Raw genomic sequence first — 193,494 nt, 5'->3', positions numbered from 1 at the left:
GCGTTTGCGTTCGATGGACGAGGTCATCGCCTTTATCGACAATGGCGCGAAGGTAGAGACGGCGCCTGCCGCGACGCCGCCCAAGGCCGCCCCAAAACCCATGGCAAAGCCAGCGGCGAAAGCAGCGCCTCCCGCAGGGCCGCCGGTCAAGATCGATCCCAAGCTGCTCATGATCGGTGGCGGCGGGGCCGGTGTGCTCCTGTTGCTGATCGTCGGCGGCGTTATATTATTTGGCGGCAAGCATCCACCCAAGCCTGCCACCGATGCCACCCCGGCCATCGTGGCTGCCGGTGATCCGGTCGCGACGGCGCGCGCCGCCATTGCCGGTGTCTTGCCGACAACCGACTGTGCCTGGCTCGACATCAGCGGCCTTACCGGCGATGCTTCCGGGGTCAATGTCTCGGTTAAGGGCGTGGCGCGCGATGCCGTAGCTGTACAAAAAGTGATTTCCGATGCCGTCGCCGCCAAGGGGCTGAAACTGGCGACATTGAACACCGACGATGTCGCGCCGCTCAGCCAGCAGAATGCCTGTCCGTTGTTGAACGCTTATGCCAGCATCAAGTCGAAGGACACGACGTCGCTGACCACGCCGCAGGTCAAATGGGAAATGGCCATCCCGGCAGATGGCTCGTCGCCGACGCCGTTGGCCCAACCGATCGTCGATTTCACCGTCGACCCCGCCACCCCCGATCTGGCGATTTACGGACTGCAGACAGGCGGTGAAGGTCAGTCCCTGGTGCAAAACCTGGGACAACTTTCGGACAAGACCTTTCTGGCCAGCTGGAACATCACCTCCAAAGGCAACGGGCGTTACGAGATGAATCTTGTTCAGGATGAAACCGGCTGGGCCGGTATCCTGGTCTTGAAGGGCAAGGGGCCTTTCCGCGACACCCTCATTCTGCCGCCGGCGTCGAACCGCGGTGCGGCGTGGCAGAAGTCGTTCGCCGATATGGCGGCGGCCAACGGCTGGCAGGCGGAGATGATATGGATCGATACGGTGGACGATGTGCCGAACGGGTAGGTTTATGCCTGATCCTGGGGTGCATTGGGTCTGGCCTGGCAGACATGCCACAGGACTCCGGTCGGATCGTAAACATAGGCGACGCGGAGGCCCCACGGTTGCATCCGCGGTGGCTTGGGCGGGGTCACGCCGAAACGTCCGGCCAGGTCCAGGCCGTCGATATGAGTCCACCAAACGTCCAGGTCTTCCACCATCAACTGCATCATGAAGTTTTCGGCCCACTCTTTTACGTAGGCGTTTTGCAGGATAAATCCGCCCGACCCACCGCATGAGAAGATCGCCACTTCGCTATCCAGGAGTTTGGCAAAGCCCATTGCCTCGTAAAAGGCCTTGCTGAGTGCGAAGTCTTTTGCGGGCAGGAAGGGGCGGGCGACGACCGAAGCAAGTGTCATGACAAACCTCAGAAAGTTTTCTTCGCCGTCAGGTCTTCGTAGGCCTTGCGGAATTCTTTGCTGAAGACGTCCATAAAGGCCTCATCCGAGCCCTGGACGACACCGCTGAATTCGCGTTCATAGGCTTTCCACAGGGCAGCGTCGCGGGCGTCGGGGAAGATCTTGGCCATGATGCCCTTGGACTCGGCCCGTTCGCGGATCGACGACGGTGAGAAACGGTCGAGCGTCGCCTTCAGGGCGCCCTGCATGGCGCGCAAGGTCGCCATTTGGTGCGATTGCAGGTCGAGGAAGGCGTCTTCGATGGCGCGTTCCGCTGTCATAAAACCGCGCTCCGGCGGATTGAGCAGTTGTGCGAGGGCCTGTTCCGGCGTGCGGGCGAATTTCAGCGGGTTGTTGCCCTCGAACGTCAAGGCCGTGCCTTGGGCGCCCATTTGGGACTTGGCGCGGGCGCGGGCCTCCAGCATGACGACCATGCCAGCGACCAGGCGACGCAAGACCAGGCCGGACACATCGAGCGTGTCGGCGGGCGCGGATTTTAGATCGGCGGCGCTAAGCCCCAGTTGAGCCAGAAACCCGTCGAGGGCCGCACCCGAAGGCGCCGGCACAGGTGCGGGTGGCCTTGGCTGGACCGGTGCGGGCGCGGCCACCGGAGCCGGCGCCGGTTCGACGAGGTCGGGCTGTTCGGCGCCGGCCCAATCCTGCGCCACGGGCGGCAGGGAACTCACGAAGTCGGCATTTTTGTTGAGACCCAGCGGGTCGCGCGCCGCCGGAGCAGGCGCCGGCTGGCCGAAGCCGCCCCGCGCCCAGTCGACGACATGGTTTTCGGCGAACCTGCCCCAGATATCGTCGGCCTGGGGTGCGGGGACGGCATCGGGAATGGCGCTGGACCATGGCGAAGCGGGCGGGGGAGGTGGGGGGGCTTCGGTCGCCCACGGCGAGGTGGTGTCGGGCGCAGGTGCCCACGACGAATCGTCGCCCGGGGCTATGGCTGGCCCCCAGCTGTCGGCAGCCGGAGGCGGCGGGGCCGGAACGGCGGAGGGCGCCGGTCCCCAGGCGCCTGACGCGGCCGAAGTATTGGGAGGTTGCGCAACGGGCGGCGGCTGAGCGCCCCACGGATCGGCCTCCGTCGACTTGCTGCTGCTTGTTTTAGGCGGCGCCCAGTTCTGCGACATCGACCCGGTGCCGCTGATGGCAGCGCCCGGCGGCGCCCGGTTCCAATCGTCGGCCGGCACCGGATTGGCCGGCGTCTTGCCGCCTAGCGTGTCCCATGCGCCCCATGCGGAATCGCTGGCCGCCGGTTTGGCCGCACCGGCGGCAGCTCCGGCCGCTGCGCTTTGGCCTTCGACTTCGACCGAAATCTGGTAGGCGCCGATCGTCAGGGCATCGCCGGTATTGAGCGTATAGGGGGCGGTCAATTGCTGGCCGTTGACGAAGGTGCCGTTGGTCGAGGTGTCGGTAATGAGATAGACGCCGTCGCGGAAACTGACCTCGCAATGACGCGATGAAATGTGGTTGCTGGTGTCGGGCAGACACCAGCTGACGGTCGGCGAGCGGCCTATAATGGCGCCGCGTTCGGCCAAATCAAGACGCGCCGGAAGCCCGTTGTCGAGGCGGTCGCGGCCCTGGATCGTCAGTGTCAGTTTCATTGTTTAATCTACGAAGCCCTCTGCGCCAGCTTTTCGCCGTCTTGCAGGACCCGTGTCAAGGCTGCCGCCGGATCGGGTGTGCCGAAAGCCGTAATCAGGATCGCAGCCGCCGCCAGTTTGGCGGTGATTTCCGGCAATGGATGGACCGGCGGCAAATCTTCGGGCGCCATCGAGCCGCCAGACAGGAAGATGGCCTGAAGAAGGAATTTCTCCGGTGAAGCTTCGTCCATGGCCTGGAACTGGACTTCGGCGGCGCGGCGCAAGGGTTCGGTCGGATCACGCAGCCACTGATGCGCCGTGTCGAAGGCGCGCGCCTCATCGAGGTCGCGCTCGTCATTGGGTCGCAGGGTCGCCATGGCCTGAGCCGCCCATAGAATGGCTTCGTAACGCGGCAAAGCATGGGCCAGGAACTGGACGGCGTCGTTTTGCTTGTTGAGCGCGATGAGCTCGGCAAAATGCTCCGGCGGCGTCATGGCGACGGCCGGTGTCTGCTTGTCCTTTTCCTTGATTCCCATGGCCTGGGTAATTTGACGGGCCCGCGACCATTGAACCATCGACCAGTCTGTCATGTCGTTTCCCCTGGTTTCTAGTTGATCATCACGATGCCGCCCTTGAGGGTCAGCATGCCGTCGCCCTTGACGGTCGTCAGCGGCGATTTCATCTCCGCCATGGCCTGGCCTTCGAAGCTGAGCATGATGCCCTTGATGGTGACCCCGGATTGGGTGATCTCGATCGAATTGCTGCCGACCGTCAGCTTGATGCTGGTCTTGGCCTCGACCTGGATGTCGGCGCCACTGGTGATTTTCAGCGTATCGCCAACCTTCATGGTCGACTTGTCGCCGTATTCTTCCTTGTTCTCGCCATCGACCTTGACCGTGTTGGTGCCGGTCGTCTTGTAATCGGCATTGGCCAGCAAGGTGATCGTCGTGTCCTTCGTGACGGTCGTCTTGTGGGTGCCCTTGATGGTGCGCTCTTCGTTTTCGGTGACCTCGACGGTCGAATTCTTACCGATCTTAACCAGGGAGTCGCGGCCGACCTCGCGCTGGGAATCCTGGCCGATCTTGGTCAGCTGGTTTCGGCCGACATGGAGGCTTTCGTCGTTGCGGATGCGCGTATTCATGTCGCGCTGGCTGTGCAGGAAGATTTCCTCCGAGCCGCTCAAATCTTCGAAGCGTAATTCGTGGGCGCCGGGATTGCCGGTGTCGAGATCCTTGGCGCCGTCGCCAAGCGCGGCATCCTTGTCGCCATAGGTGAGCGTGCGCCACAGAGCTCGCGTCTTGTTGCCCGGCAACCCGTAGATCGGCTTGTTATCGCTGTTGAAGACGCGACCTACGATCAGTGGACGGTCGGGATTGCCACCCAGGAAGTCGACCACAACCTCATGGCCGACACGCGGCAGGATGATATTGCCGAGGCCGCCGGTATTGGAGACGCGTATCCAGCATGTCAGGTCGTGACCGCGATCGTCGGAAACGCCGCTTTCCCAGTGAAACTTGACCCGTACGCGGCCCCATTCGTCGGTATAGATGGTCTCGCCCTGGGGACCGACGACAATGGCGGTTTCGGCACCGTACACCAATGGCCGCGGTGTCGACATCGGCGCACGCCAGGTTTGTCCGGCGCGGACGCATTCGAAGAAGGTGCCGCTATCGTCTCCACCTCCACCATCTGTCTCAAAAGCCGAGCCGTAGGCGATGGTATTGACGCGCGTCAGGAGATATTTGCCGTTATAACTGCCGATGTCGTGCTTGGTGAGCGTAAACGTCATGCCGCATGCGATGTTCGGCGTAAGGGCGTTACCGGTAAACAGCTGGCGTCCCGACTCGATCAACTCCATATGGCTGGCCGACCGGCCAGCATCGGCGCGCAGGTCGCGTGTGCCAGCATGAACAGAGACCTTCGTCGCCGGTCCGCGCGCCTTGCCCTTTGCTGGCGCCTCCTGCTTGACGATGTTCGAAGCGTCCTGGAAAATATAGTCGGTATAGACGACGGTCTGCTCAGTGTTGGTACTCACCTTTTCGTTCCAGGTCTGGACGAAATAGTCGGGTGCCTCGCCGCGGGTGTCGGAGTAGCGGAGATTGCCGGATTCCGGATTGTATTCCAGTTCGGCCGGATGACCGTCGCTGTGATGCGACGGATTGAAACACGCCATCAGGGTGTGTTTGCCCTTTTCGTGCTTGAAATAATAATAGACGCCTTCTTCTTCCATCAGGCGCGTGATGAAAGCAAAGTCGCTTTCGTTATATTGCACGCAATATTCGCGCGAAATGCCGAAATCCGCAGAGGGCTTCCAGGGTATGTTGCAGCGCTTTGTGGTCAATTCGATGATGTCGGACGCCGTCTTGTCCTGGTAGATGGCGTAGAATTTGGTGTGGGTATAAAGATAGTGGATCGGCCGCAGGATCAGGCGGTATTGATAGTGCGCCTCCGACTTGCCGAAATATTCGCCGCTGGTGTAAATCCCGTTGAAATAGCGTTGCGGCTCGTCGTCCTGCTGGATGGTGACAGTGACCGATGTCCCCAGTTTTTCGGTCAGATCGATCTCGGTCTTGGTCAAAATGTCGGCCGAAATGACGAACAGTTCGCTCAGGCCTTCATTGACCTCAACCCGAACCAGGTCGACGCCCTTGCCGCCAAAATTGATGTCAATGGTTGCGAAATTAGGATTGGACAAGACGCTTCTCCATACTGTCGGTCAGTTTGACTGACCTTGACTAACTATGTGGCGCTTGGAAGTGCCGTCCCAGGCGGAAAACGTTATTTTTACGCTGAAATATCTTATTCTTTTACCCCAAAGTAATCCAGTTGCGCCCGGTTTGTAAATGGGGTATTTTGCCCTTTTGAACGATGGCTAGGACTGTCGGGGCTATTTTATACAGGTGTAATATCATGCGTGCGAAGACTCTGAGTTTTGTAAGCGTATGTGGCCTGGTGGCGACCGGTCTGGTTTTGAGCCAGACTCCTGCAAATGCCCAGTCGGCGACTACGACCGACGATATTATCTGCCAAATGTCCGGCACCTGCGGCGACGCTACCTCGCCTACCGGTGACAAACAGGCGATTGGCGACGAAAAGATGTTCAGCCTGCAAAAGGCCCACGCGCCAAGCGTGGCGACGCCGCAGCCGACGACGCCCACCGCGACGGGCGCAACGAAAAAGCCGACCTATTACAGCAGCAATACCAAGGCCGCCAAGAAGGTCTATGCCCCGGTTCAGCAGCCGACGGGCGAGCTGACCATGCAGGTGCGCTTTGCCTTGGGTTCGGCCGACCTAACCCCCGACGCCAAGGTCGAATTGGGCAAATATGTCCAGGCCATGCAGTCGTCTCAACTGGCGGGCATGAAGTTCGTCATCCAGGGGCACACCGATTCCTCCGGCAAGCGGGCGACCAATCTTGACCTGTCGCAGCGTCGCGCCCAGTCGGTCGTCGACTATCTCGCCGCCAACGGCGTGTCGCAGGACCGCTTGCAGGCCCAGGGTTTCGGTCCCGACAAGCCAGTGCCCGGTCTGTCGAAGGCCTCGCCCCTTAACCGCCGCGTCGAGCTGGTGCGGGCGAACTAAGACATCTTATCGATAACACAATAATCTCCTGGGTCTCGCCCGGGAGATTATTTCTCTTCGGGGTAATTTATGGCGGTGGATGTCGAAACCTTGCTGGCGCCCGTATCCGACGATAATCCCGTCGGCGAGGACCTGGCCTATGACAGCGAGCGTCAGGAGATCGAGGCGGCGTTCGAACGCACGGCTTCGGGCGGCAGCGCCAATGATGGCGACGTCGATTGGCGCGCCATCGTCAAGCTTATCGAGCAGCAAAGCGCACGCACCAAGGACATCTGGCTGGCCGCCTATCTGATCCGTGCCGGCGCCAGTATGGCGCAGTTGGCCACCGTCGCTACCGGCGCGGACTACCTGGCCGGCCTGGTCGAAACCTATTGGGACAAGGTCCACCCGCAGATCGACGAATATGGCTTCCAGGGTCGTAAAACCCCGGTCGAGTCCCTGACGCGTATCGGCGAATTCCTCGGCCCCTTGCGCAACATCATCCTCATCCGTCATCCGCGCCTCGGCGAATATTCCAGCGCCGATATCGAGCGCTTTTCGCGCGGCGGCGACAGCGAGGACGGCTACGGCATGTTCCGCGCAGCCTTGCAGGAAACGTCGGCGGAGGATCTCGAGGCCGTGGCGGCGCAGCTCGACGCCATCAAGGCCAGTCTCGGCCGCGCCGACAAGGTGATGACGGCCAATTCGGGCGGTGAAACCTCGGTCAATTTTCAGCCGACCTATGATGCCCTGGCGGGTATCCGCAAGGCGCTGGCGGGTTTCCTGCCGAGTGGGGTGGGTGATAGTGGCGACTCGGCCGCCGACGCCGGAAGTGAAAACCTTGGTCACAGTTCGGGCACGTCCAGCGGTGGCGGGCGCTCAAGCATGGGCGCGCCTGGGTCGATTGAATCTCGCGAAGATGTGATGAAGGCGCTTGACGCCATCGCCGACTATTACCGCCGGCGCGAGCCGACCAGTCCCGTGCCGCTGGCTTTGAAGCGAGCGCGCGAATGGGTAACGCTCGACTTCATGGCCGTGCTCGAGGATATTGCCCCTAACAGTATGGAGGAGGCCAAGCGAGTCTTGATCTCCAACCGCAATAATTCGGAGTCCGGCAGCGAATCCGGCTGGTAACCGGGTGACGCTGCAACCGGGAAGTGACGAAACGGCGTTTTTTGATCTTTTCGTAGTGACAAATAAGTGTTCAAGCTTGAATTCGCTTGTAAAAAGAAAAATGGCGTTCGATACTTTGTAAATTACAACACAGGGCCGTCAAAAAGGCCAAAATTGGCCGGACTTGTCATAACAGACACATACCTTAGCAGGGGTTTACGATGTCAGCATCCAAGAGTGGTCAGCGTTTTATCAGTCAGAACCGCAAGCCGCGCGTTCATATCGAGTATGAGGTCGAGACCTTCGGCTCCAAGCAGAAGGTTGAACTGCCTTTCGTCATGGGCGTAATGTCCGACCTGTCGGGTAAGAGCCTGGTCGAGAAAAAGCCGGTCGACAAGCGTGACTTCGTCGAGTTCGACATGGACAATTTCGAGCAGCGCATGGAGGCCATCGCGCCTCGCGCCGCCTTCAATGTCGACAATACCTTGACCGGTGAAGGCAAGATGGGGGTTGATCTGACCTTCAAGAACATGAACGACTTCGATCCGGGCGAGGTCGCGAAGCGCGTGCCGGCGCTAAACAAGATGCTCGAAGCGCGTCAGCAACTCAACGACCTGATGATCTATATGGACGGCAAGGACGGGGCTCAGGATCTGCTCGACAAGCTGCTCAAGGATCCGGAACTGCTCAAGGCCCTGGCCGCCAGCAAGAAGGCCGAGGCCGATGGTGCCGAGGCCTCCGAGTCGTAATCCGGAATAACCGCGCGAAATAATCAAGCTGATTTAAAGCACTTTGGAGACGGGCAATATGGCGCAGGAAACGCTTCAATCAGGTAGTGCAGCACAGGGCGAAACAGGGGTCGCGTTCGACGATTTCGCCCAGTTGCTGCAAAAAGAATTCAAACCGACCGACGATGCGCGCAAGTCGCGCATCGAAACCGCCGTTCAGACTCTGGCTCAACAGGCCCTGGGCGACGCCAATGTCATCGGCCACGACGTGTTCACCACGCTCGACGCCATGCGGTCGGCGATCGACCGCAAGCTCAGCGAGCAGGTCAATCTGATCCTGCACAACGAAGAGTTCCAGAAGCTGGAATCGGCGTGGCGCGGCCTGCACTATTTCGTCATGAACACGCCGACCGGCAAGGATCTCAAGATCCGCGTCATGAATATCGGCAAGGACGAAGTCCGCAAGATGTTGCGTCAGTATCGTGACGCCGCCTGGGACCAAAGCCCGCTGTTCAAGAAGATCTACGAATCCGAATTCGGCCAATTGGGCGGTCAACCCTATGGCGCCCTGCTGTGCGATTACGCTTTCGACCATACGGCGCCCGACATCGAGGTGATGAAGGGGCTGTCCAAGATCGGCGCTGCCGCGCACGCCCCGTTCATCGCCAATGCCGCCCCCGGCCTGATGGGCATGAGCACTTGGCAGGAGCTATCGCAGCCACGCGATTTGGGCAAATTGTTCGACGCCACCGACTATGCCGCCTGGCGTGGTTTCCGGGCCACCGACGACAGCCGTTACCTCGCGCTCACCATGCCGCGTTTCCTCGGCCGCGCGCCTTACGGCGCCAAGAGCAATCCGGTTGAAGGCTTCGATTTCGAAGAGGATACCGGCGGCGAACACGACAACCACCTGTGGGTTAATGCGTCCTATGCCATGGGCGTCAAGATCACCGACGCCTTCAAGGAATGGGGTTGGTGCACGCGCATCCGCGGCGTCGAATCCGGCGGTACAGTCGACGGTCTGCCGACGGCCATGTTCCCGACCGATGACGGCGGCGTCGACATGAAGTGCCCGACCGAAATCGCCATTTCCGATCGCCGCGAAGCCGAGTTGTCGGCTTCGGGTCTGCTGTCCCTGGTTCACCGCAAAAATACCGATCAGGCCACCTTTATCGGCGCCCAGACGGTGCATGCACCCAAGGCCTATGAAGATCCGGCGGCAACGGCCAGCGCCAATCTGTCGGCGCGTTTGCCTTATATTTTCGCGTCATGTCGCTTCGCCCACTATCTGAAGTGTATGGTGCGTGACTGGGTCGGCGGTTCGCGTGAAGCGCCGCAGCTGACGCGTGATCTGACCAATTGGATTATGCAATATGTCGACGGGGCTCCGGACTCGTCGTCTGAAGAAACCAAGGCGAAGTTGCCTCTGAAGGCGGCTTCGGTCGAGGTTGTACCGGATGAGGAAAATCCTGGTTACTACAAAGGCAAGTTCCTGTTCATCCCGCATTATCAGCTGGAGGGCATGGACGTGTCGATGAGTATGGTATCGCGTCTGCCTAAGGGGGCTTAGTACTCCGCATGGCGGCCTGAAATGGGTCTTCGTGCAGATTAGTCAACGTGAAACAGCATCTGGTGCGGCCAATTTCAGGCCCTGCCGGGGACCGCGTCACGCGAGTATCTTTCTTTCTGCCGCTGCGTTGGGAGCGGTCCATTCCAGAATCTCATTTTGAGGGAGTAAAACTATGTCAGTTGATATGTTTCTTAAGCTGGACGGCGTTAAAGGTGAGTCCAGAGATTCCAAGCACAAAGACGAAATCGACATCGATATGTTCACTTTCGCGGTCGCCCAGGTCGGGTCGGCTTCGCGTAGCGGCGGCGGCGGCGCCGGCAAGGCGGAGTTCGCCGATATTCATATATCCAAGAAGGCCGACAAGGCATCGCCGACCCTGATGCAATTCTGCGCCAGCGGCGAGCACATCAAGAACGGGCTGATTACCCTGCGTAAGGCCGGCGGCGGAAAGGCGGGCGGTCAGGAATATTATCTGATCAAGCTGACCGACATCCTGGTGTCCAGCTTCCAGAATACCGGCAACGCTTCGGGCGACGTGCCGCTGGAAGAAATATCGCTCAACTTCGCCACGGTCGTCTTTGACTACCTGCCGCAAAACGACGATGGCACTCTGGGTGGTAAGGTCTCTCACGGTTACGATATCCGTCAGAACAAGCCGATCTCCTGAGCCTGATACCGGCGCGGGCGGCCAAAACCCCGTCCGCGCCGTTTTTTGTCTGCTTCCTCCTGCACGGATAAACAATGAGCCTCGCCGAAAGTTTGCTACGCGAAGGCGACTTGGATGGAGCGCGCGCCGAACTGGTCGATCTGGTCAAGAAGGCCCCGGGCAATGTCGAAGCAAGGATGTTCTTGTTTCAACTGTTCTGCCTGATGGCCGAGTGGACCAAGGCGCGTAACCAGTTGAGCGCGCTTGCCCAGTTGTCGCCCGAAGCCCAGATGCTGAACGTCGCCTATAACCAGGCGATCGAGGCTGAGATCATGCGCGCCGAGGTCTTTGCCGGCAAGCAGCCGGTGGCCTTGTTGGCCAAGTCGCAGCCGTGGTCCCAGGACCTCGTCACGGCGCTCGGCCACGAACTGGCCGGCCGCACGGCTGAGGCCGAAGAGGCACGCAACCGCGCCTTCGAAGCCGCTCCCGATACCCCCGGCACCTGGAACGATGTTGCCTTCGATTGGATCGCCGACGCCGACCCGCGTTTCGGTCCTTCGGTTGAGGCCATTATCGCCGGCAAGTGGGGCCTGCTGCCCTTCGACGCCCTCGAATATATCCGCAGTGCCGGTCCCGAGGACCTGCGGGACACTGTCTGGTATCCGGTCCAGATCGGCTTCAAATCGGGCCAATCGGTCGCGGGCTTCCTGCCCGCCCGCTACCCCGGTACCGAAACGTCCGGCGATGCCAAGGCCATGCTGGCGCGCGCCACTAACTGGATCGAAAGCGCCATGGGCGAGGCCGGCATTGGTCAACACGTGCTGAACCTGTCGGACGGCGATGATCGCGACCTGCTGTCCCTGCGCAAGCTCGAGTTCAAATAGGCACGGCATGGCGATCAATGAGCGGCTCAATCCTTCGCTGTTCGACAAGCTGGTAGCCGATCTCGACATGCCCGGCCTGCGCGACGACAGCGGCAATGTCTCGGAATTGTCGCGTGAAACCATGAAGCACTATTCGGTGCCGAAACTGGAGCGTTTCAACGAAAGCGCCCTGCGCGAAACCGTTAAACGCGATCTGGCCTGGCTGCTCAACACCACCAATATGGCGACCGGCGTGGATCTCGATCCCTATCCCGAGATCAAGTCTTCCGTGCTCAATTTCGGTGTCGCCGATCTGACGGGCAAGGCCTATTCCTATCGCGTCGTCATGCAGCGCGCCAAGGATATCGCCGCCGCCGTCAAGGCCTTCGAGCCGCGCATCGATCCGAAGAGCCTGCATGTCGAGCCGATGGAAGACCGTGAGCGCGAGAATAGCATCACCTACACGATCCATGGCGATATCACGGCCGCCGTCCAGGCCATTCCCATCAGCTTCAAGACCGACGTCAAGGCCGATACCTCGTCCGTCACCGTGCGGGATTAGGCCATGGATCCGCGCCTGCTCAAAGCCTATAACGATGAACTGGCCTATTTGCGCGAAAGCGCGCGCGAGTTCGGCGAGGAGCACGAGGCCGTCGCCGGTCGTCTCGGTCTGAAAACTCCGACGGATCCGGACCCTTACGTCGAACGTCTGCTGGAGGGCGTGGCCTTCCTGGCGGCGCGGGTACAGCTCAAACAGGCCGACCAGTATCCCGAATTCACCCAGCATCTGCTGCAGGCCATCCAGCCGCACTACCTGTCGCCGACGCCGTCGATCTGTATCGCGTCGTTCGAGCCGAAAGAAGGCGACCCCGGCCTGATCAAGGGCGTCAAGGTGCCCGCCGGCACCGACATTACCGCGACGGCGACCGAGCAGGGCGGTGTGCCCGTGATTTTCAAGACCGGTCATGAGGTCACCATGTGGCCGGTGCGGATTACCCAGGCGGAATATCTGGGATCGCGCGCCGCCATCGCACCCTTTGCCGCCGGGTCGCGTTTCAAGGCGGAGGCGGGCCTGCGCCTGCGCTTTTCGGCCATGGCCGGTGTCGATCTCTCCAAGGTCCTGCCCGGCATTGTCAGCCTCTATCTCGATGGCTCAGAAACTATTCCGGGCGAGCTGTATCGCCAACTGGCCGGCGAAACCCTGTCGGTCATGGCGCGCGACGCCAATTCCGGCGCCGGCGCCGGGGGGTGGATCAACCTGCCCATACCGACCCAGATCGGGTTCGACGACAAGGAAGCCCTGTTACCGAACGAGGTGCGCTCGTTCCGCGGTTACCGGCTGCTGACTGAGTATTTTGCCTGCCCGGAGCGCTTCTTTTTCGTCGGCATTGACGGCCTGGCCAAGGCGTTTGCCACAGCGACGGAATCGGTCGACGTCGTCTTCCTGTTTTCGCGCAGCGTGCCGACCTTGAGCGGCGCGCTCACGCCATCCAACTTCCGTCTGTTCGCCAGCCCAGCCATCAACCTGTTCGAAATGCAGTGCGGCCGGGTGCAGATCAAGCCGTACGAACACGAATATCACGTCATTCCCGACCGCACCAAGCCACTCGATTTCGAGGTCTTCCGTCTGCTCGACGTCAAGGCCTTCGCCCGCGACAATGCCGACTCGCAGACCGTGGCGCCGCTCTATGCCTTCGGGGCACTGCTCTACGACTGGCGCAACGCCATGTTCTATGCGACGAAGCTCAAGCCGCGCCGGTTGTCGACACGCGAGCAGCGTATTCGCCGCACCAACGACTATGTCGGCACCGAGACCTGGCTCAGCCTGACGGCGCCGGGCACGCCGGCCCTGATCGACGGCATCCATGAGGTGGCGATCCGCGCCCTGGTCACCAATCGCGAACTGCCCGAAACCCTGACCTTCCGCGGCGATAACCATTTCACCGTCACCGGCCTGCCGGTCGCTAAGGTCAGCGTCATACGGGCGCCGACACGGCCGCGACCTCCGCTGGGCCTCAGCGACGCCGCCTGGCGCGTTATCGGCCATCTGACGCCCAACTATGCCACGCTGGTCGGTCAGCCCGGTGGCGATCCGTCGCTATTGCGCGACCACCTGGCGCTCTACGGCCGCCAGGACGACGCGTCCTCGCGCAAACAGATCGACGGCGTCATGTCGGTGACCTCGAAAATGGTGTCGCGCCGCGTGCCCGGCCGCGATCGCATGGCGATCGCCAGCGGCCATCATATCGATTTCAAGCTTGACGACGGCGCCTTCGACCGGGCGCGCATGTTTGTTTTCTCAGCGGTCCTCGAGCGCTTCCTGGCCGAGTTTGCCACCATCAATACCTTTACCGAGTGCGCGTTTGAATCCCCCCTCGAAGGAGTCTTTGCCAAATGGCCGCCCCGGATCGGACGCCAGCACAACATCTGAGTTTTCTCGACGGCGCGACGGCGACGATCCGCAAATGGGGTCTGTTCGCCCTGGTTCGCGGCGCCGAAGCGCGGGCCCATGGCCTGCCGAGGGTCGGGCGCTCGCGCCTGCCGTCGCAGAATGTCGTCGACCTGGCTCAGACGCCGGTCATGGGATTTCCGGAATCGACGCTCGACACGGTTGAGATAAAGGCCGGACGGGCGCGGGTCAGCGGTTACTGGCTGGGCATGACCGGGCCGATGGGGCCGATGCCGACCCACGTCACCGAATTCGCCGTCTATGAGAAGAAATACGCCAAGTCGCGTCCGCTTGGGCGCTTCATGGACATGCTGTCCGGGCGCATGTTGCAATTCTTTTATCGTGCCTGGGCTGACAGTCAACCAGTCGCCATGGCCGACCGCCCCGATGACGACCGCTTCGCCGGCTATATCGCGGCCTTGACCGGCGCCTATGAAGGGGCAGGGGCCAATGCGGCCTTTCCGGCCCGTGCGCGCCTGCATTATGCAGCGCTCTTTGCCTCGCAACGCAATGCGCGTGGTATCGAAGACGCGTTGTCGCATCTGCTACGGCAACCGGTCGAGGTCCACGAATTCCAGCCGCGCTGGCGCTATATCGAGTCCGAAGACCGCACGACCCTCGGCCGGGCCTTCGCCAAGCTGGGCGGCGATATTGTTGTCGGTGGCCGGGTGCGCACCGCCGCCGACGCCTTCCGCATCGTCATCCGTTCGAACACCTTGCGCGACTATGAAAGTTTGCTGCCGACCGGATCGCGCTTCGCCATCCTGTCCGAAGCGCTGAATGCTTTCGCGCCGTCTCACCTTGAATGGGATATGGCGCTCGAGCTGGAAGAAAACCTGTGCCCGCCGGCACGCCTGGACGGCCGCACACGGCTGGGATGGACCGGCTGGATGAACCCGAAAAAGACTACCCGCGTTCGTCGCGACACCATCGTCAAACGTCAAGCTACACATTGAATAGATATTGGGAAGATTGAACCATGGCCGACATCAGCAGATCATCACTTTTCGGACGCCTGAACCCGACGGCGCTAAAAGCCATCGAAACCGCCACCACCTTTTGCAAGATGCGCGGCAACCCTTATGTCGAGTTGATCCACTGGATCCACGTCCTGATGCAGGATCCGCGCAACGATGTGGCGGCCATCCGCACGGCCTTCAATATCGATGACACCCAATTGGCGCGCGACATTGTCGGCAATCTCGACAAGCTGCCGCGCGGCGCGACCTCGATCTCGGACTTTTCGCCGCAAATCGAAGAGGCCATCGAAAAGGGCTGGCTCTACGCCTCGCTGCAGTTTTCAGCCAACCGTATCCGTACGGGCCACCTGATCTACGGCATGCTGAAGACGCCGACCCTGAAAAACGCCCTGGCCTCGATCTCGGGTGAGTTCCGCAAGATCCAGGTCGAGAAGCTGGGCGATTCCTATGAAAACATCTGCGCCTCGTCGGCCGAACAGACAACCGCCGATACCGGCAGCAGTGTCGCGTCCGGCGGTGGCGGCGGCGAGGAAGGAACTGGTCCGGTCGGCGAAGGCGAAGCCCTGGCCAAATTCTCGGTCGACCTGACCGAACGCGCCCGCACCGGCGCCATCGACAAGATCGTCGGCCGCGACGCCGAGGTTCGCCAACTGATCGACATCCTGCTGCGCCGCCGGCAAAATAACCCGATCCTGGTCGGTGAGGCCGGCGTCGGCAAGACGGCCGTGGCCGAAGGCTTTGCCCGCCGGATCGTCGATGGCGATGTGCCGCCGTCTTTGAAAGACGTCACCCTGCGGGCGCTTGATATCGGCTTGCTGCAGGCCGGCGCCTCGATGAAGGGCGAATTCGAAAAGCGCTTGCGGCAGGTCATCGACGAGGTCGAGGCGTCGCCCAAGCCGATCATCCTGTTCATCGACGAAGCCCACACCCTGATCGGGGCCGGCGGCCAGGCCGGGACGGGCGACGCCGCCAACCTGCTGAAGCCCGCCCTGGCGCGCGGCCGTTTACGCACCATCGCCGCCACCACCTATGCCGAGTACCGCCAGTATTTCGAGAAGGATCCGGCCCTGACGCGGCGTTTCCAGACTGTCGATGTCGGCGAGCCTGAAACCGCCAATGCCATCTCCATGCTGCGTTCGGTTGCGCCGATGATGGAAAAGCACCACAATATCGTCCTGCTCGACGAAGCCGTCGAAGCCGCCGTCAAGCTGTCGCAACGCTATGTCCCGGCCCGGCAACTGCCCGACAAGGCGGTCAGCCTGCTCGATACCGCCTGCGCCCGCGTCGCCGTCTCGCAACACGCCACGCCGGCGGCCGTCGAGGATCGTACCCGCCGGGTCGAGTTGCTCAAGGTCGAGATGGAGGTGGCGGCACGCGAATTGGCTGGCCAATATCGCACCGACGACCGCGGCCCGAAATTGCAGGAACAACTGAACGAAGCGCAGGCGGCATTGGACGAAGCCACCGCCAAGTGGGAGGCCGAGAAGGCCGCGTTGGTCAAGGTCCAGGAGGCTCGCCAGGCCCTGGCCGATGCCCGCGAAGCCGCCGCCAAGCCGCCAGAAGAGGGCGCAGAGGCGCCCGCGCCGCTCGATGAAACGACCTTGCGTGCCAATCTCGAAAGCGCCATTGATGAAATGAATACGGCCGCCGGGGACGCGCCCATGGTCTTTGCCGTGGTCGATGCCGATGCTGTCGCCGCGGTAGTCGGCGACTGGACAGGTATCCCGATCGGCCGCATGGTCAAGAACGAGATCGCCAGCGTGTTGGCCATTGCCGACAAGCTGAAAGAGCGCGTCGTCGGCCAGGACCACGCCATGGACGCCATCGCCAAGCGCATCAAGACCAGCCGCGCCAAGCTCGATAATCCAAACAAACCGGTCGGTGTCTTCATGCTGTGCGGCCCGTCGGGCGTCGGCAAGACCGAAACCGCCCACGTCCTGTCGGAATTGCTCTATTCCGGCGACGACTCGATGATCGTCATCAACATGTCGGAATTCCAGGAAGCCCATACGGTGTCGACCCTCAAGGGCGCGCCGGCCGGCTATGTCGGCTACGGCCAGGGCGGCGTCCTGACGGAAGCCGTTCGCCGCCGGCCCTATAGCGTCGTCCTGCTCGACGAGGTCGAAAAGGCCCACCCGGACGTCCATGAGATGTTCTTCCAGGTCTTCGACAAGGGCTTCATGAACGATTCCGAAGGCCGCCATATCGACTTCAAAAACACCCTGATCCTGTTGACGTCCAATGTCGGCACCGAGTTGATCACCACCCTGTCGGAAGACGAAGAGATGAAGCCCGATCCGGAAAGCCTGGCCGAGGCCCTGCGTCCGGATCTGCTCAAGACCTTCCCGCCGGCCTTGTTGGGACGTCTGCTGGTCCTGCCCTATTTCCCGTTGTCGCCAGCCATGCTGAAGGGCATCGTCAAGCTGCAGATCGACCGAGTCAAGAAGCGCATCCAGGAAAACCACGACATCAGCTTCACCTATGCGCCGGAGGTCATCGACCTGATCGTGTCGCGCTGTAACGAAGTCGCTTCGGGCGGCCGCGTCATCGACGCCATCCTGACCAATACCATGTTGCCGGAGCTATCGATCGCCTTGCTCGAAAAGCAGATGAACGGCGAAGAGGTTCAGGCCATCGCGGTCGGCGTCGGCGAAGGCGCCAGCGGATTTACCTATACCTTCAGCTAGGCGGCGGGACTCGCGCCCCGTTTTCTGCCGATTCCAGAGTGCCTAAATGCCCGATACCGTTCCAAAAACAGCGTCAAAGACGGCCTATGACGAAGTCGCCTATCCGTCGTCGATCTTTATCCAGACCCATCCCGCCCTGCTGGCGGCGATCGCGGGCCTGCATGGGCTGACGCCGCCGGATGTGGCAACTGCGCGGGTCCTGGAAATCGGTGGCGGCGAGGGGATGAACCTGATCGCCTTGGCCGCTGCCTATCCCAAGGCCCAGTGCCTCAGCTTCGATCTGTCGAGTGCCGCCGTCGCGCGCGGCAAGCTGGCCATCGCCAAGGCCGGCCTGAGCAATATCCGTGTCGAGGTCGGTGATATCCTGGATGCGGTCCGCGATTTGAAACAACAGTTCGACTACGTCATCTGCCACGGCGTCTACGCCTGGGTGCCGGATTTCGTCCGCGACGGTATCATGGAACTGATTGGCCATGTTTTGGCCGATAACGGTGTCGCCTATGTCAGCTATAATGCCCTGCCGGGCGGACGGCTACGCCTAGCCTTGCGTGATATGCTGCTGCGTGAGGTCGCCGGGATCGACAATCCGGTCGAGCGTCTCGAAGTCGCCCATGCCTTTCTCGATGCCTATATCGCCACGCCTGAGGATGAGGACCGGCCAGCCCAGACGGCGCTGCGCAGCGAGGCCAAGCTGATGCGCAAGAAGCCGGGTTCGGTGCTGTTTCACGACGAGTTGGGAGACTGTTTCAACCCGCAAGCGCTTTACGACGTCGCCATGGCGGCCGAGCGCAATGGTCTGCAATTCCTCGGCGATGCGGGGGAGGGGCCTTTGGGTGACGGCTTTCTGCCCGACGATGCCGAGGACTTCAGCACCCATGCCGTTGTCCGCGCTGCCCAGGCCCAGGACGACCGCAATATCCGCTTTTTCCGCCAAAGCCTTTTTGTCCGCGCCGAACAACAGCCAGTCAGGCGTGTTGATCCGGCCCTGATCGCGCCACTCTATGTCTCCTCCAACGCCCAGCGTACCGGCGACTCGACGTTCAAGAACAAGTCCGGCGAGTTCCAGATGAGCGATGCGCGCATGGTGGCCATCCTGACGCAGCTGACGCAGAACTATCCGGAACGGGTGCGGGTGGGCGAGCTGAGCGACGATATCGACATTGTCCGCGCCCTGCATGGTCTGTTCGAGGCCGGCCTGACCGAGCTACACAGCGTCCAGGTGCCGTGCGCCGTCACGCCACCGCAACGGCCGTGCGCCAGCGCCTTGTCGCGCGCGCAGCTGAATGATGGCCAGACCCAGATTTGTACGCTGGATCATCATATCGTCAAGATTGCTGAGCCGGCGCCGCGCGCCTTCATCGCCATGCTCGACGGGACGCATACCCTTGCGGAATTGCAGGACCTGTGGGCGCGGAGCGAATTCGCTGCCGAGACCAGCTTCGAGGCAGCCATGAAACTGGTCGTTCGGGCAGCCTTTTTGCAGAGAGAGTGACGACTATGGCCGTATCGTGGCCTTGCATATTGGTATTATTGTTATAGAACCAATTCCATGATACTTGTGCTTTATTCTTTCACCTAACTGTTCCGGGGCGCGCATGCTGCCAGAGACCAATTTAGCCCAGCGTCGCGTCCTGATTGCTGGCGGCGGCACCGCCGGCTGGCTGACAGCGTGTTATCTTGCCAAGGTGCTGGGAGCGGACCCGGTCACATGTCCGCAGATTACGCTGATCGAGAGCCCAGATATCGGCACGATCGGGGTGGGCGAGGGGAGTTTCGCCACCATCCGCACCACCTTGCAGACATTGGGAATCGACGAGGCGACTTTTTTGCGCGAAGCGACGGCGACCTTCAAGCAAGGCATTCGTTTCGCCGATTGGGAGCGTACGCCCGAGGATGGCCAGCACAGCCACTATTTTCATCCCTTCGAGGCGCCGTACCCGGTCGACGGGGCCGGCCTTCTGCCTTACTGGCTGCTGGCGGATGAGAAAACCCGCGTCCCGTTTGCCCAGGCGGTAACGTTCCAGAAACGCGTTGCGGAAGCGAAGCGGGGGCCAAAACGCCTGCATCAGGGTGGCTATGGCGGACCGCTTAACTACGCCTACCATTTCGACGCCATGAAGTTGGCCGGTCTGTTGTCCAGGCACGCGGTATCGCTGGGGGTCACGCACCTGCAGGGCAAGATCACCGACGTGATGCTGGCCGACGACGGCAGCATTGCCAGTCTGACAACCGATAGTCACGGCACGATCGCAGCGGATTTTTATGTCGACTGCACCGGCTTTGCCGCGGTGCTGATCGGCAAGGCGCTGAAATCCCCTTTCAAGTCGGTCAAGCACCAGCTTTTGACCGACCGCGCCATTGCCTGTCAGGTGCCCTATGAGACACCCAGCGCACCGATCGAGAGCTACACGGTCTCCACCGGACATGAAGCCGGCTGGACGTGGGATATCGGTCTGAATTCACGTCGCGGCGTTGGATATGTCTACAGCTCGGAACATTCGAGCGACGACCGCGCCGAAGACATTCTGCGCGCCTATGTCGGCCCCCGCGGCACCGACTATTCGACGCGGGTCATCAAGTTCGAGACCGGTTATCGTGAGCAGTCCTGGATCAAGAACTGCGTCGCTATCGGTCTGTCGGCGGGCTTTTTCGAGCCTCTCGAAGCCACGGGCATCATGATGATCGAAGTGGCTATCGGCATGTTGACCGAATTCTTCCCGCACTCGGGGCCGCTGGATGGCCAGGCCAAGCTCTTCAATCACCTGATGACCTTGCGCAATGAAAAGACCGTCAATTTCCTCAAGCTGCATTACTGCGTCACCAAGCGCTCCGAACCGTTCTGGCGCGAGAATGCCGATCCACGCACCATTCCCGAGGAATTGAACGAACTTCTCGCCATGTGGAAACACCGGCCGCCGTCGCGTTTCGACTTCATTGATGACGTCGATACCTTCGCCTATTTCAATTATCAGTATATTCTCTACGGCATGAACTATGCGACTGACATCGGCGCCAAACGCGGAGGCTTTACGCGTGGTGAGGCGGCCCAGGCCATCTTCGATAAGATTGCCGTGATCGGCGAGCAGGCCACCAGGGATTTGCCCAGCCACCGCGACCTGATCGACCAGGTCTATGCCCGTGGTTACCTCGAAAAGGCGAAGGACAATTTCCTGGTCATGCCGAAGCGGGCCTAACGGGTCGGGGGGCTGAATCTGGTTATCCGCGCGGCGTTTCCGCAGCCGGGCTGAACAGGGTGGCATTACCGACCAACGGTCGGGCGCGGATGCCGATGCTGAACAGGAAGGCGAGCAGGCCGAAGACCAATAGCAGGCTGACGCGCAGGCCGGTATGTTCGCCGATGGCGCCGACGATCAACGGGGCGATGGCGCCGCCGAGGATCCCTGAGCACAATATGCCGGAAAAGGCGCCGTGGTGCTTCGGCACCGAGTTGAGCGCCAGGGCGAAGACGATCGAGAACATCACCGACAGGCAGAAACCGCACAACGGGAAGGCCAGCAGGCTGACCTGACCCGGCCCGAACAGGGCGGCCGTGAGACAGGTGACAGCGGCGATCACGGCGGCGCACAGGACGGCGCGTGAATCGAACAGCTTCAGGAGGCCCAGGCCCAGCAGGCAGCCCAACGACATCAGGCCCCAGAAATTGCCGACGGCCTGGGCGCCGACGGTCGCCGGATCGATATGGTGGTAGGTCTGGAGGAAGGGCGACATCCAGTTGGCCAGGGATTGTTCGGTGCCGACATAGGCGGCGATGCCGAGGAAGTACCAGCGCACCTTGGCATCCTTCAGCAGGTCGAGATAGACGGCTATGGGGCCGCTCTTTTCGTCGTCCTTGAGGGCAAAGCTTTTGATATTGAGGGCGAAGGTGACGACCAGGGCCAAGGCGAAGACGGCGGCGAACAGCCAGTAGAGCGCTACCCAGGTGGGTCCGTGGGTCATCGCCGCGGGCAGGGTCAGGTGTCCGGCCATGATAGCGGCAAAAGCCATGGGGCTGACATAGGAGGCGAGGCCGAAGACCAATTGGCCCAAAACCGAAAAGAAGGCGAAATGGGCTTCTCCGCCGGCATTGCGCATCAGCGGGTTGATAACGACTTGCAACATGGCCATGCCGATGCCGATAACGAACAGGGCGGCAATGGCGGCGAAGTAGGTCGGATGCAGGGCGAAGCCGAGCGCACCCAGGAGGTTGACGGCAAAGGCGGTCAGGATGGCGAAGGCCGGGCCCTTGGTCTCGACGACGACGCCGGCCGGAATCGAGACCAGGCCATAGGCGAGAAAGAACGAAAAGGGCAGGACCCCGGCGAGGGTCAGGCTGAGCTTGAAGTCGTGGATGATGACCGGCATCAAGGGGCCGATGATATTGGTGACGAACGAAATCACGAACCAGACGCACAGGATATAGGTGACGGTAACGACGCGGCTCGTCATGTCGCGGCCATGGTTTTAGCCAGCTGACGCGGGAAGTGCGAGATGATGCGGGTGGCCGTGTCGCAACCCATGGCCAGCGCATCGCGCAAGTCCGACCCTTGTGTTCTCGCCAGCAGATAGCCGGCGTTGAAGGCATCGCCGGCGCCGATCGTATCGATGATGGCGCCGGAGACAGGTGGCTTGGCGCGGGCGATCTCACGGCCGCACCAAGCGACGGCGCCACGTGCACCCACTTTGGCAACCAGGGTTGCCTCCGGCGGCATCAGATTGCTGAGGCGCATCATGGCGGTATTGAGATCAGCCGTGCCGGCGAGTTTGGTGATTTCAAGCTCGTTGAGCAAGACGTGATCGCAGGCCGGAAGCCAGGTCTTGACCTCGGCGACGGTCGCTTCGTCCCAACCCGCCGGCGGCCAGCCGGTATCGAGAGCTATGCGGTAGCCCAGCGCTTTCAGATCGTGGAGCAGAGCCATGTAACGGGCGCGCATCCGGGGCATTAGAAAGGCGCCGGTCAGCAGGACGATGGCGGCTGGATGGCGTAGCTCCGGCAGGCGGGCAGGGATCTCCTGGCGCTCCAGGTGGCCCTGGGTAGTGAAGAAATTGCGCTCACCGCCCTCGTGCAGGATGCCCACCGATAGCGAGGTGGCACCGGGAATTTCGCTGAATTCGCTGTCGACACCGGCAAATTGGCCGGTCAACCATGGCCCCAGCGCATCCGTGCCGACGGCCGTGATCAAACGCACAGGCGCATTCAACTGCCGCAGGGCCAGCGCTGCATTGCCGGCCGAACCGCCGGCACGCATCTCGCTGTGGGACATCAGGGTCTCGGTGCCGATCTCCGGCCATTGGGTGAGCGAGCCCATGACGAGGTCGATGGCGATATCGCCGATAATGGTCAGGCCATATTCGGTAAGATGTGGTGCAGGCAGGCCCGGCTTGGCGGAAACATCGTCCATGGTGGCTTTCCATCCCTCAACTGACATGTGTTATCTCATGGCTTACGAAAACATGTCAATTATTAAATCTAATGGATGTGTTTAATATTTGTGGCTATGATGCCACTCTGCTTCATTCGTGTTTTTGGAAATATACCACCTCCATGGTCAGTCGCGGCACCACCCAGTCATCGAGCGCTCCGTTCAACCGCCGCATTGTGCTCGATGTCATTCGCCGCCAGGGTGAAGCGTCGCGCAAGGACATTATCGACCAGGTCGGCCTCAGTCCGCAGACGATCGCCAATATCACTCAGGATCTGGAAAACCTCGGCCTGATCGTCTCCAAGCGCTTGAAGGGCGACAAGCTGCGTGGTCAGCCGCCCATGGCCTTTGCCCTCAATCCCGACGGCGGTGACGCCATCGGCATCAATCTCGAACTCAATCGGCTGTCGTCGGCGCGCGTCAACCTGATCGGCGAGGTCCGTGACCGCCGCGAACTCAGTCTCGACCTGCGTGACCCGACGACCGCCCTGGTCGCCATGATCAAGCAGGTTGAGGCTTTGCGCGGGGACGGCAACCGCATATGGGGCGTCGGCGTCGCCATGCCGGGGCCGTTCGACGCGCCGGATCTCAGCTTCAAGGGGCCGACCGTCTTCGAGAAATGGCGCGGGCTGGAAATCTTCAACGCCCTTGAAGACGCTGTCGCCTTGCCGGTCTTCTACAATGTCGACAGCGTCGCCGGCGCCGTCGGCGAATCGCTGTTCGGCCGGGCCCGCGACACCAATCGGTTCTTCTACTTCTATATGGGTGTCGGTCTGGGCGGCGCCCTGATGATCGACCGCGCCGCCTATCTCGGCGCCAACGGCAATGCCACCGAAATCGGCCATATTCCGGTCGTGCGCGACGGCCGGCCGTGCAGTTGCGGCAATGCGGGCTGCCTGGAGACTTATCTCTCGCTGCACGCCCTGTCCGAAGCTCTGACCGGGCCCGGCAGTCTGATCGGCGAAGACGAGATCGCCCGCCGCCTCGACAATAACGACCCCGCTATCGATGCCTGGTGCCGCGATGTCGCGCCCTATCTTCGCCAGGCCGTGTGCACGGTCGAAAACATGCTTGATCCGGAAATGATCGTGCTGGGCGGGCCGGCGCCGCAGGCCCTGTGGCAGCGTTTGATCGACCACGCTCACCCGTGGCTGCATTCGGTGCGCAGCGGTCGCGACGACGCCGACAGTCCGCGTGTCGTATTGTCCAGCCAGCCCGGCGACAGTGCGCTTCTGGGTGCTGCCGTCTTGCCGATCTATGAGAAATTGATGCCGCGGATGGACGTCCTGACCAAAGGCCGCGGCGACGATTCCGAGACCTCTCAACAGACGGCCGTGCGGCGTTTCGGCATCTGAAGCCGGTGCGTTGATATTCTGACACAGTCCTTTTTCAATTCTTACATCCACTAGAAGTAATTATTGACAGGCCCGATATCTTGTTACAGATTGATGACCAGGGCCGCTTTCGGGCCGGAGGGATCATCATGTCGACGTCCACGCATTTGCGCCGCTTTCTGTTACTCACGACCGGTCTGACCTTGGCTGCCTTACCGGCGCTGGCCGTGGCTCAGGACGCCCCGCCGGCACCTACCGCCACAACGCCCGCCACCGCGGTTTCAGGCAACGACACCGCCATTCCGGAAATCATCGTCACCGCGTCGAAGCGCGAGACGCGGCTGCTGAAAACGCCGCTGGCGGTGACGGCGCTCAGCCAGGATTCGCTGGACAAACAAGGCATCCAAGACGTCCGTGGCCTGGCGACCGCCGTGCCCAATCTGCAAATGGGCCGAAATGGTGATTCGAGTACGGCCATCAGCCTGCGCGGTGTCACCTCGACCGACACGACCGAGGTCGCCGAAGCGGCCGTTTCGATCCATCAGGACGGTTTCTATTCGCCGCGGCCGCAAGGTGCGCTCGCCCTGATGTACGATGTCGAGCGCGTCGAAGTCCTGCGCGGACCGCAGGGCACGTTGTTCGGCATGAATTCGCCCGGTGGCGTGATCAATGTCATCCCGGCCAAGCCGAAGTTCGGCAGCTATTTCGGCAACATCGAAGCCGGTGTCGGCAGCTATAACGACCGCGAAGTCCGTGCCATGTACAATTTCGGCATTAGTGACAAATTCGCCGTGCGCGCCACCTACACCATGACCAAACACGATGGCTACGGCGAACAGGTCCAGGACTTCACCGATATCGCTTCACCCGCCAATGGCATCGTCAAGGACGGTATTCCCGATGTCGATCAACGCTATAACCGCAAGGTGGCGCCCAAGGATTGGTACAACAATGCCAACGAATGGGCCGGCCGCCTGATCGCGCGCTGGCGTCCGAACGACAAGCTGGAAATCACCGGCACGATTTCGCGCTTCGCCGATAACGGCGCCGGCGACCACGACTATGTCGACTGCAAGTCGGCCGAGGGAACGGCGGCGGCCTGCGATCATCAACTGCGCTATCTCAAGATCAATGTCCCGGGCTATACCCGCATGACGCTCGACGATTATCAGTTGAAGACCGCCTATACGATCAACGACTCGATGGTGCTGGAATATCGCGCCGGCTTCGAGGACGAGCGCCGCCACCAACTGGTCGACGACGACGGCGGCTTCTATGCCCCGGAAGAATGGTCATCGATCGGGGAACCGCTGACCGAGGCACAACAGGCGACGCTCTATTACCCGGTGGCCGACAATACCAGCTTCACCCGCAGCAGCAATTACCGCTCGATGACCCACGAAATCCAGCTCAAGTCGAGCGGCGATCACCGCCTGCAATATGTCGTCGGCGCCTTTTATCTCTACGAGCACAAGCAGATCACCTACAGCCAGGACTTCATCGAGAACAAGACCTATGATGCCGACTCGGACTCGTTGATCGACGGCCTGCCGTTCGGCGTTTATTACGACCAGCGCGACCGCACGACGGAATCGAAGGCCCTGTTCGGCCAGTTCGATTACAAGGTGACCGATTCCCTGACTTTTACGCTCGGCGCGCGTTATTCTTGGGACAAGAAGGGCGACCATAACGGTTATGAGTATGGCGACTGGACGCCCGGTCCCAACTGGTACAACGGCCTCTACGAGCCGACCGGTGTCCGTGCCCACCAATCCGATAATCTCCAGGACAATATGGGCACCAATGCGCCGCTCGGCAGCGACGCCAATCCGCTGACCTATGTCACCGACGCCGACAAGAGCTGGAACCAGGGCACTTACCGCGTCGGCATCGAATATAACCCCAGCGGCAACCACATGTTCTACGGCTCGATCGCCACCGGCTACAAGATGGGCGGGATGTACGAGGCAGCGGACTATTGCAACAATGGCTGTATCCATATCCTCGAATACGGTCCGGAACACGTGACCAATTACGAGGCCGGCTATAAGGGCAAGCTGCTCGACAACCGCTTGCAGGTCTCGGCCTCGGTCTTCCTCAGCGACTATCACGACATGCAAAATACCGGCGACAAGGTGATCGGCATCGACACCAATCCGGAAAGCCCTTCAGAAGGCCGGGCGGTAACGGCCTGGACGACCGACAACCTGCCCTTGGCGCGTATCGAAGGGCTGGAGCTCGAATTCAACGCCAAGCCATGGGCCAATGGCGAAGTGGGTGGTTACTTCTCGTGGCTGCACACCGAGGTCGTCGAAGGCACGTTGATCGACGAATATGCCTGCGGCGAGCGTACCATTTTCGGCCAGGGTGAGTGCGGCGCGCCGGACGAGCCGATCAGCATCAAGGGCAACCAACTGCCGTTCGCGCCGGAACTGTCGCTGACCGTGCACTATCAGCACGATATCAAGCTCGGCAACGGCTACCGCCTGGAGCCCTATGTCCAGATGCACTGGCAGAGCCGAATGTGGCTCGACGTGCAGAACTATAACGGCGCGCACCTGGCGCAAAAGCAGGACGCCTACGCCAAGTTCGACGCCAGTCTGCGCATCACGCCGCCGGGCGACAACTTCTATGTCGAACTGTATGGCGAGAACCTGGGCAATACGGCGACGAAGAACTTTCAAGGCGCCGATCAGGGCCATCTGCGCGCCAGCTATGACGATCCGCGCACCTTGGGTATTCGCATGGGCTACGATTTCTGAGTTTTCCCAAACACGTTTCCCAGAGGCGGCGAGTACTGCCGTCACCCTGCCCGGCGCCGCCTTGACCTGCGGTGCCGGGCTTTTTCTTATCCCTTTAGCCGGTAGCCGACGCCCGGTTCGGTGATAATAAAGCGCGGCTGCAACGGGTCGTCCTTGAGCTTTTCGCGCAGGTGCTGGGTGTGGATGCGCAGATAATGGTTCTGTTCATTGCTATGGCGGCCCCAAACGGCCTTCAGCAGTTGCGAGTGGGTGAGGACGCGGCCGGCATGCTGGACCAAGACACTCAGCAACTTGTATTCGATCGGCGTCAGGTGAACATCCTCGCCGTCCAGCGTCACCCGCCGTGCCGCCAGATCGACATTCAGGCTCTCGAAGGCATAAACCGCTCCGCCGTCCTTTTCGGTGCGGCGGGCATGGCGCAGGGCGACCTTGATGCGCGCCAGTAACTCGCCGGCGGCAAACGGTTTGGTGAGATAGTCGTCGGCGCCGTTTTCCAGAGCCTCGACCTTGTCAGACTCCTGATCGCGTGCCGACAGGACGATGATCGGAACCTGCGACCATTCGCGGATCTGACGGATGAAGTCCTGGCCGTCCTGATCGGGCAGGCCGAGATCGAGGATGACGACGTCGGGCCGGTTCAGGGTCAGCTTTTGCAGACCTTCGTGCGCCGTTTCGGCCTCCAGCGCCGTCAGGCCTTGGGCCGTCAGGGTGGCGCGGAGATACTTACGGATATCCGCCTCGTCCTCGATGATCAGTACGGTCGCCGCTTCGCTCATGATGGGTCTTTAACGACAGGCAGGGTGAAAATAAAGCTGGCGCCGCCGCCACTCGGATTATTCTTGGCGTAGATCATGCCGCCATGCGCCTGGATGATGCCGCGGCATATGGCCAGTCCAAGGCCCGTGCCGTCGCTGTGACGGTCGGAGCTTTCGCTTTGCGAGGTCTGAAACTTTTCGAAAATCTGTTCCTCATCGCCGGGTTTGAGGCCGGCGCCGTTGTCGCTGACCCGGACGCGGACACGGTCGGCATCCTTTTCCAGGGTCAGGGTGATGACGCCGGTCACGGGCGACGTATTGGCGATCGCATTGTCCATCAGGTTGATCAGCACCTGTTCGATCAGGGCGCCGTCGATCATCACCATCGGCAATTGACCCGTCACGGCGCTACGGATTTGGCGTTCGCCCTTTTGCGGTTCGACGCGCTGGACGGCGGCGCCGACGATTTCCTGGAGCAGATAGGGCTGGAAGTTGAGCTTGAGGTGACCGGACGTGATGGCCGCCATCTTAAGCAGGTTGCTGACAAATTTCTGCAGGTGGCCCAATTGGCTCCATAGGGTGGTCAACTCGTCGATGGCCTCACGCGGCAGCTTCTTGCGCATTTTCAACAAGGTGCTGACCCCGCCGTTCATCACGGTCAGCGGCGTCTTGAGATCGTGCGACAAAGACGCTAGCAGGACATTGCGCAGCTTTTCGTTTTCGGTGTCGATGCGCGATTTTTCGGCTTCATCGGCGCGGCGCGCACGTTGCAGTGCATTGGCGATCAGACTGGCCACGGTCTCGAAGACCAGGTGCTCGGCACCGGTGAACTGGCGCTCGGAGTCCGGAATGAGACCCAGAACGCCCAAGGTCTCATCTTCCGCGAGCAGCGGCAGGTAAAGGCCGCGCGCCGATGGCAGGGTATTGGTGTGGCGGCCGGCGACCTGGCCGTTCTGGCTGACCCACTGCACGGCGCCCAATTCCTTGGCGTCATTTTCCGTCTCGCCGGCCGGCCATTGGGTGAGGGTTGGGCCTTCGCGTGTCCACAATCGCACCTGGCACTGGAAGGCGGGTGACAAATGGCGGACAGTGACCTGGCTCATGGCCTCGAATCCTCGCACCGACGACAGATTGCGCGTCAGGTCATAGAGCAGGCGCGTCTCCTGCTCACCCTTGCGGGCCAGGCGGGCATGGCGCGACAGCTGGGCGGTCAGGGAGCCGACGATCAAGGACGTCACCAACATGAAGCTGAAGGTGAAGGCGTAGTGGCTGTCGTAGAAATCGAAGGTGTAATAGGGTTGGGTGAAGAAGAAATTGAAGGCGGCGATGCTGAGCACCGAGGTCAGGACGGCCGGGCCGATGCCCAGCCGCGCCGCCGCGATAACGACCGCCGCCAGATAGATCATGGCCAGATTATCGGGATCGGTGACCGGGCGGAAGGGGAAGGCTATGCCCGTCGTGATCATGACCAGGGCGGCACCGAAGGCGAAGCTGCGCGGTCGGGCGATAAAGGATCGCCAGAAGCGGGCGTCGGCCGGCTCGGCCTTGACCGCGCTGTCGTCGCCGAGCGTCGTGATCTCGATATCGCTGCCACGTTCGATCAGCTTTTGCGATAACGACTTGCCGAGGCGGAACAGGGGGGCGCGGCGCTGGCCGACGACGATGCGGGTAAAGCCATTCTGGCGAGCATAGGCCAGTATGCTGGTTGCGGCGTAGCCGCCGGGCAGGCGCACGACCTGGGCGCCCAGTTTTTCAGCCAGGGTCAGGTTTTGCTCGATCTGCTGGCGCGCCTTGTCGCTCAAGGTCTCGTGACGGTCGGTCTGCAGATAGAGCGCCGACCACGGCGCCCGCGCCCGCGCTGCCATGCGCCGGGTGTGGCGGATCACGCGGGCCGACAATTCGTCATGGCCGACCAGGGCCATGATCTTTTCGCCCAACTGGGCCTCGTCCTGGCCGAGCGCGGCATTGAGCTGGTCGCTTTGGGCATCGACGCGTTCGGCGGTGCGGCGCAGGGCCAGTTCGCGCAGGGCCAGCAGATTGGCCTTCTTGAAGAAGTTTTCAGCGGCGCGGGTATTGGCGCCCTCGGCGACATAGACCTTGCCCTCGGCCAGGCGTTTCAGCAGTTCTTCGGACGACAGATCGATCAGGGCGATCTCGTCGGCGGCATCGAACGCCTTGTCTGGAACGGTTTCCTTGACCCATACGCCGGTCAGGCCGGCGACCTGATCGTTGACGCTTTCCAGGTGCTGAACGTTGAGCGTCGTATAGACGTCGATGCCATTGTCGAGCAGTTCGGCGACATCCTGCCAGCGCTTGGGATGGCGCGATCCCGGTGCATTGGTGTGGGCATATTCGTCCATCAGGATCAGGGCGGGACGGCGTGCAAGGGCGGCGTCGAGATCGAAGTCTTTCAGCCTGACGCCGCGGTGTTCGATGTCCAACAGCGGAAGGACGGGCAGATCGGCGGTGAGGGCGTGGGTTTCGGCGCGACCGTGATGTTCGATAACGCCGATGACGACATCGCGGCCGGCGGCCAGGTCGCGCCTTGCCTCGCTCAGCATGGCGTAGGTTTTGCCGACGCCGGCCGAAGAGCCGAAGAAGATCTTCAGCTTGCCCCGGCCGGGACCCATACCCTGACTGGACGCGGCGTCGCCCTGGTCGGCAAGGACCAGGGCGAGCAGTTTATCGGGGTCGGGTCGGTTATCGCTCACGTGATTCGCTTATCCAGACGGAGATTGACCTCTAACACATTGACGCGCGGTTCGCCCAAAATCCCGAAGGTTCGGCCCTTGGTCGAGCGCGCGATGGCGGTGTTGACCTCGGCTGCGGGGATGCCGCGGGCGCTGGCGATGCGGGCGGCCTGATAGGCTGCGGCGGCCGGGCTGATCTCGGGATCGAGGCCCGAGGCGGAGGCGGTAACCAGATCCACCGGAATCTTGGCGGTATTGCCGGGGTCGGCGGCTTTCAGGGCGTCGATCCGCACCTTTACGGCGTCGATCAGGGCCGGGTTGTTAACACCGAGATTGGAGCCCGAGGAGGCGCCGGCATTGTAGGGTGTCGGGCCCGTGGCGGAGAGGCGGCCCCACAGATACTTGTCCTGGGTGAAGGATTGGCCGATCAGGGTCGATCCGATCGGTTGCCCCTTGGCGTCGCGGATGAGGCTGCCCTCCGCCTGCTTGTGGAAGGCCGTCTGGACGATGGCTGTGGTGAGTAGCGGGTAGAGGCCGCCGAAGACGAAGGTGACCAGGCAAAGGAGGATGACGGAGGCCTGAACGTGTTTGAAGGTGGACATGATCATTGTTCCTTAAGCGAGGTGAACGGCGGCCAGACCCATATCGATCAGCTTGATGCCGATGAAAGGGGTGATGATACCGCCCAGGCCATAGATCAACACATTGCGGGTCAGCATGCTGCCGGCCGATTCCGCCCGATACTTGACGCCTTTCAGCGCCAAAGGCACCAGGGCGATGATGATCAGGGCATTGAAGATAACCGCCGAGAGAATGGCGCTTTGCGGTGATGCCAGATGCATGACATTGAGCGCGCCCAATGCCGGATAGGTCGAGGCGAAGGCCGCCGGGATGATGGCGAAATATTTGGCCAGGTCGTTACTGATCGAAAAAGTCGTCAAGGCGCCGCGCGTCATCAGCAATTGCTTGCCGATTTCGACGATCTCGATCAGCTTGGTCGGGTCGGAATCGAGGTCGACCATATTGCCGGCTTCCTTGGCGGCCTGGGTGCCGGAATTCATCGCCACGGCGACGTCCGATTGGGCGAGGGCCGGGGCGTCATTGGTGCCGTCGCCGACCATGGCGACCATCTCGCCACCGGCCTGCATCCTGCGGATATAGGCCAGCTTGGTTTCCGGCGTTGCCTGAGCCACGAAGTCGTCGACCCCGGCTTCGGAGGCGATGGCGGCGGCGGTCAGCGGATTGTCGCCGGTGATCATGACGCTCTTGATGCCCATCTTGCGCAGGTCGGCCAGACGCGCCTTGATGCCCGGCTTGACGATGTCCTTGAGATAGACGACGCCGAGGATGCGCGGCCCTTCGGCCACGGTCAGCGGCGTGCCGCCCTTGCGCGCGATGTCGTCGATCTGGGCCTGGACTTCAGGGGCGACGGTGCCGCCCTTCAGTCCAACCAGGGCGGCGATGGCATCGCCGGCGCCCTTCAGGATGTGGCGTTCGTTGACGACGATACCCGAGACACGTTGTTCGGCGCTGAAGGGAATGAAGGTAGCGTCGAGATCGCCCGCATGGCGTTCCGGCAAACCGTACCGACCTCGGGCCAGGGCGACGATGGAACGGCCTTCGGGTGTTTCGTCGGCCAGAGACGACAGTTCGGCGGCTTCGGCCAGTTGCTGGGCGGTGACGCCCGGCGCCGGGAAAAACTCAACCGCCTGACGATTGCCGAAGGTCAAGGTGCCGGTCTTGTCGAGCAGCAGGACATTGACGTCGCCGGCGGCTTCGACGGCACGGCCCGAGGTGGCGATGACATTGGCCTTGATCAGGCGTTGCATGCCGGAAATGCCGATGGCCGACAACAGCCCGCCGATGGTGGTCGGGATCAGGCAAACCAGCAAGGCGACCAGAACGGTGATGGTGATGACGTGGCCGGCGCCGGATCTGGCGACGCTGAACAGCGAAAACGGCAGAAGGGTGGCGACGGCGGCGAGAAAGATCAGGGTCATGGCGGCCAGCAGGATCGACAGGGCGATCTCGTTGGGCGTCTTCTGGCGTTTGGCCGACTCGACCAGGCCGATCATGCGGTCGAGAAAGCTTTCGCCCGGATCGGACGTGACCTTGACGACGATGCTGTCGGACAGGACGCGGGTACCGCCGGTGACGGCGTCGCGATCGCCGCCGGACTCGCGGATGACCGGGGCGGATTCGCCGGTGACCGCGCTTTCGTCGACCGTGGCTATGCCCTCGATGACCTGGCCGTCGGCGGGAACGACGTCGCCGGCTTCGATGACGATGATGTCGCCCTTGCGCAAGGTGGTGGCGGCGACACTGGCAATGGCGCCGGACTTATCGCGCTTTTTTGCCATGACGTCGCGGCGGGCCGAACGCAGGCTGTCGGCCTGAGCCTTGCCCTTGCCTTCGGCGACGGACTCGGCGAAATTGGCGAACAAAAGCGTGAACCACAGCCAGAAGGTGACGAGGCCGACGAACCACAGCGGCTCTTCGGCGCCATGCCACACCAGCATGCCGGCGAAAATCAGGGTCGTCATGATGGCGCCGACGAAGACGACGAACATGACGGGATTGCGGATCTGGTGGACGGGGTTGAGGCGGACGACGGCGCTCTTCAGCACGGACGCCATGTCGGCGCCTTCGAACAGGCCGGATTTTTTAGCAACGGCTGACATGATTTTTAGCCTTTGAAACTATTCAGGAATTCGACCACGGGCCCAAGGGCGAGAGCCGGCGCATAGGTCAGAACCCCGACCAGAACGATGACGCCGATCAGGACGGCGACGAACAGCGGCGTGTGGGTCGGCAAGGTACCGGCCGAGACGGGTACCGTCTTCTTGGCGGCCAGGGAGCCGGCAATGGCGAGTGCCGGCAGCAGGACGAAGAAGCGCCCGATCAGCATGCAGATGCCCAGCAGGCTGTTGTAGAAGGGTGTATTGGCGCTGAGGCCGGCAAAGGCCGAGCCATTGTTGTTGGCCGCCGAGGTGAAGGCGTAGAGCACTTCGGAAAAGCCCTGGGCGCCGGGATTATAGATGCCCGCCTGGCCGGCCTTGGTCAGGACCGCGATAGCGGTAGCGACCAAGACGACGGTACAGGGTGCCAGGATGGCGACGCTGGCCATCTTGATTTCGAAGCTTTGGATCTTTTTGCCGAGATATTCCGGCGTGCGTCCCACCATCAGGCCCGAAATAAAGACGGTGATAATGACGAAGATCAGCATGCCGTAGAGGCCGGAACCGACACCGCCATAGATGACTTCACCGAACTTCATCAGGACCAGCGGTACTATCCCGCCCAGCGGTGTAAAGCTGTCGTGCATGGCATTGACCGAGCCGTTGGAGGCGGCGGTCGTCGCCGACGCCCACAGGCCGGAATTGACGATACCGAAGCGCGTCTCCTTGCCCTCCATATTGCCGCCGGCCTGGGTGGCCGACGCCATCTGGTCAACGCCGAGCGCGGCGAAATGCGGATTGCCGCCCTGTTCCTGCGAGATGCAGAACAGGGTCAGCGGCACGAAGACCAGGGTCATGGCGGCCAGCAGGGCAATACCCTGGCGGCGGTCGCCGATCATGTGACCGAAGGTGAAACAGCAGGCTGCCGGAATAAGCAGGATGCTCAAGACCTCGAGCAGATTGGCCAGCGGTGTCGGGTTTTCGAAAGGATGTGCGGAATTGGCATTGAAGAAGCCGCCGCCATTGGTGCCGATCATCTTGATGGCTTCTTGACCGGCGACCGGACCCATGGCCAGGGTCTGGGCTGGTCCTTCGAGGGTATGGACGGTGACATAGGCATCCAGGGTCTGGATAACGCCTTGGGATGCCAGGAGAGTGGCCAGGATCAAGGACAGCGGCAGCAGGATATAGAGCAGGGTGCGCACCAGATCGGCCCAGAAATTGCCGATACCGCTGGCCGATTTGCGCACCAGACCGCGGATCAATGCCGCCATGACGGCGAGGCCGACGGCCGCCGACAGGAAATTCTGCACGGTCAGGCCGACAGCTTGGCTGACATAGCTCATGGTCGTTTCACCGCTATAGGACTGCCAATTGGTGTTGGTCAGGAAGCTGACGGCGGTATTGAAGGCGAGGTCGGGCGACAGGCCGGGCAGGTTTTGCGTGTCGGGCTGTAAAAGCCCTTGCGCCAGCAGAATGCTGAACAACAGGACGAAGGACGCGAACGAGAAGACGAGAACGGCCGTGGCATAGCTTTTCCACGACATATCCTCATCCGGCTTGATGCCGCTAAGGCTATAAAATACGCGTTCGACCGGTCCGAGGACCGGCGAGAGGAAGGTCTTATCGCCCGCGAAGACGCGCGCCATAAAGCCGCCGAGCGGCCAGGCGAGCGCCAGCAAAAGGACGAGATAGAGGCATAGCTGAAGCCAGCTATTGCCGGTGAGGGCGTAACTCATGACAGCGCCTTTGATGTTAAGGGAAAAGTTCGGGTTTGATCAGCGCGACGATGAGATAGCCGGCGATGGCGACGGTGATGATGCCGGCCGCGATATAGAGGGCAATCATGATCCGCCCTCGCGCATGGTTTCGCAAAAGGCGACAAAGGCACGGCAGATAATGAAAAAGACCGCCGCGCCGGCGAGATAAACAAGGCTCATGGTAAAAACCTCCGGTGAGGATGAGGTTTTAGACCTAAGCGCGTATGGCGGGCGTACAGACTGGAACAGGTCGCATATAGATTGCGTATAGCTCTTCGGGTTACGCTTCGAGTAGGGCGTCCATTTCTTCGCCCAGCTGACCGATGGTGAACGGCTTGGTGATCAGGTGTGTGCCGGCATCGAGGACACCGTTGTGGACAATGGCGTTCTGGGTATAGCCGGTCATGTAGAGGACGCGGATATCGGGACGCGTCGTATTGATTTCATCGGCCAGGGCGCGGCCGCTGCGGCCGGGCATGACGACATCGGTGAGCAGGACGCTAATACCGGGCGCCGTGTTGAGGACCTGTATGGCCTGATCGGCATTCTCGGCGCTCAACACGTCATAGCCGAGTTCGGTCAAGGCTTCGGCGGCAAAATCGCGGACACCGGGCTCGTCGTCGACGACCAGGACGGTCAGGTTGCGCCGGTCGTTGTCCGCCCGTTTGGTGACCTCGGGCGGGGACGTCTCGGCGTCTTCCTGTGAGCGCGGCAGATAGAGCTTAATCGTCGTACCGAGGCCGACTTCGCTATAGATGCTGATATGGCCGCCCGACTGCTTGATAAAACCGTGAACCTGGCTGAGACCGAGGCCGGTGCCCTGGCCGACCGGCTTGGTGGTGAAGAAGGGTTCAAACACCTTGTCGATAATATCGCGCGCCATACCGGTGCCGGTGTCGGTAACGGCGACCAGGATATATTGGCCGGGTACGACCTCTTCCTGGGCATTGGCATAGGTGCGGTCGAGATAGGCGTTGGCGGTCTCGATGGTCAATCTGCCGCCGTTCGGCATGGCGTCGCGGGCATTGACGGCCAGGTTGACCAGGGCGGTTTCCAACTGGCCGACATCGACATGGGCGCGCCACAGGMCGGCCCCGCGGACGGTCTCGATGGCGATGGTTTCACCGAGCGTCCGGCGCAGCAGATCGGACATGTCGGTCACTGACTTGCCGATATCGGCGGAACGCGGGTCCAGCGGCTGCAGCCGCGAAAAGGCGAGAAGGCGTTGGGTCAGGGAGGCGGCACGCTTGGCGCCTTCCTGGGCCATGGTGACGGAGCGCAGCAGCTTGGGGTCAGCGTCGGGGAAACGCCGCATCAGCAGGTCGAGATTGCCAAGCACAACTGCCAGCATGTTGTTGAAATCGTGAGCTATACCGCCTGTCAGGCGTCCGACCGCCTCCATTTTCTGGCTTTGCCGCAAGGCGGCTTCGGCACGTTGGCGCTCATCCATTTCCAGACGCAGACGGCGGTTGCCCAGGGTCAGGGCGCGGGCGTCGAAGGCCATGACCGTCAGCATCAGGGACGCCATGACTACCAGCAGAGCGGCGCCGCCATAGCGAGCGGCGCGGGTGCCAATCGCCTCGGCCCGCTGACGAAAATAGACCGTGCCCAGGGTGACGCCGTTTTGCACGACCGGAGCACGTACCGAAATGACCGCGTGGCCGTCGTCAGCGGTCTGGGTATGGGGCAACTCCGTGGCCACGGCTTCCGGCCCATAACGAGCGACCATGATACCCTTGTCGTCATAAACAGCGACAGCCTCGATATCTGGATTGGCCTTGAGGGCGGAAATATATTCCCGGATCGCCTCGGCGTCACCGAAGGCCAGGGCCGCCGACACGGAATCGGCCAGAATGCGCGCCTGAACATTGGCCGACTGTGTCAATTGGGTCTGGTGGCGCGACTCGGCATAGACGGCCAGACCGATACTGGCGCCGACCAGGGTCATCAGGCTGATCACCACCACCAACAGGCGGCGATGCTCGACGATATGCGCCCATCGTAGCATCATGGTCGGATACCGCCCTTTACGGACAAGGCAAGATTAAGCAGTTTGGAACTGATCGGCAGGTGGCTTTCGGTCGCGGCACGTTGATCGATGCGGAAGCGGACACGGCCGTCCTGGACGGCGAAATCGACAATGCCGGCAGGATCGGTGCCATCGGTCACGGTCAGGACCGGCATACCGTGTATGGCGCGCAGGGCCTTGGCGGTACTTTGCGTCGTCGAGCCGCCGAGATAGGCGATATTACAGGTCGATTCCGGACCGATGGTATCGACCCGGGCGATGACAAAGGGTCGGGCGCCGAAGCTCTGGCCGGCAACCGCGCGATCCAGCGTCTCACCGAACGGGTCGGAGCCAACGACGCAGATAACCAGTGGCCGGCCGGTATCGTTCACCGGCCAGTCGATGAACGGCGCCAGCTTGTAGAGATAGCTGGCCTTGACGGCGACCTCCAATTGGGCGGTCTGCGCCTGTGCCGCCGGCACGGCGAGACCCAGGATCGTCGTCGCCACGACGCCTAAGCAGAACAGGACCGGACTGGCGGCCTGTACCATCATCAATAACCGTAGACAACGGACAGCAGGATCGACCGGCCGACATAGCGCACGGGCGTTGTGCTCGGGTCCCACATTTCCAGGTGGCGGGCGTGGAAGAGGTTGGAGGCGTTGAGGGCCAGTTCGACATTGTCCTTGACCCGCCAACCGACGTGGACACTGGCTTCGCTGTAGCCTGGTACAGGCGTGTGGCGAATGGGGCCAACGGCCCGTAAGGTGACATCAAGATCGACCGTCGGTGTTATATCCCATTGCGAGCGAATGCGCGCCTGGTAGTCGGGGTCCATGCCCTGGACGGCCAGGCTCGACAGGTCCGTGTAACCGGGCTTGAGCTCGAAATGCTTGTGCAGCAGGTTGAAACCAGCGTCGAGTCGCCAATCGGGGGTGATCTCATAATCGCCCCAGGCCTCGAGGCCATAGGTGGTGCCGCGTCCCCCATTTTTCAGGATAAGGGGAAATATTGTGGGCAGGGTATACTGGTAGGTGCGCAAATCGTCGTACATATTGTAAAAAGCCGACAGCGATAGTGAGCTTTTCGCCGTGGGCTTGGTACGCCAGCCGGCCTCTATGGCCGTCAGTTTTTCAGACTGAAAGTCGGGCGACGGGATCAGGATCGGTGGCGCCTGCAGTTCGCGTTCAATGCGGTTGGGTGTACGAACGGCGCGCGACACGGCGCCCCACAGCAGGCTGTTGGGTTGGTACTGCCAAGCCAGCCGCACATTGGGCAGCCAGGCGAAACCGGAATAACTGTTGTCCTCGCCCTTCAGGCCGAGCGTCAATTTGAGATCGGGGCGGAAGGCGATATCGTCCTGGGCGAAGACCGAACCCAATGAAATCGTCGTTTTCGGCTTGGCGAACTGGGCGATATTGAACGACTGGAAGTTCTCGTTCCAGGTGCGCAGTTCACCACCCCAGACGAACTGATGCTTGCTGCCGAACGACAAGGTTTGCTGGGCATTGATGTCGAAGGTGTCGCGCGCTTCGTGCAGCGGACTTTCGATCGAGTTCGGCTGGTCGCGGACGTCGTGGGCGATATAGGTATTGACGGCGATGTTGGAGCCGTTGGCCAGGTCGTGCGTCCAGCCACCGGCCAGACTGTAACCGGTGAAGTTGGTGTCTTCCTCGATAATGGAATTATCGTAGGCCTCGCCCTTGATCGTATAGCTTCCGTTGTCAAGGACGCCGTCGAGAGCGAACCCGCCATGAAGGCCGCGGAAGGCGTCGCTTTCCGTCGTCGAAGCCTCGGCCGCCCGGCTCTCGCCGGTATTGAAGCCATCGGCGAATAGGCGATAGCTGGTGCGCGCACCCAGCTTGCCGCCGTAGCGAACGGTCAGGGTACGCTTGAAGACGCCGGCGGTCGCCCGCAGATAGAGACCTTGCGTATCGGCGGCGTTCTTGGTGATGATATTGATGACGCCGTTGACGGCATTGGCCCCCCACATCGTGCCGCCCGGACCGCTGACGACCTCGATGCGGTCGATATTGTCGAGTGTCACATCGACCTGCTGCCACAGGACGGTCGAGGCGATCGGTTCATAGATGCTGCGGCCGTCGATCAGGACCAGAAGCTTGTTGGCGGTTTCCGGCGAATTGAAACCGCGCGCCGTCACCGTCCAGCTCCAGGCATTGATCTTCGCGACTTCGAGATTGGGCGCCAGGCGCAGAACTTCGGGCAGGCTGACAGCGCCGGAACGGCGGATGTCGGCGGCTGTGATGACGAAGACAGCGGCCGGAGTCTCGGTCAGCGCCTCAGGCCGTTTGGAAACGGACGTGACTTGAAGATTGGCCAGATCGTCGAGCGACAGACCCTGGAGGTCTTCGACCGATTGCGGTGGCGTACCAGTATCGGCCGCTAGGGCGACCCCGGCGGTCAAGGTCGTCGCGCCGGCAGCCACGACAAAGACCGTGATGCTGCGATGGAGCACCTTGGTCGACGAGACATATAATGCTAGCTTGCCCATCCCGCCCCTTGGATGTTGAATTGTTGTGCGGAATTATTTCGCTCGAAAAATAAGAAATCGATAGGGTTGTCGAAAGGGCCGCCGCTTCCTTACAATCGGAGAGGTTGCCAGATATTGGTGTGGAAGGTGTTAAAGTGCGTATTGTCGTAACGGGAACAACCGGGCAGGTTGTTAGTGCGATTCTGGCGGCGGCGCCATCTGACGTTGAAATCATCGCTCTGGGCCGGCCGGATATCGATTTGGCCGATCCTGACAGTTTGCTGCAACCTATCGTAGCGGTCCTGCCCGATGTCATCGTTTCGGCGGCGGCCTACACGGCTGTCGACAGAGCCGAATCAGAACCCGACCTGGCACAAGCGGTCAATGGCGTGGCGCCGGGGGTGCTGGCGGCGATTGCCGGTGAACTCGGCGTGCCCATCATTCACCTGTCGACCGATTATGTTTTCGACGGTTTGAAACCCAGACCTTACGTCGAGGACGATCCCACTGGACCGCTTGGCGTTTATGGCGCGACGAAATTGGCCGGCGAAACGGCGGTACGGGCGGCAACGGACGACCATGTCATCCTTCGAACCGCTTGGGTCTATTCCCAGTTCGGCGGCAACTTCGTCAAGACCATGCTGCGCTTGGCGCAAAGCCGTGACGAAGTCTCCGTCGTCGCCGACCAGCGCGGCTGTCCGACCTGCGCCGTCGATATTGCCCATGCAGTCATCGCCATTGCCCGGCAGTTGAAAGACAACGAATCGTCCGCCTTACGCGGCACTTTTCATCTGAGTGCGCCGGACGAGGCCAGTTGGGCGGATTTTGCAACCGCGATCTTCGCCGGGCTTGGAGCGCGGGGCGGTAAGACGGTAGGCGTTAACTCCATTGCGACGCGCGACTATCCGACGCCGGCGCGCCGGCCGGCCAATTCCAGGCTGAACGGCGACCAGCTGGCGGCGGCTTACGGCATTCGGTTGCCGTCCTGGCGGCAGTCTCTGGATGGTACGCTCGATATATTATTACCAGAGTAAGGATTGGATATGAAAGGTATTATACTGGCGGGGGGGTCGGGTTCGCGCCTGTTTCCGATGACCATCGGCATGTCGAAACAGATGATGCCGATCTATGATAAACCGATGATCTATTACCCGTTGTCGACCCTGATGGTCGCCGGGGTCCGCGATATCCTGATCATCTCGACGCCTTATGACTTGCCGGCCTTCCAGAAGTTGCTCGGCACGGGCGAGCAATGGGGCATTCAGCTGTCCTATGCCGTCCAACCGCATCCCGGCGGCTTGGCTCAGGCCTATCAGATCGGCGCCGATTTCGTTGCCGGCCGTCCGTCCTGTCTCATCCTGGGCGATAATATCTATTACGGGCCGTCCCTGCCGGCCTTTTTGACCGAGGCGGCGCGCCTGGAAAACGGCGCTACGGTCTTCGCTTATCAGGTCTCCGATCCGGAACGCTATGGCGTGGTCGAGTTCGACGAGCATATGCGCGCCTTGTCAATCGAGGAAAAACCTATTCGCCCGCGCTCCAACTGGGCGGTCACCGGGCTCTATTTTTATGACGCTCAGGTCGTCGATATTGTTGCCAACCTGACGCCATCGGCGCGCGGTGAATATGAAATCACCGACGTCAACAGTGTCTATCTCGAGCGTGGCGAACTCAGCGTGCAACCGATCGGTCGGGGCTATGCCTGGCTCGATACCGGCACGCCCGACAGTCTTCTCGATGCCGCCGAGTTTGTACGTGTCCTGGAAAAGCGCCAGGGTTTCAAGATCTCCTGTCCGGAAGAAATCGCCTGGCGGCGTGGGTTCATTACCTCGGAACAGATGGAAGCCCTGGCCGTCGCTCTGGGGCGTAGCGACTATGGGCAATATCTTCGCAAGTGTTTGGCCGGGCAGTAAAGCCGGCCAATAACAGGGTTGTCGTTTTCCCGTTGCGGCGTAAGGTGCGGCCAACAATAAAGGGAGAACGACATGGGAATGCCATTGACGCGTCGCGCCGCCGCCTTGGGGGCGGTCCTGGGCTTGGCGGGACTGGCCGCGGCCAGGGGAACGAATGCTCAAGCGAAGGCCTGTGACCTGGGGTGGGTACAGCCGCTCAGCGACGACCTCAACGCCATGGCCGACATGTTGACGAAGCGCCTGCAGCCGTGGACGGGGCCGGACGTTGAGGCGCTCCCCGAAGATTTCGGATTTCACGGTGAAGGCCTGGCGACCACGGCCATTCAGGCTGCCATCGATCATCTGGCGCAATCGGGCGGCGGCACGGTCCGGCTGGCCCAGGGCGACTATGTCAGTGGAACGCTCGATCTGCGCAGTTCCATCCGCTTCGAAGTGGCGAAGGGCGCGCGACTGCTGGGCTCGCTCGACCTGAAGGATTATCCCGAGCGTGTTGCCAAACGCCCGACGGTCATGGACAGTAATATGGGCATGAACCAGTCGCTGATTTTCGCCGAAGGCTGTACGGACATTTCGATCTGCGGCGAGGGCGAGATCGATGGCCGCGGCGCCAAGGCCAATTTTCCCGGCGACGAGACCTCGGGCCAGACGCCGGGGCGCCCCTTCGTCATCCGCGTCATCGACTGCACGCGCGTTCATATTAATGGCATCAGCCTGAAGGATTCGCCGTGCTGGATGCAGAATTATCTCAATTGCGAGGATCTGCTGATCGAGAACATTCATGTCGACAACCAGGCCAATTTCAACAATGACGGCGTCGATATCGATGGCTGCCGTCGTGTCATCGTGCGCAACTGTTTCATTAGTTCCGAAGACGATGCCTTGTGTTTCAAGGGCGCCTCGCAACGGCCGATGGAACAGGTCCTGGTCGAGAATTGCCGGCTCTACAGTTCCTGCAACGGCTTGAAGTTCGGCACCGACAGCCAGGGCGATTTCCGCAACGTGCTGGTGCGCAATGTCGAGACCGGCGGGCCGGGGCCGGAGATGCGTTCGCTCAATCGCCGTCTGGCCGATTCCGGCATCTCATGGGAATGTGTCGACGGCGGCACGGTCGAGAACATCCTGGCGACCCGAATCCACATCGTCCGCACCAAGAGCCCGCTGTTCCTGCGCTTGGGCGACCGCGGCAGGGTGCGGCCGGAAGAGGCGCGCCCTGCGCCGGGCAATCTGCGCCGCATTGTCTATGATCATGTTACCGGCAGCGATAACGGCGTGCGCGGATCCTATTTCATGGGCTTGCCAGACAAGGCGATCGAAGACGTGGTACTGCGCGATGTCGACATCTGTATGACGGGCAGCGACTTGTCCGTGCCCGATGAAAACGCCATTCCCGAAATGCGCGGCGACTATCCCGACGCCCTGATGATTAAGGACAGAACGCCTGCCTACGGTTTGTGGGCGCGGCATGTGAAGGGTCTCAATATGGAACGAGTCATCTTCGAGCCGTCCAGCGCCGATTCCCGGCCGATGATCAGAACCGCGCCGGATGTCGTTGGTGTTTGTTCCGCTTAACCCCGCCGCGAAAAGAACCCCCGTCCTAGGGGGAACGGGGGGAAAGGCAGGTGACTTTTAGATACAATCCAGATCGGGGACATGTCCCGAATCATAGAAGTATCCACAAGCTGTCAGACTAATATGTCATATGACTTTACGCGTCACAAGTGAAAAACTGGCCGTCAAATCTGCGAATTTTCGCCTGTGCTGATTGCCAGTGCCGATTGTAAGTGCAGCGGGCATGGTGGTCTGATATATTCGCGGTACTTACGGTGATAGGCGGCAGCATGTCGATCAAGGCAGACAACCAGAAACTCTATCAGGGCATTATTGCGGCCCTGCAGGATGATATTGCCGCCGGCCGCTTTCGCGAAGGCGACCGCCTGCCGCCGGAACGGTTGCTGGTCGAACGCTTCCAGGTCAGCCGCTTGACAATTCGAGAGGCCATGATCGGTATGGAGATACTGGGCCTGGTCGAAGCGCGGCGCGGTTCCGGTGTCTATGTCACGGTGCCGCCCGCCGGTGGCATAGCTGCGGGTGAACTCGATATCGGCGCTTTCGAGTTAACTGCCGCGCGCCGCCTCGTCGAAGGCGAAACCGCGGCGCTCGCCGCAACAACGGCCTCGAATGAAGACGTCGCCGAACTGGAGCAGATCCTGACGCGGATGATCGCTGAAAACGCGGAGAACGTCTTGCTTGATGAAGCGGCCGACCGCGACTTCCACCTCGGCATCGCCCGGGCGACACAGAACGATGCCCTCGTCCTGGTCGTTCAGACCTTGTGGGACGTGCGCGATCACTCGCCTCTCAGCATGGAGATGCTGCGCCGCTCGCGTTCGGCGGGCGTCAAGCCGCGCATCGACGACCATCGCGCCATATTGGATGCCATCGCGGCCCACGATCGGGAGGTCGCGCGCCAGGCCATGCGCGATCATCTCGGCCGGGTGATCGAAAACCTGTTGGTCGCAACGGAACTCGACGCCATCAACCGTGTCCGCGATGAGACCGCACGGTTGCGCGGACGGGCAGGGCTGAAATGAGCCGCCTTGTTTCGCTTGGCGGCCCGTGCAATAGCGATCTGACAACTTAACCCCTTAGTCGTTTTTCATGTCCATTGAACCTGCCATCCCACCCGCGGCCGTCGTGAAATCCGGCCTTCAGACGGCTATTATCCGCTCCGCACGGGTCATCGTAACCTCGCCCGGCCGCAATTTCGTCACCCTGAAGATCGAAACCGACCAGGGCGTGTATGGCATTGGCGACGGTACGTTGAACGGCCGCGAGCTTTCGGTCGTCGCCTATCTCGAAGAGCATGTTATCCCGACACTGATCGGCAAGGACGCCCAGCGTATCGAGGATATCTGGCAATATCTCTATCGCGGCGCCTATTGGCGGCGCGGACCGGTGACCATGACGGCGATCGCCGCGGTCGACACAGCGCTATGGGACATCAAGGCCAAGCTGGCAGGCATGCCGTTGTATCAGTTGCTGGGCGGCCGGTCACGCGAAGGTGTCCTGGTCTATGGACATGCCAATGGTAGCGATATCGAACACACGTGCGACGAAGTTGGACGTTATCGCGAACTGGGCTATCGCGCCATCCGCGCCCAATCGGGCATCCCGGGCGTCAAGGGCGCCTATGGTGTCGGCCGCGGCGACATGTATTACGAGCCGGCCGATGCGACCCTGCCGACCGAAACCCTATGGAACACCAGCTCCTATTTGAGCTTTGCCCCCAAGTTGTTTGCAAAACTGCGTGACGTCCATGGTTTCGACATCGAACTCCTGCATGATGTGCATCACCGTCTGACACCGATCGAGGCAGGACGGCTGGGCAAGGATCTGGAGCCGCATCGCCTGTTCTGGATGGAAGACGCGACGCCGGCCGAGAACCAGGAAGCCTTCAGGCTGATCCGCCAGCATACGACGACGCCCCTGGCGGTTGGTGAAATCTTCAACACCATCTGGGACTGCAAGGACCTGATCCAGAACCAGCTCATCGACTATATCCGGACGACGGTCGTCCATGCCGGCGGTATTACCCACCTGCGGCGGATTGCCGACCTGGCGTCGATGTACCAGGTTCGGACTGGGTCGCACGGCGCCACCGACCTGTCGCCGGTGTGCATGGGGGCCGCTCTGCATTTCGATACGTGGGTGCCTAATTTCGGCATCCAGGAATATATGCGTCACGCCGAAGTCACCGACACCGTCTTCCCGCACGATTATCGTTTCGAGGACGGCTATCTCAAGATCGGCGACACACCTGGCCACGGCGTCGATATCGACGAAGCGCTGGCGGCCAAATATCCCTATGAGCCCAAGCAATTGCCCGTGGCGCGATTGCAGGACGGGTCGATGTGGAACTGGTAACCTCGGTCAAAGCCAAAACGACGTGATGATCGGGGCATCGTATACGATCACGAAAAGTTTCATATATTTGGGTGCGCTGCAACACGACTTGATTGACGTGGGCGGAAAGCCCCTTGCAAATCGTTTCATATGTCCTACATTACAACTGTTCGACGTTGTTACGTCGATGCCCTTCCTGGGCGTTTCCTCCCTGTAAACTTGGCCGCGCTGTGTAGCGCGGCTTTTTTTTACCCATATTCCCGGCCGCATTTCTTTTGACGGCGGAGACGAGGGGGCGTAGCTTGCATCTATAAAAAATACCGGGTTGTAAACGCCTATTAAGGTCAAGTGCATGCTGAGCCGCTCCCCACCACGCCTGACGGGCCTTGTCGGCGACATCGGCGGCACCAATGCGCGGTTTGCCGTCGCCACCCGCAGCGGCGAAGATGTCGATCTTGACCACTGCCAGACTTTGGAATGCTCGGGCGTCAAGGATTTTCACGAGGCTATTTCGACCTATAGCCGCCATATCGGCGGCCTGCCGAAGCTCGACTTTGCCGTTGTCGCGGTCGCCGGTCCGGTCAAGAACGGCACGATCAAGTTCACCAATCTCGACTGGCTGATCACCGAACACGACTTGGCCGACACGACCAAGGCGCCCAAGGTCAAGCTGATCAACGACTATGCGGCACTGGCCTATTGCCTGCCCTATCTCACGGACGAGCATACCCGCACCATCGGGCCGGCGACTAAGGGCTTCGGCGCGGCCTGGTCGGTGTTTGGACCTGGCACCGGCTTTGGCGCCTCGGTCCTCGTCGGCGGATCGTCCGGTCCCTATTGCCTGTCGACTGAGACCGGTCATATATCCTTTGCCCCGGTCAATGATTTCGAGGTCGAAATCCTCAGCTTCCTGCAACGTAAGTCGGGCCGTGCCACCCTGGAAATGATCCTGTCGGGGCAGGGGATCGTTAATCTCTACCAGGCGATCTGCGCCATCTGCGGCGAGCAGGCCGGTGAACTGACGCCGGCCCAGATCACCAATCTGGAGGGCGGGGGCGGACCGCAGTGCCGGGCTACCGTCGAGGCCTTCCTCGACATCCTGGCCTCGACCTGCGGCGAATTGGCCCTGATCCACGGCGCGACTTCGGGCGTCTATATTGCCGGCGGGATCGCGCCGCGCCTCATGCATCTGATCGACGCCAAACGTTTCCGCGCCCGCATGGAAGCCAAGGCGCCGATGGGGGACATGGTGGCGATGATCCCGAGCCGGATTATCATCCACCCCTATCCAGCCTTGCTCGGCGCCGCCGAAGCCCTCAGCGAACAGGCGATATTGGCTTAGATCTTTGTTTTTCCGCGTAATTTAACCGAAAAGTGCCATCCACTTTATCGGATTGCGCTCCAGGCACGCCTGCGTTCGGAGTAGCTGAGGCCTTCTTCACAGAAAACCGGCACTCCGAATGGGGAACACCCAGCCGCTTGAGCTTGAATATGCCAAGACCGACGCATGGTCAAAGCGGTATTTTTACACCGAACCAATGCGCCCAGACCCATAGATTCGGAGTGCGAAAAACAGGTTCAGAGTGCGCAAAACCGCCTCGGCCACTCCGAATCTCCCGGCAGGGTTCCGACTGCGGCTATATTTCCTGGTTATAGCTGCCGATCTCGGGGTACTTTTCCAGTCGCGGTTTGACCTCCTTACGGAAGAGGTCGCGCATATCGTCTTCGGAGCGCAGGGATTCAACGACCACGACCAGTTCCGGCTTGTTGCTGGAGGCGCGCACCAGGACCCAAGAACCGTCCTCGAGATGGACCCGGGCGCCGTTGACCGTGATGACTTCCTTGATCTTGCGGCCGAGGATCGAGCCGCCGGCCTTGCCCAGGTCTTCATATGCCTTGACGATGCGTTCCAGCACTTCGTACTTCAGCTCGTCGGCGCAATGCGGGCTCATGGTCAATGAGGTGTAGGCCACCGGCAGGGCGTCCTTCAACTCGGACAGGGTCTTGCCGGGATTGCGATCCAGCATGGCCAGGATCCAAGAGGCCGCCACCAGTCCGTCATCATAACCGCGGCCGAGCGGCGCATTGAAGAAGAAGTGGCCGGACTTTTCGAAGCCGGCCAGGGCCTTCAGTTCCGAAGTCTTGCGCTTGATATAGGAGTGGCCGGTTTTCCAATAGACCGTGGTGGCGCCGTTCTTTTTCAGAACTTCGTCGGTAGCGTAAAGGCCGGTGGACTTGACGTCGACGACGAAGGTAGCGTTTTTGTATTGCTCCGACAGGTCGCGCGCCAGCATCAGGCCAATCTTGTCGGCGAAGATTTCCTCGCCGGTATTGTCGACCACACCGCAACGGTCGCCGTCGCCGTCGAAGCCGAGGGCCAGGTCGGCGCCAGTCGATTTGACCACCTTGGCCATTTCCGACAGCATGTGGTGGTCTTCGGGATTGGGATTATATTTCGGGAAGGTGTTGTCGAGATCGCAGTCCATCTCGATGACCTCGACCCCCATGGCGCGCAGGGTTTGGGGGGAAAAGGCGCCAGCCGTGCCATTACCGCAGGCGCAGATAACCTTGAGGGGGCGCTTGATGTGCACCTTGCTGGAAATATCGTCCATATAACGCTGCTGGACGCCTTCGATCATCTTGACCGAGCCGCCCGGGCGCTCGACGCCGGCGCCGCTGAGGACGATGTCCTTCAGCCGGCCGATCTCCTCCGGTCCGAAAGTCAGGGGCGCCTGGCAGCCCATCTTGACGCCGGTCCAGCCATTCTCGTTGTGCGAAGCCGTGATCATGGCGACGCATGGGGCATCGAGGTCGAACTGGGCGAAATAGGCGATCGGCGACAGGGCGAGGCCGATATCGAGGACCTCGCAGCCGGCCTGCATCAGGCCCAGCATCAGGGCGTTCTTGATATTGATCGAATAGGAGCGAAAGTCGTGGCCGACGACGATGCGCGGCTTGACACCGCGTTCATGGATATAGGTGCCCAAACCCAGGCCCAGGGCCTGGACGCCCAAATAGTTGAGGTCGTTGCCGAACAGCCAGCGCGCGTCATATTCGCGAAAGCCGGTCGGGGCCACAACCGCATGGGTTTCGTAGTCGTAGGAGTTCGGCTTGACGCCGGTCTTGGGCAGGAGCGACATCAAACAAGTTCCTTGTAGAGTTGGGCATAGCGCAGACCGCTGCGGGTCCACGAAAAGTCGGCCTTCATGGCGTTTTTCTGCAGCGATTGCCATTCTTTGCGCTGAGCGAAAGCGGTGACGGTACGGCGCAGGGCGTGGCGCAGGTTGTCATGGGTGACGCCGTCGAACTGGAAGCCGGTAGCGACGCCGGCCGAGACGGCGGCCTCGTTGGCATCTATAATCGTGTCGGCCAGGCCGCCGGTGCGCGCCACGACTGGGATGCAGCCATAGCGCAGGCCGTAAAGCTGGGTCAGGCCACACGGTTCGAAACGCGATGGTACGATAATCGCGTCGCTGCCGCCCTGGAGCAGGTGCGACAGGGCTTCGTCATAGCCAATACGAATGCCGATTTGGCCGGTATGGCGGCCAGAGGCGGCAACCGCCGCGGCCTCAAGGGCGGCATCGCCGGCGCCGAGAATGGCCAATTGTCCACCCATGGCCACGATATCGTCAAACAGGTCGATCAGAACGTCGATGCCCTTTTGCCAGGTCAGGCGGCTAACGACACAAAACAGCGGCCCCTTGGACGCCGTCAGGCCGAACAAGACTTCTACGGCGGCGCGGTTACCGGCGCGGTCGCCCAGTTTGGCGGCGCTGAAAGGCGCCTTTAGATGCGGGTCGGTGGCCGGGTTCCACACCTCGATATCGATACCGTTGACGATGCCCCGAACGCTGGCCGCGCGGGCATTGATCATGCCTTCCAGCCCCATGCCGAACTCTGGGTGACGGATTTCCTGGGCATAGCTTGGGCTGACCGTGGTAATGGCCGTGGCGCATTGCAGGCCGCCCTTGAGGTAGCCGACGCCACCATAATATTCGATGCCATCTATGTGGAAGGCGGTTTCCGGCAGGTCGAGAGCCTTGAAAATCTCCGGACCGTAGCGCCCCTGGAAGGCCAGGTTGTGGATGGTCAGTATGCTGGGCGTTTTTTTCGCCTTGGCATTGCCGTAACGCATATAGACGGGCGCAGTGGCGGCCTGCCAATCGTGGGCGTGGACAAGATCGAAATCGAGCGCTGGCACGAGCCCGCCGGCGAGATCGGCTGCAACGTGACCCAGGGCAGCGAACCTTTGCCAGTTGTCCGGCCATTCGGCGCCGGTAGCATCCCCATACGGCCCGCCTTCGCGTGCAAACAGGGCGGGCGCGTCGAGCACAATAAGGTCCACGACGGCATCGCTGTGACGGACCAGTTTGGCCTTGACTCCGAGCAGGCTCTTATAGGTGTGGATGACCTCGCCCGCGCCCAATCCGCGTAGCACCGACGGATAACCCGGCAGCAGCGTGGTGACGGTGACGCCGTGCGGCGCCAGGGCGCCTGGCAGGGCGCCGACGACATCGGCTAAGCCGCCCGTCTTGATGATCGGATAGGCCTCCGAGGCGACCGAAAGGACGCGCATGGTCAGGCCTTCAGTCCGTCGATCATCGCCTGGGTCACCAGGCAGATACCGCTGTCGGTGCGACGGAAGCGGGCGGCGTCCAGTTCCGCGTCCTCGCCGACGACAAGACCTTCGGGAATGACGACGCCGCGGTCGAGGACCACACGCTTTAGCCGCGCGCCTTGGCCGATGACGCAGCGTGGCAGGATGACGGCTTCCTTAAGATCGCTATAGGAATGGACGTGGACATTGGTGAAGATCAGGCTGCTGTGGACCGCGGCTCCGGAAATGATACAGCCGCCCGAGACCAGGGAGGAGACGGCGTGACCGCGCCGGCCGTCGAGATCGTGGACGAACTTGGCCGGCGGGGTGATTTCCTGATAGGTCCAGATCGGCCAGTTGCGGTCGTAAAGATCGAAGTGCGGGGTCGCCTGGGTCAGGTCCATATTGGCTTCCCAATAGGCGTCAACCGTGCCGACATCGCGCCAATAGGCCTCGGTCTCGCTTTCGGAGCGGACGCAGGACCGGCTGAACTGGTGGGCGACGGCCTTGCCGTGTTTAACAAGGTGCGGAATGATGTCCTTGCCGAAATCGCGGCTGGAATTGGGCGTGGCGGCGTCGCGTTTCAGCTCCTCGATGAGGAATTTCGTCTTGAAGACGTAGACGCCCATGGAGACCAGGGCGATGTCCGGCTTGCCCGGCATGGCGGGCGGGTCGGCTGGTTTCTCGATAAAGGCGGTGATACCGCCCTTGTCGTCCACCGCCATACAGCCGAAACCCGAGGCGCTGACCCGCGGGACTTCCATGCAGGCGACGGTGACGTCGGCGCCGCTGTCAGCGTGCTGCCGCAGCATCTGTTCGTAGTCCATCTTGTAAATATGATCGCCGGCCAGGATCAGCATATATTCCGGGGCGTAGCTTTCGATGATGTCGATGTTCTGGAAGACGGCATCGGCCGTGCCATCGTACCACTGGGTTTCCGACACACGCTGTGATGCCGGCAGGATGTCGAAGCTTTCATTGCGTTCCGGACGGAAGAAGTTCCAGGCATTTTGCAAATGACGGATGAGGCTGTGGGCCTTGTACTGGGTGGCCACGCCAATACGACGGATGCCGGAATTGAGCGCGTTCGACAGAGCGAAGTCGATAATGCGTGACTTACCGCCAAAATAGACAGCCGGCTTGGCGCGGATGTCGGTCAGTTCGTTGAGACGGCTGCCGCGGCCGCCGGCCAGAACATAGGCCATGGTATCGCGGGCCAGGGGTCTCGTATTTACAGGCACCATTTGCTGTCTCCCTTTTTCTCAGCCCGGGTTTCCCGGGTCGTATTCAAACATCAGTGTCGATAGGGCGGGCAGGGTCACCAGAGCCGCACCGTCTTTTGCCGTAACCTGGCCCATATTACCGCCCCCGGCACCGCCGTAAAGAGCCGCATCGGTATTGATGATTTCGCGCCATGTGCCGTCGAACGGCAGAGGCAGGCGGTAATCGCTGAGTGGCGCGCCGCTCATATTGACAGCAACCGCCACCGGCCGGCCGTCGTCGCTCCAGCGCACCCAGGCAAAGACGCTATTGTGGGCATCGTCAACCACGGCCCAGTCGAAGCCGTCGCTGCGGCAGTCGCGATCGTGCAGGGCCTTCTTGGTGCGATAGGCGGTATTGAGGTCGCGGACCAGCTTGCGCACGCCGTCATGGGCGGGTGCATCGAGCAGTTCCCAGTCGAGGCTGCGCGCTTCGCTCCATTCGCGACGCTGGGCGAATTCCTGACCCATGAACAGCAGTTTCTTGCCGGGATAGCCCCACATCAGGCCGTAATAGGCGCGCAGGTTGGCGAACTTCTGCCAGTCGTCGCCGGGCATCTTGGTCAGCAGGGTGCCCTTGCCGTGAACGACCTCGTCATGGCTGATCGGCAGGACGAAGTTTTCGCTGAAGGCGTAGGTCAGGCCGAAGGTGATCTCGTTATAATGATAGCTGCGGTAGATGGGGTCGCGCGCCATGTAACGCAGGGTGTCGTTCATGAACCCCATGTTCCACTTGAAATCGAAACCCAGGCCCGTATCGGCGACTGGGTGGGAAACACCCGGCCACGAGGTCGATTCCTCGGCGACGGTGAAGACGCCCGGATGGGCGGCGTTCAGTTCCGAATTGAAGCGGCGCAGGAATTCGACGGCTTCCCAATTTTCGCGGCCGCCGTCGGCATTGGGGATCCATTCGCCCTCTTTGCGCGAATAGTCGCGGTAGAGCATGGAGGCGACGGCGTCGACGCGCAGACCGTCGACATGGTAGCGCTCGGCCCAGTAAAGCGCGTTGTTGACGAGGAAGGACAACACCTCGCGGCGGCCGAAATTGTAGATATAGGTCGTCCAGTCGGGGTGGTAGCCCAGCCGTGGGTCTTCATGTTCGTAAAGACAGGTGCCGTCGAAACGCGCCAGGCCGTAAGAATCTGCCGGGAAGTGGGCCGGCACCCAATCGAGCAGGACGCCTAAACCGGCGCGGTGAGCCCCGTCGACGAAGCGGGCAAATCCCTCCGGCTCGCCGAAACGGGCGCTGGGGGCATAGAGGCCAATAGTCTGATAGCCCCAGCTGGCGTCGAGCGGGTGCTCGCTGATCGGCATGAATTCGATGTGGGTGAAGCCCATGTCGACGACATAGGGGATCAGGCGGTCGGCCAATTCGTCCCAGGAGTAAAAGCCTTCATCGTGCGGCTTTTGCCACGAGCCGGCATGGACCTCGTAGAGGCTGATCGGTTGCGTACGCGGATCGGCCTTCGACCAGTAGGCGGTATGACCGGCATCGCCCCAGTCGTGGTCGCCGGGGCGTGTGGTAACTGACGCCGTAGCGGGGCGGAATTCCGAACGAAAGGCGAGGGGATCGGCTTTTTGCGGCAGGAGATTCCCGTCGGCGCCAACGATTTCGAACTTGTAGGCGCGACCTTCGCCGATATGAGGCAGGAAGATTTCCCATACGCCGGTATCGCTGCGCCGGCGCATGACGTGGCGGCGGCCGTCCCAGTCGTTGAAGTCGCCGACGACCGAGACGCGTTTGGCATTGGGCGCCCAGACGGCGAAATGTATACCGGCAACGCCTTCGTGTTCGATCAGGTGCGCGCCCATGATGTCGAACAAACGGCGATGATTGCCCTCGTTCATCAGGTAGTCGTCGATCGGTCCTAGGACGGGTCCGAAACTGTAGGGATCGGTCACGGTCCATTCCGCGCCGCCACCTTGGGCGCGATAGCTCAGGGGAACGACGGAACGCACCTTGACCGGGCCCTCGAAAAAGCCGCGATCATCGATGCGCGCCAATTGCCCCAACGACTTGCCGGCCAGGGTAAGCGCTTCCAATGTTTGGGCGCCGGGTACGATAATACGGGCAACAAATTTGTCGGCAACGCGATGTAAGCCCAGCAAACGAAAGGGATCGTCGTGATTTCCGGCGATCAGCGCATCGATCTCGCTGTGGCTTAGCGTCAAATCATTCCCCAGATATCTGCCGCATATTGTTGTATGGTGCGGTCTGACGAGAACCATCCCATATTGGCGGTATTATGAACAGCCTTTTCGGTCCAGATCGCGGAATCTTGAAAGACCTTGTCGATGCGGCGCTGGGTGCTTTCATAGGCGTCGAAATCGGCCGCCACCATGAACCAATCGGAATGGAAAAGATCGTGGACCAGGTCGGTATAGCGGGTGGGGTCATCGGGCGCGAAGACACCTGAACCGATATTGGCCAGGGCCTGGGCCAGCTCGGGCGAGGCGTTGATGGCGACGGCCGGATCGTACCCGGCGGCGCGGCGGGCGGCGACCTGATCGGCGGTCATACCGAAGATGAAGATATTTTCCTCGCCGACACGATCGCGGATTTCGATATTGGCCCCGTCGAGCGTCCCTACCGTCAGGGCGCCGTTGAGGGCAAACTTCATATTGCCGGTGCCCGAGGCCTCAAGGCCGGCGGTCGAGATCTGTTCCGACAGGTCGGCGGCCGGTACGATCAGCTCGGCCAGGGAGACATTATAGTTCGGAATGAAGGCAACCTTTAGCAAATCGCCGACGGCTGGGTCGGCATTGATGCGCCGGGCGACATCGTTGGCCAGCTTGATGATCTGCTTGGCGCGGTAATAGCTGGAAGCGGCCTTACCGGCGAAGATCTTGACGCGCGGCGTCCAGTCGCGTTCGGGATGGAGGCGGATCTGGTCGTAGAGGGCGATCGTCTCAAGGATGTTGAGCAGTTGGCGCTTATATTCGTGGATGCGCTTGATCTGAACGTCGAACAGAGCGTCGGGATCGGTGCGGACGCCGAGATTGCGACGGAGATATTCGCTGAGGTCGACCTTGTTCTGGCGTTTGACGGCGGCGAACTTCTGTTGAAATGCCGTATCGGCGGCAAAGGTGTTGAGGTCGGTCAGCTTTTCGGCGTCGGCCAGGAAGCCGTCACCGATAGCTTCCTTGATCAGCGAGGTCAGGCGCGGATTGCACTGCTGCAGCCAGCGGCGGGGTGTGATGCCGTTTGTCTTGTTGTTGATGCGGGCGGGATAGAGCTTGTTGAGGTCGGCGAAAACCGTTTCCTTCATCAACTGGGTATGCAGAGCGGCGACACCGTTGACGCTGTGGGAACCGGCAAAGGCCAGATTGGCCATGCGCACGCGGCGGTCGCCATGTTCGTCGATCAGCGAGATGGCGGCCACGAAGGCGTCGTCATCGGGGCGGAACTTGCGCGCCTCCTTCAACACCTTGGCATTGATAGCGTAAATGATCTGGGTGTGGCGTGGCAACAGGCGTTCGAACAGGGCCAATGGCCAGCTTTCGAGCGCTTCGGGCAGCAGAGTGTGGTTGGTATAGCCGAAGGTGGCGACGGTGATCTTCCAGGCCTCTTCGAAGCCGAGATTATGAACGTCGATCAACAGACGCATCATTTCGGCGACCGATACCGCCGGGTGGGTGTCGTTGAGCTGGATGGCGGCCTTGTCGGGCAGGGTGCGGATATCACCGAAATACTGGACGTGGCGGCGCAGGATGTCCTGCAACGACGCCGACGAGAAGAAGTATTCTTGGCGCAGCCGCAATTCCTGGCCGGCAGCCGAAGAATCGGCGGGATAGAGGACGCGCGTCAGACTTTCCGCGCGGTTCTTGCTGGCCAGGGCGCCGATATGGTCACCGGCATTGAAGGCGTCGAGGTGGATGGGGTCGATGGCGTGGGCATTCCACAAACGCAGTGTATTGACGCGCTTGCCACCGTAACCGACGACCGGGGTATCGACGGCCATGGCGATGACCTGCTCGCTGGGCACCCATTTCGGCAGGGCGGCTTCATCGGCGATGACTTCACCGCCAAAACCGACGTGATAGGCGCTTTCGCGGCGCTCGAACTCCCAGGGATTGCCGTATTCCAGCCAGGTTTCCGGCAATTCGACCTGCCAGCCGTCGTCGATGCGTTGGCGGAACATGCCGTTGACATAGCGAATGCCGTAGCCGTAAGCTGGCAGGTCGAGCGAAGCCAGGCTTTCCATGAAACAGGCGGCCAGACGGCCCAAACCGCCATTGCCGAGCGCTGCGTCGGGCTCGATTTCCCGGATGATGTCGAGATCGACGTCGAGCGATGTCAAGGCGGCGCGGACCTCTTCCATGACGCCGAGATTGGACAGGGCGTCGCGCAACAGACGGCCGATAAGGAATTCGAGCGACAGGTAATAGACCCGCTTGGCGCCGGCGGCGTGGGCCGCACGCGTCGAAGCCATCCACTTGTCGATAATGCCGTCACGCACCGTGAGCACTGTCGCCGCCAGCCAGTCATGCGGTCGAGCGGCTTGACGATCCTTACCGATGCGGTAGCGCAGGGCATCGACGATACGATCGGCGAGATCGGTTGGGTCTTCGGCCTCGAGTGCGGTTTCGAGTTGGCCTTTGGGAGCCGGCATGGGTCACCTTTTACAAACACAGAAGTCGCCATCACGCTTACATTGTTGCAGCGCAGTATCAAGCAGTTTTCTGTGCGGGACGCAGGTCGCGAACGGCGGTCAGAATAGCTTTTGCGAGATCGCCTTCCAGTATTCGGTCAACCGGCGGTTTGAGGCAACGTCGCCAGTTCGGCCGTTCGAAATTGGTGCCGGGCAGGTTGACGGCGGTGGCTTCGCCGGCGAGATCCTCGACCTGAAGCATGGCCAGCACGGCCGGGGTTTGAGCAATAAAGGCATGGACGGCGACCGCCAGATCCGCGGTCATGGCGTCATAAGCCGCGTCGGCTTCAATGAGGCCCGCCTGGGCGAGGGCGGTCAACAATTCCGTCTTTTCCTGCTCGCGGCCCTGCCGTGCCTGATCGGCATAGCCGGCGCTGTAAAGGCCCAAGGCTTCGCGCTCACTGATATCGACCCCCTGCCACCAGCCTTGCAGGGGCGGCAGGTCGTGTGTCGAGACGCAGGCAAAGCTGAGCGGTGGGTAGCTTGCGGGCGGCTTGAAACCGGCGTCGCTGTGTTCGAACGGCAGGACGCGGTAGCTCAGTACATGAGCCGCGGTCATGGTTTCGCGGAAACCATCGGGAACAGTGCCGAGGTCCTCGCCGATGATCAGGCACTTGGCGCGCAGGCTTTCCAGCTTCAATTGGCCCAGAATGTCGGCGAACGGGAAACGGACATAGGCACCCGAACCGCCATCGGCACCGTCGGGTACCCAAAATTGCCGCGTCAGGCCCATGGCATGGTCGACGCGCAGGGCGCCGGCGTGACGCATATTGGCACGGTAGAGATTACCCAGACTGTGATAGCCGTCGGCCGTCATCTTCAAGGGATTGTACGGTGGCAGGCCCCAGACCTGGCCCTGCGGGCTAAAGGCGTCCGGCGGGGCGCCGATCGAGACGCCGGCGGCGATCAGGACGCCCATGGCCCAGGTTTCCGCGCCGTCGGGCGCCGAACCGACGGCAAGATCGCGGCAAAGACCGAGCGGCAAGCCCTCGGCACGCTTGGCGGCTTGAGCGAAGGCGGCTTCGCACAACCATTGCAGATATTGGTGATAGAGAACGCGGTCGGGATCCGCTGCGGCCATGGCCGGCCAGTGTTGCCATGGCAGACCGGGCAGGGCCTCACTCAGGGCCTGGAAGGTGGCGAAGGCGTGCAGGGTAGCGCCTTCGGCGGCGACATAGGTGAGGAAGTCCGGGTTACCGCGATCCCTGAGGAACATGGCCTCGAGCGCCCGCGATTTTTGCGCCCAGACGCCCGGATAGTCGATGATGGCGCGCTGTGGGTCGCCGCGCGGCAGACCGGGGATATCGAGATGGATGGGATCGAGAAAACGCCGGTCGGACGGATAATAGGGGCTGGCGCGGTCGCGATCGTGTTCGAACAGGATGTGTAGCGGATTGATGGCCAGCATGGCCGCGCCTGCGCGGCCGGCGGCGTCGGCCAGATCGCCCAGGGTGGTGAAGTCGCCGATCCCCTGATCGCCATTGCGTTTCAGGCTGTAGATCTGCGCCGTCAGGCCGAAGGTTTTGTTGCCATCCAGGACGAACTCCGGAGCATAACAGGTGGATGGCGTAATGGTCACCGCGCATGCGAAATCGGGCAGGTCGTCGCGGCGCACCGTATAACGGCCGGGTACCAGCCGCGGCAGGGTCAGGTTGTAGGTGAACGCCTTGCGGCCATCTCGGCTCGTTGTCGGCACGCCATCCAGACCGGCGACGCGCACGCGCTGATGCTCGCCTTTTTCGCTTTCGATATGCAACCATGTTGACGGCGGCGCGTCCTGCCGGGACTCCACGATCCGGAGGATCGCCGGACTGTCGTTGGGCGCGACCAGGGCATAGGGCAGAGGGCGTCGATCGTGGTCCTCGGCCAGCTGATAGAGCGATTGCCGCGCCTGCTGGGTGGTAGCGCATGGCAGACCCATGGCCGTCAGCAGGTGGGCTTGCGTGTCCGGTGAGACCTCGGTCTTTTGGCCCTCCAGGCTCCACCAGTCGCTTTCGATGCCGGCGGCGGTGGCGAGGCGGCCCAGGGCGTCTTTGTCGACGCCATGGGTTTTGGCGCCGGCTTGCGGCGTCTCGGCCAGCACCAGTACCGAATGCGCGGCAATGCCGACAGTCTCGTCGACCGAACCCGTGCGGCCGTCGTCATCGGTGTCGGCCAGCACGCACCAACCCTGGCCGTCGCGCGGTTCGGGCAAGACGACGTCACGGCCGTCCGGCCCGCGGTGAATGACAAGGACGACGCGGTCGCCGCCTTCGGTCAGTACGATAACCAGGGTTTGTCCCTGGCCGTCGTCCCAATCCCCGGCGGACAAGCCTTTACCATCTGGCCTCAGCCACTGGACATCGGGATAGAGGCCGATGTATTCGCCCGTCAGGAAACGGTCGGCCGTCAGGGCTGGATGGGCCTTGCGGATGGCCAGGAGACGCTTGCAAAAGGCCAGCAAACTTTCACCGACCTTCGCCCAATCCAACCAACTCAGCGCATTATCCTGAGCATAGGCATTGTTGTTGCCGTTCTGGGTCTGGCCGAATTCGGCGCCCATGGACAGCATCGGCGTCCCGCGCGCCAACAGTAGCGTCGCCAGCAGGTTGCGCTGGTCCTTGGCGCGCGCGACTACAACGGCCGGGTCGTTCGTGGGCCCTTCGATGCCATGGTTCCACGACAGGTTATCGTTGGTGCCATCGCGATTGTTCTCGCCATTGGCTTCGTTGTGCTTGTGATCATAGGCGACCAGATCGGCCAGGGCAAAGCCGTCATGGGCAGTGACGAAATTGACGCTACGCGACGGCCGGCGGCCATGGAAAATATCTTCCGAACCGGCGAAACGCCGGGCCAGATCGCCTAAGGAGACGCCGTCGCCACGCCAGAAGCCGCGCACCGCATTACGAAAACGATCGTTCCACTCGCCCCAGGACGATGGAAATGCGCCCAGCTGATAACCGCCCGGACCGCAGTCCCACGGTTCAGCGATCAGTTTCAGCTCGCGCAGGGTCGGGTCCTGAGCGATGGCGGTGAGGAGGGGGGCATCCTTGCGAAACCTATCGTCGCCGCGGCCCAAAACCGTCGCCAGGTCGAAGCGAAAGCCGGCGACGCCGCCATAGTCCCGCCAGGCGCGCAGGGAGTCCATGACCAGGCGCAAACCCGGCGCGCGGTCGAGCGCCAGGATATTGCCGGTGCCGGCGTCATTGACATAGTCGGACGGATCGTCGCGTTGCAGGCGGTAATAGCTGGAATTGTCCAGCCCGCGTAAACTTAAGGTCGGCCCCAGCTTGTCACCTTCGCCGCTGTGGTTATAGACGACATCGAGGATGGTTTCGATGCCGACCCCTGCCAGGGCGGCGACGGCTTCGCGCACCTCAGCCCAACCGCCCGGCGCCAATCGCGGATCGGGCGCTAAAAAGCCTATCGAATTATAGCCCCAGTAATTACCAAGGCCCAATCGCGTGAGGTGTGGCTCGTCGGCCCAAGCCGCCGTTGGCAGCAGTTCGACCGAAGTAATACCGAGGTTTTTAAGATAGGCGACGGCGGCAGGATGAGCCAGGCCGGCGAAGGTGCCGCGCAGGGTCTCGGGCACACCCGGCATGGTCTTGGTGAAGCCGCGGACATGCAATTCGTAAATGACGGTGTCGGCGGCCGGAATGCGCAGATCGGTTTTGGCCTGTTCCGGCGAAGTGACCACGGCTTTCGGCATAAAGGGCGCGCTGTCGCTATCGTCGAAACTGTCGCCGTCCTGCGGATCGTCGGCGCGATAGCCGAATAGTGAGGGGTGAGGGGCAAAGGCGTGGTCGATTTCAAGTGCGAACGGATCGAGCAGCAGCTTGTTGGAATTAAAGCGGTGGCCGGCCTTGGGATCGAACGGTCCGTGTGCCCGCAAACCGTAGCGCGCGCCGGCGCTCATGCCTTCGACATGACCGTGGAACACCGGCCCGGTGCGCCCCGGCAATGTCACCCGCCGTTCGATATTGTCCGCGTCGAAGAAACAGATTTCGATATGGCTGGCATGGGCGGAAAAGACCGCGACATTGACGCCGGTTGCGGTCAACCGCACACCCAACGGCTCGGGCGATCCTTCGCTCACTCTCACTTCGCACCGCCTTTAGTCGTTATGCCGTAGTTCCACGCTCATGAATACGTAAGACGAGGTGCGAGACAAGCCAGAAACACGGCGCAAATCCCTAAAAAACAAAATCCGTCATGTGGTATCTTTATCCTTCAGCCGCCACTCTTGCGCCTGCGACCCGCGCGAACGGCCCAACAGGGCAGCCTTCACGGCCATGATCACGCTGAATAGGGCCGCCAGTATTACGCAGCAGGCCATAAATCCTCCTCTGGAGTTACCCGAAGAACCGTTCGACCGTCGAGGCGGACGGTGAAGGCAATCTTCCCGGTCCCGTCGGCGATAAGGGAACCGGACATCGCGCCGCGGAAAAGATAGCGGCCGTTCGCCTTCAGGCCTGTTAAGCCGGCCTCGAAAACGCCGTCACCATAAAGCACGGCCCGGAGTTCGCCGGATACATAATGGGCGGCGGCGACCAGGACTTGGGGGTAGGGCAAGTCCACCAGCTTTGGGCCATCGGAACCTGCCGTTGTGATCAGGCGGCGGAAACTGTCTTTGACCGTCGCGCGTGCCATCAATTCGACGCCGTGCGACCAAACCGACGCCCGCGGGCGATGGATTACCCCATCTTTCAGGACTGGCGGGCATTCGTCACTCAAGGCCGAGAGGCAGGCTTCGTAGACTTCGCGGTCGCCCAGCTCGGCAGCTGCCAAGGCCGTTGCCGTGTAAGCGCTGGCGCGTGAGAATCCGTAATTTCCCGTATCAATGGGCCAGAATGCGCGCCGCCGGAAGCGGCCATTCTTGTCGAATAACCTCTGCCGCAGAAGCAGCCACTGCCGTCGGCCGATATCCGGCGCAATGGTATTGAGGAAAAAGCAGGGCATGGCCAGGGGCATGGCGCCGCCGATGGCGGGCAGGGACAGCCCCGTCCGCGCTGAGCGGCAGGGTACAAACCTGGCAAAGGCATCAAGAAATTCACTGTCGAGCGCCGTGCGAAAATCATCGGCTATGGCATCCCATCGGACGCCGTCATGCGCCTGAATGGCGCTGGCGCCGACGGTATTGCACAGCGGGTAAATCCAATTGGGTTCGCAGGCGAACAGGGTGAACGCGGAGCGCGCCATCTCACTTTCGAGGCGCGCAATCAGATCGGCATCGCAAAACGCCAGTCGATCATTGAGGCGAAAACGGTCTGCGACGGTAAAGTCGTTGGCGCCATTGGCCTTGAGCAAGGCCATCTGCAAGGCAATAAAGCCGGTAAACATGATATTTTCCCGGCCGATCGGATTGTCGTCAAGACTGAGATTTCCCCACAGATTTTCAAGCGCCCAATAACGCCAGACGCGCTTTTCCGCTTGCTTATCGATGAGGTTGCCCTGGGCATCGCACATATAACCGGCAAAGGCAGGCGTAAACCGTGCCTGGCTGAGGGCGATGGCGTAGGCGAGAAAATTGATCTGATAACGTATGGCGGCAGTTTGGAATTGATCGAGCCGCTCGAATCCTTCAAACGCTTCGATCGGCTGCAACGCGCGATCGAGCGCGAAACGCAGACACTGCAAATGACCGAGCGTCATTTCCGGTGTTTCATCGTCATCCTCTGCGGCCTCAAAAGTCGCCGTCATCAAATAAGCATTGTCGCGCGTGCGCTGACGTCCCGCCAGGGCGTAGCGTACCACGGTGGCGACCAGCAAACCCAGGACCAAGAGGCCGGTTATTCCGAACACCGTGGGTACGGCCAGGTTGTGCGTTGCACCATGATTCATCAGACCCGCCCATACCGCCGCGCCCAACCAGACAGCAGGGGGCGCCAGGACATTTCCGGTACCGAACCACACGCCGAGCGCCAAAAGGAACAGCCCGGCCACCGAGATAGCGGTCGCCAGATGCCATAGGCCGAAAGGGCTAATGAGGTCGTAATGGCTGAGAAAGCCGCCGCCCGGCAAGACCAGCCCGAGTCCAAAGGCTTCGGCGTGGCTGTTGTGGGAGAAGATCGAGAGGGCAAATCCGCAAGAGGCTATTACGAGATATAAGACGATGAGCCTGACGACCCGCGCTTGCGCCACCGGACCGAAGACGCGTGTATAAGGCGGTAGTGGAGCGGTCTTTGGCGGCAAAATGAAACCCTCTGGCCGGTAGCCAGGGTGAGAATGCCCTAACTTCCTTAAGACCTGCCGAACAATGCGCGTGCTAACCCATCACTGACATTTGTATGTTGGCGGAGCACTATTACGCCTAAGAAAGGTTATGGGAAATGATGTCTTTCGGAACGTGTCATGGTTCGGATTTTCCTTGGTAATACCGCCCATAAGGTTTTAAGACGAGCCTTGGCGACGACGCACAATGCGCGACTTCTGCGGGACAAACATGGCGACCATTCAGGATGTAGCAAAAAAGGCCGACGTATCGACCGCGACCGTATCGCGTGTGCTCAACGGTTATGCCCACGTCTCGCCTGCGGTCCTGGCAAAGGTCGTGGCCGCCATCGAAGCCCTGGGTTATGAACCCAATCTGATGGCCAAATCGTTGCGGACACTCAAGACGCGGCGGCTGATCGTTACCGTGCCGGACATCGCCAACGCTTTTTTCGCCAATATTATCCGCGGTGCCGAGGAAGCCGCCTATGCCGCCGGCTATACAGTCCTGCTGGGCGATGTAGGTTTTGACGGCAGCAGCGAAGACGCCTATGCTAGCCTGCTGCGCCGGCGTGAGGCGGATGGTATGATCTTCCTCGGACACACCCTGCCCGCCTCGCTTCATGCCATGATCGAGCGTCTGGGCGAAGCCGCGCCGATCGTCAATGGTTGCGAATTCGTTGAAGACCTGAAGGTATCCAGCGTCCATATCGACAACGCCCGCGCTGCTCGCGAAGCCGTTGATTATCTTTACCAATTGGGTCACCGCCGGATCGGTATCATTACCGGCGACATGCGCAGCCCGATCAGCCGCGACCGCTTGCAAGGCGCCCGCGACAGCGCGGCGGCACATGGTTGCGGCGGCGATCTGCACGTTATGCATGGCGACTATTCCATCCAGTCCGGCGCCGATTTGACAGCGCAATGGATCGCTTCCGGCTCGATACCGACCGCCCTGTTTTGTTTTAGCGACGATATGGCGTTCGGCGCCCTGCACGCCCTGCGTCAGGCCAGGTTGGAATGTCCGCGAGACGTTTCGGTGATCGGTTTCGACGATATCCGCCTCTCCCGCTTCGGTACGCCGTCCTTAACGACCGTGCGCCAGCCGATGCGGGAAATCGGCCGCAAGACCGTCGAATTGCTGATCGCCATTATGGACGGCAGCGCCGCCGGCAGGGTCAACCTCACCCTGCCGCATGAACTGGTCGTTCGTGAATCTACCGCGGTGCCCGGTTTTTTGGCTGCCGCAAATGGGTAGATGATCCACCCATGTTGTAATGGATTACAACATGTGCTTCTCTCACGCCCGGACCATCCGTTAACAGAGGTGGCCGGCTCAGGGATCCTCAGGCGTGACAAGCTCAACACAATCCGGCACCGGCGTGCTGTTCACCACCTCGTTCGCCGCCATTACGGCGACCTCCTTCTGCTTCATCCTGCGCGCCCTGGTCATCGACGACTGGGGCCTGCAATTCGCCCTGTCGGAAACGCAAAAGGGTGAATTGCTGGGTGTCGGCCTGTGGCCGTTTTCCATCACCATCGTCCTGTTCAGCTTCTTCATCGACCGCATCGGTTTCAAGCTGACCTTCTGGTTTGCCGCCCTGTGCCATTTGGTCGGGTTGGGCTTCCTGCTGACCGCCCATGGCTACTGGGCGCTCTATGCCGGCACCTTCATCATGGCGCTGGGCAATGGCGCGGTCGAAGCCGCCGCCAATCCACTGATTGCCACGATCTTTCATCACGACAAGCCGAAATGGCTCAACCGGGTCCACGCCGCCTGGCCGGGCGGCATGATCCTGGGCGGCCTGCTGGCCATGGCGCTCGGCAATGTTGATTGGCGCCTCAAGGTGGCGCTGATGATCGCCCCCATCCTGGTCTATACGGTGCTGTTGATCGGCCGCAAATTTCCGGTCAGCGAACGCGTGGCGTCCAACATCTCCTACCGTACCATGTTGGGCGAAGCCGGCTTTATCAGCGCCTTTATCCTGGCCGCCCTGATCATGCTGGAGGTCGGGCGGGTGTTCAACCTGACGCCCCTCGTTACCTTCGGATTGGTCGGCGTACTAACGCTGCTCTATGCTTTTCTGTCGCGTTCGGCGGGCCGGCCGCTTTACGTCATCCTGGTCCTGATCATGATCCCGCTGGCGACGACCGAGCTCAGCACCGACAGCTGGATCTCGTCCCTGATGGCGCCGGAAATGACCCGGCTCGGCCTCGCCGCCGGCTGGGTGCTGATCTATACATCATTGATTGTCTTCGTTATCCGCATCTTTGCCGGCACCCTGATCGACCGTTTCAAACCGCTCGGTGTGCTGGCCATGGCGTCGGCGCTGGCGGCGATCGGCCTGTTCCTGATGGCGGGCGCCGTAGGCCCAGCCCTGCTCGGGGCAGCGACGCTTTACGGTATCGGTAAGAGCTTCTTCTGGGGCACGTCCCTGGCTGTCGCTTCCGAACAATTCCCCAAGGGCGGCGCGGTCACCATCAATATGCTGGCCGGCGCCGGCATGCTGGCGGCCGGTATCGTCGGCTCGGTCATGCTGGGTGCCGCCCAGGACCACGCTACGCGCGAAAGCATGGTGGCCTATGACGCCACCCACCATACGACCTTCGTCAGCCGTTACCTGACCGAGGACCGCGTCAGCATCCTGGGCCACTATACGGCGCTGGATGCCGCCAAGGTCGCGAGCGCCCCGGCCGACGAACAGACGGTGTTGACCGGTATTACCGGCGCCAGCAAGCAGGTGGCGCTACGCGACGTCGCCCTGCTCCCACTCGTCATGCTGCTGGCCTATCTCGGCCTGATCTTATTCTTCCGCTCGCGCGGCGGCTATAAGCCGGTGATCCTGACTCCGACGACCGAGGCGATCGATGGCTAGATTGACGATGGGTATGGTCGGGGGCGGTCCGGGGTCATTTATCGGCCCGGTCCATGCCATGGCGGCGCGTCTTGACGATAAAATCGCGCTGGTTGCCGGCGTTTTCAGCCGTAATCCGGCCAAATCGGCCGAAGCCGGAGCCTTATACAACCTTCAGCCCGAGCGTATTTACGCCTCTTACGGCGACATGTTCGCCGCTGAAGCCGGCAAACTCGACCTTGTCTGTATCGTGACACCCAATTCCACCCATTTCCCGGTGGCAAAGGCGGCCCTGGAGGCTGGCATCCATGTCCTGTGCGACAAACCGGCTACCCTGAATCTTGCCGAGGCCCGCATTTTGGCCGATATCGTGGCGGCCTCGGGCAAACAGTACGGCCTGACCTATACCTATAGTGGCTATCCACTGGTCCGCGAAGCGCGCAAGCTGGTCGCCGACGGCCGGCTGGGCGCCATCCGCAAGGTCGTGGTCGAGTACAGCCAGGGCTGGTTGTCGCAACCGGTGCACAACAAACAGGCCGACTGGCGCTCGGATCCTGCACAATCGGGCCTTGGCGGTTGCGTCGCCGATATCGGCGTCCACGCCTTTCACCTCAGCGAATTCGTCACCGGACTAAAGGTCGAAAGCCTGATCGCCGATCTCGGCCACGTCGTTGACGGCCGGGTGCTCGACGACGATTGCGACGTCTTGCTGCGTTACGATAACGGAGCGCGCGGTGCCCTGATCGCCTCGCAGATCGCCGCCGGGGACCGCAACGGTTTGCGCCTGCGTGTTTATGGCGAAAAGGGTGGGCTCAACTGGTCGCAGGAACAGCCCAATACCTTGACCTTGCATTGGCACGACCAGCCGACCCAGATACTGCACGCCGGTTCGCCCTATCTTGCCTATGGCGCGCGTTTCCCGGCCGGCCATCCAGAAGGCTATCTCGAAGCCTTCGCCACACTTTACAGCGACTTCGCAGCGCAAATTAACGGCCATCCTTCCCTCGTTCCCGGCATCGAGGACGGGGTGCGTGGCATGGCCCTGGTCGAACGGGCCGTTTCGTCCAGCCGGTCGCGGCAATGGGAAAACCTGCTATGAAAACCCTAAAAGGCCCGGCTATCTTCCTGGCGCAGTTTATCGGCGATGCAGCGCCATTCAACCAGCTCGATACATTGGCGGCCTGGGCGGCCGGCGTCGGCTACAAGGCCCTGCAGATTCCGACCTCGACACCGCATATTTTCGACGTCGCACAAGCCGCGACCAGCCAGACCTATTGCGATGAGGTCACCGGCACCCTGGCCCAGCACGGCTTGGTCGTCTCGGAACTATCGACCCATCTCCAAGGGCAATTAGTCGCCGTCCATCCCGCCTATGACAGCCTGTTCGACGGTTTCGCGCCGGAACCGTTACGGGGCAAGCCGGCCGAACGCCAGGTATGGGCGGTCGAGCAGATGAAATTGGCCGCCAGGGCCTCGGAAAATCTCGGCCTCAAGGCCCACGCTACCTTTTCCGGGGCGTTGGCCTGGCCCTATTTTTATCCGTGGCCGCAGCGCCCGGCCGGCCTGATCGAGGAGGCCTTCGCGGAACTGGGCCGGCGCTGGCGGCCGATCCTCGATGTCTTCGACGAGGCCGGTGTCGATTGCTGCTACGAGATCCATCCGGGTGAGGACCTGCACGACGGCGCGACGTTCGAGCGCTTCCTCGCCGAGGTCGGCGGCCACGAGCGCGCCAATATCCTCTACGATCCCAGCCATTTCGTGCTGCAGCAGCTCGACTATCTGCAGTTCATCGACCTCTATCACGACCGCATCAAGATGTTCCACGTCAAGGACGCCGAGTTTAACCCGAATGGGCGCAGCGGCGTCTATGGCGGTTACCAGGGCTGGGTCGACCGGCCTGGACGCTTCCGCTCGCTCGGCGACGGCCAGGTCGATTTCAAGGCCATATTCAGCAAGTTGGCCCAGTACGACTATGACGGCTGGGCGGTGCTGGAATGGGAGTGCTGCCTGAAGCATCCGGAGGACGGTGCCCGCGAAGGCGCGCCCTTTATCCGCGACCACATTATCCGCGTCACCGAGCGCGCCTTCGATGACTTTGCCGCCAGCGGCAGCGATGCCGCGGCAAACCGTAAAGTATTAGGCCTATGAAAAACCTGGCCGCTTGCGCGTTGATGGCTGTAACCCTTCTTGGTTGCCACCCAGGTAAGCCCGACGCCACATCGTCGACCTCGGGCGCCGATTGGCCGGTCTATCACGGCAATGCCAACGGCACCCACTATTCGACCCTGGATCAGATCACCACGGCGAACGTCAAAAACCTCAAGGTTGCCTGGCGTTTCGATTCCGGCGATGCCTTCGGTGAAGGCGGAAACCAATCCGACATGGAGGGCAATCCGCTGATCGTCCATGGCCGGCTCTATTTCATCTCGCCCAAGGGCCGGTTGTTCTGCCTCGACGCCGCCACCGGCAAACAGGCCTGGGTCTTTGACCCGGCCCACGGCGAGGCGGTCAATACCAAGCAGCGCCTGCGCGGCGTCGCCTACTGGCACGACGGCGACGACGAACGCATCCTCTTCACCTACAGAAACCACCTTATCGCCGTCGACGCCAAGACCGGCCAGGTTAAAAGCGATTTCGGGCAAGACGGCGAGGTCGACCTCAGGCAGGATATGGGTCGCGATCCCGCCAGTATTTCGGTCAGCGTCGTGTCGCCGGGCGTCGTCTATAAGGACATGATCATCCTCGGCTCGACCGGTAATACGCCCGGCCATGTCCGCGCCTATGATGTCAGGACCGGCAAGCTGCGCTGGATCTTCCACACCATTCCATGGCCCGGCGAGGACGGCTACGACTCGTGGCCGAAAGACGCCTGGAAGACCGCCATGGGCGCCAATGCCTGGTCGGGCCTGACGCTCGATCCGGAACGCGGCCTTGTCTTCCTGCCGCTGGGTTCGGCCGGCATGGGCAACAAGGATTTCTACGGTAGCGACCGCAAGGGCGATAATCTGTTTGGCACCTCGCTGGTCGCGCTCGACGCCAATACCGGCAAGAAGGTCTGGCATTTCCAACTGGTGCGCCACGACCTGTGGGACCGCGACCCGCCGACGCCGCCGACCCTGGTCACCGTCCATCGCGACGGCAAGGACATCCCGGCCGTCGCCCAGATCACCAAGGCCGGAGTTGTCTTCGTGCTCGATCGCCTTACCGGCAAATCGCTCTATCCGCTCAATACGATCCAGGCCATCAAGTCCGACATCCCGGGTGAAGTCACTGCCGACACTCAGGTCATGCCGGCCTCGCCCGAACCTTTCGCCCGCCAGCATTTGACGGCCGATATGCTGACCAACCGCACACCTGAGGCGCACAGGGCCGCGGCCGAAGCCTTTGCCCGGTTAAGCAGCCGCGGGCCGTTCGACCCGCCATCCCAGGCCGGCACCATCATTTTCCCCGGCCTCGACGGTGGCGGCGAATATGGCGGCGCGGCCTTCGATCCGCAGACCCACGTCCTCTACATCAACGCCAATGAGATGGCCTGGACCTTGCGCGTCAAGCCGCAGGTGCACATGGCGGGTTCCGGCGGCGACGCCGTCTATGGCAATACCTGCGCGTCCTGTCATGGCGACAACCGCGCCGGCAGCCCGCCGGAATTCCCGTCTTTGATCGGCGTCAGCAAGCGCATGAACGACGAGCAGATCACGGCGCAGATCGTCAAGGGCGGCGGCCGCATGCCGGCCTTCGGCACGGCCCTGACCCCGGCCGAGATCAAGACGCTGGTCGCCTTCCTGCGCAGCGACCCGGCGCCCAGGACAGCGTCGGCCTATCCCGATACCCAGAACGACGACTACGTATTCGACGGCTATAATCGCTTCCTCGATCCGGACGGCTATCCGGCCATTGCGCCGCCGTGGGGCACGCTTAACGCGCTCAATCTCGATAGCGGGCAATATCTGTGGCGTCATCCGTTGGGCTATTATCCCGAGCTCAACGACATGACGACCGGCAGTGAAAACTATGGCGGTTCAGTCGTCACCGCCGGCGGCGTCTTGTTTATCGCAGCCACGGTTTACGACAATAAATTCCGCGCCTTCGACAAACGTACGGGTGCTCTGCTGTGGGAAACCGACCTGCCCGCAGCGGGCGTGGCGACGCCCGCGACCTATATGGTCGGCAACATGCAATATGTCGTCATCGGCGCCGGCGGCGGCAAAAATGCCAAGGCTAAACCCGGCGGCGAGATTATCGCCTACAGCCTGCCCACGGATAAATAAATTTTCAGACGAAATGGCCGAGTAAAGTTCAGCTCTTCCGGGACATCAGGCTTTTTAGCCGACGTACGCCGTCCAGCAGGATGGGCGGCACGAACGGCCTGATCGAGCGCATCAAGCCGGCATGCGGTTTGGCGGCTTCAAGATATTGCGTGTAGTGCGGCGTTTCGGCCTGGCCGCGATCGGGGCTGTAGAAATAGGCCGCCGCCGACCGGCGCGATCGGCCGGTTGGCTCTGCGATCGGTCGCGGACAGCCGTGCAGCGCCGTCGGACCGTTCATGAACATGATCGTTCGGCCGAAATCAGGCACGATGCTGACGTCACAGGCCTTGGTGGCGGCATTCCACAGTTCGAGTTGACCGCCGTAATCGGCCTTCCAGTCTTTGTTGAGATAGGTAATCATGACCAGGCGGTTGGCAAGGCCGGTAAGCGGGTGATGGGTATAGTCGATATGGATGTCGAAACGGCCGCCAGTCGGCACGTCGTGCAGGCCGCCATTGAGCAGAGACGGATCGGTGACCAGATCCGGAATGCTCGTCAACTGCGTCATGAAGTGCAGGAAGCGCGTCGAATAAATGGTCTGAAAATAGAGGTCGGTCGCATGGCCCATCCGGGCATAGGGCAAGGTGCCGCGACGATCTTCGCGGGCGTGTTCGGACAGCTTCCAGTTCTTCGGGGACAGTTGATCGTATTCCTTCGCCATTTCTTCGAGCAACGGCTTGGAAAACAGATCGTCGATGACCAGGTGGGCAAACGGCGCCGCCCCGTACAGCCGCTCGCGCAAGGCCGTGATTTCGGACTCGCGCAAATATTTCGGGTTCATCAGTTCGTCGAGATAGATCGGTTGCCCCCCGATCACCGCGTGATTACGCGCGACTTCGCCGTCCCTGGCCATGTGGTCACCCCTAACTGAGCACCGTGCCGGCCCTCTCGACCGGTCGGGTGCGCCCCGTCAAATTCCGCCTAATTTTACAGGGCCGGGCAAGTGTGCGCTTGCGAAAGGCCGATTGTAAATTTTCCGTTAAAATCTACCTTAGATTAACCCTTTTCGCCACGATTATTTGCGAAAAGAGCTGAAAATTATCACCTTATGGTTTTTTGCGCACAGGGCGCTACCGACGGCATTGCTGCCGCGCAAATATTGCATGGCAACATCTTGGTATTATTTCTGGGCAAAATATCCGGCCGCAAACGGCAAGCGATTAGTAATGACGATGGGCCTGCCAATGGGCAGCCGATCCGATCAGGCTGTCCAGGTCGCTGCAGGTCGGCGTCCATTTCAGCATGGCAGTGATTTTGGCAACATCGGCGACCAGGGATTCCGGATCGCCGGCGCGGCGGGGTCCCATACTATAGGGCACCGGCCGCCCCAGCACCCTGCCCGCCGTCGTCAGCATGTCGAGGACGGTGACACCCTTGCCCGTGCCGACATTGAAGATCTGGTTGTCACCGCCACCCATCAGGCGCTCCAACGCCTTGACGTGGGCATCGGCCAGATCGACGACATGGACATAGTCCCGGATCGCCGTGCCGTCGGGCGTGGCATAGTCCGAACCGTAAACGGTCAGGGGCTGCCCCTTCCCCATCGCCGCCTGACAGATCAACGGAATGAGATGGGTTTCGGGGTCGTGGCTTTCGCCGATCTCACCGTCGGGATCGGCGCCGGCGGCGTTGAAATAACGCAGGATCGTGTAGTGCAACGGGTGCGCTTGCGCCATCCAGTGCAGGGCCTGCTCGAAGGCGATCTTGCTGCCGCCATAGGGATTGATCGGCAGCAAGGGGTGGGTTTCGGGAATGGGCGTGACCTGGGGCAGGCCATAGGCCGCTGCCGTCGACGAGAAGACGATGGACGTGACCCCGCCCTCGACCAGGGTCGAAACGAAACTGGTCGCCGCAGCGACATTGTTGTCGTAGTATTTGGCGGGGTTGCGGGTGCTTTCGCCGACCTGGCTGAAGGCGGCGAAATGGATGGCGCTCTTGATGTCGTAGGTCGCGACGGCGTCGAGAATAGCCTGGCGATCGCGCAGATCGGCTTTGATGAAAGGCCCCCATTTGACCGCCGCCTCGAAACCCGTGACCAGACTGTCCAGGGTGACCGGCAGGTAGCCCGCCTGGTAGAGTGTCTTGCAGGTTTGGGCACCGATATAGCCCGCGCCGCCCGCGATCAATATCGCTTGTCTCATCATCAAATCCGTTAGTACAATCTATTCCAAGGCGCCTCTCGCCTTGGCAAGGGCAAGCGCCCGCCGCCGCCCATGCGGCGTGCCCGGCGGCTTTGGAGCCGCATTAAGCAGCCTGCTCGATCCGCCAGTCGGCCCGTCCGGTCAAGGCACCCAGGAGCGCCCGCCAGATGAAGACCTGATAATCGATGAAATAGCGCCGCCACAACCGCGCCGGCTCCATATAGATGCGGTAGGCGAAACGCAGGTTGAGGCGGTCGACCCAGGCCGGGTAATAGGTTTCCGACTGCAGATACTGATCGAAAAAGCCGCCGCAGGTGATGGCGATGCCTGTGAAGCCGGCCTGACGCAAGGCCAGCAGAGCCTTTTCCTGATAAGGGACACCCATGCCGATAATGACGACGCGCGGATTGACGCGCATAATATTGGCGACCTTGACATCAAGCGCGCCGTAGCCGTCATCGCAACCGACGACCGGCAGGCCGCGATAACGTTGGCGCAACTTTTCCGATACCTGCTCGGTCACGCCGGGCTTGCCGCCGACCAGCATGACGCCGGCATTGTCGCGGCACAGGGTTTCGAAAAACGGACCGGCCAGGGAGGACATATCGAAGCTGACGCGCTGGCATTCCAGCCGCGTGATCAGGCGGCAAACATAGGCGACACTGCCGCCGTCCGGGAGCACCATGGTGATCTGCTTCAGGCCCTCGAGATAGTCTGGCTGGCGCAAGGCCATGGCCCAGGATTGCGGATTGACGAAGCTGATGAAATGCGACTCGTCGCGCTTGCCGATCAGCTCACAGATCGAGTCGACCGTGACCCCGGCGTTCAGGGGCAGATCGAGAAAATTCAGACGCAAAGGCTTCATGGGGAAACACCGGAATAAAGGTTGACACACGACAGTCTTGCAGGCCGGACCGGCCATGCGGTCCACCGCTCCCCTTCGGTCACTTCCCTTTTATGCTGCGTTGCAAAATACCTTACCTGCCTTTATTTTATTGGCAAGTCCTCATCGGAAATAAATTTTTAACCATAGTTATTATCGCAGCGCGATATTTTTTTAGGGCAAAATGGCACAGTCTTTTCGCACACAGAATGTATGCGCGGAAATAAATTATGTATCTGTGTAATAGATCACAAGTACTCATCAAGTACAATTATGATTAAACGAGTGTTAAAAACATCGTTATTGGTTAACGACCGAAATGTGGCGGCGTTTTTTCCATTTTAACCTATATTCGTTATGTCTAATGTCGGTTTTGTTATCGAGCGTGGAGTGGCGTCATGGGCCTGCTGACATCTCTGTTACGGTTGCCGCGCCTGACAGGCCCGGCTGGACGCAAAGCAGTGGGCGAATCTTCTACCTGCGATGACATTACTGATGGCGACACGGTATCCGGCGACAGCCCGCAGTCGCAATTTTCGCCGATACGTCCTCTGGCCGGCGCCGCCATCGGCGCCCTGACGGCTGGCCTGGCCGGATGCGGCGGCAGTCAAAACGGGACCGCGAGCTCCGGCGACACTGCCTCCACGACCCACAGCGCGCCCAGCCTGTCGACCTTTCCCGAGGAAAGCGCCGCCCGCTTTCTGCTGCAGGCGCAGTTTTCCGCCAGCGACGACGAAATCAAGGCTGTCCGGACTCAAGGCTTCGCTGTGTGGTTGAAAAACCAATATGAGGTGCCAATCGGCGTGACCGGTCGGCAATGGCTCGATTCCCGCGGCTTCGGGTCGGTCGATTCGGCACTGAAGTTCTTTCAGGTCACCTATACCGACAACATGATGTGGAATCAGCTGATCACCGCGCCGGACGCCGTCCGCAAGCGTGTGGCCCTGGCCCTGTCAGAATATTTCGTCGTTTCGAGCACGGCTTTCGACGGCTATTGGCCGTCCTATGTCATGGCCGGCTATTGGGACATGCTCAATAGGCAGGCCTTCGGCAATTTCCGCGACCTGCTGGAAGCCGTCACGCTCAACCCGGCCATGGGGCGCTACCTCAATACCAAGGGCAATGTGAAGGAAGACGGCAGCGGCCGCCAGCCGGATGAAAACTATGCCCGCGAAATCCTGCAACTGTTCTCCATCGGCCTTTACAAGCTGAACAAGGACGGCACCTACGCCACCGACAAGTCCGGCGCTCTCATCCCCACCTACGGCCAGGCCGACATCAACAACCTGGCGCGTGTCTTTACCGGCTACGACTACGATACGCGCACCACGGTATGGTCGCCCCTGACCATCAATGGCGGCGTCTACCAGGTCCCGACCCGCGATTTCTGCGACCTGCCGATGGTGTTCAACGCCAGTCACCATTCAACCCTGGCCGCGTCCTTTCTCGGCGTGACCATTCCCGCCGGCACCGACGGCGCGACGGCGTTGAAAATCGCCCTGGACACCGTTTTCCATCATCCCAATACCGGCCCTTTCTTCGCTCGCCAGATGATCCAGCGCCTGGTGACGTCGAATCCGAGTCCGGCCTATGTCGGTCGCGTCGCCGCCGTCTTCGCCGGTACCGCCACCAATGCGCGCGGCGATTTGAAAGCGGTATGGACAGCGATCCTCAACGACGTCGAAGCCCGCACGCTTTCGACCTCGACGACCGGCGGCAAGCTGCGCGAACCGATGATCCGTTTCGTCCAGCTTTGCCGTACCCTGGGCGTCACGACCGCGACAGGAGACTGGAATATCTACGACACGTCACGCGACATGTGGGGCATGGGTCAAAGTCCCTTACGCGCGCCCTCGGTCTTCAACTTCTTCCGTCCGGGTTACGTGCCGCCGGTACAGGCACTGTCCGATGCCGGGTTAAGTGCACCGGAATTCCAGATCGTCAACGAAGCTTCGGTCGCCGAATATCTCAACTTCCTGATGCGTTTCCTGAAAAACGGCCGCAACGACGTCCTGCCGGACTTCAGCGGCCTGATGGAGCTGGCCGACGACAGCGGACGCCTGCTGACCTGGCTCAACCTGCATTTTTGCGCCGACCAGCTGTCCGCCAACACGCTAACCGTCATTCAAAATGCGCTGGATACCTATCCCGCGACCAGCGCCAGCACGGATGCCAAAAAGCTCGACACCCTGCAATCGGCCATCTTCATGGTCATGGCCTCGCCCGAATATCTCGTCCAGAAGTAGGTTCTAAAAGTATGCATATCAGCCGCACCAAAGAGCTCAGCCGGCGCGCCTTCATGACGCGCGGCGCCCAGCTGGCAGGCCTGGGAGCCGCCGCTCCGCTGGCCATGAACCTGGCCGGATTCGGCGAGGCCGCGGCGGCCGAAGCTGAGGATTACAAGGCGCTGGTTTGCGTTTTTCTGTATTCCGGCAACGACCAGACCAATACCGTCATACCCTACGACACCGCCAACTACGATCTTTACAGCGCCATTCGCGGCGGCGGCGACGGCCGCACGCGCGGCGGCATAGCGCTCGGGCGCGACGAATTGACGGCGACCGCCCTGACACCTGTCCACGCCCAGACCCTGACCGACGACCTGCAATATGCCCTGGCGCCGGAATTGACCGGATTGTCGTCGCTGTTCGCCGCCGGCAAATTGGCCGTCCAGCTGAATGTCGGCCCTCTGATCGCGCCGCTTTCCGCCGCGCAATATAACGGCGGTAACCGCGCGGCCTATCCGGTGCCGCCGCAACTGTTCTCGCATAACGACCAGCAGTCCTTCTGGCAGTCCCTGGCTATCGAAGGCGCTATCCAGGGCTGGGGCGGACGTATGGGCGACCTGGCCTTGTCGTCGAACGGCACCTCCAGCCTGACCTGCGTCACGGCCAGCGGCAACGCCGTCTATCTGTCGGGCAAGACCGCCAGCCAGTATCAGCTGGACGCCTCGGGCGCCATTTCCATCCTCGGTCTCAATAACCGCTATTTCGGCAGCAATGCCACGGTCGCCGCCTTGCAAACCCTGCTGTCGCAACCGAGTAGCCACGCGCTGGAAAATGAATATACCCGCGTCACCCAGCGCTCCATCGACATGCAGGGCACGGTTAGCGCCGCGCTTAACGGGCTGGATTTGACGACCAATTTCAATCCGACCGGTGTCGCCAACCCTTTGACCGATCAGCTGAAGATCGTAGCGCGGATGATCGCGGCGCGTAACCGGCTGGGTATGAAGCGCCAGGTCTTCTTCGTGTCGCTCAACGGTTTCGACAGCCATGACAACCTGATGCGCGACCATCCCGTCCTGATGACCAAGGTCAATGAGGCCATGACCGCGTTTTATAATGCCACGGTCGAGATGGGTGTCGCGAATAATGTCACTGCTTTCACGGCGTCCGATTTCGGCCGCACCCTCACCTCCAACGGCGATGGTTCCGATCACGGTTGGGGCGGGCACCATTTCGTCGTTGGCGGGGCGGTCAAGGGCGGTCAGTTCTATGGCACGGCGCCACATGTTTCGGTGAAAAGCGACGACCAGGTCGGCCAGGGCCGTTTGCTGCCGTCGACCTCGGTCGATCAGTTTGCGGCCACCCTGGCGCGCTGGTTCGGAGTGTCCGCTGGCGATATGCCGACGGTCCTGCCGCGCATCGGCAATTTCGCCACGGCCGACCTGGGCTTTATGGGGTAACCGGCGGTTCAGGCTCGGCAATCGCGATGGCAGGCACGGATTTACGGCTGCGCATCTTTTTGAGCATGGCGATCAGCAATCCCGCCTCTTTGCGCATCAACACGCCGGCGCAGCCGATATAGACGACGGCGCCCAGGGCAATGGCCAGGGCCATGTGAAGATAGATATTGGCCGAGTGCCACGGCGCCTGTTCCAGGGCGAAAATCGCCAGGGCCATGACGGCCGACGACGCGATGGGAAGAATCAGGCGGGCAAAACTCGGCCACAGGTCCAGTGTGGTGGCGCGCTTCAGCACTTCGACATAGGACAACAGCGCCACGGCCGACATGGCAACCCAGCCCCACGACATGACGACCAGGCCGTGCGGCGCCAGGAAGAAAGCAAGGCCGAGATTGGCGGCGACCACACCGCATTGGACCTTGAGATAGAGAGCTGTTTTGTTATGGGCGCGCAGGACATCGCGCAAGACGATGACAAATGGCAGGGTCGTGCCGGTCAGCAATAACAACTGCATGACCGGGATGGCCGGATCCCACGCGGGCCCGAACAAAACCGGGACGAACAGGCCGGCGATGGCGGCCGTGCCGACAATGGCCGGAAAGATCAGCGCGCCGATGACCGCGATGATCTGGCCCAGCACGCGCTGCTGACCTTCGTGGTCGTCCTTGATTTCGGAAAAGGCCGGATAAAGGACGACGTTCAGGGGATGAATCAACACGTCGTACATGGCCTGACGGATGCGCGTGACCAGCGAGTAGTGGCCGACGGCGACGACCCCGATGAAGGAGCCGACAATGACGCGCGGCGCTTGCTGATCGAAAAAGTCGAGAAAGTAAGAGCCGCTGGTGCGGGCGCCGGGCGCCATGACGGCGCGCAGGCAGGTCTTGTCGAACATCAGCTTCGGCAGCCAGCGGCAACCCGGCCAGATCACCAGGTTGGTGACCAGGTACATGACGATCTGCTGGGCGATCAGGGCATAGGGACCGAAACCGCGCAACGCCATGACGATACCGGTGATCCCGCCGGCGACATTGGCGATGATCGTCCGGATGGTGAACATGCGGAAGTCCATCGACTTCATCACCAGGGCATAGGGTACGGCCTGGGCGGCGATCAGGATCGGCACGAGAGCAATCCAGTGCAGCAGCGGTTCGATCTGATCATGTTTCATAAAGGCGGCGAACGGGCCGGCCGTTAGGAAGCAGATGGCGCCCAGCACGACACCTATCGCCATGACCGTCCAGAACATGGTCGACAACCGCTTATCGTCGCGAATCTGCAGGGCGACGATGCCGTCCATGGCACCGGAGATAATGAAATAGGAGATGGTGATATAGATGTAGCAGAGATTGACCAGGCCGAACTGAGCAGGGCCCAAAATGCGTGCCAGGATCAGGAAAACGACAAAGGACAAGCCCTGCTGACCCAGCTTCTCCAGCAAGGCCCAGAACATGCCCGAAGCGATTTTCTTATGAATCGACATACGTCAGGCCGGCGCTGTTAGTGAAGCCACGTGGGCTTCGTAAGGCGGGACTGTGGTCACCAGATGATGGTCGAGCAAATCCTGGGTCGAGCCGTATTTGACGCTGCCGTCATAGACGAAGACATTGTCGGGGTTCTTATTGAAGCTGTGCAAATACTTCTTGTATTCGACGCCGCCGCCGAAATGTTGGCCGCGGGTGGCTGCGACGGTCGCCTTTTCATGGAAATCAGAGAAGAACTTGAAATGCAGGATGGCGCTAGTGACGGCCGACAATTTCACCGCGGCGCACAGGGTATGCAGGGTAGAGACATAGCCCTTCTTCCATTTGACCAGCGGTACCTTGTAGAGAATCGGCGGGCCTTGCAGATGGGTGCGCAGATTGCCGAGACCGAGCTTGGGCAGATGCTTGGCGAGTTGCGCCGCCAATCGCTTCTTCCATTGCATCCAGGTCGTACGGCGGTTCCATTCCGGATAGAACATGCGCAGGCGCGGGCCGCCGACCGGTTCCCGCGGCGGGAACGGCGCCTTCATGAACGGCAGGGCCGGCCGGTCCATGAAACCGTAGTCGCCGTCGAAATAGGGGCAGACCTCGAGAAAGGGTTGGCCCGGGGTGTAGACGGCGCGGTCGAGGCCGCCCTCGCCGTACATGTCGAGCAGGAAACTGGCGACCGCCTCGCTGCCCTCGGCGTCGAGAAAATCACAGAAGGCGCGTATGCCGATTTTTTCGCAGTGCGGAAAAACAAACAGCTCGTCGGCGTCGACGACCAGGGTCCAATGGCCGGTGCCATAGCCGTCCAGCAGGCTGTTTTGCCAGTCGGCCTTGCCCGGTGCGAAGCGATTCCGGGTGTGGAAAACGTGACAATCGGGCTGTTCCAACAAGAATTCGATGGTCTTGTCGGTCGAGTCATTATCAACAATGAAGAAGCGATCTACGCCTATACTACGATAGTAATCCAGTAGATGAGGCAGTCTTGCCAACTCATTACGCACGGTAGCAAACAGTCGCACTTCCCGTTTATCTTCGGGAATGCTGTGGCCGTCCAGCCGTGTCAATACATGTACTTCAATCTTCATGTCACGTCTCGGGAATTGGCTTGAATCAACCTAGAAGAACCTGTCCAGCGCTGTCAAGGTATACTTGGCAAATAATTCCGCTGTCTGCCTTGGATTCTTGCCAATGGCACGCGTCAGGCAGGTCATAGACGTCCGCCACCTGTTTCTTCTAACATTGAGCGACGCAAGATAAAACCACATATTGCACTCGCGAACAGAACGCATTTGCCTAAGTTGTCCCGGCGTGAAGCGCGCGGTCACCCGCGGGTCGCCATAGACAGCGTTGATACTGGGCAGGGCGCGCTCGAAATGGATGTTCTGGACATGGCTGAGGCCGGTAATCAGCTCGCGATATTCCAGCGCCTTGAAACGCGGGACATAGACGAAATCACCACAGGTGGCCAACATCGTCCACGCTACCCAGTCCTCGGCACAGATAAGCGCCGAGTTCCAGCAGTTCGATGCCAGGATGGCGTCACGCCGGATGACGGCGCAACCGCCGTTGGGCATGTGGTTGTTGCGCAGGAAGGCGCGCAGGACGTCGCCCGTGGGCCGATTGCGTCCACGGGCATAACGGTGCAGTCCGAACTGACGGCCGCGCGCATTGATGCGCACGAAATCGCCATAGGCCAAGACCGCGGCGGGCGCAGCGATCAGGGCGTCGCCCAGCACCTGAAGCGTATCGGGCCGCAACCGGTCGTCGGCATCGAGATAGCTGATATAGGCATAACGCGCCATCAGGGTGCCATCGTGGCGCGCCTGGGCTGGACCGCCGTTTTCCGACCGGACGACGACCCGAATACGCGGATCGTCAGCATAGGATCTGGCAATCGCCACGGTATCGTCGCGCGAACCGTCGTCAACGACAATCAGCTCCCAGTCGGGCGTGGATTGCGCCACGACCGAACGGATCGCTTCATCGATATAGAGGGCCGCATTATAGGCGGCCATGACCACGGATACGCTCATGCGCGTTTGGCACCCCGCGCCGTTATTTCGTCGTAATAGGCTTCCAGTTCGGCGCTGCGGACGGAGACGTCGAAGCGTTCGGCGACGAAGGTGGGACCGGCGGCGGCCATACGTGCCGCCAGGGCGTCGTCGAGGAGGATCTGGGTCAGTCTTTGCGTCAGGGTGTCAACGTCCTTTTCGGCAAAGGCAAAGCCGGTCACGCCCTCGATCAGGCCTTCCGTGGCGCCGCCCAGCGCCGATGTGACGACCGGCACGCCGCAAGCCTGGGCTTCGAGGATGACAAGCCCGAAGCCTTCAGCGTCGCCATCGGCGGCGGTGATGCTAGGCAGGCAAAAGACGCGCGCCTGATGCATCTGCTGTTTGACCTCAGCCGGCGGCAGGCTGCCGGTGAAGGTTACCGGCACGCCCAGCTCGGCGGCGCGCGCCTCCAGTGCCTCTTGCAAGGGGCCGTTGCCGACCATGATCAGCTCGGCGTCGGGCACGGCCTGACGAACGCGGGCGAAGGCCTCGAGCAGGATGCGGCCGCCTTTTTTCTCGACCAGGCGGCCGACGGCCAGGATGCGGCGCGGACGCTCGGTAACCGGGATAGGCGATGGTGTGAAACGTGCCGGATCGATGCCGATATAGTGGACGGTGATGCGCTCGGCCGGAAGGCCGAAGCTGATGGCCCTTGCCTTGACGGCTTCGCTGACGGCGATGAAGTGGACGTTCGGATTTTTCGCCAGGGCCAGCAATTTACGTGGATAATCGCCAAAGCCGGTATGAGCCTTGCGCGCCCATGCCGCCCTTGAGGTCATGATGTCGTACCCATGCAGGGTGACAATGACCGGCACATTCAGGCGCCGCAACACCGGCATCCATTCAACGGCATTGGTGCCGAAATGGACGTGGGCGACGGCCGCACCCAGGGCCTTGACCTGGCGCGTCACGGCTGGCGGAATCATGCCCAGGCGCCAGACCAGGCGGCCCAGCTGACCGGCCAACCAACCGCGGAAAATGCGCGCGTTCAGCTCGTCGAGCGGCAGGCCGCCGGCATTCTCGTTGCCGACCAGAGTAATGTCCCAGGTCTTGCACGCCAGGACCTGCTCGCGGATGAAGGTTTCGGAATAGCGCAGGCATTCCGATCGGACGACGATGGCCTTTTTCATACCGTTTCCGCCTTCATGATATCGGGTGTGTAAGATTCTTGGGTAAAGCCGCCCAGTCCGGCAATCATGCCAAGGCCGAAGGACGACATGGCGAGACCGGATGCCGTCCGGTCGGCGCGAATGGTGACGCAGCCGGCAGCCGCGATCACAACGCCCATCATCATCCGCCCTGCCCCCTTCATAGCACGCACCAGTAATGAACCGGCGCCGGCATGGTGCAGAACCTCGCAACGCGCCAGGGTGTTGCCGTAACGGAACTTGCGTCGCAACAGCCAGCCGAGTGTCACCCGGTTGGCCGGCACGGTTTCCTCCACCACGGCGGCTGGAGCCGCCGCGACGCGCAGGCCGTGGGCACGGATGGCGGTGCGGAAGAAGAACTCATCCTCGCCACCGGCCCTATTGAAACGCAGATCGAAACACATGCCGCTGCGGCGCAGGAAGTCGCACGACAGCATCAGGTTATGCGAGCCGCGGGCCAGGGCTTCGGCCCCGTCACCCAGCAACGGTAGAGACTTGAAAAAGCCGCCGCGCTGAACCCATGCCGGCGCCGTCTCGGGCAGGACATAGGTGACCGAACCGACCACGGCCTCGGCGCCGCTGTCGGCGCGCACCTTGAGCAGGGAGTCGAGCCACAGTTCGCTGGCGATTTCGTCGTCATCGATAAAGGCCAGGACGTCGAGATCGAGTGCCGCGACAATGGCGGCATTGCGGGCATAGCTCAGGCCTTGGCGCGGTTCGCGGACATAGTCGAGGCGGACAGCGGTAAAGGCGTCGCAAGCCGGCCGCGCAGAACCTTCGGCATCGTTGTCGATGACGATGACGCGCCAGTCCGGCGCCGGCACTTGCGAAAAGCGTTGCCGCGCCAACGATGCCAGCAGCACGGCTAGCCGGTCAGGCCGGCGAAAGCTGGCTATGCAGACCGCGACCTGTAACTTGCTTACCTCAGACGTTGTCATGGCGCGTCCGGAAGCTTGGGAGGCGCCGCCTGCGACGGTTCGGTATGTGCTTGTGACTTGTCTTGCGACTCTGGCCGGCTGCGGCGGCGCAACACCTTCTTGGCGGGCGCCGTGAGGGGCACCGGAGCAAATTTGTACTGGGTGGCACTGGCGCAAAAGTAGATGAACATGATCCACTGAAAGTGATCGCGCCACATGAAGGTCGTTTCGGTAAGATTGATGCAGAGATAGAGGAAGATGTAGATCAGACCGGTTGAAAACAGCAGGTTGTCGCCGCGCAGACTCAGCGTCAGATTGGCCCGCAGGCCGTTGACGAAGCCAATGACCAGCAGGATGACACCCACAATGCCGAAATGGATGAAAACCTGCAGCCAGCCATTATGGGCATGCGACGGCACGAAATCCCCCAGACCCCAGTTCATCGACAGGGCTCCCTTGGCCGACGTCCAGAAGGAATCGTAACCATAGCCGATCCAGAAGCGGAAGCCGCGCATGAGATCAAGGATGTGCATCCAGATGACGGTCCGGCCGGACAGGGTCGGGTCCTTGCCGAGATCGACCATATAGGCGTCATAGGTTTTGGCCGGATCGCCAAACAAGATAAAGGCGGCAACGCCCATCACCGCAAAAACGAAGAGGACTGTGGCCAGGGGACGATCACGCCGGGCCAGACTCATAAAGGCCGCCGACACAATGGTAAAACCCGCCAGCACCCAGGCCGATCGCGACAGGCTGCCGGCAACAAGGATGAGCGACATGATGACGACAGCCCACCCCACCCGTGTCGCATATTTGCTGACGATCAGCATAAGGCCGATCAGCAGGGCGCAGTCCATGGTATTGCCCAGCTGATTCTTGTGGCCGAAATATCCGCGCCAGGCGGGAAAATGCTTGTCGTGGTGAATGCCCATTTCCGGGGTCACGAACACACCGAAGAACGTCAACAGGCAAACAATACCCATACATATACCGAGGAGACGCACGAATTGCGGCAGGGTGTATCGTGTCGCCAGATAGAAGGCGAAGCCCGTGCCGCCGACTAGGCTGAGACTGCGGCGCAAAGTGCTGCTGGGCTCGATCGACCACAGGGTCGACAAGATGGACAACAGAGAAATCACGGTCAGCGGCCAGGACTTTATCAACAGCCGCAGCGCTTTTTCGCGATGGATGGCGAGGTAATATATGGCGTAGAGATAGAGCGGCGACAGCAAGACCTGGCGAAGGGCATTGCTGACCCCGCCGGACGCTTTTGCCACGACCAGGGCTGAGCCGATCTTGGATTCCTGATCGCCACCATCGTTGTATAACAGCAGGCTGGTGGCATTGGTCGTGATCAGGATAGCGGCCAACAGAATGAGGAAATCGAAGCTGAAAAAGCTGTACGACGACGTCTTTTTCGGTGCCGGCTTTTCCCTGGCAACGGGCGCCGGACCTGGCGCCGGCGGGAGCTGTCTTGTCTTCGTAAGAGCAAGCATGGCTAAATCTTTCCAATAAAGTCGTCGATAACGCCCCACATCGCCGTGCGATGCAGGTTGTCGTCGAGTGGCAGGCCGCGGATATGCCGGCCGGCCGGATTGCGCCAGGCGTTCCATTTCGCACTGGACAGCCAGCTGTGGCGGTCGCTCAATCCCCAGGTCAGAATCTGTTTCGGCACGGCGACCGAGAAAATGCGATCGAGAAATTCTCGGGTCTTGGCCGCGACACGCAGGTCGGTCTGCCGCTCATCCAACCCGGCATTGGCTTCGAACACATCCATTTCCGTAATAATGACCTCGACGCCAAGGCTCTTCATTTCGGCACAAAAACCGTCGAGATGATCGAAGGTGGTATCGGTGTCGAAATGACCCTGCAGGCCTACGGCATGGACCGGAACGCCCTTTGCCTTGAGGTCTCTCAGCAGTTTAATGGCGCCCTGGGCCTTGACCGGCCGCGACTCGATATCATAATCGTTATAGACCAGCTGGACATCCGGATCGGCTTGCGCCGCCAGACGGAAAGCGCGTTCGATATAGCCAGGGCCCAGAGCCTTTAGCCAGGGCGTGTCGCGAAAGCCTTCCTCGAAGAAGCGGTGACGAGGCCGCAGAGCTTCATTGACGACGTCCCAGGAATGCAGACGACCCTTGAAATGCGAAACTACGGTGTGGATATAGGTCTCCATCAAGGCTTCACCCTTGCCTTCGATCAGCAAGTTTTGTGCCCATTCCGGAAATGAGGCATGCCAGATGAGTGTATGCCCGCGCATCTTCATGGCGTGGGCGTCGGCATATTCGAGCAGCAGGTCGGCCTGGGTGAAATTCCAGCGATCGGGTTCGGGGTGCAGGGCGTTCCACTTGGTTGCCCCCTCGCCTACCAGGATATTGCATTCACGAGCAAACGCCTTGCTGAAATCAGGCTCGTATTCGCGGCTCGTGTCCTTCATGACGTCAAGCCAAGTCGGGCTGACACAAGCGCCGTAGTAGATGCCCTTTTTGGCCGCACTCTGGCGCAGGGGCGGCTGATAGCTGTAGCGGTAAGGAACCGGTCGCGCCCCGGCCTGAGCCGGCACGCCATTGGCGAGGGCCGCCGCGGCGGTCAGGGCCAGAACATCCCGGCGCAGGAGTGACGCTGGCGCCATTAGACCACCTGCTTCTTGCGCTTGACCTGCGATAGATGGCGTATCCAGTCACGGCTCTTACTCTCGACGAAGCGGTAGCTGAGATAGGACGCTACCCAGGTCATGGCGATGGCGGCGACGACAAAGAGAATATCGAAACCAATCAGGCCATGCTTTTGCGCAACGCCGAGCGCACGTGCGGCGATGTCGCGGAACAACGGATGCCACAGATAGATGGAATAGGAGATGATCCCAAGGTGGTACACGATCCGATTGCCGAATATCTTCTCCGATAGGCTGCCGTCATAGTATAGGACCAGTATCAGCAACGGAAAGGTAAGGACGATGGCCAGATCGGCATTGGGTATCAAAAAGAGTATGGCCTGAAGGACCATGACGGCGACCAGGGCCTGGTTGGACGCCAACCATTTTCGCACGATGGCATAATCCGCCAGGCGGAAGGCGACCAGGCCCAAGGAGAAGCCGGCGACACAACGCAGGGCGGGTAGAAAGCTATCGCGCCGCACGACGTCCATCACACCTTCGACCCCGAGCCCCGACGCTGCCACCAGGCCGAGAACCGCCACGGCAATGACGGCCTGCAGCCACCAGAAGCGGGAAAAGGCGACCCTGACCAGCAGGGGAAACAAAAGATAGGCGAGGATTTCGGTGCTGACCGACCACGAATTGCCGGCCAGGGCGTGGGCGCCGAAACCCCAACCCTGGACCATGAAGATATTGGCGACGAAGTCGGGCACAGTCAGGGTATAGGCTGTGCTGTCGGACACATTGACCAGCATACGCGCCGCGAAAACCAAGGTGACGACGAAATTCAGCGGAAAAACGCGGGCTATGCGATTGAGCAAAAACTGCCCGTAGATGGCGCTATTGCCGCCATTGGCGAATTTCTCGCCATAGATGAAGGCGATGATGAAACCGCTCAGCACGAAAAACAGATCGACGCAAAGATAACCTTTGGCGAAGAAGGGCGTCTTGAACGCCGCGAATGCGGGGTTCTGGGACAGGTGATAAAGCATCACCGAAAAGGCCGCCACACCACGGATACCAGTCAGGGATTTAATTTCTTTTTTCATCAAGACGATCCCAAATGCGGCCAGTCATGCAACCCGTAACGCGACCTAAACAACGCTCCCCAAGCGCAAACCCAAAAGTGACTCCCACCCTCGATTGCGTTCTAGGAGGCGTAATATTCCTTGTATTGGTTGTAGTAATACATGCTGTCGCCGTAGCCGAACTTGGACTGAGCCTTGAGGTCGACCTTGGTCAGGACAACGCCGCCGACCTTGACGCCGACATCCGCCAGCAAGCCGATCGAGGTCTGGACGGCGCGGCGCGGCGTCTTGCGCCAGCGCGCCAACATGACGGTCACATCGGCCTGACGCAGCAGGATACGGGTGTCGACGACCGGGATAACCGGTGCGGTATCGAGGATGATGACGTCGTACTTAGCACGGGCTTCGTCGAGCAACATGGCCATCATCGGCGAACCGAAGATATCCTTGGCGGGCGAAGCGCGGTTGGTCAGGGCGAGATAGTCGACACCCGGGGTCGGGTCTTTGATGACAGCGTCTTCGAAAGCCACTGTACCGGTCAGGACTTCGAGCAGACCCTTCGACACATCCATATCCAGGGCCTTGGCGAGCGAGCGTCGGCGCAGGTCGCAATCGATAAGCAGGACCGATTGACCGGCCATGGCCATGGTGCGCGCCAGGCAAATCGAGGTCGTCGTCTTGCCTTCATCCGGCAGGGACGATGTGATGGCGATCACCTTCACCGCTTCGCCCAGTTTCGAATAGACCAGGCCGGCGCGGATGTTGCGGAAGCCTTCGGCGAAGGCCGACAACGGTTTGTCGAGCAGGTACTGACGCGGGGTCGACTTGATGCCCTTGGGCAACAGGGTCGGCAGGTCGATAATACCGCCGAGATAGGGCTGGTCGAGCTGGGCTTCGACGTCGGCGCCGGTCGCCATGCCGCTGTCGAGCGCCCGCCGCACCAGGACGGCTAGGGTGGCGGCGGCTAGGCCGGCGACCAGGGCGAGCGCCAGGGCGAGCGGCTTTTTGGGCGTAGCGGCCGCCAGGGGCACGCCGGCTGTCGAGACGATACGGGCGTCGGTCTGGTCGATACCAGCTTGGCTGGACGTCTGCTTGAAGCGGTCGAGATAGGACTGGTAGAGGACCGTGACGGCGTCGGCATTGCGCTGCAGTTCGTTCAAACGCACGGTCGCGCGATTGTTGCCTACCAGTTGACCGCGCGCCCGGTTGACGCTGCCTTGCAAGGAGGCTGTACGCTGGCGCTGGATCTGGGCCTGGCCCTCCAGATTTGAAATGATGCGATTGACCTCGGCCTTGATCTGGCCGTCGATATCGTCGAGCTGCTTCTTGGTCTTGATGATATCGGGATGCAGCGGGCCATATTTCGAGCTGAGATCGGCCATATGCTGGGTCAAGGTAGCGCGCTGATTGCGCAAATCGCGGATGACGCTGGAGTTCAGGGCCTCGCCCAGATCTTCACCGGTCGAACCGTTGGCCAGCTGGCGCTTGGCGACGTTGAGACGGGCATCGCTTTCGGCCTGGTCGACCTTGACCGTCGCCAATTGCTGATCCAGTGTCGTGACCTCCTGCTGGGCGATGGTATCGTCATTGCTCGACGACACCAGGTTGTTGGCGATCTTGTAATTCTGCAGTTCGGTTTCAGCGGCTTCGACCTGAGTGCGCAGATCGCCGATGCGGCTGTTAAGCCAGTCATTGGCTTCCTTGGTCGCATTGAACTTGGTTTCCAGCTGTTGCGACAGGTACAGGCGCGCCCATTCGTTGGCGATACGCGCGGCCTTAGCAGCCGACTTGCTGCGATAGGTGATGGTGATGATACGCGTCAGGCCACTGCGCTTCACCGTCAGGCCGGCGCGAACGGCGTCCTGGACGAGCTGCGCCTGGCTTTCGGCCCGGGCGCCGCCACGACCGGCCGGCATCGGGATGATACCCAGCAACTTGCGCGGCGCCAGAGCCGGGTTGAATTCCGGATCCTTGTCGAGATGCAGGGAATCGACGACACGTTGCGTCAGGGCATTCGAACCCAGGACCTCAACCTCCGTATCGATGGTTGTCGTGTCGGCCGGCAGGTCCGATAGCACATCTGCGTCGGGCGACGCATTGATTGTACGCGGGTCGATCATGACGCTGGAGGTCGCGTCGAAATTGGGCGCCTGCAACAAGATGGGCACCAGAACCACGAGGAAGACGACGACGAAGATCGCCGCGAAGAATTTGGCGAAGCGCCTGAAATCGGCAAGAATCGAGGCGAAGTCAACCGCCGCGAATATGTTCTGGGCGGTGGCCGGCTCGGCGTCTGTGATTTCGGGGGTCATGTCAGGTACCAATTCTACAGCTGTAATAAGGGCGGCTATAACAGGGGTCAGTATTTAAGGGAGACGGCAACCGTGACGGCGTCGTCCTTATAGGGATGGATGGCCGCGGCGCCATGCGAGGTCAGGTCGCTGTGCGTGTAACCGGCCTTGATCGCCACCGTCGGCGACAACAGGTAGGTGCCCTTGACGCCGATCGTATTGCGGCGGTCACGGCGGTCAACACCGTTGTAACGGTCGTCGATATGGCCGTAGGAGCCCGTCAGGACCAGGGTGCGCAACAGTTCGTGGTTGACCTCGATACCGGAATTGGTGGTCAGGATGCCGGAGGCGGCAACGTCCGGCGTTTCGCCGACTTCGCGGTTCGACGTCACGGTCACGGTCGTCAGGCGCGTCGGGTACCAGGACAGCCGGGCCTTCAGGGTGCCGCCCTTGCTGGGCTTGAAGGCCGGGTTCTTGTAGGTCTGTTCGAGATAACCGTACTGGATTTCGCCGTTCATCAGGTCGGTCAGGTCGAAACTGGCGCCCAGGGCGGCGGTGTAGCCGTGCGAATCGCGATTCAGTGTGCTGATGCGATATTCGCGCTGATTGTGGCCATAGGTGGCAAAAAGCGAGACAAGCGGCGACAGGGCATAATCGGCACGGGCCGTATAGCCCGTCCGCGTATAGTCGCGCTGATCCTGAAGCAGCAGATTGCCGCTGGTGTCACGGCCATTGGCATAGTCGAGCTTCTGGTAATCGAGCGTACCGGTCAGGCGCACGCGATTGAATTCGACAACCGTACCGAGGCGCGCCGTCGTCATGTCATACTGGATCGGCTTGGCTGAGTTGCGCGGCGAGGCAGGATCGAATCGCGGCTCGTAATTGTGGGCGAAATCGGCGCCGGCATTGACATTGCTGAAGGCCCCGAAGTCGAGACGGCCGCCGGCCGCGGCGTCCCAGGCCAGGGTATTTTCAGAGCTGCGGCCGGAATAGCCGTCATAATTTGCCGTCAGCGAAGCCGACAGAGCGTGACGCCCCCAGTTCGAATTCAACCGAAAGGCCGGATCCAGGCTGGCCACGGTGGCGGACACTTTGTTGGTATCGTCGTAATAGATGTTGTTGTTGCCGGTCAGCGCGGCATCGAGCGACGGGTAGAGCGTAAAACCGCCCAGATGGACACCCCTCACCTCGTAGCCCGACGGCACGCGCTCGCCCGCAGCAACCGTGCGATGGCGCGCGAAATAAGACACAGCCGGATCGCCCAGGGCCGGCACAGCCAGCGCGGCGGCCACCAATAACGGCGAGGCCACAAGAGCCGTCGTTCCCAAAATTCTGTTTTTCCGGCCAAAGCTCATGACGGGTATCCAAGGATTGAAACAATAGATGCGTTGGGTGCGTTTTTAGAAATAACGCTCGCCGATACGGATGGTGTCCCCGGGCGTCACCAGCAAGGACGAACTCAGCGGAACGGGCGTCTCCTTGTCTTCGTTGACGTGACGGATAAAGACCTTCTTGGTTTGGGCCCGGTAGGTGAAGCCCTCGGCCAGCGCCACGGCATTCAGCACGGTGATACCGTCGCTATAGGGATACTCGCCAGGCTTGCCGACCTCGCCCATGATGTAGAAGGGGCGGAAGTTGGTGACCTCGATATTGATCTTGGGGTCCTTCAGAAAGCCCTGCATATAGGCGGTCTGAATGGTCTCCTGCAGCTGCGATACCGTCAGCCCGGCCGCGGGCACCTCGCCGATCAGCGGCAGGGACAACTTGCCGTCGCCGGTCACCTTGAAATCACCGCTGAGATCGGTCTCGCCGAACACGTTCATATGGATGCTGTCGCCGCCGCCGAGACGGTACTGCGCGGTCGGCGCAACCATCGCAGCTTCCGTTGAAGCGGAGCTCGCACTTGCAACATTATCTTGCGCCGCGCAAATTTGCGCGGACAGGCCGAACATGACGAAGGCGCATAACACTAGAGTTTTCTTCAGCATATTCCTCGCATCCTCAAAAACCAAGCTCACGATATGACACAAATTGATGCACTGCAACAAAAATTAGGAGGTTTTTAACTTTGGCCGACCATCCGACCGCCGACTGTGTCCTGAGGCGCCCGACATTCCCGCGGACGGTGAGAGATCAGGCATCGGTCAGGTGAATTTCCCCGTTTGCATGAAGCGGCGGTCCGAGCCCTTCAGCCGGATCGCCGTCAGTACGCCCGTAGCATAGGCACCGGTGTCAAGGCCGATTCGCCAGCGCAGATTGGCCGGCTCTTCTTCCGGCGTGTGCCCATGAACGACAACATGGTCGCTAGCCTTGAAGACACTGAGAAACGGTGTCCGGATCCACATAAAGTCGCGCAAGGTCTGCGCCTCGAGCGGAGTATCCGGACGGACACCGGCATGGACGAACAGATAGTCGTCGTGGATGACGTAAAATTTCAGGCGCGACAGCAATTGCAGATGGCGCTTCGGCACAACGGCGGCGAAGGCTTCGCGCGCCTCGGCATAGGTCGCCGGGTCGTATCGCTTACCTGGCGTGCCCACGCCGTAGGAGGCCAGGGTCGCGGCAGCGCCGTGCTCAAGCCAGCTCTTGCCGGATTCGGACTGATGGAGGAATCTCAGAAGGGCCCATTCGTGATTGCCCATCAGCAGGTCGAGGTCGCACCAGTTCTCGGATTCGAGAGTCAGGATGCGTTCTATGACGTCGTGCGAGGACGGACCACGGTCGATATAGTCGCCCAGCAGAACGACCACGGGACGCTCACCCGAGGCCTCGGCGTCCCGGCGCAACTCGGTCAGCATGGCCTCGAACAGATCCAGCCGGCCGTGAATGTCGCCAACCGCATAGACCAGCCGCTGGGTTTGCGACGGCTTCGCCGGCATATGCAGATCGGGGATCGAGGCTGAGTCAGGCATGTGGGTATCGGTGGCAGGTTAAGCGAAAAAGGCGCCCCCCTGAGCGCCCGTTTCGAATTTCAGACCGTGGGCCGTTGCACCGGCCGCATCGATCAGTAGGCGTTCTTGTGCCCAAACAAACACGGCACGGTTTTCAGGATCGTCATGATGTCGAGGCCGATCGACCAGGTCTCGATATATTCGACGTCGTAGGCGATGCGCTTTTCCAGGTCGGTACGGGTGACGATTTCACCGCGATAGCCGTTGACCTGGGCCAGGCCGGTCAGGCCGGGGCGCGTCTGGAAGCGCTGGTTGTAATCGGGAACCACGGAAGCGAATTCCTGATCGTGCGACAAGGCGTGGGGACGCGGGCCGACCAGCGACATGTCACCCTTGACGATGTTCAACAATTGCGGAATCTCGTCGAGACTGGTCCGGCGCAACAGGCGACCGACGCGGGTAACGCGCTGATCATTGGCCTTGGCCTGGACGACACGATCGCCATCTTCGGCCACCGTCATCGAACGAAACTTGTAGATGTGGAACATCCGGCCGTCCAGACCGGTACGGCGCTGACGGAAGAAAACCGGGCCCGGCGAATCGATCTTGATCAGCAGGGCAATCGTCAGCAAGGCCGGCAACAGAAACAATAAGGCGCCCATGGCGACGCAAAAATCGATCAGCTTCTTGACGAAGCTGACAGCGACCGGACGGCGCACGATTTCAGGCGAAGCCTTGGCGGGGGGTGTGTTGATATACTTCACGGACTCGAACATAACCAGCCATCCTTTAATCGACTTAGAACTCAAGTACTCTTATGTGTCAGGCTTCTCTAACGCCGCCTAGAATGCCGCATCGCAGCAATTTGGCAAGCGAATTAAGATTTTATTTAACATAAATCGACTTTACCCATAAAACGCAACACTCTGTAGTGGCGTAAATACAACGATCAGCGCATGAGCGAAGCCCGAAAACGATCTTGTTGCGGTTGCGAAAGCGACAGACCCGGCAGCCCGCCCCACCCCGTCAAAAGAATACCGCATTACCGATAGAGTTGTCCTGAAATATGGGAAAACAAGCTGTTTCAAGCAATGTTTGAGTATATTGTCTGTAATTATGGTTAGCGAAGATTAAGTTTTACGGTAAATTTTCGCTTAACACCTTTTTACATCAAAATATTTATCTCATTTTGCTGCGTTGCCACAACCAAGCCTTAACCTTGTGCGGGTATGACTGAAGGCCATACACCTAACCACTTCATGGCAGAAATCTCATGGCACGGCTGAAAAACTCGCAAAACGCGTTCGCTCCCCACGACGCCGGCGTCATCGACGCGACGACACACAAAGGCGCTACGCCCGCCGGCGAAGGCAAGATTCCCGTCGGCTGGGCGCTGCTGGTGCTGGGCTTGGGCTGTGCGGCCTTTTGGGGCGCAGTCGGCGCTATCCTTTAATAACGCCGGCCAAAGCGGCCGCCCAGCGGTCAGATTTCCTGATTATAGGCGCCGATCTCGGCATACTGGCCAAGGCGCGGCTTGACTTCCTTATGGAAGAGATCGCGCATGTCGTCCTCGGAGCGCAGGCTTTCGACGACCACGACCAGTTCCGGCTTGTTGGATGAGGCGCGCACCAGGACCCAGGAACCGTCTTCAAGATGGACGCGGGCGCCGTTGACCGTAATGACCTCGATGATCTTGCGGCCGAGAATCGAGCCGCCGGCCTTGAACAGGTCCTCATATTCCTTAACGATACGATCCAGCACCTGGTACTTGACCTCGTCGGCGCAGTGCGGCGACATGGTCAGCGAGGTATAGGCCACCGGCAGGGCGTCCTTCAGTTCGGACAGTTTCTTGTCGGGATTGCGATCGAGCATGGCCAGGATGGCCTCGGCAGCAACCAGTCCGTCGTCGTAACCGCGGCCGATCGGCGGGGCCAGGAAGAAGTGACCCGACTTTTCGAAGCCGGCCAGGGCCTTCAGTTCCGACGTCTTGCGCTTGATATAGGAGTGGCCGGTCTTCCAGTAGACCGTCTTGGCGCCGTTTTTCTTCAGCACCTCATCGGTAGCATAGAGACCTGTAGACTTAACATCGACGACAAAGGTCGCGTTGGGATGCAGGGCGCTGAGATCGCGCGCCAGCATCAGGCCGATCTTGTCGGCGAAGATTTCCTCGCCACGGTCGTCGACCACGCCGCAACGGTCGCCGTCGCCGTCGAAGCCCAGGCACAGGTCGGCGCCGTGTTCGCGCACGGCCGCGGCCATATCCATCAACATGTGATGGTCTTCGGGGTTCGGGTTATATTTCGGGAAGTTGGCGTCCAGATTGGTGTCGAGTTCAATGACCTCGGCGCCCATGGCACGCAGCACCTGCGGGGCGAATGCACCGGCCGTGCCGTTGCCGCAGGCGCAGACCACCTTCAGCTTGCGCTTAAGGGAGAGCTTGGAGGAAATATCGTCCATATAACGCTGCTGCACGCCTTCAACGCGCTTGACGCTGCCGCCCGGACGCTCGACCCCCAAACCGCCCATGACGATGTCCTTGAGACGGCCCATTTCTTCCGGCCCGAAGGTCAGAGGCGCCTGGCAGCCCATCTTGACGCCGGTCCAGCCGTTGTCGTTATGCGAGGCCGTGACCATGGCGACACAGGGTGCGTCCTGGTCGAACTGGGCGAAATATGCGATCGGCGACAGGCAGAGACCGATATCGATGACCTCGATGCCCGCCTGCATTAGACCGATAATCAAGGCATTCTTGATGTTCATCGAATAGGAGCGGAAGTCGTGACCGGTCACCAATTTCGGCGCCACACCGCGCTCGTGGATATAGGTGCCGAGACCGAGGCCCAGGGCCGTAATGCCTAACAGGTTGATTTCCTTGCCGAAGACCCAGCGCGCGTCATATTCGCGGAAGCCGGTCGGCTTGACCAGGACTTCGGTTTCGAAGCCGTAGGAATTTTCGGGGATGTCGACCTTGGGAAGAAGGGGCATGGAATGTCCTCAGATTAGGGGGTACGGGTGCGGCACCTATGCCCCCGCTAAATATAAAAAATCAAAGTGGCTTAAGCCGCGATCAGGCGAAAAACGGTGACAGGGCAGCGCGGGCGGCAGCGCCAAGCTCCGGATCCTTGAGGGCGAGGGCGACATTGGCGCGCAGCAGGCCGATCTTGTCACCGCAATCATAGGTAACGCCGTCATATTCGAGCGCATGGAAGCTTTGGGTTTCCATCAAACGGAACATCGAATCGGTCAGCTGGACTTCATTGCCGGCGCCGCGCTCCTGGTTCGACAACAAATCGAAAATCTCAGGCTGCAGGATATAGCGGCCGGAGACGATCAGGTTCGACGGCGCCGTGCCCTTGGCCGGCTTTTCGACCATGCCGGACATCTTGTTCAACCGGCCCTCTTGCCCGTGCAAGGCAACAACGCCGTATTGATGGGTCTGGTCGTGGGGCACGGCCTCGACGACGATGATATTGCCGCCGACTTCATTATAGGCGTCGATGGCCTGTTTGGTGGCCGGCACCTCGGCGTCCATGACCATGTCGGGCAGGATGACCGCGAAGGGTTCGTCGCCGATGATATCGCGGGCACACCAGACCGCGTGGCCCAAACCGTTGGGCTGCATCTGGCGAACGAAACTCATCTCGCCGGGCTTGGGCAATTCAGCCAGCAGGCCGTTCAATATGGCGGTCTTGCCCTTGGCGGCCAGTTGCGCCTCCAACTCGACCTGGTGATCGAAATAGTCCTCGATGGCGCCCTTCGAGCGGCCGGTGACGAAGACGAAGTGTTCGATACCGGCTGCGCGGGCCTCCGCTACTACCCACGACAGGATGGGACGATCGACGACGTTGAGCAGTTCCTTCGGTACAACTTTTGTACCCGGCAAAACGCGGGTGCCCAGTCCAGCGACCGGTACGACTGCCTTGCGAACGCGTTTATGTGACACTGTCTTACCCCTCGGCTTAATGCTTGTGGCCGACACGACGTCGGCCGTTAACCTCGGGGCACGATAAAATGCTGCAGTGCAAACGGCAAGGCTTTTCGACGAAAATAAATACCGACACCGTCAGGGCCGGTCAATCGTCACAGAATGTATTTGAAAAAAACGTACCAGGCCAGTGCGCTGAACGCGATCAATCCGAGCAGAACCCAACCCAAGGGAATCTTGCCACGCTCTACGCCGCTTTCCGAGTCGGTTCGGCGATCCGGTAACCCGAAAAAAGCCGAGACTAAACGCCCAAACGATAATTTTGAATTCGCCATACCCAGCCCAAATTCAGTAATAACCAAACAAAAACAAAGTAAAAAATTAGACTTTTTAGATTACCTTTTCAAAGGTAACTATTGGGAAAATTATAGGTGACTGACACCCATTCGTCAAGCATCTGTGAAATCAGGCACATTAAGCATCCATTGCAGTAAAATGCGAAACCATTTATTGTGCATTGCAATAAATATATCTCATGACTGCCGTCGCATATTTCCTTATACGCTCCAGCAGCCACTATCCGGCGAAGACCTGTAAAAATACCGACGGGGCTGTAAAAACAGCGAACTTGACGGCGCCCCATGCTCGCCTTCGTGCATGTCCGCTAAGGTTCTCGACCACTGGAAATCACAACGCGGATGCACAAAACCCGACGAAAAGCTGGAATTCTTGACGCACTTGCAGCAATCGACTAGGTTAACCTTAACAACAGGTGCGCCATGATGATTCCACCTAACAAGGCCGATGCAAAGACCATAACCTCCCTCATCCTGGGTGTGCTGATCCTTGTGCTGTTAAGCCCCGTTATCGCCGTATATTCGCTCTATGCGGCCATTTCCCTGCCGATGAAACGCGATAGGCCATCCAATACGCTAAGGCTCCGCCAAGCGCCGCAAAAGTCGTCCTGACGATTTTACCCATAAATTCCACAATCGATTTATCCCCGTAAATTCGCCCCTTACAGGCGTCAAAACAGCGGAAAATGCATTTCCGGCAATTTTTTTGTTGCATCTGCGTTGTGATCAGGCTTGTTAACCTATTGCACTGCAACAAAAGGATCAGGCGACGATGAAGATTACGATGATTGGTTCTGGTTATGTTGGCCTTGTCTCGGGTGTTTGCCTGGCTGAGTACGGCCATGAGGTCGTGTGTATGGACAAGGACGTGGCCAAGATCGAGGGGCTTCGGGCGGGCAAGATCCCGATCTTCGAGCCTGGCCTKGAAGAAATGGTCCATGACAATGTCAAGGCGGGCCGCCTGACCTTCTCGACCGACATGGCCGATTGCGTSCCGACCTCGGAAGTCGTCTTTATCGGTGTCGGTACCCCGACCAATAAGGAAACCGGCCAYGCCGAYCTGAAGTTCGTCTATGCCGTGGCCGAGGACATCGCCAAGCATGTCGACGGCTTTACCGTCGTGGTGACCAAGTCGACCGTGCCGGTGGGTACCGGTGACGAGGTCGAGGCCATCATCAAGAAGACCAATCCCAAGGCCGACGTTGCCGTGGTGTCGAACCCGGARTTCCTGCGCGAGGGYGCGGCGATCAAGGACTTCATGATCCCCAACCGYATCGTCGTCGGTATCGAGGACGAACGCGCCCGCCCGGTCATGACCGAGGTCTATCGTCCCYTGTTCATCAACCAGTCGCCGCTGATGATYACGACRCGCCGYACGTCGGARCTGATCAAGTAYGCCGCCAACGCCTTTCTGGCRATGAAGATCACCTATATCAACGAGATGGCCGACCTGTGYGAAGCCGTCGGCGCCAATGTCCAGGAAGTCGCCCGCGGCATCGGCCTCGACAACCGCATCGGCACCAAGTTCCTCCACGCCGGTCCCGGCTACGGCGGTTCGTGCTTYCCCAAGGATACSCTGGCCCTGGTCAAGACGGCCCAGGACTTCGAYGCGCCGATCCAGCTGATCGAGGCSACYGTCGCCATCAATGACGCGCGCAAGTCGAAAATGACCCAGAAGGTCGTCAAGGCGGTCGGCGGCAGCGTTGCCGGCAAGACGATCTGCGTCCTGGGCCTGACCTTCAAGCCCGAGACCGACGACATGCGCGACAGCCCGGCCATCACCATTGTCGAGGAGCTGGTTGCCGCCGGCGCCACAGTCCAGGCCTACGATCCCGAAGGCATGGACAATGCCAAACACGTTCTGCCGCCGATCACATACAGCACCGGACCTTACGAAGCCGCCGAGGGCGCCGACGCCGTCGTCATCGTCACCGAGTGGAACGAGTTCCGCGCGCTCAACCTCGACCGCATCAAGAATGCCGTCAAGGGCAAGGTCCTCGTCGACCTGCGCAACATCTACCGCAAGGAAGAGGTCGCACGCCACGGCTTCAGCTATTACTGCATCGGAAGACCGGCAGAACAGATTACGGTCTAGGTTTTTAAACCACGGAAAACACGGAGGGCACGGATTTCAGGATGATCCGTGCCTTTTGTGTTTTGAGTCGAGGCGACGCACGCAAACGGTAAAATAGGCATGAGATATGGAGTGGTGAGGGCACTCTGTAGAGCGTTATAGAGTGCTCTATATAACTATGATATTTAATATCGTTTGCAATTCAGGCCACGTTTTGCCGAAAGGCGGGTATGTGTCATAGTCCCTGGAGGGAAACATTAGACAAGGGCAGGGCATTGGCATGGGCGGCAAGTTTATGGTGTTCGTATTCGCTCTGGTGGCGGCGGTGATGGCGGCCGGATCAAGTCCTCTGGCGGCGCAGCCGGTCGCGCCCATGCCGGTGGGGGTTATCGGCCTAACTCACGACCACGCCTACGGCCTGTTCAATAGCCTGAAGCGCGGCGACATTACGGTTGTCGGTATCGTCGAACCCAACCGGGCCCTGGCCCAACGCTACGCTGACCAGTATGGCTTCGACATGGCGATCGTCTATGATGACATCGCCACCATGCTCGATAAGACTCATCCGGTCGCGGTCCTGGGCTTTGGCGATATCCAGGGCCACCGCAAGATTGTCGAGGCGGCGGCGCCGCGCGGCATCCATGTCATGGTCGAAAAACCATTGGCCGTCAGCCTCGACGATGCGCACGCCATGGCCGGCCTGGCGCAAAAATACCATATCCAGCTTCTCACCAATTACGAGACGACGTGGTACGCCACGACGGCCGAAGCGGCTAAGCTGGTGGCCGCGGGCGACGATACCGGCCCGGTGCGCCGTATGGTCTTTCACGACGGTCACGAAGGTCCGGTCAAGATCGGCGTCAGCGCGGAATTCTTGAGCTGGCTGACCGACCCCGTAAAGAACGGCGGCGGCGCCATTATCGATTTCGGCTGTTACGGTGCCAATCTGATGACGTGGCTGACCAAGGGTGAGCGACCGGTGTCGGTGACCGCCATCACGCGGCATTTTCAGCCGGATGTCTATACCAGGGTCGATGACGATGCGACCATCATCGTCGACTACCCGCAAGCCCAGGGTATTGCCGAAGCCTCGTGGGACTGGCCCGGCGGCCGCAAGGATATGGAGATCTATGGCGTCAAGGGCCAGATCGTCGCCGATGACCGCCACAGCCTGCATATCCGCGGCACGACACCCGACAGCGCCCGCGATGTCACCCTGGACGAACGCGAGGCCCCCTTCGACGATCCGTTCGCCTATTTCCGCGCCGTTATCGACGGTCGCGTGACGCCGGGGCCCTATGATCCGTCGTCCCTGGAAAACAACCTGCTGGTCGTCGAAATCCTCGATGCCGCCAAACGTAGCGCTGCCTCGGGCAGAACGGTAAAGCTCCCATAACCTCTTAAAGAGGGGTGATTGGGAGCGATATCACTTTCACATGGAGCCTTTACATTTTTACGCTCATTTTACGGCGGATAGGGCAGGGCTGCGCCACGCGCCGGCACCTGTCAGGGGTAATGATATGACTACCTGGATCGCGACGTGAACGAATTGGATGGCTACCTCGCGGCGATCGTCGAGTCCTCCGACGACGCCATCATCGGCAAAACGCTCGATGGCATCATCACCTCATGGAATACAGCCGCGGTGCGGCTCTTCGGCTGGACGCCCGAGGAGGCGATCGGCCGGCATATCACCCTGATCATCCCTAAGGACCGCGAAGACGAGGAATTTCTCATCATCGGCAAGGTCAAGGCCGGACAACGCCTGGAACATTTCGAAACGGTGCGCCAAACCAAGGCGGGCGCTCTGATCGATCTCTCCCTGACGGTCTCCCCGATCAAGAACGCCGCCGGCGTGATCGTCGGCGTCTCAAAGATTGCGCGCGACATCGGCATTACAAAACAGGCGGAACGCTTGAGCGCTTCCTTGGCGGCGATCGTCGAATCCTCGGATGACGCCATCGTCAGCAAAACCCTGGAGGGCGTCATCACCTCGTGGAATGCGGCGGCGGAGCGCATTTTCGGCTATGGCCCCGAGGAAGCGATCGGTCAGCACATCAGCCTGATCATCCCGCCGGACAAGTTGGACGAAGAATATTCTATCCTCGGTCGGGTCAAGTCCGGGAAGAAAGTCGATCACTTTGAAACCGTCCGGCGGGCAAAAAACGGTGATCTGCTCCAAATTTCGCTCACCGTGTCGCCGATCCGCGACGGGTCCGGGCGGGTCGTCGGGGCGTCCAAGGTGGCGCGCAACATCACCGACCAGAAGCGGATCGAGACGCAACTGCGTGACAGCAACCGGCGCAAGGACGAATTTCTCGCCAATATGAGCCACGAACTGCGCACGCCGATGAATGCCGTTATCGGACTGGCGCACATTCTCAGTCTGTCGGAAAATCTCAATCCGAAAGAACAGCAGTGTGTTTCCATGTTGCGCCAAAGCGGCGACAATCTATTGTCGCTGATCAACAATCTCCTCGATTTTTCCAAGCTGCAGAGCGACGATCTCATGCTGGAAGCCGTCGAATTCAGCCCGGCCGAGATAGTCGAAAAAGCCGTCGTTATGATGGACGTCAAGGCGCGGGAAAAGAATCTGCCTCTGAAGGTCGCCTATGATCATGGTCTCAGGGATCGTTATGTCGGCGACCCGTTACGACTGCAGCAAATTTTGACCAACCTGATCGCCAATGCCATCAAATTCACCGAATCCGGCCAGATCGAGATCAATGTCCGCGTCAAGAAGGAGCGGGCGACCGACAGCGTGCTGCTTTTCGATGTCACCGACACCGGCATCGGCATCGCGGAAGAGAAGACGGGGGTCATTTTCGACAAGTTCATGCAGGCCGATGCGTCGATGACACGCAAATATGGCGGCTCAGGGCTGGGCCTGTCGATTTGCCGGGCCATTGCCAAGGCGATGAAGGGCTCGATTTCGGTCGTCAGCCGGCCGGGCATCGGATCGACCTTCACCGTCGAGATCACCTTGAAGAACGTCGCCAAGCCGATGCAACTGGTGGGGAAACACGATACGCCCGAAAAGGTGCACAGGAACGTTCTCGTTGTCGAGGATTATGAGCCCAATACCCTGGTCGCGACTTCGATGCTCGACCACCTGGGTTACAGCTATGATGTGGCGCAGAACGGCCTGGAGGCCTTGCGCAAGGCCGAACGCGGCACATTCGACGCGATCCTGATGGATGTTCAAATGCCCGGAATGGATGGATTCGAGAGTACGCGTCTGATCCGCGCATTTGAGAAAGAACAGAAGCTCGAAGCCACCCCGATCATCGCCATGACGGCCCATGTATTGGATCGCGACAAGAGCCTGTGCATTGAGGCGGGGATGGACGATTTCATTCCCAAGCCATTCGATCCGACGCACCTGAAAAACCTGCTCGCACGCCATATCGGCGGCAAGCAGGTTCGGGCCTTGGCATAAACCTTCAAGCAGGTTCTGTCTGACTGTGGTCTTCGATCTCGAAATGCAGACCCTTGCCGGTTTCCATCAATGACTTCAGGCTGGCGGCAATTTGCGCCCAGGCTTCCTTGAGCCCCTCCTGTTCGGCCGGCAGATCGTAGTGCAGGATGGTGAGCTTGGTCAGGTCGCCGACAGCAGCCAGTTTATAGACATTACGCGATATAGGCGCGTCCGGCCCCATCCATGGCATCATGAAGGTCATATCGAGTAGTGACGGCGCCTCGGCGGCCAGGATCTTGCCCGATACCATGACCTTGCCGTCGTCGAGACGATATTCATAGGTCTCATTGGTGGCAATCGTGCCGTAAATCCCGCCACCCATCAGCATGAACTGCTTGGATAGTTCCGTCGTGGTCAGGGCCTGCCACACCCGGTCGGGTGTGGCGCGGATGAAGGTCTCAAGCATGAAGTCGGGTTTCTTGACGTCAGACATAGGGATTGTCCTTTCCAGTTCGGCCTTCAGGTCGAGAGCGGCCCGGGCCAGGGGTTGTTGGGTCATGGGTTCGATCCAGCGATCGACGAGCTGCTGAAGCGGGGCGGCATTGAGATAGTGGTATTTGAAGCGGCCGGCCTTGTGGGTGATGACGAGATTGGCGGCTTCGAGCAGTTTCAGGTGCTTCATCACACCGAAGCGCGTCATGCCGGTCGAAGCTTCGAGATCGGTCAGGGTCTGGCCGTCACGTTGCCGCAACCGATCGAGCAGGAGGCGCCGGGTATCGTCGCTCAGGGCTTTGAAGATCAGATCCATGGATCTATAATAGGTGACTTATTAGTCACGTGTCAATATGGTCACCTGAATAAATGCAGATGGCCATTCGGAGCGCCGGTTTTCTTTGAAAAGGGCCACAGCTGCTCCGAATCCTGCTGCGCCGGTTTAATCGAACAGGTCGGCGGTGGCTTCGGGAGAGGGTTCGCGGTCGTAGGCGCTGAAGTAGAGGCCGGTCATCCAGGCCTGCATCAGGACTTCGATGACCATATAGCCCACGGCCAGGCCGATCGTCGCGGCGGAAAAGGGCAGCCAAGACATCAGGCCATTTAGCCACTTCAAAGCCCAGGCTCCCGCGAAGCCGGCGCAGGCGATCAGGAGGAAGCTCAGGATCAGGGTGAGGTTGCGCCCCTTGCGCAGACGGGCGCCATGGCGCCACGCAGCCTTGACCGGCATGCGCGCCAGGACGTAGGGCGGTAAAAAGAAGTCGGCGAAATAGGACACGATCAGGCCCGGCACGATCCATAGGGACTGTCCGACATAGGCGAGGGCGATGACCGGCAGATAGACCGGTGAGGCGCGCAACAACTTCTTCGGGCCCGACATGGCAATATGGCGCAAGGTCACGGGCTCATGGCTGCAGGCATTGTAGAGCAACTGGCCTGTCGTGCAGTAGTTGAGGGCGCGGACGACGAAATACCAGACGATAAAACCGTAATAGCGCACCAGATAGGCCGGGTTCATAGCCGAGGTGAAGGTTTGGCTGCCGTCGATCAGCGGCTTGTAGAGAATGAAAAAGCCAAGCAGGTAGGGGATAAGGAAGAACAGCGCCGCCGACAGCCATAGCCGCCAACCGGCCACGCTCAGTGCCACAAAGGCCCGATCGACGACCCGAATGGGGGAGGGGTGCAGGTTCACGGCCTAACGGTTCATGGCCTGACCGAACAGGGTCTTGGGGTCGCGAACCGGAGCCGTTGAGCTGCGCAGGACGATATCGTGGTGCAGAATCTGGTGTGGCACAGGGCTCGGCCATCCGGATCCGCCGGGCGACAGACGCGTGAACAGCAGATCGCCGGCGGCTGCGCCCAGCCCTGCGACAGGTTGGCGCACGGTCGTCAGGGACGGCCACAGCATTTCCGAGGTCGGGATGTCGTCAAAGCCTACCACGGACATATCGTCGGGCAAGGTGAAACCCAGCTCATGGGCGACCTTGATGACGGCAGCGGCCATCTCGTCATTGCTGGCGAAAATGGCCGACGGCCGATCTGGCCGCGTCAGCAGGCGGTGGGCACAGGGCAGGGCGGCAAAATATCGGAACTCGCCATCCTCGACCAGGGACGGATCGATTTCGATTCCGGCTTCCGTCATCGCCTGCTCGAAGCCCTCATAACGCAAAAGTGTGGCGGCATGGTTGGGCAGGCCGCGGATGAAGCCGATGCGGCGGTGGCCGAAGGTCAACAGATGCTGCGTCAGTTGATAGGCGGCGCGGCGTTCGTCCATGCGCACACTGGGTACGGTCCGCGACTCATGTACCGGTGTGATGCGGACATAGGGCACGCCGGCATCGTCGAGAACATTGAGGACGAGTTGGTTATCGGTCAGCGGTGCCGTCAGGACAGCGCCGTCCAGTTTCAGCCGCCGGACCAGGTCGCGGGCGCGGCGTTCGATGTCCGGAGATAGATAGTCGAGCTCTTCGATGACCAGGTGATAGCCGAAATAGCGGCAACGTTGCAGCAGGCCCAGCTGTATGTCCGAGGTATAGGCGCCGCCCGGATCGCCGTAGAGCTGGGCGATGACATAGGCGCGTTCGGGATTGAGGGCACGCATGCCGCGGGCCGATTCATTGGCGGCGAAGCCAAGTTCGCTCACCGCCTGGCGGACGCGGGTCCGCATGTCGGCCGAGACATGCTTTTCATTATTGATGACACGGGACACAGTTTTGATCGAAACCCCGGCCCGGTTCGCGACATCTATAATGGTGGGTTTGCTCAAGCCCCAACCCTCTGTTTGACGACGAAGTTGCGTTCAGCCTGCTTCTCGGTGAAGCCGTGGGCATAGACCTCCTCGATCAGATCACGGTGCGACGGCAGATCCTTGACGGCGTGCTCGCCGAAACCCTTGATACGATCGAAGATCTTCTGGGCCGCCTCGGCATTGGGATAGCTGCCGCGCGCCGCCTCGAGGTCGGTCTTATAGCCCATGCCGTAGAGGATGTATTGATAGGAAAAATAGGCGAAGGTTTCGACGTCGGTGAGGAAGTCGAAGCGCGACGGCGGACGGTGTTTCCACATGTCCAGCATGTTGCGCAGTTCGTCCGGAATAGTCTTGGGGTCGGCATTGTCGCGCCAGAACGGCTCGTCGCGCTTGCTGATGCAGTAGTGCAGCTTGATGAAGTTGACGATCTTCTCGTAACGTTGACGCATCAGGTTGTTGAACAGGGGCGCCGCTGCATCGATCGGGCCGTCATGCGGGAAGAATTCGGCGATCATGCCGGCCGCCACCTCGATCATCATGATGCCGGTGGCTTCCAGCGGTTCGAAGAAACCAGCGGACAGGCCAACCCCGATGCAGTTCTTAGTCCAATGGGTTTCGCGGTAACCAGCGTCGAACTTGATCAGGCGGGTCGGCAGATCCTTGCCCTTGTCACCTATATAGGCGCGCAGTACCTGCTCGGCCCGTTCGTCGGAAGAATGGTTGCCGGAATAGACATAGCCGATACCGCGGCGATCTTTCAGACCGATGTCCCAGGTCCAGCCGGCCTCGTGGGCGGCCGAGACGGTGTAGGAATTGATCGGGGCCTTGGGGGCATCATAGGGCACCTGACAGGTCAGGGCGTGGTCGGTGAACAGATAGTCTTTCACCGATTTGAACGGCACGCCCATCGCCTTGCCGAGCAGGATCGAGGTGAAGCCGCTGCAGTCGATATAAAGATCAGCCTTGAGCGTGCCGTGCTCGGGCGACATCACATGATCGATACTGCCGTCGGAGGCCATGACGACGTCGGTAATATTGCCCTTCAGGTGACATACACCCAGTTCGACACCGCGGTCGGCGAGGAGGTGGGCGAATTTCACCGCATCGAAATGGTAGGCGAAGTTGAGGGGACCGCTGAAATGGCCTTCATAGGTGCGCTTGGGCGCACGCTGGGCATCGGCGACGCGCTTCTGGAAGGTGACGGCTTCGGCGAAGGACGGGCGGGTGGCCGGATCCGACAACAGCCAGTAGGGCAGGAGGCCGGCGCCGTCGACAAAATAGGGCGCGTCGAAAGGATGGAGATAGTGCTCGTGTTCGCCGTTCCGCGGGGTCTTTTCCCAATCGACGAACTTGATGCCCTGTTTATAGGTCGCGGTGGATTCGCGCAGGAAGGTGGCCTCGTCGATGCCGAGGGTTTGCAGCGTAGTGCGGATGGTCGGAAAGGTGCCTTCGCCGACGCCGATAATGCCGACGTCTGGGGATTCGATGACGGTGATCTGAGGACAGGCGGCCGGGTTCTGACCCAACACCTTGGCCAGATAGCAGGCGGTCAGCCACCCTGCTGTGCCGCCGCCGACAATCAGGATATTGCGTGGTGTTGTCATGTAATCGGAAATCCGCGACTTTTTATGGGTTTATGCGCTTGAAACTAACATGACGGCCGGACGTGGGCAAGGGGCGGGCGGGGCCGCCGGGACGGCTGGAGCCATCACTCGCTGCGGCAACAGATTGATATATTATCACTTTTGCCCTATATCCGTACTCAAGCGAACCAGGCGACAATGGAGAAGGTTAGGACCAGCAGCCCGATCGAGAGGAAACGATAATTTTGATACCACTTGATCGTCTTCAGGTGCTCGGTCTCGGCCTGCCATACGGCCTTTGAGAACATCAAAGGGGCGATCCGGGCGACATCGGGGGCGGGTTCCAGCAGGCTGCCGGCCAGCAAGGCGGCGAAGCTGACCGCGAAGATGACGACGGCGGCGACCAGGAAATGCAACGGAATAGCGTGGAAGACCTCGACACCGAAAAAGAGCGTAATGCTCGAGGTCGTGCCGACGATCAGACCGGCGGCGGCCCCCGCCTTGTTGACGCGGCGCAGAAACAGACCGGCGATGAAGACGGCGGCGATCGGCGGCACAAAGTAGCATAATATGGCTTGCAGATACTGCCATAGGGTATCCTTGAAATGGACGATCTGCGGTGCCCACAGGATGGACAGCACCATGAAGACGACCATGGTCACCTGGCCGGTGCGCACCAGGCCTTGTTCGCTCATATCGGGCTTCAGTTTGCGCACGAAGTCCATGGTCAGAAGCGTCGATGTGGCATTGTAGATGGAGGCCAGGCCCGACAGGATGGAGATCAGGCAGGCGGCCAGGATCAGGCCGGTCAAGCCGTGTGGCAGGACTTCGAAGACGAGATGCGAAAATACCTGGTCGGGCTCATCGAGATGCGGGAACAGCAACAGGGCAGCGGCGCCGGGCAGGATGACGAGAAACAGGTTGGTCAGCTTCATGGCGCCGCCCATCAATGAGCCCCAGCGGCCGTGGTCGAGTGACTTGGCCGCCAGGACACGCTGGACCATCATCTGGCTGGTGCACCAGAAGTAAAAGCCGATCAGGGGTACGCCGGTGACCAGGCCGGTCCACGGCATGGCCGGGTCCGAGGCGGGACGGATCAGTTTAAGGTGGGCGGCGTCGATCCGCGTCATCATATTGTGCCAGCCTTCGGTGACGCGGCCGTGGCCGACCGCCTGAAAGGTGAAGAAGGCGATGGCCGCGCAGGCGATGACCAGGATAGCGCCCTGGATCGACTCGATCAGGATGACGGCGCGCAAACCGCCTGTGATCAGGAAGCCGCCGGCCAGGACAGCCAGCAATGCACACACCTGCCATAGCGGCCAATCGGGAAACATGATCTGGAATAACACCGCGCCGGCGAACAGGCCGCCGGCGGCATCGAGAAAGACGCCGAGGAGAATGGCCAGGCCCGAGACATAGGTGCGGACGAAGCGGCCATATCTTAACTCAAGGAACTCTGGCACCGTGAAGACCTGGGACTTGATATAGGTCGGCAGGATAAAGGCGCAGAAGATGGTCAGGACAACCGCGGCCATCCATTCGTAATTGAAGACACTGATGCCGTGGGCGTAGGCCGAGCCGGTCAGGCCGACCAGCGAGGTGGCGGAAATGGTCGAGGCATAAAGTGCAAAGCCGATCTTGGGCCATGACGCCGACTGCCCGGCCAGAAAGACATCACGCGCCTTGGTCATGCGGTGGCGGTCCATCAGGCCCACGACGACCAGCCCGCCGATGTAGATGGCGATCACGGCCATATCGAGCCAGCTTAAGCTATGGACCGAAAACATGCGCTGAGAACTCCCCGTTTATTGTTATCCTTAGAGCGCATTGCTGAGGGTGCCAACAGGCGTTTTGCCGGAAAGGCGGCGTTACCGCTACCGGAAGGGAATAGTTGGGACGAGGGGTTTGTGATTGATGACCGTCACTTCGACCTGGCCAAGGAGCAGGACGTCGGGCAGTTCGCGACGGATTCCGGGCAGGGTCTGGAACAGGGCCGAGACGGGGTCGACATAAAAGGCCTGAACTAGCCCGGATTGCCAATCCTCTGGCAGCATAATATTGACACGTATGGTGTGAGCGTCTGGCGGGCCGACGCGGAACAGCCGGGCGCAGGGGCTGGCGGTATCGCCGCGGTCGCCGCGGTGCGTCATGCCGTCGAATGTAAAGCGGGTCCGCGTCTGCAAGGTGAAGCCAAGACACAGGGTACGGGACGCCGAGGGCGCTAAGGAACCGGTCTCGGGGGGGCAATCCCAAACCTCATCATCCGGCGTTATTTTGAAAGCAAGTGACATGATCACGTCTCAAAGGGGTGCTGCGCCGACGGCCTGGCGAAAACGGGACAGGTGGAGCCGGTATGCGCCCGGCCTTTCAAGGCTTGTGCCACCTTTGCGTGTGATCGTGGTAAAAATAGTCTTAACGCCGGCCATCGGGGTGTGTAATACCCCGATAGTTTGGGCATTCCGAAGTGGCGCAAGCTTAACGAAAGCTTATTAAACCGTGCGATGCGTGTGAATGAGAAAGGTTTGGGTAGCGGCGCCCCTTAAAGTTGTGTTGCCGGCAAATATATGCCGGACGGGCTTGTCAAAGTGCGGCGACTGACGTCATTTGGATAAGATCGGAGGGCGCTTCAATGAAATGGTTTGGGTTCCTGTTTGCACTACTGGCGACGCCGGCTTGGGCCGAAAGCCCGGCCGACAGCCAATTCAAGGCCATATACAGCGCCGAATGGGCATGGCGGTCGTCCCAGCAGGCCGCGGGCGAAGACAGCGGCTCGGACAGGGTTGCCGCCCATCTGCCCGATGTCAGCGCCCAGGCGCAACAGCAAAGGCTGGATTACTGGCAAGGCGTTGAAAAGCAATTGGCGGCTATCAATACGACGCAGTTGTCACCGGACAATCAGGTCAATTTCCAGGTCTACAAAACGCAGATCGACGGGCTGCTGGCGGCGCAGCAATTCCGTGAATATGAGCGCCCCGTCAACTCCGACAGCGCCTTCTGGAGTGATCTGACCTATGCCGCCGACCAGAATTTCCGCAGCGAGCAGGATTACCGCAACTATCTCGGCCAATTGAGCGAGATGGGGCGTTATTTCGACCAGGAGATGGTCAATATGCGTGCCGGGTTGAAACGCCATTTCACACCGCCGCAAATCACTCTCGAAGGTCGCGACGTGTCGGTCCGGTCGGTGATCGACGCCAGGCCGCAGGACACCGCATTTTACAAACCGTTCCTCAATATGCCGGCGACGATTCCTGCCGGTGTCCAGGCCGCGCTGCGCGACGAGGCCGTCAAGGTCATCACCGATGTCGTCGTGCCGGCCCACAGGAAGCTGCTGGCTTTTCTCGATGACGACTATATTCCGCATGCGCAGATTGCCTTGGGCGCCAGCGCCCTGCCGGACGGCGCGGCCTATTATCAGTCGAAGATCCGTGAATTCACCACGCTCGACCTCACGCCGGCGCAGATCCATCAGATCGGCGTCGACCAGGTCGCCTTGATCCACGCTCAGATGCTTGAGGTCATGAAGCAAGTCGGTTTCCAGGGCGATTTTCCGGCTTTTCTCGCCTATCTGCGCAGTGATCCGAAATTCTATGCCACGACGCCTCAGGCCTTGCTCGATCGCGCAGCCTGGACAGCCAAACGCTTCGACGGAGTTGCCGGCGATTGGTTCGGCCATTTGCCGCGCCAGCGTTTCGGCATCGTGCCGGTGCCCGACGATATCGCGCCCTATTATACTAGTGGGCGCGGTGGGCCGGGCGTCTATCTCGTCAACACCTATGACCTGAAATCGCGGCCATTGTTTCAACTGGCAGCTTTGACGCTGCATGAGTCGGCGCCGGGCCATGCCTTCCAGATGCCGCTGGCGGCCGAGAACAAGAACCTGCCTGAGTTTCGCCAGCAGACCTATATCTCGGCCTATGGCGAGGGCTGGGCGCTCTATTGCGAGAAGCTGGGCGACGAGATGGGCCTGTATGAAACGCCCTACGATCGTTTCGGCATGCTGAGTTACCAGATGTGGCGAGCATCGCGGCTCGTTGTGGATACCGGCATTCACAGCCAGGGTTGGACGCGCGAACAGGCCCGGCAATATCTCCGCGACAACACGGCGCTGAGCGAACACGAGATCGATACCGAGGTCGACCGCTATATTTCATGGCCGGGCCAGGCGCTGAGCTATTATCTCGGCGAGATGGCGATCACCGACGCCCGCGCCAAGGCGGAAAAGGCCCTGGGTCCGAAGTTCAACATCCGGGCCTTCCACGACAGTGTGCTGGAACTGGGTTCGGTGCCGCTGCCGGTCCTGACGGCGCATATCGACGCGTTTATCGCCGACGGTGGGGTCGGGCCTTATCCTGATGAGGAGAAGTGATTCAGGACTTTTCCGACGTGTGGCGAAAGCGCATGATCTGGATGTTGTCGCCGATAATCCGGTAGGTCACGACAAAGGAGGTGCGATTGATGGTCAGGTCGCGTGTGCCCTTAGTTTTGCCCGGTCGGCCCAGGTATTTGAAAGTGAGCAAGCGGGTTGTCTGCCGGTGAACTTCCTCGAATTGCTCAAGTGCTGCATCAAGACTGGTTCGGGCGATAAATTCGATCCTGGCATCGCGCGCGGATTCCGCCATTTCCGCCCAATAGACTCGACTCATTCTGCGGCGGTATTGGTGGCCGCCGCAGCTTCCTCAGCGGCGTCGCGGGCGGCGATACGCGCCAACAGAGATTCACGCTGGATGCGCATGCGTTCCAGAACCTCTTCGTGGGTCAACCACTTGGTATTGGGATCGTCGGCTTCCTTAAGCGCGCGTTCCGTATCCGCCTCGAACCAGGCGTCGTAGTCGCGTTTGTCCTGTTGTTTCTTGACGAAATCGCGCATGAAGTCGCGCACAATCTGCGAAGCCGGCCGGTGTGTGGCCTCGGCTTCGGACATAAAGGCATCGCGCAACTCGGCTTCGAGCTTCAGCGTAAAGACGGCTTCCTTGGCCATGGCAGATTTCCGTATGAAAAAGGTACTAACCTTTTATAGACGAAGTCTGCATATTTTTCAAGTCATAGGCCGCCTTCACTTTCCAGCTTGGCGGCGCCACGCAGGCGCGAGCGCCAAAAACCATAGCAGAAATAAAAGACCAGGCCGGCGGCGTTCCACTCCAGGAACCACATCTTGGCCAGGTCGGACAGGCTGGTGAACAGCCAGATACAGCCGATAATGGCGGCCGGGCCGATCAGCCAAAACACAGGTGTCTTGAAAATGCGCTCCAGCTTGGGCTTTTGGATGCGTAGGACGATCATCGACAATGACACGGCAGTAAAGGCGCAGAGCGTGCCGGCATTGGCCAGCTCGGCAATCTTTTGCAACGGAATAAACCCGGCGACGGCGGCAACGAACAGACCGGTCGTAATGGTCATGACAGCCGGGATGCCGCGCTTATTGACCTTGGCAAAGCCCTGTGGGATCAGGCCGTCGCGCGCCATGACGAACAGGACGCGGCTCTGGCCATAGATGCAGACCAGGATGACCGAGGGCAGTGCGACGATGGCCGCGGCGCCTATCAAGGCTGCCGCCAGTGGATGGCTGAGCAGGCGCATGACGTCCGGCAGGGGCTCGGCGCTGTTGGAAAACAGTTTGAAGTCGATGGCACCGACGGCCGAAGCCGAGACCAGCATATAGATCAGCACGCAGGCGACCATGGAGCCGACAATGCCGATGGTCAGGTCGCGATTGGGGTTTTTGACCTCTTCCGAGGCGGTCGACACGGCATCGAAGCCGTAGAAGGCGAAGAACACGATCGCCGCTGCTGCCGCGACGCCGTACTTGTCGACGCCGTCGCCAAGGGTATGGGCCTGGAAGCCGTAGGGCATAAAGGGGTGGTAATTGCCGGATTTGATCGCCGGTATGGCCAGGACGACGAACAGCACCAGGGCGGCGCACTTGATGACGACCAGGATGATATTGACCGTGGCGCTTTCGCGCGTGCCGATCAAAAGGAGCCCGGTAACGATCAAAGCGATGACGACGGCGTAGATATTGACGATGCCGCCGGCCATGGGGCCCGCGGTCAGGGCAGCAGGTGTCACTATGTGCAAGGTGCCTTCGAGAAAGCCCTGGATATGGCCGGCCCAGCCAGTGGCCACCGCGGCAGCGCCGAGCGCATATTCGAGCACCAGAGACCAGCCGACAACCCAGGCCAGGCCTTCGCCGAGCACCGAATAGGTATAGGTGAAGGCGCTACCGGAGGTCGGGATCAGGGTCGCCATTTCCGTATAGGCCAGGGCGGCGCAGATCACGACCATGCCGGCCATGGCGAAGGACAGGATGACGCCGGGACCGGCCAGCTTGGCACCGACACCGGTCAGGGTGAAGATGCCCATGCCGATCGTGCAGCCGATGCCCAGCGCAATCAGGTGCGGCCAGCTCAGAGTTTTGGCAAGTGCATTAGCGGGTGCGTGGGTAAGGTGGTCGTCAAGCGGTTTGAGACGTCCGAACAAGGCCATAAGTGTCCCCTTAAAAACAAACGACCAGAGTGGGATCACTTTCACGCACTTGTCAATGCAGTCGGCCCGGCAGCTATGGACAGGGGCCCGTCGGAGATGTCAGATGGACATAGGGCGCAATTTCAGGGGTTACACATGTGTGCAGCCACAGGCGTCTTCACATCTGCGCTTACGCGGGACCTCATCAGCAATCTGACGACCGAGATGCGCGACATCGAGATAGGTGGGAGCCGCCTGCCTTTGACGGTGAATGACGGCGCGCCGACCTGTTATATCTGTTGTCCCAGCGTAGCCTATCTCGACTATGCCGAGGACGAATTACGCCATTTCAAGGCGCGGCCATGGCTGAAAATGGCGCTGCGGGGTTTGATCGGCGCAGCGCGTCCCTTGCTGCGTGCCAGCGGCTTCGACCGCCAGGTCCAGCCGAACAATTGGTTGTTCTCTACAAATATCATTCCCGACCTGACGGCCAATCAGATCGCCGAGGTAACGGAGGCCGTGGCCAAGCAATGGCCAGGACATGTCGTGCTATGGCGTTCGCTCAATGACGTTTGCCACAGCCAGTTGTTGCCGCGTTTCAAGGCCTGTGGCTATAGTACTCTGCCGTCGCGGCAAATCTATATTTTCGACGCGCGCGGTGCTGCGCCGCGTGTCCATCGCGATGAAGCGCGCGACCGCAATCTGCTCGACCAAGCTGATTTTCGCGTCGTGGGCCCTGACGAGATCGGGCAGGGCGATTTCGAACGCATGGCCTGGCTTTATCAGAAGCTTTATCTCGACAAATATACCTGGCTCAATCCGCGTTACACGCCACTGTTCATGCAATTGGCCCATCAGAACGGTTTGCTGAGTTTCCACGGCCTGCGTAATGGCAATGGTGTTCTGGATGGCGTCATCGGGTTTTTCGAACAAGGCGATACCCTGACGGCACCGATCGTCGGTTATGACACCGTACAGACGGCTGAAACGGGTCTCTATCGCCGGCTGATGGCCCTGGCCCTGCTGCGCGCGCGAGACCGGCGGATGCTCTATAATATGAGCGCCGGCGCGGCGGCTTTTAAACGTCATCGCGGCGGCGTCGCGGCCGTGGAATATAGCGTCGTCTATAACCGCCACCTCAGCCCGGGACGGCGCGCGGCCGGCCGGTGTGTGAGGACCGTGCTCGATACGGTCGGCGTTGCGGTGCTGAAGGGGCTCGCGCTATGATCCCGTCGGGTTGGATTGCCGTGGCGCCGGCACGCGATATTGGCGACCGACCTCAGCGCTTTGTCGTCGACGGTACGCCGGTCGTGGTGTTCCGGACCTCTCAGGGTTTGAGCGCGCTCTATGATCAATGCCCGCATCGCGGCGCTCCGCTTTCGCTCGGTCGGGTTACTAACAGCGGCATCGCCTGCGCCTATCACGGCTGGGTTTTCGATGCCGAGGGCCTCTGTCGCGACATGCCGGGCCATGTCGGCGATGTGTCGTCCTGTCGCGTTCCGGTCTTCCCGGTCGCGGAACGTCACGGCATCGTTTTTATCGCCCTGAAGCCACAAACGGTGGAGCCCTACGCCGGGGCTCTTTGCGGTGGCGCCAATATCACCGCCCTGGCCCAAAACCGGGTCCGTTCCACCCTGGCTGACGTCGCCGAAAATATCCTCGATTCAACCCATACCCACTTCGTCCACCGCGGTCTGTTGCGGGGCCTGAGCGCGCGGCGCTATCGCGTCACGGTAACGGTCACCGGCGGCGATGGCTGGGTCGAGGCGCGTTATGTCGGCGAGCCGCGCCAGGAAGGCCTGGTCAGCCGTTTGTTGGAAGGCGGACGGTCAGTCAGTGTTGGACGCTTCCTGGCGCCGGGTATTGCCGAAATCGAATTCTGGGGTCCGCGCGGCATCAATCTGGCGACGACCTTTCACCTGCGTCAGGCAACGCCGGACACGGTCGCCGGCATCGGCGTCTTGTCGGGGCCGCGCCAGGGTGGGTTGGGATATCTCAAGGCCCTGCTGTTCAAGCCCATGTTCCGGGTGGGTGTCGCCCAGGACCAACGCATCCTCGAGGCGGCGACGGACAATCGTGCCCTGACCGGGCAGATGGGCCGGATGGTTGGACCACTCGATATTATGCGCCTGGCGATCGAGGACATTCTCGCTGGCCGCCGGCTTGCGGTGTCTGATACCCCGATGACCGTCGAGATGGAGCTATAGAAAGGCACCGCCGTTCCATTCTATATCGGCTGTGGCTGTCGCCTTCAGGCCCTTGCCTGTCAGCACGGCGCTGGTGAGGATCTCCGCCAGGGCCAGCAGTTCGAATGGCCAAGTGGCGCGATCGTTGGAATCGTTCAGCAGATTGCCCATACGGCCGAAGTCGCGCTGCCATTGCCGCAGCCTGCCGGTCTTCAGGGCCTGGGGCAAGGCATAGATCAGCATGGCCAGCGGCACGGTCAGGGCCGTTTTACCCGATGCTTGGGCCGGCGTGCCGTTCAGAATAGCCTCGGGCAGGTTGTCACCGGCGATGAAGAAGTGCGCACCGGTCGTGGCGCGCGGGTTGCATTCGATGACATGGAGGCGGCCAGCGGCATCGCGGCGGAAATCGAACGAGATATGGCCGTGCCAGGTCTGATCCGCGACAAACCCTTCAACAAAGGCTGTGACGTCCGGATCGTTGACTGGCTCGACGGCGACCCCGGCACCCTTGTCCTTGCCGGCGCGCCAGAGTGGACGATAGGCCTGACGAGCGACACACTGGCCATGGTGGCCTACGGCATGGCAGCATAATTCCTCGCCGGGTAACCAGGTCTGGGCCACCCAGGGATCGTCTCGCGAAGGTCTGAGCGTCGACAGGGCCGTGGCGTCAGGTCGGATCAATACGCGGTCTCCGAAGCGCGACCAGACGGGTTTGTAAATCCATTTGCCGGCCGGTACGGACTCCAGGTCGGCCGGTGAGGTCAGCAGGTGAGTCTCGGGCGCGGTGACTGGCCCGGTCCGCGCCAATTGTGCAAAGCTATATTTATTATGCACCCGTTTAAGGCGGTCGAAATCGGGCGCCCACAGCCGCAGATCTACGCCCAGGAGGTCGCGGGCGGCGGCAAGATATAGCACCTCTTCGCAGGTCGGAATGATCACGTCGATGCGGTGTGTGGAACATGCCGCTGAAAGTGCCTTGCCATAGGCCTTCAGACTGACACTTGGTGGCGGCAGGCAGATGTAACCGGCGTGACGAGTGGCGCGTGCCAGCGGATGGGCGTGGCTGTCGGCCAAGGTCACATGATGTCCATCAACCGCAAACAGCCGCGCCAGATGTAGGGCGACGGGCGCCCGCGCCCCGGTGATCAGAACGCGACTCAAGCCCGCCTCCGACCGCAATATTTGACATTTATTGACATAGATGGGACACTGCACGACAGAGGAGATCCATTATGGGCAGCAGCTTGCACGTCAGCCTTCCGGATGAAATGCGCCGTTATGTCGACCGTATTGCTGGCGGCACGGCGACCTATGCGACGCCCAGCGAATATGTCCGCGACCTGATCCGCAAGGATATGGAGAGGATGGGGGTTTACCATTCGCTTCTTCAGGGCCTGGACGAGGCCGAACGCGGAGAGTTCGTGCCGAAGGAGATCGTGGAAAAGTTTTTGGAAGATCTCAAGCCCAAAGATATGTGATGGGCGTCTATCACCTGACTCCTACGGCCTATGGCCATCTCGGCCATTTGACGGACTATGGTATCGATAGGTGGGGCCAGCGCCGCACCTACGACTATGTACGTGAACTCTACGCCGGCTTTCAGCATATCGCCGACCGCCATGACACCTTGCCGAAGCGAACGCGCCTGACAGAGGCGTTGAAGATCCAACTGCATCGCGTYGGCAGCCACTATATCGCCTTTGTCGTCCTCGCCCCTGACGTTGTCGCCATCACTTCCATTCTTCACCAACGCATGGACGTGTCCACACGTCTGCGTGAGTTGCAAGCCTTGACCGACGAGGAGGTCGGCGACATGCGAGCAGCCTTTTTGCGGTCGATGTTCAAGCCTTAGCCTTGCCATATCCGCTCCACCCGGCGCAATTTGCGCGCCGATGTTGTCAGGATTTCCAGGTGGACGACTATATGCACCGATAAATTCAATGACGAGAATAGGGCGACTAGGGCGGCCATTGCCCTGTCGGCGGCTTCGGACGGCAGGTCTTGCGGTAGGACGAGTTCAAGCTCCTCCGGTCCGGTCTGTCGCAGGCGAAAATCGAGGATGCGCCGATCGGCGTCGACAATGGCGTTGCGAACGATATCTGGGGTCACGGTGTGTGTTCCCCCGATGATTAAAAGGTCATCTGCCCGGCCTTCGATGGCGACGACGGCCTGGTAGGGAGAGCCGCAGGGACAGGGTTTGTTCGATAGGCGCAATAGGTCGTTCATACGGTAACGGCACATGGCTTGGGTAGTGCGGGTGAAATCCGTGATGATCGGCGTTTTCAGATCGCTGCCGGCGACATCTTCCCATTCGAAGAGGACGGCGTCCTCACACAGGTGCAGGGTGCCGTGCTCACAGGCGACGCCCAGCAAGCCTTCGGTCGCCATATATATTTCGCGCACTGTGACACCGAAGCGCGCTTCGATGACGGCGCGGTCGAGGGGATCGAGGACCTCGGCACCGGAGAACAGACGTTTCAGGGGCAGCCGGCGGGTGGATTCTGCAAAAGCGCGCAATACCTTGGGCGGGGCAATGACCGTGTCCGGCGCATAGGCCGCGACGGCCGGTAGAAGGACATCGAGACCAGCATGCAGATCGAAGAATCTGAGATTAAGGCCGGGCGCGTTGACAGTCTTGTAGAGCGCTGAATTGAGTGACAGGATCAGGGCGATGCGGGCCGTCTCGAACGGAAAGCGCGGCAGGGTCTTCGCCAGCATAACGCCCAGCCACTCATAGCGTTCGGCATCCGAGATAACATAGAGCCCGCGATTGCCGCTGGTGCCGGTACTGGCGCCAACGAAGTAGCCGGTTTTTTGCGGGGCGCGGTTTTCGAATATCGCCCAGCCGTCGGCAGCGCTTACTCCGGCCGAATTATAGTCGGCGAAATTTTGCATGAGACGGTTTTTATCAAGAAAGGGCTCGGCAATAAAGTCGTTTTTTCCAAAATTCCGGAAATAAGGAATTGACGTTTTTATTCGTTCATGCCATTGTTTTATATGTTTTTTTTGATAACTCTTGACCTGCTCATGCGTCTTAAGTCGATTCTCTAACCGACGCGTACGCATAAAAGACGTAAGCGCCCTAAAGATCGTCATGACAAAAAGCGATCTCATAGCCTGCCGCTACGGCCTGACGAAGATGCGCCAGCGAGGCCTGCATGGCCCGCTCATCCTGATAAATCAAACGCGCCGGTCCGCGCGGCGGCCGGTTATCCAGCGCGGCGCGTTTCAACCATTGCGCATCGGCGGCGTAGATCAGTTTCTGTTCCGGCCACACGACCCCGGTGTGGCCGAGCGCGTGGCCCGGAAGGTCGAGCCCCAGCAGACTGCTGTCACCGAAAATATCGCGGGCCGAACCAAAGGGCAGGGCGATATCGGGAAGATTTTCCATCGCCGTCAGCCGATCTTCGAAATCATTGGGCAGAAGTTCAGTGAAAACACCGTGGCGCAGATGTTGAAAACCCGATTGCGCCTTGAGCGCCGGCCAACCCGCCGCGACGAAACGCGCGTTGGGGAATCGTCTCAGACCACTGACATGATCGGCGTGGAAGTGGGTGATAACGATGGTATTGACATCGGCAGCCGTGAAACCCAGTCGCTCCAGCACCGCTTCGGGCATTTGGACCAATTTCGGTCTGATCACGGCGGCATAAAGGGCCAGTGCCAGGCTGCGGGGACCCGATGTGACTTCGGGGCCATAGCCGGTATCGATGAGCACAGGCCCTTCGGATGGATGTAGCCACACACCGTAACGCACACCGAGTGTCACCGGTCGCCAGGCGCCATCCTTCAGGACCAAGCGTTCAGGCACCGTGACGGTGGCGCTGTTGGCGAAGATCGGCGTCATGAAAAGGTCCGCCTTAAGCCGTCCGCGAACGAAATGTGCGGCGTATAACCGAGATCACGTCGCGCCGCTGAGATATCAAGCGTCTGGCTGTAGGCCATGACTCCGACGCTGTAGGCAGTGAACAGAGGTTCTGGACGACCGGGCGTCATGTTTGCCGCGAACTCGGCGATCCGTGCCGCTGTCATGGCCAATATACGCGGGATTCCTGTGAAGCTGACCGGGATCTTTGCGGCTTGGGCGGCTTGAGTGATGATAGCCTTAATGCTGAGCGGCTCGCCACCCGAAATATTGTAGGTGCGTCCATTGCAGATGTCTGGCGCCGTCAGGGCGAGTGCGATCGCCCTGACCACATCATCGACATAGGTCAGGTCGGTGACGGTTTCGCCATGGTTGATCAGGGGCAGCGCGCCGCTCTGCGCTGCCCGCAGCAGGCGCGGCAGCAGGGCACTGTCGCCCGGACCATAAATGCCGCGCGGTCGCAGGATGATGGGACTTATCTCTGGGCGGGCTCGCACCAGTCGTTCTGCATGTTGTTTGCTGGCGGCATACGCATTGACCGGCCCGGGGAGGGGTGCGTCCTCGCTCAGGTTCAGTTGGTCGCGAAAGCGAAAGGCGACGGTTGGCGACGAGATGTGCACGAAACGCTTGACGCCCATGCGTTCGGCGATCGCCAAGGCGTTGCGCGTACCCGTGACATTGGCGCGTTCGAAGTCGATCCGGCGGCCCCAGTTGGACGACAGGGCGGCGCAGTGGACGAAGGCATCGGCTGAGGACACGCCGTTCAGTGCTTCGGAGGTGCTCAGGTCGACGGCTTCGAACCTTGCGCCCAGGCCCGCACCCTTCTCCGAATCGCGGCCAAGACCGATCACCTCGTGACCTTGCCCGCTCAAATATCGGCACAGATGCCCACCGAGAAAGCCGGTGGCGCCGGATACAACAAGCCTCATAAAACCAACGCCATGCCGCCCAGGGATATACCTGCGGAGGTGCCGAGAATCAGCGCCTTGTGGCCGGTCAGGGCGCGCTGGCTCTGCCGGGCGATCGACAGGGCCGTCGGTATCGAAGCCGCGATCTGATTGCCGTGGTCGCGGACGATATTGACAACGATATCCGATTTGAAGCCACAGCGCCGGGCCAGGTGGGCGAGTGCTCCAGGGCTGGCCTGATGCGGAATAACGACATCGATATCGTCGCGCGTCCAGCCGGCGTCCTTGAGCAGACGATCAAGGAAGGGTTCGAAATGCTTGACCGTAGCGCGGTACAGGGCCTCTCCGTCCATACGGAAAAAGCTGTTGGCGTCGAAGGCATCCCGATCCTGGTGATAGTCGTAGCGCGTGCCACCAGCCCCCAAGGTGCAGGCATTGTAGGCCGATGGGTAGGTCTCCATCCGTGAGGCGACAACACCGGCCTCATCGGTCGCGGAATCGACGACGACCGCAGCTGCGCCGTCGCCGAACAGCGCGGCGATCTGCGGATCGCTCTTCCACGGCAGACCGCGCGATGCGACTTCGGCCGCGACGACCAAGGCCTTGCGCCCGGCGGGGATCATGCGGCTGGCGATGTCGAGCGCGGTTACGAAGCTGAGACAGGTCGAATTGACGTCGAAGCTCATGCAGGCGCCGTCCTGGATGCCCAATCGCTGTTGAATCAGGGGGGCCGTTGCCGGGATCGACTGATAGGGCACGGCGGCCGCGAAAAGGACCAGGGCGATGCCCGCCGGCTCGCACTGCGCCTCGGCCAGGGCCTGGCCGGCAGCGTCGAGCGCCAGGTCGAGCTGGTCCTCGTCGCCGCAAACAAAGCGTTGGGCTACGCCCGAACGCTTGTACAACCAGCCCTCGGGCTTGCCGTGTACGACATCCAGTGCGTCGGACGTAACACAGGCGCGCGGCAGGGCATGGCCGCTGCCGAGGATTTGCAGGGGAGAACGGAAGACGGGGCGCACGGCTGCGGGTCGTGATGACGACAATGGGGTGCCTCTAGCTCTTAAACCGCCCGGTTTCGTCATGGATAACATTGCACGCCGGCAAAGTTGAACCAAATTTTTGTGAACAGGGTTCAGACCGTGATGTGGCGTGCCAGAAAGTCGCTGTGCTTAAACTGTTGAGCCGCGGTTTTGGCGAAGGCTTCACGAATGAAATTCAGGCTTTTGCGTACGTCGTCGTCCGACAGGACATTGGCCGTCGGATCGTAGGTCTTCGGCATGATGCCCTGGCCCATCATGACCGCGACCCAGCTGGTCAGGGCGAAAGCTTCGCCGTCATTGATGAACAGACGACCGGAATGGGCGAAGAGCTCCATGCGCGCCTTCAGACTGTCGGATATTGTGTTTGTACGGTTATAGTCCCAGAACGGCGTGTCGTTGCGCTCGGTCGCCTTATAGTGCAATGAGATGAAGTCGCGCGTATCCTCGTATTCCAGCCGCAGTTGACGATTGAACTCGCCGATCAATTCCGGCGCCATGGCCTTGTCCGGCAGGCAGCGCACCAGTTTGAGGATGGCCTTTTGGATCAGGTGGATCGAGGTCGATTCCAGCGGCTCGATAAAGCCCGCCGATAGACCGATCGCTACGACATTCTTGTTCCACGACTGGGCGCGGCGGCCGGTCGTAAAGCGGATCAGGCGCGGTTCGGCCACGGCCTTGCCCTCGAGATTGTTCATCAAGGTCGCGTGGGCGTCATCGTCGCTGATATAGCGATTGCAATAGACATAACCATTGCCGGTGCGGTGTTGCAAAGGGATGCGCCATTGCCAGCCAGCTTCGCGCGCAGTTGAGCGCGTATAGGGATGAACATTGACGGTCCGCTCCGACGGCACGGCTAGAGCGCTGTTGCAGGGGAGGGTGTCGCTCCAGTCGATATAGCCGGTCTTCAGGGTGTCCTCGATCAGCAGACCGCGGAAGCCCGAGCAGTCGACGAACACGTCACCTGCGACGGTCTGCCCCTTGTCCAGGTGCACCGATGTTACAAAGCCCGTGTCCGGATCTTGGGAAACATGGGTGATCTTGCCCTCGATGCGTTTGACACCGCGGGCCTCGGCATAGGTCCGCAGGTAGCGGGCATAGAGTCCGGCATCGAAGTGATAGGCGTGGGTCAGGGTCGATAGTGGCGTGGATGGATCGTTGACCGGGGGACTAAACAGCTGATCGCGGGCCAGGATGGCGTTCAGGCAATAGTCGTCGAGCGGCGCCTTCAGCCCGGACTGGCGTGCTTTCAGCCAGTAGTGATGGAAATCGCAGATGTCGAGCTTATGGCCGTAGCTGCCGAAGGGATGAAAATAGGTCTCGCCCTTTTGCTTCCAGTCGACGAACTGGATGCCCAGCTTGAAGGTCCCCTGGGTGGCGCGCAGGAAATCGCGCTCTTCGATGCCAAGCAGCCGGTTGAAGCCGATAATCGAGGGCAGGGTGGCTTCACCGACCCCGACCGTGCCGATATCATCGGATTCGATCAGGGTAATCTGTGTGCGCGAATTACGCAGGAAATGCGCCAGCCCTGCCGCAGTCATCCATCCTGCGGTTCCGCCGCCGACGATGACGATGCTATCGAGTGGCTGATTCATGCGATGACCTGGGACTTCAGATAGGCCGGCGAAGCGCAGTGGCGGGCGATGAAATCGTCGAGCGACGGCAATTGCCCGACGACGCGGGCTATGCCATCGCGCCGCTGCTGCATGAGGCTGCGTAGATCGGCTTCGGGCAAGCGGTCTGCCAGCGGATCATAGGACTCGGACACAACGGCCTGACCGTCGAAAATGGCCGTCCAGCTGGCGGCAGAAAAGGCATCGCCCTCGTGCATGACGACCCGACCGCGCGCCTGGAAGACGGCGATCTTGTGCGCCAGCTCGTCAGGAATGGCCGTGGTGGCGGTATAGCGCCATAAAGGTTCCGCGCGCTGGTTTAGGCGATAATGCAGGATGATGAAATCGCGGACGCGGACATATTCCTGCAAGGTCAGGCGATTGAACTCGTCTTCCAAGGCCGGATTGGGGCCCTGTAATGGAAGGAAGTCGAGAAAGCGGGCAACCTCCGTCTGAATGAAGTTGATCGAGGTCGATTCCAGCGGCTCGATAAAGCCGGAAGCCAGGCCGACAGCGATACAGTTCTTGTGCCAGAACTTGTTGCGATGACCGGTCTGGAAACGGATCAACATCGGATCCTTGAGCATGGCGCCGTCGAGATTGTTCACTAAGGTGTCGCGCGCCGCTTCCGGCGTGGTGAATCGGCTGCTGAAGACATGGCCGTTGCCGGTGCGATGCTGCAGAGGGATACGCCATTGCCAACCGGCTTCGCGCGCCGTCGAACGGGTATAGGGCGTGGTGTCCCCGGATTTGGCGGTCGGCACGGCCCAGGCACCGTCGACCGGCAGCCAGTGCGACCAGTCGGTGTAGCCGGTCTTCAAGGCCTCCTCGATCAACAGGCCGCGAAACCCGGAGCAGTCGATGAAGAAGTCGGCGTCGATCTCACGGCCGTCGTCCAGCGTGACGCCGGCGATAAAGCCGTCATCGGGTTTCAGACGCACGTGGGCGATCTTGGCGTCGATGCGCGTGACGCCGCGTTTGAGGACCCGTTCCTGCAGCAAGCCGGCATAGAGTGACGCGTCGAAATGGAAGGCGTAGCTGTAGTCGTGCAGCGGCGAGCGCGGATCGGGATTGGGCGGCAAAAAGCGGTTGGCGCGGGCGATCTGGGCCGGCACGTTATAGGCGACCAGGGGCGTTGGATCGCCGAGTTCGCGCAGACGGCGCCACAAGGCATAGGGCTGAATGGCTTCGACCTCGGCGCCATAATCGCCGAAAGCGTGGAAATAGCGATTGCCGGCATGGCCCCAGTCGACGAAATCGACACCTAGTTTGAAGGAGGCCTCGCTACGGCGGATGAAATCGACCTCGTCCAGGCCGACATGGGCATTAAAGCGGCGGATCGACGGCAGAGTGCCTTCACCGACCCCGACCGTACCGATGGCCGCGGATTCGATCAGGGTGACGGAAACGGTTTTCGGCAAGGCGGCCATGAGCGCGGCCGCGCACATATAGCCGGCGGTTCCGCCACCGACGATAACGATGCTTTGGATAGGTTTTGCCACCGGGTTTCCTCTTTGCTGGGACCATAGCCAATACAGACGCAGGGCTCTACAAAAAATGCCCCTGTCGGCGGTGGCCGGCAGGGGCAAGTGCGAGAACAGTCGCAACACAAGAGGAGGCACCGCGGAACACAAGGCTCCGCGGTGGGTTTTGGTCTTAGAAAGAAGCGCGAAGGACGATGGCGACGCGGCGATCGGTGTCGACCCAGTTGTAGCGCTTCTTGATCAGCAGGTTTTGCGGCGTCGAGACATCGAGGATGGTCCGCGCCTGGCCGATATTGGTGGCCTGCAAGCCGATCTTGTACTTGTCGTTGATCGTATAGAAGATCGAGCCGTCGAGCTGGCCGTAGGCTTCTGACCAGACTGGCGAGTTGATATTGGCGCCCGACGTGGTCAGCAGGTAGTCGGACCGGTAATTATAGGCCAGACGCGCCGAGATGCCGTACTTTTCGTACATCAGAGCGACATTGTAGCTTTCCGGCGACATGCCTTCCAGCGGCAGATCGCCGAGGTTCTGGCCGGTAATCTGATTGCCATCGAAGATGTTGACGGCAGTGTTGTGGCCGCCGGACGAATCGATGTGCGTGTAGTTGGCCTGGAGACCAAGGCCGGAAAGAGCGCCCGGCAGGAAGTCGTAGAACTGCTGGTAGGCGACTTCGAAGCCCTTGACCTCGCCCTCAAAGCCGTTGAGTTGACGCGACACGTTGAAGGTGAAGGTCTGGCCGCCAGAGGTATAGGTCTCGGCCTGCGAACCGGTATAAATGTAGTTTTGCAGGTTCTTGGCGAACAGGTCGAAGGTGAAGCTGCCGGTCGACGAAAAGTAGTATTCGGCGGTGAGGTCGTACTGATCGGCCGTGATCGGCTTCAGATTCGGATTGCCGCCGACGCCGGTATAGGCGCCGCCCTGTTGGTTGGACAGGGTGCCATCGGCATTGAAGGCGATGCTCAGCGACGTATAGGGTGTCAGCTGATAGAGGTCCGGACGCACCATCGCCTTGGAGGCCGCAAAACGCAGCTGCCATTGATCGCTCAGGTGAACGCGGATATTGAAGCTGGGCAGGATGTTCGAATAGGTGTTCTTGAACGAACCCGGGGCCTGCAATGTGCCACTGGAGAAGGCAATGGCCTTGGCCAGGTCGGGACAGGAGTTTCCGGACGGACAAGCCGTATTGATCACCGGCAGGGTGAAGATCGCATTGTCTGCCGTAGCCTCGGTTTGGACATAGCGGGCGCCGAAGTTGCCGTCATAGCTGAAGCCGGAGCCGAAGAGGCTGTCCCCGCCGAAACGACCGACCGCATAGAGGGCATAGGTCTTTTCGCCTTGCAGGTTGATACCGCCGGATTGGTTATCGCCGGCCGGATGGTAGTTGCTGTAATTTGTGCTCAGCGGCGACCAACCCCAACCTTGGGTTTCCGTGCCCTTCAGCAGATCATAGGCATGTTGCGTGCCGTTACTGACAAGGTCGGCTGAAGGGAACCAGACATTGCCGGGCACCTTGGCGTCGCCGCGGAAGAAGTTGTCGAAGGTCTGATAGGTGACCTGGCTCGGCAGGTTGGTATTCTGGACATCGCCTGGATTGTGACCGCCGGTCTGGTCGATATAGACCGGATCACTGCTGTTCAGCCAATACTGGTTCGACAACAGCGACCAGTTATAGCCCGATTGGCGGGTGGTATAGTCCTTGTCGGTGGCGCGGACGCCAACCTTGACGAACTTCAGCCATTGCGAATCGTCGAAGTCCCAACGGGCGTCGAGGCGGGCGGACACCTGGTTGCCGTCATTGTCTTCGATGTGGTCCATCGCCGCGGCCCAATAGTAGCGCGACTTGTCGGCGACATTGCTGGGTTCGTTGACGGTAATGGTCGGCAGGTCGGTATTGAGGCCGGCCCACGAGATCGAAGGCTTGTCGGCCAGTTCGGTATAGGCGGTCATCGACACGCTGTCGGCGTGCGACTTGACATATTGCAAGTCGCCGCTCAGCGAGAAGTTGCCGGCGGGGGTATATTTGAAATTCAGCGAGATATCGCTGGTTTCCTTGTTATCGCCGCCGTAACGCGTATCGGCGTCATAGCCGGCGCTCGGATTGGTGCCTGAGATCAGGCTGCCGTCGGAATCATAAACATAGGTCGAATTCGGTGTTGACATCGAACCGTCATACGAACCCAGGGCGTATTCGATATTCTTGGCCTTGACCTTGGCGTCCATGGCCTGGAGTGTGAACAACCATGTGTCGTTGGGCTTCCATTGCAGGGCGCCGGCCAAGGCCGTGCGGTTCTGTTGCCAGGTCACCTGGCGCCAGCCCAGCGAACCCGGGATATAGCGATAGTCGGGATTGGCAGTCGTGCCGACATTAATCTGGCCGCGCTTATCGGTGCTCAGGCTGTCGGTACGGTTACCGACGTCGCCATAGGAATAGTTGAGCAGGACGCCGACTTCACCGGCGCCGGTGTCGAAACGATCGGCATAGATGGCGTTGAACGACTGGTGCGATTTCTTTTCGAGATCGCCGTAATTGCTGTCTACCGAGAAGGCCAGAATGCGCTTCTTTTGGTCGAAGGGCAGGCGGGTGCGCAGGTCGACCGTGCCGCCGATACCGCCTTCGATCATATCGGCGGACGGGTTCTTGTAGACATTGACGCCGGCCAGCAGGTCGGCGGAGACGTCTTCAAAGGACAGGCCGCGGCCGTTCTTCGCAGAGAAGATGTCACGGCCATTGGTTTCGGAGCGGACCCACGACAGGCCGCGGATCTGGACGCTGCCGCCTTCGGCCGCCAGGCGGGCCGGGTCGCGGTTTTCATTGGTGCGCATCAGGGTCAGACCGGAAATACGCTGCAACGCTTCCGACACCGAACGGTCAGGCAAGGCGCCGATATCGACGGCGGTGACCGAGTCGACGATGACGTCGGAGTCTTTCTTGATCTTCTGTGCGCTCTTGAGCTGGGCGCGCTGCCCTGTAATGACAACGACGGTCGAGTCGTCGGCGGCCGGAGCCGGGGCGGCGGTCGTGTCCTGTGCGGCGGCCGACATGGCCATCATGCTCAGAACCACGACGGAGGCACCACCCATTAAAGTGACTAGGGCGGTTTTTTTAGAGGTCTTCATCAACATCTCCCTGAATGAAAGTAGGTCGTCGCCTTCTCGGAGCGACGCCGTTCGGCTGTTCTGGTGAAAGGTCAGATGGCACCAGTAAAAATCGCACTTGAAATTTTTTTCAAATATGAAAATTACGGGTCGTGGCTATGCCGCCGCCGCGGGTATTTTTGTCCATCCCTTGGTCTGTCCTTTTACCGACACACCCCGTCCGCGATGTGCCATGGGGAAGCATGTTCACAAGCGGATGGTACGTGTCATGGTAACGCTATCATATTGTATGATAATCACCATAGTCAACTTTATGTTTCGTCATACAATTGCCGGAACGATAACATAAATGACACACAAGTCCTTGAAATAATAACGATTTTTTTAGATATGAGAATGGTTGAAAGTGGGATTTGAAATATAAAAAGATTATTATATTTAAAATATTTAATGTATCCGCCCTGCAATGCATTGATGTCGGCGATTGTCGTCAAAGCTTAAACAAACTGCTACCCGGCTGTCGCAAGACGCTGGCATCGGGACCTGTCTTATGTTCAGGGGTCCACGATTATGTTCAAGAACCAGCTTTTCGCTTCCTGCGCTGTGTGCGCTATCCTGCTGCCCGCCGATGCGATGGCTCAGGACGCTTCCCAGGATGCCGGCCAGGATAACGTGACCACGGTCGTCGTCTTCGGCCAGCACGCGGCGACGCAACGCTCGATCGAACAAAAGAAAAAGGCCGACAACAGCGTCGAAGTCATTACAGCCAATGACGCGGGCAAGCTGCCCGACCAGAATGTCGCCGAGACCGTACGCCGGGCTTCCGGTGTTGCCGCTGCCAACGACCAGGGCGAAGGCCGCTATGTCGTCATCCGCGGCCTCGATCCCAACCTGGCCGCCGTCCGTGTTAATGGCCAGTCGGCCGCCGCACCCGAGCCAGAAGGCCGCCAGGTCAAGCTCGACGACATCCCCTCCGGCCTCGTCGGCCAGGTCACAGTCATCAAGAACCAGACGGCCGACCTCGATGCCAACGCCATAGCCGGCGCGGTTGATATCAAGACGCTCAGCGCCTTCGACCGCAAGGGTACCTTCTTTACGTCGCGTTTCGCCGCGGGCCATTATGAGCTGAACGACAAGTCGCCGACCGAGGCCGACGCCACCTTCGGCACGCGCTTCGGCGTCGATAAAAACTTCGGCGTCGTCCTGTCGGTCAATGCCTCGCGCCGGCCGATCCGCTCCAACAACGTCCAGGGTTCGTCGAACTGGACGACGGGCGCCAACGGCTTCACCACGCCGGACGACTTCCGCCCGCGCGACTATAACCTGATCCGCAGCCGTTCGGGCGCGGCGGCGGCCTTCGACTGGAAGCCGAACGACGGCGCTCACCTGTTTGCTCGCGTCCTCAGCTCGAAGTTCAGCGATGACGAAAACCGTGACCAGTTCCGTATTGCTCTACCGACCAGCGGCCTGACCAACCAGACGGCGACATCCGGCGACTTTACGGGTGCGGCGGCAACGCGCTTCGTCCGCCGCCGCAAGGAAGTCGACCGCATCCTGACCACCAGCCTGGGCGGTGATTTCACCGTCGGGGCCGGCAAGCTGTCAGTCGTCGCCACGGCCAGCCAGTCGACCAAGGAAGACCCGTTGCGCAGCGAATGGCAGTTCAAGGCCAGTGGCATCGACGGCCACTACGATACGTCCGACGACCTGTATGTCGTGACCCCGGTTGCCAAGGCCTATGACGCCAGCCAATACAAGGGGAGCTCGTTCAATATCGACGTCCGCAAGGCCGAGGAAAAGCTTGGCCAATTCGCCACCGACTACAGCCTGCCGGTCAACTGGGTCGGTGAAGGCAGCGAACTCAAGGTCGGCGTCAAATATTCGGATCGCCACAAGACCAATGAACGCGACTACAAGGCCTACAAGATGAATACGGCCTTCCTGCTGTCCGCGGCTGGCCCAACGATCGACGACGACACGACCTTTGACGGCCGTTACGCCATGGGCCCAGTGGTCAATTACAGTCACGTGCTTTCCTACGCCACCAGCATCAACGCCTTGAAATACGATGCCGCCGGCAGCGTCGCCAACAGCTTGGGCGTCGACTACGACGTGTCCGAAAAGATCGCCGCCGCCTATTCCATGCTGACCATTCACAGCGGCAAGCTGACGGTTATCCCTGGCCTGCGGGTCGAGGACACCAAGAGCGACTACAAGGCCAAAAGCTTTACGCCCTCATCGTCGGTGACCCAGGATTTCAACGTCTTCGGCGACAACCACTATACCGACTTGTTCCCGTCGCTGGTCGGCCGTTACGACCTGTCGGACAGCACGGTACTGCGTTTTGCGGCGACGACCGCTATCGGCCGGCCGAACTATGCCGACCTGGCGCCTTACGTAAACGACGACGGCGCCGGCAATGTCGCGCTCGGCAATCCCGACCTGAAGCCGCTGAAGTCGGTCAATCTCGATGCCGGTTATGAACATTATGTTGGCAAGAGTGGCCTGTTTTCGGCGTCGCTGTTCTATAAGGCGATCGACAATCCGATCTATAGCGCTGGCACCAACAGCAACCCGGCCTATCCCGGCGACCTGGTCACCCAACCGAAGAATGCCGACAAAGCCCATGTCAGCGGCATCGAATTCAACGCCATCTATCAGTTCGACAGCCTGCCGTCGCCCTTCGATGGCCTGGGCGTCAACGCCAATGTCACTCTGCAGGACGCCAGCGCCCAGGGCACTTTCGCCCGGTCCGGTGATGTTCCGCTGTTCTACACCTCCGACACGACCGGCACGGCCCAGATCACCTACGAAAAATATGGTGTCCTGGCCCGCCTTGCCTATACCTATCGTTCTGCCTATCTCGACACGGTCGGCGCCGATAAGGCCCACGACCTCTATACCGACGCCAACGGCCAGCTCGACGCCAAGCTGTCCTATGCCATGGGTACGAACTGGCTCGTCTATGTCGAAGGCACCAACCTGAATGACGCGCCGTGGCGCCGTTACCAGGCCGTCAAGCATCAGATGGTCGAACAGGAAAACTATGGCAGCTCGTGGAAAATCGGCTTCTCCAACCGGTTTTAAGGGGTAGATCGATGCGTGGAACATGTCGCCGGCCTAACGCCCTTCTCCTGTCGATTCTGGGTTTGTGCCTGCTTCATGGGCCGGCCCAGGCCGAGGCAAAGGACAGCTATAGACTGGAGCGTGTCGTCGTTGTCATGCGCCACGGTATCCGCCCGCCGACCAAGGCTCAGCCGGTGCCGGCGGAGATCGCCGCCGGGCCGTGGCCGGCTTGGGATGTCGGCTGGGGCGAACTGACCCATCACGGCGAACAGGCGATCACACGGCTGGCGGAATTCGACGCCGGCAGCTATGCTACCTTTGCCGGGTGTAACGCCCGCGTCATCGCCGATGTCGAACAGCGTACCTTGCGCACGGCCGAGGTCTATGCCGCGACTCTGTTCAAAGGCTGCGGTACCGCGATCGAACACATCCCCCTGGACCAGGCCGATCCGCGCTTTTCACCCTTCGAAGGCGACACGGCCGCGGATGGCGAAGCGCAACTGAAGGCGGCCCAAGGCGCCCTGCCCGCGGGCGGGCTTGCGGCGGTGGATGCGGCGCAGGAAAAACGCCTGCAAACCCTGACGAAGCTTATCGGCTGTACGACGGCGGTCTGCGACTTGGCGGCCCAGCCGACGGAGTTCGTCGTCACCAAAGGGCGCGTCAAGATTGATGGCGGCATCGACACTGCTTCGACCCTGGCCCAGGTCCTGTTGCTGCAATATGCTGACGGCAAGCCGCTGAGCGAGGTTGGCTGGGGCCGGGCGGACGAGGCGACGATTGCCGATCTGTCCGCCCTGCACGCCGCCGAATTCGCCCTGGTCGCCCGCCCGAAGGCGATCGCAGCGTTCGGCGCCCGGCCGCTTCTCGCCGAGGTCAAACGCGGCCTGTTCGCCACCGATACGGCGAAATTCACCCTGCTGGTCGGTCACGATTCCAATCTAGCCTATCTCGGCGGGGTCCTGGGTGTGCATTGGAAGGCTGGCGACTTGGCGCAGGACGATCCGGCGCCGGGCGGTGCCTTGATCTTCGAAAAATGGCGCGACGCGAAAGGCCGCGAGGTCGTTATCGTCCGTTATCGCGCTCAGACCCTGGATGAGATGCGTAACCTGACGCCGTTGACGGCATCGGCGACCCAGGCCTTGTCCCTGCCGTACTGCGGCGGCCGGACGGCCTGCACCGCCGGGCAATTCCTCGGCGAGCTCAACGCGGATTAATTCAGCACGATGTAGAAGCTGACATCGCGATCATTGTCGTTATTGACGTTGATGTCGCTGGTGCCGGTAAAGCTAGGCACCCAACGACAGCCGAGATTACGTGTCGACGGCGCCACCGAGCATATGGCCGCGCCTTCATCATCGACGACGTCGAGACTGAGCGGGGCCTCGTCGATCGGCACCAGAACGATTTCGGCGCGTTGACCGGCGTTGAAACTCTGGTGCGTGCGGAAATGGCCGTGGGCATTGATATGGCCCTGGCGGTATCCAGGCCCGAGCGTGCGGCCGCGGAAGGCGACCTCGGTGCGCGGGGCGACTCCGAGAGCTTGCGCCCGGCGCAGCCAGACATCGGCGAGATCCGTGCCATCCTCGCTGTGGGCGCCCATACGGATCAAGGCCTGAGCCTGATCGTACAGGGCTTCACCGTCACCGCTGGCATCGGCCGCCAAACCGCGCACCAAAATGGCGCCGACAGCGTCCGTTTCCGCGACACGCGGTTCGAGGGGGCGGTCGACGGTCCGTTCAGGCGCCATGGCCAGGGTATTCGGAGCGGCCGGCCCAGAAACTGGCGCGCAACCGGCTATACCGAACGCGAACATGCATCCCAAAACAGCCGCATTCACAACAGTCGCCCTGACAACAGTGGCACCGGCGGTCCGTTTCACGCGTTTGCCTCCCCAGGCCCTGCAAGCATTGGCTTAATGATAAACCTTGCCCCTTTGTTTACCGCATCCGGGTGCGAGTCTTCAACCCTGATAACCAGGTTATGGCGTGCCGCAATGCTGGCGACCAACGCAAGGCCGAGTCCGTGTCCCTTTAATGTCACTTTGCCGGCGACGTTACTGCCGCGATGGTAGCGATCGAACACGCGCAGCTTGTCCGCATCGGGAACGCCCGGCCCGTCGTCTTCCAGGATGATGACCGGACCGTCCTTAAGGGTGAAATGAATCGTCTTGCCGCTTTGGCCGTATTTCAACGCATTGTCGAGCAGGTTGACCAGAAGGCGCGACATCTGCATGGCGTCGGCGCGGATAACGATTCCATCGGCGATATCGGCGACCAGATCTAACCCGGCCTCCTCAGCGCTGGCGGCATAGAGCTCGGTCAGGGAATGGGCCAAGGCCGACAGGTCGACGTCCGACAGGGCGCGCATGTCACCGCGCTGGGCTTCGACGGAGGCGATGTCGAGCAAGGCATCGAGCAGGCGCAACGTTCCGCGCACCTCTTCCTGCGCCGCTTGCAAGGCGGTGACGGCTTCCGGATCGTCGCAGAGGCTGAGCGCCGTTTCGATACGTGCGTTCAGCGCCGTCAGCGGGGTGCGGATCTCGTGGGCGATATTGTCGCTGACTTCGCGCTGGGCTGTCAACAAACGCTCGACGCGTTCCAGCGTCTCATTGACATGATCGCCCAGGCTGTCGAGTTCGTCACTGCGTCGGGTAATGTCGGCGCGGGCGCGGAAATCGCCGTCGCGGGCGGCATCGAACACGTTGTTGAGCGCGGTGACGCGACTGCGGAGGCGGCGGGCAGCGAAATTGCCGATGAAGAAGGCCGCGACGACCATCAGCAGGATAGCAACAATGAACAGCAGGCGGACATCGGCCAAGGTCGCGTCACCCAGGCTCATCGAACGCCCGACCAGTAATTTCAAGCCGCCGCGAAGCTGCGTAACCCGCGCCAAGACGCGATCCTTACCTACATTCAGAATTCCGGCTTCGGACAGGTCGGCTTGCAGTGCCGGCCATTGTGCCGCCTTGCCGATCAACGCCTTGCCATCCTTGTCGAGCAATATATAGAGCGGCCGCTCGCCGGCGGTTGGCGCCAGGTCGAGCCGCTCCTGTAAGCGGGCCGTCAAGCCGTCGATCTTCTGGTCGTGATAGATGTCGACCAGGCCGGCCAGATCGGTATCGACCGTTGCCTGCAAGGCGGCGCGTGTCTGGTGAACCAGACCGGCATAGACCAGGGTAAAGACACAGACACAGACCAGTGCTGTCGCCAGGGCGACGCGCAGGGCTATAGTCATGGCAATCGAGCGAAGGCCCTTGGTGGGCTGAACGTAGAGAGAAGGGGTGTTGGGAGCTCCGTTCACGAGGCCGGCTCCTGGCCGGTCAGCAGCAGTCGGAAGCCGGCACCGCGTACGGTTTCCAGCACAGGGGTGTCAAAACCGTCCTCCAGGCGATGGCGCAACCGGCTCATATTGACGTCGATGACATTGGTCTGCGGATCGAAGCTGAGATGCCAGACCTGTTGCAATAACATATCTCGCGTGACGACGTCTCCGGCGTGCTCCATCAGCAGCTTCAGGATCTCGAATTCCTTGGGCGACAGCGCCAGATGGACGCCCTGGCGGTGCGCAGTCCGTGATTTGACGTGCAGCTCGATATCGCCATAGAGCATGACGGCGCTATGGACATGGTTCTTCGATCGACGCAGCAGGGCGCGCACGCGGGCGCTCAGTTCGTGATCCTCGAACGGCTTGCCGAGATAGTCGTCGGCGCCGCCCTCCAGGCCCTCGGAGCGGTTCTCGCTGCGCGATAGGGCCGACAACATAAGAATGGGCGTGTTGACGCCGGCTTCCCGCAGCCGCTTGATGATCGACAAGCCGTTGATATCCGGAAGCATGCGATCGAGCACGATCAAGTCGTACGCGTTCAGCCCGGCCTCGGCCAGGCCCTTGTGGCCGTCGGCCTCCCACGTCACCTTAAAGCCGTCCTTTTCAAGCGCGGCCATAATGATGGCGGCGTTTTCAGGTTCGTCTTCAATGAGGAGCAGGTTTTCAGCCATGGATACGCGTCACTTTCGGATAGTTACAGCAGCTACCTAACAGGGTCGGGTGACCGGGCGCAATTTACAAAGGCTGTGAGGTTTGACCAATCGTTCCTAACGCGGCATTAAATAACTACCGCACCACCAGCGAGAACGGCGCCCAGATGGCCGGGTTGGCGCTGTCCACCACACTGTCGTCGGCCATCAGGGATAGAATCGCCTTGCGCAAGGCCTGGGGCTGAGAGGTGCCGCTGACATTGCGGCGTACCGTATCGACGCTCAGGCGGTCGGCGACATCGTCGCGCACCGGCCACAATGATACCATCAGGCTTTGCGCGCCCGCCTGCATAAAGGCTTTCGCCAGTCCGGAATAGCCGGCGGCACCGTCTTCACGCCCCGATCCGGTATTGCATGCCGACAGGATGACCCAGCGGGCATTGAGCCTCAGGCCGGCAACGTCGGAAGCCGTCAGCAGACCGTCGTCTTCGGCTGTCATCACAGCGGGTGGGGTCATCACCAAGGCCGGCTCACGCAAGGTGGTCAGGTTGCCGCTGATCAGGCCGTGGGTGGCAAAGGCGATCACGGCGTAATCCGCCAGGGGCGTCGTCTTGATTCGGGTTTCGGTCGCATCAGCGCCAGTAATCAAGGTGCTGTTCGGCAGATCGAAGGCGGTCTTCATCCGCATCAATTCGCCCATGGCCTTGGGCAGGCTGGGCAGGTTGCGCAGGGCCGACAGGTCGCTGATCGTTGCCTTGTCGGTTTCGAGTCCGCGGCTTTGCGTGACCCGTGCATCGGCGCCCAATACCGGCGCCCCGATGCCCATAAAGCCGCCTTTCGTCATCACAGCCGGTGCCACCGCCAGGAAGGTCGGCTTGACCGAGATTGCGAAGCGCTTGATCAGCCAGGCGCTGTTGCGCAAGGCACGCGAGTCACTGTCGCTGTCTCTGGGCGCCGCCGTCAACAACAGGCCGAACGGCAGGGTCATCAGCGGACCCGATCCCATGACCTCGATCTCGTCCGTATGGCGCAGGGTGTTCAAGGTTTTTGCCGTGAATATGGCCTGGCCGAGTTGCCACGCCGGAGCACGGTCGAAGCCGGTCTTTGCATCGTCGATCGTGCCATCGATGCCGGCGCGTAACCGCACAATGGCGGACACGGCCTGAGTCCGCGTCAGGGGCGCGCTGTCCCAGCTCAAGCCTTGGCGCGTCAGGACCAGTGTTATCAATTGATCGTCGCTGAGCAGCGGCATGACAACAGCCTGGCCGGGCTTCAAGTTCGATTGCGCGGCGGCCAGGGTTAGGGGTTGTGGATGGCTGAGGCGGCCGAAATCGGGAAATGCCCGGTCAAGGTTTGCCGACAGATCGTGCAATTTGGCATCGAGCGTGACGAGGGCGCCGTCGAGGCGCGCGACATCACTGTCCGACTTACCCAGGGCAAAAATGCGTTCGCGATCGAGGCGGAGGCGTTCGACCTGGGCGTCCTGCAGCCGGCGTGCCAGGTCGGCGGCTTCGGGGTTGTTGGTGGCCGCGCGCGCCGCCAAGGCCTGGGAGGTGGTGGCGACTTCCGACAAGGCAGCCATCTGCGCCGCTTCGAAGGCCAGATCCGGGCGGTTGGCGGCGACGGCGATGTCGGTAAAGCGCGTGAAGTTGATGGCATAGGTGCTGGCCAGGTCGAGCTGTTCGCGGCGGCCGACACCGAGATCTTCGAGGTGGGCCCGCATGGCGGCTTCGAGCGGCGCAGCCTCCTGCAAGGCGGCGTCGGTCTTGCCCATGCGCGACAGGATAAGGGCGTGCAGCATATTAGCGCGAACCCGGTCCGGTGCGAAGGGCGGCATCTGAGCGGCATAATAGGGAAGGCTGAGCGCGACCTCGGCCAGGGCTCCAGGCAGGTCGCCCGAGGTCATCATCACCTCGGCCAGGCGGGTTTGCAGTCGCGAGCGGGTGGTGTCGCCAACTACGCCGGTATCCTTGATGGCATCGAGCCCGGCCAGCAGATGCGCCCTGGCTCCGGCGTCGTCGTTATTATCCCGGGCGATCTGCGCCAGTTCGAGCTGGATCAGACCAGACAGGTCGGGATTGGCGCCGGTATTGACACCGTTAAGCGCCGCCAAGGCGGCCTGTAAAAGGGTTTGAGCCTCGTCGGTATGTCCCTCGCGTTGCAGGACCTGAGCCAGGCGGAAGGTAAAGGCCGCCGTATCGAGATTTTCCGAGCCGCGATATTTGCGCGCCATGTCGACGGCTTCGCGCAAGATGGTTTCTGCTTCGCTGTAACGGCCCATCTCCATCAGGGTGGTGCCGAGATTGTTGAGGCTGTACAGCATGGCCGGGTGGCCTTCGGGCAGTTTGGCACGAGCGACGTCGAGCGCTTCGCGGCCGACCTGAAGCGACTGGTCGAGTTCGCCTTCCAGCCGTAGCGCCGAGGCATAGTTGCTCATTTGCATGGCATAGACGCGGACCGCGTCGTCATCATGGGCAATCAGGGGCAAGGCCTCGCCATAGGCGACGATGGCGGCGTTGAGTTGGCCGCGCGCGAACAGACTGAAAGCAATCTGGGCCTTGACGGTGGCGGCGTGGGTGCTTTGCGGCCCCTCGGCGGCGATGTAGATGGCCTGGGCCTTGGTCTTGGTGGCCAGGGCAGCGTCGGTATCACCCTTCAAGTCTTCGAAGGCTGCCTCCGCCAACAGCAGGTCGCCCATCTTGACGTCCTGGCCATGGCCGGCGGCGGCGAGTGCGTTTTCAGCGCCGGTGATCACGGCAATGGCTTCGTCAGGCTGCTTGTTGCGCGCCAGACTGTAGGCGTAGATGGTTGCCAGATCAGCCGCGAGCATGGGATCGAGGGTCTTTGCCGTCGCTGCTTCGGCTGTCAGGGCCTTGAGTTCGTCGAGCGATGGGCGTGCGCCGGCGGATTGATAGCGGTCGATGGCGTTTTGGATCCGGTCAGYCAGGGGCGCGGCGGCGGCCAGGACAGCAGGGGCGGATGGTGTTTGCGTCAAGACCGGCCCTGCCATGGCCAAGCCCGCGGTTATAATCGCTACGCACACCCCCCGCACAGCCGACATCTTGTTTCCCCGACCTATTCTATTTTGTTCGGTACCGTAACGCGGTTAGGTTTCTTTGAAAAGGTTTGCCAAAGGAAATAAAACTCCCCGGATGTTGGAGGTCCGGGGAGTTTGAGGCCACGTCAAATCTTATCATACCAACGGTCGTTCTTTCATGACCGTCGGGGGTTAGCTGCCGCCCGTCAGGAAGGTTACGCCTTGCACCATGACAGCCTTGAAACGCTCGGCCGAGTTCTGCACGGCTTCGCTATTGGCGCCCTTTTCGACGTCGACATCGTATTCCAGGTGGATGGTGGTCTTGTCGGTGGCGTAGGCGCGGGCGAAGCGGTAGGTCTTGTTCCAGTCATCGACCTTCTTGATGTCGCCGTCGAAAGCGACATGGTACTGGATCGTCGTGCAGCGCCCCGTCTTGCAGCCGTAAAAATAGATCTGGTAGCCGATCTCGGTCTTGTCGATCGCGAAACTGGCGTCGATCTTGGGGTCGCCACCTGAATCCTTGGTGACGGTGGCCGTCTGTCCTATGGCCTTGAGATCGTTGGCAATCTCCTGGCCGGTGACGCCGCCTTGTGTATAGTTCGCCGCCATCAGCGGAGTTGCATGGACCGCAAGCAGTGCGCCGAGCGCGAGTGTAATTCCAATTTGTTTTTTCATGTGTGGTCCCCTTGTTTGCGATCACTATCGCGGAGACCGGGGCCCGGCGCCACTTACAAGTACTGTTAGGTTTGGCAAGACGCTATCCGCCAATCCGGCGACACAGCTAACAGGATTTGTCATTGGCCAGGGAACGTGCCGCCAGGCATAATCGCCTTCCATAAAAGAGGGCGGGATGATGAAACGACTGGTATTGACGGCTATCTGGGCTTTGACGCTGGCGACACCGTCCCTGGCGAAGGATGGGCCGACGGATCAATATAATCCCGCCAATCCAGCCTATAATAATTGGTACAAGATTGTCAGCGATTCCGACGCTGCCGCAGCTGCCGGCTTTACCAAGGCCGGCGAGCAGCGGGATGCTGGCGACCACGCCGGCATGTGCGCTTCGCTGAAGGGCGTCCATGGCAATGTCGCCACCGAGATCGACGCGCTCGACCATATGACCGCCATCATCAAGGGCGATGCCGGCATCACGCCCGAGCAATTTGCCCAGGAATCCGGCATTATCAATGAAACCATGGCCTCGATTCACCGGGCCGGCGATATTGCCGATGCCGCGATCGCCGATAATTGTCAGGCGAGCTAAACCATGCGGGCCATACTTACCTTAGCGGCAATCGTGACATTCGCATCTGCTATGCCGGCCTGGGCAGAGACCGTGAACGATCTTTACGACGACGCCACTACCCAGGCGGAGCAAGGCAAATCGCGGCTGGAAGCCGCGGACTGGCAGTTTCGCGACGGTAACGTCCAGGAAGGCTGCCGCATCATGGAGGAGGCGCGCGTCCATTACGAGCAGGCCTATAACGATATGAATGGCATGGGGAACCTGGTCAACGATCCGGCGAATGGCTATAGCAATGCCGACCAGGAAAAGACAATGGATTGGATCCGTCAGCAGCGGGACACGGCGAACGATATCGCCGGCAAAATGGCCGAGACCTATTTCGCCAAGTGCCAATAGCTAAGTTAGCCGTGTTGTGATGGCGAGGCCGTTTTTCAATGTCAAGGTCACGGGTGTGCGCTCACAGACCTGAGCCAGCCTTTCCCTTTGGGCGTCGTCGAGATCGCCGGATAGGGTGACGATGCGTTCGACCTTTTCGACACCGTCCTCGCGATAGAAGTGCAGGGCGACCTCGGCGGCGGTGAGCGGCCACCCCTTGCGCTCGGCATACATGCGCAAGGTGATGGCCGTGCAGGCGCCGAGCGCCGATACCAACAAATCATAAGGCGCCAGACCCGCGTCCTGGCCGCCATTGTCCGCCGGCTCATCGGCGATAAACTCGCGATGGCCGACGGTGATGCGGGTGGCGTAGTCGATCGTACCTATGCGGGCTGTGGCGCGGGTCATGGGCTGTCTCCGGAACGGGTTACTAACCGTGCAACTTTATCGCGGTTTCGGCAACCTTGCGGCCCTGATAACGCGCGCCTTCCAGCTCGTTTTCCGAAGGTTGGCGCGAACCGTCGCCGCCGGTGATGGTTGAGGCACCATAGGGCGAGCCGCCGGTGACTTCGTCGAGCTTCATCTGACCGGCATGGCCGTAGTCGAGGCCAACGATCACCATGCCAAAGTGCAGCAGGTTGGTGATGATGCCGAACAGGGTGGTTTCCTGGCCACCATGCTGCGTCGCCGACGAGGTGAAGGCGCCGCCGACCTTGCCGTGCAAGGCGCCACGGGCCCACAGACCGCCGGCCTGGTCGAGGAAGGCGGCCATTTGCGAGGTCATGCGGCCGAAGCGCGTGCCGGTGCCGACGATAATGGCATCATAATCGGCCAGGTCGGCGATGGCAGCGACGGGCGCTTCCTGGTCGAGCTTGAAATGGGCAGCCTTGGCGACGGCTTCCGGCGCGGTTTCGGGAACGCGCTTGATATCGACCGTGGCGCCGGCAGCGCGAGCGCCTTCGGCAACGGCGTTCGCCATGGTTTCGATGTGACCGTAAGACGAATAGTAGAGGACGAGGACCTTGGCCATGTGAGTATTCCTTTACGTGAACGGGGAGGTGTGAGGGATTGGATGTAAAAAAGAAATTAGGAAACGTAACCGAACCGGTTACGGCTCGATTCTGCCCATGCGACCGGATTGGTAGTCGCGGACGGCGCGTTCCAGTTCGGCGATGGAGTTCATGACAAACGGACCGTGGCGGACGATGGGGGCGTCTAGCGGATCGCCGCCGACCACCAGGACTTCCGAGTCCTGACTGGAGGTTATGACGACCGTATCACCGGCGCCGAGACGCACCAGTTCGCCAGGTTGGACGGCTTGGCCGGAAACCGTAGCTTCCCCGGTCAGAGTATAGAGGGCGAGTTCAGCGATATCCGCCGTGTCAAGGCTGATCGTGCCGCCGGCTTGAAGGGTGACGTGGGCGACGAAGGGTTGCCCGCTGGTCAGCAACGGCCCGGTGCGGCCATCCGATGTGCCGGCGACCAGGCGCGCCGTGACGCCGTCACCGACAATTAGAGGAATTTCATCGGCCTTGAAGTGGCGGTAGGCTGGATCGTCGTGCTTGCGGCCCTTCGGCATGTTGATCCACAACTGGACGCCGTGGTTGCGGCCACCATCGCGGCGCATGACGGCGTCGGGGCCTTCATCGTGGATGATGCCGCGACCGGCGCGCATCCATTGGACTTCGCCGGGCTGCATGACGCTCATATTGCCGAGGCTGTCCTTGTGGACGGAACGGCCTTCCAGCAGCAGAGTCAGGGTTTCAATCCCGGCATGCGGATGGGCCGAGGCGCCCTTGGCCTCGCCGGGACGGACCTCGATCGGGCCGAAATGGTCGAAGAAGATGAACGGCCCGACGGCTTCATAGGCGCGGGACGGGATGGCGCGGCGGACTTCGAAGCCGTCGCCTTCCAGGGTACGGAAGGCGGTGTGCAGGCTGCTCACGGCGCGGTCTTTGGTGGCGGTGAGAGTGGTCATGAGAGGTACTCCCTTTCTGTTGACGTCCTTTTATGCCTTTCTCTTTGTTCCGAAAATCCGTATAATAATGAACAAACCTTTCGGATAATTCGACATGTTGCCTGGCATACCGACCCTCGATCAGCTTCAGGTCCTGCTCACCGTCGTCGAAAACGGCAGCTTCGCCGCGGCGGCGCGCAAGCTCAACCGCGCCACTTCGGCCATTACCTACGCCATCGACAATCTTGAGGCCCAGCTTGGGATTGCCCTGTTCGACCGCGTCAATACGCGCAAGCCGGAGCTGAGCGATGCCGGCCGCGCCGTGCTGGCCGAGGCGCGGACAGTGAGCCACGGCGTCGATATTCTGCGGGCGCGGGTGCGTGGTTTACTGGAAGGCCTGGAGGCTGAGGTCTCGATCGCGGTCGATGTCATGTTGCCGACGGCGCGCCTGGTCGATGCCTTGCAGGCTTTTCAGACGGCGTTTCCGACCATTCCGTTGCGCCTGCATGTCGAGGCCCTGGGCGGCATCACGCAACTGGTTATGGACCGCACGGCCCATATCGGCATCAGCGGCCCCCTCGATGTCGGTTTGGACGGAATCGACCGGCGTCATATCGGCTCAGTGACGCTCATCCCGGTGGCGGCGCCGTTTCATCCCCTGGCACGGCACAATCATCATGCGCCGGGCGACGCGCGCAACCATATCCAGTTGGTCCTGACCGACCGCTCGCCCTTGACCGCCGGCCAGGACTTCGGTGTCGTCGGCCACAAGACCTGGCGGCTGGCCGATCTCGGCGCCAAGCACGCGCTGCTGCTGGCCGGCGTCGGCTGGGGGTCGATGCCGGAATTCATGGTGCGCGGCGATCTCGACGCTGGCAGGCTGATCGCGCTCGACCTGCCCGACTGGCATGTCGGCGGCTACGAGATGCATGCCATCTATCGCACCGACGCCCCGCCCGGACCGGCCGCGCAATGGTTGATCGAACGGTTTGCGGCGCAGCTTTAGGGCAAGGGTCTCGGTTCGACGCCCTCATTGGTCAGGACGACCGGGTTGATTGTGCCGTCGGCGTTAAAATAGAGGTGCTCGATAGCGACCTGGCGGTGATTGCCGTCATCGGTATCGAGCGGCCGGCGATGATAGGCGATATACCAGTCATCGGTGCCGGGGATATTGACGACTGAATGGTGGCCGGCGCCGCGGGCGATGCTGTCGTCTTGTTGCAGGATCTTGCCGACGCGCTTGAATGGCCCGAACGGCGAACTGCTCATGGCGTAGGCGACACTGTAATCCGCCCCCGTCCAGTCGCCTTCCGACCACATCAGGTAATAGATGCCATTGCGCTTGATCATGAAAGAGCCCTCGACATATTGCGGGTCGGGGGTGATTTCCTTGTAGATTTCGCCATCGGGAAACGGCACGACGCTTTTCAAATCGGCCGCCAGCTTGACGACATTGCAGTGCTTCCAGCCGCCGTAATACATGTAGTATTGGCCGTCATCGTCCTTGAAGACCATCTGGTCGATAGGCTGGGCGCCATTGTGGATCTGGCCGATCAACGGATGACCCAGGGCGTCCTTGAACGGTCCTTCCGGACGGTCGGAGACGGCGACGCCGATGCCGCCCAGTTGGTTATTGTCCTTGATGTCATTAGCGCCGAAGAAGAGATAATATTTACCGTCCTTCTCAACGGCCGACGGCGCCCACACGGCATAGGCCGCCCAGGCGACGTTCTCAATGTCGAGCGCGTGCTCGTGTTTCGTCCAGTGGACCAAATCGGGCGAGGAAAAGACGTTGAGGAAGGTCTGCATGCGAAACGGCGGATAGACATAGTCTTGAGACGCGTGCCAGGCCTGGCCGGCACTGATCTTTTTCGAGATGTCGTGTGTGCCGTCGTGATCGGAATAGGTCGGGTAAATCCAGTATTGATGATTGAAAACGCGGATTTCCGGATCGGCGTACCAGCCGGGCACGATCGGATTGCCGGCTTGGGCGGCGCCCGCCAGCAGGAAGGCCAAGACAATGGTAAATGATGCACGCATGGAGCTCTTCTTCATTCTTCCAGGACTCCGGCACCAATTTCGAGTGCGTCGAGGAAATCCTCCAGGCCCGCCTCATCCGATATGGGATGGAAGGCCAGACGATGACCGCGCATCTGGGCGATGCTGACGTGGAATAGATTGTCGTGGCCGGCTTCAGTCAATACGCCGATCGTCAGGCCAGGCTTGGCGAAGGCGGCATTGAGCAGGGCGCTGCCGTCCTCGCCGACGATGAGACGGGCGTTTTGCATCAGTCCGATTTGCTCGTGCACGCTCAAGGCCGCCATATCGACAACGCGATAGCCGCGTTCCTGCATGATGGCATCGAGCGGGCCGTCGCCCCTGGTCAGGAACAGCTTCGTGTCAGAGGCCTCGATCGGGTCGCGCAGATAGTGTTCGATAACACGATCCCAGGCCTCGATCATCGGCGCCGGCGACAGGAAATAGCCCGCCCGGGTCAGGCTGGGAATGATGGCGTCACGCACCGAGAAGAACCGCGCCGGGTGCGGCTTGATGCGGGCTGGATCGATACCCAGGGCTGCCAGGAAATAACCGGTCCACGGGGGCAGCTTATCGAGGAAGATGGGGATTTTCAGCGAGACCGTCTTCAGCATGCGTAAGCGCGGCAGGGTGTCGATGATCCAGTGGCCGTAACGCTCATGGTCGGGGCAGGCCATGACGACCGCCTTGTCGGGCGGCAACAACGCTGTCAGCGCTTCGCCCAGCGGATTGCCGTGCAAAGGCTTTTCGAACACGTCGTCGAGTTGATGGATCGCCGCATAGGCGTCGGCGATGTCGCTGGCCCAGCCGATCGGCTGGCCGATCAGGGCCTCGAAGCGTTTGACGTGGACGGGCAGGGCGTCGTCGCCGAAGAAGCCGTAGCCCGACAGGGACAGGAGGCCGCTCATGACCAGGGGCTGATGCGATACCATGTCCTGATACAGCGCCGTCATGCGTTCCCAGTCGCCGATATGGATCATACCTCGCGGTACGAAGGGCAGGGGCTGCATTTCGTAGAGGCCGTCATAGCCCAGCGCCCGGTCGGCATCGTAGAAGTCCCGCGGCATGGGGGACAGGCTCAGGTCCTGATAGGGCGCGGCGATGGTTTCCAGGCGTTTGTAGGTGGGCATTCAAGCAATTTCCGAAAAGTGTCCTGCAAAGAAACTGTGCACTTTTCGGATAAAAATTGCGACCACTTAAATAGGTTCTAGATGGAGTAGTCGGAAAACTCCTGTAGCAGACCACGTTCAAAGAGATATGTCACGATCTGTTCAGCCAGAATGTCGGGCGAGGTCGAGGTCGTGTCGAGCGTCAGCTCCGGTTTTTCCGGCGCCTCATAGGGGCTGTCGATGCCGGTGAAGTTCTTCAACTCGCCGGCACGGGCTTTTTTGTACAGGCCCTTGACGTCGCGTTCTTCGGCCACGGCCAAAGGCGTCGCGACGTGGATCTCGACAAACTCGCCCGGTTGCAGCAGGTCGCGCGCCAATTGGCGCTCGGCGCGGAAGGGTGAGATGAAGGAGACCAGGGTAATCAGGCCGGCATCGACCATCAGCTTGGCAACCTCGGCGACGCGGCGGATGTTTTCGACGCGGTCGGCCTGGGTGAAGCCCAGGTCCTTGTTGAGGCCGTGGCGGACATTGTCGCCGTCCAACAGATAGGTGTGGTGGCTGAGGCTGAGCAGCTTCTTCTCGACCAGGTTGGCAATGGTTGATTTGCCGGCGCCGGACAGACCGGTGAACCATAGGACGACCGGCTTCTGGCGCTTGGCATTGGCGCGCGACGCCTTGTTGACGTCGAGTGCCTGCCAATGGACATTGCTGGCGCGGCGCAGGGCGTGGTCGATCATGCCGGCGCCAAGCGTCAGATTGGAGACGCGGTCGATGACGATAAAGGCGCCCATGTCGTGATTGGCGTCATAGGGGTCGAAGGCGATCGGCTCCTGGGTGACAATGTTGACGACGGCGACTTCGTTGAGTTGCAAGTCCTTGGCCGCCAGTTCGCCGAAGGTGTTGACGTCGATCTTGTGCTTGATGGCGGTGACGGTAGCGGAGACCGACTTCGGGCCGATCTTGACGATATAGGGCCGGCCGGGCAGCAGTGGCTCTTCGCTCATCCAGATGAGGTGGGCCTGGAACTGGTCGGCGACTTCGGGACGGGCGACGGGGGTGCTGAGCACATCGCCGCGCGAAATGTCGATTTCGTCAGTCAGTGTCAGGGTAACCGCCTGGCCGGCGGAGGCCGAAGGCAGGTTGCCGTCATAGGTGGCGATCGCCTTGACAGTCGAGGATTTGCCGGATTTGGCGACGATCACGGCGTCGCCAGGCTTAATCGTGCCAGAGGACACCGTGCCGGAGAAGCCGCGGAAATTAAGATCGGGGCGGTTGACCCACTGGACCTGAAGACGGAACGGCGCGGTCGTGTCGTCGCGGTCGATATCGATGGTTTCGAGATGTTCGACCAGGGTCGGACCCTGATACCAGGGCATGTGATCGCTGCGGGTCAGGACGTTGTCGCCATAGCGCGCCGACAGAGGAATAGCCTGCAAGGTCTCGAAGCCGAAATCGGCAGCGAAGGCGCGGTAGTCGGCGACGATCTTGTCGAAGACGTCCTGGCTGTAGTCCATCAGGTCGATCTTGTTGACCGCCAGGACGACGTGCTTGATGCCGAGCAGTGACACGATGAAGGAGTGCCGGCGGGTCTGGGTAAGTATGCCCTTGCGGGCGTCGATCAGGATGACGGCCAGGTCGGAATTGGAAGCGCCGGTCGCCATGTTGCGGGTATATTGTTCGTGGCCCGGCGTATCGGCGACGATGAATTTGCGTTTGTCGGTCGTGAAGAAGCGATAGGCTACATCTATGGTGATGCCTTGCTCGCGCTCGGCCTGGAGGCCGTCGACCAGCAGAGCGAGGTCGATATCGTCGCCGACCGTACCGAATTTCTTCGAATCCTTCTCGATACCGACCAGTTGGTCCTCGAAAATCAGTTTGGTATCGTAGAGCAGGCGGCCGATCAGGGTCGACTTGCCGTCGTCGACACTGCCGCAGGTCAGAAAACGTAGCAGGCTCTTCTTTTCGTGGCTGGCGAGGTAGTCGACCAGGGCCTGGGTATCGAGCTTTTGGTTGAGAATCGCGTTCATTTTAGAAATAGCCCTCGCGCTTCTTCTTTTCCATCGAGCCCTGCTCGTCGTGGTCGATCAGGCGGCCGGAGCGTTCCGAGGTCCGCGTCACCAGCATTTCCGCGACGATGTCTTCCAGGGTGTCGGCTTCGGATTCCACGGCGGCGGTCAGGGGGTAGCAACCAAGGGTGCGGAAGCGCACCGACTTCATTTGCGGCAATTCACCGGGGTTGAGTGGCAGGCGGTCGTCATCGACCATGATCCATTGCCCGCCGCGTTGCACGACCGGGCGTTTGGCGGCGAAATAGAGCGGCACGATGGGAATCTCTTCCATCAGGATATATTGCCAGATGTCGAGCTCGGTCCAGTTGGACAGCGGGAAGACGCGGATGGATTCGCCGGGTTTGACGCGGGCATTATAGAGGTTCCACAGCTCCGGCCGCTGGTTCTTGGGGTCCCAGCCGTGGTTTTGCGTGCGGAAGGAGAAGATGCGTTCCTTGGCGCGCGACTTTTCCTCGTCGCGGCGGGCGCCGCCGAAGGCCGCGTCGAAGCCGTGCTCGGTCAGCGCCTGCTTCAGGGCGTCGGTCTTCATGATATTGGTATAGACATTACTGCCGTGGTCGAAGGGATTGACGTTGGCGGCTTTGCCTTCGGGATTGGTGTGCTTCAGCAGGGTCAGGCCCAGGCGCTTGACCGTGTCGTCGCGGAACTGGATCATCTCACGGAACTTCCACGTCGTATCGACGTGCAGCAACGGAAACGGCGGCTTGGACGGATGGAAGGCTTTCATCGCCAGGTGCAGCATGACCGACGAATCCTTGCCGATCGAATAGAGCATGACCGGGTTTTTGAACTCGGCCGCCACCTCGCGCATGATGAAGATCGACTCCGCTTCGAGCCGTCTCAAGTGCGTCATCCGTTCCGTCGTAACCGTCATAAGCAAACCTTTTGTCAGACGGCGTATGTAGGCACGCGAACCCGCCTTCACAAACGTTTTAGGCTGGCTCAAGGATTCAGAAAGACTAATCTGTCCGTATTACGCGATACTGGTTACGCGATACTGGGATCGCCGAAGGCGACGAAATGCGGATTGGCGAAGTCGACGTCTTCGGCGCGGCCGCGTTTACCGTAGGCAAGGGCGCAGCGATCCAGGGTCTCGACCCGCCCGCCCGCCGCACGCAGCACAGCGTCGCCGGCGGCGGTGTCCCATTCCATGGTGCGGCCCATGCGCGGATAGATATCGGCGGCGCCTTCGGCGATCAGGCAGAATTTCAACGATGAGCCGGCGGAAACGAAGTCGCGGACCTTAAAGGCTTCGAGATACCCTTGCGTCTCCGCCCCGCCGTGGGAGCGGCTGCCGACAGCGCTCAGACCTTCGGGCGAGGGCAGGCGGACGCGGATCGGCCGGGAGGCGCCCATGACTTCGTTCTCGATCGTGGCCATAAAGGCGCCTTCGCCGCGAGCGCCCCAATAGAGCTTGCCGAGCGCCGGGGCATAGACTGCGCCCTGGATCGGTTCACCGTCCTCGATCAGGGCGATATTGACGGTGAACTCGCCGTTCTTCGAGATGAACTCTTTCGTGCCGTCGAGCGGGTCCACCAGGAAGAAGCGGCGGGCGGTGGCAGGGACGCGGCCGGCGGCGGCCTCTTCTTCGGCAACGACGGGGATGTCGGGGGCTATTTTCGCCAGGCCCGCCAGGATGATAGCCTCCGCGCGTTGATCGGCTTCGGTCACCGGCGACTGGTCGCCCTTGTTGGCGACGGCGAAGTCGGTGGCATAGATGCGCATGATTTCGGCGCCGGCCGCCAGCATGATCGGATTGAGGTCCATCTTTATTTCTCGTAGCCGAAGGTTTCGAAATCGGCCTGGAATTTTTTATAGACCATGTCGCGCAGTGTCTTGGTGTAATATTTTTCCGTCAGATCCGAGGCATGCGACCTGTGCGGCGAGTAGTCCTTATAGAGGCCGATATCGAGACCGGCGCGCCTGGCGACTTCGGCGAGGTCGGAGTCGATGTTTTCGAATTTGCCGATGAAGTCGTAGTTGATTACGTCGGCGCACAGATGGTGATATTGGTTTTTCCAGTGGGTATCCATCAGACCTATCGGGGTTTCAACCACCACGCGGACGAAATCCCCGAAGGATATCTTAGTCGCCGGATACATGGTTCGGCCCAGTACCGCCTTGACCTGCTTCACCTGGTCGCGGTTATGGACGACCTTGTCGAGATAGGCGGACAGCAGGCGGCTATAAGGGTTGCGCACGAAGCAGAACTTGAAGAAGTCGGGATCGCCGAGGCGCGCCTTGAACGGATAGAGCTGTTTCGGATTGAGCAGGGGCGAGAAGTCGCGCATGTGCAGCATGTCGAGCTGGTCGTACTTGGCCGTCGCCGTTTCGAACGGCAGCTCGCAATAGCCTTCATTGAGGATCAGGAAGCGCTTGACGGTCGAGCAGGCGGCCTTTGGGGTCTGGCAGTAGATATATTTGTGACGCAGCGAGACATTGAAATTGTAGGCGATCTGGACCGGTGTGTTCCATGCCGTCAGAAAGGCGATGTCCCGGTTATAATAGTCGCCACGATTCATGAGTCGTACTCTAAGGGGTTACTGATACAGTCAGCCTTACCAAGGCCTACCGGTAAGGACAAGCCGCGCAAACGGTTTCGCTTGTCACGATCGCGGAATTGGGGCTTACTCCCTGTAAGCTCAGACGCCGCGTGGCTCGCCGCATCGGCGGCGGCGGGCACTTGCCCGCTGGCAACATCAAATGACAAGATCATTTGCTGTTGTCTCATTTTCAGGGGAGGCTCACATGAAGCTGACGAAGTATCTGCCCGCATTTGCTTTCGCTTGGTTGTTGACCGGCTGTAACCAGCCACCGGCCAGCACGACCGCGCCGGCGGCCGGCACGCATATGACCGCCGCCCAGGCCCTGGCTGCCGAGACCTCGGTGACGGACCTCGAAGCCGCCATGGCGCGCGGCGATTTCACGGCGCAGCAGTTGACCCAGGCGGCGCTCGACCGGATCAAGGCCAAGGACGGCGAATTGCATGCCGTGATCGCCGTCAATCCGGATGCGATGACGCAGGCCAAGGCGGCCGACGATGCCCGCAAGGCCGGCAAGAATCTGGGGCCGCTGATGGGCATCCCGGTGCTGATCAAGGACAATGTTGAAACCCTCGATCCGATCGCCACCACGGCCGGATCCTTGGCGTTGAAGGACAATATCACCCACCGCGACTCGCCTTTGGTGGCGAAGCTCAGGGCCGGCGGCGCCATTATTCTCGGCAAGACCAATCTGTCGGAATGGGCCAATATTCGTTCGACCCATTCCATGAGCGGGTGGAGCGGGGTCGGCGGCCTGGTCGCCAATCCGCACGATAAGGCGCGCACGGCCTGCGGTTCGTCGTCGGGTTCAGGCGCCGCGGTGGCTGCCGACTATGCGCCATTGGCGGTGGGGACCGAGACCGACGGTTCGGTCACCTGTCCGTCGTCGATGAACGGCCTGGTCGGATTGAAACCGACCGTGGGCCTGGTGTCGCGGACCTATGTCGTGCCGATCTCGCACAGCCAGGATACGCCTGGGCCCATGGGTCACAGCGTCACGGATATCGCCCTGATGCTCAATGTCATGTCGGGCAGCGATCCGTTGGACATGGCGACCGTCGAGGCGGATCAGCGCAAGGTCGATTACGCGGCCGGGTTAAGCAAGGATTACCTGAAAGGGGTGCGCATCGGCGTGTTGCGCGACGGCGTGGGCAATGACCCCAAAACCGCCGCCAAGTTCGAGGAGGCGCTGAAGACCCTGACGGCTGCGGGTGCGATCCTGGTCGATATCAAGGACAGCGAGGTCAAGGGTTTGGGCGATGCCGAGGGCACGGTCCTGCAGTATGAATTGAAGGCGGATTTGAATACCTATCTCGCCAGCACCCCGGCGACGGTCAAGACGCGGACCCTGGCCGATGTCATGGCCTTCGATACCGCCAATGCCGATAAGGAAATGCCGTTCTTCCAGCAGGAATTTTTCGACATGGCGCAGAAGACGACCGACCTGAAGGATCCGGCCTATCTGGCAGCCTTGGGTAAGTCGCAGGGCTTGTCGCGGGCCAAGCTCGACGGCCTGATGGGGTTGAACAATATCGTCGCTCTGGTGGCGCCGACCTATGGTCCGGCCTGGCTGACCGACCCGATCTATGGTGACCAGTATAACGGACCGTCGGCGACGACCCTGCCGGCGACCGCGGGCTATCCGCACCTGACCGTACCGATCGGCCTGATCCAGGGGTTACCGGTCGGAATCAGCTTTATCGGTCCGAAATGGGGCGAGGCGGGTTTGCTGAAAGCGGGCTATGCCTATGAACAGGCGCGCGGGCCGGTGAAGTAGCCAAGCACCACCTGTGGGACTGAAATTGACGCGTCGCTATGCAGTAGTCAAGGCGCTGCATAGCGATAGCTATGTCTTTGAAGTTATTTAGTTTTCTGGGATTAATGCAGTGCCGCCTTCTGGGCAATAGGCTACCGCATCAACACTCGACGACATTAACCGCCAGACCGCCCAGGCTGGTTTCCTTGTACTTCATCTTCATGTCTTCGCCGGTCTGGCGCATAGTCTCGATGACCTGGTCGAGCGAGACGATGTGATGGCCGTCACCGTTGAGCGCGAGATAGGTGGCGTTGATCGCCTTGATGGCGCCCATGGTGTTGCGTTCGATGCATGGCACCTGGACGAGGCCGCCGATCGGGTCGCAGGTCAGGCCGAGATTGTGCTCCATGCCGATTTCGGCGGCGTTTTCGATCTGGGCCGGGGTCCCGCCCAGCGCCGCGCACAGGCCCGCCGCCGCCATGGAACAGGCGACGCCGACCTCGCCCTGGCACCCCATTTCGGCGGCCGATATCGAGGCATTGGTCTTGTAGAGGAAGCCGATGGCGGCCGCCGTCATCAGCAGGGTGCGCGAGCCTTCGCGGGTGGCATTGGGGACGAAGGTCTCGTAATATTTGATGACAGCCGGCAGGACGCCGGCGGCGCCATTGGTCGGGGCGGTGACGACGCGGCCGCCAGCGGCGTTTTCCTCGTTGACGCTGAGGGCGTAGAGGCTGACCCATTCGAAGATCTGCGACGGGTCGATGCGCGGGCCGCGGGCGATCAGGGTGTCGCGCATGGCCTTGGCGCGGCGTTTGACATTGAGGCCGCCGGGGAGGATACCGCCGATCGTACAGCCGCGCTCGATACTGGCCATCATGGCGGCGCGGACATCGTCGACGAATTCGCAGGTCTCGGCGCGGGCGCGGAAGGCGTCCTCATTGCGCCAGACGACATCGGCTATGGTCAGGCCTTCGCGGTCGCAGATGGCGACCAGTTCGTCGCCCGAGGTGTAGGGCAGGGGCAGGGCGATATTGGCCGATTTGGCCACCACGCCGTCGCCGGTGATGGCGCCGCCGCCGATGGAGAAATAGGTGGCATCAAAAATTTCACCCGAGGGATAGTGGGCTTCGAACTTCATACCATTGGAATGTTCGGACAGGAATTCGCCCATCATGAATTGCAGGTCGTCGGGGGTGAAGGCAATGCCGTGTTGACCGCCAAGGCTCAGCCAGGCATTGGCCTGGATATCGGCGACGATGGGGGCAATGCGTTCCGGGTCGATGGCGTCGGGCAGCCAGCCGGAAAGGCCCAGCAGGATGGAGGTATCGGTAGCGTGGCCCTTGCCGGTCAGGGCCAGCGAGCCGTAGAGGCGGCAGACGACGTGGTCAGGCAGGCCGCGGGTCAGGGCTGCGCCGGCGAAATGGGCGGCGGCGCGCATGGGGCCGACCGTATGGGAACTGGACGGGCCGATGCCGATAGTGAACAGGTCGGTGACGCTGAGCGTCCAGGGGTTGCGAATGGGTGTGGCCGTTTCAGGGCGCATATCGTGTCTCTCCGGTGGCCGCCAGAGCGAGGTGACTCTTGGCGGATCGCATACCCCTCGCCCCGCTTTAACGGGAGAGGGTGCCGCGCCTTCGCGGCGGCTGAGGGGTCTCTTGCCGGCTTGGGTTAGCCCCTCACTCGGCAGGCTAAAGCCTGCCACCCTGTCCCCTCAAGTGAGGGGCGAGGGGAAGTGAAGCGAGTCATCCAACCTAGCGCATTTTCCGTCTTGCCGCCCCCGTTTCCGCGACGTGGCCTGTCGCGGGCGGGCCAAAGCAAACGGCCTGGGGGAAGAGTCCCACAGGCCGTCTTTGACGTCAAGTTAGTTTCAAATGTTCTTATTTAGAGCCGTGCACCGCGCTCCATACCTTGTCAGTCAGGGTGACGTCGACGCTGACGGGCAGGTCGTCGGCGGCCTGGCCGAGCAGGATATGGTAGGTGCCGGCCTTGATGTGCCAGCTGTTGTCGGCGACCTCGAAGGTGGCCAACAGGCGCGGGTCGACCGAGAGCGAGAAGGACTGATTGGCGCCGGCCTTCAGGTTGGCCTTGGTAAAGCCTACGAGACGCTTGGGGGCTTCCCAGCCGGCGGCCTGGTAATCGGCCGGGGCGACAAAGGCCATGGCGACGCCCTTGCCGGCAATCGCACCGGTATTGGCGAGCGTGCCGGTAACGGTGATCATGTCGTCGGCCGCGGTGGCGGCGCCGTTCGACACGGCGAACGTGGTGTAGCTCAGGCCGTGGCCGAAGGCGAACATGGGTTTGAAGCTTTTGACGTCATACCATTTGTAACCGATGGCGGCGCCTTCGTCATAGGTGATGTGAACCGGCACGCCGTCGGGTTGCCCCATGCCCGGAATGGCGGCGTGGGCCAGCTGGTCGTTCGAGGCCGGGAAGGAGATCGGCAGGTGACCCGACGGATTGACCTTGCCCGAGAGGACGCGGGCGATGGCCGCGCCGCCGCGGATGCCGGGATACCAGGCTTCGAGAACGGCCGGGACCTTGTTGAGCCACGGCATCAGGATGGCACCGCCCGATTCGACGACAACGATGGTTTTCGGATTGGCGGTGACGACGGCGTCGACCAGGGCGTCCTGATTGCCGCCCAGTTCAAGCGCGGTGTCGAAGCCTTCACCCTTCCAGTGCGAGACGAAGACGATGGCGACGTCGGTCTTGGCCGCGGCCGCGGCCGCGGCGGCGATATCGTCGCCGCTATAATAGGCGATCTTGGCCTTGGGCAGTTCCTTCTTGAGCTCGACGAGCGGCGAGGACGGCATATAGGTGATAGGGCCGGGCCAGCCGCCCTTGTCCGGGACGGCGTTACCGCCGACCGGGTGAACGCCCGACGAGCCGCCGCCGGCCATGACACCCTTGTCGGCATGGCTGCCGATCAGGGTGATGGACTTGACGTTGAGCGGCAGCAGGGCGCCCTCATTTTTCAAAAGTGTCAATGATTGCTCGGCGGCGTTTTGCGATACGTCGGCATTCGCCTTGAAGTCGATCGGACCCACCTTGACGGGATCGTCGATGACGCCCTTGGCAAAAAGCGGCCACATGATGCGGTAGGCCATGTCGTCGACGCGTTTTTGCGTGATGTCGCCGGAACCCAAGGCTGCCTTCATATTGGCTTCGTTAAGCCAGGGTTGTTTGTCGCCGCAGCAGGCGAAGCCGGTCAGCATGTCGAGGCCGTAATTGACGGAATCAACCGTGGAGTGAACGGCGCCCCAGTCGGACATGATGTAGCCCTGAAAACCCCAATCGTGTTCCAGAACCTTTTTCTGCAGATATTCGTTTTCGCACGCCCAGCGGCCGTTGATCAGGTTATACGAGCACATGACGCTGCCCGGCATGCCCTTTTCGTAGACGAATTCGAAGGCCAGCAGGTCGGATTGGTGCATGGCTTCGGGCGAGATGGTGACGTCGACCGTGGTGCGCTCGGATTCCTGGTCGTTGACGGCGTAGTGTTTCATGGTCGAGACCATGTGGGTCGACTGAATGCCCTGGATCAGACTGCCCGCCATTTGACCGGCCAGCCACGGATCTTCACCGACATATTCGAAATTGCGGCCATTGCGCGGTTCGCGGGCCAGGTTGGCGCCGCCGGCCAGGAAGGTATTGAAGCCTGAGGCGCGGGCTTCGTGGGCGATCATAACGCCGCCGGCATAGGGCACGGACGGATCGAAACTGGCGGCGGTGGCGAGCGACGAGGGCAGGGCGGTGCGGTCCATGCCTTCGACGCGGACGCCGATCGAGGCGTCGGTCTGCCATTGCGGGGGGATGCCGAGGCGCGGAATGCCGGAGACATAGCCGGCGGCGCCTTCGATATGGTTCTTCTTGACGTCGGCCTTGATGGCGGCCGAGGTGACGTCGTCGGGCAGCTTCGCCAGGCCGTCGGGATCGGTGTAACCGGTAACCAGGGACAGCTTTTCCTCGGGCGTCATGGCGGCGACGACGGCGGCGGCGCGCTCTTCGGGTGTTTTGGACTTGTCCATCCAGGGTTGGGCCTGGCTTTGGGCAAAGGCCGCCGTGGTGATGGCGAAGGTGGAGACGCAGGCCAACAGGGCCGCTGGCAGCAGACGGGTTTTCATGATCGGTATCCTCGGCTGTATGTTTTTTATAAGTGATGACGAGATTACATTGAGAGCGCTTCCAATGGAAGCGGATTTTACGCTCGGGGGCACACGGTTGATCTGTGACGGATATCGGCGACAGGGTTATCGACGGGCGCGGACGGCGTCAAGAGCTTAGCCGTCCCTGGCCTGCTGCTGCATACGGGCACGCCATGTCAGGGAAGTCAGATTTATTAACCGCAGATTTGGTTGCGTAAATCGGCGAAACAAGGTTCGGCGTAGCCAAATCTGCGGTTAAACCTTCTGACGCCATTAGACGCCGAGAGAGCCCAGTTCGTCGATGGCGCAGATGATATGGTAGAGCGAGCTGGCCGGAGCCGGTTCGACCTCGAACGTCCCGTCGGCCTTCATGCGGTCGCGGTAGAGGCCTACGATATCGGTCGAGAGATAGAGTTGCAGGCCGGCCGCGCCTTCGATGGCCTTGGCGATGGCCTGTTCGCGCTCGGCCGGGGTAGTGGCGGCATCGGCGAGCTTGACATAGGCCTTGACGCGCTCGGTTTGCGGCCACAGGCGGGCATTGAGATCCTTGGGCGTGAAATCGTCCCACAGCTCGTTGAAGGTGACGTCGCGCTTCGGGTCGGTGCCGGCGGTTTCAGCGATGTCGATCAGGCGCTTGGCGGCGGTGAGATCCTTGTCCTCGCCGGTACGTTTGGCCCAGCGCATGAACAGCCATGCCCATTCGAACTGATGGCCGGGTTCGACGATGCGGCCCATTTCGCCTTCCAGGGCGTTCCAGTCTCCGTCGAAGAATTCGCGCAAGGAACCGGTAACCGGGTGGAGGAATTTGTCGACGCACAGTTCGGCGATCATGGCGGCGATGCGGCGCCATTCGTCGTCGCCGCCGACTTCCAGCCAGGCCAGGCAGGCTTCGAACATGTGCATGTGCGGATTGGCCTTGAGCGGCAGGGTCCGCGGCACGGATTCCTCGAAGCCGCGGACGGGATGGCTGTAGGTCTTGACGATGGAGTCGCGGATGAAGCAGGCGGCGTCTTCCAGGGCCTTGTCTTTACGCACGCCGTAGGCCGAGGCATAGGCCAGCATGGCGAAGGCGTGGTCATAGAAGTCGAAGGCGCCTTTGACGACGGAACCATCTGGGGCCAGGACGGCATAGAGCAGGCCGGTTTCGGGGTTTTTCGCCGGGCCGGACAGCCAGGCCAGGCCCTGATCGATGGCCGGCGCCGTGTCGCCTTCATAGCCCATCTTGTCGGCGAGCGCGTAGGAATAGACCTGACGGGCGGCGACGCGGGTGCGGCGGTCGATGTCGTAGGGTTTGCCGTCGAGATTGATCTTTTCATAGAAGCCGCCCTTGTCGAGATCGCCGCCGGTGTTCCACCACAGGGGCAGGGCGTGATCGAACAGCCATTGTTTCAGTGCCTTCTGACGATCGAAGAGGTTCGTGGCGAGGGAGGCCGACAGGGCGTTGGCGTGATCGGGGGCTTGATCGGGCATGGGGAACTCCAGATGAGTTTGGGCGGAATGACACTTCACTAAGTCGGTCATTATAAAATTGCACCGCGTTAGAGCGGAATGACGTCTGACGGGACCATTGGCCGAAAGAAAGAGGCCCCTCACCCGGCGAGCTGAAGCCCGCCACCCTCTCCCCGTCAAGAACGGGGCGAGGGGCAAGTGAAGCGTTCTCGTCTATAGTTAAACGCCGTCGTGGGTATTGTCCCTGTTCGTCGCACCATTCGTCGCATTTTTTGGCCAAAGTTTTTGCACCGACGAAAGGAATGCTCTAACGAAGTCGCCGCATGCTTGCAACAGCTCAGGATATCGATAAGACCATGACGCAGACCGATCGCAAAAAAGTCGCCCTTATCACCGGCGTAACCGGCCAGGACGGCGCCTACCTGGCGGAGTTTCTGTTGAACAAGGGTTATGAGGTCCACGGTATCAAACGCCGGACCTCGATGTTCAATACCGGCCGTATCGACCATCTGTTCAATGACAGCCTGGCCGGCAAGCTGCCCTTTACCCTGCACCACGGCGATATGACCGACGCGTCGTCGCTGATGCGCATCCTGCAACTTGTCCAGCCGGACGAGGTCTATAACCTGGCCGCCCAGAGCCACGTCGCCGTGTCGTTCGAAGAGCCGGAATATACCGCCAATTCCGACGGCGTCGGGGTGCTGCGCCTGCTGGAAGCCATTCGCAGCCTGGGGCTGAAGGACAAGACGCGTTTCTATCAGGCCTCGACCTCGGAGCTTTACGGCCTGGTCCAGGAGACGCCGCAACGCGAAACCACGCCCTTTTATCCGCGCAGCCCCTATGGCGTCGCCAAGCTCTATGCCTACTGGATCGTCGTCAATTACCGCGAAGCCTACGGCCTCTATGCCTGCAACGGCATCTTGTTCAACCACGAAAGCCCGAAGCGCGGCGAGACCTTTGTCACGCGCAAGATCACGCGCGCCCTGGCTCGTGTTCAACTGGGCATGCAGCCCCGCCTCAGCCTGGGCAATATGGATAGTTTGCGCGACTGGGGCCACGCCCGCGACTATGTCGAGATGATGTGGATGATGTTGCAGCAGGACCATGCCGAGGATTTCGTCATCGCCACCGGCGAGCAGCACAGCGTGCGCGAATTCGTTACCTTGTCGGCCGCCCATCTCGGCATGACCATCGAATGGCAAGGGGAGGGTGTAAACGAGGTCGGCATCCTGACCGCCACCACGGTGGAAGGTATGAAGAGCCGTATCGGTGACGCCATCGTCACGGTCGACGAGCGCTATTTCCGTCCGGCCGAGGTCGAAACCCTGCTGGGCGACGCCACCAAGGCCAAGGAAAAGCTGGGTTGGGCGGCAAAAACCAGTTTCGAAGCCCTGGTCGAGGAAATGACCGCGGCCGATCTCAGCGAAGCTCGTCGCGACCTGATGCATCACAACGAGGCATAAGGTGATGAAACTGCTGATCACCGGCGGCAACGGCATGGTCGGCCGCAACCTGCGCGGCCATCCGGGCTTAAGCGCCTGGGGGGTGTTCGCGCCCTCATCGGCCGAGCTGGACCTGACCGATACGGAGGCGACCTTTGCCTATATGGCGCGGTTGAAGCCTGACGTCGTCGTCCATTGCGCTGGCAAGGTCGGCGGCATCCAGGCCAATATAGCTGCCCCCGTCGATTTCTTGACGCTGAATACCGATATGGGCCGCAATGTCATTTTGGGCGCCCGGGCCGCCGGGGTCAAAAGCCTGCTCAACCTCGCCAGTTCGTGCATCTATCCGCGCTTCGGCAAGAATCCGTTGCGTGAGGACATGGTATTGGGCGGCGAGCTGGAGCCGACCAATGAAGGCTATGCCATCGCCAAGATCTTCGCCCTGCGGCTATGCCAGTATGTCCGCCGCGAAGACCCGAGCCTGCACTACAAGTCTTTCATTCCGTGCAATCTTTACGGGCCGTTCGACCATTTCGACCCGAAGTCGTCGCACCTGCTGCCGGCGGTGATCCGCAAGGTACATGAGGCGAAGACGCAAGGTCTGGAAGAGGTCGAGATCTGGGGTGATGGCACGGCGCGGCGTGAATTCATGTATGCCGAAGACCTGGCCGACGCCATTGCGCGCGCGTTGGGCGATTTCGAGGCTGTGCCCGATATCATGAATATCGGCCTGGGCTTCGATTACAGCATCAACGACTATTATGCCGCCGTAGCCGCCGTCGTCGGCTGGTCCGGCCGGTTCGTTCACGACACCACCAAGCCGGTCGGCATGCAGCAGAAGCTGGTCGATGTCACGCGCCAGACGGCGTGGGGCTTCAAACCGGCGCATAGCCTGCACGACGGCATCGCCAAAACCTACGCCTGGTATCTGGAGACCTCCGCATGACCTTCAAGTTCCCGCTTGCCACCGCCACCTGGGACGAGGCTGAATATACGGCGCTGAACGACGTCATCAAGAGCGGCATGTTCACCATGGGGCCGAAGGTCGCGGCCTTCGAGAAGGATTTCGCCGCGTATCAGGGCAGCCGTTACGCCGTCATGGTCAATTCGGGATCGTCGGCCAATCTGCTGATGACCGCGGCGCTGTTCTATACCTCGAACCCGAAATACAAGCTCAATCCCGGCGACGAGGTCATCGTGCCGGCCGTGTCGTGGCCGACGACCTATTATCCGCTGCATCAATACGGCCTGAAGCAAAAGTTCGTCGATATCGATGTAGCCACCCTGAACTACGACCTGACGGCGCTCAAGGCGGCGATTACGGACAAGACGCGCGCCATCATGGTCGTCAATTTGTTGGGCAATCCCAATGATTTCGCCGAGATTGAACGCATCATCGCCGGCCGCGACATTTTCCTGATCGAGGACAATTGCGAGTCGCTCGGCGCCGAGTTCGAGGGCAGGAAGGCCGGGTCTTTCGGCGTAATGGGGACGTTCTCCAGCTTCTTCTCGCACCATATCTCGACCATGGAAGGCGGCCTGGTCACGACTGACGACGAGGAGCTGTACCACGTCATGCTGTCCCTGCGGGCGCACGGCTGGACGCGTAACCTGCCCAAAGAGAATCTCCTGACGGGAACCAAGTCGGACGATCCGTTCGAGGAATCTTTCAAGTTCGTCCTGCCGGGCTATAATCTGCGGCCGCTGGAAATGTCGGGCGCGCTCGGCATCGAACAGGTCAAGAAACTGCCCATGCTGATCACCGAGCGGCGCAAGAACGCGGCGCTTCTGCAGCAGCACGTCGGCAATCACGCGGACTTCGCCATCCAGCAGGAGATCGGCGCCAGTTCGTGGTTCGGTTTCGCCCTGGTCATACGCAAGACGTCGGACCTGACGCGTAAACAGCTGGTCGCCAAGCTTAATGAGCGCGGCTTCGAATGCCGCCCGATCGTTGCCGGCAACTTTACCCGCAACAAGGTCATGGGCTTGATGGAGCACGAGATTTTCGGCACGCTCGACAATGCCGACCATATCGACAGTCACGGCCTGTTCATCGGCAATCACCATTATCCGATCGAAGAGGCCATGCTCGAACTGGCGAAAATCTAGCGCATTTCGCGGGCTGCATCTTGTCCTTACAAGTTCCGGCCTGCGATGCGATGGAAAAAATACAGGCGTGTGCGCCATGGAAAAGCTTGTAAGTCATGAAGGACTGACCTCATTCTTTATGGATGAGGGGAAGTAGGGAATCCAAAATGCCGAAGACCATTCTGCCTGTGATCATGTCCGGTGGCTCGGGCACGCGCCTGTGGCCGTTGTCGACGCCGTCGGCGCCGAAGCAGTTTCACGCGCTCGCCACCGACAACACCATGATTCAGGAAACCGCGCTCCGCCTGATCGGCGACAGTTTCCTCAATCCGATCGCCATCTGCGGCCGCGGCCACCTGGATCTGGTGACCGGCCAGTTGGGCCTGATCGACAAGGCGCCGCAGGCTGTTATCCTGGAGCCGTTCGGCCGCAATACCGCCGCGGTCGCCGCCATGGCCGCGCTCAGTGCGATTGAGTTTTCACCCGGCGCCCTGGTCCTGCTGGTGCCGGCCGACCATGTCATCACCAAGCCCGACGCTTTTCATGCCGCCGTCGCGCGTGCTACTGAAACCGCGGCGACGCGCATCGTCACCTTCGGTATCCAGCCGACCCATGCCGAGACCGGCTTTGGTTATATCGAGCGCGGAGCGGGGCTGAGCGACGGCATTTTCGAGATCACCAAGTTCTGGGAAAAGCCAGATCTGGAGACCGCGATGGGTTATGTCGCGGGCGGCCGTCACGATTGGAACGCAGGCATCTTCCTGTTTTCACCCCAGGTCATGATCGAGGAATTGCAGGCCCATGCGCCGGAAGTACTGCGTGCCTGCCGTGCCGCCTATGACAAGGCCGGTCGCACCCAGGCGGAGGCAGGGGGGACGGTCATCAGCCTGGACGAAGAGGCCTTTGCCCAGGTGCCGTCGATCAGTGTCGACTATGCGATCATGGAACACACGACACGTTCGGCGGTCGTGCCGTGCGATATCGGCTGGGCCGATGTCGGCGGGTTCGCCGAGCTGTGGCGGTTGGGTACCAAGGATGCGTCGAGCAACCACGTCAAGGGCGAGGCCATCCTGATCGACGCCGAAAACAACCTGATCCACAATTCTGGACCGGTCGTCGCCATTATCGGCCTCAGCGACATCATGGTCATCTCGACGCCGTCGGGGATTCTGGTGGCGCCTTTGTCGCGCGCCCAGGACGTCAAGAAGGCGGCGGAGGCGGCCAAGGACCTGCTCGGCTAAGCATAAAATACCGCCCTTGCCGAAAATCGCGTTACGCCGCATAAAGGTGGACAAGTAGCGAGAGAACCGTTGAGCGCAGGTAAACCGACCATCGACGATGTGGCCGCCCTTTCCGGGGTGGCGCGGGCCACTGTGTCGCGTGTGCTTAACGGCGGTCCCAATGTCCGCGACGAAGTGCGCCAGCGCGTGCTCAAGGCCGTCGACAAGCTGCAGTACAAGGTCAATATGCAGGCGCGCTTCCTAGCCGGCGGCAAGACCCAGGTCCTGGGCCTGGTCTACGCCTCGGACCTCGACAGTGAGCCGAACTCCTTTTATCACTCGGGCCTGGAGTTGGGAGCGCTGCGAGCCTGCGCCGAATTTGGTTTCCAGCTCTTGATGCATCCGGCCAACCAGCACTCCTTAAGCAAGGCCGCCAAAATCATCGAACTGGTGGAGTCAAGGCGTTGCGACGGGCTGATTCTGACGCCGCCGTTTTCCGACGATGTCGAGCTGCTGAAGGAAATGGCGGCGCGCAACTTCCCCGTCATCTGTATCGCGGCGGGCCTGGAAGCGCGCAAGGTGGCTTCGGGTGTCGGTATCGACGACGAGGTCGCCGGCTTCGAGATGACGCGTTACATGCTGGCGCTCGGTCACAAGCGTTTTGGCTTTATCAAGGGCTTGCAAGGACACTTGTCGGCAGAAGACCGTTATGCCGGCTTCCGCCGGGCCATCGCCGAGGCTGGCCTGAGCGAAGACGCCGTTTTGACCGAACGCGGCAATTTCACCTTTCGCTCGGGCGTCGAGAAGAGCCTGCCTATTCTCCATGCCGCCCATCGGCCGACGGCGCTGATCTGCGCCAATGACGATATGGCGGTGGGTGCCCTGTTCACCGCGCACAAGATGGGGCTCAATATCCCGCAGGACCTGTCGATCGTCGGCTTCGACGATACGCCGGTGTCGGAGATTATCTGGCCGCCGCTGACCACGGTGCATCAGCCCTTGAAGACGATCGGGGCGAGGGCGGTCGACATGATCGTCGAGCAGATCAAGGCGAGCAAGACCACCCAGGGGCCGTTGAACATCGTGTTCGACGTCGTCCCGCATCGGGTGGTGATGCGCGAATCCGCGGCGCCGCCCATGTCCGTCACGGCCTGATTGAGAGCGCTTCCAACACGCTTTCGGCATAACCAATTTCATCCATAAAACCGGCGTTACGTGGCATATTCGCCACTAACCGCGAAAACTCGTGTTCGATTTGGCCATTTTCACGGCCTTTTGACCCCATCAGCTTGACATATGGTCTACGCTTTGAGCATCAATTGAGAGCGCTTCCAACGGTGAGTTTAACTCGCCGACATTTAACAATAAACCTCAAGGGGAGGAATAGAATGCACAAAGTCACCGGACGCGGCACAGCCATGCCTATGAGAACTGGGCCCGTCAAAACCCTGCTTATGTCGACCGCCGCCTCCGCCGTCCTGATGGCCGGCGGCGCCTTTGCGCAAGACGTCACCGAAACCGTTGTCGCGCCTGCGGATGATGCGACGACCGTCGTTGTCACCGGTATCAAGCGCAGCCTTCAGGATTCAATTGCGTTGAAGCGCCGGTCGAACTCGATCGTCGAAGTGGTGTCCGCCGAAGACATCGGCAAGCTGCCCGACCTGTCGATCGCCGAATCGCTGGCGCGCCTGCCGGGCCTGACCGCCCAGCGCGTCAACGGCCGCGCCCAGACGATCTCGATCCGCGGTTTGTCGCCTGACTTTTCCAACACCCTGTTGAACGGACGCCTTCAGGTTTCGACCGGCGACAACCGGGCCGCTGAATTCGACCAGTATCCGTCGGAACTGATCAACCGCGCCGTGGTCTACAAGACACCCGATGCCGGCCTGATCGGCCAGGGTCTGTCCGGCACGGTCGATTTGGGTACCGTTCATCCGCTCGATCTCAAGCAGCGCGTCATCTCGGTGAACCTGCGTGGCTCGTTCAACTCCAATAAAAACGCCAATGGCGGCTCGACTAACGGCAACCGTTTCAGCATCGCCTATATCGACCAGTTCATGGACGGCAAGCTGGGTTTTGCCTTCGGTTACGCGCACCTCGACGATCCGACGGCCGTGCGCCACTTCAAGTACTGGGGTTGGGAGCAAAGCAATCCCAATGTTGAGTGGGGCTCGGCGCCGGTCAATTCGCAGACCCAGTTCGACGCCGCCCACAAGGACGCCTGGCGCCTGTCCGGCTTCGAAGCTGAGAACGTCACCCGCACCCAGGTGCGTGACGGCGCCATCGCCATTGTCGAGTTCAAGCCGACCGACAATTTCACCAGCACGAACGACTATTATTATTCGAAGTTCGATCAGGGCGAAACCATGCATGGCCTGATGGGTTCGCTGGGCGTATGGGGCGGCACCGATCCGGAATCCAATCGCCCGCACTATACTAATCCGGGCTTCACGCCGATTCCGGGCGCGCCGGCGGCAACGGATGGCTCCGACATGGTCAATACCAGCGGCACGATCAGCAATATCCTGCTGATCAACCGCAACGACTTCAATGGCCGTCAGGATGTCATGTCGCAGTTCGGCACCAACAACAAGCTGACGCTTGGCGGCTGGTCGCTCGTGCTCGACGCTTCGGTGGCCAGCGCCAAGCGCAAGGAATCGATCATGGAGCAGTATATGGGCGTGGCGCCGTTCCCGACGCTGGGCTCGCTGACCTATGAGATTCCGACGGACCTGGGTGACGGCCCGATGCAGTTCAGTTCGAGCATCGACTACAACAACCCTGCCCTGATGGCGATCGGCGATGTCGCCGGCTGGGGCGCCGACGGCCATATCCGCTATCCGGTCGTCAATGACTCGATCAGCCAGGCCAAGTTCACCGCCCAGCATGAGTTAAGCTTTGGTCCGATCTCGTCGATCGACCTCGGCGTCGGCTATTCCCGTCGTGTCAAATCCAAGACGGTCGATGAATTCGATCTGTGCCTGAACGGCTCGACGCCGAACTGCAACAGCACCTCGATGGCCATTCCGTCGGGTCTGCAAACGACGTCTTCCGACTTCTCCTGGCTTGGCCTGGGCGATGTCGTCGCCGTCGATCCGGTCAAGGCGTTGAATACCATCTATACCTTGAAGCCGATCCAGGACGAAAACCACTACAACAAGTACTGGAAGGTCGCCGAAGGCCTGCTGACCAGCTATATCAAGGCCGATATCAACACCAGCCTGTTCGGCATGCCCGTGCGCGGCAATGTCGGCGTGCAGGTCGTCGACGCCAAGCAGACCTCGAACGGTTTTGTGACGCAAAACGGTGACAACGGCGTTCAGTTCGTGTGGTACGATAAGACTGTCGACTATTCCAACGTCCTGCCCAGCCTCAACCTGGTCGCCAATGTCACCGACAATACGTTGGTCCACCTCGGCGCTGGTCGCGCCATGGCAAGGCCGCGCATGGACGACATGAGGGCCAATGCCAGCGCCGGTCTGGCGCCGATTTCCAGCTCCGCCGGTGAAACCAAGGGGACATGGAGCGGCAGCGGCGGCAATCCCAATCTGAAACCGTGGTTGGCCGACGCCTACGACATTTCGGTGGAGCACTATTTCTCCAAACGAAGCTATGTCGCCATCGCCTATTTCAGCAAGAAGCTGCTGAACTATATCTACAACAACACGGTGTTCGACTACGACTTCACCGGTTATCCCAATATCCCACGCGCCGATGGTACAAGCCTGACGCCGGTGACCAAGCTTGAGGACGGCACCTATGTCGCGGGCAATCTCGGCACCTTTACCCGGCCGGAAAACGGCCAGGGCGGCAAGATCAGTGGCATCGAACTGTCGGCATCGCTAGAAGGTGGCCTGCTGAGCCATTATCTCGACGGTTTCGGCATCCAGGCCAGCCTGTCCAAGCCATGGACCAATATCCATCCGGATGGCCCGGGGACGTCCAACAAGCTACCCGGCTATTCGTCGACCAACAGCAATGTCACGGTCTATTATGAAAAGATGGGCTTCTCGGCGCGTATCAGTGAGCGTTATCGCAGCGCCGACCGCGGGGAAGTGGTCCAGTTGTTCGCCACGCGTGGCTACACCTTGATCAACCCCGACAAGCAGATCGACGCCCAGGTCAGCTACGAGTTCCAGACCGGTTCCGTGAAGGGGCTGACCCTGTTGCTTCAGGCCAATAACCTGACCGACTCGCCCTATAGCACCAGCCTTGGCGGCGGTTTCCCGGGTGGCGCCCTGCAGCCGGAAGTCTATGAAACCTACGGCCGCCAGATTCTGCTTGGCGCCAGTATGAAGTTCTAGAGCTCAATCCCTGCCGTTTTTCATACGGCGGCGGGGCAACTGTTGCGGGAGGGCCGTTCGCGCGGTTCTCCCGTCTTTTCCCATCATGGCTTCAAGACTATCCCCGCAAATGGCGGCCCGGGTCGCCCCGTGACTTGCCGCCGAGCTGTGGCATAAAGGGCGACCGTCGGCTGCGTATTGTGGCCGCCATGGTTCAAGGATTTTCCCGATGTTCGACGACAAGGCTCCCAATTCCATCCGGTCCATTGTCATTGTCGGCGGCGGCACGGCCGGGTGGATGACCGCGGCCCTGTTCGGCAAGTTGTTCGACAAGAAATACAGCATCACCCTGGTCGAGTCCGACGACATCGGCACGATCGGCGTCGGCGAGGCGACGATCCCGGCCATCAAGACTTTTACGTCGCTGTTGGGGTTATCGGAGTTCGAGGTGCTGAGCGCGACGCAAGGCACGTACAAGCTGGGTATCGAGTTCGTCGACTGGCGGCGCAAGGACCACAGCTACATCCACAGCTTCGGCAAGATCGGCCGCGACCTGCTGTGGCTGCGCACGCACCAGTACTGGCGCAAGATGTTTCCGAAAGGCGGGTTCAAGCCGCTGGAGGGCTATGTCATCAACGCTGCCGCCATGCAGCAGAACCGTTTTGCCAATCCACGCATCGAGATGGACAATTCGCCTTTGCAGGACCTGGTGGCGGCCTATCATTTCGATGCCGGCATGTTCGCCAAATTTCTGCGTGGCAAGGCCGAAGGGCACGGGGTGGTGCGCCGTGAAGGCCGCATTACCCAGACCGTGCTGCGGACGGACAACGGCCATATCGACAAGGTCGTCTTGCAGAGCGGCGAGGAAATCGCCGGCGACCTGTTCATCGATTGCTCGGGCATGGCGGCCCTGCTGATCGGCAAGGCCCTCGGCGTCGGCTATCACGACTGGGGGAACTGGCTGCTGTGCGACCGGGCGGTTGCCGTGCCGTGCGAGTCGGTCCCCATACTTACGCCCTACACCCGCTCGACGGCGCGCGACGCCGGCTGGCAATGGCGCATTCCGTTGCAGCACCGGACCGGCAACGGCCACGTCTATGCCAGCCGTCATATGAGCGAGGACGAGGCCACGTCTATCCTGATGAACAATCTTGACGGCGCGCCGCGCGCCGATCCTTTCCATGTCAAATTTACGCCCGGGCGGAGGCACAAGGCCTGGGTCAAGAACTGCGTCGCCATCGGCCTTTCGGGCGGCTTTATCGAACCGCTGGAATCGACGTCGATCCACATGATTCAGACATCGCTCCTGCGGCTGGTGCATCTGTTCCCCGACCGCAGTTTCAATCCGGTCGACGTCGCCGAATATAATCGCCGCTCGGCTTTCGAGTACGAGGATATCCGCGACTTCATCATCACCCATTACAAGGTGACCGAACGCGATGACACGCGGTTCTGGCGCGAATGCCGCAATATGGAAATTCCCGACGGTTTGCGTGAAAGGCTGGAATTGTTCAAGGCGCACGGGCGCTATTTCCGCCGCAGCAATGAAGAGCTGTTCGTCGAGGAAAGCTGGATCCAGGTGCTGATCGGGCAAGGCACGTTCGACGCCTACGACCCGTCGGTCGATATCGTGCCCGAGGCGCAGATCGCCAAATACCTGCTCAATATCGAGGAGGTCATCGAAAAATGCGCGGCCTCCCTGCCGACCCACAACGACTATATCGCGCAATATTGCAAGGCGCCTGCGCCACCGAAACCTGCCCTTCAAACCTGAGTAACCCTGGAATTGTCATGCTGTTGAAAACCTGTCTTCGCCACGCCGCGGCCGCCTTTGTCCTTCTGTCCGCTGCGGCGGCGCCTCTGGCCCATGGTCAGGATGCGCAGATGACCGATTGGCCCCATGTCACCTCGGCGATCCCCGAAGACGCCGCCATGGAGGCGAGGATCGCCAAAATGGTCGCCGGCATGACCTTGCGCGAAAAGATCGGCCAGATGACCCAGGTCGAGATCAAGGCGGTGACGCCCGACGAGATCCGTCGTTTCAACATCGGCTCGGTACTGAATGGCGGCGGCTCATGGCCCTATATGATGAAACGTTCGACGGCCAGGGAATGGCTCGCCATGGCCAATGGGTTCTACGACGCGACGCAGAAGACGAAATACAAGATCCCGTTATTGTGGGGCACGGACGCCGTCCACGGCCACAGCAATGTTTATGGCGCGACTCTGTTCCCGCATAATATCGGGTTGGGCGCCGCCCACGACCCGCAGCTGGTGAAGAACATCGGTGCCGCTACCGGCAAGGCCGTGCGCGCTACCGGCGTCAATTGGGCCTTCGCGCCGACGATCGCCGTCGTTGAAGACGAGCGCTGGGGGCGGGCCTATGAGGGTTTTTCCAGCGATCCGATGCTGGTGAAAAGCTATGCCTCGCAATATGTCGAAGGCCTGCAGGGTAATTTCTCCAAACCCGGCAATATCGTCGCAACCGCCAAGCACTATATGGGTGATGGCGGCACCAAGGATGGGGTCAATATGGGTGTCAATCCGTCCAGCCTGTCGGATATGATCAATATCCATGGCCAGGGCTATTACAGCGCCATTCAATCCGGCGTGCAGACGGTCATGGCCTCCTATAACAGTTGGGACGATGTGGGCGCCGGTACCGACTACGGCCGCATGCACGGCTCGAAAATCATGTTGACCGACGTGCTGAAAACCAAGATTGGCTTCGACGGCTTCGTCGTCTCCGACTGGAACGGCATCGCCGACATCCCGGGCTGCACCAAGTCCCACTGCCCGCAGGCGATCAATGCCGGCATTGACATGGTCATGGTGCCGTTCGATTGGGAGGACTTCATCAACAATACCGTCGCCGACGTCGACAGCGGTGCTATCCCGATCAGCCGCATCGATGATGCCGTGACGCGCATCCTGCGGGTCAAGATGCGCGCGCATCTGTTCGGCCAAAGGCCCTCGAACAATATCTATGCCGGCAAGGCGTCCGCATTGCTCGACCGCGATTTGGGCCGCAAGGCCGTGCGCGAATCGCTGGTCCTGCTGAAGAACAATGACGCCCTGCCGTTGAAAGCCGGAGCGAAAATTTTGGTCGTCGGCAAGAGCGCCGACAATCTGTCGAACCAGTCGGGCGGCTGGAGCCTGACCTGGCAGGGGACCGAGAATACGAATGCCGACTTCCCCAATGCCGACAGTATCCTGACCGCTATCAAGGACGCCGATGGTGCGGGTCATGTCACCTACAGCGCCACGGGCACTGATGTCGATGTCAGCCAGTATGACGCCGTTGTCGCCGTCATCGGCGAAACGCCCTATGCCGAGTCCGCCGGCGACATCAAACCGGGTCAGACCCTGGCCCACAGTGTGCGATACCCCGAGGATTTGGCCGCCCTCCAGGCTGTCTCCGGTAAGGGCAAGCCGGTCATCACGGTCTTCGAATCGGGCCGTACCGTCTATGCCAATGACCTGATCGGCCTGTCGGATGCCTTTGTCGCCGCCTGGCTGCCGGGCACGGAAGGCAAGGGGGTCAGCGATGTCCTGTTCGGCGCCCATGATTTCACCGGCACCCTGTCGTTTGCCTGGCCGGGTGACTCATGCCCGGGCGGCGCGGCCTTGTTTCCGCTGGGTTATGGCCTCAGCTATGCCAAGCCAGCAAAAACGGATAACCTGCCGGTGGCGGTCGCCGCGGCCTGCACCAAGCCCTAAACCCTCTGCCGGAGCCTTCATGATGATCCGATCTGTCCTTGGTATTCTGACTTGTCTGGTGCTATCGGCCTGCGCTGGTGCGCCTGTGTCCAGCCATTTGGCGGCGGTCAAGGTGTGGGAAACCACGACGGACAGGACCAAGCTGATCGCACCACAAGCCGATGTGCAGTTCGAAGCCATACCGATGTCCAGCACGGTCATCACGGTCGATCCGGCCGTCACCTATCAGACCATGACCGGCTTCGGCGCCTCGATCACCGACGCTTCGGCCTATATCATCGCCCATGACATGTCGCCCACCCAGCGCGATGCCTTGATGAAGGATCTGTTCGGCGCCGATGGCCTCAATCTCAGCTTTACGCGTTTGACCATCGGAGCGTCGGATTTTTCGCGCAGCGACTATAGTTATGACGACATGCCGGCCGGCGGCAGCGATCCGACGATGGCGCATTTCTCGATCGCTGCGGCCAAGGTCGATGTCATTCCGGTCGTCAAACAGGCCCTCAATCTCAATCCGCACCTGACCGTTATGGCGTCGCCGTGGAGCGGACCGGGTTGGATGAAGACCTCGGACAGCCTGATCACCGGATCGCTCAAACCGGAAGCCTATCCCTATTTCGCCGACTATTTGACGCACTATGTCAAGGCGATGGATGCCGAGGGCGTACCGATCTCGCTGCTGACGATTCAGAACGAGCCCGGTTTCGAGCCCGCCGATTATCCCGGTATGCGAGTCGAGCCAGAGTCGCGGGCGGCCTTTGTTGGCGGCTATCTCGGGCCGAAATTCGCCGCCGAAGGCGTGACGACGCAGATCTTGGATTACGACCATAATTGGGACTTGCCGTCGTCGCCCCTGGCCGTGCTGGGCGACGCGACCGCCAGCCCCTATGTCGCCGGGATTGCCTGGCATTGTTACGCCGGCGACGTCTCGGCGCAAGGACCAGTACACGACGCCTACCCGGCCAAGGACGCCTATTTCACCGAATGTTCGGGGGGAGAGTGGGCGCCGGATTTTGCCTCCAGCTTCGACTGGTTCATGCAGAGCCTGGTCATCGGTTCGACTCGCAACTGGGCAAAAGGGGTACTGCTGTGGAACCTGGCGCTCGATGAAAATCACGGTCCGCATCTCGGCGGCTGTGGCGATTGCCGCGGCGTGGTGACGGTCAATTCGAAGACGGGCGAGGTAACCAAGAACCTCGAATATTACGCCCTGGCCCATGCCAGCAAGTTCGTGCGGGCAGGGGCGTCGCGGATTGCCTCGAACGTCGTGGCGGGAATCGAAACCGTGGCTTTCAAGAATGCCGACGACGGCTCGGTCGTCTTGATCGCACTCAACAACAATAAGGCAGCGGCGACCTTTGCCGTGTCGTCGGCGGGTTCCGCGTTCAATTATAGCCTGCCGGCCGGCGCGGCGGCGACCTTTGTATGGAAACCGTAGGCACGGGCATTGCGGCCGACCTGATGCAATCGTTTGATCAATACAATCAAGGCATTGATTGCATGCCGGCCCAAATTAAGCTTGGCGCTTATAACGAATTCGCTCTAGTCTTGGTGGATAGGGGCCTGGTGAATGACAGACGGATTTAAAGCGCGTAAATCGTTATCGCGGCCTCGATTCGAGGCGGAAACGCGATGACCCTGTTTTATCATGACAGCCTGGAAGAAGTGATTCACAGCCGGTCGCGGCTGGCCGTGCTGGCCTTCCTGTCGACGACCGGCAGTGCGGACTTTGCTGCCATTCGCGACAAGGTTAATGTTAGCGACGGCAATCTATCCCAGCATCTGAAGAAGCTGGAAGACGTCGGCTATGTCGCCCTGAACAAAAGTGGCGTCACCGGCCGGCCGCGCACCATCGTCAAATTGACGCCGGCCGGGCGTAACGCCTTTTACGATTATCTCGATCATCTGCAGTCCTTGCTGAAGACCGTCCCCGGCCGTGGTGAAGGTCCGAAATCCTGACAGTCTGGAAGTATTGCGGCGACATATGATGAAATATGTTTAGCGGGTGAAATATTTTTAGCCGGTATAGTTACTTAGGATTGATAAGTAATTTGTGATGATGTAACGTCTACTTGTCGGGCTTCGCTAACGAGCCTGGCCCCGGCGGGGTTTCTTGTGCCAACGGTTTATCGAACCTATCCCGGCGGGGGCTGGAAAGGGGGTAGATCGTATCGTCTCGGTCGTCTTTGGGGGGCGCTGAGACGATCGGCACGGGCCTGCCCTTTCTGTCCCGGCATAGAGCCCCCGTATTCTGCAACGCATTGAGGGGGTGCGCCATGGTCCGCAAGGCTGAAATTCGCAAGCTCCATTTGCGCGATCCATCAACGCCGGTCCGGGACATGACGGCAACCAGCATATTGAATACGCTGGATGCGTTGCGTCATCTGGCTAAGGCCGGAGGCCATCAGGCCATGGCGTCGAGCATCAACAAGGCTTTTGAAACCTGTTTGGCGACCTATGTGGCGGAGAAAGAGGCCGAACTGGCCGCCCGCATCCGCGACGCGCAGGGTGGTTAGACTGCACGCCGGGCGTGCGGAAGCCGCCGGTTACCGTCCCATTATGGCCACGCAATGATCACATTTCCGACATCGTCAGATAACGACGGTCAGAAAACATCTTGAAGTTCGCCGTTTCCGGACTAAGGTGCGTTCGATAGCTTGTGCTCTGTAAAAATAGTAAAAATTTCATAAAAATCTGCGGCATTGTCTCATAGACGAGGGGCTGACCATGCGTCGAGGGTTCACGCGAAACTTCATCACGAGTGCGGGCGCGTTGTCCGTTCTGGCGGTATTGACCTATGGCGCGCAGGTAGGCGCGCAGGTCGTGGTACCGCCGCCACCGCCACCGCCTCCGCCGGTAGACCTCCCTGAAAAGGGACCTTATGGCACCGAGCGCAACGCACCGACGCGCGAAGAAGTTGGGACGCCTCCGCCAACATCGCTCTCTCATGCCAATGTCAATATCGACAGTTCCCAGGCCAATGCCGTGGTGCCGTGCACACTCGACACGTCGGACCTGCAGGTCAGCATCAATTCGGTGCAGTTCAAGGGTATCGGCAATGGCGACCTGCCGCCGGGTATCGCCCATGTTCTCGATGGCTTCGGTCCTCTGACCCAAGGTCCGCAACCGATTCGCAATGTCTGCGCCATCCGCGACCGCGCCAATCTGTTGTTGCGCAATTCCGGCTATATCGCTTCGGTGCAGATCGTGCCGCAGGACATGTCGTCGGGCGTGTTGCAGCTGATGGTCGTCACCGCCCACATCACTGAAGTTCACGTCCACGGCGATCCCGGCGCCTACCGCGGTCTGATGGACGAGCGTATTGCCGAACTGCAGGCGCTCAATCCGCTCAACGAGTTTGATGCCGAAAAGATATTGTTGCTCACCAGCGACGTGCCGGGCCTCGACGTCAAGCTGTCCCTGCGCTCGGCGGGTACCACGCCAGGCGCTGTTATCGGCGATCTCAGCATCGAAACCATCCCTTACAAGATCCTGGCCAATGTGCAGAACCTTGGCTCGCGCCAGGTTGGCCCCGAAACCGGTTATGTTCGCGTCGAATTTTACGGCCTGACCCACCACGAAGACGTCACCTATATCGGCCTGTCGGACACGTTGGACAGCGATGAGCAGAAGATCGTCCAGGTCGGTCACAATATGGGTCTGGGGCAGGACGGCTCAACGATTGGCGCCAGCTATATCTATGCCAGTTCGCGGCCGGACCTGGGGGCGCTGGATTTGCGCACCGTGTCATCGATCGTCAATGTCGAATATTTCCATCCCTTCTTGCGTTCGCTGCGCCGCGACTTCGGCGTTGCCGCCGGGCTCGATCTCGTCGAGCAGAAGACCAAGATTTACGGCAATGGCGGCTCCGCGCCGCTCAACCTCGACAAGATGAGCGTCGCCTATATCCGCGCCCAGGGCTTGATGCGCCGTCCCGATACCGGCAACGGCCACGGCTTCCTGCTCAAGGGCGACCTGGAAGTCCGTCAGGGCCTCGATGCCTTCGATGCTACCAAGAAGGGCGTCCAGGTTGACGGCTTTACGCCGTCACGCTTCGACGGTAACCCGCAAGCGACCGTCGTCAGACTCGATGCCGATGCCAATTGGGGTTTGGGGCCAGTCTTCACCCTGGTCGGCGCCCTGCGCGGCCAGTGGGCCAGTGACGCCCTGCTTAGTTACGAGGAATTCTCCGTCGGCAATCTCAATATAGGCCGCGGTTATGATCCCGGCGCCAACAGCGCCGACAGCGCCATCGGCCTGCGTGCCGAACTGCGCGCCAAGCTGCCGCACAATACCGCCTTCCAGACCGAGGCATTCGGCTTCTATGACAGCGTCCATATCTGGAACAAGGATATCGGCACGACGGAAGACGACCGGACGCTCGCGTCCTGGGGTGGGGGCTTGCGCTTCTACCTGCCGAAAATGGTGGCGGAAATCTACTATGCCAAGCCGCTCGACAAGGCCTTGACGATCGACGCCAAGGAACCGCCGGGCCGCATCATGTTTTCTTTGACGACCCAGTTTGTGCCGAGTTCGAATTAATCGAGAAGACTAGAGCAAAATGACGCCCATATAAATCGTCATTTGCTCTAAGCTTTTGTTTTGACGCGCAATTTATACAAAAAGTGGGAGCGTATCTCCGGCTTTGCGGTCTTGGATTGCGCTCTAGAGACATTACAGGAGTCGAAACGATGAGCGCTACAATTTCGTCAGCGACCATGCATCACCGCCGGCACTTGGCCGGCACAACGGCGCTTCTCATCGTCTGGACCATGTCCGCCGGCCATGCCGGGGCGACTCCCTTGCCGACCGGCGGCGTGCCAAGCGTGGGCACGCCCACCATCACGACCACGGCCAATGATGTGACGGTCGATCTCAACGACACGTCGACCGTCATCAACTGGGTGACCTTCGATATCGGCAACGGCAAGACCGTCACCTTCGACCACGGCACCGCGGCCGGCGACCTAGCCGTGCTCAATCGCGTATCGGGCCTTCTTGGGCCGTCGCAGATCAACGGCTCGCTGAATGCCTCCGCCGATATTTCGGTGTGGCTGCTCAATCCGTCAGGTATCCTGGTCGGCAACGGCGCCGCCATCAATACTGGCTCGCTGTTCCTGTCGACACTCAATGTCACCGACGCGGATTTCAGCGACGGCAATGGCGTCTATGCCATGAAGACAGGGATCAATGGCGACGGCACGCTCAATCCCCTGTGGACGGCGACGGGTGCGATCAACCTGACCGGGTCAGGCGCCATCACGACCGGCGGGCCATTGATGATCGTCGGCCAGGACATAACGGCCGACAAGACGATCAATGCCGGCGGCGACATTGCCCTGGTCGCGGCCAGGGATCTCAGCCTGACCTATAGCCCGGGCAGCCCGCTCAGCATGACCATCAACGCCGGCACGACCTTGGCCACCGCCAAGGTCAAGGTCGGGTCGTCGGGCAAGCTGACCGGTGATTCCATCATCATGGGCGGGTCGGCCGATATTACCGACGTCCTGTTGAACGTCAATTCCGGCGCCGAGCTGAAGGCGACTTCGGTCGATGGCCGGGTCATCCTGTCGGTCGGCGAGGACGTGGCGGCGACGGGAACCCAGGCGGGCCTGACCTTTGGCGACGTCGGTTTGGCCGCCAAGATCGATTCGCGCGGCACCTTGACCTCCACCGGCGACGTCATCGCCACGGGCCAGGGCGACGTCCAGGTCATCGGGCCGGTGACGGCAGAGGGCAATTATGCCGTGGCCGGCGACAATATCGTCCTGGCCGGCGCACAAGCGGCGGGCGGGCGGGTCGATATTACCGGCAGCGATATTTCGCACGGCACGACCGCCCTGACCCTGACGTCGAACAAGGACGACGCCAGCGCCACGGGCACGCTCAACCTGACGTCCTCCGGCGCCATAAATTTGTTCAATACGACGTTGAACGGTGGCGCGACGCGCACGGCCAATGTCGTGGTGGCCGCCGGGGCAGGCGCAGATGTGACCCTGGCGGACGTCAATGGCCTGGGCCTGCTAGGCCTGGGTGCGCGCGACGGCGATATCACGGTCGGCAATGTCCATGTCGAGAGCAATCTGAACCTGAAAACGACGGCCGGCGCCATCTCGACCAAGGCGCTCACGGTCGGCGGCGCGGCCCAGACTCTAAGCCTGGATGCCACCGGCGATGTCACGGGCAATGGCTTACTGCATGCCACGGGTGGGACGACGGTCACCACGGGCGCCAATGCACGGTTGAGCAATGTCAGGAGCGACACCGGCGACGTCATCGTCACGGCGGCCACCGGCCAGGTTACGGGCCTGACCCCGACCTCACGCAGCAACCTGGAAGCCACGGCCGGCCTGGTCAGGGTCACCGGCGGCACCAAGGCCTTGGTCGGTACGGTCAAGGCGGGGACCGATATCGACGTCAGCGCCGATACGGTCGACGTCACCAGCGCCACGGCGGATGCGGGTGCGGTCAGTCTGATTGCCGACGCCGGCAATGCCACCCTGGGCAGCGGGTCGTCGGGGACGACAGCGCTGTTGCAGGCCAGCGGCGATGCCGACCTGACCGGTGCCTTTACGGCAGGGACGACCGGTACGGTCAGCGCCGGCGGCGCGGCAGACGTCAACAGCCTGACGGCTGGTGGCACCGCCAAGATCGATGCCGTCACGACGGCAGACGCCACCCTGATCAAGAGCACCGGCGCCGACGTATCTGTGACGGGCGCCAGCGTCGATGTCACGACGGCCGAAGCCGATACCGCCCTGGTCATGACGGCCACCAACGGTAATATGAAGCTGGGCACCGGCACGGCCGGGACGACGGCCGACCTTGCGACAACCGGCGGGGCCGGCGATGTCGTCGTCACCACCTCGCTCGAGGCGGGCGGCAATGCCACGGTCAACGCCAATGGTGACGCGCGCCTGGTTTCGGTCAAGAGCGATACCGGCGCTGTCGATGTCACGGCTGTCGGCGAAGTTACCGGTCATACCGGCGCCGATCGCGCCAATCTTGAGGCCACGGCCGGTCTGGTCAAGGTCACGGGCGGCACCAAGGCCTTGCTGGGTACGGTCACGGCGGGCACATCGATCGACGTCACCGCCGATACGCTGGATGTGGCCAATGCCACGGCCGGCAGCTCACTGAGCCTGATCGCCGACAATGGCAATGCCAAGCTGGGTACAGGATCCGCGAGCACGACGGCGGACATGGAAACGACGGGCGGGGCGGGTGACGTCACGGTGTCGACCTCGCTGGATGCGACCGGCGCGGCAACCGTCACCTCGATCCGCAACGCCCGCCTGGCCTCGATGACGAGCGATACCAGCGATGTCACGGTCACGGCGACCGGCGGCGAAGTCACAGGTGTGGGCGCAGGCGGACGGGCAGATCTCGAAGCCACGCTCGGCAAGGTCACGGTAACCGGCGGCACCAAGGCGGTACTGGGTGCTGTGACGGCCGGCACCGATATCGCCGTCACAGCCGATACGATCGATTCCAGCAGTGCCGACGCCACGGGCGCGGTCAGTCTGTTCGCCGATGCCGGCGATGCGATCCTGGGCAGCGGCTCTTCGGGGACGTCTTTGCTGTTGCAATCGAGCGACGATGCGTCCCTGACCGGCACGTTCAATGCGGGAACGACTGGCCAGATTATCGGTGGCACGACCGCGCATGCCGGCAATCTGACGACCGGCAGCACGGCAACGATTCAGGCGGCCACCGCAGCTTCGGCGGATTCGGTCATCAGTACGGGCGCCGATATTTCGGTGACGGGCGCCAGCGTCAATGTTACCCATGCGGATGCCGCGACGGCCCTGGTCCTGACGGCGAGCAACGGCAATGCGACGTTGGGCGACGGCACGGCCGGAACGACCGCGAATGTGTCGACAACGGGCGGCAATGGTGATGTCATCGTCAACACCTCGCTGGATGCGACCGGTACAGCCACCGTCACTTCAGACGGCGATGCCCGTTTGGTCTCGGTGACCAGCGACACGGGTAATGTCGATGTCACGGCTGCGGGCGGTGAAGTGACCGGCGTCGCTGGCGGGCGCGCCGATCTGGCGGCGACCTTGGGTACGGTCACAGTGACCGGCGGGACCAAGGCGCGGTTGGGCGTGCTGACAGCCGGTACGGATATCAATGTGACGGCCGATACGATCGACGCGACCAGCGCCAATGCCACGGGGGCGGTCAGTCTTTTCGCCGATGCCGGCGATGCGACCCTGGGTAGCGGCTCATCGGGCACGACGGCGCTGTTGCAGGCCAGCGACGATGCCTCCTTGACGGGCGCCTTCAATGCCGGGACGACCGGCCAGATCATCGGCGGCGGTACGGCCCACGCCGGCAATCTGACGACCGGCAGTACGGCGACGATCCAGGCCGGCACGGTGGCTACGGCGGATTCCGTTACCAGCACAGGCGCCGATATTTCGGTGACCGGCGCCAGCCTTGACGTCGGTAGTGCCGATGCTGCGACGGCCCTGGTCCTGACCGCCAGCAATGGCAATGCGTCTTTGGATACCGGCACGGCCGGCACGACCGCGGCGATTTCGACGACGGGCGGCAATGGCGATGTCGTTGTTTCCACATCTCTGGAATCGACAGGTGGCGCCACGGTAACCTCCGATGGCGACGCCCGCCTGGCTTCGGTGACCAGCAATACCGGCAATGTCGATGTCACGGCTTCTTCGGGTGAAGTCACCGGCATTGGCGCTGGCGGCCGCGCCGATCTGGCCGCGACCTTGGGCACGGTGACCGTCACCGGCGGCACCAAGGCGCGGTTGGGCGCTGTCACGGCCGGCACGGATATCGGCGTCACGGCCGACGTGATCGATGTCACCAGCACCAACGCCACAGGCGCGGTCAGCCTGTTCGCCGACACCGGAAACGCCACCCTGGGCAGCGGTTCTTCGGGTACGACGGCTTTGTTCCAGGCTGGTGGCGACGCGTCCTTGACGGGTGCCTTCACTGCCGGAACGACGGGCCAGATCATCGGCGGTGGCGCGGCCCATGCCGGTACTCTGACAACGGGCGGCACGGCGACGATTCAGGCCGGTACAGTGGCTTCGGCGGATTCCGTCACCAGCACCGGGGCCGATATTTCGGTCACCGGCGCCAGCGTCAATGTCGGTACGGCGGACGCGGACACGGCCCTGGTCTTGACCGCCAGCAATGGCAACGCCGCCTTGGGTACCGGCACGGCCGGGACGACCGCCGATGTCTCGACCACAGGCGGGGCCGGCGAGGTCATCGTTTCCACATCTCTGGAAGCGACGGGCGACGCAACGATCACCTCCATCGGCGATGCTCGCCTGGTCTCGGTCAAGAGCGACGGCGGCGCGGTGACGGTCACGGCGGCCGGTGGCGAGGTCACGGGCCTGACGTCCGGCGCGCGGGCCAATCTCGAAGCCACGAACGGCCTGGTCAAGGTCACGGGCGGCACCAAGGCGCTGCTCGGCACAGTCGCGGCCGGGACCTCGATCGATGTCGCTGCCGACCGAGTCGATGTCTCCAATGCGACGGCCACCCTGGGCTCCGTCAACCTGGTCGCCGATGCCGGCGATGCGCGCCTCGGTGGCGGTTCGTCGGGCACCTTCCTGTTCCTGCAAGGCAGTAATGATGCCTCCCTGGTCGGCACGTTTAACGCCGGCACGACAGCCGATGTCGCGGCCGGTACCACGGCGAATGTCAACAACCTGACCTCGGCCGGCGCGGCGACGATCCAGGCCGGGACGGCGGCGACGGTCACTTCGGTCACCAGTTCTGCAGGCAGTATTTCTGTCACCGGCGCCAGTGTCGATGTCACGACGGCCGATGCCGATCAGGCGCTGACCCTGACGGCCAGCAACGGCGACGCCAAACTGGGCACCGGCACGGCCGGCACGACGGCCGGTCTGGCGACAACCGGCGGAGCCGGCGATGTCATCGTCTCGACCTCGCTCGATGCCGGCGGCACGGCGACGGTCAACTCTGTCGGTGATGCGCGCCTGGTTTCGGTGACGAGCGATACGGGCGATGTCAATGTGACCGCGCTCGGCGGTGAAGTCACCGGCCTGACCACCAATGATCGCGGCAATCTCGAAGCGACGGCGGGCAATGTCACGGTGACAGGCGGCACTAAGGCGCGTCTCGGTACCGTGACGGCGGGTAATGCGATCGATGTGAGCGCCGACACGCTGAATGTCGCCAGCGCCAATGCCGGCACTGGTTCGCTCAGCCTGGTCGCCGATACCGGCGACGCGACCTTGGGCAACGGATCTTCGGGCACGACGGCCCTGTTGGATGCCAATGGCAACGCCAATCTGACCGGCACGCTGATGGCTGGTACGACAGGTACCGTGACGGCGGGTGGCGCCGCGAATGTCAACACATTGACGGCGGCGGGCTTGGCGACGGTCGGCGCAGGTACGTCCGCCACGGTCGCTTCGGTGACCAGTACGGCCGGCGATGTCTCTGTGACGGGCGCCAGTGTCGATGTCACGAATGCCGACGCCGATCAGGCGCTCACCCTGACCGCCAGCAATGGCGATGCCCGGCTCGGCACCGGTACGGCGGGCACGACGGCCAATGTCTCGACCACGGGTGGGGCAGGGGACGTTGTGGTTTCGACCTCTCTGACCGCCGGCGGCACGGCTACGGTCGGCGCTGACGGCGATGCGCGTCTTGTGACGGTCAAGAGCGATACCGGCGATGTCGCGGTGAGCGCCAATGGCGAAGTCACCGGCCTGACCTCGGGCGATCGCGGCAATCTCGAAGCAACGATCGGCAATGTCACGGTCACCGGCGGCACCAAGACGCTGCTGGGCACGGTTCAGGCCGGTAATGCCATCGGCGTTACGTCTGACCGGATCGATGTGACGAATGCGACGGCGACGGGTGGCTCGTTGAGCCTGATCGCTGACAACGGAAATCTCAAGCTCGGCACCGGTGTGGCCGGAACGACTGCCGATGTCGAGACGACCGGCGGCGCCGGCGATGTCAGCGTGTCGACCTCCCTGACCTCGGGCGGTACCGCGACCGTCAAGGCCGACGGCGATGCTCGCCTGGTCTCGGTCAAGAGCAATACCGGCAATGTCGATGTCACGGCCAACGGTGAAGTCACCGGCGTCGGCGCCGGGGCTCGCGCCAATCTCGAAGCTACGGCCGGCGCCGTCGCGGTTGCCGGTGGCACCAAGGCGCGGCTGGGCACGGTTACGGGCGGAACTTCGGTCGCTGTCAGCGCCGATACGGTCGATGTCACGACGGCGGACGCCCAAGGTGGATCTCTGTCCCTGATCGCCGATAGTGGCGACGCCACGCTTGGCACGGGTACGGCGGCCACGACCGCCCTGGTTCAGGCGTCGGGCACGGCCAATGTGACGACCTCGCTCGTCTCGGGCGGTACGGCGACCCTGACGGCCGGCGATGTGGCGACCACGCCCCTGATCCAAAGCACCGGAGCGGATGTCGTTGTCACCGGTAACAGCGTCGATGTCACCAGCGCCGACGCCTTCAACAACCTGACCATGACGGCCAATGCCGGCCTGCTTAAGGTGGACAGCGCCAAGGCGGGCGCCGCGCTTAATCTCGGTTCGACCGCGGGCGATGTCGATCTGACGACCGGCACGGCCGGGACGACGGCCCTGGTCACAGCCTCGGGCGAGGCCGATGTCAATTCGCTGACGTCGGTGGGTACGGCAACCGTCACGACCGGCGGCCTGGCCAAGATCGCGTCGGTCGAAAGCACCGGCGCGGATGTCGTCATCACCGGCGGCAGCGCCGATGTGACCGATGCCAAGGCGGACAACAACCTGTCGATCACGGCGACAGGCGGCGACGCGACGCTCAACACCGGCACGGCCAATGGCACGGCGCTGTTGAAGGCCTCGGGCGACGCCACGATCACGACCTCACTGATCTCCGGCGGCACGGCGACACTGGATGCCGGCAATACCGCCAAGGCCTTGCTCATCCGGAGTACGGCCGGCGACGTCGGTATTACCGGGACGTCGATCGACGTTACGACGGCCGATGCCTTCGGTGGGCTAGATGCCGAGTCGACTAGCGGTCTGGCCAAGTTCGGCACGGCGACCGCCGGCGGCGCGCTTAGCCTGGTTTCCGATACCGGCAATGTCACGGTCGATACCGGCAGCGCCGGGACGACGGCCCTTGTCCAGGGCGGCGGCAATGCCAGTGTAACGACATCCCTGACGGCCGGCGGGACGGCTACGGTCGCGGCGGGTAATCTGGCCGATGTCACCAAGGTCGAAAGCACGGGCGCGGACGTCGTAGTCAGCGGCGCTGACGCCAATGTCGACACGGCTATTGCCGACAACGACCTGTCGATCACGGCAACGGGCGGCAACGCGACCCTGGATACCGGCACCGCCAATGGCGCGGCGTCGCTCACAGCGTCGAACGACGCCACGATCACGACGTCTCTGATCTCCGGCGGCAAGGCGACCTTGGATGCCGGCAATGCGGCCAAGGCCCTGCTGATCCAAAGCACGGCCGGCGATGTCGGCATCACGGGGACCTCGATCGACGTTACGACAGCCGATGCGTTTGGTGGCCTCGACGCCGAGTCGACCAGCGGTCTGGCCAAGTTCGGCACGGCGACGGCCGGCGGCGCGCTCAGCCTGGTTTCCGATACCGGCAGTGTCATGGTCGATACCGGCAGCGCCGGCACGACGGCCCTGGTCCAGGGCGGCGGCAATGCCAATGTTACGACGTCCTTGACGGCCGGCGGGACGGCAACGGTCACGGCGGGTAATCTGGCCGATGTCACCAAGGTCGAAAGCACAGGCGCGGACGTCGTTGTCAGCGGCGCTGACGCCGATGTCGACATGGCTATTGCCGATACCGACCTGGCGATAACGGCGACGGCTGGCGACGGCACACTCGGCAGCGGCACGGCCAATGGCACTGCGTCGCTCACGGCATCGAACGACGCCACGATCACGACCTCTCTTATCTCCGGTGGCAAGGCGACCTTGGACGCCGGCAATGCGGCCAAGGCCCTACTGATCCAAAGCACGGCGGGCGATATCGGTATTATCGGCCAGAGCGTTGATGTCACGACCGCCGATGCCTTCGGCGGCCTGGACGCCAGAGCCACAGCCGGATCCGCGACCTTCGATACGGCGACTTCGGGCGGTAAGGCCCTGATCATTGCCGGAACACTGGCCAAGATCAACTCGGTCGAAAGCACCGGCGCCGATGTCGAAGTGACCGGCGCCGACGTCGACATTACCACGGCCAAAGCGTTCACCAACCTGTCGCTGAAGAGCACGACCGGCGACGTCACCCTGGGTACCGGCACGGCCAACGGCACAGGCTTCATCAAGGCGGCGGACGATGCTACCGTCACGACTTCGCTGATTTCCGGCGGCAAGGCGACGCTCAATGCCGGCGATGTTTCCAAGGCCTTGCTGATCCAGAGCACTGGCGGAGATGTCGCCATCAATGCCAAGAGCATCGACGTGACGACGGCGACAGCCTTTGGCAATCTCAAGGCTGACGCCACGGATGGCAATACCGACCTGGGTTCGGCGACGGCCGGTGGCACCCTTAACCTGATTTCCGATACCGGTGATGTGACGGTCGATACGGGTAGCGCTGGCACGACCGCCCTGGTCAAGGGCGCCGGTGCGGCGACGGTGACCACGTCCCTGACTTCCGGCGGCACGGCGACGGTAACGGCGGGCACCTTGGCGAAGATTGCTTCGGTTGAAAGCACCGGGGCCGATGTTGTGGTCTCTGGTGCCAATGTCGACGTGACCAATGCCATCGCGGACAATAACCTGTCGATCGACGCGACGGGCGGGGACGCTTTGCTCGGCACAGGTTCGGCAAACGGCACGGCATCCCTTACGGCCTCGAACGACGCGACCGTCACGACCTCACTGGTCTCCGGCGGTACGGCCAATTTGGATGCCGGCGGCACGGCCAAGGCGTTGCTGATCAGGAGCACCGGCGCCGGTGTTGTCGTAAGCGGGGGCGATGTCGATGTCACGACTGCTGACGCGGACACCGATCTGGACATCACTTCGACTGCCGGCAAGGTCGCGCTGACTACCGGCACGGCGGGGGGGGCGGCGACCATCAATGCCGCCACGGAAGCCGATGTTAATTCCCTGACCTCGGTTGGTAAGGCGACGATTACGACCGGTACCCTGGCCGATATTGCAACGGTCAAGAGCTCTGCCGGCGATATCGAGGTCACAGGCGCGGATGTCAACGTCACCGATGCCGATGCCTTCAACAACCTGTCCCTAACGGCGACGGCCGGCGATGCGACGCTCGATACCGGCGCGGCGAATGGTTCGGCCCTGGTCAAGGGATCCGGCGACGCCACTATCACGACCTCTCTGATCTCGGGCGGCACGGCGACGGTAACGGCGGGCACCTTGGCGAAGATTGCTTCGGTTGAAAGCACCGGGGCCGATGTTGTGGTCTCTGGTGCCAATGTCGACGTGACCAATGCCATCGCGGACAATAACCTGTCGATCGACGCGACGGGCGGGGACGCTTTGCTCGGCACAGGTTCGGCAAACGGCACGGCTTCACTCACGGCCTCGAACGACGCCACGATCACGACCTCGCTCATCTCGGGTGGTACGGCGACTTTGGATGCCGGTGGAACGGCCAAGGCACTGTTGATCCGGAGCACGGGCGCTGGCGTTGTCGTTAACGGTGGCGATGTCGATGTCACGACTGCTGACGCGGGCACCGATCTGGACATTACCTCAACGGCCGGTAAGGTCGCGCTGACGACCGGCACGGCGGGTGGCGTTGCGACAGTCGATGCCGCTACGGAAGCCGATATCAATTCCCTGACCTCGGTCGGCAAGACGACGATTACCGCTGGCACCCTAGCCGATGTCGCGACGGTCAAGAGCTCTGCCGGCGATATCGAGGTCACGGGCGCGAATGTCGACGTCACCAATGCCGACGCCTTCAACAATCTCAGCCTGACGGCGACGACCGGCGACGCCACACTCGATACCGGTACGGCGAACGGTACCGCCCTGGTCAAGGGCTTCGATGACGCGACGATCACCACCTCGCTGATCTCGGGTGGTACAGCGACATTGGATGCCGGCGGTACCGCCAAGGCACTTCTGATCAGGAGCACCGGCGGCGGTGTGGCGATCACGGGTGGCGATGTCGATGTCACGACGGCCGGTGCGGACACCGATCTGGGGATCACCTCAACGGCCGGTAAGGTCGCGCTGACGACCGGCACGGCGGGCGCGTCGGCGACCATAGATGCCGCCACGGAAGCCGATGTCAATTCCCTGACCTCGGCCGGGAAGGCGACGATCACGGCCGGAGCCCTGGCCGACATTACCACTGTCAACAGCACGGCTGGCGACATTGAAGTGACGGGCGCCGATGTCGACGTCACCAATGCCGCTGCCTTCGGCAATCTCTCGCTGACGGCAACGGCCGGCGATGCCACGCTCGACACCGGCACGGCCAACGGCACGGCCCTGGTCAAGGCGTCGAATGACGCCACCATTGCCACCTCACTGATTTCCGGCGGAACCGCAACATTGGACGCCGGCAATGCCGCCAAGGCGCTGTTCATCCAAAGCACCGCCGGCGATGTCGTGCTCAAGGGTAAGACGATCGATGTCACGACCGCCGACGCCTTCGGCGACCTGTCGGCGACCGTCACCGGTGGCGATGCCACATTCGGCACGGTCAATGCCGACGGTGCGCTCAGTCTTATCAACAGTGCTGGAAATATTACCGTTGACCAGGCGACGGCCGGCACGACCGCCCTGGTCCAGGGCTCGCGCGACGCCACGATCACGACCTCGCTGATCTCGGGCGGTAATGCCACGGTGACGGCCGGTCGGGACGCCAGGATCAACCTGATCCGCAGCACGGGCGGCGACATCGTTGTCGGCGGCCGTACAGTCGATGTCACAACCGCCGAGGCGAACAAGGCCCTGAGCCTGAACGCGACGGTCGGCGACACGATCCTGGGCACGGGAACGGCCGGCACGACGGCGTCGATTACGGCTAATGACGATCTTGCTATTGCCTCCCTGACGGCGGGCGACACCGCCACGATTACCGCCGGCGATCTCGTCAAGGTGACAACGGTTCAGACGACCAATGGTGATATTGTCATCACCGGACGTCGCGCCGATATCACCACGGCCAATGCTGACGACAACCTGTCGGTCACGGCGACGGCCGGCAATGCCGTCCTCGATACCGGTACGGCGGGTGGTACGGCCCTGCTCAGTGCAACCGGCAATGCGACTGTGACGACGTCTCTGACGGCGGGCGACACGGCGACCATCGACGCCGGCGGCAAGGTTACCGTAGCTGATGTCGAAAGCACCGGCGGCGATATTTCGGTTAATGCTAGGACGGTCGACATCACGACGGCCGAGGCCAATAAGGCGCTCGATGTCACGGCTACAGCCGGCCTGCTCAAGATTGCCACGGCCAAGGCCGGCACCGATCTCGGCCTGCATGCCACGGCCGGCGATATCGCCCTGACGACCGGCACGGCCGGCGACGCGGCGACGCTCGATGCCACAGGCAAGGCGGATGTCAACGCGCTGACCTCGGGCGGTAATGCCAGTGTCACGTCCGGCGGCAAGGCGACCATAGCTTCGGTCACAAGCACCGGCGCGAACGTCGCCATCACCGGCGGCAGCGTCGATGTCACGACGGCGACCGCCGACAAGGCGCTCGATATCGCGGCGACCGGCGGCGACCTGCTGCTGGCCACCGGCACGGCGGGTACGACGGCGGACCTGACCTCTTCGGGCAAGACGACCGTCACGACGGCCCTGACCTCGGGCGGCACGGCGACGGTTACAGCCGGTACGGACGCCAAGGCCTTGCTGATCGCCAGCACCGGTGGCGATATCGCGGTCAATGCCAGGACGGTCGATATCACGACCGCCAATGCCAAAAAGGCGCTCGATGTCACCGCTACGGCGGGTCTGCTGAAAGTCGCGACGGCTACCTCAGGCACCGACATGAACCTCACCGCGACGAACGGCGACATTGCGCTGACGACCGGCACGGCCCATGGCGCGGCAACGCTCAACGCTTCGGGCAAGGCCGATATCACCACCTTGACGGCGCGCAACACGGCCAGTGTAACCACGGGCGGCAAGGCGACCATTGCCTCGGTCCAGAGCACCGCGGGCGATGTCGACATCACCGGCGGCAGCGTCGGTGTCACGAAGGCTATGGCCAAGAAGGCGCTGAAGATTACGACGACCGGTGGCGACCTGTTGCTGGCCACCGGCGCCGCGGGTACGACAGCGGATTTGGCTTCGTCGGGCAAGACGACCATCATGACGGCCCTGACGTCCGGCGGCAAGCTCACCATCAATGCCGGCACCGACGCCAAGGCCTTGCTGATCAAGAGCACGGGTGGCGATATCTCGGTCAATGGCAGAACGGTCGATATCACGACCGCTGACGCCAATAAGGCGCTCGACGTGACCGCTACAGCCGGTCTGTTGAAGATCGTCACCGCCAAGGCCGGGACTGATCTCGATCTCAAGTCGACGGCCGGCGACATCGCCCTGACGACCGGCACGGCCGGGGATACCGCGACCCTGAATGCGTCCGGCAAGGCCGATGTCACTTCGCTAACCTCAGGCGGCACGGCCAGCATCACCTCGCGCGGCAAGGCGACAATTGCGTCGGTCGAAAGCACAGGCGGCAATGTCGATATCACCGGCGGCGACGTCGATGTCACGACCGCCAAGGCGAACAAGGCCCTGGCAGTCACGGCCACGACCGGAGACGCTTTGGTTGCGGTCGGCACGGCGGGCACCACGGCCGTGGTCAAGGGCTTCAACAAGGCTGACGTCACGACCTCGCTGATTTCCGGCGGCACGGCGACCCTGACGGCCGGTGGCATGGCCCACGCCACCCTGATCCGCTCGACCGGGGCCGACGTCAAGGTTACCGGCGGTGCGGAAACGGTCGATACGGCCGAGGCTAATACTGCGCTCAGCCTGATTGCCGGCGATGGCGATGCCACACTCGGTACGGGTACTTCGGGTACGACGGCCTTGATCAAGGCGTCCGGCAAGACCACGATCACCGGCTCGCTGATCGGTGGCGGCCTGGTTACCGACACGGCCGGCACGGATGCTGTCGCCAACCTGATCCAGAGCACCGGCGGTGACGTCCTGATCGACGGCAAGACGGTTACGGTCACGGCGGCGGGCGCCCACAACAATCTCGATATGGAAGCCAGCGCCGGCGCCGCGACACTGGGCACCGGCACGGCCGGTGGGTCTATGCGCCTGATCGCCGCGGCCGGCGATGCCAGCCTGGGCACCGGAACGGTCGGGACGACGGCGTTAGTCCGGGGTGCCGGCAAGGTCGATGTCAGCAATAGCCTGACCTCGGGCGGCACGGCGACCTTGCTGGCCGGCGGCGCGGCCACAATCAATACGATCAAGAGCACGGGCAGCGATATCATCATCACCGGCGGCTCGGTCAATGTCACCAATGGCGACGCCAAAGGGCAGTTGAATACGACCGCCACGGCAGGCGACCTGATGGTTGGTACCGCCAAGGCGGGTTCGTCGCTCAGCCTGGTCGCCGATGCCGGCAACGCCACGCTGGGGACCGGTACGGCCGGAACCACGGCGCTGATCAAGGCGTCGGGCAAGACCGATATTACCGGTTCGCTGACGGCTGCCGGTCTCGTTACCGACATGGCGGGCACGGATGCTGTCGCCAACCTGATCCGGAGCACGGGCGGCGATGTCGTGGTCACGGGTCAAACCGTCAATCTCACGACCGCCGACGCCAGCCAAAATCTGACGGTCGAGGCCAGCAATGGCGCGGCTACGGTCGGAACCGGCGCCGCCGGCCAGGTGCTCACCCTGATCGCCGATGCCGGCGATGCCACGCTCGGTAACGGCACGGCCGGTACGACGGCCCTGGTCAAGGCCTCGGGCAAGGCCAGCATCACCGGGACCTTGACCTCGGGCGGTTTGGCCACCTTGACGGCGGGCGGCAATGCCAATGCCGGCACGATCCAAAGCACGGGAAGCGACGTCGTCGTCACCGGCGGCTCGGTCGACCTCGGCCAGGCGACGGCGCAAAACGCCCTGATGGTTACCGCCAACACGGGCGATCTCACCCTCGGAACGGGGATGGCCGGCACGACAGCCGATCTGAAGACAGCAGGAGTGGGCGATGTCAATGTTACCAGCTCGCTGACCTCGGGCGGCAAGACGGCCATCGACTCGGGCCGCGACGTCCATCTGGCGTCCCTGACCAGCACTGGCGACGATATCGACGTCACCGCGGCGGGCCTTATCCGCCTGGGCGATGTTACGGCGGCCGATCATACCATCACGCTCAACGGCGCCGATGGCGACTTCACCGGCGACATCGCGGCCAAGACGATTATCGTCAACTCAAGCGGCGATCTGCGCCTGGGCACCGACCCGGAAGGCACGGCGGGCTTCGACCTGTCGGAGACCGAGCTCAACCATATCAAGGCCTCGGGCGCCGACAGCGCGGTCACACTCGACGCCCACGACCATGCCGTCCGCATCGGCGATACGGCCTGGACGCTGGTCGATCCGGCGACGACGGTCAATATCTTCACAACTGATCGCATCGACATTTCGGGACGCTTCATGACCGATCCTGGCGCCGACAAGTTCAGCGCTACGACCGGAACCCGCACCGTCGTTCTCGGCGGTTCGGCCGATGACGATAATGCCAAGGCCAAGGTCATCCGCATTTCGGCGACCGCCGACGCCGGCGGCCGTATCGATGTCGGCCAGGGTGTCCTGGAGCTGCGCGGTGACGCCATCGGCGCCGGCCAGGAGCTCAACTTCCTTGACTCGATCGGTGTCGATGCCGGCGAAACCCCGATCACGGCCGAGGTGGCGGCGCGCAACTATGTCAGCCAGCCCGGCTCGACGCTTTATCGTGCCCGCACCGTCTATGCCGATCCGATCCTGATCCGCGCCGGTCAGATGAAGGTCCACTATGCCAGCTTCGCCATGTTCCAGAACACTGGCCTGGCCGGTCAGAACACCGGAGTCGTCCTGGGCGGCACCCTGACCACGCCGACCGAAGGCGCCATCCAGATCGACGCCGACAGCGCCTCGGCGCTCAACGCCTTTGCCGTCTATGGCGAAATCAATCAGGTCCAGGGCGTGGGTTCGGCCCTGCTGGGTCAGAACATCATCGTCCTCAGCGGACCGGTCAGCCCTGGCAATACACGGATCAATGGCTGCGTCATCGGCGCGGCAACGGCCTGCCTGTCCTCGTCCCTGGTCCAGCCGCCGTTGAACGTCTTCGACAGCAGCAAGGTCAATGTCCTCAATACGGTGGCGCCCGACCTGTCGTTCGACTCGGTCCTGAGCTCCAACAACGAGACCCTGTTCTCCGATATCGCGGCGCCCGCCTCGACCCTCGACGAACCATGCGATCCCAACAATCCCGCCCGTCCGTGCCCAGCCAAGGGGACCCCGCAATGACGCTCCTGCGTGTAATCGTCCCAGTTGTGACAGCCACCGTTCTTGGGGTGGCGGCCTTCGCGGTCCCTGCGCCGGTGCGCGCGGCTGAAACCCCGATCCCGGACTCCTTCCTGCTGGGGCGCGACGCCAATGGCGAACCGTGCACGGCCAGCCGGACGTGGAACGACCCGCGTGTCAGCAAGTACGACCGTACCTATGCCATCATCTGCCGCGGCGTCGCCGCCGGCCGATCCCAGGGCACATTGATGATCATCAATGCCGAATATCCTGGCTCCGCCACCGAGCCGTGTGCCGAGGACAGGGCGGCGGAAATCAAGGATATCGGGCCGGTCGACGCCCGTCAGTGTTTCGATAGTTCGGGCGGCATTCCCCTGGTGTCGGCCAGTTTCAAGCGCGGCAAATATCTTTATCGCGGCGAGGCGGCCTTCACCGCTACCGGACCAATGGAGGCGGGGCTGCGTACCCTGGCCGAGGTGGCGCCGCCAATCAAGGATCGTTATCAGGACGACACGCCCTCGATTGATCCGTCCAGCCTGCCGGCGGCGCCGGCTGTGTCCGCCACAGCGTCCGCGCCCGGCAATGACAACTTCCTGCCCGAGGTTACCCTGGGTCAGGGCATACTGCTTAATCAGCAAGGCTCCTATGTCGAAGCCTCGCGTATGCTGAATGACGGCCTGAGCCGGTTGCGGCCCGACACGGCTACCTTCACCAAGGCGGAGTTCGATCTCGAAGCCGCCGTCGCCGATTCCAATATCGGTCAGTTCGATTCGGCCGATGCCCACTTTGCCGATGCCAGGGCCCTGCTCAGTGCCAACGGGACCGACAAGGTCGGATCCTATCTGTTGCGCAAATTGTCGACCTATGAAGCGCTCGACGCCATCAATCGCCGCCAATGGACCGATGCATTGACCGCCCTGCAATCGGGCGAGCGGGCCAGCAATCCGCTGATGGATACGGCGACCTTGGCGACCTTGAACCAAACCTCGCCCAATAATCGCGCCACCGGTTCGGCCGCGGTCGTCGATCGCGGCGAATTGGCGGCCAAGCTGCTGGAAGCCCAACGCAACTGGGCCGCCAGCGTCGCCTGGCTGGGCGCCGGCGACAATGACAAGGCCTCCGCTGCGCTTGATCAGGCCGTCGTCTATGTCAACTTGCTGCAGCAAAGTGTGCGCGCCGATAGTCTACTGGGTATGAAGGCGCGAATCGAGCGCCAGAAGGGCCGCTTGCAGGCTCGTCAAGGCGACACCACGGGCGCGATCGCGAGTTTCGATTGTGCGCTGGCCCTGTTGCAGGGCGGTATGCTCAAGGATAGCAGCGCTTGCCTGTTCGACTTGGCCCCCAGCGCCGCCATCCTGTCCGTCACCGGCTCCAGCGCTTTTGCCGGCCCGGTCATCGCCGAAACTCAGCTGGAACGGGCCAGCCTGTTGTCGCGTGACGCGTCCGTCAGCCCCGACGAGATCATCAAGGCCTATAGCAGCGCGATCGACTCCCTGCTGGCGTCCAGCGATGTCGGCGAGCGCCAGCCGGCGGAATTGGAGCCCTATTTCGACACCCTGATCCAGAAGGCAGCCGCCAACCCGACATCGGGCGCCGAAGACCTCTATTTCAAGGCCATCCAGGCCATCGGCGAGCCGGCGGTCGCCCGCCAGGTCGCGCAGCTGCAAAATGTTGTCACCGGTGATAGCGCCCTGGGCGCCAAGGTCAGGGACCGTTCCGAACTGGAACGCAAGGTTGTTCAGCTACGCTACCAGATATCGACCAATTCGACGCTTGACGCCGCGGCCGTTGCCGATCTCGATCAGCAGCGCCAGACGGCGGAAAACGAACTGATCGCCGTCAATACTCAGCTGGCCGCGGACCCGCACTTCCGCATGGTCGACGACCAATTGGTCACCATTGCCGACATCCGCGCCGCGTTGAAGCCTGGTGAGTTCTATCTCAAGGTCACCGAGCTCAAACAGCACAGCTACGCTATCGTGATTGGCCGCGGCGAGACCTTCCTCTATCGGATCGCTGTCAGTTCCGACGCCCTGACCAAGATATCCAACCGTGTGCGCCTGTCGATCCGTGACGACAGCGGGCAACTGCCTTATTTCGATGTTCAGGCGGCCTATGCCCTGTTCCACCTGATCAGCGGTCCGGCCGAAGCCAAGCTGCGTCTGTCGCGAGCCATCATTGTCGATCCGTCGGGACCGTTGGAAAACCTGCCGGCCAGCGTCATGGTGACCAGTGCCGACAGCGTCAAACGCTATCTCGCCTCGGCCAAGACGGCGCCCTACGATTACAGCCATGTCGATTTCCTGGCCTATCGCTCGGACGTCTATTACGCCCTGTCGCCGCGCTCGCTGCTGATTTCACGCAGCTTGCCGCCCTCCCAAGCCGCGCATCCCTTCATCGGTTTCGGCCAGAACGCGCCGCCGCCGGCCGATCTGTCGTCCTATGCCGGCAGGAAGATCAATATCGGCGGCTGCGACATGGACTATGGCGATTTCCTCGGCATCATGGCGTCGAACAAGCCGGTCAGCGCCGAGGAAATCGGCCTGGCGGCGAATGCCCTGGGGGTCTCCGGCGCGCCGGAGGTGACGGGCTCGGCCTTCACCGACACCGCCCTGATGCAGAACAGCGATTCCGGCGCCTATGAGCAATATCAGGTCGTCCATTTCGCCACCCACGGTATCCCGGAAAGCAAGCTCGGCTGCTCTGACGTGCCGCCTTCCCTGATCACTTCGGTGGCGCCGATCGACGCGTCGGGCCAGATCGTCTCGGACGGTTTCCTCACCTTCCCCGATGTCGCCCAGATGCGTTTCGACGCCAATCTCGTCGTACTATCGGCCTGTGACACCGCTGCCGGCGTCAGCGGACAACTGGGCCGCCTGTCGGGTCAGGACGAGTCGGCGGCGACCCTGGACGGCCTGGTGCGCGCCTTTATCACGGCGCGGGCGCGGGCGGTCATGGCGACCTACTGGAACGTGCCGGCGTCGAGCGAAACCGATCAGTTGATCCAGACCTTCTACAGCACCGGCCGCATCTACGATATGGGCACGGCGCTCAGGAAGGCGCAGACGACCTTGATCGGGCAACCGCAATATTCGCATCCCTATTTCTGGGGCGCCTATGTGCTAATCGGCGACGGCAGCAAGTCGATGCTGACGAACACGCGCATGACGACGGCGTCGGCGCAGTAAGGATAAAAGGGCTATGTTAGTCGTCTCGGAAACGACCCAGGAAGCGTTGGCGGACTATGCCCGTCCGGCGTTTGCTGCGCGTCTGCGCGAGCCGCTGGCGGCCAAATATGCCGATATCCTGACACGCTTTCCGCAACATGTGCAGGCCCAGATCGTCAACCATATGCTGGCCCGCGCCGAGCTTTGGGGCCTGAATCAGCAACGTTCGTGCCTAGCCTTTTGCGAGTTCATGCTGAAGATCGCGCCCAATTTCGACGAGGAGCCGGAGATTCGCGCCGCCTTGACACGCGGTTATCCGACGCGCGACCGGGCGGTGCTGACCTTGCCGGAAGATGCAGGGGAGGCGGCATGGAACCGGGCGCAGTTGCGACGCTCGAACTTACCCTTGTTCATCCCGGCGGAACTGGTGGGCGCACCGACCCTGGATCAAACCGTCGCCGCCTTGCCGGTCGTACTGTTTGACCGGCCGCCGCAGCCGTCGGCGCGCACGGCGGTCGAACAGGCGTTGCCGACGGTGCAGAACCTCGGCCTGCGCGGTTTGAGCGACGCGCCCTTGGTGGTTTGTGTTTGCCGCGCCTTCTGGGGTGTCGACTTCATGAACCAGGCGTGGGCTCAGGTGCTGCTGCGCGAGCACTTTCCGGCGGAATTGGTCTTGAGTGCGTTACGGCTACGGCTGGCGCAAGACTACGGACGTTACGTATGACCCCGGGCGACGACTCATCCTGGGCCGAGCAGATGGCCGATACCGCAAAGACCGCCGCCGACAAGGGCGCGGACGCGGCGCAAAAAGCCATGGCCGATGCGGCGTCCGAAGCGCAGAAAAAGGCGACGGCGGCGGAGAAGGCGGCAGAAGGCAAGCTGGCCGAAGCTCAGGCCATGGCGCAGAAGGCGAAGGACGAGGCGGCGCAAAAGGCAGAGCAGCTGGAGGAGAAAGCCCAGGAAATAGAGGAAGAGGCTGAGAAGAAGGCGCAGGCCCTGGAAGAAAAAGCCGACCAGATCGAGCAGGAGGCCGAAGAAAAAGCCGAAGCGATGAAGGCCAAAGCGGATCAGTTGAAGGAGGAAGCCAAGGCCAAGGCGCAGGCCTTGCAGGACGAGGCGAAGCAGAAACTGGCCGACGCCGAACAGAAGGCCGACGAAATCAAGCAGAAGGCCGAAGAGGCCAAGGCTGAGGCCGAGGCCAAGATCCAGGAAATGCAGGACAAGGCGGAAAAGGCCGTCGAAGCCGCCGAGGAAAAGGCCGACGAGCTGCAAAAGCAGGCCGAAAAAGCTGTCGACGATGCAAAAGCGGCGGCCGAGGCCAAGGCCAAGGAGCTGGAAGAGCAGGCGGACAAGGCCATAGCCGCCGCTGAGGAAAAGGCTGACGAGCTGCAAAAAGAGGCCGAGCAGGCCATCGCCGACTCCGAAAAGAAGGCCCAGGAGATGGCCGACAAGGCGCAAAAGGCCGTCGACGATGCGCAAAAAAAGGCGGCCGAGCTCCAGAAAGAGGCCGAGAAGAAGGTCAAGGAGGCGCAGGAAAAGATCGACCAGGCCAAGAAGCAGGCGGAACAGGCGCTGAAAGATGCCCGTGAAAAGGCCGAGAAGGCTGCGGCCGACGCCAAGGCCAAGGCCGACGAAATGAAGCAGAAGGCCGAGGCCGAGGCGCGTGCCTTGCAACAGAAAATGAACGACATGATCGCCCAGGCTCAGGCCGCGATCGACGCCATCAATGCCAAGATCGCCGCCATGCTGGCCGAGGCCCAGAGGTTGGCGGACCTGGCGCGGCAAAAGGCTGAGGCCATTCGCGCCGCTGCCAAGGCCAAGATCGCGGCGCTGAAGGCCCAGGCGCTCGATATGCTCAACAAGGCCAAGGCGGCGATCGCCCTCGCCAAGGCGGTCATACTCTATCCGGCGGTTAGCCTGATCGACGCCGGCTACGAGATACTGCCGTGCGGCAAGATGATCCCCAATCCGTCGAGCCTTCTCAAGACCGTCGACAAGTTCGAGCAGGATCTGGAAAGCGGTCTCGACAACGAGCTGGCCGATCTGCTGGGCAAGTTCGACGCCCTGGAGCAGGAGGTCGACGACCTGTTCGAAAAGGCGCTGGACGCCATCAATGACATCTTCCAGCAGGCCCAGGCCTTTGTTCGCGACCAAATGGCCGATATCCTGGCGCAGTTGCAAAGCCAGCTGGCCAAGGCCCAGGAGATGGCCAACTATCTCATCGACAATGCCATCGATATGGCGAACGACGCCTACAGCCAGCTCGAAAAGGAAGCCACCGACCTCGCCAACCAGATCGATGAGGCTGCCAAGGAAGCCGAGCAAAAGGCCAATGAGGCCATGGAGCAGGGTCAGCAGATGCTGAATGAAGCTGCTCAAAAGGCCATGGACGAAGAAAAGGCCCTGGCCGAGCAAGCCAACAAGGCGGTGGACGAGGCGCAGAAGCAGGCGCAGGCCGCGATGGACGAGGCCAAGAAACAGGCTGACGCCGCCAAGGCCAAGGCCCAGGAAATGGCTGATGAAGCCAAGCAGGAAGCCAAGGCGGCGATAGCAGAAGCGAAGGAAGCAGCCGAGGAAGCCAAGGACAAGGCGGAAGAGGTCGCCAAACAGGCCGAGGACGCGGCGAAGGAAGCCGTGGACGAAGCCAAGCAGCAAGCCAAGGCGGCCGTAGAGGAAGCGAAGAAGGCGGCTGAGGAGGCCAAGGACAAGGCGGAAGAGGTCGCTAAGCAGGCTGAGGACGCGGCCACAGAAGCCATGGATGAGGCCAAGCAGGCAGCGGAAGCGGCTCAGAAAGAGGCGGAGGAAGCGGTCAAGGCAGCCGAAGAGAAGGCTGAAGAGGTCGAAAAGCAGGCAGAAGAGGCCGCCAAGGAAGCTGTCGACGAAGCCAAACAGGCGGCTGCAGAGGCCAAGAAGGAAGCGCAAGAGGCAGTCGACGAGGCCAAGAAAGAGGCCAAGGAAGCGGTCGATGAAGCGAAAAAAGAGGCGGAAGAGGCGGAAAAAGAAGCCGAGGACGCCGGCAAGGAAGCTGTCGACGAAGCCAAACAGGCGGTCGACGACGCCAAGGAGGAAGCGGAGGAAGCGACCGAAAAGGCCAAGGAGGCTACCCAGGAAGCCAAGGATGCCGCCGATAACGCTGCCGACGAAGCCAAGGGCGCGGCCAAGGAAGCGGAAGATACCGCCAAGGGCGCCGCGGACGAGGCCAAGGA

The 193,494-nt window shown here is 61.2% G+C and carries 133 protein-coding genes; 59 read left to right on the top strand and 74 right to left on the bottom strand.

Annotated elements, in window-relative coordinates; all coding sequences use genetic code 11:
* A partial coding sequence (locus AC1DX3_RS17875) for a hypothetical protein (RefSeq protein WP_476990683.1) occupies nt 1-1,021 on the top strand: 1,021 nt, incomplete at its 5' end.
* Between the two features lie 2 nt (nt 1,022-1,023).
* Here AC1DX3_RS17875 and AC1DX3_RS17870 read toward each other — a convergent pair.
* Genes AC1DX3_RS17870 through AC1DX3_RS17855 form a run of 4 tightly spaced genes read right to left on the bottom strand, consistent with a single transcriptional unit; the run spans nt 1,024 to nt 5,733 of the window.
* Nucleotides 1,024-1,413 (bottom strand): VOC family protein, encoded by a 390-nt coding sequence (locus AC1DX3_RS17870; protein WP_476990682.1) that lies wholly within the window; start codon nt 1,411-1,413, stop codon nt 1,024-1,026.
* Nucleotides 1,414-1,421: 8 nt separating this feature from the next.
* A complete protein-coding gene (gene tagH / locus AC1DX3_RS17865; protein ID WP_476990681.1) occupies nt 1,422-3,059 on the bottom strand; it encodes a type VI secretion system-associated FHA domain protein TagH in 1,638 nt (545 codons plus the stop codon).
* An 8-nt stretch (nt 3,060-3,067) separates the two neighbouring features.
* Nucleotides 3,068-3,628 (bottom strand): DUF6931 family protein, encoded by a 561-nt coding sequence (locus AC1DX3_RS17860; RefSeq protein ID WP_476990680.1) that lies wholly within the window; start codon nt 3,626-3,628, stop codon nt 3,068-3,070.
* A gap of 17 nt (nt 3,629-3,645) precedes the next feature.
* Nucleotides 3,646-5,733, bottom strand: coding sequence for a type VI secretion system Vgr family protein (locus tag AC1DX3_RS17855; RefSeq protein ID WP_476990679.1), 2,088 nt, complete (start codon nt 5,731-5,733; stop codon nt 3,646-3,648).
* Nucleotides 5,734-5,948: 215 nt separating this feature from the next.
* Here AC1DX3_RS17855 and AC1DX3_RS17850 point away from each other — a divergent pair, with 215 nt between their 5' ends.
* The 12 genes from AC1DX3_RS17850 (at nt 5,949) to AC1DX3_RS17795 (ending at nt 20,829) form a co-directional block, all read left to right on the top strand.
* Entirely contained in the window at nt 5,949-6,620 is a 672-nt protein-coding gene (locus tag AC1DX3_RS17850) for an OmpA family protein (RefSeq protein ID WP_476990678.1), read from the top strand.
* Nucleotides 6,621-6,689: 69 nt separating this feature from the next.
* Nucleotides 6,690-7,733, top strand: coding sequence for a type VI secretion system protein TssA (gene tssA, locus AC1DX3_RS17845; protein WP_476990677.1), 1,044 nt, complete (start codon nt 6,690-6,692; stop codon nt 7,731-7,733).
* A gap of 200 nt (nt 7,734-7,933) precedes the next feature.
* Complete coding sequence (gene tssB / locus AC1DX3_RS17840) at nt 7,934-8,461, top strand: type VI secretion system contractile sheath small subunit (protein WP_476990676.1); 528 nt, start codon at nt 7,934-7,936, stop codon at nt 8,459-8,461.
* A gap of 58 nt (nt 8,462-8,519) precedes the next feature.
* Nucleotides 8,520-10,010 carry a type VI secretion system contractile sheath large subunit gene (gene tssC, locus AC1DX3_RS17835; RefSeq protein ID WP_476990675.1) on the top strand — a complete coding sequence of 497 codons (1,491 nt, stop codon included), beginning with the start codon at nt 8,520-8,522 and terminating at the stop codon, nt 10,008-10,010.
* Between the two features lie 172 nt (nt 10,011-10,182).
* Nucleotides 10,183-10,677 carry an Hcp family type VI secretion system effector gene (locus AC1DX3_RS17830; RefSeq protein ID WP_476990674.1) on the top strand — a complete coding sequence of 165 codons (495 nt, stop codon included), beginning with the start codon at nt 10,183-10,185 and terminating at the stop codon, nt 10,675-10,677.
* 74 nt (nt 10,678-10,751) lie between these two features.
* The gene (locus AC1DX3_RS17825; RefSeq protein ID WP_476990673.1) at nt 10,752-11,540 is read left to right on the top strand and encodes a type VI secretion system accessory protein TagJ; all 789 of its coding nucleotides are present in this window, start codon (nt 10,752-10,754) and stop codon (nt 11,538-11,540) included.
* Between the two features lie 7 nt (nt 11,541-11,547).
* Nucleotides 11,548-12,081 carry a type VI secretion system baseplate subunit TssE gene (gene tssE / locus AC1DX3_RS17820; protein WP_476990672.1) on the top strand — a complete coding sequence of 178 codons (534 nt, stop codon included), beginning with the start codon at nt 11,548-11,550 and terminating at the stop codon, nt 12,079-12,081.
* 3 nt (nt 12,082-12,084) lie between these two features.
* A complete protein-coding gene (tssF, locus tag AC1DX3_RS17815) occupies nt 12,085-13,950 on the top strand; it encodes a type VI secretion system baseplate subunit TssF (RefSeq protein ID WP_476990671.1) in 1,866 nt (621 codons plus the stop codon).
* Nucleotides 13,914-14,924: a type VI secretion system baseplate subunit TssG gene (tssG, locus tag AC1DX3_RS17810; RefSeq protein WP_476990670.1), complete on the top strand. Its 1,011-nt coding sequence runs from the start codon at nt 13,914-13,916 to the stop codon at nt 14,922-14,924. Before tssF ends, tssG begins: the two co-directional genes overlap by 37 nt.
* A gap of 23 nt (nt 14,925-14,947) precedes the next feature.
* Nucleotides 14,948-17,635, top strand: coding sequence for a type VI secretion system ATPase TssH (gene tssH / locus AC1DX3_RS17805; RefSeq protein WP_476990669.1), 2,688 nt, complete (start codon nt 14,948-14,950; stop codon nt 17,633-17,635).
* A gap of 46 nt (nt 17,636-17,681) precedes the next feature.
* Entirely contained in the window at nt 17,682-19,127 is a 1,446-nt protein-coding gene (locus AC1DX3_RS17800) for a methyltransferase domain-containing protein (protein WP_476990668.1), read from the top strand.
* Nucleotides 19,128-19,230: 103 nt separating this feature from the next.
* A complete protein-coding gene (locus AC1DX3_RS17795; protein WP_476990667.1) occupies nt 19,231-20,829 on the top strand; it encodes a tryptophan halogenase family protein in 1,599 nt (532 codons plus the stop codon).
* Between the two features lie 22 nt (nt 20,830-20,851).
* On the opposite strand, the gene AC1DX3_RS17790 is transcribed toward AC1DX3_RS17795, so the two are convergent.
* Nucleotides 20,852-22,081: an MFS transporter gene (locus AC1DX3_RS17790; protein ID WP_476990666.1), complete on the bottom strand. Its 1,230-nt coding sequence runs from the start codon at nt 22,079-22,081 to the stop codon at nt 20,852-20,854.
* Nucleotides 22,078-23,034: a carbohydrate kinase family protein gene (locus AC1DX3_RS17785; protein WP_476990665.1), complete on the bottom strand. Its 957-nt coding sequence runs from the start codon at nt 23,032-23,034 to the stop codon at nt 22,078-22,080. The genes AC1DX3_RS17790 and AC1DX3_RS17785 overlap by 4 nt, the downstream gene beginning before the upstream one ends.
* Before the next feature lie 143 nt (nt 23,035-23,177).
* Here AC1DX3_RS17785 and AC1DX3_RS17780 point away from each other — a divergent pair, with 143 nt between their 5' ends.
* Nucleotides 23,178-24,410, top strand: a complete 1,233-nt coding sequence (locus tag AC1DX3_RS17780; RefSeq protein ID WP_476990664.1) for an ROK family transcriptional regulator — start codon at nt 23,178-23,180, stop codon at nt 24,408-24,410.
* A gap of 128 nt (nt 24,411-24,538) precedes the next feature.
* Complete coding sequence (locus AC1DX3_RS17775; protein WP_476990663.1) at nt 24,539-27,151, top strand: TonB-dependent receptor; 2,613 nt, start codon at nt 24,539-24,541, stop codon at nt 27,149-27,151.
* Nucleotides 27,152-27,237: 86 nt separating this feature from the next.
* On the opposite strand, the gene AC1DX3_RS17770 is transcribed toward AC1DX3_RS17775, so the two are convergent.
* The 9 genes from AC1DX3_RS17770 to AC1DX3_RS17730 form a co-directional block, all read right to left on the bottom strand.
* Nucleotides 27,238-27,927, bottom strand: a complete 690-nt coding sequence (locus AC1DX3_RS17770) for a response regulator (protein WP_476990662.1) — start codon at nt 27,925-27,927, stop codon at nt 27,238-27,240.
* Nucleotides 27,924-30,617, bottom strand: coding sequence for a DUF4118 domain-containing protein (locus tag AC1DX3_RS17765; RefSeq protein ID WP_476990661.1), 2,694 nt, complete (start codon nt 30,615-30,617; stop codon nt 27,924-27,926). The genes AC1DX3_RS17770 and AC1DX3_RS17765 overlap by 4 nt, the downstream gene beginning before the upstream one ends.
* The gene (gene kdpC, locus AC1DX3_RS17760) at nt 30,614-31,198 is read right to left on the bottom strand and encodes a potassium-transporting ATPase subunit KdpC (protein WP_476990660.1); all 585 of its coding nucleotides are present in this window, start codon (nt 31,196-31,198) and stop codon (nt 30,614-30,616) included. The genes AC1DX3_RS17765 and kdpC overlap by 4 nt, the downstream gene beginning before the upstream one ends.
* A 12-nt stretch (nt 31,199-31,210) precedes the next feature.
* Nucleotides 31,211-33,277: a potassium-transporting ATPase subunit KdpB gene (gene kdpB / locus AC1DX3_RS17755; RefSeq protein ID WP_476990659.1), complete on the bottom strand. Its 2,067-nt coding sequence runs from the start codon at nt 33,275-33,277 to the stop codon at nt 31,211-31,213.
* A 5-nt stretch (nt 33,278-33,282) separates the two neighbouring features.
* Nucleotides 33,283-35,013 carry a potassium-transporting ATPase subunit KdpA gene (gene kdpA / locus AC1DX3_RS17750; RefSeq protein WP_476990658.1) on the bottom strand — a complete coding sequence of 577 codons (1,731 nt, stop codon included), beginning with the start codon at nt 35,011-35,013 and terminating at the stop codon, nt 33,283-33,285.
* A 16-nt stretch (nt 35,014-35,029) separates the two neighbouring features.
* Complete coding sequence (kdpF, locus tag AC1DX3_RS17745) at nt 35,030-35,122, bottom strand: K(+)-transporting ATPase subunit F (protein ID WP_476990657.1); 93 nt, start codon at nt 35,120-35,122, stop codon at nt 35,030-35,032.
* Nucleotides 35,123-35,314: 192 nt separating this feature from the next.
* Nucleotides 35,315-37,045: an ATP-binding protein gene (locus tag AC1DX3_RS17740; protein WP_476990656.1), complete on the bottom strand. Its 1,731-nt coding sequence runs from the start codon at nt 37,043-37,045 to the stop codon at nt 35,315-35,317.
* Entirely contained in the window at nt 37,042-37,593 is a 552-nt protein-coding gene (locus AC1DX3_RS17735; RefSeq protein ID WP_476990655.1) for a YfiR family protein, read from the bottom strand. Before AC1DX3_RS17735 ends, AC1DX3_RS17740 begins: the two co-directional genes overlap by 4 nt.
* 2 nt (nt 37,594-37,595) lie before the next feature.
* Complete coding sequence (locus AC1DX3_RS17730) at nt 37,596-39,554, bottom strand: TOL_0244 family TonB-dependent receptor (protein ID WP_476990654.1); 1,959 nt, start codon at nt 39,552-39,554, stop codon at nt 37,596-37,598.
* Nucleotides 39,555-39,688: 134 nt separating this feature from the next.
* Between AC1DX3_RS17730 and rfbD the strand changes: the two genes are divergently transcribed.
* The 6 genes from rfbD to AC1DX3_RS17700 all read left to right on the top strand — a co-directional run bounded on the left by rfbD (nt 39,689) and on the right by AC1DX3_RS17700 (nt 46,691).
* Nucleotides 39,689-40,567, top strand: coding sequence for a dTDP-4-dehydrorhamnose reductase (gene rfbD / locus AC1DX3_RS17725; protein WP_476990653.1), 879 nt, complete (start codon nt 39,689-39,691; stop codon nt 40,565-40,567).
* A gap of 9 nt (nt 40,568-40,576) precedes the next feature.
* A complete protein-coding gene (gene rfbA, locus AC1DX3_RS17720; RefSeq protein ID WP_476990652.1) occupies nt 40,577-41,446 on the top strand; it encodes a glucose-1-phosphate thymidylyltransferase RfbA in 870 nt (289 codons plus the stop codon).
* A gap of 72 nt (nt 41,447-41,518) precedes the next feature.
* Complete coding sequence (locus AC1DX3_RS17715) at nt 41,519-43,015, top strand: glycoside hydrolase family 28 protein (RefSeq protein WP_476990651.1); 1,497 nt, start codon at nt 41,519-41,521, stop codon at nt 43,013-43,015.
* A 269-nt stretch (nt 43,016-43,284) separates the two neighbouring features.
* Nucleotides 43,285-44,037: a FadR/GntR family transcriptional regulator gene (locus tag AC1DX3_RS17710; protein ID WP_476990650.1), complete on the top strand. Its 753-nt coding sequence runs from the start codon at nt 43,285-43,287 to the stop codon at nt 44,035-44,037.
* A gap of 67 nt (nt 44,038-44,104) precedes the next feature.
* A complete protein-coding gene (gene manD / locus AC1DX3_RS17705) occupies nt 44,105-45,370 on the top strand; it encodes a D-mannonate dehydratase ManD (RefSeq protein WP_476990649.1) in 1,266 nt (421 codons plus the stop codon).
* Between the two features lie 331 nt (nt 45,371-45,701).
* Complete coding sequence (locus AC1DX3_RS17700; RefSeq protein WP_476990648.1) at nt 45,702-46,691, top strand: glucokinase; 990 nt, start codon at nt 45,702-45,704, stop codon at nt 46,689-46,691.
* Between the two features lie 295 nt (nt 46,692-46,986).
* Here AC1DX3_RS17700 and AC1DX3_RS17695 read toward each other — a convergent pair whose 3' ends face one another.
* The 7 genes from AC1DX3_RS17695 to AC1DX3_RS17665 form a co-directional block, all read right to left on the bottom strand.
* A complete protein-coding gene (locus AC1DX3_RS17695) occupies nt 46,987-48,489 on the bottom strand; it encodes a phosphomannomutase/phosphoglucomutase (protein WP_476990647.1) in 1,503 nt (500 codons plus the stop codon).
* Nucleotides 48,489-49,925, bottom strand: a complete 1,437-nt coding sequence (gene glgA / locus AC1DX3_RS17690; RefSeq protein WP_476990646.1) for a glycogen synthase GlgA — start codon at nt 49,923-49,925, stop codon at nt 48,489-48,491. Before glgA ends, AC1DX3_RS17695 begins: the two co-directional genes overlap by 1 nt.
* A 2-nt stretch (nt 49,926-49,927) precedes the next feature.
* Nucleotides 49,928-51,190, bottom strand: coding sequence for a glucose-1-phosphate adenylyltransferase (gene glgC, locus AC1DX3_RS17685; protein WP_476990645.1), 1,263 nt, complete (start codon nt 51,188-51,190; stop codon nt 49,928-49,930).
* 18 nt (nt 51,191-51,208) lie between these two features.
* Nucleotides 51,209-53,377: a 1,4-alpha-glucan branching protein GlgB gene (gene glgB, locus AC1DX3_RS17680; protein WP_476990644.1), complete on the bottom strand. Its 2,169-nt coding sequence runs from the start codon at nt 53,375-53,377 to the stop codon at nt 51,209-51,211.
* Nucleotides 53,374-55,818, bottom strand: coding sequence for a glycogen/starch/alpha-glucan phosphorylase (locus AC1DX3_RS17675; RefSeq protein WP_476990643.1), 2,445 nt, complete (start codon nt 55,816-55,818; stop codon nt 53,374-53,376). Before AC1DX3_RS17675 ends, glgB begins: the two co-directional genes overlap by 4 nt.
* Nucleotides 55,819-55,876: 58 nt before the next feature.
* Nucleotides 55,877-59,935 (bottom strand): glycogen debranching protein GlgX, encoded by a 4,059-nt coding sequence (gene glgX / locus AC1DX3_RS17670; protein ID WP_476990642.1) that lies wholly within the window; start codon nt 59,933-59,935, stop codon nt 55,877-55,879.
* Between the two features lie 224 nt (nt 59,936-60,159).
* A complete protein-coding gene (locus tag AC1DX3_RS17665; RefSeq protein WP_476990641.1) occupies nt 60,160-61,980 on the bottom strand; it encodes a linalool dehydratase/isomerase domain-containing protein in 1,821 nt (606 codons plus the stop codon).
* A 301-nt stretch (nt 61,981-62,281) separates the two neighbouring features.
* Here AC1DX3_RS17665 and AC1DX3_RS17660 point away from each other — a divergent pair, with 301 nt between their 5' ends.
* From AC1DX3_RS17660 to AC1DX3_RS17640, 5 genes are all read left to right on the top strand, one after another.
* Complete coding sequence (locus tag AC1DX3_RS17660; protein ID WP_476990640.1) at nt 62,282-63,307, top strand: LacI family DNA-binding transcriptional regulator; 1,026 nt, start codon at nt 62,282-62,284, stop codon at nt 63,305-63,307.
* A 94-nt stretch (nt 63,308-63,401) separates the two neighbouring features.
* Nucleotides 63,402-64,925, top strand: coding sequence for an MFS transporter (locus AC1DX3_RS17655; protein WP_476990639.1), 1,524 nt, complete (start codon nt 63,402-63,404; stop codon nt 64,923-64,925).
* Nucleotides 64,918-66,003 carry a Gfo/Idh/MocA family protein gene (locus AC1DX3_RS17650; RefSeq protein WP_476990638.1) on the top strand — a complete coding sequence of 362 codons (1,086 nt, stop codon included), beginning with the start codon at nt 64,918-64,920 and terminating at the stop codon, nt 66,001-66,003. Before AC1DX3_RS17655 ends, AC1DX3_RS17650 begins: the two co-directional genes overlap by 8 nt.
* Nucleotides 66,000-67,052: a sugar phosphate isomerase/epimerase family protein gene (locus AC1DX3_RS17645; protein WP_476990637.1), complete on the top strand. Its 1,053-nt coding sequence runs from the start codon at nt 66,000-66,002 to the stop codon at nt 67,050-67,052. Before AC1DX3_RS17650 ends, AC1DX3_RS17645 begins: the two co-directional genes overlap by 4 nt.
* 23 nt (nt 67,053-67,075) lie before the next feature.
* Nucleotides 67,076-69,172: an outer membrane protein assembly factor BamB family protein gene (locus AC1DX3_RS17640; protein ID WP_476990636.1), complete on the top strand. Its 2,097-nt coding sequence runs from the start codon at nt 67,076-67,078 to the stop codon at nt 69,170-69,172.
* A gap of 28 nt (nt 69,173-69,200) precedes the next feature.
* Here AC1DX3_RS17640 and AC1DX3_RS17635 read toward each other — a convergent pair whose 3' ends face one another.
* The 3 genes from AC1DX3_RS17635 to AC1DX3_RS17625 all read right to left on the bottom strand — a co-directional run bounded on the left by AC1DX3_RS17635 (nt 69,201) and on the right by AC1DX3_RS17625 (nt 72,217).
* Entirely contained in the window at nt 69,201-70,064 is an 864-nt protein-coding gene (locus AC1DX3_RS17635) for a 2OG-Fe(II) oxygenase (protein ID WP_476990635.1), read from the bottom strand.
* Between the two features lie 307 nt (nt 70,065-70,371).
* Nucleotides 70,372-71,352 carry a UDP-glucose 4-epimerase GalE gene (gene galE / locus AC1DX3_RS17630; RefSeq protein ID WP_476990634.1) on the bottom strand — a complete coding sequence of 327 codons (981 nt, stop codon included), beginning with the start codon at nt 71,350-71,352 and terminating at the stop codon, nt 70,372-70,374.
* Nucleotides 71,353-71,455: 103 nt separating this feature from the next.
* Complete coding sequence (locus AC1DX3_RS17625) at nt 71,456-72,217, bottom strand: WecB/TagA/CpsF family glycosyltransferase (protein WP_476990633.1); 762 nt, start codon at nt 72,215-72,217, stop codon at nt 71,456-71,458.
* Between the two features lie 479 nt (nt 72,218-72,696).
* Here AC1DX3_RS17625 and AC1DX3_RS17620 point away from each other — a divergent pair, with 479 nt between their 5' ends.
* Nucleotides 72,697-74,481: a DUF1800 domain-containing protein gene (locus AC1DX3_RS17620; RefSeq protein WP_476990632.1), complete on the top strand. Its 1,785-nt coding sequence runs from the start codon at nt 72,697-72,699 to the stop codon at nt 74,479-74,481.
* Between the two features lie 11 nt (nt 74,482-74,492).
* On the top strand, nt 74,493-75,923 hold the full coding sequence (locus tag AC1DX3_RS17615; protein WP_476990631.1) for a DUF1501 domain-containing protein: 1,431 nt from the start codon (nt 74,493-74,495) through the stop codon (nt 75,921-75,923).
* On the opposite strand, the gene AC1DX3_RS17610 is transcribed toward AC1DX3_RS17615, so the two are convergent.
* From AC1DX3_RS17610 to AC1DX3_RS17550, 13 genes are all read right to left on the bottom strand, one after another.
* Nucleotides 75,913-77,406, bottom strand: coding sequence for a lipopolysaccharide biosynthesis protein (locus tag AC1DX3_RS17610; protein ID WP_476990630.1), 1,494 nt, complete (start codon nt 77,404-77,406; stop codon nt 75,913-75,915). The two genes, AC1DX3_RS17615 and AC1DX3_RS17610, sit on opposite strands and share 11 nt — an antisense overlap.
* A 3-nt stretch (nt 77,407-77,409) precedes the next feature.
* Complete coding sequence (locus tag AC1DX3_RS17605) at nt 77,410-78,480, bottom strand: glycosyltransferase family 2 protein (protein WP_476990629.1); 1,071 nt, start codon at nt 78,478-78,480, stop codon at nt 77,410-77,412.
* A 30-nt stretch (nt 78,481-78,510) separates the two neighbouring features.
* Nucleotides 78,511-79,428 (bottom strand): glycosyltransferase family 2 protein, encoded by a 918-nt coding sequence (locus tag AC1DX3_RS17600; RefSeq protein WP_476990628.1) that lies wholly within the window; start codon nt 79,426-79,428, stop codon nt 78,511-78,513.
* On the bottom strand, nt 79,425-80,576 hold the full coding sequence (locus AC1DX3_RS17595; protein ID WP_476990627.1) for a glycosyltransferase: 1,152 nt from the start codon (nt 80,574-80,576) through the stop codon (nt 79,425-79,427). The genes AC1DX3_RS17600 and AC1DX3_RS17595 overlap by 4 nt, the downstream gene beginning before the upstream one ends.
* Nucleotides 80,573-81,532, bottom strand: coding sequence for a glycosyltransferase family 2 protein (locus tag AC1DX3_RS17590; protein ID WP_476990626.1), 960 nt, complete (start codon nt 81,530-81,532; stop codon nt 80,573-80,575). Before AC1DX3_RS17590 ends, AC1DX3_RS17595 begins: the two co-directional genes overlap by 4 nt.
* Complete coding sequence (locus tag AC1DX3_RS17585) at nt 81,529-83,007, bottom strand: O-antigen ligase family protein (protein WP_476990625.1); 1,479 nt, start codon at nt 83,005-83,007, stop codon at nt 81,529-81,531. Before AC1DX3_RS17585 ends, AC1DX3_RS17590 begins: the two co-directional genes overlap by 4 nt.
* Nucleotides 83,008-83,009: 2 nt before the next feature.
* Nucleotides 83,010-84,146: an endo-1,4-beta-xylanase gene (locus AC1DX3_RS17580; protein ID WP_476990624.1), complete on the bottom strand. Its 1,137-nt coding sequence runs from the start codon at nt 84,144-84,146 to the stop codon at nt 83,010-83,012.
* Nucleotides 84,146-85,219, bottom strand: a complete 1,074-nt coding sequence (locus AC1DX3_RS17575; RefSeq protein WP_476990623.1) for an acyltransferase family protein — start codon at nt 85,217-85,219, stop codon at nt 84,146-84,148. Before AC1DX3_RS17575 ends, AC1DX3_RS17580 begins: the two co-directional genes overlap by 1 nt.
* 101 nt (nt 85,220-85,320) lie before the next feature.
* Complete coding sequence (locus AC1DX3_RS17570; RefSeq protein ID WP_476990622.1) at nt 85,321-87,510, bottom strand: GumC family protein; 2,190 nt, start codon at nt 87,508-87,510, stop codon at nt 85,321-85,323.
* A 47-nt stretch (nt 87,511-87,557) separates the two neighbouring features.
* The gene (locus AC1DX3_RS17565; RefSeq protein WP_476990621.1) at nt 87,558-88,844 is read right to left on the bottom strand and encodes an outer membrane beta-barrel protein; all 1,287 of its coding nucleotides are present in this window, start codon (nt 88,842-88,844) and stop codon (nt 87,558-87,560) included.
* Nucleotides 88,845-88,889: 45 nt separating this feature from the next.
* The gene (locus AC1DX3_RS17560; RefSeq protein WP_476990620.1) at nt 88,890-89,363 is read right to left on the bottom strand and encodes a polysaccharide biosynthesis/export family protein; all 474 of its coding nucleotides are present in this window, start codon (nt 89,361-89,363) and stop codon (nt 88,890-88,892) included.
* 270 nt (nt 89,364-89,633) lie between these two features.
* Entirely contained in the window at nt 89,634-90,401 is a 768-nt protein-coding gene (locus tag AC1DX3_RS17555) for a metallophosphoesterase family protein (RefSeq protein ID WP_476990619.1), read from the bottom strand.
* A 92-nt stretch (nt 90,402-90,493) separates the two neighbouring features.
* Nucleotides 90,494-91,156, bottom strand: a complete 663-nt coding sequence (locus AC1DX3_RS17550) for an exopolysaccharide biosynthesis polyprenyl glycosylphosphotransferase (protein WP_476990618.1) — start codon at nt 91,154-91,156, stop codon at nt 90,494-90,496.
* A gap of 497 nt (nt 91,157-91,653) precedes the next feature.
* Here AC1DX3_RS17550 and AC1DX3_RS17545 point away from each other — a divergent pair, with 497 nt between their 5' ends.
* A complete protein-coding gene (locus AC1DX3_RS17545) occupies nt 91,654-91,833 on the top strand; it encodes a hypothetical protein (RefSeq protein WP_476990617.1) in 180 nt (59 codons plus the stop codon).
* 29 nt (nt 91,834-91,862) lie between these two features.
* Here the strand turns inward: AC1DX3_RS17545 and AC1DX3_RS17540 are convergent, their stop codons facing one another.
* Both AC1DX3_RS17540 and AC1DX3_RS17535 read right to left on the bottom strand, forming a co-directional pair.
* Complete coding sequence (locus AC1DX3_RS17540) at nt 91,863-93,365, bottom strand: phosphomannomutase/phosphoglucomutase (RefSeq protein WP_476990616.1); 1,503 nt, start codon at nt 93,363-93,365, stop codon at nt 91,863-91,865.
* A gap of 82 nt (nt 93,366-93,447) precedes the next feature.
* Nucleotides 93,448-94,323 (bottom strand): UTP--glucose-1-phosphate uridylyltransferase, encoded by an 876-nt coding sequence (locus AC1DX3_RS17535; protein WP_476990615.1) that lies wholly within the window; start codon nt 94,321-94,323, stop codon nt 93,448-93,450.
* Nucleotides 94,324-95,433: 1,110 nt separating this feature from the next.
* On the opposite strand from AC1DX3_RS17535, the gene AC1DX3_RS17530 reads away from it, so the two are divergent.
* From AC1DX3_RS17530 to AC1DX3_RS17520, 3 genes are all read left to right on the top strand, one after another.
* Nucleotides 95,434-96,756, top strand: a complete 1,323-nt coding sequence (locus tag AC1DX3_RS17530; RefSeq protein WP_476990614.1) for a UDP-glucose dehydrogenase family protein — start codon at nt 95,434-95,436, stop codon at nt 96,754-96,756.
* Between the two features lie 259 nt (nt 96,757-97,015).
* Nucleotides 97,016-98,131 (top strand): Gfo/Idh/MocA family protein, encoded by a 1,116-nt coding sequence (locus tag AC1DX3_RS17525; RefSeq protein ID WP_476990613.1) that lies wholly within the window; start codon nt 97,016-97,018, stop codon nt 98,129-98,131.
* A 144-nt stretch (nt 98,132-98,275) separates the two neighbouring features.
* On the top strand, nt 98,276-100,174 hold the full coding sequence (locus AC1DX3_RS17520; protein ID WP_476990612.1) for a PAS domain S-box protein: 1,899 nt from the start codon (nt 98,276-98,278) through the stop codon (nt 100,172-100,174).
* Between the two features lie 4 nt (nt 100,175-100,178).
* Here the strand turns inward: AC1DX3_RS17520 and AC1DX3_RS17515 are convergent, their stop codons facing one another.
* The 6 genes from AC1DX3_RS17515 to AC1DX3_RS17490 form a co-directional block, all read right to left on the bottom strand.
* Nucleotides 100,179-100,961 carry an ArsR/SmtB family transcription factor gene (locus tag AC1DX3_RS17515; RefSeq protein WP_476990611.1) on the bottom strand — a complete coding sequence of 261 codons (783 nt, stop codon included), beginning with the start codon at nt 100,959-100,961 and terminating at the stop codon, nt 100,179-100,181.
* Nucleotides 100,962-101,087: 126 nt separating this feature from the next.
* The gene (locus tag AC1DX3_RS17510) at nt 101,088-101,837 is read right to left on the bottom strand and encodes a hypothetical protein (RefSeq protein WP_476990610.1); all 750 of its coding nucleotides are present in this window, start codon (nt 101,835-101,837) and stop codon (nt 101,088-101,090) included.
* A gap of 3 nt (nt 101,838-101,840) precedes the next feature.
* Complete coding sequence (locus tag AC1DX3_RS17505) at nt 101,841-102,911, bottom strand: LacI family DNA-binding transcriptional regulator (RefSeq protein ID WP_476990609.1); 1,071 nt, start codon at nt 102,909-102,911, stop codon at nt 101,841-101,843.
* Entirely contained in the window at nt 102,908-104,497 is a 1,590-nt protein-coding gene (locus AC1DX3_RS17500; RefSeq protein ID WP_476990608.1) for a tryptophan halogenase family protein, read from the bottom strand. Before AC1DX3_RS17500 ends, AC1DX3_RS17505 begins: the two co-directional genes overlap by 4 nt.
* 158 nt (nt 104,498-104,655) lie before the next feature.
* On the bottom strand, nt 104,656-106,263 hold the full coding sequence (locus tag AC1DX3_RS17495; RefSeq protein WP_476990607.1) for a sodium:solute symporter: 1,608 nt from the start codon (nt 106,261-106,263) through the stop codon (nt 104,656-104,658).
* A gap of 87 nt (nt 106,264-106,350) precedes the next feature.
* Nucleotides 106,351-106,767, bottom strand: a complete 417-nt coding sequence (locus tag AC1DX3_RS17490) for a hypothetical protein (RefSeq protein ID WP_476990606.1) — start codon at nt 106,765-106,767, stop codon at nt 106,351-106,353.
* Nucleotides 106,768-107,105: 338 nt separating this feature from the next.
* Between AC1DX3_RS17490 and AC1DX3_RS17485 the strand changes: the two genes are divergently transcribed.
* A complete protein-coding gene (locus tag AC1DX3_RS17485) occupies nt 107,106-108,845 on the top strand; it encodes a DUF885 domain-containing protein (protein ID WP_476990605.1) in 1,740 nt (579 codons plus the stop codon).
* 1 nt (nt 108,846) lies between these two features.
* On the opposite strand, the gene AC1DX3_RS17480 is transcribed toward AC1DX3_RS17485, so the two are convergent.
* The 3 genes from AC1DX3_RS17480 to AC1DX3_RS17470 all read right to left on the bottom strand — a co-directional run bounded on the left by AC1DX3_RS17480 (nt 108,847) and on the right by AC1DX3_RS17470 (nt 110,962).
* Nucleotides 108,847-109,122 (bottom strand): type II toxin-antitoxin system RelE/ParE family toxin, encoded by a 276-nt coding sequence (locus tag AC1DX3_RS17480; RefSeq protein ID WP_476990604.1) that lies wholly within the window; start codon nt 109,120-109,122, stop codon nt 108,847-108,849.
* Nucleotides 109,119-109,457: an antitoxin of toxin-antitoxin stability system gene (locus tag AC1DX3_RS17475; protein ID WP_476990603.1), complete on the bottom strand. Its 339-nt coding sequence runs from the start codon at nt 109,455-109,457 to the stop codon at nt 109,119-109,121. Before AC1DX3_RS17475 ends, AC1DX3_RS17480 begins: the two co-directional genes overlap by 4 nt.
* 62 nt (nt 109,458-109,519) lie before the next feature.
* On the bottom strand, nt 109,520-110,962 hold the full coding sequence (locus AC1DX3_RS17470; RefSeq protein ID WP_476990602.1) for an amino acid permease: 1,443 nt from the start codon (nt 110,960-110,962) through the stop codon (nt 109,520-109,522).
* A 135-nt stretch (nt 110,963-111,097) separates the two neighbouring features.
* Here AC1DX3_RS17470 and AC1DX3_RS17465 point away from each other — a divergent pair, with 135 nt between their 5' ends.
* On the top strand, nt 111,098-112,168 hold the full coding sequence (locus tag AC1DX3_RS17465) for a hypothetical protein (protein ID WP_476990601.1): 1,071 nt from the start codon (nt 111,098-111,100) through the stop codon (nt 112,166-112,168).
* Nucleotides 112,165-113,148, top strand: coding sequence for a Rieske 2Fe-2S domain-containing protein (locus tag AC1DX3_RS17460; protein WP_476990600.1), 984 nt, complete (start codon nt 112,165-112,167; stop codon nt 113,146-113,148). Before AC1DX3_RS17465 ends, AC1DX3_RS17460 begins: the two co-directional genes overlap by 4 nt.
* Here the strand turns inward: AC1DX3_RS17460 and AC1DX3_RS17455 are convergent.
* A complete protein-coding gene (locus tag AC1DX3_RS17455; RefSeq protein ID WP_476990599.1) occupies nt 113,143-114,288 on the bottom strand; it encodes an ATP-grasp domain-containing protein in 1,146 nt (381 codons plus the stop codon). The two genes, AC1DX3_RS17460 and AC1DX3_RS17455, sit on opposite strands and share 6 nt — an antisense overlap.
* A 71-nt stretch (nt 114,289-114,359) precedes the next feature.
* Between AC1DX3_RS17455 and AC1DX3_RS17450 the strand changes: the two genes are divergently transcribed.
* Together AC1DX3_RS17450 and AC1DX3_RS17445 are read left to right on the top strand one after the other, a co-directional pair.
* A complete protein-coding gene (locus AC1DX3_RS17450) occupies nt 114,360-114,605 on the top strand; it encodes a ribbon-helix-helix domain-containing protein (RefSeq protein ID WP_476990598.1) in 246 nt (81 codons plus the stop codon).
* The gene (locus AC1DX3_RS17445) at nt 114,605-114,979 is read left to right on the top strand and encodes a type II toxin-antitoxin system RelE/ParE family toxin (RefSeq protein WP_476990597.1); all 375 of its coding nucleotides are present in this window, start codon (nt 114,605-114,607) and stop codon (nt 114,977-114,979) included. Before AC1DX3_RS17450 ends, AC1DX3_RS17445 begins: the two co-directional genes overlap by 1 nt.
* Here AC1DX3_RS17445 and AC1DX3_RS17440 read toward each other — a convergent pair.
* From AC1DX3_RS17440 to AC1DX3_RS17410, 7 genes are all read right to left on the bottom strand, one after another.
* On the bottom strand, nt 114,976-116,193 hold the full coding sequence (locus AC1DX3_RS17440; RefSeq protein ID WP_476990596.1) for a F390 synthetase-related protein: 1,218 nt from the start codon (nt 116,191-116,193) through the stop codon (nt 114,976-114,978). The genes AC1DX3_RS17445 and AC1DX3_RS17440 overlap by 4 nt on opposite strands.
* Nucleotides 116,194-116,209: 16 nt before the next feature.
* Nucleotides 116,210-116,974, bottom strand: coding sequence for an MBL fold metallo-hydrolase (locus AC1DX3_RS17435; protein ID WP_476990595.1), 765 nt, complete (start codon nt 116,972-116,974; stop codon nt 116,210-116,212).
* On the bottom strand, nt 116,971-117,921 hold the full coding sequence (locus AC1DX3_RS17430) for an NAD-dependent epimerase/dehydratase family protein (RefSeq protein WP_476990594.1): 951 nt from the start codon (nt 117,919-117,921) through the stop codon (nt 116,971-116,973). Before AC1DX3_RS17430 ends, AC1DX3_RS17435 begins: the two co-directional genes overlap by 4 nt.
* Nucleotides 117,918-118,940, bottom strand: a complete 1,023-nt coding sequence (locus tag AC1DX3_RS17425; protein ID WP_476990593.1) for a 3-oxoacyl-ACP synthase III family protein — start codon at nt 118,938-118,940, stop codon at nt 117,918-117,920. Before AC1DX3_RS17425 ends, AC1DX3_RS17430 begins: the two co-directional genes overlap by 4 nt.
* Before the next feature lie 89 nt (nt 118,941-119,029).
* Nucleotides 119,030-120,529 (bottom strand): tryptophan halogenase family protein, encoded by a 1,500-nt coding sequence (locus tag AC1DX3_RS17420; protein WP_476990592.1) that lies wholly within the window; start codon nt 120,527-120,529, stop codon nt 119,030-119,032.
* Nucleotides 120,526-122,049, bottom strand: coding sequence for a tryptophan halogenase family protein (locus tag AC1DX3_RS17415; protein ID WP_476990591.1), 1,524 nt, complete (start codon nt 122,047-122,049; stop codon nt 120,526-120,528). The genes AC1DX3_RS17420 and AC1DX3_RS17415 overlap by 4 nt, the downstream gene beginning before the upstream one ends.
* Nucleotides 122,050-122,203: 154 nt before the next feature.
* Nucleotides 122,204-125,149, bottom strand: coding sequence for a TonB-dependent receptor (locus AC1DX3_RS17410; RefSeq protein ID WP_476990590.1), 2,946 nt, complete (start codon nt 125,147-125,149; stop codon nt 122,204-122,206).
* Nucleotides 125,150-125,698: 549 nt separating this feature from the next.
* Here AC1DX3_RS17410 and AC1DX3_RS17405 point away from each other — a divergent pair.
* Both AC1DX3_RS17405 and AC1DX3_RS17400 read left to right on the top strand, forming a co-directional pair.
* Complete coding sequence (locus AC1DX3_RS17405) at nt 125,699-128,215, top strand: TonB-dependent receptor (protein ID WP_476990589.1); 2,517 nt, start codon at nt 125,699-125,701, stop codon at nt 128,213-128,215.
* An 11-nt stretch (nt 128,216-128,226) separates the two neighbouring features.
* Nucleotides 128,227-129,408, top strand: a complete 1,182-nt coding sequence (locus AC1DX3_RS17400) for a histidine-type phosphatase (protein WP_476990588.1) — start codon at nt 128,227-128,229, stop codon at nt 129,406-129,408.
* Here the strand turns inward: AC1DX3_RS17400 and AC1DX3_RS17395 are convergent.
* The 5 genes from AC1DX3_RS17395 to AC1DX3_RS17375 form a co-directional block, all read right to left on the bottom strand.
* Nucleotides 129,405-129,941 carry a hypothetical protein gene (locus AC1DX3_RS17395; RefSeq protein ID WP_476990587.1) on the bottom strand — a complete coding sequence of 179 codons (537 nt, stop codon included), beginning with the start codon at nt 129,939-129,941 and terminating at the stop codon, nt 129,405-129,407. The genes AC1DX3_RS17400 and AC1DX3_RS17395 overlap by 4 nt on opposite strands.
* Nucleotides 129,942-130,069: 128 nt before the next feature.
* Nucleotides 130,070-131,494 carry a sensor histidine kinase gene (locus tag AC1DX3_RS17390; RefSeq protein ID WP_476990586.1) on the bottom strand — a complete coding sequence of 475 codons (1,425 nt, stop codon included), beginning with the start codon at nt 131,492-131,494 and terminating at the stop codon, nt 130,070-130,072.
* A complete protein-coding gene (locus tag AC1DX3_RS17385) occupies nt 131,491-132,189 on the bottom strand; it encodes a response regulator transcription factor (RefSeq protein ID WP_476990585.1) in 699 nt (232 codons plus the stop codon). The genes AC1DX3_RS17390 and AC1DX3_RS17385 overlap by 4 nt, the downstream gene beginning before the upstream one ends.
* 115 nt (nt 132,190-132,304) lie before the next feature.
* Nucleotides 132,305-135,163 carry a CHAT domain-containing protein gene (locus tag AC1DX3_RS17380; RefSeq protein WP_476990584.1) on the bottom strand — a complete coding sequence of 953 codons (2,859 nt, stop codon included), beginning with the start codon at nt 135,161-135,163 and terminating at the stop codon, nt 132,305-132,307.
* Between the two features lie 234 nt (nt 135,164-135,397).
* Nucleotides 135,398-135,880: a YbjN domain-containing protein gene (locus AC1DX3_RS17375; RefSeq protein ID WP_476990583.1), complete on the bottom strand. Its 483-nt coding sequence runs from the start codon at nt 135,878-135,880 to the stop codon at nt 135,398-135,400.
* Nucleotides 135,881-136,055: 175 nt separating this feature from the next.
* On the opposite strand from AC1DX3_RS17375, the gene AC1DX3_RS17370 reads away from it, so the two are divergent.
* On the top strand, nt 136,056-136,469 hold the full coding sequence (locus tag AC1DX3_RS17370) for a hypothetical protein (RefSeq protein WP_476990582.1): 414 nt from the start codon (nt 136,056-136,058) through the stop codon (nt 136,467-136,469).
* 33 nt (nt 136,470-136,502) lie between these two features.
* The gene (locus AC1DX3_RS17365; RefSeq protein WP_476990581.1) at nt 136,503-136,847 is read left to right on the top strand and encodes a hypothetical protein; all 345 of its coding nucleotides are present in this window, start codon (nt 136,503-136,505) and stop codon (nt 136,845-136,847) included.
* On the opposite strand, the gene AC1DX3_RS17360 is transcribed toward AC1DX3_RS17365, so the two are convergent.
* The 3 genes from AC1DX3_RS17360 to AC1DX3_RS17350 form a co-directional block, all read right to left on the bottom strand.
* Nucleotides 136,848-137,234, bottom strand: coding sequence for an OsmC family protein (locus AC1DX3_RS17360; RefSeq protein WP_476990580.1), 387 nt, complete (start codon nt 137,232-137,234; stop codon nt 136,848-136,850). It lies immediately after the preceding gene.
* A 22-nt stretch (nt 137,235-137,256) separates the two neighbouring features.
* Complete coding sequence (wrbA, locus tag AC1DX3_RS17355; RefSeq protein ID WP_476990579.1) at nt 137,257-137,856, bottom strand: NAD(P)H:quinone oxidoreductase; 600 nt, start codon at nt 137,854-137,856, stop codon at nt 137,257-137,259.
* Nucleotides 137,857-137,934: 78 nt separating this feature from the next.
* Nucleotides 137,935-138,804 (bottom strand): pirin family protein, encoded by an 870-nt coding sequence (locus tag AC1DX3_RS17350; protein ID WP_476990578.1) that lies wholly within the window; start codon nt 138,802-138,804, stop codon nt 137,935-137,937.
* A gap of 94 nt (nt 138,805-138,898) precedes the next feature.
* On the opposite strand from AC1DX3_RS17350, the gene AC1DX3_RS17345 reads away from it, so the two are divergent.
* On the top strand, nt 138,899-139,789 hold the full coding sequence (locus AC1DX3_RS17345) for a LysR family transcriptional regulator (protein WP_476990577.1): 891 nt from the start codon (nt 138,899-138,901) through the stop codon (nt 139,787-139,789).
* On the opposite strand, the gene AC1DX3_RS17340 is transcribed toward AC1DX3_RS17345, so the two are convergent.
* From AC1DX3_RS17340 to AC1DX3_RS17315, 6 genes are all read right to left on the bottom strand, one after another.
* Nucleotides 139,786-140,823, bottom strand: a complete 1,038-nt coding sequence (locus AC1DX3_RS17340) for a glycoside hydrolase family 43 protein (protein WP_476990576.1) — start codon at nt 140,821-140,823, stop codon at nt 139,786-139,788. The genes AC1DX3_RS17345 and AC1DX3_RS17340 overlap by 4 nt on opposite strands.
* A gap of 11 nt (nt 140,824-140,834) precedes the next feature.
* Nucleotides 140,835-141,950 carry a glycosyltransferase family 61 protein gene (locus AC1DX3_RS17335; RefSeq protein WP_476990575.1) on the bottom strand — a complete coding sequence of 372 codons (1,116 nt, stop codon included), beginning with the start codon at nt 141,948-141,950 and terminating at the stop codon, nt 140,835-140,837.
* A 77-nt stretch (nt 141,951-142,027) separates the two neighbouring features.
* Nucleotides 142,028-143,956, bottom strand: coding sequence for a sulfate adenylyltransferase subunit CysN (cysN, locus tag AC1DX3_RS17330; RefSeq protein WP_476990574.1), 1,929 nt, complete (start codon nt 143,954-143,956; stop codon nt 142,028-142,030).
* Between the two features lies 1 nt (nt 143,957).
* The gene (gene cysD, locus AC1DX3_RS17325) at nt 143,958-144,890 is read right to left on the bottom strand and encodes a sulfate adenylyltransferase subunit CysD (protein WP_476990685.1); all 933 of its coding nucleotides are present in this window, start codon (nt 144,888-144,890) and stop codon (nt 143,958-143,960) included.
* A 95-nt stretch (nt 144,891-144,985) separates the two neighbouring features.
* Nucleotides 144,986-145,765 (bottom strand): 3'(2'),5'-bisphosphate nucleotidase CysQ, encoded by a 780-nt coding sequence (cysQ, locus tag AC1DX3_RS17320; protein ID WP_476990573.1) that lies wholly within the window; start codon nt 145,763-145,765, stop codon nt 144,986-144,988.
* Nucleotides 145,766-145,767: 2 nt separating this feature from the next.
* Nucleotides 145,768-146,520 (bottom strand): sulfotransferase family protein, encoded by a 753-nt coding sequence (locus tag AC1DX3_RS17315; protein ID WP_476990572.1) that lies wholly within the window; start codon nt 146,518-146,520, stop codon nt 145,768-145,770.
* A 226-nt stretch (nt 146,521-146,746) separates the two neighbouring features.
* Here AC1DX3_RS17315 and AC1DX3_RS17310 point away from each other — a divergent pair, with 226 nt between their 5' ends.
* On the top strand, nt 146,747-148,318 hold the full coding sequence (locus AC1DX3_RS17310) for an amidase (RefSeq protein WP_476990571.1): 1,572 nt from the start codon (nt 146,747-146,749) through the stop codon (nt 148,316-148,318).
* Nucleotides 148,319-148,457: 139 nt separating this feature from the next.
* On the opposite strand, the gene AC1DX3_RS17305 is transcribed toward AC1DX3_RS17310, so the two are convergent.
* From AC1DX3_RS17305 to AC1DX3_RS17295, 3 genes are all read right to left on the bottom strand, one after another.
* Complete coding sequence (locus AC1DX3_RS17305; RefSeq protein WP_476990570.1) at nt 148,458-149,840, bottom strand: L-serine ammonia-lyase; 1,383 nt, start codon at nt 149,838-149,840, stop codon at nt 148,458-148,460.
* A 334-nt stretch (nt 149,841-150,174) separates the two neighbouring features.
* Nucleotides 150,175-152,421, bottom strand: a complete 2,247-nt coding sequence (locus tag AC1DX3_RS17300) for a glycoside hydrolase family 3 C-terminal domain-containing protein (RefSeq protein ID WP_476990569.1) — start codon at nt 152,419-152,421, stop codon at nt 150,175-150,177.
* Nucleotides 152,422-152,715: 294 nt separating this feature from the next.
* Nucleotides 152,716-153,912 (bottom strand): AGE family epimerase/isomerase, encoded by a 1,197-nt coding sequence (locus tag AC1DX3_RS17295; protein WP_476990568.1) that lies wholly within the window; start codon nt 153,910-153,912, stop codon nt 152,716-152,718.
* Between the two features lie 335 nt (nt 153,913-154,247).
* On the opposite strand from AC1DX3_RS17295, the gene gmd reads away from it, so the two are divergent.
* From gmd to AC1DX3_RS17215, 16 genes are all read left to right on the top strand, one after another.
* Nucleotides 154,248-155,354, top strand: a complete 1,107-nt coding sequence (gene gmd, locus AC1DX3_RS17290; RefSeq protein WP_476990684.1) for a GDP-mannose 4,6-dehydratase — start codon at nt 154,248-154,250, stop codon at nt 155,352-155,354.
* Between the two features lie 4 nt (nt 155,355-155,358).
* On the top strand, nt 155,359-156,279 hold the full coding sequence (locus AC1DX3_RS17285; RefSeq protein ID WP_476990567.1) for a GDP-L-fucose synthase family protein: 921 nt from the start codon (nt 155,359-155,361) through the stop codon (nt 156,277-156,279).
* Nucleotides 156,276-157,442 carry a DegT/DnrJ/EryC1/StrS family aminotransferase gene (locus AC1DX3_RS17280; protein ID WP_476990566.1) on the top strand — a complete coding sequence of 389 codons (1,167 nt, stop codon included), beginning with the start codon at nt 156,276-156,278 and terminating at the stop codon, nt 157,440-157,442. The genes AC1DX3_RS17285 and AC1DX3_RS17280 overlap by 4 nt, the downstream gene beginning before the upstream one ends.
* Before the next feature lie 146 nt (nt 157,443-157,588).
* Nucleotides 157,589-158,662 (top strand): mannose-1-phosphate guanylyltransferase, encoded by a 1,074-nt coding sequence (locus AC1DX3_RS17275; RefSeq protein ID WP_476990565.1) that lies wholly within the window; start codon nt 157,589-157,591, stop codon nt 158,660-158,662.
* A 69-nt stretch (nt 158,663-158,731) separates the two neighbouring features.
* A complete protein-coding gene (locus tag AC1DX3_RS17270) occupies nt 158,732-159,796 on the top strand; it encodes a LacI family DNA-binding transcriptional regulator (RefSeq protein ID WP_476990564.1) in 1,065 nt (354 codons plus the stop codon).
* A 233-nt stretch (nt 159,797-160,029) separates the two neighbouring features.
* Entirely contained in the window at nt 160,030-162,945 is a 2,916-nt protein-coding gene (locus AC1DX3_RS17265; protein WP_476990563.1) for a TonB-dependent receptor, read from the top strand.
* A gap of 208 nt (nt 162,946-163,153) precedes the next feature.
* Nucleotides 163,154-164,698 (top strand): tryptophan halogenase family protein, encoded by a 1,545-nt coding sequence (locus AC1DX3_RS17260; protein WP_476990562.1) that lies wholly within the window; start codon nt 163,154-163,156, stop codon nt 164,696-164,698.
* 17 nt (nt 164,699-164,715) lie between these two features.
* A complete protein-coding gene (locus AC1DX3_RS17255) occupies nt 164,716-166,644 on the top strand; it encodes a glycoside hydrolase family 3 protein (RefSeq protein ID WP_476990561.1) in 1,929 nt (642 codons plus the stop codon).
* Between the two features lie 19 nt (nt 166,645-166,663).
* Nucleotides 166,664-168,082 carry a glycoside hydrolase family 30 protein gene (locus AC1DX3_RS17250; RefSeq protein WP_476990560.1) on the top strand — a complete coding sequence of 473 codons (1,419 nt, stop codon included), beginning with the start codon at nt 166,664-166,666 and terminating at the stop codon, nt 168,080-168,082.
* Nucleotides 168,083-168,276: 194 nt separating this feature from the next.
* Nucleotides 168,277-168,603: a winged helix-turn-helix domain-containing protein gene (locus tag AC1DX3_RS17245; RefSeq protein WP_476990559.1), complete on the top strand. Its 327-nt coding sequence runs from the start codon at nt 168,277-168,279 to the stop codon at nt 168,601-168,603.
* A 317-nt stretch (nt 168,604-168,920) separates the two neighbouring features.
* Nucleotides 168,921-169,160, top strand: coding sequence for a hypothetical protein (locus AC1DX3_RS17240; RefSeq protein WP_476990558.1), 240 nt, complete (start codon nt 168,921-168,923; stop codon nt 169,158-169,160).
* 211 nt (nt 169,161-169,371) lie between these two features.
* Nucleotides 169,372-171,186, top strand: a complete 1,815-nt coding sequence (locus AC1DX3_RS17235) for a ShlB/FhaC/HecB family hemolysin secretion/activation protein (RefSeq protein WP_476990557.1) — start codon at nt 169,372-169,374, stop codon at nt 171,184-171,186.
* A gap of 149 nt (nt 171,187-171,335) precedes the next feature.
* Nucleotides 171,336-187,124, top strand: coding sequence for a beta strand repeat-containing protein (locus AC1DX3_RS17230; RefSeq protein WP_476990556.1), 15,789 nt, complete (start codon nt 171,336-171,338; stop codon nt 187,122-187,124).
* A complete protein-coding gene (locus AC1DX3_RS17225) occupies nt 187,121-190,309 on the top strand; it encodes a CHAT domain-containing protein (protein ID WP_476990555.1) in 3,189 nt (1,062 codons plus the stop codon). Before AC1DX3_RS17230 ends, AC1DX3_RS17225 begins: the two co-directional genes overlap by 4 nt.
* 13 nt (nt 190,310-190,322) lie before the next feature.
* Nucleotides 190,323-191,012 carry a hypothetical protein gene (locus AC1DX3_RS17220; RefSeq protein WP_476990554.1) on the top strand — a complete coding sequence of 230 codons (690 nt, stop codon included), beginning with the start codon at nt 190,323-190,325 and terminating at the stop codon, nt 191,010-191,012.
* A partial coding sequence (locus AC1DX3_RS17215; protein WP_476990553.1) for a hypothetical protein occupies nt 191,009-193,494 on the top strand: 2,486 nt, incomplete at its 3' end. The genes AC1DX3_RS17220 and AC1DX3_RS17215, both read left to right, overlap by 4 nt.

It is taken from the genome of Asticcacaulis sp. P2_B1 (genome assembly GCF_056404915.1).
This window is presented reverse-complemented; position numbering and strand designations above follow the sequence as displayed.

Coding starts and splice junctions, on each gene's coding strand:
- AC1DX3_RS17225 (WP_476990555.1), top strand. CDS start 187,121: ATGACGCTCCTGCGTGTAATCGTCCCAGTTGTGACAGCCACCGTTCTT.
- AC1DX3_RS17540 (WP_476990616.1), bottom strand. CDS start 93,365: ATGCCCCTTCTTCCCAAGGTCGACATCCCCGAAAATTCCTACGGCTTC.
- manD (WP_476990649.1), top strand. CDS start 44,105: ATGTCCATTGAACCTGCCATCCCACCCGCGGCCGTCGTGAAATCCGGC.
- AC1DX3_RS17675 (WP_476990643.1), bottom strand. CDS start 55,818: ATGCCGGCTCCCAAAGGCCAACTCGAAACCGCACTCGAGGCCGAAGAC.
- glgC (WP_476990645.1), bottom strand. CDS start 51,190: ATGGTGCCTGTAAATACGAGACCCCTGGCCCGCGATACCATGGCCTAT.
- AC1DX3_RS17450 (WP_476990598.1), top strand. CDS start 114,360: ATGGGCAGCAGCTTGCACGTCAGCCTTCCGGATGAAATGCGCCGTTAT.
- AC1DX3_RS17800 (WP_476990668.1), top strand. CDS start 17,682: ATGCCCGATACCGTTCCAAAAACAGCGTCAAAGACGGCCTATGACGAA.
- AC1DX3_RS17430 (WP_476990594.1), bottom strand. CDS start 117,921: ATGAGGCTTGTTGTATCCGGCGCCACCGGCTTTCTCGGTGGGCATCTG.
- AC1DX3_RS17515 (WP_476990611.1), bottom strand. CDS start 100,961: ATGGATCTGATCTTCAAAGCCCTGAGCGACGATACCCGGCGCCTCCTG.
- AC1DX3_RS17575 (WP_476990623.1), bottom strand. CDS start 85,219: ATGAAAAAAGAAATTAAATCCCTGACTGGTATCCGTGGTGTGGCGGCC.
- AC1DX3_RS17485 (WP_476990605.1), top strand. CDS start 107,106: ATGAAATGGTTTGGGTTCCTGTTTGCACTACTGGCGACGCCGGCTTGG.
- AC1DX3_RS17280 (WP_476990566.1), top strand. CDS start 156,276: ATGACCTTCAAGTTCCCGCTTGCCACCGCCACCTGGGACGAGGCTGAA.
- tssG (WP_476990670.1), top strand. CDS start 13,914: ATGGCCGCCCCGGATCGGACGCCAGCACAACATCTGAGTTTTCTCGAC.
- kdpF (WP_476990657.1), bottom strand. CDS start 35,122: ATGATTGCCCTCTATATCGCGGCCGGCATCATCACCGTCGCCATCGCC.
- AC1DX3_RS17375 (WP_476990583.1), bottom strand. CDS start 135,880: ATGAAAAAACAAATTGGAATTACACTCGCGCTCGGCGCACTGCTTGCG.
- AC1DX3_RS17420 (WP_476990592.1), bottom strand. CDS start 120,529: ATGAATCAGCCACTCGATAGCATCGTCATCGTCGGCGGCGGAACCGCA.
- AC1DX3_RS17245 (WP_476990559.1), top strand. CDS start 168,277: ATGACCCTGTTTTATCATGACAGCCTGGAAGAAGTGATTCACAGCCGG.
- AC1DX3_RS17305 (WP_476990570.1), bottom strand. CDS start 149,840: ATGCGCCCTGAAACGGCCACACCCATTCGCAACCCCTGGACGCTCAGC.
- AC1DX3_RS17715 (WP_476990651.1), top strand. CDS start 41,519: ATGGGAATGCCATTGACGCGTCGCGCCGCCGCCTTGGGGGCGGTCCTG.
- AC1DX3_RS17465 (WP_476990601.1), top strand. CDS start 111,098: ATGTGTGCAGCCACAGGCGTCTTCACATCTGCGCTTACGCGGGACCTC.
- AC1DX3_RS17615 (WP_476990631.1), top strand. CDS start 74,493: ATGCATATCAGCCGCACCAAAGAGCTCAGCCGGCGCGCCTTCATGACG.
- AC1DX3_RS17255 (WP_476990561.1), top strand. CDS start 164,716: ATGCTGTTGAAAACCTGTCTTCGCCACGCCGCGGCCGCCTTTGTCCTT.
- AC1DX3_RS17650 (WP_476990638.1), top strand. CDS start 64,918: ATGGCTAGATTGACGATGGGTATGGTCGGGGGCGGTCCGGGGTCATTT.
- AC1DX3_RS17645 (WP_476990637.1), top strand. CDS start 66,000: ATGAAAACCCTAAAAGGCCCGGCTATCTTCCTGGCGCAGTTTATCGGC.
- tssC (WP_476990675.1), top strand. CDS start 8,520: ATGGCGCAGGAAACGCTTCAATCAGGTAGTGCAGCACAGGGCGAAACA.
- AC1DX3_RS17370 (WP_476990582.1), top strand. CDS start 136,056: ATGATGAAACGACTGGTATTGACGGCTATCTGGGCTTTGACGCTGGCG.
- kdpB (WP_476990659.1), bottom strand. CDS start 33,277: ATGTCAGCCGTTGCTAAAAAATCCGGCCTGTTCGAAGGCGCCGACATG.
- AC1DX3_RS17385 (WP_476990585.1), bottom strand. CDS start 132,189: ATGGCTGAAAACCTGCTCCTCATTGAAGACGAACCTGAAAACGCCGCC.
- AC1DX3_RS17625 (WP_476990633.1), bottom strand. CDS start 72,217: ATGAAGCCTTTGCGTCTGAATTTTCTCGATCTGCCCCTGAACGCCGGG.
- AC1DX3_RS17700 (WP_476990648.1), top strand. CDS start 45,702: ATGCTGAGCCGCTCCCCACCACGCCTGACGGGCCTTGTCGGCGACATC.
- AC1DX3_RS17710 (WP_476990650.1), top strand. CDS start 43,285: ATGTCGATCAAGGCAGACAACCAGAAACTCTATCAGGGCATTATTGCG.
- AC1DX3_RS17395 (WP_476990587.1), bottom strand. CDS start 129,941: ATGGCGCCTGAACGGACCGTCGACCGCCCCCTCGAACCGCGTGTCGCG.
- AC1DX3_RS17640 (WP_476990636.1), top strand. CDS start 67,076: ATGGCTGTAACCCTTCTTGGTTGCCACCCAGGTAAGCCCGACGCCACA.
- AC1DX3_RS17545 (WP_476990617.1), top strand. CDS start 91,654: ATGGCACGGCTGAAAAACTCGCAAAACGCGTTCGCTCCCCACGACGCC.
- AC1DX3_RS17230 (WP_476990556.1), top strand. CDS start 171,336: ATGAGCGCTACAATTTCGTCAGCGACCATGCATCACCGCCGGCACTTG.
- AC1DX3_RS17695 (WP_476990647.1), bottom strand. CDS start 48,489: ATGTCGCTCCTGCCCAAGACCGGCGTCAAGCCGAACTCCTACGACTAC.
- AC1DX3_RS17730 (WP_476990654.1), bottom strand. CDS start 39,554: ATGGGCAAGCTAGCATTATATGTCTCGTCGACCAAGGTGCTCCATCGC.
- AC1DX3_RS17240 (WP_476990558.1), top strand. CDS start 168,921: ATGGTCCGCAAGGCTGAAATTCGCAAGCTCCATTTGCGCGATCCATCA.
- AC1DX3_RS17440 (WP_476990596.1), bottom strand. CDS start 116,193: ATGCGTACGCGTCGGTTAGAGAATCGACTTAAGACGCATGAGCAGGTC.
- AC1DX3_RS17410 (WP_476990590.1), bottom strand. CDS start 125,149: ATGAAGACCTCTAAAAAAACCGCCCTAGTCACTTTAATGGGTGGTGCC.
- AC1DX3_RS17475 (WP_476990603.1), bottom strand. CDS start 109,457: ATGGCCAAGGAAGCCGTCTTTACGCTGAAGCTCGAAGCCGAGTTGCGC.
- AC1DX3_RS17460 (WP_476990600.1), top strand. CDS start 112,165: ATGATCCCGTCGGGTTGGATTGCCGTGGCGCCGGCACGCGATATTGGC.
- AC1DX3_RS17770 (WP_476990662.1), bottom strand. CDS start 27,927: ATGAGCGAAGCGGCGACCGTACTGATCATCGAGGACGAGGCGGATATC.
- cysQ (WP_476990573.1), bottom strand. CDS start 145,765: ATGGACCTCAATCCGATCATGCTGGCGGCCGGCGCCGAAATCATGCGC.
- AC1DX3_RS17580 (WP_476990624.1), bottom strand. CDS start 84,146: ATGGCGCCAGCGTCACTCCTGCGCCGGGATGTTCTGGCCCTGACCGCC.
- AC1DX3_RS17735 (WP_476990655.1), bottom strand. CDS start 37,593: ATGGTACAGGCCGCCAGTCCGGTCCTGTTCTGCTTAGGCGTCGTGGCG.
- AC1DX3_RS17635 (WP_476990635.1), bottom strand. CDS start 70,064: ATGGCCAGGGACGGCGAAGTCGCGCGTAATCACGCGGTGATCGGGGGG.
- galE (WP_476990634.1), bottom strand. CDS start 71,352: ATGAGACAAGCGATATTGATCGCGGGCGGCGCGGGCTATATCGGTGCC.
- AC1DX3_RS17250 (WP_476990560.1), top strand. CDS start 166,664: ATGATGATCCGATCTGTCCTTGGTATTCTGACTTGTCTGGTGCTATCG.
- AC1DX3_RS17265 (WP_476990563.1), top strand. CDS start 160,030: ATGCACAAAGTCACCGGACGCGGCACAGCCATGCCTATGAGAACTGGG.
- AC1DX3_RS17795 (WP_476990667.1), top strand. CDS start 19,231: ATGCTGCCAGAGACCAATTTAGCCCAGCGTCGCGTCCTGATTGCTGGC.
- AC1DX3_RS17315 (WP_476990572.1), bottom strand. CDS start 146,520: ATGAATCGTGGCGACTATTATAACCGGGACATCGCCTTTCTGACGGCA.
- AC1DX3_RS17775 (WP_476990663.1), top strand. CDS start 24,539: ATGTCGACGTCCACGCATTTGCGCCGCTTTCTGTTACTCACGACCGGT.
- AC1DX3_RS17600 (WP_476990628.1), bottom strand. CDS start 79,428: ATGAGCGTATCCGTGGTCATGGCCGCCTATAATGCGGCCCTCTATATC.
- AC1DX3_RS17595 (WP_476990627.1), bottom strand. CDS start 80,576: ATGAAAAAGGCCATCGTCGTCCGATCGGAATGCCTGCGCTATTCCGAA.
- AC1DX3_RS17590 (WP_476990626.1), bottom strand. CDS start 81,532: ATGACAACGTCTGAGGTAAGCAAGTTACAGGTCGCGGTCTGCATAGCC.
- AC1DX3_RS17550 (WP_476990618.1), bottom strand. CDS start 91,156: ATGTTCGAGTCCGTGAAGTATATCAACACACCCCCCGCCAAGGCTTCG.
- tssA (WP_476990677.1), top strand. CDS start 6,690: ATGGCGGTGGATGTCGAAACCTTGCTGGCGCCCGTATCCGACGATAAT.
- AC1DX3_RS17335 (WP_476990575.1), bottom strand. CDS start 141,950: ATGCCCACCTACAAACGCCTGGAAACCATCGCCGCGCCCTATCAGGAC.
- AC1DX3_RS17275 (WP_476990565.1), top strand. CDS start 157,589: ATGCCGAAGACCATTCTGCCTGTGATCATGTCCGGTGGCTCGGGCACG.
- AC1DX3_RS17780 (WP_476990664.1), top strand. CDS start 23,178: ATGGTCAGTCGCGGCACCACCCAGTCATCGAGCGCTCCGTTCAACCGC.
- AC1DX3_RS17295 (WP_476990568.1), bottom strand. CDS start 153,912: ATGCCCGATCAAGCCCCCGATCACGCCAACGCCCTGTCGGCCTCCCTC.
- AC1DX3_RS17490 (WP_476990606.1), bottom strand. CDS start 106,767: ATGTCACTTGCTTTCAAAATAACGCCGGATGATGAGGTTTGGGATTGC.
- AC1DX3_RS17285 (WP_476990567.1), top strand. CDS start 155,359: ATGAAACTGCTGATCACCGGCGGCAACGGCATGGTCGGCCGCAACCTG.
- AC1DX3_RS17565 (WP_476990621.1), bottom strand. CDS start 88,844: ATGAGCTTTGGCCGGAAAAACAGAATTTTGGGAACGACGGCTCTTGTG.
- AC1DX3_RS17605 (WP_476990629.1), bottom strand. CDS start 78,480: ATGAAGATTGAAGTACATGTATTGACACGGCTGGACGGCCACAGCATT.
- AC1DX3_RS17340 (WP_476990576.1), bottom strand. CDS start 140,823: ATGCGTGCATCATTTACCATTGTCTTGGCCTTCCTGCTGGCGGGCGCC.
- cysN (WP_476990574.1), bottom strand. CDS start 143,956: ATGAACGCGATTCTCAACCAAAAGCTCGATACCCAGGCCCTGGTCGAC.
- AC1DX3_RS17500 (WP_476990608.1), bottom strand. CDS start 104,497: ATGACAACACCACGCAATATCCTGATTGTCGGCGGCGGCACAGCAGGG.
- AC1DX3_RS17850 (WP_476990678.1), top strand. CDS start 5,949: ATGCGTGCGAAGACTCTGAGTTTTGTAAGCGTATGTGGCCTGGTGGCG.
- AC1DX3_RS17560 (WP_476990620.1), bottom strand. CDS start 89,363: ATGGTTGCGCCGACCGCGCAGTACCGTCTCGGCGGCGGCGACAGCATC.
- AC1DX3_RS17525 (WP_476990613.1), top strand. CDS start 97,016: ATGGGCGGCAAGTTTATGGTGTTCGTATTCGCTCTGGTGGCGGCGGTG.
- AC1DX3_RS17570 (WP_476990622.1), bottom strand. CDS start 87,510: ATGACCCCCGAAATCACAGACGCCGAGCCGGCCACCGCCCAGAACATA.
- AC1DX3_RS17610 (WP_476990630.1), bottom strand. CDS start 77,406: ATGTCGATTCATAAGAAAATCGCTTCGGGCATGTTCTGGGCCTTGCTG.
- tssE (WP_476990672.1), top strand. CDS start 11,548: ATGGCGATCAATGAGCGGCTCAATCCTTCGCTGTTCGACAAGCTGGTA.
- tagH (WP_476990681.1), bottom strand. CDS start 3,059: ATGAAACTGACACTGACGATCCAGGGCCGCGACCGCCTCGACAACGGG.
- AC1DX3_RS17555 (WP_476990619.1), bottom strand. CDS start 90,401: ATGCCTGACTCAGCCTCGATCCCCGATCTGCATATGCCGGCGAAGCCG.
- tssH (WP_476990669.1), top strand. CDS start 14,948: ATGGCCGACATCAGCAGATCATCACTTTTCGGACGCCTGAACCCGACG.
- AC1DX3_RS17310 (WP_476990571.1), top strand. CDS start 146,747: ATGAAGCTGACGAAGTATCTGCCCGCATTTGCTTTCGCTTGGTTGTTG.
- AC1DX3_RS17235 (WP_476990557.1), top strand. CDS start 169,372: ATGCGTCGAGGGTTCACGCGAAACTTCATCACGAGTGCGGGCGCGTTG.
- kdpC (WP_476990660.1), bottom strand. CDS start 31,198: ATGTCCACCTTCAAACACGTTCAGGCCTCCGTCATCCTCCTTTGCCTG.
- AC1DX3_RS17360 (WP_476990580.1), bottom strand. CDS start 137,234: ATGACCCGCGCCACAGCCCGCATAGGTACGATCGACTACGCCACCCGC.
- AC1DX3_RS17585 (WP_476990625.1), bottom strand. CDS start 83,007: ATGCTTGCTCTTACGAAGACAAGACAGCTCCCGCCGGCGCCAGGTCCG.
- gmd (WP_476990684.1), top strand. CDS start 154,248: ATGACGCAGACCGATCGCAAAAAAGTCGCCCTTATCACCGGCGTAACC.
- rfbA (WP_476990652.1), top strand. CDS start 40,577: ATGAAAGGTATTATACTGGCGGGGGGGTCGGGTTCGCGCCTGTTTCCG.
- AC1DX3_RS17495 (WP_476990607.1), bottom strand. CDS start 106,263: ATGTTTTCGGTCCATAGCTTAAGCTGGCTCGATATGGCCGTGATCGCC.
- AC1DX3_RS17405 (WP_476990589.1), top strand. CDS start 125,699: ATGTTCAAGAACCAGCTTTTCGCTTCCTGCGCTGTGTGCGCTATCCTG.
- AC1DX3_RS17260 (WP_476990562.1), top strand. CDS start 163,154: ATGTTCGACGACAAGGCTCCCAATTCCATCCGGTCCATTGTCATTGTC.
- AC1DX3_RS17345 (WP_476990577.1), top strand. CDS start 138,899: ATGTTGCCTGGCATACCGACCCTCGATCAGCTTCAGGTCCTGCTCACC.
- tssB (WP_476990676.1), top strand. CDS start 7,934: ATGTCAGCATCCAAGAGTGGTCAGCGTTTTATCAGTCAGAACCGCAAG.
- AC1DX3_RS17435 (WP_476990595.1), bottom strand. CDS start 116,974: ATGACGCCGATCTTCGCCAACAGCGCCACCGTCACGGTGCCTGAACGC.
- AC1DX3_RS17785 (WP_476990665.1), bottom strand. CDS start 23,034: ATGGACGATGTTTCCGCCAAGCCGGGCCTGCCTGCACCACATCTTACC.
- AC1DX3_RS17470 (WP_476990602.1), bottom strand. CDS start 110,962: ATGGCCTTGTTCGGACGTCTCAAACCGCTTGACGACCACCTTACCCAC.
- AC1DX3_RS17860 (WP_476990680.1), bottom strand. CDS start 3,628: ATGACAGACTGGTCGATGGTTCAATGGTCGCGGGCCCGTCAAATTACC.
- kdpA (WP_476990658.1), bottom strand. CDS start 35,013: ATGAGTTACGCCCTCACCGGCAATAGCTGGCTTCAGCTATGCCTCTAT.
- AC1DX3_RS17400 (WP_476990588.1), top strand. CDS start 128,227: ATGCGTGGAACATGTCGCCGGCCTAACGCCCTTCTCCTGTCGATTCTG.
- AC1DX3_RS17480 (WP_476990604.1), bottom strand. CDS start 109,122: ATGAGTCGAGTCTATTGGGCGGAAATGGCGGAATCCGCGCGCGATGCC.
- AC1DX3_RS17300 (WP_476990569.1), bottom strand. CDS start 152,421: ATGAAAACCCGTCTGCTGCCAGCGGCCCTGTTGGCCTGCGTCTCCACC.
- tssF (WP_476990671.1), top strand. CDS start 12,085: ATGGATCCGCGCCTGCTCAAAGCCTATAACGATGAACTGGCCTATTTG.
- AC1DX3_RS17350 (WP_476990578.1), bottom strand. CDS start 138,804: ATGACCACTCTCACCGCCACCAAAGACCGCGCCGTGAGCAGCCTGCAC.
- AC1DX3_RS17790 (WP_476990666.1), bottom strand. CDS start 22,081: ATGACGAGCCGCGTCGTTACCGTCACCTATATCCTGTGCGTCTGGTTC.
- AC1DX3_RS17220 (WP_476990554.1), top strand. CDS start 190,323: ATGTTAGTCGTCTCGGAAACGACCCAGGAAGCGTTGGCGGACTATGCC.
- AC1DX3_RS17870 (WP_476990682.1), bottom strand. CDS start 1,413: ATGACACTTGCTTCGGTCGTCGCCCGCCCCTTCCTGCCCGCAAAAGAC.
- glgA (WP_476990646.1), bottom strand. CDS start 49,925: ATGCGCGTCCTTTCGGTCGCCTCGGAGGCCTATCCGATCATCAAGACG.
- wrbA (WP_476990579.1), bottom strand. CDS start 137,856: ATGGCCAAGGTCCTCGTCCTCTACTATTCGTCTTACGGTCACATCGAA.
- AC1DX3_RS17825 (WP_476990673.1), top strand. CDS start 10,752: ATGAGCCTCGCCGAAAGTTTGCTACGCGAAGGCGACTTGGATGGAGCG.
- AC1DX3_RS17660 (WP_476990640.1), top strand. CDS start 62,282: ATGGCGACCATTCAGGATGTAGCAAAAAAGGCCGACGTATCGACCGCG.
- AC1DX3_RS17830 (WP_476990674.1), top strand. CDS start 10,183: ATGTCAGTTGATATGTTTCTTAAGCTGGACGGCGTTAAAGGTGAGTCC.